Raw genomic sequence first — 174,833 nt, forward strand, 5'->3', positions numbered from 1 at the left:
GAGCAAAAGAAATTATGGAGCAATATGAAGATTTAAGGATGTAGATGCTAATAGATTACAAGACAGATTGATTTGTGATTATATTGCTGGTATGATGGATTCCTATGCAATATCTGTTTATGAAAAATTTTCAGGACAAAAATTTATGTGAGAGTGATTGAAAAATGAATAAATTGATGGGATTTTTGGAATTGAAGGAAATGAAGCTACCATCTGTTCCATGGAAACAATATACAGGAAAGGAGAATTTTGAAGATAGATATTTATGGACTGTAAGAAGTGCTGTATATCGTGGAAATGATTTGAACTTACCGCGTTCTATTGGTGAATCATCGAAAGTATCAAAAAAATTTGCTGATCAACTTTTAAAAGAGATGAATAATAATGGAATTGTTATCTATTATCCATATTTTATTGCAAATAAAAGTGGAACATTAGAAGTAAGAAGTGATAAAGTAATTATAGAAGCGGTAAAAGATGATTTATGGAATTTGGTTACGTATTCTGAGAGAGAAGTGACTATAATTACTGATATAGATGGTAATAAATCAATAATTGGAAATGCAAACTTTATAAGTAATGAAGAATTGGATAGTCTTAGTAAGCACATTCCTGAAATTCGAAAACTGTTTAGGAATGATTTGCTTCAAGGCAAAGCTGCTTTATTAGAATGGAGTTTTGCGCAGTCTTGTAATGCTAGTAAAGAGCCAATAGGTGAAAAATATTTAGTGTTTTATGAAGCACGTACAGTGTAAGTGTTAAGGTAAGTGACATTGGGATCTGACCGTGCGTCCAGCAAAGGGTATATAGTCCGGTGGGTGGAAGCCCCATCAAATAAGCTGCTAACCACAGCATTTGAAGCGAGTCTTGAGTCTGCCGCGGCAACGCTGTAGGCTAAGCGTAGACAGCAAGGTAACAGGGATAGCTAGTGAGCGCCGAAATCCCAAAAGAACCAGAGGGCCGACATCGTGGTCAGGATGGAAGGCAACATATGTACTTATCGTTATTTTACTTGACTTTGCAGATTATCTGATTTATTATACTCGTAAAGAAGTAACTTACGAGTTACTAACTCACGAGTATAATTATTGGAGGTGAGCAGATGAGTCAATTCTATTGCCGTGAGGATGAGCTGCGGAAACTGAATAAACGGTATGCAGGTGATAAGTTTGAGTGCATTGTCATCTACGGCAGACGGCGTGTTGGTAAAACGGCACTGATCAACGAGTTCTGCAAAGATAAGCCTACCATTTTCTTTTCTGCATTGAACACGACAGGAAAGGAAAATCTGGAAGCTCTCTCAAAGTCGATTATGAGTTTTGAGCGGCCGGATATGGAGTCTGCACCGGAGTTCAGGTCCTATGATGCAGCTTTGGATGAGTTGACAGCACTTTCAAAGGAAAAGAGGATTGTCTTTGTCATTGATGAGTATCCTTATCTTGCAAAAGCAAAACCAGCTATTTCAGCGATGCTGCAGCACATCATCGACCACAAATGGACAGAGTCCAAGATGTACCTGATTCTTTGCGGCTCCTCTATGAGCTTCATGGAGAGTCAGGTGCTTGGAAAGGAAAGTCCGTTGTATGGCAGACGTACTGGCCAGTTTAAGATTGAGCCGCTAGACTATAAAGAAACCGCTGTGTTCCACCCAAATCTGTCTGCAGAAGACAATTCCCTGATTTATGGGATCACGGGAGGAGTTCCCCACTATATCAATAAGTTGGATGTGCGAGATAGTGTGATGAAGCTCTGTTGGATAATTTCTTTGACCGCTCCAGCTATCTGTATGAGGAACCGGGGAACTTACTGAAGCAGGAACTCCGGGAGCCGGCCATTTATAATGCAATCATTAAAGCGATTGCAGAAGGTGCTTCCCGAATGAACGATATCAAGATGAAGGTCGGCGAGGAAAACTCGGTCGTATCGAAGTACCTGAAAACGCTGATCGACCTTGGCATTGCGAAGAAAGAAACACCGATTACAGAAAAACCGGGTAAGAAAACCATCTATCTGCTGGCTGATAACTTCTTCCGTTTCTGGTATCGGTTTGTGCCAATCAATATGAGTGCCATTGACTCTGGCAGAATTGCAAAGACCTATCCACACGCTGTAAAGCAGTATCTTCCTGATTACATGGGTCTAATTTATGAGAAGATGTGTCAGGATTACCTGCTCTATTATTCGGATAGCCTTCCTATTGAGCTGAGTGAAATCGGCCAGTGGTGGGGGACAGACCCGAAGAAGAAAAAGCAGATACAGATTGATATCGTCGGAACTCCTGTTGAGGGCAAAGACTATATCATCGGTTCATGCAAATACCGGAATGAGAAAATCGGTGTGGATGAACTCGATTTGATTCGGGATTATGCCTCAGTTTTTGGAAAGGGCAACAACTATCACTACTATATCTTCTCGAAAGGCGGATTCACAGATGGACTTCTTCAGGCACAAGAGCGAGGTGAAGTTCGGCTGATAACGCTGGAAGACCTTTACAAGTAAAAATTCTAATCAACCCTGCTGGTGAAAGCTGGCAGGACATTTTTATACCCATTTTTAGTCTGTCTGCTCCGTGCAGATGGGCTTTTTTCATGCCGGCAAGGAGTGGTTACGCAAATGGCCTCCAGAATCCAGGGCATCACCGTTGAGATCGGCGGCGATACCACAAAGCTCTCCAAAGCACTGGAATGGTGCTAGAATATAAATAGTACAAAGGTTATGCAGGTCTGGTGGTTTATGCTGATGATTTTGTAGTGACATTCCAATATAAATCAGATGCAGAATGGTTCTATGAACACTTGAAACATAGAATGGAATACTTTGGATTAAGCCTTGAGGAAGAAAAGAGTCGTCTGATAGAGTTTGGGCGTTATGCGAAGGCAAGATGCCAGAAACTCGGAAAGAAGCCAGAGACCTTTACCTTTCTGGGTTTTACACACTACTGTTCCCAGAGCAGGAATGGTAGATTCAGGGTAAAGAGGAAAACCAGTAAGAAGAAATTTGCAAAGAAATGCAGAGAGATCAATCTGCTGTTAGCGAGAATGAGGACACACAGTCTGAAGGAGATTATAACAAAACTCAATCAGATACTGACTGGTTATTACCATTACTATGGAATCACTGACAATTCAAAGAGTATAACAGCATTCCGATATAATATTATGAAAAGCCTGTTTTATTGTTTGAATCGGAGAAGCCAGAAGAAAAGCTATAACTGGATAAGATTTCTCAATATGATGAATAACAGCTATCCGCTGGTAAGACCTCGGATCTATGTCAGTGTATATGAATGATAACGTGAACAATTCGTTTCGCAAAGAGCCGGATGCGGAAAAGCCGCACGTCCGGATCTGTGAGGGGCGCACGATCGTAAGGGGTGCGTCTACTCGACCCCTTGCGATTTTCTTAAAGAAAAAGGATCAGAAATAAAAGAATCCTGAAGTGCCAGCTTCAGGATTCTCAAGTCCGTTAAGGTGGACTATTCCGTTTGGGCTAGTGCTGTCTGTCATTTCTGTCTAACCACTTGCAAATATAGTAGCCAACTATAGATGCCAATACAGAAATAAGAAAAGCAATTATGTATTCCAAATAAGTCACCTCCTTCCGCTGGAAAGAGTCGACAGCAAATCCATGATAGCATAAAAATATATTTTGAGCAATTCATATTTTCAAGTTGATTTTAAAAGAAAAACGTGTTAGTATATGAATAGCTAAGAAAAGCAATTATATTTTCAAGTAAGCCAGAAAAATCTAGAGTGCCAGCTCTAGATTTTTTGCTATCCGCTGAATATCATCGACTGGCTTTTGGGATGATGTCACTGTGTAAAGACTACCTCAAAGATCGTTCCGCCGGACGGGCTGGACTGAACGGTTATTCTGCCGTCATGTACGCGCACGATTTCACGAACCAGGGCCAGCCCAAGGCCTACTCCGCCAAGCTGGCGGCTTCTGGATTTATCTACACGAAAGAATGGTTCAAATATGCGTTCTTTTAATTCAGCCGGGATTCCGCTTCCGGTATCTTCTACGGACAGGCAGATATTTTTTCCGTTCCGGTATGCGGTTATGGTAACCTGTCCGCCGAAATGGTTGTATTTGATTGCATTCTCAACAAGATTGTATACCATCCGGTAAATCAAAATGTCACTTCCGACCATAGTGGTATCTTTACAGTTTCCGATCAGTTTTATCTCTTTTTCCTGGGCAAGCGGTTCCAGATCCACCAGTACTTCATCGACGAGGGCGTCAATGGCAATGGTTTCATCCCTGCTTACTGTTTGAAGCTCACTCATATCGAGCAGTGTCTTGACCATTTTGCTGAGTCGGCCGTTTTGCTCCGTCACCATTTTCAGTGTTTGTAAGGTGTCGGCGTCATTGCCCGGATGCGGGGTGGAATGGTATAAATCGAGCTGTACCTGAATGACAGACAGTGGAGTGCGAAGCTCGTGTGCTGCATTTGCCGTAAACTGTCTCTGGATTTCAAAAGCATCTGCGAGACGTTCCAGCATCTTGTTATACGAAATACGAAGCTGGTTCAGCTCTTTTACTTTGTTTTCTTCAATGCGCGAATCGGCCAGATTCTGTGCCTGCACCTCCTCGATTTTTTCGGAGAACTCACGAATGGGTCTGAGTGCATGACCACTGATAAAATAGGTAGCGACACCGCCAAGAAGGGCCAATAAGGCGGAAAGGATCAGGCTGTTTCTTTTGTAGTCTGCTTTATTGTTGTACACCTGAACAGAGAAATCTCTGGCAAATTCATCCCACTTGTCCTCCGGAATGCTGATATAGATTTGATCGGAACCGTCTGCGGTACCGTCTCCGCCCTGATCTCCGGCATCATCGCCCCGGGCATCTACGGTCTCCTGCAGGGAATCGATATAATAAATTCCGTTTTTATAGACAAGCAGGGTCAGACATCCACAGATGACCGCAATATACAGGGTAATGATACAGGTAAGTCTCCACTGCAGTGATATTTTTTTCATCGGTCGGACTCCTCTCGTATTTGATATCCTTCGCCTACTTTATTTAAAATCGGATCGTATCCAAGTACCGCCCTGAGCTTTCGGCGAAGCGAAGACATATGGACGCGGATGGATCCGCTGAAGCTGTCCACGGAGGCATCCCAGACATGCTCGATCAATTCTTCCTGGCTTACCGGTCTGCAAGGTGAAGAAGCAGATATTCCAAAATTCCGTTTTCTTTTCTTGTCAGGGGAACCAGGGTTCCGTTGGCATAGGCCTCCCGTTTGATGGTATCGAATTTGATCCTGCCACTTTCCAGACAGACATCCTTTTGCACAAATTTTCTTCTCGTCAGACTGCGGATCCGCGCTTCCAGCTCCTGCAGATGGAACGGCTTTTCCATATAATCATTTGCCCCGGCATCGAGTCCTTCTACTTTGTCTGCAATCTGTCCTCTTGCAGATAAGATCAGAACCTTCGTCTCTTCGTTTTCCTTCCGGAGCTCTTTTAGAAGATCCATTCCGTCCATGCCGGGCAGATTGAGATCCAGGACAATCAGATCATAATTTTCTGCCAGGATGCATTCCAGAGCCTCCGCGCCATCATAGCAGGTATCTACCTCGTACCCGGCGGCGTACAGACTTCTGGCAATTGTGTCACACATTTGTTTCTCATCTTCCACGATTAATAATCTCAAAATTTTTTTCACCTGCCCATTTCTTAACAATGATTTTACAACTGCTATTGTATAATATCAGAGTCAGCTGGTCAATCAATAGAATAAAAGGAGCAATCATATTTTGAAGTGCAGAAAAATATCTCAAATTGTTTTAGTTATCACAGGCATAGCAATGATGGGCTATGGTGCCGTCAGAGGGGAAGCGGCTGCTGTGCTTGGGAAAGCAATTAAATTATGTCTGGAGTGTGTCGGAATTGGATAAGAAAAAGAAGTTACGATCAAAGAAGATAGCCGGAATACGCGGGTGGATACAGGCAGCGGCCACACTGCTTACCAATCCTCATATCCCCAATTTTTTTCAGGGCAAAATATATCAGGGCAAGGCGAAAACGGTATGCGTACCGGGACTAAACTGTTATTCCTGTCCTGCAGCGACGGGAGCGTGCCCCATCGGAGCCTTTCAGGCGGTTGTCGGATCATCCAAATTTAAGTTTTCCTACTACATAACCGGGTTCCTGATTTTACTCGGCGTGACACTGGGAAGATTCATCTGTGGTTTTTTGTGTCCGTTTGGATGGTTTCAGGATTTGCTTCACAAAATCCCCGGAAAGAAATTCTCTACGGCCAGACTGAAGCCGCTGCGGTATCTGAAATATATCATCCTTGTTGTTTTTGTAATTCTTCTGCCGATGTTTGCAACGAATTCGATCGGGATGGGAGATCCGTTCTTCTGCAAATATATTTGTCCGCAGGGCGTTCTGGAGGGGGCGATCCCGCTTTCCATCGGAAATGCCGCAATCCGGTCTGCACTGGGCAAGCTGTTTTCGTTTAAATTCTGTATTCTGATTACGGTTGTCGTGCTCAGCATCTTGTTTTACAGACCTTTCTGCAAATGGATCTGTCCTCTTGGGGCAATCTATTCCTTATTTAATAAGGTAAGCTTTTTACATATCACGATTGAAAACAGCAAATGCGTCGGATGCAACCAGTGTTCCAGGGCATGTAAAATGGATATCGACGTGTGCCGGACCCCAAATCATCCGGAATGCATCCGATGCGGAGCCTGCATCAAGGCCTGCCCGAAGGATGCGATCCACTATCAGTTTCTGGGAAAAACGTGTCAGAAAAAGGACACCGGAGATCAACAGTCAGAGATCAGAAACCATTGATCAGCAGCAGATCACGAAGTATCGAAGGATGATATTGAATTCTTGTTTTTCACATTATACTATCTTAAAAGGAGCCATAACTTATGAAAACCAAAAGAACTTTTATCCCTGTTTTTACACTCAGCGTAGCATTATTACTTACCGCATGCAACGGAAAAGAGGCTGCAGACACAAAGAAAACGCAGACAACACAGACGGAATCCGGCACAGAAGCTGTTACGGGATCTGTTGCGGAATCCGGAACCGAAACGGCAGGGGCTTCCGGCACAAAGCTGGACGATTTATATCAGCAGGAAAACCAGATTTTTGCAGATCATGCGGATGTATGGAATAAGGTGTTTGGCATGATGAATAAAAGCACGGCTGATCCGAGCGGAAATTATGGGGATTATCTGGCAGACACGGTTGAAGCCAACAAGGACTCTTTTTCAGAGGACGAGCTGAATACACTGACGGATGATATTGCAACGATACGAAAAATTGAGGAACAGATAGCGGAAATGGAAAACGGCAGTACAGCATCGGAAGATACCGACGCGAAAAACGATTCCGAAGAGGCGTCTCCGTTCCGGGATTTCTCGGGTCAGGATTATGATGGCAATACAGTTGACGAAAGTCTGTTTTCCAAAAATGCGGTAACGGTCGTGAATTTCTGGTTTACCGGCTGCAAGCCTTGTGTTGCTGAGTTATCCAAGCTGAACGAATTAAACGATGCAATCAAATCCATGGGAGGCGAGGTTGTAGGCATCAACACAGAAACCTTCGACGGAAATCAGGATGCGATCAAAGAAGCAGCAGCGGTTCTCGAAAGCCAGGGTGCGAAATACCGCAATCTTTCCATTGATTCTGCTTCCGCGGCAGGAAAGTATGCTTCCGATATTATGGCATTTCCTACCACAATCTTAGTCGATCGAAATGGAAATATTGTGGGAGAGCCGATGCTCGGCGGAATCGACAATCAGGAGAATTATGATACGCTGATGAAACAGATCCAGTCCGTGATTGATGCAGACAGCGCGAAGTAAGACGAGAGCTGCGGCGTTTTTTGGGAGAGAAAATGGGAGTGCGAAAAAACAAAGTTACGTTTTTTCGCACTCCTTTTCATAACAAGATTTTAAAAAAATACATTTACGAAACGATGTACTGTGCTGTACCTGTCCCGAAAAGTTGCTCGGTGCTTAGAACAAGAGCTGAGGTCACACGGCGATTCCCCACATATATGCACACGTTTTCGGAACCACCAGTAATCCGACCTTTGGTTTTGATAGCAGCCATTTGACAAACAACAGCCGGGTTCCTGCTCTGCGAAAGGGCAGAAAATAAGGAAAACTTTGCGCAATTAAAAGGAGCATACCGCATCAGCGATATGCTCCTTTTGGACTACCTGGGTAAATATTATTCACAAAGTTTGGAGAAAGCGTCAGCTACGAACTGAACTTTTGTTCCAACGATAACCTGTACAGAGGTTTTGCCAGGTTTGATCACGCCTGCCACGCCGGCAGATTTGATTACCTTGTCGTTTACGGCAGTGATATCTTTCACTTCCAGTCGCAGTCTTGTAACGCAGTTATCAATGCTTGTGATGTTTTCTTTTCCGCCGCAGCCTTCCAGAATTTTAGCTGCGATTGCGGTATAGTTATCACTTGCCAGTTCTACTTTTTTCTCTGCTTCGAGATCATCGTCTTCGCGTCCAGGAGTCTTCAGATCCCATTTCTTGATAGCAAACAGGAATACGAAGTAGAATACGAGGAATGCTGCGATTCCAAGCGGAATGATCAGCCATATTTTCTGTGCTGCGGGCAGTGAGGATGAGAACAGGAGGTCCATAGCACCGGCGGAGAAGCTGAATCCTGCACGGAAGCCGAGAGCAACTGTGATCATAGTAAAGATACCATACAGTAATGCATAGATTACGTACAGAGCAGGAGCAAGGAACATAAATCCGAACTCAAAAGGTTCTGTAACGCCACAGATGAATGCACAAACTGCAGCAGAAGCTACCAGACCGATCGCAGCTTTTTTCTTTGCAGGTTTTGCACATCTTACCATAGCAAGTGCAGCACCAGGAATACCGAACATCATACATGGGAAGAATCCGGACATGTACATACCAAGGCTCCAGGTTACATCAGCAGATGTTTCACCAGCCCAGAAGTGCTTCAAGTCACCAAGACCGATCGTGTCAAACCAGAATACATTGTTCAGAGCGTGATGTAATCCGGTCGGGATCAGCAGACGGTTCAGGAATGCATAGATACCGGCACCGACAACATCAAGGCTGACAATAGATTTACCAATTGCTACCAGAGCACCGAACAGTAATGGCCATACCAGTAACAGAACAGCAGATACAACGATAGAAACAACACCGGAAACAATTGCTACACAGCGTTTGCCGCTGAAGAAGGATAACCAGTCCGGAAGCTTGGTGTCTTTGAAACGGTTATAGCAGGCAGATCCGATGATACCGGCCAGGATACCGATGAACGGGTTTTCGATCTTGTCAAAGGCCAGCGTCTTTGTAGCACTCTCAGCGATGGACGGGATGATAGTTGTAACAACTCCGGTAGAAAGAAGTGTTGTGATCATCAGCCAGGATGCCAGAGCTGCGATTCCGCCGGTACCGTCATTCTTTTCTGACATACCGACACCAACGCCGATTGCAAAGAGGATTGCCATGTTGTCGATCAGAGCTGCTCCTGCTTTTACGAGAAACAGACCGATCAGGTTTACTACGCCCGAGATCTCGCCGCCCTGCATCGTTGCCGGACACAGCCGGTATCCGATACCCATCAGGATACCGCAGATCGGCAGTACTGCTACAGGAAGCATGAGGGCTTTCCCTAGTTTCTGAAGAAATTTCATATATTTCTCCCTCCTTAAAAGATAATTTATATAACTGGATACCTCCAATTAGATACGTGAATTTACCGAATCCACCCAATATACTTACAAAAGCAAGTGCAGAAAAGACATTGAGAGGGCATTTCGCAAAAGCAAGTGAGAAAAGGCTATAAGCGTACATTTCACAAAAGCAAGTGAGAAAAGCCTTCAAGCGTACATTTCATTTCATAAAAGAAGAGGATGAAGATTCATCTGACGAAAGATCAAAAAAAGATCAGGAAATACTGAGAACGGCTTCGTCTAAGGAAACTTCGCCCTCTTTTTTCAAGCTGATTTTCTCGTAATCATCGGTATTGCAAATCAGTACCGGAGTGACTGTGTTCAATCCGGCTCCGGTGATCTTGTCCAGATCGACATCCATCAGAAGATCTCCTTTTTTGACCTGATCGCCGGCTGCAACGTGTGCGGTAAACGGTGCGCCCTTTAGTGTAACCGTATCCAGGCCGATGTGGATCAGGATTTCGGCTCCGGAGCTGCTTGTGAGCGTGATGGCATGAAGAGTATCAAATACCATGGCTATTTCACCGTCTGTCGGTGCATAAATTTTTCCCTCAGACGGAATCACTGCAAATCCGTCCCCCAGGATTTTTTCGGAAAAGGTAGGATCCGGGACTTCGGAAAGCGGAACTACTTTTCCTTTGCAAGGTGCGTAAAGAACATTTTCTTTGTTCTTTCCTTTTAGAAAATGAAACATAAAATTGCTATCTCCTTTCGAAAATAAGGTGCGATGTTTTTTTCGGGATAGGGATCCGATTTCATCTGTAATTACGTTGAGTGATTTTTTGCGAAAAAATTTGGTATTTTACCCTTTGATCCGTTCTGTTTGACGTAAAAAGTCAACAAAATGCCATTGGGAAAGGAAACAGAGTATTTATTAAAAACAAAATTGCATAATTCTACACGAACTTCTCAATAGATTATATACATAACAACTGATGCGTAAGGATTTGTAAATACTTTTTTTAATATTTATGACAAAAGAATCTACTTTCAAAAGGAGAAAAATCGACAGTTTAACCAACTAATGCGTTAATGCGGTAAAAGAAGAAGGATATACACACATTGGGGTCAGACCCCATTACTGTTGTGGGAAACTTTTGGGCGGTTCCTGTTTTTGGGCTTGAAATTCGAAAAATCTTTATACAATCTTAATGCCATGGAAAAGGTATTTATACGTTTTTAAAACGGAAGTCTCTAAAATAAGGAAGAATCAAAAAGAAGGAGTAAAAAGAGAAATGTGGAGTATAAAACTGCGATACAGGAAACAATGGTCGTCGTTTGAAATTATCATTCTTGGATTTGCGGGGGTAATTCTGGCAGGAGCACTGCTTTTGATGCTTCCTGTGGCTTCGCGGGAAGGAAATGTAACGCCATTTACAGAAACACTGTTTACTGCAACATCAGCCGCCTGTGTGACAGGACTGGCAGTCAGAGATACAGGAAGCTACTGGTCCGTCTTTGGACAGAGCGTGATTTTGCTGCTCATTCAGATCGGTGGTCTTGGTGTGGTTACGATCGCTGTTTCGATTGCGATGCTTTCCGGGAGAAAAATTTCCCTGATGCAGCGAAGCACGATGCAGGATGCGATTTCTGCCCCGAAGGTGGGCGGAATTGTGCGCCTGACGCGTTTTATCCTCAAAGGAACCTTTGGAATTGAACTGTTGGGGGCGTTGTTTCTTCTGCCTGTTTTTTTACGGGATTACGGCGGAAAAGGAGTCTGGATGGCGTTGTTTCATTCTGTATCCGCATTCTGCAATGCAGGATTTGATCTTCTTGGAAAAACGGATCATCTGTATCCGTCTCTGACTTCTTATGTGGGAAATCCACTGGTTAATCTTACGATTATGGGGCTAATTGTAACAGGTGGAATCGGATTTCTGACCTGGGATGATATCTATACAAAAAAATACCATTTTCGTCAGTACTGTATGCAAAGCAAGGTGATCCTGATTACAAGTCTGTTTCTGATTTTTGTTCCGGCGGCCTTCTTTTTCTTCCGGGATTTCGCTGGAATGCCGGTCAAGGAGCGGACGCTCTGCGCATTGTTTCAGTCCGTGACAACAAGAACGGCCGGATTTAATACGGCAGATCTTTCCGGGATGACAGGTGCTTCCCAGGCGATTATGATTGTTCTGATGATGATTGGCGGAGCACCGGGATCAACGGCTGGCGGAATGAAAATTACCACATTTGCCGTGCTGACAGCTAATGCGTCTGCTACGTTCCGTCAGAGAGAGGACACACAGATGTTTGGACGCAGGGTGGGCCAGGAGGTATTAAAAAATGCATCTACGATTCTGATGATGTATCTTTTTCTGGTGCTGATGGGAGGAATGGTGATCAGTGTGGCAGAAAATCTGCCGATTTCTGAGTGTCTGTTTGAGACAGCATCTGCTGTTGGAACGGTTGGCCTGACGCTTGGAATTACGCCGCGGCTCGGTGTTCTTTCGAAAGGAATTCTGATCGCACTGATGTTTCTTGGAAGGGTTGGCGGTCTGACGCTTGTTTATGCTGCGATGCCGGGGAGAAAGAGCGCACATGCAAAAATGCCGCTGGAAAAAATAAATGTAGGATAAGAAGAGAGGAAGAGATGAGATGAAAAATATTTTACTGATTGGAGTAGGAAGATTTGGGAGACATATTGCCATGCATCTGAATCAGCTTGGACATCAGGTGATGGCGGTAGACCGAAATGAGGAACGGATCGATGCCGTGATGCCGTATGTGACAAATGCACAGATCGGTGACAGTGTCAATGCAGACTTTCTGCGATCCCTTGGTGTGGGAAATTATGATGTCTGTATTGTGACGATCGGAAGCAGCTTTCAGGATTCGCTGGAAACCGCGTGTCTTTTGAAGGAGCTGGGCGCAAAATGGGTCGTGTCCCGGGCAGAACGGGATGTACAGGAAAAATTCCTGTTGCGGAACGGAGCGGATCAGGTTGTTTATCCGGAAAAACAGATGGCAAAATGGACAGCAATTCGTTACAGCTCGGATCATGTGTTTGACTATATTGAAATTGACAGTCAGTATGCGATTTTTGAGGTTGAAATCCCGGAGAACTGGATTGGAAAAAATGTCGGCCAGCTGGATATCCGGAAAAAATACGGTATTAATATTCTGGCAACAAGAAAATATGGAAAAACAGATGTTGCGGTGTCTCCTGAGACAGTTCTGAATGGCGATGCTACCATATTGGTTCTTGGTGAATATAAAGCGATCCAGAAATGTTTTCGAATCTGAAAGAGAGGTGATTTCTGTGTTAAGTGTAGGACTGCTCTTCGTTACCCTGGTCGGTTTTTTGTCTGGAGGCGTGCTCGTAGATCAGATAGAGACATTTTTCACGGAAAACAGAAGAGAGGAACCGGAAACGGGACAAAATTTCACGGAAAACAGAAAACAAGAACAGGAAACGGGAGAAAAAAAGATTTCCTGACTATAGCTTTCTCTTCGTTTATGATCTACAATAGGAGGCGGGGTGAGACAGTTGGAAAAAGAAAAACAAAAAAAAGAGCATATCCTGGTGTGTCTGTCCTCTTCGCCATCCAATGAAAAAATTATTCGGACTGCGGCGCAGATGGCACAGGCGTTTCAGGCCGGCTTTACGGCATTGTATGTGCAGACAGCAGAAAAAACAGAAAAAACACCGGAGGATCTGGCAAGGCTGCAGAAGCATGTTCGTCTGGCAGAGCAGAGCGGGGCAGAAATTGTAACGACACACAGTGAGGATATTGCCCTGCAGATTGCAGAATACGCAAGAATTTCCGAGGTGACGCGGATTGTCATTGGAAAGAGCATGATGAAGCAGGGCTATTTCCATCATCAGCGAAGGGTGTGGACCGAGCGTCTGACGGATCTTGTGCCTGATCTGGAAATTCACATCATTCCAGACTCAGACGTGTACCGGAGATATCAGAAACGAAAAAAATTTCTGGAGTGGATGGAGCTGCCTTCCTGGAAAGAACTGATGCTTACGGTTCTGATTCTGGCTGCTGCGACCGGAATTGGAGAAATCTTTTTTCGGCTCGGTTTTACCGATGCCAATATCATTACCGTATATTTGTTTGGCGTCATGCTGACATCTATTCTGACCAGCGGTTATACCTGTAGTGTAATCAGTTCTGTGGCAAGTGTTATCCTGTTTAATTATTTTATGACAGAGCCAAGGCTTTCGTTGTATGCGTATGGTTCCGGCTATCCGGTGACCTTTGCGATCATGCTTGGCACTTCAATCCTGACCAGTACGCTTGCTTTAAAATTGAAAGAAAATGCAAAGCTTTCTGCACGAGATGCCTTTCGAACCAAGATTCTTTTTAATACCAGCCAGCTTCTGCAAAAGGCAGAGGATGCGTCAGAAATTTTTGATATTACGGCAACGCAGCTGATAAAGCTTCTGGGAAGAAATCTGGTTGTGGCGCCGGTAGAAAAAAAGAAAAACGGCATTGTGCAGGGAACTCTTTATAACGCCGAAACAGGAATAAAATCAGAAAAAGTTTTTAATGTGAAAGAACAGGAAATCCTGCAGTGGGTTCTGAAAAACCGGAAACGGGCGGGAGCTATGACAGAACGTTTTTCTGAAGAACCGTATCTGTACCTTTCCATCTATGCGGCACAGAACAGATATGGTGTGATCGGCATTTTCATCGGACAAAAGCCACTGGATGCGTTTGAGAACAGTATCCTGCTTTCTATTCTGGGAGAGTGCGCCATGGCACTGGATCGGGAACAAAGTGCGAGAGAAAAAGAAGAGGCGGCAGTCATGGCAAAAAATGAGCAGCTTCGGGTGAATCTGCTGCGGACGATTTCCCATGATCTGCGCACACCACTGACATCAATTCTCGGCAATGCAGACTCTTTGATCAGTAACTTTGACGCACTGGACGAAGGGATGCGGAAACAGATTTTTTCGGATATTTATGAGGATGCCGGATGGCTGATTGAACTGGTGGAAAATCTGCTTGCGCTTACGAAAATAGAAGATGGAAGTGTAAAACTGCAGTTATCCGATCAGGTGGTTGAGGATGTAGTCCGTGAGGCGCTGCGCCATGCAGAGCGGCGGAAAAACGAACATAAAATTACGGTGGACTGCGGGGAAGATGTACTGCTCGCCCGCATGGATGCAAAGCTGATTGTACAGGTATTGGTAAACCTGATCAACAATGCAGTAAAATATACACAGACAGGATCCAAGATCCGGATTACAGCCGGAAAAGAAGAAAAAAACGTATGGATTGCGGTGGAGGATAATGGACCCGGCATTCCGGCGGAGTGCAGGGAGCATGTATTTGAAATGTTCTATTCCGGAAAAAATAAGGTGAGTGACAGCCGCAGAAGCCTTGGTCTTGGGCTGGCGCTGTGCCGCTCCATTGTAAATGCGCATGGCGGGGAACTGGTGCTTCGTGACTGCGCTCCGCACGGCTGTCATTTTCGTTTTACGCTGCCGCTCAGTGAGGTGAATTTAAATGAATAAGACATTGATACTGGTCGTGGAAGACGATACGCCGGTCCACAACCTGATTACGACAACACTGAAAACACACGATTATAAATAACCACATTGGGGTCAGACCCCATTACTGTTTAGAAATTTTGTTCTTGTTTTGGCAATTCTGACACTGCAGACTGTGCTGAATGACAATATCAAAACGGCAGAAGATGTTGAAACTTATCTGGGTCTTAACACCTTGGTCGTTGTTCCGGATTTTGGAAGCAAAAAGAAATCCAGAAGACGAAGAAAAGACTGAACATAAACACAGAAAATTAAAAAGGAGCATCTCCGGTTTCGAACTTGAAACCTGGAGATGCTCCTTTTTCGTATGCTGCAGAATGAAAAATTATTCTCCCGCCACCGTCACATCCCGCAGCAGTACCGCACACGGTACCACGCGGTTGTTTATCTGCTGTGTCTCTTTCGAGAAAGTCAGATTTTTCAGCACATCGTCATAACGGGCGGAAAGTGATCCGCTGGTTGTCGGATGGGAGGTGGTTCCGTCGCTTTCATACGCGAGCCGGATCTCACCGCCGCAGGTGCCGCTTACGGCATCCATATCAAACGCACTGAAATCGGTGATTTCTATATGCGGCATGCTGCGCAGCTCGTCGAGTGTTTTCGAACCGCCTTCAACTACCATGTTATTCATGGAAGTAGTATCCTTCATGCCGATATAATGGGCATGCTGAAGGCTGCCCCAGTAGGAGCGGCAGATGCCGTTTTCAAACAGAACGCGCTCGGCTACCGGCATACCGGTTTCGTCGTACGGCGCGTTTTTGGCAGAGCCGTCGAGCGTCGGCACGAGGCGGATATTCAGCGGATCCGCATCCGCACCGGTGATGGCTTCGCCGATTTTTGCTTTTGCAACGCCCATATACTGATAAGAAGCGTTGGTATGCATGGCAAAATACTGGAAGAAACTGCCGACGGCATTTCCGGTCAGGAGAACATCAGCATGCTCATTCTGGCGGGTCGGAACAGCATTCAGACGCTGGCGGCCGGTGTGGAACATTCCGCGCACTTCGGCGATGATCTTCTCGGCAGATTTGTCGGAGAAGCGGAGATCTTTGTAGATCTCAATCTCATGATCATCCTTGCGGGAGTTTGTGACAACCTCGATCTCGCAGTCAAAGCCGGAGAAGGTGACATCGACACCGCGGGAATTGCGGATGTGTGTCTGCTTCTGGTTGACGAAAATCTCATAGGAGTTTACACGGGAATCCTCTTCCGCCTTGATTTCCTGCATAGCCTGCACCAGTTTTACGAGTTCAGCGGTAAGATCGCGGGAAGCATCAGCCGTGTCGGCGCTTGCCTGGGCATCCGATGGCTCTGCAACAGGGTACCATGGGTTCTGCACAAACTGTGCGGCGAACAGCGCCTGGTCAATTTCCTGCTTCATTTCTTCGCGGGAAATGCCCTGGTGGATTTCTTTTTCTGCGCTTCCGCGGAATTTCCCATCCTCACTGTCGACAAAGACGGTCAGAAACGTATGCGTTACTTTTTTCGCGCGGCTCATGTCGAGCTTCTGACCGATGAAAAATGCCTCGCGGGATTCGGTCTGCTCTTCGCGGATCAGAAAGTCGCTGGCTTTGCTTGTTTTTAATACATCGTATAATTCGTTCATCAGCCTAACCTCACTTTACATTTCAGATACGGGCCGCCATCGCTGACTTTGACCCATTCTTTGTGACCTTTTCCGCACATGCCGGAGCCGAAGAGCTCTTCTTTGTCGGAAACCATGGAGATGCTCTTTAAGAGATCCGGAACGTAGCCGGTCAGGGTGACAGGAGATACGACTTTTCCGGTCAGCTTACCGTCTTTGATCTCGCGGCCGAGTCCGACCATGCACTGGATGCCCCAGTGTTTCGGGTCTTCCATACCGGACTGAACGCTTTCGAGAAGATAGCCGTGCTCAATCGAAGCGATCATATCATCGAGTTTATCTGTGCCTGCGGTGAAGTAGGTGTTGGTCATACGGGAGTAGACTTTGCGCTCGAAGCTCTCGCGTTTTCCGTTTCCGGTCGGCGTGGTGCCAAGGCGGAGTGCGCTTACGAGATCGCTGATGCCGGTAACGAGTGTACCGTGGTCGATGACCGTGGTGTCGGTGCCGGGCGTTCCCTCATCATCAAAAAGATAACTGCTGACCTGCTGTGCGCCGACTGCTCCGTCGTGCATGGAGGAGAGCTGGGAGGCAACAGGCTTGCCGATATACTCTTTGGCGAGTGCGCGGTCTTTGACAAACATATCCATCTCGACACCGTGGCCGAATGCCTCGTGTGCAATCACGCCGGTGACATCCGGTGCGGTGATGACATCGTACATGCCAGGGGTGACCGGATCGGAGTGGAGCTTGTCGTACAGAACGGCGATGATTTCCTCAACAATCGCATCCATCTCATTTAAGATTTCCACGCCTTTCAGGCCGGAGCAGGAACGGTACGACATATTCTGTTTTCCGTTTTCTGTGCCGATTGCGGAAAGGGAGCCCTCCGAGAAAGCGTAGGACTGCATCAGATCCTTTTTGGAGGAGAGGAACAGCTTGTTGACACGGGCAAAGCTGACGGTACTCTGGAATTCCAGAATTCCTTCATGGGCAGCGCCGGCGTCGCAGAGCTTCCGAAGGTGGGAGAGAATCTCCTCTGCGGAGACGGTCTCCGGGTCAATCTCGATTTCATTCTGCATTGTTTTTGCGATGGCTTCTTCCTGCACGAGAGGAGACTCCATCTGCGCAATGCCGAGTGCCTTTAATGCCTGAAATCGGATTTCAGCGCGGAAGTAATTTCCTCCGCAAGATCTGCGGCATCGGTGAGGTTGTTGAAGGAATATTCGGTGTAGGAACCGTCCTGCCATACACGGACAACGAAGCCGCGTTCACAGAAGTGATAATCGCCGACGGTGGTCTGATGCATGCTGACGCGGTAGGTCGTACCTTTGACATCGGTGCAGAGCACGCTGACATAATCGAATTCGCGCTCGAGCAGACGGATCAGTTCCTGAATCTGTGGTTTGATTTCCACAAGATAGGATGACATTGGAACCTGCATAAGTTTGGTGTCCTTTCTGGAGCCTGCCGGAGTGTTCGATAGAGAACCTGCGCCGGGGCTCAAAATAATAGAATCCGGAAAAATAGTTTCGAAAAAATCCCGAACATAGTTTCATTATAGAAGTGGGAAATGGAAAAAGCAATAAAAAAAGGTTGACAAAATGAATTTTGATGATATACTTTGAATATCAAAACATTTGAAAAGAAAAATGTTTGAGAATGAAATAAGCAAGAGGACAGTAAGGTGAAAAACGGCAGAATTGCGGGAACCGGTTCGTATGTACCGGAGACGATATGGAAAAATGAAGATCTGGAAAAGATGGTGGATACGAGCGATATCTGGATCCGGGAGCGGACGGGAATCGGTGCGCGCCACATAGCCGGGGAGGAGACGGTTGCCCAAATGGCAGTAAAGGCGGCGAGAAGAGCGCTGGAAAATGCCGGGATCTGTTCGACAGAACTGGATTTGATTCTCGTCGGAACCTCCTCGTCGGAGAGCATCTTTCCGAATACCGCCTGTCTTGTGCAGGATGAAATCGGTGCCTTCCGTGCCGCCTGTCTCGATGTCAGCGCCGCCTGCACCGGATTTCTTGCGGTGTATGAGCTGGGCCAGCTGTATATCCGGAGCGGCAAGGCAAAAAACGTGCTGCTGATCGGCGCGGATGCCCTGAGCCGCCTGGTGGACTGGAGTGACCGCGGAACCTGCATTCTGTTCGGGGACGGCGCGGGAGCCGTTGTGCTGACGGCAGAGGAGCAGAAGACAAAAGCGTGCGAAAAGATCCATTCTGATGGAGAAAAAGGCGTGTCGCTGACCTGCGAAAAGGGAACGTATCTGCAGATGGACGGCCGTGCCGTGTTCCAGTTTGCTTTATCCCGCGTGCCGGAAGTCATCCGCGAGGTGCTGAAAGAAGCCGAGGTGCCGGTCGAGGAGATTGATGCGTTTATCCTTCATCAGGCAAACAGCCGCATCATCGACGGCGTGGCAAAACGACTGAAGGCGCCGAAAGAAAAATTTCCGCGGAATATCGAAGCATACGGCAATACGTGTGCGGCGAGCATTCCGATTCTGCTGGATGAGTGGAACCGGTCCGGCAGAGCCAAAAAAGGACAGAGAATCGTTCTCTCCGGTTTCGGAGCAGGACTGATCTGGGGCGCGGCGTACCTGGAATGGTAAGAAACGCCCATATAAAATAAGAAGAATAAGAAAAAAAGTGAGGACAAAAACATGTTAGAAAAAGTAAAAGAAACCGTAGCAGAAGCACTGGGAGCAGATATCGATACCATCACAGCGGAGACTTCCTTCAAAGAGGATCTCGGAGCAGATTCCCTGGATCTGTTTGAAATGGTCATGTCCCTCGAGGACACCTGCGGCGTGGAAATCCCGACCGAGGATCTGGAAACGATGGTAACTGTCGGTGATGTTGCAGAGTATCTGGAGCAGCACAAAAACTAAGAAAGATCGGGAAGCAGGAGGAAGCGATTCATGATCACAGAAGTGACAAAATTACTCGGGATTCAGTATCCAGTCATTCAGGGCGGCATGGCCTGGGTGGCGGAGCATCATCTGGCAGCGGCAGTTTCCGAGGCCGGCGGCCTTGGCCTCATCGGAGCATCGGCGGCACCGGCAGAGTGGGTTCGGAATGAAATCCGCGAAGCAAAAAAACTGACGGACAAACCGTTCGGCGTCAACATCATGCTGATGAGCCCGTATGCGGATGAGGTGGCAAAAGTGGTTGCCGAGGAAGGCGTAAAAGTCGTTACGACGGGCGCAGGAAATCCGGAGAAATATATGGAACTGTGGAAAAACGCTGGCATCCGCGTCATCCCGGTGGTCGCTTCCGTGGCTCTTGCAAGACGAATGGAGCGCGCAGGCGCAGACGCTGTTGTGGCAGAAGGATGTGAGTCCGGCGGCCATATCGGCGAGACGACAACGATGGCACTCGTTCCGCAGGTGGCAGATGCCGTAAAAATTCCGGTCATTGCGGCCGGTGGAATTGCGGACGGACGCGGCATGGCAGCAGCCTTTATGCTGGGTGCCGAGGCGGTTCAGATGGGAACGCGTTTTGTCGCTTCGAAAGAGGCCGTTGTGCATGAAAATTACAAGCAGCTGGTGATCAAGGCGAAAGATATTGATACCCGCGTGACAGGCCGCACAACCGGTCATCCGGTGCGGGCGATCCGAAATGAGATGACACGCCATTATCTGGAACTGGAAAAAGAGGGAGCTCCGTTCGAAGAGCTGGAAAAACTGACGCTCGGCGGTCTTCGAAGAGCCGTTGTGGACGGCGATGTCAAAACCGGAAGCGTGATGTCCGGTCAGATTGCAGGTATGGTAAAAGACGAGAAAAGCTGCAAAGAAATCATAGAGCAGATGATGAATGAGATGGAAGAACTTCTGAAAGGAGCACCGGCGCGGTTATGAGTAAAACAGCATTTATGTTTCCTGGACAGGGTTCCCAGTGTGTCGGCATGGGCGCGGATTTTTATGAAGCATGTCCGAAAGCGAGAGCCGTCTACGATATGGCATCCGAGCTGATCGGGATTGATATGAAAAAACTCTGTTTTGAGGAAAATGAACATCTGGATCAGACAGAGTTTACCCAGATTGCACTGCTGACAACCGGAATGGCGATGGAGCAGTCCATCCGGGCGTGCGGCCTTACGCCGGATGTGACAGCGGGCCTCAGCCTTGGCGAGTACAACGCGATTGTGTCCGCCGGCGGTATGGAAATGGCGGATGCGATGAAGGTCGTCCGCAGAAGAGGCATCCTGATGGAGGAGGCTGTTCCGGCAGGCGAGGGCGCGATGGCGGCGGTGCTCGGCATGGAAGCTGCAAAAATCGAAGAGATTTTGAGCGGGATTTCCGGCGCCTACATTGCCAATTACAACTGCCCGGGTCAGATTGTCATCACCGGATATGAGGCGGCAGTGGCAGAGGCTTCGGAAAAGTTAAAAGAAGCAGGCGCAAAGCGGGTACTTCCGCTGAACGTAAGCGGCCCGTTCCATTCCCCGATGATGGAATCCGCATCCAAGGGACTGACGGAGGCGCTCGAGGGTGTCGGTTTTATGGAACTCGCGATTCCGTATGTAACGAATGTAACCGGTCAGTATGTGCGTGACATTGCACTGACACGCGGCCTTCTGATCCAGCAGGTGGCATCCGGTGTGCGGTGGCAGCAGAGCATCGAGGCAATGATTGCGGACGGCGTTGATACCTTCGTGGAGATCGGACCGGGAAGAACACTGACCGGCTTTTTAAGAAAAATCAACCGGGATGTAAAAGGTTACAATATCCGCACCTATGAGGAAATGCATCAGGTGTGCGAAACTTTATTATAGATAGTGGATTATGCAGCAGGAGAATGAGATGTTAAGTGGAAAAACAGCAGTAGTAACGGGCGCATCCCGCGGAATCGGGCGTGCGATTGCAGAAAAACTGGCGGCGGAGGGAGCCTTTGTTGTCATCAATTACAATGGTTCAAAAGAGGCGGCCGAAACCGTGCTTGCGGGAATCCGCGCGGCAGGAGGAGACGGCTGTGTGATGCAGTGCAATGTATCGGATTTTGCGGCGTGTGAAGCGTGGATGAAGGAAATTCTTGCTTTGTATGGGAAAATCGATATTCTGGTCAACAACGCGGGCATCACAAAGGACGGCCTTCTGATGGGCATGTCGGAGGAAGCCTTCGACCGTGTCATTGAGACAAACCTCAAGGGAACGTTCAACTGCATCCGCTTTGCGGCACGGCCGATGATCCGTCAGAAGAGCGGCTGCATCATCAACATGGCTTCTGTGGTCGGCGTGGCAGGAAACGCCGGACAGGCAAATTATGCGGCATCGAAAGCAGGTGTGATCGGCCTGACGAAAACAGCGGCACGGGAACTGGCATCCCGCGGCATCCGCGTCAATGCGATTGCGCCGGGCTTTATTGAGACCGATATGACGGAGGTTCTTTCGGATAAAGTGAAAGAAGCATCCGTATCCCAGATTCCTCTCGGCCATTTCGGAAAGCCGGAGGATGTGGCAAACCTGGCCGCATTTCTGGCATCCGAAGCGGCAGCTTACATCACCGGACAGGTGATTCACTGCGACGGCGGCATGGTGATCTAAGAAAAGGAGAGTTGGAATGAAGAGAAGAGTAGTCATCACAGGGCTGGGTGCGGTAACCCCGATTGGAAATACCGTGGAGGAATTCTGGAACGGCGTCCGCAAGGGAGCCTGCGGAATCGGAACGATTACGAAATTTGATACAGCAGAATATAAAGTACATCTGGCAGGCGAGGTCAAAGGCTTCGTGGCAAAAGAACGCATGGATTTCAAGGCGGCAAGACGAATGGGAACTTTCTCCCAGTATGCCGTTGCGGCAGCAAAAGAAGCGTTTGCAGATGCCGGCATTTCCATGGAGAATGAAGATCCGTTCCGCGTCGGCGTTCTGGTGGGCTCCGGCGTCGGTGATCTGAATGCATGCGAGCAGGCGAAAGCCAAAATTGATGCCGGAAATCCGTCCCGCGTCAACCCGTTTACCGTTCCGGTGATGATTGCGAACATGGCGGCGGGAAACGTTGCGATTGCACTCGGCGCGAAAGGAAAATGTACCAGCGTGGTGACGGCGTGTGCGACAGGAACGCACTGCATTGGCGATGCCTTCCGCGCAATTCAGTACAACGATGCGGACATCTGCGTGGCAGGCGGCGCGGAGAGCGCAATTACGCCGGTCGGCGTGGCAGGCTTTTCGGCACTGACCGCACTTTCCGAGTCGGAAGATCCGCTGCGGGCTTCGATTCCATTTGATAAAGACCGGAACGGTTTCGTCATGGGCGAGGGCGCCGGCATTCTCGTACTTGAGGAGCTGGAGCACGCGAAACAGCGCGGCGCGAAGATCTATGCAGAGGTAGTCGGATACGGCGCAACCTGCGATGCGTACCACATTACTTCTCCATTGGAAGATGGAAGTGGCGCGGCACGTGCGATGGAGCTTGCGATGGAAGAAGCGGGAGTAAAACCGGAAGAAGTTACTTATATTAATGCACACGGAACGTCCACACATCACAACGATCTGTTTGAAACGCGTGCGATCCGGAAAGCCTTCGGTGATGCGGCAGACCATGTGCTGGTCAACTCGACGAAATCGATGGTCGGTCATCTGCTCGGCGCGGCAGGCGGTGTGGAAGCTGTTGTCTGTGCGAAATCCATTCAGGACGGCTTCGTGCATCAGACGATTGGAACAAAGGAAGCAGATGCGGAATGCGATCTGAATTACTGCATCGGCGCTCCGGTGGAAACCGATGTGAAACTGGCAATGAGCAATTCCCTTGGTTTTGGCGGCCACAATGCGGTGCTGCTGTTTCAGAAATATGAATAAAGCGGCATCGTGTTCCGGTGCAGAAAGGAAAATAAGATGGAATTAGATCAGATTTTACAGTTGATTGATAAAGTTTCGGATTCTTCGCTGACCGCGTTTGATTACGAGGCTGATGGGATCAAGATTGCCATGGAGCATGGAAAAGCAGCTCCGGTGCAGGTGCAGATGAGCGGGGTTCCATCCGGTGCCGGTCTGCAGATGGCAGAGATGATGGGCGGAGCAAATGGCGTGACAGCGAAAGAAGCAGCCATGCCGGAGAGAAAAGAAACGGCAGGAAAAAGTACAGCGGCTGAGGATCACAGCGAAGCAGAAGAAGGCGTTTTTGTGACATCCCCGCTGGTCGGAACGTTTTATACAGCTCCGGCAGAGGATGCCGAGCCGTTTGTGAAGGTCGGCGACACCGTGAAAAAGGGACAGGTTGTAGCGATTGTGGAGGCCATGAAGCTGATGAATGAGATTGAGAGCGAAGTGGACGGCGTGATTGCGGAGGTTCTGGTGAAAAACGGCGAGATGGTTGATTACGGAAAACCGCTGTTCCGGGTAAAAGCGTAAAGCCGGGACGAGAAAGGAAGCAGCGAATGAACAGTTTGACAACGAAACAGATTCAGGAGATTATTCCACACAGACATCCGTTTCTGCTGGTGGATTACATAGAAGATTTTGAGCCGGGCGAATTCGGCATTGGGTATAAATGTGTGACGTACCGCGAGGATTTTTTTGCGGGTCATTTTCCGCAGGAGCCGGTGATGCCGGGCGTGCTGATTATCGAGGCGCTGGCGCAGGTCGGTGCGGTTGCGATTCTTTCTCTTGACGAGAATAAGGGAAAAATTGCATTTTTCGGCGGCATCAACAAGTGCCGCTTTAAGGGAAAAGTGAAACCGGGAGACAAGCTTCGTCTGGAGACGAAAATTATCCGCCACAAGGGACCGATGGGCGTCGGGGAAGCGGTTGCTTCGGTTGACGGCAAGGTGGTCGCGCAGGCGGAACTGACCTTTATGGTGGGGGCAGCACAATGATTCGAAAAGTTTTGATTGCAAACCGTGGGGAGATCGCGGTCCGGATTATCCGGGCATGCCGTGAGATGGGAATTCTCACGGTTGCTGTTTATTCGGAGGCGGACCGGGAGGCACTGCATGCGCAGCTCGCGGATGAGGCGGTGTGCATCGGGCCGGCACCGTCGAAGAACAGTTATTTAAATATGGAACGTATTTTGAGTGCGGCGCTTGTGACGGGGGCGGATGCGGTTCATCCGGGATTTGGATTCCTGTCGGAGAACAGCACGTTTGCGCGGAGATGCCAGGAGTGCCACATTACGTGGATTGGTCCATCTCCTGAGGTGATGGACCGGCTGGGTAATAAGTCTGAGGCGCGAAATACGATGCAGGCAGCCGGTGTGCCGGTGATTCCGGGGACGAAGGAACCTGTTTTTGACTGGGAGACGGGTCTTTCTGAGGCCGACCGGATTGGTTTTCCGGTGATGATTAAGGCGGCGCTTGGAGGCGGCGGCAAGGGTATGCGCATGGCGGAGACGCGTGGGGAGTTCCAGAGTGCGTTTCAGACGGCACAGAAGGAGGCTAAAAGTTCGTTTGCGGACGGGACGATGTATGTGGAGCGGCTGATTCGTCATCCACGTCATGTGGAGTTTCAGATTATGGCGGACTCGTTCGGGAATGTGATTCATCTGGGGGAGCGGGACTGCTCGATTCAGAGGAATCATCAGAAGATGATTGAGGAGTCGCCTTGTGTGGCGATTGATGACACGCTGCGGGAGCGGATGGGCTCGGCGGCGGTCCGGGCGGCGAAGGCGGCGCATTATGTGAATGCGGGGACGATTGAGTTTCTGCTGGAGCCGGACGGGAATTTTTATTTTATGGAGATGAATACGCGGATTCAGGTGGAGCATCCGGTGACGGAGTGGGTCACGGGGGTGGATCTGATTCAGGAGCAGCTTCGGGTGGCTTCGGGGATGCCGCTGTCGGTGACGCAGGGAGAGGTCCGGCTTTCGGGGCATGCGATTGAGTGCAGGATTAATGCGGAGAATCCGGCGAAGAATTTCAGGCCTTGTCCGGGGAAGATTACGGAGATGCATCTGCCTGGGGGATTTGGAGTACGGGTGGATACGGCGGCGTATGACGGGTATGTGATTCCGGCGTTTTATGATTCGATGCTGGCGAAACTGATTGTGCATGGGAGGACGCGTGAGGAGGCGATTGCGCGGATGAGGAGTGCGCTGGGGGAAGTCGTCATCGAGGGAGTCGACACTAACGTTGATTATTTGTATTCTATTTTAAATGAAGAGGAGTATCTGGCCGGGAGGGCGGATATTGAGTTTGTGGAGCGGTTGACGGAGAGATTGTGAGAGACGGACGCCGCCCGGCAGTACAGCAGAGGGGGACGGCGCGGTTTCAGAGGAAAGAAACACTAAGGACTCCAGCATTTGCTAAAACCATTTTCAAAAATCCAAAACTCGCTGTCGCTCAGACAGTTGGATTTTTGAAAATAACGCAAATTCTGGAAGCCTAAGTGTTTCTATAGCAATCCCCGAAAATAATGCAAAAAATTCAGCACCGCAGAGCGTGAATTACTGCGTCACAGATTTTCGTCGTACCCCGGTACGCCTTCAAATCTGTTCCTTGCAATTCGCGCTCTGCAGCACTGCCTTTTTTGCATTATTTTCGGGTCTTGCTATAGTTCCTCCTGCAAATGCGCCGTCCCCCTCTGCTGTACTGCCGGGCGGCTGAGATCAGACACACGACTGGGAGAGTGTGGTCAGCGACACGCGGGGCGGTGCGGCTGGGATGACAGGAGTGAGCGGTGAAGAGAGAATGAATGCCTCGATGGGTGAGGTGTGTGGTTGGAAGATTGTTATGGTGACAATAGAGTGAAAGTGTTATGACGTAAGGAGTGATGGTGGTATGATGCTGGGTAAGTATTTTAAGAAGACGGTGTTTCGGAAGGAGCACACGGTGGATGGGGTGGTGCCGGAGGCGCCGCAGGGGATTTTGAAGAAGTGTAATGCTTGTAAGGGGGCTATTTTTACGGAGGATGTGAAGAGGAATCTTTATATTTGTCCGAAGTGTGGGAATTATTTTCGGGTGCATGCGTATCGGAGGATTGAGTTTCTTCTGGATGATGGGAGTTTTGAGGAATGGGATCAGGGGATGACGGCGGGGAATCCGCTGGGGTTTCCGGGGTATGAAGAGAAGGTGAGGGCTCTGCAGGAGAGAACAGGACTTACGGAGGCTGTTGTGACTGGTAAGGGACGGATCAACGGGATGGAGACGGTGATCGGGGTCTGTGATGGCAGGTTTATGATGGCAAGTATGGGTGAGGCTGTTGGGGAGAAGATTACGCGGGCGGTGGAGAGGGCGACGAAGCTCTCGCTGCCGGTGATTTTGTTTGCGTGCTCGGGAGGGGCGCGGATGCAGGAGGGGATTGTTTCTCTGATGCAGATGGCGAAGACGTCGGCGGCGCTGAAAAGACACAGTGATGCGGGGCTTTTGTATGTGAGTGTGCTGACGGACCCGACGACGGGCGGCGTGACGGCGAGCTGGGCGATGCTGGGGGATATTATTCTGGCGGAGCCGCATGCGCTGATCGGGTTTGCGGGACCGAGGGTTATTGAGCAGACAATAGGACAGAAACTGCCGAAAGGATTCCAGCGGGCGGAGTTTCTGGTGGAGCATGGGTTTGTGGATCGGATTCTGCCAAGAGAAGAGGCGAAAGAGGTGCTGTCGGAGATTCTGCGGATGCATGGGAAAGATATCGAAGTTTCCTCGGAAGTGCTGACTTTGGGGGATGGAGACGTGAAGCGGTCTTTGGCAGCACCAGAAACGGGAGAGAAAACATCGGCTTGGGACTGTGTGCAGAAAGCGCGGAAAAAGGACCGACCGGTGGGAGAAGATTATATTCGGGAGCTGTTTCCTGATTTTATTGAGTTTCATGGTGATCGACTGTATGGCGATGATGCGGCGATCATCGGCGGTATTGCATCGTTTGACGGCACACCGGTCACGGTCATCGCCGAGGCGAAAGGCGCGGATACGAAAGAAAACATCCGCCGCAATTTCGGCATGCCGTCCCCGGATGGCTACCGCAAAGCCCTGCGTCTGATGAAACAGGCCGAAAAATTCCACAGGCCTGTTATCTGTCTCATAGACACCCCAGGCGCCTTCTGCGGAATGGAAGCCGAAGAACGCGGCCAGGGCGAGGCGATTGCGCGGAACCTGTATGAAATGTCAGCGTTAAAAACGCCGGTTCTTTCTATTGTCATTTCAGAAGGCGGCAGCGGCGGTGCACTGGCACTCGCCGTGGCGGATGAAGTGTGGATGATGCAGAATGCCATCTACTCCATCCTGTCGCCGGAGGGATTTGCAAGCATTCTATGGAAAGACGGCAAACGCGCGCCGGAGGCCGCCGAGGTGATGAAGCTGACGGCGAGGGATTTGAAGGAACTGGGAATTGTAGAAGAGATTGTGGAAGAGCCGGGGGAGTTTACGGTGGACACAATGCCAGTGGTGTGTGAAGAATTGAGAGGCAAAATTCTGAGATTCCTGGAAAAGTATGAGAAGATGGATGGGGAAGAACTGGTAGAGGAGAGGTATCGGAGATTTCGGGATATGTGAAAAGAAGATTTTGACATATTCTGAAATGCATGATATTATGATATTGAAAAGAGTGCTACCGATAGACGGTTAGTCCATATTTATTGGTTTATGTAAAAATAGTCGCCAAAGTTTGCAGGACTGGGCGGCTATTTTTGTGATTTCGCAGTATCTTTGCCGAAGTTGTATCCAAGGCTAAAGCAGGTTAAGCCGAAACTTACAACTGCTATGAAGTCGATAATACTCATGGCTTAGCCCTCATTTCCAAGGAATTCCCATATAAAGGGTTTCTATGTAATCGGAGAGTCACAGTCCCTCCGTAGAAGGACTAACCGCCTACCGTTATGGCAGCACCCGTATATTGAGTATAACAGTTTCTTGTAGTCCATTCAATAAAAATATGATTGAAATGCAGAATAAAAATATACGGATTTTAGATATACAAAATAAATAGAGGATTTGAAGGGAGGAATAACTAATTGACGTTGGCGGAATTTATGGTAAGATAAAAGGGCAGGATACAAATACCGAGGATATTCTGCGAGTTCAGACTTAGGTCTGTGAGTTGAAAAACATTTTTGAATAAGTGTTAGACAAAAAGCATTAGAAAATATTCTAGTGCTTTTTATTTTAGTATTTATGTTATACAACAATGTAAACTTTACATTATTGTATAAGTATAAAAATATAATTTGTATTGTGTCCACGATGAACGTCGCGAATGTGGTATATGAAATGGAAAATGGCCGGATTTCCTGATTTTACGGCACTTGACAGAGAAAAGATGATGTGCTACACTAACAGTCGTTAAAGAAAAGACAATTAAATATCGATGTGTAAGGTGTCGGACATACGTGTCCGGTGAAAAGGGAAGCAGGTGTGAATCCTGCACGAACTCGTCACCGTATTTTGCAAGCAGGGGAATGATCCACTGGGAAACCGGGAAGGAGATCGATGCGCTGGAGTCAAATCCTGAAGCAATGAGCCGGGAGACCTGCCTTTCGCAGTACAGGAACGTTACGTTCGTGTCACGAGGAACTGGCAGTACAAAACAGGAAAGCGGACATTTGCCCCACAGCGGGTGAAATGGTTTTCTTTGTGATGAAAATACTGGAAGCCCCTCGTTGAAAAACGAAAGGGCTTCTTTCTATTTACGCGGGCAACGAGCCAAAGTCCGTGCTTGCACGAGACCTTAGCGACTGCCGCGATAACTTGAGAAACTCGCGGAGCGTATTTCTCATAGTTTGAAATGTAAAACGTCCCCGATATTGGTTGTTGCAAAGATACCAGCAAATGGGAGGAAAACAAAAATGAAAAAGAAACTTGTAGTCGCTTTAATTTCAGCAGCTATGGTAACATCTATGCTCGGCGCATGCGGAAGCAGCAACACATCCAGCAACAGCGCAAGCAGCACAGCAACAAGCAGCGTAAGTGCATCTTCCGCATCTGAGGAAGACACCACAGTAGCAAGCAGCAGCGTAAGCGCATCTTCTGCATCTGAAGAGGTATCCGCAGATGCAGACCAGGAGGCAGCAGATAAAGTGGCAGCTTTGATTGACGCAATTTATGTACAGGAAAGAAATGATAACACCGACGAGCAGTGCAAAGAAGCAAAAGAGGCATGGGATGCCCTGACAGACGCGCAGAAGGAACTTGTAGAAGGCGAGAACGCAGATCCGGATTACTTCGGAAGAGACACAGGTGATGCATCCAAGGATGATCCGTTAAACGGAGACGAGATCGGCGAGAATGAGCTTCTGGTTGTAAGCTTTGGTACTTCCTTCAACGACAGCCGTGCTGAGGATATCGGAGGCGTTGAGAAAGCTCTGCAGGCTGCATATCCGGACTGGTCCGTAAGACGTGCCTTCACCGCACAGATCATCATCAACCATGTACAGGCCCGCGATGACGAGAAGATCGACAACGTGGATCAGGCACTGGAAAGAGCCGTAAGCAATGGCGTGAAGAACCTGATTATCCAGCCGACTCACCTGATGCACGGAGCAGAGTACGATGAGCTGAAAGAAGCAGTAGATGGCTACAAGGATAAATTTGAGTCCGTAACCATCGCAGAGCCGCTGCTTGGCGAGGTTGGAAGTGACGCTACCGTAATCAACGAGGACAAACAGGCCGTTGCAGAAGCAATCACGGCACAGGCAGTAAAATCTGCAAATTATGACAGTCTGGATGCAGCAGCAGAGGACGGCACTGCTTTCGTATTTATGGGACATGGCACTTCCCACACTGCAAAAGTAACCTACAGCCAGATGCAGACACAGATGGATACTCTTGGATACAAAAACGTATTCATCGGAACCGTTGAGGGCGAGCCGGAAGAGACCGCTTGCGAGAACGTGATCGAGGCAGTAAAAGCAGCCGGATACAAGAAAGTAATTCTTCGTCCGCTGATGGTTGTTGCAGGTGACCACGCAAACAACGATATGGCAGGCGAGGATGAGGATTCCTGGAAGAGCCAGTTTGAGGCATCCGGTGCATTCGATGAGATCGACACTCAGATCGAAGGTCTTGGAAGAATCGATGCTGTTGAGCAGCTGTATGTACAGCACACCAAGGCAGCTATGGACGGCAACGGCGTTCAGGACGATGCTGAATAATTAGGGGTTGTATTCCGAACGTAAAATAGAGTAAAATAAGATCCGGCAGTACGGCTGAAGAGACTCAGTGTGCTGTCGGATTTTAAGTTGAGCGGATGAAAAAGATCCGCTTCAAGGTGATACAAGGAGGAAATTTATTATGAGAAAAAAATTGGCAGTTCTTTTTCTTGGAGCAGCACTGACTGTATCCATGCTCGGCGCATGTGGCGGAAAGGATGCAGCGTCATCTTCTGCATCTGCAGTATCTGCGTCTTCTGCGGCAGACGCATCTTCCGCTTCTGTACAGGATGCATCTAAGGCAGAGAGCAGTACATCCACATCAGATGTTTCAGCAGAAAGCGCATCGGCAGCGGAGACTGCAGGAGAAAGCAGCGCATCAGAGCTGGAAGACGGTACGTATACGGCAGACTTCAATACAGACAGCAATATGTTCCATGTCAATGAAGCAAAAGAAGGAAAGGGTGTCCTGACGGTAAAAGACGGAAAAATGACCATCCACGTCAGCCTGGTATCCAAAAACATTGTCAATGTCTTTGTGGGAACAAAAGAAGAAGCACAGGCAGACGGCGCAGAGCTGATCGAGCCGACCACAGATGAGGTAACGTATTCTGACGGAACCACAGATGAAGTGTACGGCTTTGATATCCCGGTAGAAAAACTGGACGAGGATTTCAATGTTGCGATCATTGGTAAAAAAGGAACCTGGTATGATCATGTAGTCAGCGTATCCAATCCGGTACCACAGGAGTAATCCGGGAAAAAACAAAAAGATATCCACAGAAGGTGAACCATTTTGCACCGTCTGTCCACAGAAATTGTGGACAGAGAGGGGAAAAACGGTTCCCTTTGTGGATATCTTTTCTTATTTCTCCGGAAACAGTTTGCAGAACAGAAAACGGATGAAGGGTCCGCAGTACATGAGCTGCCAGAAGAAGGCAACCGGGAAATTTAAGAACGTGGTCTGGAGCCAGACAGCGACAAATTCTTTTCCGGCATTTTTAAACAGCAGTGTTGCAATAAAACTCATAATCGGACACATAATAGCAATAATCATAATGGAAATTGCCAGCGTGATTACGATCGGACGATCCTGCGGTGTTACCATGCAAAAAGCTAATTTGTGAGCCAGATGATCCACGAGGAAAAACTCGAGGATAAAAGCGGCCGGCCACATGATCATCATCTCGTGAAACGCCATCAGAAAGACCTGATTTGTCATTCCGCCGATGTTCATGGAAATGTTGTAGCAGATCATGGCATAGACCATCAGAAAGGACATCATGAGGGTAAATACAACGTTTTGAAATTTTGTTTTTGGCATCGATTGTTCTCCTTTTCTTTGCGTTTTTTGAAAAATGGGCGCAAAAAAGACACATGTGTTGTTCGTTAACCAAGCAATGCACTTGTGCCGTTTCCAATCTGATACCAATCTTTTCTGCAGTTTTTAATTTTGAACCGTCGATTATTATAACGTCTCCGGCGGCGTTTGGCAAGAGGAAATTGAGAAATTTTTTAAAAAGACAGATAAACAAGAAAATTCGATGCGTGCTGGAAGCACGGTTTGGCGAATGGTGCGGGGAACGGCACCGGCGGGAAAAAGAATGGATTGCGAAACGGGAGCGGGATTGCTACAATAGAACATAGTGAAAACAAAGAGAAAACGCAAAAGGAAATCAATATTATGTCAGAGATCAGAAAAATCGAAAACTTTGCGGCGCCAGAGCTCGACGTGTATGCGCGTCTTTCAGAACCGCAGTTATTGCACTATTATGAACCGCAGCCAGGCCTTTTTCTTGCGGAGAGTCCGCGTGTCATCGAGCGTGCGCTGGATGCCGGATATGAACCGGTTTCGTTCCTTGTCGGAAGCGCAGAACTTGCCGCAAACGAAGCACTCTTTGCGCACTGCCCGGACGCGCCGGTCTATACAGCAGAGACGAAGGTGCTGGAACAGCTCACAGGCTTTGCCCTCACGCGCGGCATGCTCTGCGCGATGCACCGCCGCACGCTTCCGGCTATGGAGGAAATCTGCCGGAATGCCCGCCGCGTGGCGATCCTGGAAAATGTCGTGAACCCGACGAATGTCGGTGCGATTTTCCGTTCTGCCGCCGCACTTGGCATCGATGCCGTGCTCCTCACATCAGGCTGCAGCAACCCGCTGTACCGCCGTGCCATCCGCGTGAGCATGGGAAATGTCTTCCAGGTCCCGTGGACCGTGCTGCCAGGCGGCAGTTACTGGCCGGAGCAGGGAATTGCTGCACTGCAGGAACTTGGATTTTATACCGTTGCGATGGCATTAAAAGAAGACTCCGTGCCGATGGATGATCCGTCGTTAAAAACGCATGAAAAGCTCGCCATTCTGCTCGGAACCGAGGGTGACGGACTGGCAAGTGATACGATCGCTGAAACAGATGCAACCGTGCTGATTCCGATGACACACGGTGTGGATTCACTGAACGTCGCTGCGGCGAGCGCTGTCGCATTCTGGGAGCTGGCGGGAAGAAGATAAAGATGTTCCGTCGGTACCGGAGATTACGGAATAAAAATAGGATCAGAGATAGATTTTCGGGATGCATATTTTGATGCATCCCTTTTTGAATTTACGGATTTTGAAATTCCTTCCGATACATCTGCGGCGTACATCCCACTTTGTTTCGGAACTGCCGGTTGAAGTTGGAAAGGTTGCGGAAACCATTGTCGTACGCGATTTCGGACACACTCCGCGTCGTACTGCGCAGCGCCTCGCAGGCGGCTTTGATCCGAAGCTGTGTCAGATATTCAACGGCCCCGAGTCCGAAGGTCTGCTTAAAACAGCTCATAAAATAGCTTTTGCTCAAATGCGACAGCCTGGCAAGTTCCTCTATGGTAATCGGGTCGGCGAAGTGCTCCTGGATATAGGCGAGCACAGGCCGCAGGTTTTCAGCAGCCGCAGGCATGGCGGGACGATCGGTGCAGAGTTCCGGCGATGCGGCGAGCAGATAGAAGAAGCGGAGCAGCTCACTTTTCAGCAGAAGATCGGAGACAGCAGAGTTTTCACGGATGCAGCGGAAAATCTGATGGACGGATGCAGAAAGTGCAGCATAACCGGAATGTTCGGGTGAAATCGGTGCCTGGATGCGGCGCCGGGCGGAGAAAAACGGCTGCAGAATTTCCATGTAGCTGCGGTCGTCATACCCGCCGATCAGCATATTCTGGTGGAAAACAATCGTATCATAAAACATCGACTCCTGCTCGGCGGGCAGAATGGCATGTACGAGGTTCGGCTGAATCAGAAAAATATCACCGGCATGCGCCGTAAGCAGACGGTCCTCATACTGAAAATACCCCGTTCCGCGTTTGATATAATTCAGCTCCATCTCCCCGTGCCAGTGTAGCGGTACGCCGGGAAAATAGTCGGGCATCCGGCAGTCATAATAACTGTAGGGAACCTGCATGGAGCCGTGCTGGCGTTTTTCTTTCGCAGCAGAAAGCATCATAAAATCCTCCTCCAAAAAGCATGTCCGTAAAATGCCGGAAATGGCAGAGCGTGGCATGGATAAAATCAGTTAATGTTCACTCAGCAGTGAAACACTTGCTGTTTCGCTGCGTAAGAAAGTGATTCAGGTGTGAGCAGCCCTCCTTTTGCGAAGCAAAACTTTAAATGAGGGGTGCGAAGGTTACAGTTCGCTGGGTACCAGTGAACTGTAACTAAAATCATAGAATAGTATTAGAATGAAATAGGAAATTACTGGTATTTCAGCGGATACAGTAGTAATATATCATATAGAAACACTTGCTGCAACGACGAAAATACAGCAGAAATAAGAGTGAAAGAGGAAAAGAAAAAATGTCAAAATGGTTAGATAACGCAGTATTTTATGAGATTTACCCGCAGTCCTTCAACGACACCAACGCCGACGGAATCGGAGATTTCCAGGGTATCATTGAAAAATTAGACTACATCAAGGAACTGGGCTGCAACGCCATCTGGATCAACCCGTGCTTCCTGTCCCCATTCGGTGATGCAGGATACGATGTCGCAGATTACTGCCGCGTTGCACCGCGCTACGGAACGAATGAGGATCTGAAGAGAGTTTTCGAAGAGGCACACAAACGTGACATGCACGTTCTGCTCGACCTGGTTCCGGGCCATACATCTGTTGAGCATCCATGGTTCAAAGAATCCATGAAAGCAGACCGCAATGAATTTACAGACCGCTACGTATGGACCAATAACGTATGGGAAGCACCGGAAGGAATGGGAAGCCTGCGCGGCATTTCCGAGCGTGACGGCGCCTGCGCCATCAACTTCTTCTCCAACCAGCCGGCCCTGAACTACGGCTTTTATCAGCCGGATCCGGAAAAACCGTGGCAGCAGTCCTTTGATGATGAGGGACCGCAGGCAACGCTGGCAGCGATGGAAGATGTCATGAGATTCTGGCTGAACATGGGCTGCGACGGCTTCCGTGTCGATATGGCGGGCTCCCTGGTAAAGAACGATCAGGAAGGCAAAGGAACCATCCGCCTGTGGCAGCAGGTACGGAAATTCCTCGACGCCGAGTTCCCGGATGCAGCCATGGTATCCGAGTGGGGCGAGCCGGACAAATCCTTACAGGGCGGCTTCCACATGGACTTCCTGCTTCACTTTGGACCGTCCCATTACAACGATCTGTTCCGCTGCGATGAGCCATTCTTCTCCAAACGCGGAAAAGGAGATATCTCTGAGTTTGTAGAGACCTACAAAACCAACTACAATAAGACCGCACAGAAAGGCCTGATCTGCATCCCGTCCGGAAACCATGATATGGACCGCCTGGCACGCCGTCTGCAGGGGGATGAGCTGAAAATTGCTTTCGCTTTCCTTCTTTCCATGCCAGGTGCGCCGTTCATCTACTACGGTGATGAAATCGGTATGCGCTACGTCGAAGGCCTGAAATCCGTTGAGGGCGGATACAACCGCACCGGTTCCCGTTCTCCGATGCAGTGGGATGACAGCACCAACGCAGGATTCTCCAGCGCACCGGCCAGTGACCTCTACATCACCATGGACCCGGGCAAAGACCGTCCGACCGCCAAAGCACAGATGGCCGATCCGGATTCCCTGTACCACGAAGTTAAAAAACTCATCGAGATCCGCCAGAGCAGCAAAGCACTCTTAAGCCGCGGAACCATCGAGTTCGTTTATGCAGAGAAAAACCAGTATCCGCTGGCATACGTCCGTGAGGCTGAGGGTGAAAAAGTCCTCGTTATCATCAACCCATCCGACAAAGAGCAGTCCTTCCCATACAGTGCAGAGCTGAAGGATGCCCTCTACACGATCGGAGGAAAAGCAGAATCCAAAGACGGAACCATCACCATCCCGGCACAGTCCGCAGGATTCTATCATATCTGATCGAAAATAAAAATGACAGGGAGATCCAATCGAATTTTTTCGGAGGATCTCCCTGTTTTTAAATATGATACACTCTCAGCTCATGCAATGCCCTGGTCGCTGCAATATACTGCGCCTGCATCATTATCTCCCGTTTCTCGTCCTTCGGGAAAATAGAGAACACCTGATCAAACTCCAGCCCTTTCGCCAGATAAAATGTGGTAACCGTCAGTCCTTTCTTAAAACTGGAGCTGTCACGGTTCAGCCAAGAAAGCCGCTTTTCACAGTCAAAATCTTTTTCTGCCAGAATCTCCCGCAAAATCAAATAAGCCCGTTCCGCCGTCTTCTCATCCGGTACAATCACCGCCGCCGTCTCATACGTTTTCTCATCTGGAAACAGCGTATCCACTGCCTCCCGCAGAGCCGCCTCAAGATCCGTGACATCCCGTTCCAACACCGGCATTCCGTGCCGTTCAAACAGCTCCAGATCCGTCACGCCAATGAGATTTGCCGCATACGACGCAATTTCCACCGTATTCCGATAACTCTTCCGCATCTCAATCCGCCGCAGATCCTTCCCGAAAATCCCCGGTAAAAACTGCAGTACATCCTGCTGCTGATCCGCCATCGTCTGCGCCCGGTCGCCGAGAATCGTCATCTTACAGGAAAACATCCGCCGGATAATCAGATACTGGAGCCGCGAATAATCCTGCATTTCATCAATCACCAGATGCTTAATATTCGACCGCTCCGCCTGCCGCGACAGGCGGTACTTCAGATACAGAACCGGATACACATCCTCATACCGCAGTTTCCGCTTCTCCAACGGCCGCCGCGGCAGCGTCTGATATCCCTCTTCCTTCAGAAAACGATTGTAGAGAACATAAAAATCCATCGTCTCATACATCTTCTGGAATTTTTCGATGAGCGGAATCCGCTCCTCCTCCGGCAGATCCCGGTTCAGCAGCGTCTCGATCTCGTCAATAAACGTCTCCGCCACCGCATCCATCCGCGAGAGCAGCGGAATATCCGCAAACTTGTCATAAAACAGCGTAATAATCTCCGATTCTGACTTCACAAACGACTTATACGAAACGTCTGAGAAATTCATCAGCTCGTCCTCAAGCTCCAGCGCAAATCCCTCCATCTGGTCCACAAACGCCTGCGACTGTTTTAAAGCAAACCGTTCTGCGGCTTTTGGATCCCGCATCTCCCGCTCAATCTGATCACAGCGGTCCTCACAGTCCGCCGCCGTGTCCTGTAATTTGCGGTAAGCAAAGAGATCAAAACTCATTTCCTGAATATTCTCCTCACCGAGCTCCGGCAGAATATGTGAAATATAATCCGAAAATACCCCGTTCGGCGATAAAATCAGAATATTCGAAGACTTCAGATTCTGTCTGTCATGATACAAAAGGTAGGCAATCCGATGCAGCGCCACCGATGTCTTGCCGCTTCCCGCCGCTCCCTGAATTACCAGAATCCGGTCCTTCGTATTGCGGATGATCGCATTCTGTTCCTTCTGAATTGTGCGGATAATATTCTTCAGCTGTACCTCGCCGTTGCTGCCAAGCTCCGCCTTTAAAATATCATCATCAATTTTCACATCACTCTCAAATCCGTAAATCATCTTTCCATCCCGGATCTTATACTGCCACTTGGAACAGATTTCCCCTGTCATCTCGCCGCCCGGCGCCAGATAGGAAGCCGGCCCGCGGTCAAAATCGTAGAAAAGACCGCTGACCGGGCTTCTCCAGTCGTAAATCAGCGGCAGCTCGCCCGGCCGCTCCGCAAAATTGCCGATGCCGATATAGAAAATTTCCGGCTCATCATCCCCGTCATAGCAGAAATCCACACGCCCGAAGAACGGAGAATCCAGCATTTTCCGGAAGCGGCTCCGCAGAAGAAGCTGCTCCTGATTCGCATTCACCTGATGCAGCAGCGCCTGCTGATTGTCGTAATCCTCATATCCGTACTGGTCCATCTCGGTATAGTTCTGCCAGTAATAATCGTGCATATTTTCAATCTCTTTCTGTCCGTCCAGCAGAGACTGGCTGATCTCGGCAAGACGCGCCTGCAGCTTTTCCAGCACAAAAGAAAGATATTCCTGTCCGTTTTTCTGGTCTGTCATAAAAGGAAACCTCCTCTTAAAAATATAATGTCGAGTGCCGGAAAACCCGGCTGATCTTATCAGTATAGCAGACAGGCACGTTTCCTGCAATTCAAACATAAAATAAAGAAAAATCCCCTTTGAGGTGCCGCTTTTCTTGGAACCCTTTTTAAAACCACTGTCTGCACAGGAAGAAAAAAGCTGTCTGGATGCGTATCAGAGGGGCGATACAAAAGCCAGAGACATTCTGGTCGAGCGGAATCTGCGCCTGGTCGCGCACGTTGTGAAAAAGTATCAGGGCCTGCCCGATGATCTCGACGATCTGATTTCCATTGGAACGATCGGCCTCATCAAGGCGGTGATGACATATGATTCGAAAAAAGGAAACCGGCTGGCCGCATACGCCGCCCGCTGTATTGATAATGAGCTGCTGATGTATCTTCGGAGCAAAAAGAAAACGGCACGGGAGATTTCCCTCTACGAGCCGATCGGAACCGACAAGGAGGGAAATGAGATCCATCTGCTCGACATCGTGGAGGGCGGCGGGGAGGATATCGCGGAACAGTACAACCGGAAAGAGGACGCGGTGCGGCTGTACTGTTATCTGGATTCGGAATTAAAAGAGCAGGAAAAACAGGTGCTTCTTCTCCGGTACGGCCTTGGCGGAAAAGCAGAATACACACAGAAACAGGTCGCTGCCCGGCTCGGCATCAGCCGTTCGTACGTGTCGCGGATCGAGAAGAATGCAATTGAAAAGTTGCGGTTACGGTTTGCCGCTTCGTAAATGCTTGACATTTCAAACGGACTGCTTCTATAATAAAGGGTAAGGAAATCAGGTGCAGAAAAGGTTTCCTTATCCTTACTTTTTCGAACAAAAATCAAAGATAATATCTTCCCGGTGTTCTTGCCGGACATTTTCCCAAAATGAAAAATAAATAGGAACTATACGACCTGCTACTGAAAGAAAAGGAGGTTTTCTTTGTATTGCAGTGTATTATCAGCCACCGTCTCGGGCATGGAGATGATTCCGGTGCAGGTGGAGGCGGATGTCAGTGACGGCATGCCGCAGTTTACGATGGTCGGCTACGTGAGTGCCAGGTAAAGGAGGCGCAGGACCGCGTGCGGACAGCCTCAAAAACATGGGAATTTCCCTGCCGCCGAAACGAATTACGATTAATTTATCCCCGGCGGACGTCCGAAAAGAAGGATCGCGTTTCGATCTTCCGATTGCAGCGGGCGTTCTGATGACGCTCGGCCGGATTCCGCCCGGGTCACTCCGGAAAACGATGGTGCTCGGCGAACTCGGCCTTGACGGCCATGTGCAGGAGATCAGCGGTGTATTTCCGGCAGCGGCGAAGGCGCGGGAGCTTGGATGCACAACGCTTCTTGTTCCGGCCGGAAATGCCGCGGAAGGGGGTCTGGTCGGCGGGCTTCACGTCGTTGGAATCCAGAATTTACAGGAGCTTTTGAACTACTGCTGTGAAGGGAAAATGCCGTCGCTTCCGTCTATAGAAAATCAAAAGAAGGAGGACGGAAAAGAGCCGGACTTTTCCGAAGTGCAGGGCCAGACGGCGGCGCGGCGGGCGGCGCTCATCGCTGCGGCCGGATTTCACAATCTGCTGATGCTGGGGCCGCCGGGCAGCGGAAAATCCATGATCGCAAGGCGGATTCCGACGATCATGCCTCCGATGTCTGAGGAGGAGCAGATGGAAGTAACGCGGATCTACAGCATCGCCGGAATGCTTGCCAAAGGAGAGGGTGTCCGCCGGGAGCGGCCCTTCCGTGCTCCGCATCACACGATATCGCCGCAGGCTCTTGCAGGCGGCGGAAAACAGCCGTCCCCGGGCGAAATTACGCTGGCACACCGCGGCGTTCTCTTCCTTGATGAACTCCCGGAGATGACGCGCACAACCATTGAGATCCTGCGCCAGCCGCTCGAGGAGCACCGGATTGTGATTTCCCGTGTCAGCGGAAACTATGTGTTCCCGGCGTCATTTCTGATGGTGGCGGCAATGAACCCCTGCCCCTGCGGCTTTTACCCCGACTTATCGCGCTGTACCTGCGCACCCGGCGACATCAGCCGGTATCTCTCGAGAGTCAGCCAGCCGTTCCTCGACCGCATGGATCTCTGCGTGCAGGTGGAAGCACTTTCCTACGAGGATCTGCACGGCGAGGGGCGGTGCGAATCCTCGGCCAAGATGCGGGAAAAAGCGACGGCAGCGGCGGAAATTCAGGCGGCGCGCTACCGGCAGGAGTCGATTCATTTCAATAGCGAACTGAAAGCAGGCCAGATCGAGAAATACTGTATTCTGGAAAAGGCAGCGGAAGAGCTTTTAGAGGATGCCTTCCGCCGCCTGCGCCTCAGCGCGCGTTCCTACCACGGGATTATCCGCACCGCGCGGACAATTGCGGATCTGGACGGGGCGGTCAAAATCGGCGTGCCGCATATCAGCGAGGCGATCTGCTTTCGGAGCGCCGACAAAAGTATATGGAGGATCTGACGTATGGCGATGGAAATCTTTACAGTCGGCCGCGGGCAGGAGGCTATCCGGAGCGGCTTATGCCGTTCGCGGACATGCCGTCCCGCCTTTTCGTGCGGGGCGCGCTGCCGGCGGATGAGCAGAAAACAGCGGCGATTGTGGGCGCGCGGATATGTACGGCGTACGGAAAGAGCCAGGCGGCCTTTTTCGCGCAGGTGCTGGCGGCAAACGGCGTGGCGGTGATCAGCGGACTGGCGTGCGGAATCGACGCGGCGGCGCACGAGGGGGCACTGCGTGGAAAGGGAAAGACGTTTGCCGTGCTTGGCTGCGGCGTGGATATCTGCTATCCGAAACAGAATTACCCGCTGATGCGGCGGATGCTGGAAAACGGAGGCGGTGTCTTAAGCGAATTTCCGCCGGGCGCAGAGCCGCTTCCGTGGCATTTCCCGATCCGCAACCGCGTGATCAGTGCGCTGGCAGATGTCGTTCTGGTAATTGAGGCAAAAGAGAAGAGCGGCTCGCTCATTACGGCGGACTACGCGCTGGAGCAGGGAAAAACGGTATTTGCCCTGCCCGGACGGACAACGGATGCGACAAGCCGCGGCTGCAACCGCCTGATCGCGCAGGGAGCGGAAATTGCGATTTCACCCGAAACGATTCTCGAGGAGCTGGGCGTGAAAAAGGCCGGGACAAAAAGAGCCGCACCGCGTCCGCGCTATGGAAAAGAGGCGGAAATGGTTCTGAAAACACTCGCGGCAGAACCGCAGAATCTTGCACAGCTTGCCGGCAGCACCGGAATCCCGCTGCAGGAGCTGACCGGCATTCTGCTGGCACTCGAAATTGACGGCGTTATTGCGGAAAATCCGCCGGGCGTGTACATGGCGTTATCGTAAAAGGGACGAGGAAAAGAAAGGTTTTGTGATATTCCGCCCGGTGCACAATTATAATAGAAGAAAAAGAAAAAAGGGGGCTCTTCTGCGCCGCGTGCATGTCTGAAAAAGGAAAAAGAAAAGAAAAAAATCAGGAAAAATCGTTAAAAAATAGAAAAAATCCTGTTATTTTGTCGGGAAACATCGAAAAATGGTACATTTTAAAAATGGAAAACACTTGCAAGAAAAAACTTTTTGGTGTATAGTCAGTGGAAGTTACGACTAATTTAGGAATTATTCTGGAATTTGTAATGATGCAGAACTATGCGATATGAAAAACGCAATATAGATCTGGACAGTTATAAAAATATGTATTCAGGAGGCATCAGAGGTGGCAAAATATCTTGTAATAGTGGAATCACCGGCAAAAGTCAAGACGGTGAAAAAGTATCTCGGGGCAAATTACGAAGTTGCAGCATCTATGGGCCATGTGCGCGATCTGCCGAAAAGCCGGCTTGGAATTGATGTAGAACATGACTTTGAACCAAAATATATCACCATCCGCGGAAAAGGAGAGCTTCTGGCATCTCTTCGAAAAGCCGCAAAAAAAGCAGATAAAGTTTATCTCGCAACTGACCCTGACCGCGAGGGAGAGGCAATTTCCTGGCATCTGTCGATTGCGCTGAATCTCGATGAGAACAAGATGCGCCGCATCACCTTCAACGAGATCACAAAATCAGCAGTCAAAGCGTCGATCAAACAGGCACGCGACATCGATATGAACCTGGTGGACGAGCAGCAGGCGCGCCGCTGCCTCGACCGTATGGTAGGTTATGAAATCAGTCCATTGTTATGGAAGAAAATCAAACGCGGACTTTCCGCCGGCCGTGTGCAGTCCGTTGCACTGCGCATCATCGGCGACCGCGAGGATGAGATCAATGCGTTCATTCCGAAAGAATACTGGACACTGGAAGCAGATCTGAAAATTCCGGGCGAGAAGAAACCGCTCGTCGCAAAATTCCACGGAAAAGGCAGTGAAAAGATGGCGGTCGAGACGAAAGAGCAGCTCGATGAAATCTTAAAGGGACTGGAAAATGAGACCTTTACCGTATCCGAAGTGAAAAAAGGAGAGCGTTCCAAGAAAGCGCCGCTTCCGTTCACCACGAGTACCCTGCAGCAGGAAGCATCGAAGGTGCTGAACTTCTCCACGCAGAAGACGATGCGTCTGGCGCAGCAGCTCTACGAGGGCGTGGAAGTAAAGGGAAAGGGAACGATCGCTCTGATTTCCTATCTGCGTACCGATTCTACACGAATCAGCGAGGAGGCCGATGCGGCAGCACGTTCCTTTATCCAGGAGCAGTACGGCACAAAATATACCGCAAGCGGGGACACGACGGAGAATAAAAACAGCAAGGCACAGGATGCGCACGAGGCCATCCGTCCGACCGATGTGACGAATACACCGGTAATGGTAAAAGAATCCCTGCCAAGAGATCTGTTCCGCCTGTATCAGCTGATCTGGAAACGCTTTGTGGCAAGCCGCATGCAGCCAGCCGTCTATGAGACAATTTCCGCACGGATCAATGCAGGAGAGTATCTCTTTACAGCAGCTTCCTCCCGTCTGGCATTTGATGGTTTCATGTCCGTTTACACCGATCCGGATGAGGAAAAGAAAGAGAAAAACGCCGCTGTCCGGAGCCTGGAGGCAGGAACGGAGCTGGCACTGGAAAAGATGGATCCGCAGCAGCACTTCACACAGCCGCCGGCACACTACACCGAGGCATCCCTTGTCAAAACACTTGAGGAACTCGGTATCGGCCGTCCAAGTACGTATGCGCCGACCATCACAACGATCATCAACCGCCGTTACGTGGCAAAGGAGAACAAGAACCTTTACATGACAGAGCTCGGCGAGGTGGTCAACAACATGATGAAAGAGGCATTCCCGAGCATCGTGGATGTCAACTTTACGGCAACGATGGAAGCTTTGCTCGACAGGGTTGGAGATGGAAGTGTTCCGTGGAAGACAGTAGTCGAGAACTTCTGGCCGGATCTCTATGAGGCGGTCACAGAGGCAGAAAAGAACCTCGAAGAAGTTAAGGTAGAGGATGAGGTGACAGATGTCATCTGCGAGAACTGCGGCCGCAACATGGTGGTCAAATACGGCCCGCACGGAAAATTCCTCGCCTGCCCGGGATTCCCGGACTGCAAGAACACGAAGCCGTATCTGGAAAAGATCGGTGTTCCGTGTCCGAAGTGCGGAAAAGAAGTGATCCTGCGCAAGACGAAAAAAGGACGGAAATATTATGGATGCGAAAACAATCCGGAATGCGATTTCATGTCCTGGCAGAAACCGTCTGCCAAGAAATGCCCGCAGTGCGGCGGCTATATGCTGGAAAAAGGCAATAAGCTGGTCTGCGCGGACGAGCAGTGCGGCTATGTAGAAGCACGCGAAAAGAAAGACGAAGACTGAGAATGACAAAGCGGTCTGTACTGGTGAAAAACTGGTGCAGGCCGTTTTTTTGCTTATCGCGGCGGAAAAACAGGAAGATCCGAAAAAATTTAGCATGAATTTTTATAAAATTTATAGTTTTCTGAAAAATATATTGATTTCCGGAAAACTACATGATAGAATGAGCTTAGTTTTAAGGGTTGTCTGAAAAAGGCATCAGTGTGCATTTTTTTCGGCGGATACGCCAAAAAATGCAGAAAATAAAGAAAGGAGAAGAACATGAGCGTACAACTGCTGGATAAAACCAGAAAAATCAACAAACTGCTTCATAACAATCACTCCACGAGGTCGTGTTCAACGATATCTGTGAAGTCCTGATGGAAACGTTAAGTTCCAATATCCTGGTGATCAGTAAAAAAGGAAAAGTGCTGGGCATCAGCCTTTGCCCGGGCGTGGAAGAAATTACGGAGCTGATCGAGGATAAGGTGGGCGGTTATGTCGATGCCGCATTAAACGAGCGTCTCCTCGGCGTACTCTCCACAAAAGAGAACGTCAATTTACAGACCCTCGGCTTTGAGCGGCCTGGTGTAGAGCGCTACACCGCAATTATCTGCCCGATCGAGATCGCCGGAGAACGCCTTGGTACCGTATTTATGTACCGCTGCACCCCGCAGTACGATATCGACGATATCATCGTCAGTGAGTACGGCACAACCGTTGTCGGACTGGAAATGATGCGTTCCGTCAACGAGGAAAATGTGGAGGAAAACCGCAAGGTTCAGGTGGTTAAATCCGCATTCAACACGCTGTCCTTCTCCGAACTGGAAGCCATCATCCATATCTTTGATGAACTGAACGGGGATGAGGGCATTCTGGTTGCAAGCAAAATTGCAGACCGCGTCGGCATCACAAGATCCGTCATCGTAAATGCCCTCCGCAAATTCGAGAGCGCAGGCGTCATCGAGTCCCGTTCCAGCGGTATGAAGGGAACGTATATCAAGGTATTAAATGATTATATCTTTGATGAACTCGACGAGATCAAAGCAAGAAAGAACCTGAAAGGAAAGGGCGATGCCCATCCGGACGAGGCGAAAAAATAAAAAAGTGGAATGTAGAAAAGAATCGGAGCCGTTTAAGAATGGCGCCGTTTCTTTTTGTGCAAAAAGCATTCGGGGAGCGGAAAAAAATGGTATCATTCCCGTTTTTAGGAATAAACTATAATTAGATTCTAAAGAGAGTATAAAATATGAAAAAATTGCCAAAATAAGAAAAAACGAGGAAATAAGAGAAATTAAGAGTTATTACGAGAGAAAAAAAGAGAATTACAAAATTCATGCATTTGCGAAATGAGGTGGAAAACACTATAGTAAGAACCATCAAGTAGCACTCGAATGAACTGAGTGCTAATAAATAAAACTGAATGAAATCTTGAAGGAGGAAACATAAATGAAGTTAGTACCTTTAGGTGACAGAGTTGTATTAAAAGAGTTAAAAGCAGAGGAAACCACAAAATCCGGTATCGTACTTCCGGGACAGGCACAGGAGAAACCGCAGCAGGCTGAGGTTATCGCAGTAGGACCTGGAAAAGTAGAAGACGGCAAAGAAGTAAAAATGGAAGTTGCAGTCGGAGATCAGGTAATCTATTCCAAATATGCAGGAACCAACGTCAAACTGGAAGATGAAGAGTACATCATCGTAAAACAGGATGACATTCTGGCAGTTGTAAAATAAAGAATAATCAAGTAAAAATCAGGAGGCATGACAATCATGGCAAAAGAGATTAAATATGGAGCAGAGGCAAGAAACGCTCTTCAGAATGGTGTAAACCAGCTTGCAGATACCGTACGTGTAACCCTTGGACCGAAAGGAAGAAACGTTGTTCTGGACAAACAGTACGGCGCTCCGCTCATCACAAACGATGGTGTTACGATTGCAAAAGAGATCGAGCTGGCAGACGGCTTTGAAAACATGGGCGCACAGCTCATCAAAGAAGTTGCTGCAAAGACCAACGACGTAGCAGGTGATGGTACCACAACCGCAACCGTTCTGGCACAGGCTATGGTAAACGAAGGAATGAAAAACCTGGCAGCAGGTGCGAACCCGATCGTTCTTCGTAAGGGAATGAAGAAAGCAACCGATAAAGCTGTTCAGATCCTTGCAGAGATGAGCCAGCCGGTAGCAGGCAAAGAGCAGATTGCAAAAGTTGCAGCTGTTTCTTCCGGAAGCGAAGAAGTAGGCCAGATGGTAGCTGACGCTATGGAAAAAGTTTCCAAAGACGGCGTTATCACCATCGAGGAGTCCAAGACCATGCAGAACGAGCTGGAGCTGGTAGAAGGTATGCAGTTCGACCGTGGATATATCTCCGCTTACATGTGCACCGATATGGAGAAAATGGAAGCCGTTCTCGACAATCCATATATCCTGATTACCGATAAGAAACTGTCCAACATTCAGGAAGTTCTTCCGCTGCTGGAGCAGATCGTACAGAGCGGCGCAAGACTGCTGATCATCGCTGAGGACGTAGAGGGCGAGGCTCTCCAGACACTCGTGATCAACAAACTGCGCGGAACCTTCAACGTAGTAGCTGTCAAAGCACCGGGATACGGCGACAGAAGAAAAGCAATGCTCGAGGATATCGCAATCCTGACCGGCGGCCAGGTGATCTCCGAGGAAGTTGGTCTGGAATTAAAAGACGCTACTCTGGAAATGCTCGGACGTGCAAAATCTGTTAAAGTTCAGAAAGAGAACACCGTTATCGTTGACGGTGCCGGCGCAAAAGATGCCATCGCAGCAAGAATCGGCCAGATCAGATCCCAGATCGAGGAGACCACTTCTGAGTTCGATAAAGAGAAACTGCAGGAGAGACTGGCAAAAATGGCAGGCGGCGTAGCTGTTATCCGTGTAGGTGCAGCAACCGAGACCGAGATGAAAGAAGAAAAACTCCGTATGGAGGATGCTTTAAATGCAACGAGAGCAGCCGTAGAAGAGGGTATCATCGCAGGCGGCGGTTCTGCATACATTCATGTAACAACACAGCTTGCAGAGCTGATTGACAGCCTGGACGGCGACGAGAAGATCGGTGCAAGAATCGTACAGAAAGCACTCGAGGCTCCTCTGTTCCACATCGTAACAAACGCAGGTCTGGAAGGCGCTGTTGTGATCAACAAAGTAAAAGAGTCCAAAGTAGGTGTTGGATTTGATGCATACAACGAAGAGTATGTAGACATGATCCAGGCTGGTATCCTTGATCCGGTTAAGGTTACCAGAAGCGCACTGCAGAACGCTACCAGCGTTTCCGCAACCCTGCTGACCACCGAGTCCGTAGTTTCCACCATCAAAGAGCCGGCTCCGGCTATGCCGGCAGGCGCAGACGGCGGAATGGGAATGATGTAATTTCCGGGATAAAAATGTCTGGTAAAACAAAATAAGAAAACCGGCTGGCAAAGACCGTAGCGGAACATGGGTTCCGAAGTCCTGTCTTTGCCGGCCGGTTTTTTAGTGGAAAGTTTTTCTTCCATTTCGCATGGCTCTGAATCGTTACAAAAAATTTCAGAAAGTTTTCATGCTTTCGCCGGGCGGCGTATATGGACGCTTCCGGCGTTTTATGCTATACTAATTTGTAGGATGTTGGGGGAAATACAACAAAGGAGAAGAAACACACATGGCAAGTCGTTATGAATCCGACATGACAAGGAAGGAGAAGATGCAGCTCGAAAAAGAGAAGCTGTCGAAAATGAATTTTAAAGAGAAACTGGCCTATATCTGGGAATACTACAAGGCTGTCATTTTCGGCATCATCGCTGTTATCTTCATCATCGGCACGATTGTGAATATCCATGAAAATGCGAAGTATTATGACCTCGTGAGCATTGCCGTAGTGGATTACGCAGGACTGCAGGATGTAAGTCCGATCGAGGAGGACCTAAAAGAAGCGCTCGGAACCGGAGATAAGTACGAAAAGGTAAGCATCGATACGAGCTACAGCTTCGGTGAAAACCTGGAAAACGCGGATTACAACACGCTGATGAAATTCACAGCCGTGATTGCCGCACAGAGCATGGATGTTCTGATCTGTTCACAGGCCGTGTACGACAACTACAGCAAAGACGATTATTTTCTGGATCTGTCCACACTGTTTGACGAAGCGACGTGTGAGAAGTACGGGATAAAGGCGGGAGATACCTGCCTCGATATTTCCAAGCTGAAGAAATACCAGGATATGGGCCTTACGTACTATGAGCCGTGTTACCTGACCGTTGTGGTCAACTCCAAGAACACGGACAATGCAGCAAAACTGATCGAATATCTTGAGGAGGATGGAGTAAATGAGTGATCTGTACACAGAAGTGCTGGTGAAAAAACAGCAGACAGGAAAAGACAAGGCGATCAAAGGAGTTCTGATCTTCTTTACCGTTCTTTTTGCAGCCGCAGGAATTATGATGAATCCGCTGATTCTGCTTCTTGCGCTGGTACTTGGAATCGTAGACTATATTTTTATCCCGAAGCTTTCGGTAGAGTTTGAGTATCTGTACGTCAACGGCGAGCTCGACATCGACCGTATCTATTCGCAGTCAAGAAGAAAAAGAGCCGCAAGCTATGAGCTTTCCAACATGGAAATCCTGGCTCCGTACCAGTCCCATCAGCTCGATTCCTACAAAAACAATCAGAGCATCAAACGTTACAACTATTCCTCCGGAATCGAAGGACAGGGCCACAAACCGTATGCATTTGTGATCTCCAAGGACAACACAATGCAGATGGTGATCTTCGAACCGGATGAAGTGATGTTAAAAGATATCCGCAACCGCGCACCAAGAAAAGTATTTATGGATTGACAGCTTTTTTGTTTTGTGTTAAATTAGGTGATAAATCAAAAAGACTTAAGAAGAAAGGAAGATAAGAAAATGGGTACAATTATTGGTGATGGTATTACCTTCGATGATGTGCTTCTGGTTCCGCAGTATTCTGAAGTAACCCCAAACATGGTAGATCTGACTACGCATCTGACCAAGAAGATCAAGCTGAACATCCCGATGATGAGCGCCGGCATGGATACGGTTACAGAACACCGTATGGCAATTGCATGGCACGTCAGGGAGGAATCGGTATTATCCACAAGAATATGTCGATTGAGCAGCAGGCAGAAGAAGTAGACAAAGTAAAACGTTCTGAGAACGGTGTTATCACCGATCCGTTCTATCTGTCTCCGGAGCACACCCTGGAAGATGCCAATAATCTGATGGCAAAATTCCGTATTTCCGGTGTCCCGATTACCGAGAACGGAAAACTGGTTGGTATTATTACAAACCGTGATCTGAAGTTTGAAACTGATTTCACCAAGAAAATCAAAGAGTCCATGACCAGCGAAAACCTGATCACTGCAAAAGTAGGCGTTACGCTGGACGAGGCAAAAGCAATCCTTGCAAAATCCAGAAAAGAAAAACTTCCGATTGTCGATGACGATTTCAACCTCAAAGGTCTGATCACCATCAAAGATATCGAGAAAACCATCAAGTACCCATTGTCCGCCAAGGATGAGCAGGGACGTCTGCTCTGCGGTGCCGCAGTCGGCATCACGGCAAACGTGCTCGATCGTGTCGATGCGCTGGTAAAAGCACATGTAGACGTGATCGTCATCGACTCCGCTCACGGACATTCCGCAAATATCTTCAAAACACTTCGTCTCATCAAAGAGCATTATCCGGATCTGCAGGTAATCGCCGGAAACGTGGCAACCGCAGAGGCAACAAGAGACCTGATCGCAGCCGGAGCAGACGCTGTTAAAGTCGGTATCGGACCTGGTTCTATCTGTACGACCCGTGTCGTTGCAGGTATCGGTGTACCGCAGATCACAGCCGTTATGGACTGCTATGAGGAAGCAAAGAAGACCGGAACTCCGATCATCGCCGACGGCGGTATCAAGTACTCCGGAGACATGACAAAGGCTATCGCAGCCGGTGCCAATGTCTGCATGATGGGAAGCATCTTCGCAGGATGCGATGAGAGCCCGGGAGATTTCGAACTGTTCCAGGGAAGAAAATACAAAGTATACCGTGGAATGGGATCCATCGCAGCCATGGAGAACGGAAGCAAAGACCGTTACTTCCAGACCGGCGCCAAGAAACTGGTTCCGGAAGGTGTGGAAGGCCGTGTAGCATACAAAGGCCTCGTAGAGGACACTGTATTCCAGCTGATCGGCGGACTTCGTTCCGGTATGGGCTACTGCGGAGCGAAAGATGTTGAGACCTTAAAGGAGACCGGAAAATTTGTGAAGATTTCCGCAGCATCCTTAAAAGAGTCCCATCCGCATGATATCCACATCACCAAAGAGGCTCCGAACTACAGCGTGGACGATAAATAAGAATAAAAAGTCGCAAAAGGCAGAAGGGGGAAAGGGCAGAAACTTTTCAGCTTCTGCCTTTTCAAATGAGGGGGCGCTTATTTGCAGCGGGGAGAGAACATATGGCACAGAAGAGACGGGGAAAAATGACAAGAAAACAGAGGCAGCGCCAGCTTCACCGCAGAATGTTTCTGACGGGAGTTCTGGTGGTGCTGATCTGCGTCGGCATTTACAGCGGCATCCGCCGTGTGGCAAAAACGGCAAGTGATATCACGGCCGTTGACTATTCCGGTTCTGATTATGAGGACAACGATATCACCGACTGGACCGGCGCTCCGCCGATTGATGTGGAGCTTCTGACGCCGAACAGCTGGTCCAGACCGCAGACGAGGCTGAAAAAGGTGGACGGTATCGTTATTCACTACACCGCAAACCCGGGAAGCACGGCGATGCAGAACCGTGATTACTTTGAAAACCTGCCTGAGACGCAGGAGGCGCAGGCCAGCAGCCATTTCGTCGTCGGCATCGAGGGAGAAGTCGTTCAGTGTATCCCGACGAGTGAATGGTCGTATGCATCGAACCAGCGTAATTTCGATACAATCTCGATTGAATGCTGCCACCCGGATGACAGCGGTGAATTTACCGATGAGACATACAATTCTGTGGTCCAGCTCGCCGGTTTCTTATGCAAGCGGTTCAATCTGACTTCGGACGATGTGATCCGTCACTATGATGTAACCGAAAAGCTCTGCCCTCTGTACTACGTGGAGCATGAGGATGCCTGGATTCAGATGAAGGCAGATATTCAGGCGTATGCGGATTCACTTTCCTAAGAGCTGTTTTTAAGAAAAATGAAAAAATCCCCATTGGGAAAATCAGTTTCAGGAGAAATGATTTTTCCAACGGGGATTTTTCTGTTATCCAATATTTTTAGTAATAGTAGCGCCGTCTGCGCCGCTTTCTTTTTTTCGTATTTCCGCCGAGTGCAATCCAGCAGAACAGCCGTACAAACGTGATGCCGAAGAGAACGCCGATGCTGTCGATGCCGACGTCCTTTACCGACGGGCCGCGGTTGGCGACCGTCGTCTGGTGGAACTCATCGCTCGCGGCAAAGGCGACACAGAGGATGCCGGCAAGAAACGTGAGCGCGAAGCCGCGCAGGCCGTAGACGTAGAGCGGAAGCGAAACACAGATTGCAAGCAGACAGTACTCTGTCATATGAGCCAGCTTCCGCACCGGGTACTGATACTCGTCAGCCAGTTCCTGGATCTTTTCATCATCCCATCCGCGGTCCATGACGTGGTCGATCGTGATGAAAATGCCGCGCGCCACTTTTTCACTGAGCTGTGAGGATTCCGTTCCGTTCTGGGAAGAGAAGGAGAAAATCATCGACATCATCAGAATCGCCGGGATGAAGGAAAACGGTTTTAACAGTGCAATTACAATTCGATTCATAAAATACCTCCGGTAAAACAAAGCAGGTCAGATCGGAAACTTTTTATGCGGTATGCTCGCGGATTCTGGCAATCGCAGAAAAGATCAGGAATGCCAGCAGGTTCACGATTACGACCGTCGCTCCGGCAGGGGAGGACAGGAAAAACGAGAGGGACATGCCAAGAAGGAAGCACACCACCGAGAGAACCGCGGAGCAGATCACCACGCTCTGGAAGGTATGGCAGAGACGCATCGAGGTCAGTGCCGGGAAAATCAGCAGGCTGGAGATCAGAAGCGCGCCCATCATGCGCATGCCGAGGACGGTGGTGATGGCGGTTAAGAATGCCAGCAGCATGTTGTAAACCTCTGCGCGGACACCGGTTGCTTTGGCAAATGTCTCGTCGAAAGTGACGGCAAAAATACGGTTGTAATACAGGACGAACAGGATCAGCACGACGATGGAGAGCACCACGGAGAGAACAACGTCCTCATCACTCATCGCAAGGATGCTTCCGAACATGTAGTTGTTGACATCGGTGTTCATGCCGCTCGACCACGAAACCGTGATGACACCGATCGCAAGCGCAGAGCTTGAAATCAGGCCGATGGCGGCGTCGCCTTTGATCTTGCTGGATTCGTTCATGCGGAGCAGCAGAAAGGCGGCAAGCACGACGACAGGGATTGTGAAGGCAAGCGGAGCAAAACCGAGTGCCGCTGCAATTGCAAGAGAGCCGAATCCGACATGGGAGAGGCCGTCGCCGATCATGGAGTAGCGCTTTAACACGAGGCTGACGCCAAGCAGTGCGGCACACAAAGAGACGAGAATGCCGACCACAAGGGCACGCTGCATAAACGGATAAGAAAGCATTTTCAGCAGATTTGAAATCATAAGTCAGCACCTCCTAAAAACTGTTTTCCCGCCTCGGTTTTCAGATACTCGTCCATCGGACCGAAGAAGACCTGCTTCTGGTCGAGCTGGAGAATGTGCGTTGCGTCCGGCAGAATATTGCGGATATCGTGGGAAACCATGATGATCGTAACGTTCTGCTCGCGGTTGATGCGGCGGATGAGCTGGTACATTTCGTTTGTCATGACCGGGTCAAGGCCAGTGACCGGCTCATCGAGGAGCAGCAGTTTCTTTGTGGCGCAAAGCGCACGAGCGAGAAGCACACGCTGCTGCTGGCCGCCGGAGAGATCACGGTAGCATCGTTTCTTTAATGGAAGGAGGTCGAGAAGCTCCATATTGCGGAGCGCGTCCTCTTTGTCTGCCTTTGTGTAAAACGGCGGGAAATGCGGGTGGTTCTGCCGGCCGGACAGCACGACTTCCCAGACGCTCGCCGGGAAATCCTTTTGTGCGGCGGTCTGCTGCGGCAGATAGCCGATCTCACTTGGATGAAGCCCGTCGCCGGTTGTGATCGAGCCGGTGGACGGATTTTTTAAGTGAAGCAGTCCCTTGACCAGAGTACTTTTTCCGGAACCGTTCTCGCCCACAATACAGAGGTAGGAGCCGGCTTCCAGGGCAAAGTTGACATCGGTCAGGACCGGGATGCCCTCGTAGGAGAAGGTGACATCACTGCAGGTAAGTAGAGCCATTAGTTCAGAGCCTCCTTTAGTGCGGCGACATTCTGTTCCATCAGGGAAAGATACGTGGCGCCGTTTTCGAAATCATCTTTGGATACGTTGTGACAGGAGTGAAGCAGCAGCTTTTTCGCGCCGGTCGCCTCACAGATGCAGTCCGTCATTTTTTCGTTGGACAGCTCGGTGTGGAAGACGACAGGAATCTGCTCTTCGTTGATCTTGTCAATTAAAAAAGAAAGTGTTTTGGCACTCGCCTCGGATTCCGAGGAGCAGCCGGGGAATGCCGCGTAATAGTCGAGGCCGTAGGCGTCCGCGAAATAGCGGAACGGAAAACGGTCGCCGAAAACGATGGTGTGGCGGCTGGCATTCGCTGTGACATCGGAAAATTCCTCATCGAGGGAGGTAAGCGAAGCGAGGTATGAAGCAGTGTTTGCCTGATAATCGTCCGCGTTTTCCGGGTCGAGGCGGCAGAGCGCATCGCAGAGCTTCTGGACAATCCGCATTGCATTTTTCGGTGAAGTCCAGACGTGCTCGTCCTGTTCGCCGTGGGATTCGTCTTCGTGATCGTGGGAATCCTCGTCGTGATCGTGGGAATCCTCGTCGTGGTCCGTATCCTCGTCCTCATGATCGTGTGCGTGGCCGTGGGTCTCCATTCCCTCGACCGTTTCCTCGGCAACGGTGTCGACGCAGTCCATCAGCGTGACGACTTCTTTGTTCGAGGTATCGACGGAATCGAGAATCGTTTCCACCCAGGCATCGGAATCGCCGCCGACGTAGACGAAGAGATCGCATTCGGAAACTGTGATCATATCGCCCGGTGTCGGCTCAAATGAGTGGCTTTCTGCGCCCGGGGAAAGCAGCATGTGGAGATCGAGGTGATCGCCGCCGATGGCACGCAGAAAATCGTACTGCGGAAAAATGGTCGCCACGGCGGAGAGCTTTTCGTTCTCTGTGGAATCCGCCGTCTCCTTTGCGGAACCTGCGCAGCCCGTCAGAAGAAGGAGCGCAGGAAGGAGGAGAAGGCGTAAATGTTTTCTGGAAAAAAACGTCATGATACTCCTTTCTGAAAGAAAATACGGAAGCATTGTGAAAAAGCTCCGTATCAGACCGTTCAGTAACAAATGCCGCAGGAGTGGGAAGCGGCAGACGGAGAGTGTACCCCTCCGAAAAAAGATCAGTTACCATCATATAGCAGGGGTGATTCATTTGTCAAGGAAAGACACAAAAAGCTGCGTCCGCCAGAAGCGGGGAAGCAGCTTTTTGCAGATATTTGATACGTTTTGTGAAACCGGATTACGATACCCTGCGGAACTGTGCCTGGTAGAGCTGGTAGTACGCGCCCTGTTTTGCCATCAGTTCGTCGTGGGTTCCCTGTTCGAAAATCTTTCCGTGGTCGATCACGAAAATCCGGTCCGCATTTTTAATAGTAGAAAGACGGTGCGCAATGATGAACGAGGTACGGCCCTTCAACAGGCTTTCGATTCCCTGCTGCACCTGAATTTCTGTCTGTGTGTCGATGCTGGACGTCGCCTCGTCGAGAATCAGAATCCGCGGATCGGACACCATCGTTCTGGCAAAGGCGAGAAGCTGGCGCTGGCCGTTGGAAAGACGGGCACCGCGCTCGCTGATCTCGGTGTCATAGCCGTCCGGCAGCTCTATGATAAAGTCATGGGCATGCACGGCCTTTGCGGCGGCAATGATTTCTTCCTCCGTGGCATCGAGCTTTCCATACGCAATGTTGTCGCGGATCGTGCCGGAGAAGAGAAAGTTGTCCTGTGTCATCACGCCCATCTGGGCACGCAGGCTGTTGATGGAGACATCCGTCAGGCTGTGGCCGTCGACGCGGACCGTTCCCGAAGTAATATTGTAGAAACGGCTGATCAGATTGACAATGGTCGTCTTTCCAGCGCCGGTCGGGCCGACGAGTGCGATCGTCTCACCGGGAGCCGCTGTAAAGCTGACATCTTTTAAAACCAGCGTGTCCGGATCATCGGAGTAGGCAAAGCTGACATGGTCGAACGTTACTTCTCCTTTGATCGGCGGCAGTTCTGTGACGCCAGGCTTGTCGGCAACCTCCGCTGGTGTGTCGAGGATCTCAAAGATTCGCTCCGCAGCGGAAAGGTTCGTGATCAGCTTGTTGTAAAAACCGGCCAGGTTCTGGATCGGATCCCAGAACATCGTCAGATACATCGCAAATGCCGTGAACGTACCGATCGGAACGGCATCCACGCCGAGCACGGAAATACCGATAAAATACAGAAGAAACGTTCCGATGCCCCAGGTCACCTCGATCACAGCGGAAAAACCATCCGCTAGGCGGACCGCATGGATGAAGGAGTTCTGATGCTCAAGAAGAAGCCGGTCAAACTCGCCCTGCGATTCCTGCTCTGCGGTAAAGCTCTTGATGATGCGGATACCGGAGAAGTCCTCGTGGATATACGCCGTAACATTGGAAGATTTTTTCCGGAACGTCTGCCATCTCTTGTGTGCGACGATCTGAATAAAATACATGCCGATAGCGATCAGCGGCAGCACGAGAATCGCACTTAAGGAGAGCCAGATGTTTTTGATCATCATGATCACCAGAATGGCGATGATCGTGAGAATGTTCGGAATCAGCTTTGTGACACCGTCGTTCAGCACATCCTTTAACGAGTTGACATCGCCGATGATGCGCGCCAGAATCTTTCCGGCCGGGCGGGTATCGAAAAAGCTGAAGCTTAAGGTCTGGATATGCGTGTAGAGCTCGTCACGGATTTCCAGAAGAATGTTGTTGGTAATACGCGCCATCAGAAGCATCCGCAGGCGGACACCGGCCGCGTAAACCAGGTTGATCACAACCATGAATACGCAGAGGGCAACAAGCCCACGCCAGTCTTTCTGCGCAATATTGACGTCGATGGCGTACTCCAGGAGCAGCGGGTTCACAGTGGAAATCGCGATGGTAACGGCGAGAACCACGAGAACGACGGCAACCTGGCGTTTATAATTTTTTAAGTAGGAGAAGAGGCGGCGGATGGTCGCGCTCTTTAAGACCTCTTTCTGCTCTTCATCTACTTTACTGGAATTGATAGCCATAATCGTATTGTTCCTCTCTTAACGGGTAAGTAAATACAGAAGTTGTCGGGTAACAAATTAAATTGAATTAAGCATTGGCAGGAAGTGCCTGCTCGAGGGCTGCCTTTGCTTTATGGTAATCACCGTACTGAGCCTCCCAGGTGGAGTAGTACAGGCCTTTCTGTGCCATCAGACTCTCATGCGTGCCGCGCTCGGCGATGCGTCCGTGATCGAGATACAGGATCTCATCGGCATTCTGCACCGAAGAAATGCGGTGGGCAATGATGATCTTGGAAACATCTTTTTTCTCGGCGAGATGGCTCTGGATTTCGTATTCGGTCTCCATATCGAGCGCCGAGGTGGAATCATCCAGTACGAGGATCGGAGCCTGTTTTGCCAGGGCGCGTGCGATGGAAAGACGCTGCTTCTGACCGCCGGAAAGTCCCATGCCGCGCTCGCCGATGACCGTTTCGTACTGATCGGAAAGGTGATCGACGAACTCGGAAGCACACGCAGCGGAGACGGCGTTATGTACCTCTTCGGATTTCATTGTGCTGCGGCTGCCGAGGCGGACATTCTCAGAAATCGTGTCTGAGAACAGGAAGACGTCCTGCATGACGACGGAAGAAGTATCGCGCACGGTGCGCAGCGGCAGGGTGCGGATGTCGTGGCCGTCGAGACAGATGGAACCGTCGGTGACATCGTAAAAACGCTCGAGCAGATTGACGATGGTTGTTTTTCCGGAACCCGTCATACCCATGATGCCGAGTGTGTGGCCCTGCTTTAAGGTAAAGTCGATATCCTGCAGAATCGGTGTGTCATGCAGGGAGAAATCGACGTGATGGAATTCCAGGTCACCCGGAAGTTTTGAAAGCTCCACCGGATTTTCCGGTTCTGCGATCTGCGGCTCCTCTGCGAGAATTTTGTTCAGCTTCTTGTTGGAAGCAATCGCAGAAGCGAAGCAGTTGCCGAGCCAGCCGACGTTTTCGATCGGCCAGGTGATCTTGGAGGTGTACTCCATAAAGGCCGTTAAAACACCGAGCGTAATGCGTCCGTGGATGACACCGTAGCCGCCCGCGAGAAGGACGAGCACGCGCATCAGCTTCGTAAGAAACGAGATGGCGGGATCGTATTTCATCAGGACGCGCGCCTGATCCATGTTGAGATCGCAGTATTTCTGATTGTGTTTCCGGAATTTTTTGATCTCATACGGTTCCCGTGCAAAGGATTTGACGGTGCGGACACCGGCGAGATTTTCCTGTGCAACGGTATTCATGACGGCGTTTTCCTCGCTGATCGCATCGTAGACACGGTCGAGTTCTTTTTCGAGGCGGATTGCGATGCCTGCGACGAAAGGAAGGATCGCCACGGAGACGAGTGTCAGCGGCAAATCCAGTTTGACCATACTGACCATTGCCATCATGATACAGATCAGGCCTTCTAAGATCAGCATGCCGGCAAAGCCGAGGATATCCCAGATCCGGTCGACGTCATCGCGCACGCGGGCGAGGAGTTCGCCGGTATTGTTTTTGTCAAAGTATTCCACCGAAAGCCGCTGGACGTGGCGGAACAGGTTGTCCCTCATCTGGCTGGCGACGCGGACGCTGCTGACATCGAATAAAAATTCTTTGATGTACTGAAACAGGGCTTTTGCGGCACCGATCAGAAGAAAGGCGGCAAGGTATTTCCAGAGCAGTTCCATTTTGTGACTGACCAGCACGTCATCCACGATGTGCAGCGTGACAAGCGGCGCGAGCATATCGAGAAAGACACTTAAGGCCATGGAACCAAAAGCGAAAACGTAGTAGTACCAGTTCTGGAGCAGGTACTTACCGATTGGATTTTTCTTCATGAATGTTAAAACCTCCTCATTGATGTCGTTTGGGTGTCTGGCAGAACATAGGCTTTCAAAAGCTCCGTAAGTGTGGGAACGGAACAACGGGAAACGAAAGCGAAGGCTGCGTTTGTATATAAAAGAAGGGAATCGATGCGGTAAGAAGACCGCGGAATCTGCCTGCCGGAAACGGAGCGAAGCCGGAAAGAACGGTTTCGTACTGTTTATAGCAATAAAAAAAGCCGCAGTATCGACGTACCGCGCCTTCTGTGCGAAATAGCAGGCATAAAGAATGCATAGAGATTTGTTATGCAGAGTTAATGCTTACAAAGAATTTCGAAAGAAGGGCAGCCACCTGGTTTGATCGCCATACGAAGTTTATTCTGTTTTACGCTGGATGCATAAATAAGATTGATCATAAGTGGTGTTCTCCTTTCATGATTTTTTCTGCCGCATCTGATCGAACACGACAGCTTATGGTTCTAAGCTACTCCTGTTTTCCAGATTTGTCAATTGTTATTTTCAAAAATTAAAAAATAAAAGCTGCAAAAGGTATGAAAATTGCGAATTTGGGTAGCTGTTTCGGGGAATATGCGATATAATAAACGAGAATATAAGCGGAAAAATCACAAGCTAACATGTGAAACGAGGGGACAAAAAGATGGAAAAAATAATTGCAGGCCTGGTGCAGATGGATTCTGGGCCGGATATGAATGAAAATATGCGCATGGCCGAGCAGTATGTGCGGGAGGCGGCGGAACAGGGAGCGAAGCTGATTCTTTTCCCGGAGACCGCAGAATACACGGGAGCAGACATGCCGGGGCACGCAAGTGCAGTGCCGGGCTACGTCAGCCGCCGGTTTTCCAGCCTTGCCAAACGGTACGGTGTCTATCTGCACTGCGGCAGCATGACGGTACGGCGCTATCCGGGGCGTCCGTCCAACACGTCGTTTCTGTTCGGACCAGATGGAGAAACGATTGCAGAATACAGCAAAATACATATGTTTGACGTAAATATTCCGGGCAGTGTCTCCTACGAAGAATCACGCGAGATCTGCCCGGGAAATGAAATTGTTCTTGCGGACACGGCGCTTGGCCTGTTCGGCATGAGCATCTGCTACGATATTCGCTTTCCGGAACAGTACCGGCTGATGGCATCCTCTGGAGCAGATGCATTTCTGATAGCGGCGGATTTTACGAAAGCAACGGGAGAGCGCCACTGGGAAGTACTGCTGCGCACGCGCGCCATTGAAAACGGATGCTACGTGCTCGCCGCCAACCAGTGCGGCCAGAAAGCGCGGTTTGAGGCGTACGGCCATTCCATGATCATTGCGCCGGACGGCGAAATTCTTGCGGAGGCAGATGATACCCCGCAGGTACTCATCGCAGAGCTGGATCCGGAAGTGCTGGAGCGGACAAGAAATGAAATCCCGTCTCTGGAAAACAGGAGAGACGATCTTTACCGTGTAAGCTCGGGAAACGTACGGATTTATGAAGAATAAAAATGCAGGGAGGAAATAAGAAGATGGATCAGTTTATACAGTATACCCCGACGGAAGTCGTGTTCGGAAAAGAGACCGAAAACCAGGCAGGCGCTGAGGTAAAGAAATGGGGCGGCACAAAGGTGCTCGTCGTTTACGGAGGCGGAAGTGCAAAACGGAGCGGTCTTCTGGACCGAGTGGAAGCATCTCTTGCAAAAGAGGGCCTTGCCTTTGAAGAGCTTGGCGGCGTAAAACCAAACCCGAGACTTGCCCTTGCCGAGGAGGGTGTGAAAAAAGCAGTGGAAATGCAGGCAGACTTTATTCTTGCCGTCGGCGGCGGAAGCTCGATTGACACCGCAAAAGCCGTTGCACACGGAGCTGCAAATCCGGAGGAGGCACTCTGGGATATCTGGACGAAAAAAGTACCGCTGACAAAATCTCTCCCGGTAGGAGCGGTTCTGACGATTCCGGCAGCCGGAAGCGAGATGAGCGATTCAGCAGTTCTGACAAACGAGGCAATCGGCAAAAAGGCCGGCATCAACACGCCGTTCAACCGCTGCAAATTTGCCATCATGAATCCGGAGCTGGCAGCAACCCTGCCGAAATACCAGATTGCCTGCGGCGTAACCGACATCATGATGCACACGATGGAGCGCTATTTCATTCCGGAGAGCCAGTGCGAGATGACGGACGAGATCGCAGAGGGACTCCTCCGTACCGTAATCAAAAACGGACCGAAGGTTCTGGAAAACCCATCCGATTACAATGCGATGGCGGAAATCATGTGGTGCGGAAGCCTGTCACACAATGGACTGACGGAGTGCGGACGCGGCAAAGATTTTTCGGTACATAAATTCGGCCATGCGTTAAGTGCAAAATACGATGTAGCACACGGCGCATCCCTGGCGGCAGTCTGGGGTGCCTGGGCGAAATACCAGTACGATGAGGAGACGGTTCTCTGGCGGTTTGCACGGTTTGCAGAAAAAGTCTGGGGCATCACAGAGGGAAGCGATCACAAACGGGCAACGGAAGGCATTGAGCGCACAGTAGCGTTCTTCCATTCGCTCGGCATGCCGACCTCCCTGCATGAGCTTGATATCCCGAACCCGTCGGATGAGGATCTGCGTGCCCTTTCCATGGATGCAACACAGCAGGACACTGTAAAACTGTCCCGCATCCGCAAGCTGGGCGCACAGGAAGTATACGAGATTTACCAGATGGCGCGATAAAAGGAGGAAAACCAGATGGCAAAAAAGAAAATCGCAGCACTGCTGATCGCAGCGGTCGTTGCGGCAGGAGGCTGGGCGCTTCCGGCAAGGGTAAGCGCAGCAGAAAATGACGGCACGGCCGTAACCTGGCAGCAGGATGAGACGGAAAGTTCCGAGCAGAATTCGGATGAGGAAGCGGCAGTGCAGGAGCAGAGCGGTACTTCGGAAAACGAGACGCCGGCTGTTACGATTCCAGGTGAGGACAACGAACAGGAGCCGGAAGAGAAACTTCCTGCCGGCTGGGTGAAACAGGAGGACGGAAGCTGGAAATACAGAAAAGAGGACGGCACGATGGCCGCCAGCGAGTGGATCACCCATCTGAACCGGAGATATTATCTGAATGCAGACGAAATCATGTGCACGGGTCTTTCGATGGTCAACGGAAAGCTCTATTATTTTGAGAGCTGGGGCGGAGCCGGATACAAAGGCTGGAAAAAAGTCGGCGGGGCATGGTACTATCTGAACGAGGACGGAAGCGTCAAAACGAATGAATGGTTCGTTCACGACAAGAGAACATACCATGTAGATGAAAACGGTGTGATGAGCACCGGACTGCAGAAGATTGACGGAACGCTCTACTACTTCGAGAGCTGGGGCGGAGCCGGATTCCAGGGCTGGAAAAAAGTCGGCGGAACATGGTACTATCTGAATGAGGACGGAAGCCTCAGAACGAATCAGTGGTTTGTGCATGATAAAAGAACGTACCATGTAGACGCAGACGGTGTGATGAGTACCGGCTGGCAGACGATTGACGGCGTTGATTATTACTTTGAAAGCTGGGGCGGCATGCGCGTGAACGCCTGGGCGGCCAAGGGCAGTGACTGGTATTACATGGACAGCAACGGAACCCCCAAAGGGGAAGGCTGGCTGCTGTATGACAAGAACTGGTATTATCTGAGGCAGGACGGCAAAATGATGCACAGTGAATGGCTGTGGTATGATAATAACTGGTATTACCTGCAGAGCTGGGGCGGCATGTATAAGAGCCAGTGGGTAACGATCAAAGGCGCAACGTATTACTTCCGGAGCTGGGGCGGTATTTACAAGAACGGCTGGCAGGAAGTGGACGGAAAAACGTATTACTTCCGAAGCTGGGGCGGCATCTATAAGGATACCTACATCGACGGCTATTACGTTGATAAAAACGGTGTCCGCCGGAACAGCAAAAATATCTGCGTGGCAATCGACGCAGGACACCAGAGAAGAGGAAACAGCGAGAAAGAGCCGATCGGACCGGGATCATCGACCTATAAGGCGAAGGTTGCTTCCGGAACATGCGGTGTGGCAACCGGCATCAATGAGTATGAGCTGAACCTTGCGGTATCTTTAAAGGTACGCGATATCCTTGAGGAGCGCGGCTACGATGTTTACATGATCCGCGAGACGCACGACGTCAATATCAGCAACTCCGAGCGTGCAAAACTTGCCGCGCAGAACGGAGCAGACATTCTCGTGCGTGTACACGCGAACGGAGATTCGAACCAGTCGGTTTACGGAGCACTCACGATGGCACCGAGCAGCAGAAATACGTATCTTTCCGGTGATGTGGTCAGCAAGAGCCAGAAGCTCTCCCAGAAGATGATCGCAGCATTCTGCAAAGACACCGGTGCGAAGAACCGCGATGTGATTTACACCGATTCCATGAGCGGCATCAACTGGAGTACCATTCCGGTCACGATCATTGAGCTTGGCTTCATGAGCAATCCTTCCGAGGACCGTTTGATGGCAACCGAGGATTACCGAAACAAGATGGCACAGGGAATTGCGGACGGAATCGACGCATATTACGAATAAACAAAGGGACCTGCCTGAAATGGGCGGGTCCTTTTTGCATGCAAAAAAGAAAGCGGAGCGAGTCCGCTTTCTTTTGGGAATCCATAGGATCAGATCTTATTTGTTGTTGTTTTTCTCCAGCTCCTGCATTTTCATCGCACGAACCTTCAGCGGCAGACCGAACAGTGTGATGAATCCGTCTGCATCGTGGTGATCGTAGAGATCGCCGGTGGTGAAGGAAGCAAGAGACTCATTGTACAGGCTGTACGGAGAAGACTCGCCGGCTTTGATGATGTTGCCTTTGAACAGTTTGAATTTTACTTCGCCTGTTACGTATTTCTGGGTTACATCAACGAATGCCTGGATTGCCTCGCGCAGAGGAGTGTACCATTTTCCTTCGTAAACAACCTCAGCAAGCAGGTTTCCGAGATCTTTCTTTGTTTTCAGGGTCTCACGGTCGAGAATCAGCTCCTCTAACTGCTCATGTGCAGCCATCAGGATGGTTCCGCCAGGAGTCTCATAAACACCGCGGGATTTCATGCCGACAACACGGTTCTCAACGATATCAACAATACCGATGCCGTGTTTTCCGCCCAGCTTGTTCAGCTCGGTGATGATTTCAGAAACTTTCATTTCTTTTCCGTTTAAGGTCTTCGGAACGCCGGCCTCAAAGGTCATGGTTACGTACTCGCCTTCGTCCGGAGCTTTTTCCGGAGGAGTGGTCAGTACGAGAAGATCGTCGTAGTTCGGCTCGTTGGACGGATCCTCAAGCTCAAGTCCCTCATGGCTGATGTGCCACAGGTTACGGTCACGGCTGTAGCTGTGGTTTGCATCAAACGGAAGGTCGATGCCGTGTGCTTTACAGTAAGCCAGCTCGTCTTCACGGGACTGCATGGTCCATACATCGGTCATTCTCCAAGGAGCGATTACTTTGATATCCGGAGCAAGGGCTTTGATGCCGAGCTCGAAACGGATCTGGTCATTTCCTTTACCGGTAGCGCCGTGGCAGATGGCAACAGCACCTTCTTTTCTTGCGATCTCAACGAGTTTCTTTGCGATAACCGGACGTGCCATGGAAGTACCGAGCAGGTATTTGTTCTCATAAACAGCGCCTGCTTTTACGCACGGCATGATGAAGTCTTCACTGAACTCGTCGATAACGTTTTCGATATATAATTTGGAAGCGCCGGAAAGTTTTGCTCTCTCATCGAGGCCAACCAGCTCGTTTCCCTGGCCGCAGTCGATGCAGCAGCAGATTACTTCGTAGTCAAAGGTCTCTTTCAGCCACGGAATAATGGCAGTAGTATCAAGTCCGCCGGAATAGGCAAGTACAACTTTTTCTTTCATAATGTAAGATCCTCCTTGGATTTCTCGTGCACCTATATGCGCGGTGCATCGTCAATGACTAAAATATACATCATACGACAGGATTATGCAAGCTTTTTTTCAGAAATTCAAAAAAAACTTGCATAATATACATTTGAGGTGTATACTTATGCAGTCGACGGTATATGACAGCAGAAAACAAAGATTTTTCATTGAAAAAAGAAAATAATTGAGCTATCATAAAGAGAAAAGAAAAAATGTCCGGCAAGACAAGAAAACGGGCGAAAGAAAAAAGGAGAAAAAGGTATGATCAGAGCAGGAATTATCGGTTCTACAGGATATGCAGGAGGCGAGCTGGTGCGTATTCTCCTGGGACACAAAGATGTGGAGATTAAATGGTATGGTTCCAGAAGCTATATCGATAAGAAATATGCGTCGGTTTACCAGAATATGTTTCAGTTAGTAGACGATGTCTGCAAGGACGACAACATGGAGCAGCTTGCAAAGGAAGTAGACGTCATTTTTACAGCAACTCCGCAGGGCCTCTGTGCTTCCCTGGTAAATGATGAAATTCTTTCGAAAGTAAAGGTCATCGACCTGAGCGCCGATTTCCGTATTAAAGATGTAAAAACGTATGAAGAGTGGTACAAGATCGAGCATAAATCCCCGCAGTATATCGACGAGGCGGTTTACGGACTGTGCGAGATCAACCGTGAGAAAGTAAAACAAGCGCGCATCGTGGCAAACCCGGGATGCTATCCGACCTGCTCAACTCTTTCGATTTATCCTTTATTAAAGGAAGATCTGATTGATGGAAACACCATCATTATTGATGCAAAATCAGGAACTTCCGGAGCAGGAAGAGGAGCGAAAGTGGACAACCTCTACTGCGAGGTCAATGAAAACATCAAGGCATACGGCGTTGCCGGCCACCGCCACACACCGGAGATCGAGGAGCAGCTTTCCTATGCAGCTGGCTACCCGATCACCCTGAACTTCACCCCGCATCTTGTTCCGATGAACCGCGGCATTCTCGTAACGGCATATGCATCCCTGAAAAAAGATGTGACTTACGAAGAGGTTAAAGCCGTTTATGATAAGTATTATGCCAACGAGCAGTTTGTACGTGTTCTCGATAAGGATGTCTGCCCGCAGACGAAATGGGTCGAGGGAAGCAACTATGTGGATGTCAACTTCAAGATTGATCCGAGAACGAAACGAATCATCATGATGGGTGCGATGGACAACCTGGTCAAAGGCGCAGCAGGACAGGCGGTACAGAATATGAACCTGATGTTCGGCCTGCCGGAAAACGAAGGCCTGTGCATGCCGCCGATGTTCCCGTAAAAAAGACAGAAGCAGACAACAGACGGAATTTACGAAAAGTGAGGATAAAAGAATGAAAAAGATTGAAGGAGGCATCACTGCTGCAAAAGGTTTTCAGGCAGCAGGCGGCGCAGCAGGAATTAAAAAACAGGGCGTAAAGGATATGGCACTTGTCTACAGCGAGGTACCGTGCGTAGCAGCAGGAACCTTTACTACAAACATCGTAAAAGCAGCTCCGGTCAAATGGGACCAGGAGATTGTATACAACCATCCAACCGCACAGGCAATCGTCTGCAACAGCGGAATCGCCAATGCATGCACCGGCGAGGAGGGCTATGGCTACTGCAGAAAAACCGCAGAGGCAGCATCGGCTGCACTTTCCATTCCAGAGGACTCCGTTCTCGTTGCATCGACCGGTGTTATCGGAAAACAGATTCCGATCGATAAGATCGCAGCCGGCGTGGAAATGCTGAAACCGCAGCTTGCAGCTACAAGAGAAGCCGCAGCTACAGCAGCACAGGCGATCATGACAACCGACACCGAGCCGAAGGAAGTTGCTGTTCAGATCGAAATCGGCGGAAAAACCGTAACGATCGGCAGCATGTGCAAGGGCTCCGGCATGATCCATCCGAATATGTGCACCATGCTGAGCTTTGTGGCAACCGATGCCAATATTTCGAAAGAGATGCTGCAGAAAGCACTGAGCGAAGTCGTACCGGACACCTACAACATGGTTTCCGTAGACGGTGATACTTCCACAAACGATACCGTTCTCCTTCTGGCAAACGGTCTTGCCGGAAACCCGGAAATTACGGAAGAAAACGAGGATTACAAGATTTTCAAAGAAGCACTCTTTGAAGTCAATAAAACACAGGCGATGCACATCGCAGGCGACGGCGAGGGCGCAACCGCACTGTTCGAAGTGACGATTCAGGGAGCCGAGAGCAAAGAGCAGGCCGTGACACTGGCAAAATCCGTCATCACATCGAGTCTGACGAAAGCGGCAATCTTCGGCCATGACGCCAACTGGGGAAGAATCCTCTGCGCGATGGGTTACTCCGGAGCAAAATTCGATCCGGAAAATGTAGATCTCTACTTTGAGAGCGCAGCCGGAAAACTGCAGATTATCACGAAAGGTGTTGCCGTTGACTACAGCGAGGAGGAGGCAACGGAGATCCTCTCCGAGCCGAAAGTAACTGCGATCGCCGACATCCACATGGGAGAGGCGGCAGCAACGGCATGGGGCTGCGACCTGACCTATGACTATGTAAAAATTAATGCGGATTACCGTTCTTAAAAAACATTCGGATGAAATTCTGAGGGAATACAACGAAAACGTGCCGGGAAATCGTGTTTCCGGTACAGCAGAACCAGGAATCAAAAGAGGAGAGCGAGGAAAAAATCATGGTAAATCAGATGTATCTGGACAAAGCAAATGTGCTGATCGAGGCACTTCCTTATATTCAGCGGTTCAACCGCAAAATCATTGTCATCAAATACGGCGGAAGCGCGATGGTGGATGAAGAGCTGAAGAGAAACGTCATTCAGGACGTTGTTCTTCTGAAGCTGGTTGGATTCAAACCAATCATCGTACACGGCGGCGGAAAGGAAATCAGCCGCTGGGTCGGAAAGGTCGGCATGGAACCGAAGTTTGTCAACGGCCTTCGTGTAACGGATGCGGATACGATGGAAGTGGCAGAGATGGTGCTGAATAAGGTCAACAAAGAGCTTGTCACCATGATTCAGTCGCTCGGTGTCAACGCAGTCGGCATCAGCGGAAAAGACGGCGGTCTCTTAAACGTAGAGAAAAAGCTGTCCAAGGGAGAGGACATCGGCTTCGTTGGAAATATCAAAAATGTAAATCCGAAGGTGCTGTACGATCTTCTGGACAACGACTTCCTGCCGGTTGTCTGCCCGGTTGGCATGGACGATGATTTCAACACCTACAACATTAACGCAGACGACGCAGCCTGCGCGATCGCAGAGGCGTTAAATGCAGAAAAACTGGCATTCCTGACCGATATCGAGGGTGTATACAAAGATCCGAAGGACCCGGAGAGCCTGATTTCCGAGCTCCACGTACAGGAAGCAAGAGATCTCATCACCAACGGAAATGTCGGTGGCGGTATGATTCCAAAGCTCCAGGGCTGTATCGACGCGATTGAGAACGGTGTTTCAAGAGTCCACATCATGGACGGAAGAATCCAGCACTGCCTGCTGCTTGAGATCTTTACGAACAAAGGAATTGGTACGGCGATTTTAGGGGAAAACAAGGAGAAATTCAATCATGAAGACGAATGAGTATATGGAACAGACCGAGCAGTACGTGCTCCACACCTATAACCGGTTCCCGCTCGTGATCGACCACGGCGAGGGCGTTCATCTGTATGACACCGACGGAAAAGCATATCTGGACTTTGCAGCAGGTATCGCGGTATATGCGCTCGGCTACAGCAATGACGATTATAAAAAAGCAGTGAAAGACCAGGTGGACAAAGTCATCCATGTTTCCAACCTGTTCTACAATGTGCCGATGGGCTCCGCGGCAGAAAAGCTGGCGAAGGCATCCGGCATGGATAAAGTATTCTTTACGAACAGCGGTACGGAGTCGATCGAGGGAGCCATCAAAGTAGCGAGAAAATACGCTTACTTAAAAGACGGCAGCAACGATCACGAGATCATCGCGATGAACCATTCTTTCCATGGAAGAAGCCTTGGAGCGCTTTCTGTAACAGGAAATACGCATTATCAGGATCCGTTCAAACCGCTGATCGGCGGCATTAAATTTGCGGATTTTAATGATCTGGAGAGCGTAAAGGCACAGATTACCGACAAGACATGTGCGATCATCATGGAGACTGTACAGGGCGAGGGCGGTATCTATCCGGCAACGAAAGAATTTTTACAGGGCGTGCGCGATCTGTGTGACGAGCACGACATTCTGCTGATCCTCGATGAGATCCAGTGCGGCATGGGAAGAACAGGAAAGCTGTTCGCATGGCAGGATTACGGCGTACAGCCGGATGTCATGACGTGTGCAAAAGCACTTGGCTGCGGCGTTCCGGTCGGCGCCTTCGTGCTGAATAAAAAGACGGCAGAGCATTCGCTCATTCCGGGAGACCACGGAACGACATACGGCGGAAACCCGCTGGCCTGCGCGGCTGTCAATGCTGTATTTGAATGCTATGAGAAACAGCATGTCGTAGAGCATGTAGCAGAGACGGCTCCGTATCTGGAGAAAAAGCTGGACGAGCTGGTGGAAAAATATGACTGCCTCGCAGCACGCCGTGGAAAAGGCTTTATGCAGGGCCTTGTCGTAACGGGACGTCCGGTCGGAGAAGTCATCAACCGCGCGATTGAGAACGGACTTCTTGTGATTTCCGCCGGAAGCGACGTTCTTCGTATGGTACCGCCGCTTGTGATTACGAAAGATGACATCGATGAGATGATTGAAAAACTGGAGAAAGCATTACAGTAATGTGAAATAGACAGCCGTCTGGTTTCCTAGGCAGGAGACCGGTCGGCTGTTTTCCTGCTGTCCCTGAGTTCTGTATAAAAACGGGGAAAAAAGGAATAGTATAAAATGTACTCTCGGAGCCTTTCTGCACTTGCTTTTACGGCCGATTTTCCGCCAGCTGCACCCAAATTTCATCAACGTACGCACCGCGTACGCCTCAGAAATTTGGGCACAACTGACAAAAAATCTTCTCGTAAAATCAAGCGCAGAAAGACTCCGAGAGTACATAAAAAAACAGCAGGAGGAAAAATCAATGGCGGGAATTTTAACAGCGCTGCTCTCCGGAGCGCTGATGAGTATTCAGGGTGTATTCAACACGGAGGTGACGAAACAGACGAGTACATGGCTGGCGGCCGGCTGGGTGCAGATCAGTGCGTTTGTCGTCTGTCTTGCGGCATGGTGCATTACCGGGAGGGAGCCGATCGGGGATCTGTTCCGCGTAAAGCCGTGGTATCTGCTGCTCGGCGGTGCAATTGGCGCGTTTATCACGATCACGGTTATCTGGAGTATGGCAGGGCTCGGCCCGGCGAAGGCGGCGATGCTGATCGTCATTTCCCAGCTCGCAGCGGCGTGGCTGATTGAACTGTTCGGCCTTTTCGGTATGGAAAAAACGGATTTCACCGTGCGCAAGCTGCTCGGCATGGCAGTGGCAGTTGTGGGAATTGTAGTGTTTCAGTGGGAATAACGATTAAGATTTCTACTTGTATTTTTATGGTTTCTTCGATACAATAGAAACGTAGTTATGCGTACACAAGGGACCCTTGCGCGTCAGATGCGAAGCGGAAGGGAGTACACAGCATGAAATTGAAAAAACAGCAGGACAGAGGCAGAAAACATGCAAAAATACTGGCGGCGATGCTGGTTTTTTTGCTCTGCGGATGCAACCACAGGGATACAGAATACAAACTGTCAGATAGCACAGGCGGGAGCACGGCGGAAAACGTTTTCGGGAATCAGAAGGAAGTGGATGAGGAGCAGACGGTTTCCGAAAAAAGCGCCGGAGAAACCACAGGCATTCCGGAAAAACGTGAGGCACAGGAGGCAGCACCGGAAGAAACGGTGCAGGTTTATATCTGCGGTGCGGTCGCTTCCCCCGGTGTCTACACGCTGCCGGGCGGAAGCCGCGTAGTGCAGGCTGTGGAAGCGGCAGGCGGATTTCTGCCGGATGCTGAAGAAAAAATCCTCAATCTTGCACGGAAAATCGAAGACGGAGAGCAGATCACCGTCTGGACGCGCGAGGAGGCAGAAAACATGGAAATCACGGAAACGCCGCAGCAGAATACGGGCGGCACGGAGCAGGCTTCCGGTTCCGGCAAAGTCAACCTGAACACGGCCGGAAAAGAAGAACTGATGACACTCTCCGGCATCGGAGAGAGCCGTGCGGATGCCATCATCGCCTACCGCGAAGCAAACGGCCCGTTTGGTTCGATTGAGGAGATTATGAACATTGAGGGCATCAAGGGAAAGATGTTTGAAAAGATAAGGGGTTCTATCGAGGTTTAGAACAAGAAGGAGAAGAAATGGCAAAGAAAGTTCTTGTAGTTGATGATGAAAAACTGATCGTAAAAGGAATCCGCTTCAGCCTGGAGCAGGACGGCATGGAGGTTGACTGCGCATACGACGGCGAGGAAGCACTCTCCATGGCAAAAGAAAAAGAATACGATATGATCCTTCTGGATCTGATGCTGCCAAAGCTGGACGGATTGTCCGTCTGCCAGCAGATCCGTGAATTTTCCAACGTTCCGATCGTCATGCTGACCGCAAAGGGCGAGGACATGGACAAAATCCTGGGACTGGAATACGGCGCAGATGATTACATCACAAAGCCGTTCAACATTCTGGAAGTAAAAGCACGCATCAAGCCATCATGCGCCGTGCGGCCCGCCAGGAGCCAAAAGAAGAGAAAGCAAAAGTCGTACAGGTGAAAGACCTGCGGATCGACTGCGAGAGCAGAAGAGTCTTCATCGGAGACCGCGAGATCAATCTGACTGCGAAGGAGTTCGATGTGCTCGAGCTTCTCGTCTTCAATCCGAACAAGGTGTACAGCAGAGAGAACCTGCTGAACATTGTCTGGGGCTATGAGTACCCGGGCGACGTGCGCACCGTAGATGTACATATCCGCCGTCTGCGCGAAAAGATTGAGAAAAATCCAAGTGAACCGAAGTACGTTCACACAAAGTGGGGAGTTGGTTACTATTTCCAGGCTTAAAAACAAAGAAAAATGGAAGTTTCTGCGGAGTCTGCGCTTCCGCATCACGGTGATTCTTGTGATCATCGGCATTGTACCGTGTGTGATCCTTGAGAAGAGCATCGTAAACAGCTATGAGGACCGTGCGGTATCGGTGCGCAGCATTACCGTAAAAAATCAGTGCGATATTATCTGCAACCAGCTCATCCAGCAGAATTACATGGAAGATCCTGGATCGGATGTCATCAACGGACAGCTCAGTATGCTGACGAATATCTACGGCGGCAGAATCCTGATTATCGACCAGGATTTCCGCGTCATCAAAGATACGTACGATATGGACCGCGGAAAGACGATTATCTCGCAGGAGGTCATCCAGAGCTTTCAGGGCAAGGAGACGAGCCAGTACGACCGGAAAAACAACTATCTGGAAATGACGGTGCGGATTCAGAATACCGAGACGAAGGAGACGCTCGGCGTTATGCTCGTCAGCATTTCGACGGATGAGATCCGTGCGAATATGAAAATTCTGGAGACGAAGGGAATGACGATTCTTTCGATCATTACGCTTCTCGTGCTGGTCTTTGGCTATCTGCTCGCGGGCATTCTGATGAAGCCGTTCCAGAAGGTCACCCGTTCCATCGAGGACATCACCGACGGCTATCTCGACGAAAGCATTTCTGTTCCGGATTACCTCGAGACAGAGCTGATCACGGACGCATTCAACAAGATGCTGACCCGCGTCCGTACGCTCGACGATTCCCGCCAGGAATTTGTTTCGAACGTCTCGCATGAGTTAAAGACGCCGCTTGCGTCCATGAAGGTTCTGGCGGATTCGCTGAACGGGCAGGAGGGCGTTCCGGTGGAACTTTATCAGGAGTTCATGCAGGATATTACCTCGGAGATCGACCGCGAAAACCAGATTATTACCGACCTTTTGTCGCTGGTCAAGATGGATAAAAAGGTGGCAGACCTCAATATCACCCAGGTCAATATCAACGAGCTGTTAGAGCAGCTGCTGAAGCGGCTTCATCCGATTGCCGCACAGAAAAATGTGGAGCTCATTCTCGACAGCTTCCGCCCGGTCAATGCGGAGGTGGATGCGACGAAGCTCTCGCTGGCGTTCTCGAACCTGATCGAAAACGGCATCAAATACAACAACGAGAATGGATGGGTGCGTGTATCCTTAAATGCGGATCACAAATATTTCTACGTGACGGTGGCAGACTCCGGCATCGGCATCCCGGAGGAGTCGATTGCGCATATCTTCGAGCGTTTCTACCGCGTGGACAAGTCCCACTCGCGGGAAATCGGCGGAACCGGCCTTGGCCTTGCGATTGCGCGGAGCGCGATTGTCATGCACCGGGGAGCGATCCGTGTATACAGCAAAGAAAACGAGGGAACGACATTTTCCGTGCGGATTCCTCTGAATTACGTGATGTAGGAGGTGGCGCACATGAAACGGATACTTGGCGTACTGCTGGCCGGCGTGCTGCTTCTTAGCGGCTGCGGGCAGTGGCAGAAGAGCCAGAAGGAGTCGGCGTATCACCTGTACTGCCTGGACAAAACCGGCACAACACTGGTGCAGGAGCCGTATGAACCAAAAGAAGGAACGGATCAGAAACTGATCAAGGAGCTGGTTGACGCGCTGCAGGAGAAACCTGCCAAGGACGGAAACCAGGCACTTCTTTCCAATGGGATTTCCATCAAGACGTATACGCTGGAGAACGGGCTCCTTACGCTGAACTTAAGTGGAGAGTACGGAGAGCTTGCGCGGCCGCAGGAGGTTTTGGTGCGTGCAGGACTGGTGCGTACCTTTGTGCAGGTTCCGGAGGTGGAGCGCGTGACGCTTCTGATTGACGGGGATCCGTTAAAGGATTCCAAAGGACGCGAGATCGGAACGATGACGGCGGACAGCTTTCTGGAAAATTCCGGAAGGGAAATTTATCAGTATCAGTATGCGACGCTGACACTGTATTTTGCAAATGAAGCAGGCGATCATCTTGTGAAAGAGACGCGGCGGGTGCCGTACAGCACGAACATTCCGCTGGAACGTGTCGTGGTGGAGCAGCTGATGAAGGGACCGAAAGAAGACGGCCACTATGCAGTGCTGCCGGATACGATGAATGTCTTAAGTGTCACGACATCCGATCGGATTGCCTATGTGAATTTTGACAAATCTTTTAAGGATTCTGCGCTTTCGAGTGTGGCGGAGCAGATTCCGATTTACGCGGTGGTGGATTCCATCACGGCGAACTGTAAGGTGGATAAGGTGCAGTTTTCCATCAACGGAGAGAGCGATGTAACCTTCCGTGAAACGATGAAACTCAATCAGTTCTACGAGGAAGACCTGTCTTATCTGGAGGAAAAAGATACATGAGAAAACGGCCCATGTGCCTGGCGTGTCTTGGATTCATGCTGGTGCTTGTGCTGCTGCGGATTGCGGGCGTGCCTCTTGGCACGCCTTTTTCTGACCCCAAATACGAAAACAAAGCGCAGCAGGGCAGGAAGGTGTGGATTGCAGGGACAATTGAAACGTATGAGAAAAAGAGCAGCAACAACGGGTATGTGCTGCGTGGGGAGGGAAGCAAAGGGAAAATTTATCTGCTCGCAAAGCGGGGAGATCTGCCGGTCGGAGCCGCTGTGCGGGTGTACGGAACTGTAAAAAAGCCGGAAAGCCCGCGCAATCCGGGGATGTTTGATGAGAAAACATATTATGAGGGAAAAGGCTGTGCGTTCTACGTGATTTCGGAACGGGAGGAAGTTGTGGATGTCGGGCGGTGGAATCTCGGCGAAGCGCTCCGGCTGGAGCGGGAGCGGTGCTGTGCCGTTTTAAAAGAAATGATGCCGGAGGAGGAGGCAGGTGTGCTTTCTGCGATGCTGCTCGGGGAACGGTCGGAACTCACGGAGGAGACGTATCTGGCGTATCAGCAGAGCGGTCTGCTGCACCTGATTTCCGTTTCCGGCATGCATCTGATGCTGCTCGGCATGGCACTCCGACGGCTGCTGATGGCACTGCATCTGCCGAAAACTCCCGCATCTCTGGCAGCGGCCGCCGGTATGGTGCTGTATGGCATGTTTACCGGCAGCGGAACGGCGACCGTGCGTGCAGTGGTGATGTTTGCGGTGCGGATGGGAGCTGTCGCAGTGGGAAGGACGTATGATTCCTTAAGTGCGCTCTCTCTTGCGGCAATTCTGATGCTGGCGGAAAACCCCTCGTATCTGGAGCAGAGCGGGTTCTGGCTTTCGTTTGGAGCAGTAACAGCCATTTCCGGGGTTTATCCGGTTCTGGCGGGGGAGAAGGCGGAACGGAAGAGACGCGGGGAAAAAACGGGGTTGGAAAAGCTTGCGGCGAAAGGAAAAGAGGCTGCGATGGTGTACCTTTCCCTGCAGCTTGTCATGATCCCGCTGCAGGCGTGGTATTTTTATGAGATTCCGCTCTTTGCGTTTCTGCCGAATCTGTTTGCAGGAGCTGTCATGACGGCGGTGCTGCTGACGGGTGCTGCGGGGCTTCTGGCGGGACTGGCAAGCGTGAAAGCGGGAAGTGTTGTTCTGCTTCCGACGCGGTTCCTGCTCACACTTCTGCGGCAGATGACAGCGGCGGTCGCACAGATTCCGGGAAATGTGTGGATCTGCGGTCAGCCGGAAAAATGGCAGATGGCAGGATATGGAATCATTCTGACCGGTCTGCTGGTGATACTGTATGTGCGAAAACGAAAACGGGAGATGAATCCGGATGGGGCAAAACGAAAAGGTGCGCAGGCACGAAAGCGGGAGCGGATGCTCTTTGGTATTACCATGTTTTTTGCCTGTGTTCTGCTTTTTTACCGTCCCCGGGAAACGTTTTCCATTACAGCGCTGGACGTCGGCCAGGGCGATTCGCTGGTGGTGGAGAGCGGCCGTTTTGTGATGCTGAATGACGGCGGGAGCAGCAGTGCGTCTGCGGTCGGGGAAAAAAGGATTCTCCCATATCTGAAACAGCGCGGCATTGCCGCTCTTGATGCCGTTGTTGTCACGCACCCGGACGCAGATCACACGAACGGAATCCTCGAACTGCTGGAGCTGATCGGGGAGCAGAAAACGGCGCTTCGCATCCGCCATCTGTTCCTGCCTGTGTGGATGAAAGGAAGCGAAAAAGAAAATCCTTTTATTTTAGCCGCACAAAAAGCGGGAATTATGGTAGAATATCTAAAAAAGGGAGACGAGATCCGTGCAGGAGAACTCACCGTATCGGTACTTCATCCGGGAGCGGGCGAAGACTATACGGGAGAGGAAAACGCCGGAAGTGTTGTATTACAGCTTTCCTGCGGTGCCTGCCGCGCACTTCTGACGGGAGATCTGGAGGGAAGCGGAGAAGAAGAGGTCCTGGGGGCGGCAGAGCGGTGCCAGATTTTAAAGGTGGCGCACCACGGCTCGAGAAATTCAACGAGCGAGGCATTTCTGAACCGCATACAGCCGCAGATCAGCCTGATTTCCTGCGCGTGGCCGGGACGGTACGGCCATCCGCACCGGGAGCTGCTGGAGCGGCTTCGTGCCTGCAAAAGCCATATCTACGGAACACCGGTGGATGGAGCCGTGACAGTACAGCTGAAGCGTGACCGCCTGGCGGTTCACGGATACCGGTCGGATGTGGAATTTCCCGTCTCCTGAATGGTCAAAAGCTCCGGCTGCTGCGGCACTGCGCAAACGTGCTTCTGCCGGAACAAAAGAAAGAGGATGGAATGAAAAGCATTTTAGAAGATATCAAAACGCAGAATTTTAAGCAGGCCTACCTGCTCTACGGAGAAGAAGCCTATCTGAAGCATCAGTATAAAAACAAGCTGAAAAACGCACTGCTGCCGGAGGACGACACGATGAATTTCTCCCGCTTTGAGGGAAGAGGAACCGAGATTCCCAAAGTGATTGACCTTGCGGAGACGATGCCGTTTTTTGCGGACCGCCGTGTGATTCTGCTGGAAAATACAGGATTTTTCAAAAACAAAGCCGACGCGCTGGCAGACTACATGGGATCCCTGCCGGATTATCTGGTGCTGATCTTCGTGGAGGAGGAAGTCGATAAGCGGAACCGTATGTACAAGGCGGTGCAGAAGCAGGGAAGAGCAGTGGAATTTGCTCGTCAGGACGAAAAGACGCTGATGACCTGGGTACTCGGCATGATGAAAAAAGAGGGAAAAAAGATCACGCGCCAGGATATGGAAGATTTTCTGGAAAAGACGGGCACGGATATGGGAAATATCTCGCAGGAGCTGGAAAAACTGCTCAGCTATACGATGGGAAGAGATGTGATCACGCGGGCGGATATCGAGGCAGTCTGCACAACGCAGATTACGAACCGGATTTTCGAGATGATCCGCGCGGTAACGGAGAAGAAGCAGCGGAAAGCGCTTGATCTGTATCAGGATCTGCTGGCTTTAAAGGAGCCGCCGATGCGGATTCTCTTTCTGCTGACACGCCAGTTCAATCTGCTGCTGCAGGTCAAAGAGCTGCTGGCAGAGCACTGCGATCAGGCGACGATCGCAAAACGGACGGGACTGCAGAGCTTCGTTGTGCGGAACTATATTCCCATGTCGCGCCAGTATGCGGCGGAGGAATTAAAAGCGGCGGTCAATGACTGCGTGCAGATGGAAGAGGACGTGAAGACGGGAAAAATTTCCGATCTGCTGAGCGTGGAGCTGCTGATTACGAAATACAGCAGGGCGGCGTAAGAGCAGAGTTTTCTATAGCAAGACCCGAAAATAATGCAAAAAAGGCAGTGCTGCTGAGCGCGAATTGCAAGGAACAGATTTGAAGGCGTACCGGGGTACGACGAAAATCTGTGACGCAGTAATTCACGCTCTGCGGTGCTGAATTTTTTGCATTATTTTCGGGGATTGCTATAAAAAGAACAAGGCGTACCGGTACAGGAAAACTGGCCGATACGCCTTGTTCTGTGTTTATCAAAAGATCTGTCGCGGCGCACTCTTTTGGTAAGCATAAAAAAAGAACCCAGCCACATGACGGTATGACTAAGTTCTCTTTGTTTTATATCTTTATTATGCGATTGAGTTTACAGCTTTGCTCAGATTGGATACTTTTCTGGCAGCGTTGTTTTTATGATAAACGCCTTTAGAAGCAGCCTTGTCGATGGTAGAGATCGCATTTACTAATGCAGCAGCAGCAGCCTCTTTATCGTTTGCAGCAACAGCAGCATCTACTTTTTTCATAGAAGTCTTAACTGCAGAACGGATTGCTTTGTTGCGGTCTGCCTTTGTCTGATTTACCAGGATTCTTTTCTTTGCGGATTTAATGTTAGCCAAACTGTACACCTCCAATATTTTTAAAATTAATGTGATTTAAGGGATGTTATTCAATGGAACAGACACGGGCGCTCCACTGAAACATGCTTTATTATCCTATAATATTTCGCATGGTTTGTCAATACATATTTTTGGAAAAATTGCAAAAACTACAACAAAAATACAGGAGAAGGAGAAAAGTATGATAGGAAAGTATAGGATGCGGACAGACCTGGCGATGGAGAATCAGGAAAAATTTGAGAGGGACCATGTGGAGATCTCCGGGGTCGAGATTGAGAAGAAGAAAAGAAAGGCGGAAATTCAGACAACCATTGTGAAAATCACATCGGAGCAGGGTGCAAAATGATGGGAAAGCCGAAAGGGACGTATGTGACGATCGAAGCGCCGCTGCTTTTGACGGCAGACGAGGAGGAGAGCCGGAAAGCGGCGGAGGAGTTTTCCCACTGTCTGATGGAAATGGTGCCGGAAGCGTGCGGATCCGTTCTTGTGGCCGGCCTCGGCAACCGCGGCATCACGCCGGATGCGCTCGGGCCGGAGACGGTGGAGCAGCTTAACGTTACGCGCCATCTGGTGCGCACCTACGGAAAGAAGGGCCGGGAAGTGAGTGCCCTTGCTCCCGGCGTTATGGCACAGACGGGCATGGAGGCAGTGGAAATCCTGCGCGGAACGGCAGAACAGACCCATCCAGATGTGATTCTCGCCGTGGATGCCCTTGCCGCATGCAGTATTCACCGGCTGAACTGTACGATCCAGCTTGCCGACACCGGAATCTGGCCGGGCTCGGGCGTCGGAAACCACCGCAATGCCTTAAATCAGGAGACGCTCGGCGTGCCGGTCATCGGAATCGGTGTGCCGACCGTTGTAGGGGCAGGAACGATCGTCCACGATGCCGTCGCAGGCGTTCTGGAATCGCTGGAGGAGTCCGAGATGGATGAATTTCTGGGAGAAGTCATTTCACCGGCGCTCGAAAGCCTTTACGTGACGACAAAAGAGATCGACGAGATGGTCCGCCGCCTGGCCGGGGTTCTTGCGGCAGGTATGAATCAGGCATTTTCCGGGGAACTGTAACATATCATGAATATGGTGATAATATGTGGAATGCCAGGCGAAATGGACGATGGTTCGGATGGGGATGTCTTTTCCTGTCCTGCAGTATACTGCTGTTCCGCAGTGCAGCGGTTCTCCGGAAAAATCATTTCTCAGAGGGGAAAGTTCTGCTGCAGCGGGCGGCAGCACAGGCGGAGCAGTTATCCGTGGATGTGATGATGCCGCTTCTTTTTTATGACGGAAAAGAGGACGGAAGGGGATGGATGGAAAATCTCCTCGCGGCAGTGCGGGATCAGATACCGGCGCTTCGGGAGGGAAGCACGGCAGAAAATAAGCTGTCTGCCGGGACAGAAGCAGCGGAAACGGATACGGCGAAGCAGGATTCGAATCCGGGACCGGGAGCAGAAAGAGGGCAGACAGAATCGAAGGAGCAGGGAACTGAGGAAGATCAAAAGGATGGAACTCAAAAAGATGAAACTCAAAAAGATGGAATGGAAATCACGGAGCCGGAGCAGACGGAAACAGGAATCACAGAACCGGCAGCCGGAGAGTCGGCATCTACGGCAGAACCCGAAGCGCCACAGTCTGTCCCGGAGGAGACCATCGAAACCGGCGGCGCACCGCGTGAGATTCTCTACCCGGAGGCCGACACGATTCAGGAGACAATTTCCCCTGACCTTCTTGCTGACCCGCAGGCGCTCCTGAACCGCTTCTTCGTTGTCGATCCCAACACTTCGGTCCTGCCGGGCGAGATCGACGGCAGCACCCTGCTCGGAAAAGACCTGACCCTGCCGGAAAATGCCGAGGCCCGCAGATTCTGATCTATCATACCCATTCGCAGGAAACCTTCGCCGATTCCCGTCCGGGAGAAAGAGCGGACACGGTAATCGGCCTCGGTGATGATCTGCAGGAGCTTCTGGAAAAGCAGTACGGATACGAAGTGCTTCATATTACAGAGGCATTTGACATGAAAGAAGGCTGTCTCGAGCGGAGCCGCGCCTACAACTACGCGGAGCCGGTCATCGCAGCGGCGCTGGAAGAACACCCGTCCATTCAGGTCGTGATCGACCTGCACCGGGACGGGGTCAATGGTTCAAAACGTCTTGTGACAGAAATCAACGGAAAGCCGACCGCGCAGATCATGTTTTTCAACGGCCTTTCCCGCACGAAAGAAAGCGGCGAACTGACAAGCCTGCCCAATCCGTATCAGGCGGAAAACCTTGCATTTTCCTTTCAGATGGAGTATGAGGCAAAACAGTATTATCCCGGCTTTTCGCGCTGTATCTATTTAAAAGGCTACCGCTACAACCTCCATCTCCGCCCGAGATCTGTTCTTCTCGAGGTTGGTGCGCAGACGAATACGGTCGAGGAGGTGAAAAATGCAATGGGGCCGTTTGCGGATATCCTGCATAAGGTTCTGTCGGGCAAAAGTCCGGCATCAGGCGGATAAATTTATCTTGCTTTTTTGAGTGGAATTTCGTATCATACAAAATAGACATGAGATAAAATTGATATTTAACCCGTGAAAAAGCAGGAGGAAAAAACTTGTCAGGAATAGATCAGAGTAAAATTCGTAATTTTTGTATTATTGCCCATATCGACCATGGAAAATCAACCCTTGCGGACCGTATTATTCAGAAAACAGGCCTTTTGACCGAGCGTGAGATGCAGGATCAGGTGCTGGACAATATGGATCTGGAGCGTGAGCGCGGCATCACGATCAAGGCACAGGCGGTCCGTACCGTATACAAAGCGGCCGACGGCGAGGAGTACATTTTAAACATGATTGACACCCCGGGCCATGTTGACTTCAACTATGAGGTTTCCAGAAGCCTTGCCGCATGCGACGGCGCGCTGCTCGTTGTCGATGCATCGCAGGGTATCGAGGCGCAGACCCTTGCCAACGTCTATCTCGCCCTTGACCATGACCTGGATGTGTTCCCGGTCATCAACAAAGTAGACCTTCCAAGCGCCGAGCCGGACCGTGTAATTGCAGAGATCGAGGATGTCATCGGACTGGAAGCGCAGGATGCTCCGCGGATTTCCGCAAAAACCGGCCTGAACGTGGACGAGGTGCTCGAACAGATCGTACAGAAAATTCCGGCACCGGAAGGTGATCCGACGGAACCGTTAAAAGCACTGATTTTCGACTCTGTTTACGATGCATACCGCGGCGTCATCATTTCCTGCCGTGTAATGGAAGGAAGCGTGAAAAAAGGAACGAGAATCAGCATGATGGCGACAGGCGCTGTCGAGGAAGTTGTCGAGGTCGGCTACTTCGGCGCAGGCCGTCTGATCCCGTGCGACGAGCTCTCCGCCGGAATGGTAGGCTATATCACCGCCAGCATCAAAAACGTGCGCGACACCCGCGTGGGTGATACCGTGACCGATGCCGACCGTCCGTGTGCAGAAGCACTGCCGGGCTACAAAAAAGTCAACCCGATGGTATACTGCGGCATGTACCCGGCCGACGGCGCACAGTACGGCGATCTGCGCGACGCGCTGGAAAAACTGCAGTTAAACGATGCATCCCTCTTCTACGAGCCGGAGACATCGGCAGCACTGGGCTTTGGCTTCCGCTGCGGTTTCCTTGGACTGCTTCACCTGGAAATTATTCAGGAGCGCCTGGAGCGTGAGTACAATCTGGATCTCGTGACGACCGCACCGAGCGTTATCTATAAGGTTCACAAAACCGACGGAACCGTCATTGACCTGACCAACCCGTCGAATCTGCCGGACCCGTCCGAGATTGATTATATGGAAGAGCCGCTGGTAAAAGCAGAGATTATGGTGACGACCGACTACATCGGACCGATCATGGAGCTCTGCCAGCAGAGACGAGGCCAGTATCAGGGAATGGAATACATGGAGACGACGCGTGCGATGCTTCATTACCATCTCCCGCTGAATGAGATTATCTACGATTTCTTTGATGCCTTAAAATCCCGCTCCAAAGGTTATGCGTCATTCGACTACGAGCTGCTCGGCTATGAGAGAAGCGAGCTTGTAAAACTCGATATCCTCGTCAATAAAGAAGAAGTGGATGCGCTGTCCTTCATCGTATTCGAGGGATCTGCCTACGAGCGCGGAAGAAAGATGTGCGAGAAGCTCAAAGAAGAGATTCCGCGGCAGCTCTTCGAAATCCCGATCCAGGCGGCTGTCGGATCGAAGATTATCGCCAGAGAAACCGTCCGCGCGATGCGCAAAGACGTCCTTGCCAAGTGCTACGGCGGCGATATTTCCCGAAAGAAGAAGCTGCTGGAGAAGCAGAAGGAAGGTAAGAAGCGGATGCGCCAGGTAGGAAACGTGGAGATTCCGCAGAAAGCCTTTATGAGCGTGCTGAAACTGGATGAAAATTAAGAAATAAAAATGAGACCGGCCTGTCGGCGCCGCCTGCTGTTGCGGGAGCGCAGGGGCCGGTCTTTCGATCGTACGGAGGAAAAGCAGAATGAATAAAAAAAGAAAACCACTGGAACTCTATGTGCATATCCCGTTCTGCATCCGGAAATGCGCCTACTGTGATTTTGTCTCGGGACCGGGCACGAAAGCAATGCAGAAGGAGTATGAAGAGGCTCTGCTGGCAGAAATCGATGCAGCGGAAGAGACGGCAGAAAGTGAAGTGATTTCCGCCTTTTTCGGCGGCGGAACACCATCCGCAGTGGATGCCGGAATGCTCGCCCGTGTGATGGAAAAACTGCGGAGCAAGTACGTTTTTTCAGAGGATGCTGAGATTACGCTGGAGGCCAATCCGGGAACGCTGGATGCGGAAAAACTGAAATGTTACAGGAAGAGCGGCTTCAACCGGATCAGTATCGGCTGTCAGTCGGTTCACGATGAGGAGCTGAAACGGCTGGGAAGAATCCACACGTTTGCGGAATTTCAGGAGAGTTTTGCACTGGCACGGGATGCCGGGTTTGCGAATATCAACGTGGATCTGATGTCAGGTCTGCCAGAGCAGAGTGAAAAGAAATGGGAAGAGAGTCTTCGGACGATCGCGGAGCTTTCTCCGGAGCACATTTCCGCCTACAGCCTGATCGTGGAGCCGGGAACCCCGTTTGCGGAGCAGAAACTGGATCTGCCGGATGAGGACACAGAACGCGAAATGTATGCCAGAACGGCGGAAATCCTCGCAGAATACGGCTTTTTCCAGTATGAGATTTCCAATTATGCAAAGCCGGGCTTCGCATGCCGCCACAATATCGGCTACTGGAAAAGGACGGATTATCTGGGGTTCGGGCCTTCCGCGGCATCGTTATTCGGAAACCGCCGGTGGACGAACACGGCAGATCGATCTTTGTATCTGAAAGCGTGCGGAGCACTGGAAAAGATCCGTGAGGATGAGGAAATTCTTTCCCGGCAGGATGCCATGGAAGAATTTATGTTTCTCGGCCTTCGAATGACACAAGGGATCTCGACGGCGGAGTTTGAGGAGCAGTTTGGAAAGGAGATCCATGCCGTATACGGCGGGGTTCTGAAGAAATACGAAGCGGTGCATCTTTTACGGGAACACAGCGGGCGCCTGGCTCTGACACGCGATGGGATTTCCGTCAGCAATGTGATTCTGGCAGATTTTCTGCTGTAAAAAGATGATAAAGAAATAGAACAAATGTTTGCATAACGCACGGCGGTGTGCTATAATGGGAGAAAACGAGACAAGATTCCTGTCCCTGTCCGGACAGGGATTCCAATTAATAAGAGGAACAGTTATGGCAGAGAAAAAAGAGTTTATCAGAATACGGGGAGCCAGGGAGAACAACCTGAAAGCACTGAATGTCGATATCCCCAGAAACCAGTTTGTTGTATTTACGGGCCTCAGCGGTTCAGGAAAGAGTTCGCTTGCGTTTGACACGATCTATGCGGAGGGCCAGCGGCGGTACATGGAGAGCCTTTCCTCCTACGCGCGCCAGTTCTTAGGACAGATGGAAAAACCGAATGTGGACAGCATCGAAGGCCTGCCGCCTGCTATTTCGATCGATCAGAAATCGACGAACCGGAACCCGCGTTCCACCGTCGGAACCGTGACGGAGATTTACGATTACTTCCGTCTTCTGTACGCGAGAATCGGTATTCCGCACTGCCCGAAGTGCGGAAAAGTCATCAGCCGCCAGTCGGTGGACCAGATGGTCGATCAGATCATGGCACTCCCGGAGCGGACGAAAATCCAGCTTCTCGCGCCGGTTGTGCGCGGCCGCAAGGGAAGACACGAAAAGGTGCTCGAACAGGCAAAACGCAGCGGCTATGTCCGCGTGATGATCGACGGCAGCCAGTATGAGCTGTCCGAGGAGATTACGCTGGATAAGAACCTGAAACACAACATTTCCATTATTGTGGACCGTCTTGTAGTCAAACCGGACATTGAAAAACGTCTGACGGATTCCGTCGAGAATGTACTGGATCTGGCGGACGGCCTTCTGGTGGTCGACACGATGGACGGAAATCAGCTCAACTTCAGCCAGAGCTTTTCCTGCCCGGACTGCGGCATCAGCATGGAGGAGATTGAGCCGAGAAGCTTTTCCTTCAACAACCCGTTCGGCGCCTGCCCGAGCTGTGCCGGCCTTGGCTACAAGATGGAGTTCGACGAGGATCTGATGATTCCGGACAAGACCGTATCCATCGCAGACGGAGCCATCACCGTGCTCGGCTGGCAGTCCTGCACGGACAAATCGAGCTATACGAGAGCCATTCTCGATGCGCTCGCAGAGGAGTACGATTTTTCCCTTTCCACTCCGTTCTGTGAATATCCGAAAAAAATCCACGATATCCTGATTTACGGAACGAACGGAAAATCCGTCAAGGTGCATTACCGCGGTCAGCGCGGCGTCGGTGTGTACGATGTGGCTTTTGAGGGGCTGATCAAAAATGTAGAGCGCCGCTACCGTGAGACCGGATCGGATTCTACAAAACAGGAATACGAAACCTTCATGCGTGTGACCCCGTGCCAGGCGTGCCATGGCCAGCGTCTGAAACCGACGTCGCTTGGTGTGACGGTCGGAGATAAAAATATTTTTGAAGTAACATCCCTTTCCATCGACAATCTGCAGAAGTTTATGCAGAACCTCGAACTCTCCGAACAGCAGCTGCTGATCGGAAAGCAGATTTTAAAAGAGATCCGTGCGCGTGTGAGCTTCCTTGCGGATGTCGGATTAAACTATCTGACCCTGGCGCGCGGAACGGCATCGCTGTCCGGCGGTGAGGCGCAGAGAATCCGTCTGGCAACGCAGATCGGCTCCGGCCTTGTCGGTGTCGCCTATATTCTCGACGAGCCGAGCATCGGTCTTCACCAGAGAGACAACGACAAACTTCTCGCGACGCTGAAACATCTGCGTGACCTCGGAAACAGCCTGATCGTCGTGGAGCACGACGAGGATACGATGCGCGCCGCTGACTGCGTTGTCGATATCGGCCCGGGAGCCGGTGAGCACGGCGGAGAGCTGGTGGCGATCGGAACAGCGGAAGATCTGATGAAAAATCCGAATTCCATCACCGGAAAATACTTAAGCGGAGAGCTGAAAATTCCGGTTCCGTCCGAGCGCAGAAAGCCGACGGGCTGGCTGAAGGTAGTCGGAGCAAAAGAGCACAATCTGAAAAATATCAACGTGAATTTCCCGCTTGGTGTCATGACCTGCGTGACCGGAGTCTCCGGATCGGGAAAGAGTTCCCTTGTCAATGAAATTCTGTACAAACGGCTGGCAAGAGATCTGAACCGTGCGCGGACGATTCCGGGTGCACACAAAGACATCATCGGTATGGAACAGCTCGATAAGGTCATCGACATCGACCAGTCCCCGATCGGAAGAACACCGCGTTCCAATCCGGCAACGTACACAGGTTTGTTTGATCAGATCCGCGACCTGTTTGCGGCAACGCAGGATGCCAAGGCGCGCGGCTACAAGAAGGGAAGATTCAGCTTTAATGTGAAGGGCGGCCGATGCGAGGCCTGCGGCGGCGACGGTATCCTGAAGATCGAAATGCACTTCCTGCCGGATGTCTATGTGCCGTGTGAGGTCTGCCATGGAAAACGGTACAACCGTGAGACACTGGAAGTCAAATACAAAGGAAAGAGCATCTACGATGTGCTGAATATGACGGTCGAGGAGGCACTGGAATTCTTCAGGCCGGTACCGTCGATTTTCCGGAAATTACAGACCCTGTACGATGTCGGCCTTTCCTACATCCGCCTCGGCCAGCCGTCCACCACGCTGTCCGGCGGAGAAGCGCAGCGTATCAAGCTCGCAGCAGAGCTGAGCCGCCGCGGCACGGGAAAAACGATCTACATTCTCGACGAGCCGACGACGGGACTTCATTTTGCGGATGTCCACAAACTGGTGGAGATTCTGCACCGCCTGTCCGAGGGCGGAAATACCGTCGTTGTTATCGAACACAATCTGGATGTCATCAAGACGGCGGACTATATTATTGATATCGGACCGGAGGGCGGAGACGGCGGCGGAACCGTGATTGCGTGCGGAACGCCGGAGGAAGTGGCCAAGAGCCCGGTATCCTACACCGGAAAATATGTCGAAAAATATCTCTAAAAAATCCTTTCCATTTTAAAAGGGATTGTATATAATAAGAAGCGGGTTGGGTTCAGAACACATTCGATCCTTTTGTGTTTCGGGTGTTTTGAACCCGAACTTATTCTATACAAATTTCAAACAGATTAAAATAAAGAAAAATAAAAGAGAACAGGAAAGGGGATTACTATGGCTGCAACGACCGATATCGGAATTGATCTGGGGACGTCCAGCATCCTGGTCTATGCCAAGGGAAAAGGCATTGTATTAAAGGAGCCGTCCGTAGTTGCGTATGATAAAGATGCAGATAAAGTACGGGCAATTGGAGAAGAAGCGCGTCAGATGATTGGACGGACACCGGGCAATATTATGGCGGTCCGGCCCATGCGGCAGGGCGTGATCACGGACTTTCTGATCACCGAGCGCATGCTGCGCTACTTTATCCAGAAGGCAATGGGAAGAAGAGCATTCCGGAAACCGAGAATCAGCATCTGTGTGCCGTCCGGTGTGACGGAAGTAGAGCGGAAGGCTGTGGAGGAGGCAACGTACCAGGCGGGAGCCCGGGAAGTGCTGATCGTGCCGGAGCCGGTGGCAGCGGCAATCGGATCCGGAATTGACATTACGAAACCATGCGGAAATATGATCGTGGACATCGGCGGAGGCACGACGGATATCGCTGTGATCTCGCTTGCGGGAACCGTTGTTTCCAATTCGGTCAAGATTTCCAGTGAGACATTTGACCAGGATATCATCCGCTATGTACGGAAAACATACAACGTATTTATCGGAGAACAGACCGCAGAGGCAGTGAAAATCCGGATTGGTTCCGCTTATCCGCGGGCCGAGGAGAAAACGATGGAGATCAAGGGAAGAAACGTCATCACCGGACTTCCGGCGACGATTACGGTTTCCTCCGACGAAATCCGAGGTGCCCTTGCCCAGACGACAAACCAGATTGCGGACGCGATCTGTGCCGTACTGGAAAAAACGCCGCCGGAACTGGCATCCGATGTTTCCGACCGCGGCATTATCCTGACCGGAGGCGGCAGTCTCCTTGCCGGAATGGACGAGCTGATCCAGGAGCGGACCGGCATCAATACCGTGACAGCAGAAAATCCGGCGAGCGTCGTTGCGCTTGGAACCGGCCAGTACCGCGAAGTGATGAATGAATTTGAAAGCCAGTTTTGATAAAAGATGAGTGAAAAAGAAAAAGTAGAAGGCTACGTAGAACACATTATTTTCCGAAATGAGGAGAACGGCTATACCGTCCTGAATCTGAGCATGAAGGGGCGCGAGCTGACATGCGTCGGCACGCTTCCGATGATCGGAGAGGGCGAGCTGATCGAGGCTTCCGGAGATTATATTGAACATGCTGCCTATGGAAAGCAGTTCCGCATTGAATCCTATGAGACGAAAGTTCCACAGGATTCTGTTGCATTGGAGCGGTATCTCGGTTCCGGTGCGATCAAAGGAGTCGGTGCGGCGCTGGCGGCAAGAATTGTGCGCCGCTTCGGTGACGATACGCTTCGGATCATCGAGGAAGAGCCGGAGCGCCTCGCGGAGGTAAAGGGAATCAGCGAGCGGAAAGCGCGTGAAATTGCACAGCAGGTGGCAGAAAAAGCCGAAATGCAGAATGCGATGATTTTCCTCTCGGGATATGGCATTGCACTGAATCTCGGTGCAAAGATTTATCAGCAGTACGGGGACAATGTGTACCGGATTTTAAAGGAAAACCCGTATAAAATGGCGGAAGATATCGCAGGCGTGGGATTTCGGACGGCGGATGAGATTGCCGGAAAAATCGGGATTGCCGTGGACAGCGAATTCCGCATCAAGAGCGGTCTTTCGTATGTGCTGAATCAGGCGACGGCAGAAGGCCATGTCTATCTGCCGGAACCGGTGCTGCTTCGGAGAGGGCAGGAACTTCTCGGCGTAGAACCGGAGCGGATGCAGAAATCTCTGCAGGATATGGCAATCGACAAAAAAACGGTCATCCGCGAGCTCCCGGCCGAACGGGAAGGGGATGAGCCGCTGCGGATTGTGTACGCCAGCCAGTATTATTATCTGGAACTGAGTACGGCGCGCATGCTGCATGAGCTGAATATTACATGCGAGGAAGACCGTGAGGCAATCGAAAAGCGGATCGGAAAGATCGAGAAAAAATATCAGATCGAGCTGGATGAGATGCAGAAGACGGCAGTCGTTGAGGCGGCATACAGCGGTCTTATGATCCTGACCGGAGGTCCCGGAACCGGAAAAACGACGACCATCAACGCGATGATCCATTATTTTGAGGCAGAAGGCCTCGACATTTTCCTGGCAGCGCCGACCGGAAGAGCGGCGAAACGAATGACAGAGGCAACTGGCTGTGAGGCATGCACGATCCACCGTCTTCTGGAACTGACGGGAAATGTGGATGACTCCTCGGCAAATGTGCATTTTGAGCGGAACGCAGATAATCCGCTCGACGCGGATGTCATCATCATTGATGAGATGTCGATGGTTGATATCCACCTGATGCATGCCCTTCTTTCCGCGATTGTGCCGGGAACAAGGCTGATCCTGGTGGGAGACCAGAACCAGCTTCCAAGTGTCGGCCCGGGCAGTGTTCTTCGGGATCTGATCCGTTCGGAATGCTTTCCGATTGTCTGCCTGACGCACATTTTCCGGCAGGCATCCCAGAGCGATATTGTTGTCAATGCACATAAGATCCATAATGGGGAAGAGGTTATACTGGACAATAAGAGCAAAGATTTCTTCTTTCTGAAACGGTACGATGTCAACGTGATCTGGAAAGTGCTGGTGACGCTGGTGTCCCAGAAACTGCCGCGTTATGTGGATGCCCGCCCGCAGGATATCCAGATTCTGACTCCGATGCGGAAAGGTGCACTCGGGGTGGAAAATCTGAATCAGATTCTGCAGAAATACCTGAACCCGCCCGCACCGGACAAAGCCGAGCGGGAAAATGGAGGTAATATCCTCCGCGAGGGCGACAAGGTCATGCAGATCCGCAACAATTACCAGATGGAGTGGGAAATCCGCGGCATCAACGGAATCGTGGCGGAGCGCGGTATGGGTGTATTCAACGGAGACCTCGGCATGATCCGGAGCATCAACCCGTATACCGAGGTGATCACCGTGGAGTTTGAGGAAGGAAAATTCGCAGACTATACGTTCAAACAGGCGGACGAGCTGGAGCTCGCCTACGCCACAACGATACATAAAGCGCAGGGAAGCGAGTACCCGGCGGTTGTGATTCCGCTGCTCGGCGGCCCGCGCATGCTGATGACGCGGAATCTTCTGTATACGGCCGTGACGAGAGCCAGAAAGTGCGTCACCATCGTCGGAAGTGATGTGACATTCCAGGCAATGATCGGAAATCATATCGAGGCGAACCGGTATACAACGCTCGCCAGAAGAATCCGGGAAATGCAGGAAGAAAACGCGTAAACACGTTTTTCCGGGGCATGGATGCGGCTGCATCCGGCAGAGTGGATAAGGGAAAGCGCAGGTTACATGAAAGAAAAAAATAAAACAGGAAACTGGCTTTTAAACGCAGTTTATCCGAGACGATGTCCCATCTGTGACGGACTGCTGTCACGTGAGGAGCTGTATCTATGCCGGAATTGTGTGGAAAAGATCCATCCGATTCTGGGCGCGCGGTGCAAAAAATGCGGGAAACCCGTGGGCAGTGAGGAAGAGTTCTGCCGGGACTGCAGCAGAACGAGGCACAGCTTCGACCGCGGTTTTGCGCCGTACGGTTACCACGGGGAACTTGAGGCTTCCCTGATGCGGTTCAAATATCATGAACGGCAGGAATACGCCGGATTTTATGCTCACGCGGCGTTTTCCTATGTGGGAAAGCAGATCCAGAGAAGAAATCCGGAGGTGCTCGTTCCGGTGCCGCTTCATCCGGCGAGACAGCGGCAGCGCGGCTACAATCAAGCGGAGGTATTTGCAGAAAAGCTGGCAGAAGAAATGGAACTTCCCATGAATGCCCGCCTGATCCGCCGTGTGAAAAAACAAAACGCCAGAAAGAGCTTGGTCCCGCCGAGCGGCGAAAAAACCTGGAGGGAGCTTTCGCATTGGCAAAGCCGGGACAGATGAAATACTGCCGGATTCTTCTGGTAGATGACATTTACACAACGGGAAGCACGGTTGATGCCATTGCGTCACTGTTGAAAGTGAATGGAGCAGAACAGGTGGATTTTGTTTGTGCGGCAATTGTAAAATAGTGTGTGAATATTTTGAGAATAGCTTTCCAATATCGGAAACATATGGTAAAATAAACATAATTTAGAACGGGAAGAGGAGACCAAGAGGCATGTTGGACGAAAAAAGGATTCGTCAGATGACAAAACTGGCTTTTTCGAAAAAAAAGAAGAAAAAAAATGCCTTACGAATCGGCCGCTATTTTCGGAGTGATTACATCGGAAAAGAGCTTCTGAAAAATTTTTTTCTGGCTTCCATCGGATACATTCTGGTACTTGCGGTTGCAGTCTTATATCATATTGAATGGTTGGTGGACGAGATAGACACAATCGACCTGCAGTTTGCAGCAGGGTGTCTGATCGCGTCCTATCTGTGTTTTCTGGCAGTCTATTCCATTGCCGTGTATGTGATCAGCACGATCCGTTACCAGGGAGCACAGAAAAAGCTGAAATGGTATGGAAAAGAGCTGGATGACCTGCAGAACATATATGAGGAACAGGAAAAAAGCGGGAAGAAATCCGGGCGCAGGAGGAAGGAAACATGACAGTATTGATCGAACTGAAAGAAAAATTAAAAGAGTTTTACGGCTCCTGCAGCGGAATCGTACTTCCGATTGTGAAATTTCTGCTCGCTCTTGCTGTATTTCGTGGTATTAATTCCAATCTCGGCTATCTGAAGATGCTGGACAGCATGTATGTGGTATTGATTCTGTCACTGATCTGCGCCATCCTGCCATTGAATGGAATGGTTTTCCTTGCAATGCTGGTGATCATCGGCCACTGCTTTGCACTTCACATGGTAGTCGCGGGTCTTGCGGCGCTGGTTCTGCTGGTGCTCTGGTTTCTATATCTTCGCTTTGTGCCGAAGGATGCGCCGGCACTCCTTTTGACACCGCTCGCATTCTGGCTTCACGTGCCATCTGCCGTTCCGGTTGCCTATGGTCTTGCCGGCACGCCGCTCTCTGCATTTTCAGCAGCCTGCGGTGTCGTTGTCTACTATATGTGCGACATGATTCACGGAAAAATGGAGCCGCTGCTTCATGCGGCGGAAGCACCGGAGATCACGGCAGTCGTACAGGAATTTTTCAACGGCCTCTTCCGCAATGAGGAAATGCTGCTGGTTCTGATCGCCTGCGCACTGACCGTACTTCTTGTCAATGCAATCCGCCACAGCAGTGCGGACTATGCATGGCAGATTTCCATTGTGGCAGGTTCGGTTGCCTATGCGGTTATTATGATTGCCGGAAGCCTGGCACTGGATGTACAGATTGCACTCCCGATGGTTCTGATCGGGGCGGCGGCCGGCTGTCTGGTTGGATTTGTTCTGGAGTTTTTCCTGTTCGGTGCAGACTACACCCGGACAGAATACCTGGAATATGATGACGACGATTATTATTACTACGTAAAAGCCGTTCCAAAATTCAATGTGACAAAGGCACAGCGCCGTGTGACTTATATTCGGAATGAAAAGAAAAAAGAACCGGATCTGACAGACGAGGAACTCGATGTTCTGGCAAATCTTGGACATACAGAAGAATCCGGGAACAGCAGGGATCTTGATGAGATCGAGGAAAAAGAAGAAATAGAAGAAATAAACGAAACAGAAGAAATTCAGGAAGAAGAAATTCCGCCGCTGGACGAGGGCGATTATCAGGATGTGGATTATAAGAGCATGCTGGAGGACACCTTAAAGGATCTTTAAAAGAATTTTGAAAATCAGAAGAAAACCGGCTGGGGGAAAAGAAAGGAAGTGACAGTGTGCGTGGCGTGTGGAACTGGATTGTCACAAGAACGGCAGACTACGGGCTGCCAAAACAAATTGAACTGATTGATATTGTGCAGATTCTGCTCATTGCATTTTTCGTCTATCACCTGATCCGCTGGCTGCAGAATACAAAGGCCTATACGCTGATGAAAGGTATTTTTCTGATTGGTGTCTTTGTCATCATTGCAAACGTGCTGAAAATGCAGACGATTCTGTGGCTGTTCGGAAACATCGGCGGGGCGGCGATCACAGCGGTTGTAATTATCTTTCAGCCGGAGCTTCGAAGAGTGGTCGAGCAGATTGGAGAAAAGAATCCGCTGTCTGCCATTTCTTTTGCGAGCGGCCAGGAGGAAAATGAACGGTTCAGTGACAAAACCATCAATGAACTGGTAAGGGCCAGTTTTGAAATGGGAGAAGTAAAGACCGGAGCGCTGATCGTCATCGAAAAGACCATCACCCTGGAGGAATATGAAAAGACCGGAATCCCGATTGACGGCGTTCTGACCAGCCAGCTGCTGATCAATATTTTCGAACACAATACGCCGCTGCACGACGGAGCCGTGATTGTACGGAACAACCGTGTCACGGCAGCAACATGTTACCTGCCGCTGTCCGACAACATGGATCTGAACAAGAATCTTGGAACACGCCACCGTGCAGGTGTCGGCATCAGTGAGGTGACGGATTCCTTTACGATTATTGTCTCCGAGGAAACCGGAAATGTGTCGTATGCTTCCGGCGGAGAACTCCACACGGCAGTAACACCGAGCGACCTTCGGGAGCAGCTTCACAAAATCCAGAAGCTCGCGAAAAAACCGGAAGAGAAGAAAGGATGGCATATCCGTGGAATGCGTCAGAAAGTGGAGGGAGAGAAGAAATGAAAAAGAAAATTCTGAAAAAGCTTCTGAACAATCTCCCTTTGAAAATTCTTTCTATCCTGATTGCCATTGTAATCTGGTACGTTGTGGTCAGTGTGAATGACCCGATTGTGAAAGAGCGCTTTGATGTCCCCGTGCAGGTGACCAATGAAGCCTACATCGCAGCCGGAAAGAAAACATACCAGATTGCGGAGGAATACCAGACGGTCACGGTTACTGTCACGGACAACAACTCGGTTGTCAGCCGGCTGAAGGCATCGGATATCACCGTCACGGCCGATCTGACCCAGATTGTGACGATGGATACAAACCCGGTTTATGTGCCGATCAAGGCAGCGTGCTCCATGGTAAAACAGGAAAAACTGAGCACAGTGACAGCAACGATCCCTGTGGAAATCGAGGATGTGGACAGCGAAAAATTCCCGATCACAATTGACGCAGGAAATACGAAACCGGCAAAAGATTACGAAGTGGGAACGATGACTTCCGATCCGGAGAGCATCACCATTTCCGGCCCGACGTCCCTGATCAATAAGATCAGCAGTGTGGTGGCAAAAGTAGATGTAACCAATATGCGGAATTCCGGAACCGTCACGGCGGATCTGATGATTATTGATAAAAACCAGGATGAGATGCCGGAATCCCAGATGGAATTTTTGAATTTCGACAGCGGCTCCCCGCAGGTGGATGTGGATATTGAACTGTGGCACCGTGTATCCGGTATTAAGCTGAGTGCACTGTACAGCGGAATTCCGGCAGACGGCTATCAGATTAAAAATATCTATACCACACCGGAGGAAATCACCGTTGCCGGATCCGAGGAGGCACTTGCAAAGCTGGCGGATGAAGGCAATACGATTGAAATTCCGGAAGACTATACCTCCGTTGCAGGACAGCGCTCCGATGTGGAGACGACGGTTGACTTAAGCGATGTTCTCGCCGATGTGACAGATCTGAAAGTATCTTCCAGTTCGTCTGCATCCGTTACCGTTCACGTAACGGTTATGCCGAATGAGAGCAGGGAATTTGAACTTGATGTCGATCAGATCGAGACGGGCAATCTTCAGTCCACTTATACCGTTCTGTATGATCAGACACAGCTTGCAATCCGCATTAAAGCATCGGACAAAAATCTGGCCAAATTAGATACTTCCCAGATCAACGCATCCATAGATCTGAATGGAATGGGTGTCGGGGATTACGAGGTACCGGTAAAAATCACACTGCCGGATGGCTATGAGCTCGTAGACAGTGTCAAGACAACGATTCATATCAAAGAAAAAGCAGTAGCAAATAAAACGACAGGAACAAATTAGGAGGGAAACCAATGGTAAGCGGAAAAGTGACCGTGAAAAATCCAACCGGCCTTCATCTTCGCCCGGCCGGAACCCTGTGCAAACAGGCAATGCAGTTTAAATCATCTATTACATTCCACTACGGAGATGGAAATACAGCAAATGCAAAGAGCGTCTTAAGCGTCCTTGGCGCATGCGTCAAATGCGGAGACGAAATTGAGCTGTTCTGCGAGGGAGAGGACGAGGAGGAAGCTCTGCAGTTCCTTGTCAATTCCATCCGGACGGGACTTGGGGAAGAACTGTAAGGAGAAAGAACAATGAAGAAATATGATTATGTTCTGGTTGGCGCCGGTCTGTATTCCGGAGTGATCGCTTATCTTGCCGGTCAGGCAGGGAAAAACTGTCTTGTACTGGAACGAAGAGATCATACAGGCGGAAATATTTACTGTGAAGAAATCGAGGGAATTCATGTACACAAGTATGGAGCGCATATTTTCCATACTTCGAATAAAGAGGTGTGGCAGTTTGTCAATTCGCTGGCAGAATTCAACCGTTATACAAACTCGCCGATTGCCAACTACAAAGGCGAAATTTATAATATGCCGTTCAATATGAATACCTTCAGTAAAATGTGGGGAATCCGCACACCGGAAGAGGCGAAAACAATCATCGAAGAGCAGAGAAAAGCTGTTCCGGGAGAGCCGAAAAATCTGGAAGAGCAGGCGATCAAACTGGTTGGAAAAGATATTTATGAAAAGCTGGTTAAGGGTTATACAGAAAAGCAGTGGGGAAGAGACTGCAGTGAGCTGCCGAGCTTTATCATCAAACGGCTTCCGGTGCGCTTTACGTATGACAACAACTATTTCAATGACCTTTATCAGGGAATTCCGATTGGCGGCTATAACGTTCTGACAGAGCGGCTTTTTGAAAAAGCGGATGTACAGACAGGTGTTGATTTTCTGGAAGATAAAGAAAAGTACCTGGCGATGGGTGAGACGGTGATTTACACCGGAGCGATTGATGCGTTTTACGATTATGCACTTGGCAAGCTGGAATACCGTACGGTGCGCTTTGAAACAGAAGTGCTGGATACCGACAATTATCAGGGCGTAGCTGTAGTAAACTACACCGATCGGGAGACACCGTATACGCGTGTGATCGAACACAAGCATTTCGAATTCGGAACCCAGAAAAAGACCGTCATTTCCAGAGAGTATTCCACCGACTGGAAAGAGGGGATGGAGCCGTACTACCCGGTGAATGATGCCAGAAACCAGGAACTTTATCAGAAATATGCCGCACTTGCGGAAAAAGAAGAGAAGGTTATCTTTGGCGGAAGACTTGGAGAATACAAGTATTACGATATGGACAAAGTCATTGAGGCTGCACTGAACCAGTGGGAGAAAATGCAGCGGTAGGAAAAAGAACTGCAAACGGAAATCAATCAAAACGGACTGCACACTTGACAGCAGTCCGTTTTTTGACTATATTATAAACGATATCCGGCTGGAAAATACCGGAAAATAAGAAAATGAAAGAGGTCGTTATGAGAAAAGAATATGATGACGAGGATGAAATCCCGGAAAGACGCCATTCCTCAGGAAAGAAAAAGAAGAAATTCGGCTGGGTTAATGTGCTCACCATCCTTCTCGTAGTTGTACTGGTTGTGCTCGTCGGTGTCTATGCTGTAATCAATCACTATTACAGCAAGAGTAACTATGTAAGCGACGATAAAATCACGATCAATAAATCCACAGAGGTTGAGACAGAAAGTACCGGGTTGACTGATGAGGAGACGGATGCCCTGCAGTCTGAGATTTTAAATGAGACACAGGACATTGAACTTCCAAACAACAATAACGTGTACAACATTCTGCTGATCGGTGTTGACCGTCGTGACAAAACGTGGTATGGAAACTCCGATTCCATGATTCTGATGTCCATCAATAAAGATACAAAACAGATCCACATGACATCCTTTATGCGTGACCTGTATGCAAATATCCCGGATGTCGGTGTGAAAAAACTGAATGCAGCCTGCGCATATGGCGGCGGTCCGCTGGTTGTACGAACCATCGAGGACAACTATAAACTGCCGATTGACAATTATGCAAGTGTTGACTTCGATTCCATGATTGACATTATCGATGATATCGGCGGAATCGAGCTTTCGCCGAGCGATGATGAAATCCGTGTAGCGAACCAATATGTTGATGAAATGTGCAGACTCCGTAATGTGGATGCTTCCGCCCATCAGTATACAGCAGGCGGAGAGCAGCATGTGGATGGCTATCAGGCAGTTGCATATGCAAGAATCCGTTACGTTGGAAATTCTGATTATCAGAGAACGGAGCGTCAGCGAGAGGTTTTAAGCAAGATGATGCAGAAAATGAAATCGTCAAGCGTAACAGAACTGAGTGCACTGGCGGATACCATTCTTCCAAGTGTTACCCATAACATTGATCAGTCTACATTGATGACATTGATCGGAGAGCTGCCGACGATCCTCTCCTATGAGATTGTACAGAGCCGTGTACCATACGATGATCTGTACTCCAGCAAGGGTGAGATGCTTGTTCCGGATTTCTCGGCAACCATTTCCAGACTTCAGACAGAAATCTACGGATCTACTACCGTAAACGAATAAAAAAGAAACAAATGAAAAACCTCCTGTATCCGGCAAGAAAACCGGAGCCGGGAGGTTTTTTCTGCCCGAAAAACCGGAAAAAACCATAAGAAATTTGTAAGGTATTTTACCGGCGGATAACTTGAAATAGATGGAAAAATGTAGTAAGCTATAAATTGTATAAGAGTAAAAAAATGGGAGGATGAATAAGAATGAAAAGAAAGTTTCTGGCCGCAGCCGTACTTGGCGTCATGGTAAGTGTTACACCAGCCGGTGCATATGCAGCTTCTACAGAAACCAGTCCATTACCGGTAAATTCGGAAAGTGATACTGTAGCTCAGGCCGAAGACGAAGAAACGACTCCGACTCCGGCGCCAACTGAGACCCCAGAGGTTACACCGAGTGAGACTCCGGCTCCAACCGAAGCACCGACCGCAACACCAACCGTAACACCAACTGAGACCCCTTCCGAGACACCGACGCCGAGCGCAACTCCGGCTCCGGAAGTAAGTAATCTGAAGGAAGGCTGGAACAGCGTTGAAAGAGATGGAAAGAAACAGTTTCAGTACGGAGTTCTGGATGAGAATAATAAGGTGGTAGCTGCTACCGGACCAATAGAAATCGACGGTGTCGGTTATGTGTTTGATGAAAACGGCTACATGCTGACCGGTGAAGTAGAGCTGACGGATGAAGATGGAAAAACCGGAATCTACTACTTTGAGACAGAAGGGGAAGATCCTGCAAAAGATGAACTTGGTTCGAGACAGCAGGGTATTTGTGAAGGAAAAGTATTTGCACCGGAACTGAAAAAAAATGAACTTGTTACCATCAAATTTGAGGATGGCAGTGTGGATGATTACTATGCCGATGAAGAAGGCTATGCAGTCTGGAGCACAACTCAGAAAGTAGGAGATGTAACATATCTGTTTGGCAATGATGGAACCCGCGTAAAAGAGGCAGGTTTCCAGACTGTTGTTGATGAAAACAATGTAACGCATACCTATTATCTGAATGCAGAAGACAGCACTGTATCTCTTGGAAATCACAATGCGTATCAGCAGGGAGATCGTACGGTAAGCTGGTTGACGGTTGGCTCTAACTGGTACTTAGTGGATGCGGAAACAGGGGAACTTCTTTCAGGATGGCAAAAGGTAGATACAGCAATCTACTATATGAAACCAGCTTCCTTTGATGCAAACGGAAATTTGAAAGATGGAAGTTTCGAGATGGAAACCGGTAATCAGAAAAATAAATCCGGCTGGGCACAGATTGATGGAAAATGGTACAGCTTCTGCAGCTGGGGCGGCGTACGGACAGGCTGGTTCAATTACGATGGAAATAAATATTATCTCCATGAAGACGGTCATATGGAAGACAACGCGCTGAATGTGAACGGAACCATGTATCTCTTCAAGAGCTGGGGCGGCATGTGTGTCAACGATGTTGGAAGCTATAATGGAAATTATTATTACGTTGGTGCTGACGGAGCCGTTTCGACGACAACAGGATGGAAAAAAATTAAAACCAGCACGCAGACAATCTGGTACTGGGCAACTGCAGACGGCGGAAAACTGCTGACGAATTCCTGGCTGGATTACAATGGAAACAGCTATTATCTGAAAGCCGATGGAAAAATGGCTTTTAATGAGTGGCTGGATAACACCTATTACTTCCGCAGCTGGGGTGCGGCCTACAAAAACGCATGGGCAAAAGTCAACAATGTATGGTATTATTTTGACGGAAACGGAAAGAAATATACCAGCGGCTGGCTGACCTACAAAGGAAATAAGTATTATCTGAAATCCGATGGAACCATGCTTGCCAATGAATGGCTCGATGGAAAATACTACTTCAAGAGCTGGGGTGGTATGTATAAAAACGAATGGGGCAAGTCCGGCGATATCTGGTACTGGTTTAATGCAGATGGAACCAAACGGACGCAAAAAGGCTGGTTCCTCTATGATAAAAATTATTATTATCTGGATAAAGATGGAAAAATGCTGACCGGCTGGGTTTACCATGACGGTAACTATTATTACATGAAGAGCTGGGGCGGCATGGCACATGACGAGTGGATTCTTCATGATAAGAACTGGTACTACTTCAAGAGCTGGGGCGGCATGTACCATGATCAGTGGCTGACACTGAACGGTTCTCAGTATTATTTCCGCAGCTGGGGCGGAAGATATCAGAACTGCACCGCTACGATCAATGGAAAACAGTACAAATTCGATGCTTCCGGACGCAGAATCACGGAAGGATGGGAGTACATCGGAAAATACCGCCGTTACCGCAAAGCAGACGGTTCTTTGATGGAGGATGTGACAAGCATCTTCAATCCGTCATCCAAATACATCACAGTAGACAGAACCCGCGGACGTGTCACCATTTACGGCTATAACAGTGCAACCGGTTCTTACGATACCCCGATCAAATCAATGATCTGCTCCGTAGGAAATCCAATCAGTACACTGCAGCAGGAACATATAAAATCGGCTGGCAGTTGAAAAAGAAGCAAATGAGAGGTGAAGATTATGTGTGCTGGGCACCATATGTATCACAGATTTATGACGCTGTTTACTTCCATGGCGTAGCAAGCAGCACACCGGATCTGAATATGATCTCTGCCGTAGACTTCAATTCCCTGGGATCACCGATGTCACATGGTTGTGTCAGACTGACTGCAATCGATGCAAAATGGATTTATGATAACGTCAGCAGCGGAACAACGGTCCGCATTGGCGACAATCTGGATTATCCGCTGACAAACCCGACCCGTTATACCTGGACAGGCGGTGCTTTCGGAAGCGATCCGACATATCGATAAAAAATAGAACAGGAATACCTGTATGAGAAAATCCATCGGGGCAGCAGTGCCGCCGATGGATTTTCTGATAAGAAGACATCGGCCATTTTACAGGAAAGGAAGACAGATACGATGGAATTACAGGAAAAGAAAAAGAACCGGACAGAACAGAAAACAGATATGCAGAATAAGGAAAAGGCATTGCTTACCCAACTTGACGAGATTGCAAAACAGGATCTCTGTCTGGCATTCTCCGGCGGTGTGGACAGCAGTCTGCTGCTGAAGCTTGTCATGGATGCATCTGCAAAATATGGAACAAAGGTTTATGCAGTAACCTTTCAGACACGGCTGCATCCGCCCTGCGACCTGGAGACAGCGACAAGAGTAGCAAAGGAGGTTGGCGCTGTTCATGAGGTCCTTTTTGTTGATGAGCTGGAGCAGGAGGCAATCCGTTACAATCCGGAAAACCGCTGCTATCTCTGTAAGCACTATCTATTTGGGAAACTTCTGGAATTTGCCCGCGATCACGGTGTCACCCAGGTACTCGACGGAACAAATGAGGATGACCTTCATGTCTACCGGCCGGGGCGAAAAGCGCTGAGAGAATATGGTGTTATCAGCCCGCTTGCAGCGTGTCATGTGACAAAAACAGAGGTAAAAGCACTTGCTGCAAAGTACGGCGTTTCCGTAGCACACCGTCCATCCACTCCATGTATGGCGACACGCCTTCCCTACGGGGCAGAAATTAACTATGACGTTCTGGATCGGATTGCGGACGGCGAAGCATGGCTTCATACGCTGTTCGGTGCGGAAGAGAATCTCCGCCTGCGTGTACATGGCGATGTGGTGCGTCTTGAAATTGCACCGGAGCGTATGGGGGAAGTGCTTGAGAAGAGAGAAGAAATGATTGCATATCTGAAAAAGATCGGCTTTTCTTACCTGACGATGGATCTGGAAGGGTTCCGTTCCGGCAGTATGGATGAGAAAATAACACAGAAAGAGGAAACAAAATGAAAGCAATTTTAAGTGCGGACCGCAAATGGGGTCTGGGATATCAGGGACGGCTGCTGGTAAGTATTCCGTCTGATCTGCGGTTCTTCCGTGAAACTACGATGGGACACGTTGTCGTGATGGGAAGAAAGACACTTGCTACACTCCCGGCAGGCCAGCCGTTAAAAGGCAGAACGAATATTATTTTAAGCCGTGATCCGGAATGGACTGTCCGCGGCGCAACCGTTGTCCACAGTATTAAAGAGCTGATGGAAGTGTTAAAGCCGTATGAGGACGACGATATTTATGTTGCGGGCGGCGGAGAAATTTACCGTCAGCTTCTCCCATACTGTGATACGGCATACGTCACACGAATTGACATGACGTATCAGGCGGATACCTTCTTTGAGGATCTTGACGAATCACCGGATTGGGAGATGGTAGAAGAGGGCGATGAGCAGACCTGCTTTGATATTGAATTTTATTTCACGGAATACCGAAGAAAGAATGAAAAGGCAGAACGCCAGAGATAAGGGTAAGACAGGACGTAAAAAACGGAGAAACCACAGAAAAAGCGGCTTCTCCGTTTTTTTTTCATATAGGATACAAAAAGTATCAGTGCTGTCCGCCTGCAGAAAGCTCCAGCATTTTTTTCTTAATATCATTTTCGAGCTGTACCAGCTCAACTTCAGCGGCGGCACGTTTCTGGCGGCCGTCCTCCTGAATCTTCATCACTTCATCGAGGGTAGAGATCAGGCTCTGGTTCGTCTGTTTTAAGGTTTCCATATCGACGATACCGCGCTCAGATTCTTTTGCAGTCTCGATCGTTGCCATCTTCAGATTCTCCGCATTCTTTTTCAGAAGCTCATTTGTCATATCCGAAACCTGGCGCTGTGCTTTGGCAGCCTCAGTCGAGTGATGAACGCCGAGTGCAATGATCATCTGGTTTTTCCAGAGCGGAATGGTGTTGACGAGTGTGGATTGGATCTTTTCGGCCATTACAGAATCGCTGTTCTGAATCATGCGGATCTGCGGCGCTGTCTGGATCGAAACCATACGGGTCAGTTCCAGATCATATAGTTTCTTCTCAAATCGGTTGCAGAGATCTTCGAGATCCTTGGCAGCCTGTGCATCTTCGGCCTTTCCGGTCATCTGCGCTTTATTCTGCAGATCACGGAGTTCTGTGGAACGTACCAGCTCCAGCTTTTTCTTTCCTGCGAGAATGTACATGGTCAGCTCTTTAAAATAATTCAGGTTCTGTGCATACATCTGATCCAGAATGGCAATGTCTTTCAGAAGCTGCCGCTGGTGGCCGTCGAGCACGTCACAGATTTTATTGACATTCACCTCTGCCTTGTCATACTTCGCTTTCATTGCATTGATTTTGTTCGTGCTTTTCTTAAAGAAAGAAAATGGTCCCTTTTCTTCTTCTGCGTCAAACGTTTTCAGCTCTGTTACAACAGAGGTGAGCAGATCGCCGATTTCCCCGAGATCTTTGCTTCTAACGTTCTCCAGCGTTTTCTCGGAAAAGTCTGCCATTTTCTTCTGTGCACCGGCACCGTACTGCAGAATGCCGTTTGTATTGGCAAGATCAATCTGGGAAACAAAGGCATCCACCATGGCTTTCTGTTCGTCGGACAGAACAGAATCATCCATGACCTCTTTCTTTTCTTCCGGCTGCTGTACCGGAAGTTCCGGTTCCGGCTCCGGAGCGCTGAAACTTAAGCTTGGAATTTCAGTGGTGTCCTTTATAAAATCATTCATGTTTTCTATTCTCCTTTTCTTCGGTACGGAAACGTAACCGGTGATTTGATTTCAATTGTATAGCTTTGAATAGTTACATGTGAAGCGGCTCAATATCCTGCTTTGACGGACCTGCCTGATTTGTCAGTCCCTCCTGCGCCAGCATCGTCTGCAGAACAGAGATATCAGAAGAAATATCCCATGCCGTTGTCTGGAACAGATCATCAAGCAGCTTTTCGAATGCGGCATTGATGGTATCCAGTGTGTCCTCGATTTCCTTCTTGGTTCGGAGAATATTGTCGCTTTGAATTGGTTCGTTCTCAAAGGAACGGTAAGCGTCGAGCAGCTTCCAGGTTGTCGGCATATAGTAATCCATAAATTTCCGTAGGGCGGCGGCTTCTTTTGGGCGCTTTTTTGCCTCCTCGAGAATCCGGGTAACAACCGTTTCGAGACGGCTCAGCTTGGCTGTGATGACTTCACCCGGCAGATCCAGGTTGCACTGATGGATCTTCTGAATATAAGATTCACATTCTTCCAGCATCTGCTGATATTCCGGCGTTACACCGGAGGCCTCCAGCTGTTCACGTGCTTTCTGTTCGGCAATCTGCTGTTCCTTCTGGCTGGCGAGCATTGCGCGGTACTGGTCGTAGCAGTCCTTTGTCACCATCAGACAGGTACCATTCTCGTCGAGGTGGCCCTGGCGCAGCATGGATTTATCAATCATGGTCGTAATATCGGTCAGAAGCTCACCTTTCTCACAGTGCATACTGTCGCAGAGTTCTTTCGTAGAATATATTCCTTTGTGCCGATCAGCGTACAGATCTGGCGGAAATGGCGGACCAGACGCCGGTTTTTACTTCCCTTTTTCAGAAGAATGCCGCCGCCGATGGTAAATGCGGCAAAAATAAGAGAAGGAATCAGCGCGCTGTTGTCTGGACCTGCAAATAAGGAATACAGACTAAGCGCTGTGCAGCAGCCGAACAGTCCGGTGACACCCCAGCCGGCAGCCGTCTGAAATCCGCCGACAAGTGCAAGATCGGTGGAGGGCATAAAGCGTTCGCGCAGTACACGGCGTTCCTGTATGCGGCTGTTCCATTCCGTATTCTGGGGGGTCTGCCAGGTATGGGAAGGTTTGGGAACCGGGTTCGCGCTCTTACCCGGCATCGTGCCTCCCGGCCCGTAGGAATAGTGATGCGGTCCGGTCTGCTGCGCTGTATTATTATGGGAAGAATGCTGGCTGCTGTAGGAAGTATCTGCGGAATAGCCGCGGGACGGCTCCTGTGTGCCATTTGCACGGAATGGTCCCTTCCGGTTGGGGTAGACAAACTGGTTGATGGTGTCTGAAATCTTCCGGTTTAATTCCTGAAAATTCTGAGAATTTACAGCATTATCCACAAGCTTTCCAATACTGTCGCCGACATCCTTTAAATCATCTTCAAAACTCATGTCAGTTCCTTTCTGATGAGGTACTTTTTCTGTGTACCGTCTTCCGTTTATTATACAATGCGATTGGAAATCTTACAAGCATACAGTGCTTAATTTTCTATGAAGCTGGAGCTGACGGGAATGGTTACAGTTCACAGGAAATGATTTTGTTTTTGGATGAGTTGAAAGAAAGCAGTAACTATTATATACTAAAGAATATCGAATGTCAGAAAAAATCAAATTAGAATAAAGGGGCCGCAATACCAAATGAATAAAAACGAAATTATCCAGATACAGGGAATGGAATATAAAGAAATGACAAAACAGCTTTTGAACAAATGTGCCTTAGCTACGCTCATTCCTTCGAAGGTCAGTCTCATCGGTATTAAGCCAAATCTGGTAGCACCTGTCCCGGCGGAGTTTGGAGGGACGACACATCCGGAGGTGGTTGCGGGGATCATCGAATATCTTCAGGAAAACGGATTTACTAACCTTCAAATCATGGAAGGCTCCTGGGTGGGAGATAAGACGGAGGAATCGTTTGAGGTCTGTGGATACCGTATGCTTTCGGAACAGTACGGCGTTCCGCTTATCGATGCGCAGAAGGAAAAAAGCATGCCGGTGCAGTGTGGTGATATGGAACTTCAAATTTGCGAATGTGCGAAAAAGGTGGATTTTATGATCAATGTCCCGGTCATGAAAGGCCATTGCCAGACTAAAATTACCTGCGCACTGAAAAACATGAAAGGTCTCTTGCCGAATAAAGAAAAACGTCATTTTCATGCCATGGGACTTCATCGGCCAATTGCGCATCTGGGGTTGGGGATTCATCAGGATTTTATTTTGGTGGATAATATCTGCGGAGACCTTGACTTTGAGGATGGCGGTAATCCGTTTATTATGAATCGCCTTTTCGCTGGGTTAGATCCGGTGTTGATCGATGCATATGTCTGCGCGGAACTGCATTATAAGCCAGAAGATGTCCCGTATGTCAAAATGGCAGAAGAGTTGGGCGTGGGCAGCGCTGATCTCACACGGCTTTCAATCCGCCAAATTGGCGAAATTGGTGAAAAAAGAGTGATTCCGGAAAAACGGAAGATCGTGGAATTGCAGGATGTCGTAGAGGAAGTTGAGTCCTGCAGTGCCTGCTACGGCTATCTGATCCCGGCGCTTGACCGGCTGAAGGAAGAAGGACTGCTGCAGGAACTCCACGAAAAAATCTGCATCGGGCAGGGATACCGGGGAAAGAGCGGGGCGCTTGGTGTGGGAAGTTGTACTTCCGGGTTCGCATGCAATCTGAAAGGCTGTCCGCCAACGGATGAGCAGATGTATGAATTTTTGAAGCAGTACATTGCAACTAGACGAAAAACAGAAGCAGAAAAATAGCAACAGAGGAGAGAGCGAATGAAAAAAGCAGTCAAAGCCATTTTAAATGTATTGTCCTACGGCGGAATTGAAGTAGAATCCGCCCGTCGGCTTGCCGATATCAAGAAGCTGGATCCGATCCGTATTTTTCTGCGAAAATTGGATATGGAAATATATAATGGGGACTACAAGGTTCCGATTCGGCTGTTCTTCCCGGATGAAAAAATGGAGGAGCATGGTGCAAAAGAAGCGATTCTGTTCTTCCATGGCGGCGGCTGGACAACCGAGAGTGTGGAGACATACGACCGTGTCTGCGCACGCATGGCGCAGTCGACGGGGCAGATTGTTGTATCGGTAGAATACCGTCTTGCACCGGAGCATCGTTTCCCGACAGGCTTAGAAGACTGCTACGCCGCCGCCCAGGCAATGCTGCGCGGGGAGATTCTGCCGGAGGTAGCGCCGGAAAATGTCACGATCATGGGCGACAGCGCAGGAGGAAATCTTGCGGCTGCAGTCTGCCTGATGGCGAGGGACAAAAAAGAACTGCTGCCGGGGAAACAGATTTTGATTTATCCGGCGGTGAATTCCTGTTACACAGAGAAATCACCGTACAAATCCGTGAAAACCAATGGAACCGGATACCTTCTGACCAGTGTCAAAATGGAAGATTATGTAATTCTGTATCAGCGGACCGAAGAAGACCGCAAAAATCCGTACTTTGCACCGGTACTGGCAGAAAATCTGCAGGGACTGCCGGACACGCTGGTACTGACGGCGCAGTACGATCCGCTGCGCGATGAGGGCGAGGATTATGCGAAAAAGCTGAAAAGGGCTGGCAATCTGGTTGAACATCATCGGATCAAGGGCGCATTGCACGGCTATTTTGCGCTTGGCATTGAACACCTATATGTGCAGGAAAGTTTTCAGTATATGAATGCATTTTTAAGAAAAGAAAAACAGCAGAAAAATGCAGACGAAGAACTGGAAAACATAGCAGCAGTGAAGAAACAATTGACACACGGGAAGGCGTAAGGAGGCATAGAAAATGAAGAAAGAACATTCTTCGCGCTGGAGAAAGCTGGACAACGCGGCACAGGCATTTCCGGCGGCCACCGGAAAAAAGGATACGAGAGTCTTCCGGTTTTACTGCCAACTGAAAGAGGACATCCAGGCGGATCTGCTGCAGAAAGCGCTGGAGGAGACAATGGAGCATTACCCGGTGTTTTCCATGGTACTGCGGAAAGGTCTTTTCTGGTTCTATCTGGAGCAGCGCGATCTGCCAGCAAAAGTAGAAGAGGAAAAGCGTCCGCCGTGCAGTGAGATTTACGTACCCGACCACAAAACGCTTCTTTTCCAGGTTTCTTACTATAAAACCCGAATCAATTTCGAAGTATTCCATGCCCTGACAGACGGCACCGGTGCGATGCTGTTTCTGAAAGAACTGGTGAGCAATTATCTGATCCTGTGTCATCCCGAGGAAATCTTTTCAAAGGTCAGCGAAGACATGCTGACAGAGACAGATTTCGAGGAGGACAGCTTTTCCCAGTATTACACCGGAAAGAAAAGTGAAAAAGAAAAGAGCCGCCCGGCATACCAGATCAAAGGCGAGTATCTGGAGCAGGAGGAGATGGAAATTACTGAGATTCTGCTTTCTGCGGAAGCAGTTCATAAGTGCGCAAAAGCACATGGCGTGTCGGTAACGGCGTACCTTGCGGCGGCGCTGGTATATGCGGTATATGAAGAAATCCCGAAAAGCAGGCTGAAAAAGCCGGTTTCTCTGATGGTTCCAGCCAATCTCCGCAACTTTTTCCCATCTGCATCGATGACGAATTTCTGGAGCTGGATCGAGATTGCCTGTGATCTTGGGCCGGAGGCATCGTTTGAGGATGCCCTGCAGATCACGGGAGCCGCGATGCAGAAAGAGGCGCTGAAGCAGGAGATTTCCACACGTATGAACGATCTGGTACGGATTGAGCGGAATCCGGTGCTGCGCGCCGTGCCGCTGGAAATCAAAAATCTGGCGCTGATGGCGGGCACGACGCTCGGCGGACGAAGTATTACGACCGTCTATTCCAATATCGGCCGGATTCAGATGCCGCCGGAGTATGAAACATATATTGAGCGGTTCGGATTTTTCACCAGCACAGACAAAGTACAGATGTGTTCCTGCTCCTACGGGGACAGCATGGTGCTTGGAATCACATCTAAAATCGCCGATTCCAATATTGAACGGAACCTGATGCATCTGCTGCAGAAAGAGGGCATCGCCTGTGAACAGGAGGAAAATGATTTTCCGGGACAGAAAGAACAGCCGCACGGGACGGCCAAACTGGGATTGAAAATTTTTTCTTTCACCTGCATCGCGGCTGTCGTACTCTGCTGGATGATGAATTTCCTTGCAACGCCGCAGATGTGGTGGGCAGGTTATGCGACAGCGGGTGTGTTCTGCGCCTGGCTTCTGATCCGGGTGGGATATCAGAAACGGAAAAATCCACTCAAAAACAGTATGTGGCAATTGATCTTTATTATGATCGGTGCGATTCTGTGGGATTATGCGACGGGCTGGATCGGCTGGTCTGTCGATTTCGCAATTCCGCTCGCCGTTCTTATGAATGGCGCGACGATGCAGATTCTGGCAAGAGCGTACAAAATGGAGGTCAGTGAATATCTTTTTTATCTGATGCAGTCCGGAGCAGCAGGAATCGTTCCGGCGATTTTGTGGTTGACGGGAACTGTCCGCATTACCTGGCCGTCCGTGATCTGCGTGGGCCTTAGTGTGCTGTATCTGATCGGGCTGTTTTTTTTCCGCGGAAAAGATTTTATGCGGGAAATGCAGAAAAAATTCCGGGTATGAAGGGAAAAGGTGATAGAAAAAATAAGAAGAGCAGGTAAGAAAAGTGGATGTTGGTCCCTTTTCTTACCTGCTCTTTTGAAACTTGTGTGTGTCTGCGGCGGAAAAGCCTGGAGAGAAATCTACTGCGCCTTCTCCTCACAGCCGCAGGAATCCCACGACGGCATTTCATCCCCATTTTTAATCGCATCGCGAACCGCGCTGTAATACCGCACTTTCTGCTGAATATGTTCGAGATCAGATTCCATGCGCTCGATTTTCTCGCGTGTATTCTGCTCATGTTCCTTGAGAATGGCAACCATCTGGTCAATATTTCCCGGGATATCGTTCTCAAGCCGGAAAAACTCCTGAATCCCCGCAATCGGAAGCCCGGTGCGTTTGAAGCAGAGAATTGCGGTCATGCAGTCAATGTGCTGCTGGGTGTAAATTCGTTTCTTACTTTCGGTATGAATGACATCCGTCAAAAGTCCGATCTCCTCATAATAACGAAGCGTAGAGGCCGGAAGTCCAAAACGCTCGGACATTTCACGAATGGTGTAGGTCTGCTGTTCCATGGAAAAACCTCCTTGAACGATAGAGTTTGAATAGTAGAATAACTTCTTAAAGTATACTTTAAGAAAGTGAAATTGTAAAGAGAGAATCTTCGTTACGTTTCACTTGGCAGTGCAGCACTTGCTGTTTTGATGCGTAGGAAAGGAATATTTATCAGAAAGTGAGAAGAAAAAGTACATTGCTTATTTGCACCAGAATGGAATATAATAGAAAGCAGAAAAAACGTGAAAAATGTGAGGAATAATCGTGAAACAGGAAATTATAGCAGACCTGTCCCGGATTACGGAGGAGGAACAGGCGATTCTGGACGGCAAGACGGAAGTGGAAAAGGAGCGGTATTCGAGCGGGCAGAAGTTTGTGATGGATGCGGGAAAGCTGCTGGAGCGGGGAAAATTGATTGATATTCGGCCGCACACGCGGTTTATTCGTTTTCCGGCGCACAGCCACAATTATGTCGAGATGATCTACATGTGCCAGGGAAGCACCGTGCACACCATCAACGGGGACCGGATCGAGCTGAAAACGGGTGAGCTGCTGATTCTGAATCAGAATGCAGTGCAGAAAATTGAACCGGCAGGGCGTGACGATATCGCGGTCAACTTTCTGATTCTGCCGGAGTTTTTTGACCAGACGCTGCGAATGATCGGGGCAGAGGAGAATCAGTTAAAGGATTTTATCGTCGGCTGTCTGAAAAGCGGGGAGGTACCGCTCTGTTATCTGCATTACAGAATCGCGGATGTCCTTCCGGTGCAGAATCTGATCGAAAATCTCGTCTGGACGCTCTTACATCACCAGAGCAATAAGCGGAGCATCAATCAGATTACGATGGGCCTTTTATTCCTGCAGCTCATGAACTACACCGAACGCGTGCAGGTGGGAGAGCAGTATTTTGAACAGGAGATGCTGCTCGGCGTATACCGCTATATCGAGGAACATTACCGGGAGGGCAGCCTTTCGGAACTGGCGGAAGAACTGCACTACGATTTTTACACCTTAAGCCGCCTGATCCGCCGCCTGACCGGGAAAAACTACACTGAACTTGTCCAGAACAAACGCCTGACCCAGGCCGCGTATCTGTTGGAAACGACGGGACTTTCCGTGGCAGACATCGGCGAGCGGGTCGGGTATGAGAACATGAGTTATTTCCATCGGATTTTCAAAGAGCGCTATGGAATATCGCCGAAGAAGTACCGGGTGGAGAAGAAAATACAATAGGACAAGAAAAACGGATCGAGTATCTGACTTTAAAATCAGATGTTCGATCCGTTTTTTGCGTGTAAATCGTATCAATTACTTACTGTTCATTTTCATCCTTCGGCAGCCGCACGATCCGTACCTTGTCGACTCTCCGGTCTGCCATTTTCAGTACGGTTACGTCGAGGCCATCCGAGACGAAATGATCGCCTTCCTTTGGCACGCGCTCGAGGATCCCCATGATCCATCCGCTGACCGTAAAGACGTCAAATTCTTTGTCAATATCGAGCTCTTCATACACCTTGTCGATGCTTGCCGTTCCGGTCACGAGGTATTCGTTTTCGGAAACTTTCTGGATTTCCTGTACAACCGCATCATGCTCATCCCAGATTTCGCCGACGAGCTCTTCGAGGATATCTTCCATGGTGATGATACCGTCGGTGCCGCCGAATTCATCAATGATAATGGCAATATGCGATTTCTTCGCCTGCATTTTTTTCAGCAGCGGGCCGACCTTCGTATTCTCGGTTACAAAGAGCGCCGGGCGGATGATGCTGCTTAGCGGTTTGTTGGTGTGGTAAATGTGGTTGTGGAAATCCTTCTGATACACAATTCCCACAATGTGGTCGATATCATCATCATACACCGGCAGCCGGGAAAATCCGGTGTCGGAGAAAGTCTTAGCGATCTCGGATTTCGTCGCATCGAGCGGAATGCCGATGACGTTGACACGCGGAGTAAAGATCTCTGCGGCCTCCATCTCCATGAAGCCGATTGCATTCTGAATCAGATCACCTTCCTGGTCGTCGATGTCGCCCTCCTGGGTCGCCTCCTCGACAATGGTCATCAGTTCCTCATCGGTGATGCCGTGGTTTTCCGAGGATTTGAAGATGCGGGAGAGCAGCTTCTTCCACTGGGAAAAGAAAAACGTCACCGGGGTCAGCACGATCATCAGAATGTGGAGAAACGGTGCGGAAAATTTGGCGATCGTCTCCGGAGATTCTTTTGCAATGCTTTTCGGGGAAACTTCGCCGAAGATCAGGACCACGATAGTGGTTACGATCGTGGAAACCGTCGCACCGGAGTCGCCGCCGAGAAGCTTGATAAAAAGCACCGTGGCAAGGGAGCTGAGACCGATGTTGACGATGTTGTTGCCGACGAGAATCGTGGAGAGCAGCTTGTCAAAGTTCTCCAGCAACTTTAACACCAGTTCCGCCCGCTTGTCGCCTTTTTCTGCCATATTTTTCATGCGGATGCGGTTCAGCGAGGTGAAGGAAGTCTCCGTCGCCGAAAAGTAGGCTGAGAGCATGACGCAGATAAGAATGATGATGAGTGACACAATGTCGCTGTTCATTTGTTTTTCCTTTCTTAGGAAACCGGGACACGATGCAAAAAATGTACAAAAAGACATAACCTATCTTGAATCTGGCGGAATCAAAGATAGATTATGTCTCCGTTTATCAAATGATGAAAATAAAGCATCGTCGAGGCATACTGCCTGAGTCGTCCATGTTTCTGTAATCCTTTCGTTGATCAGTAATCCCTTTTATTGTACGGTATGTGGGAATAATTGTCAATAAGGTATGCGAAAATCACAGGAAATACGAAACCGCATTGTTGTAGCTGATATTTTCCACCATCTCTTTCAGAAACTCCAGGTTCGCCGGGTACTCCCCGTTTTCCACCCAGTTTCCGATTTGATTGCAGAGAATCCGGCGGAAATATTCGTGGCGCGGGAAGGAGAGGAAGCTGCGGGAGTCGGTCAGCATGCCAATGAAGGTGGAGAGCATGCCGATGCTGGAAAGCGTCGCAAGCTGGGATTCCATGCCGTATTTGTGATCGTTGAACCACCATGCGGTACCGAACTGCACTTTCGAGCGGATGCCAGGCGCAGCAAAGTTTCCGGCCATGCTTGCAAGCATCGGGTTGTCGCCCGGGTTCAGAGAGTAGAGCACAGTTTTCGGCAGTGCGTCGTCCTCGTCCATATCGTTTAAGAAAGCGCCGAGCATCGGGGCAAAGGCGAAATCGTTCATGCTGTCAAAGCCGGTATCGGCACCGAGCGCACGGAACATCCGCTTCGAGTTGTTACGGAGTGCTTTGATATGAAGCTGCATGGCGATATTGTGCTTATGATACAGCCGTCCGAGGTTCGTCAGAAGGAAGCCCTTGTACATGCCGAGCTCTTTTTCGGTGAGAGCACCGCCGTTCATGCGATTTTCAAATACATCATTCGCCTCAGCAGCCGTGCATGGCACATAGAAGCAGCCCTCAAGGCTGTGGTCGCTGACAACGCAGCCGGCGGAGAGGAAGAAGTCGAGGCGGCAGGAGAGGGCATGCACCATATCCTCCGCGGATGCAATCGTCCTGCTGGCGGCAGCGGCAAGCTTTTCCACATATTCCGGGAAATCCGGCTTCTCGAGATGAACGGCGCGGTCCGGGCGGAAGGACGGCAGAACGCGGCAGGCAAAGTCTTCCTTCTGTAATGCCAGATGGCAGTGCAGATCATCTGCAGGATCGTCGGTGGTGCACAGATGCGACACATGCTGGTTCAGAATCAGATTGCGCACGGTAAACTCCTTCGTCTGCAGTTTTGCATTCGCCTCATCCCAGAGCTCCTTCGCTGTTGCTCGGGAGAGCGGTGTCGTGATGCCGAAGTACCGCTGCAGCTCCAGATGTGTCCAGTGGTATAAAGGATTGCCGATCGCGTTCTCAATCGTCTCGGCAAACGCCAGATATTTGTCGTAATCATCGGCGTTTCCGGTGATCAGATCCTCCGAAAAGCCCATCGCACGCATGGCACGCCATTTATAATGATCCCCGCCGAGCCAGACGCGTGTCAGATTCTCCATCTGGCGGTCTTCGAGAATCTCCTGTGGATTCAGATGGTTGTGATAGTCAAAAATGGGCATTTTTTCAGCCGCCTCGTGGTACAGTGTTTTCGCCGTATCGGTCTGCAGCAGAAAGTCAGCGTCCATAAAAGGTTTCATATGGAAATACCTCCCCTTTAGAATTGAGCGGTCAGAGCAGCAAGCGTATCTGCCACAGCGCCAGGTCCATGAAGCATCGAGACAAAAGCATCCAGCACACGGTCAGAAAGTCCGGCGGAAATCAGATCCACACCGAAAATCGAAGCATCGGAGAGCAGCGGAGCCAGCGTTTTGGAAAGCGCCTCACGGTCAGCCGGTGCGCCGAGTTTCAGATCCTGCACATACGGGCGGACCGTGGCAAGCAGCGGATCCGGCTCAGATCAAATGCATCGCCGTTGTCATCCACGCCCATCAGATACCGCAGCCATCCCGCAAATACAGCCGGAATTGCCTGAAGATCCGAGAGTGACAGCTCCGGGGAAGCAAGATACGATTTGATCGTCTCACCGAACCGGATCGACAGCTTCTGTGACGTATCGGTTGCAATTCGCTGCGGCGTATCCGGCATAAACGGATTCGGGATGCGGATGTTCAGCACTTCAGCGATAAACTGCTTCGGAGAGAGAATACCAGGATCGGTGACAACCGGAAGTCCTTCGATATATCCGATGCGCTCCACGAGCTTTTTCAGTACCGGATTTTTCATCTCCTCACTGATCAGTTCATAGTCCAGCAGGCAGCCGAACACAGCGAGTGCGGTGTGCAGCGGGTTCAGGCAGGTGCAGACCTTCATGCGCTCTGTTTTGTTGACAGTTTCCCGGTCGGTAAAGATCCATCCGCTCTTTTCCATCGGCGGCCGTCCGTTCGGGAAATGATCTTCGACTACGAGGTACTGGCATTCCTCTGCATTGACGAACGGAGCAACGTAGGTGTGGCGGGAGGTGACGATCGGCTGTGCATCGGCGAGGCCGTTCTCCTCGAGTATCTTTTCGATGGAACCATCCGGCCGCGGGGTGATCTTGTCGATCATGGTCCACGGGAAGCTGACTTTTTCCGGGTTCTGCAGATAGGAGAGGAAGCCTGGCTGTACCAGCTTGTTTTCTTCCCATGCAGAAGCGTAGGCTGTCAGGGCAAGGGAAAGTTTTTCGCCATTGTGGGAGCAGTTGTCGGTGCTGACCATCGCAACCGGTTTTTCGCCTGCAAGAAATCTTTCATATAAAAGAGAAGCAACTTTTCCCATATAGCTGGTAACGGAAGAAGGTCCGGCAGCAAAATCGGCAGCAACAGACGGCAGCAGTTCGCCCGCACCGTTTTTCAGGGAATATCCCTTTTCGGTGATCGTAAACGTCGCCATCTGCAGGGAATCCTTGGTAAAGATTTCTTTTAACCGGGCAAAATCCGGAGAATCCGCCGTATCGGCAGCCAGCGATTCTGCGATGCTTCCAACAACGGTTTTCTCGACAGAACCATCGGCTTTTAAGGTCACCAGAATGCTTAAATTATCGTGCGGCTGGTACATATCACGGATGATTTCTGTATCGAAGCCCTCCGCAACGATGACACCGCGGTCAAAGGTACCGTTGTTCAGCAGTTCCTGTGCTGTATTTGCCTGGAAGGCACGGAAAATATTTCCGGCTCCGAAATGCACCCAGCACGGAGATTCTTTCGTGCGGGTGATCATTGCTTCGCGGTCATAGGATGGAAGCGCATAGCCTGCGGCTTCCCACGCTTTTTGATCTGCCAGTCCGGCAGCTGTTAAGTTAAGAGACATCAGTAAAAACCTCCTTTAAATTCCACGTTTGTGACTCTTGTCAATAGCTTCCCAGAGTCCGTTTAAATAAGTCGCGCCGAGTGCGCGGTCATACAGTCCATAGCCCGGCATTGCCTTCTCGCCCCAGATCATACGTCCGTGGTCCGGGCGGATCGGGCCGTCGAAGCCGATGTCGTACAGCGCTTTCATGATCTCATACATATCGAAGCTGCCGTCAGAGGAAAGGTGTGCGGCCTCCTCGAAATCCTGCTGGCTGTGGAATTTCAGATTGCGGACGTGAGCGAAGTGGATGCGGCCCTTTAAGGAACGGATCATATCCGGCAGATCGTTCTCCAGGTTTGTTCCGTAGGAACCCGAGCAGAAGGTCACGCCGTTGTGCGGGTCATCGACCATCTTCATCATGCGCAGAATGTTTTCTTTATTAATGATGATTCTCGGAAGACCGAAGACACTCCATGCCGGGTCGTCCGGGTGAATGGCCATTTTGATATCGTACTCGTTGCAGACCGGCATGATGCGTTCGAGGAAGTATTTGAGGTTGGCAAACAGTTTCTCATCATCCACATCGCGGTAAGCGTCAAAGAGCTCTTTCACTTTTGCCATGCGCTCCGGCTCCCAGCCAGGAAGAATTGCGCCGTTTGCATCACCTGCGATAGATTCAAACATTTTTTCCGGAACAAGTGCGTCTACGGCGGACTGTTTGTAGGCAAGTACGGTCGAGCCGTCCGGACGGACGCGTGCGAGTTCTGTTCTGGTCCAGTCGAAGACCGGCATGAAGTTATAGCAGACAAGGTGAATGTCTTCCTTGCCGAGGTGCTTTAACGTTTCAATATAATTATCGATGTACTGCTCACGGTCCGGGCTGCCGATTTTGATGGCGTCGTGGATGTTGACGCTCTCGATGCCGGAGATGTGAAGTCCAGAGGCCTCAACCTCTTCTTTTAACGCGTGAATCGCTTCGCGTGTCCACACCTCGCCCGGGGTAGTGTCGTACAGGGTTGTGATGACTCCGGTTACGCCCGGAATCTGGCGGATCTGCTCTAAGGTAACGGTATCAAATTTGGAACCATACCAGCGAAATGTCATTTCCATAAGAAAAACTCTCCTTTATTTTGTAATGTACTCTCGGAATCTTTCTGCACTTGCCTTTGCGGCTGATTTTCCGCCAGCTGCACCCGAATTTCATCAACGTACGCACCGCGTACGCCTCAGAAATTTGGGCACAACTGACAAAAAATCATCTCACAAAAACAAGCACAGAAAGATTCCGAGAGTACATTGTATTTTGCAAGTGGTGTTCTTTGCTTTTTATTGTATCGTTTTTTAAGAAAAAAGCCATGGCAAGAATTGTTGAGCACATTGCAAAAGTTGCGGCGGTTGGTAGGAAAAAGCAAAATCAGCCTACAGGTGTGATAAGTAATATCTTTCTGGTATGACTAACCAATAGGAAAAACCTATAATCGATTCATCGAAATAACAATTACCAAAAGGCGTTTTAGGGGTTGCACATAGAAAAAATATGCATTATAATATGCCATGTAATCGAGAAACACATTAAACATATCGACTTAGTAGGAAAGGAGAACAGCAAATGAAAAAAACAGACAACAGACGAATGCAGGAGAACAGAATGATGGAGATGTGTTGTTGCTGTTGCTGCAGCTCCAATCAGAATAAAGAAAAATAAGAAACATTCGCAGGCAGAAAAAGCATAGCAGAAATTGCATGTGCGGGCAGGCCGGAACGAATGCCTGCTATTTTTTTAACCTTTTTTAAAAGAAATGAGAATAAACAACATAAGAATAGATAATAAACAGACATAGAAAACGGAGGACAAAAACATGAGCGGATGCGGATGCAGCTTCACCCCAGTTGAAAATAAAGAAACCGAAGAAATCAAATACACAGATGCACTGGCAGAACAGTTTGCAGCAGAAGTCGGAGTAGACCCAAGACCAAATGAAACCCTTGTAGAGATCGATGAGCGCGGCGCTTTCATCCGTCAGCCAAATGCATTTATCCAGCCATTCGGCGATAAAGAAGGCGGCCTGAAAGCAGAAGCAAACCGCTTCGGGATCTACTGGGCAACCGGATGCAACTGGTCCAACCGTCCGATCATCGTGCGGGAGCTTTTAGGACTGCAGGATGTGATCTCGGAGACGAGAGTTTCTCCATCCGGCGAGACAAACCGTTACGGACATGCATTCGGACAGTATCCGGATTTCAAGGATCCGGCGACAGGCGCTTACTTCTTAAGTGAGTTCTATAAAAGAGCAAACCCGGACTTCAAAGGAAGAGCAACGACACCGACCCTGGTGGATGTCAAAGAGAAAAAGGCTGTGAACAACGATTATCACCGCCTTACGAACTATCTCGAAGTGCAGTTCCGTCCATTCCAGCCAAAAGATGCGCCGGACCTGTACCCGAAAAAATTCCGGAAAGAGATCGATGAGTTTAACGACTGGCTCTTCCCGCATATCAACAACGGCCATTACCGCATGGCATTCTGCCAGTCACCGGAAGCATACGATGAGGCATACGAAGATTTCTATGAATCCCTCGATAAGCTGGACAAACGGCTGGAGACGAACCGTTTCCTGTTCGGCGACTACATCACCGACAGCGATGTCCGCGCTTACGTCACTCTGATCCGTTGGGATGTCAGCTACTTCCACAACGTAGGACCGGTGAAGAAACCGATTCGTGATTACAAAAATATCTGGGGCTACTTAAAAGAGCTGTATGCGATCCCGGCCTTCCGTCACGGAAGCGATCCGCAGGTGCTGGCACTTTCGAGACCTGGAAAGAAATTAGGCGAGGTTCTCTTCCGCGGATACAACGAACGAATCCTTGCAAAAGTAGATTTCGAGAAGCTGATGGCAGACGATGGATCGAGAAGAACACTCAGCAAAACACCGGATGAAGTATTCCTTCGCCATCCGGAGGGAGAGACCTACGAGGATTACGCAGGAGAAATCTCAAAAACCATCTGGAACAGCCCGAAATGGGAAGACAGAAACCCGAAGAACGGCGTACTTTCCGTGGATGCATCGATTAATCCGCTGAAAGGACTTTTATAAAGAGATAAGACAGAAGAATCCGGAGCGCTCTGGTGGAACACTCTCAGGCAGCCGGGGTGCGGCCGGAACTGAAAAGAACGAGAAAATGAGGAGGATTTTATTATGAAAAAGACAAAGAAATTCTGGGCAGTATTGGCAGCGGCGGGCCTTTTGGCAGCAAGCTTTGCAGGATGCGGAAGCAATGCATCAGCAAATGCAGGAAGCAGCAGCGGTTCCGCAGCATCATCTTCCGCAGCATCATCTTCCGCAGAAGGCAGCTCCGCATCGGATTCCGGTGAGAAAAAAGTGATCAAAGCTGTAACAAGCGGCACACTGGCACCGTACTTTTACGTAAATGATGACAACGAGCTGACCGGTGTCGATATCGATATCGTAAAAGAAGTGTTCAACCGCCTTCCGCAGTATGAACTGAAAATTGAGCAGGCAGATGCACTGCAGGGTGTGCTGAGCGGTCAGTACGACATCGCAGTCAACAACTATGGATATACCGATGAGAGAGCAGAATCCTACTACTTCTCTTTACCATATAAAACCAGCTTCAACGAATACATTCAGAGAACCGGCGATGAGCCGCTGACTTCTCTTACCGATCTGGCAGACCGCGGATACAAAATTGAGCTGAGTGCAGGAAGCCTTACCGCAAATGCACTGGAAAAATGGAATACAGACAACCCGGATCACCAGATCAATATCGTATATTCCAATGCAAACTTCCAGGTCCGCTACCAGCATATCGTAGATGGAACCGCTGATGTGGCAATCGACGACGGACCGATCATCGACAACCTGCTTCCGCAGTTCGGACTGGAAGGTCAGCTGGAAGCAAACGAGATCGACGAGGAGACCGAAGATTTCCTGTTCCCGCAGAACAATACCTACTTCCTGTTTGGAAAGAACGAAGAGGGCGCAGCACTCCGCGAGGATGTTGACAAAGCCTTAAAAGAGATGAAAGAAGACGGAACTCTTTCCAAGATCACAACCGAGTATCTCGGCGTGGACACCAGCCCGGACGAGAAATACTTTGATGAGACACCAAACTAGAATATCGTTTTCGAAATAAAAACAGAAGAGATTACAAAACAGACGGGAAGCGGATCGAGAACATCCGTTTCCCGATTCTAAAAGGAGCGAAAAACATGGCAGAAATTTACCGGGTAGAAAAGGGAAGCGAAGAGTGGAAATACAAAGCATATGATTACGTCAGAACCGATGCGTTCTGCTGCGGACAGAACATTCCGATTGAACTGGAATTCGGACAGGACGAGAGCAAAGATGATCTGCAGGCGATTCTGCTGACAGAAGATCACAAGCCGGTAGCCGGCTGCCGCATCGCATTTCCGGCGGAAAAGACAGGAAAAATCGAGCGTGTCTGTGTGGTCAGAGAAAAACAGAAAAGCGGATACGGCCGCGTACTGGTCGAAGCCGCTGAGAAATGGCTGAAAGAATACGGTGTTGATCACATCGTCATCACAAGCCAGGACCGCGCCGCAGGCTTTTATGAGAAATTAGGCTACAAACTGAATCCGGACGCTGACCTGTCGGTATACGACCACCATGCACTGAAGAAAGACGAAGAGCCGAAAAAGCCGAAGAAAAATCTTGGCTTTACCTGTGTACTGGTAGAAAAATACGTGTAAGAGAGGACGAAAATCATGGGAAAATTATTTGACGTTTCACTGGTATTTTCATCCATACCAGAATTGCTGACAAAGCTGCCGATCACGCTGGAACTGGCCGTGGTTTCTATGCTGATCGGACTGGGACTGGGACTTGTGATGGCGATCATCAAAATGAAAAAAATCAGAGTGCTGACGCAGATTACGAATCTTCTGATTTCACTGCTCCGCGGCACGCCGGTCATCGTACAGCTGTATGTTGCGTTCTTTGGTATTCCCATGATGTTCAAGGCAATCAACCAGCAGTTCGGAACGAATCTGGCGGTTGCCAATATTTCCGGTTTCGTCTATGCGATGATCGCTCTGGGACTGAACCAGTCGGGCTTTATGGCTGAGATTATCCGTTCGGCCCTGCAGTCCGTTGACCCGGGCCAGATCGAAGCAGCACATGCACTTGGCATGACGTATCCGCAGACACTGCGCCGCATCATTCTGCCGGAGGCCTTTGAGGTTGCGCTTCCGACCCTTGGAAACTCTTTTATCAGTATCATCAAAGGAACGTCTCTTGCCTTTACCTGCGCCGTTGTCGAGATTACCGCACAGGGCCAGATTATTGGAGGAAGAACGTATCGCTACTTTGAAGTTTACGTTTCACTGGCCATCATTTACTGGCTGGTAACACTGGTGATCGAGCAGATCATCCGCGTAATTGAAAATAAAATCCGGATTCCGGACCAGGTAGAGCTGGCGTCCGCAAACGGGGAGGGTAAGAAAAATGATAAAAATTGATCATTTATCAAAAAAATATAACGACAACGTGGTGCTCGACGACATCAGCCTCGAGATCAAACAGGGAGATGTTGTGGGAATCATCGGTCCTTCCGGAACCGGAAAATCAACGCTTCTGCGCTGCGTCAACCGCCTTGAGACACCGGAGAAGGGAACGGTGACGATCGGGGACAAGGTGATCGGCCTTTCCGAGCGGAAACCGAAAGAGCTTCTGTATTTAAGACAGAACACAGGAATGGTGTTCCAGCGGTTCAATCTGTTTGAGAAGAAAACCGCACTGGAAAATGTGATGGAAGGCCTGATTGTTGTCAAGAAGATGAAAAAAGACGAGGCCAGAGCCATTGCATTAGAAGAACTGAAACTGGTCGGCATGGAGAAATGGGCAAACCACTATCCGAAGCATATGTCCGGCGGACAGCAGCAGAGGGTGGCGCTCGCAAGAGCCCTCGCCATGAAACCGCAGATTCTGCTGCTCGACGAGCCGACTTCAGCCCTTGACCCGGAGCTGGTTGGAGAGGTTCTGGATGTTATTAAAAAAGTTGCGGCACAGGGATATACAATGCTTCTGGTTTCCCATGAGATGAACTTTATCCGCCATGTGTCGAACCGTGTGATCTTCCTTGATAAAGGACACGTAGTAGAAGACGGAACACCGAAAGAAGTATTCGAGCATCCGCAGAATCAGAGAACACGGGAGTTCTTCAGCAAGATGCATATTATGGCGCAGCCTGAGTATGTTATTTAAATTGCGGACACAGCCAAAGAGCAGGAGAAAAGATTATGATAGATGAGAAAAGAATTGCTGATTTTTTTGCGGAGCTGGTATCTATCGATTCGCCGTCCTTAGAGGAGCGCGAGATGGCGGACACCTTAAAAATAAAATTCGCCGAAATCGGGGTTACGTTTACAGAAGATCATACGCAGGAGCAGACCGGCTCCAATGCGGGCAATCTGTTCGCGCGCATTCCGGGCAGCCTTGCAGGAGCCCCGGTTCTCTTTGCGGCCCACATGGACACTGTTGAGCCTGCAAAAGGAAAAAAAGCCGTCTCCCATGAGGATGGAACCGTAACGAGCGACGGCACGACAGTTCTTGGCGCCGACGACCTCGCCGGTGTGACAGTCATCTATGAAGCTGTCCGCCACCTCATCGAGACCAAAACACCGCACCGCCCGATCGAAATTCTGATCTCGGTCGGTGAGGAGCTGTACTGCAAAGGCGCAAATGCCTTCGACTACAGCCAGGTGCAGGCAAAAGAAGCATACGTTCTGGATTTAAGCGGCGCGATCGGTGCAGCCGCCTACGCGGCACCGACACTCGTTTCCTTCGCGGCGAAAATCCAGGGAAAAGCCGCCCACGCCGGTTTCCACCCGGAGGACGGCATCAACAGCATCCAGCGGCCGCCCACGCAATCGCACAGCTTCCGCAGGGCCACGTGGATGAAAGCACCACTGCCAACATCGGAAAAATCGGCGGCGGCTCCGGTACCAACATCGTTTCGGAAAGCTGCGTGATCGAAGGCGAAATTCGAAGCCTGAACCACGAGACGGCGATGGAGCTTCTGGAAACATATCACAGAACCTTCCAGCAGGAAGCAGAGAAGATTGGTGCGAAGCTGGTCTGGGAAGAAAAGCTGAATATCCATGCGTATGAGACGCCGCTGACAAGCGATGCCGCAAGGCATTACGAGAGCGCCGTTGCAGAAGAAGGCCTGACCGCTGCATTCGAAAAAACTTTCGGCGGCAGCGACAACAACGTCTTTGCACAGCACGGCATCGAAGGGCTTGTCATCGCAACCTCGATGAATCAGGTACACAGCTGCGCCGAGTACACAAAAATCCCGGAGATAGCCAGGTGGCGCGGATTGTGGCCAATCTTGCCGCACCGCAGGAAGCCTGAACAGATCCTGGACGAAAAAACAGAATACGTAAAAAATCCCCAAAGCCCGCCGGCAGATGTGAAAACAAAAACCGGCGGGCTTTTCCTGTTTCCGGCACGGCTTGCCACGCAGAGAAAAATAGTCTATAATAGGGAAAAGCTTCCGGTGCATGCCGGAATTTAACACCAGTAGACAAGAAGTCCCCTGCTTCTAAAGCGGTGGGATGAATTGTTAAAAGAAACATAACGGCAGTGGCGGGCGGAGAAAAATCGGTATCCTCCACTGACATGAGGCAAGTCACAGTCGAACTATTTTCGGCATGTCAGACTCCGTGAAAATACCGACTGTGAGTTGAAACAAGAATAAAAGAGGAGAAACAATGATACAGACACCAATTCAGAAACTGGAATTTCCAAACGACAGAGGCGTCCGCCTGTACTGCAAGCGGGAGGATCTTCTTCCGTTTTCCTTAGGCGGAAACAAAGTCCGCATCGGACGTGCTTTTTTCCAGGATATGCAGGAGAAAAACAAAGACTGCATGATCATCTACGGAAACAGCAGATCCAACCTCTGCCGCGTGCTGGCCAATCTGTGCTGTGCCGAGAAAATTCCATGCTATATGATCTGTTCTTCTGAAGAAAACGAAGAACACCCGATCGAAACCAACAACAGCCGTCTGATGAAATGGCTCGGAGCCGAAGTCATTCCGTGCAGAAAAACAGAGATTGCGCAGACGGTCGAAAAGACCATGCAACGTCTGACGGAGCAGGGATATCAGCCGTATTATATTTTCGGCGACAAATTCGGAAACGGAAATGAAGGAACACCGGTGCAGGCTTATGTGGATGGCTACCGTGAGATTTTGGAGTGGGAGAGAGAACAGAACGTTTCCTTTTCTCATATCTTTGCAGCATCCGGGACCGGCTCCACGCAGAGTGGTCTGGTGAGCGGAAAACTGATCGAACAGGGAAGCGAGCAGATTATCGGTCTTTCTATTTCATCCCGTGAGTACGACCGCGCGATCCGCATTATGGAGAGCGGGATTTCGGACTATTTTCAGAAGAAGCATCTTTTGCTGCCGGAAGGATGGGAGCAGGAACTGTACCTGGAAATGGGATACCGCCAGGGCGGATACGGTCAGTACGATGAGCGTATTCTGCAGGTGATCCGGGAAGAGTTCTGCCGGAACGGACTTCCGCTGGATCCAACCTATACCGGAAAAGCATTCTGGGGAATGAAGCAGTATATCGAGGAACATGACCTGCAAAACTGTGATGTGCTTTTTATTCACACAGGAGGAACGCCGCTGTTCTATGACTGCATTCTGAACGATACCGATGGAGGAATGAAATGAAACGGATTTCAATTGTCATCCCATGCTACAATTCCGAAGCAACGATTCGGAAGGTTGTAGAGATGGTGATGGAAGAATTCAAAAAAATGGACGGATATGACTGTGAATTTGTCCTGGTAAACGATGGATCTCCAAAAGATGATACGTATGGAGAGATCAAAAAGCTGGGAGAACAGTATAAAAATGTCAAAGGAATCAATCTGCTGCGCAATTTTGGCCAGCATAATGCGCTGATGGCCGCACTCCACTACACGGAGGGAGATTTTATTCTTGGTATGGATGATGATATGCAGACACATCCATCGCAGATCAGCAAACTGATCCATAAAATGGAAGAAGGATATGATCTGGTTTACGGATATTATCCGAAACGAAAAAATTCCTTCCTGAAAAATATCACAAGTAAATTAAACGAAGTCTCATCACGGATTCTTCTCGGCGCCCTAAAAATATTGTTTCCAGCAACTTCTGGATGATCACCCGTCAGATCAAGGAAGAAGTGGTCAAATACGACAGCTTTAATCCATATATTGATGGGATTTTTTACCGTACAACGCACAAAATCGGGAATGTGGAGGTGGAGCACTTCAAACGTGCGGTGGGAACCTCCAACTATACGTTAAAGAAGCTGATCAAATTATGGCTCGCCTACTGGAACTATTCGGTGATCCCCCTTCGGGTGTCTTCCGTACTCGGTGGAATTTCCGCAGCGGGCGGTTTTCTGGCAGCCATTATCATTGCAATCCGAAAGCTCATCGATCCGAATGTGATGGTTGGATGGTCCTCCACAATCTGTACGATTGTTGTTTTTTCCGGACTGATTTTGATGGTGCTCGGCATTATCGGAGAGTATCTCGGAAAAATGATTCTGATTCTGAACCGCACGCCGCAGTATATTGTGCGGGAAACCATTAACGTATCTGATGAGGAAGAAAAAAAGTGAAAAAAATCATGATTTTAGGTGCCGGTATTTACCAGGTGCCGCTGATCCGGACTGCACGCAGAATGGGTCTTTACACAATCGTAGTGAGTATTCCCGGCGATTATCCGGGGTTTGCACTTGCAGATAAAATTTATGAACTGAATACGCGGGATAAAGAAGCGATTCTTGCGGCGGCGGAAAAAGAACAGATCGACGGAATCTGTACATCGGGAACCGATGTGGCCGTCAGCACAATCGGCTATGTCTGTGAAAAGATGCATCTGTCCGGCATTCCGTATGAGGCGGCGGAAATTCTGACCGATAAGGCAAAGATGAAAGACGCATTCCGGCAGGGCGGCGTTTCCGCGGCAGACGGGATGCGGGTAAGAAGCGCAGAGGAGGCACAAAAAGCCGCAGAACAGCTTGGATACCCGGTTGTCGTAAAACGGGTGGACAGTTCAGGAAGCCGCGGAATTACCGTGGTGGAGCATTCCAGACAGATCGAAGAAGCGTATGAAAATGCGAGAAACGGTTCGGCAAGAGATTATGTGCTGGTTGAAAAATTCCTCCGCGGAACGGAGATCGGCGTGGATGGATTTGTGCAGAACCACAAACTGGTCTTTCTGGCACCGCACATGAAATTTGTATACCGCGGTGCACACACGACCGTTCCGGTCGGCCATGCATTTCCGTATGGATGCAGCGGGGCACTGCGGGAAGAAATTGCCCGCCAGATGCAGCTGGCCGTCACCGCATCCGGTGCCGATCAGTGCTCCGTCAATGCGGATGTCTTTGTGGACGGAGAGAAGGTCTGGATCATTGAAATGGGCGGAAGAACCGGAGCAACCTGCATTCCGGAACTGATTTCAACGTATTACGGATTTGATTTTTATGAGCAGATGATCAAAAGCGCCTCGGGGAAGAAACGGATTTTCAGCAGACGGAAAGCTGCCCGTGCATGGCAAAACTGCTGCTGAGTCCGGTAAGCGGAACCATCACACAAATCGACCGGGATCAGGTCGAACGTCTGCGTCAGGAAGGGCTGGAGCTTGTCCTGGATTATCCGGAGGGGCATGAAGTTTCTGCCATGGCAGATGGAACTGACCGGATCGGCCATGTGATTGTAAAGACTGACCGGGAAGCGGAACTGGATGAGCAGATGAAGCGGGTGTACCGCTGTATCTGGATTGATGGAAAAAATCTGGAGACAATCTGGGAAGAGAAAACAGCAAAATAAAAAACCCGGAATCTTTTCAAGACCTCAGAAGAGGAGCGAAAGGATTCCGGGTTTTGCGTTGCCAGGCATATCAATATCCGGTGGACCAATTTTGATTACACTGTTTTTACAGGCTTCATCATCATCCGATAGTAGACTGGAATCAGCAGTGCAATTGCACCGAACCAGGCAAGCGGGCTTGCGATGCAGGCGGCAGTGTAGCCTAAGAAGCGTGACAGCCAGACGGTAGCAGCAAGACGCATCACAAGCTCGACCATGCATGCGGCAAACGGTGCGCGTCCGTTCTGCATACTCTGAATCGAGGTGCGGTAGACGGCGAGAAGGCCGAGCAGGAAGTAGAACGGCGCTTCGATCGTCAGGAATGCATCGGAGTAATGGTAAATTTCTGCGGTCGGATTCGAAAGAAACAGTTCGACGATCGGATGGCGCAGCAGAAGAATACCGATGCACATCAGAATGTTGAACGCTTCGGTCTGGATCAGCGAAGCGCGTACGCCGAGGCGGATACGGTCCTTCTTACCGGCACCGAAGTTCTGTGCAACGTAGTTGGAGATCGCCGTCATCATGGCATTATTCACAAGGACGGAGAGCTGGTCGGCTTTGGAAGCTGCCGTGTAGCCGGCAACCGCAGCCGTTCCAAGAGAGTTGACAACAGCCTGCATCGCGAGCTGGCCGATACACATGACGGACATCTGAAAGCCCATCGGAAAGCCGGTTTTCAGGTGAAGAACAGCAGCTCCTTTCAGGTCGTGGAAATCCTCACGGCGCAGGTGGAGAATCGGGAAATTCCGAAGTCCGACAACCGTGCTGAAAACGGCGGAGAGGAACTGCGAGAGAATCGTCGCCCAGGCAGCGCCCGCAACGCCCATGTGCATCGGAACGATGAACACGATGTCGAGGATGATGTTGAGCACCGACGAGAACACCAGAAAATACAGCGGTGTTTTGCTGTCGCCGAGTGCGCGGAGCATATTGGAAATCATGTTGTAGAACACGGTAGCGCCGGTGCCGAGCAGAACGACGAACATATAGGCATTCGCTTCCTCTGCGATGTCATCCGGAATCTGCATCCAGACGAGAATCTGGCGGGAGAGCAGACAACAGACGAGCGTCAGCACAACGGTGAACGCGATACTCAGCAGCGTGGAAACTGCGATGCTTTTGCGCATGCCCTGTTCATCCTTCGCGCCGCACCGCTGGCCCAGGCAGATGCCAAAACCGCCGGTGAAGCCGTTGATGAAACAGAACACAAAGTAAATGATAATGCTGGTGGAGCCGACCGCGGCGAGCGATTCAGCACCGAGCGTCTTTCCGACGATCACGGAATCTGCCAGCGTATAGAAGAGCTGGAACAGATTGCCGAGGATCACCGGAATGGCAAATTTTAACAGCGACCAGAACGGACTTCCGGTCGTCAGGTCCATTTCTCTGGAACGAGAGCGAGACATAATATCCTCCTTCTTGCATCCGGTGGGATGCACGATTATAATATAATACAGAAATTGAGATAAGGGGGAGAATTGCAGATGGCAAAGAGAAAGATTCTGGTGGACGATACCAGGCGCGAACTGGAAGAGCACGGAACAGAAACCTTTCCACTGACGGTCAACCACGATGATCTGTGGATGTTCGAGGGAAAAAATGTGCCGATCCACTGGCATCAGGAAATCGAGATCAGCCTTCCTCGTGAGGGAAAGGCAGTCTATCAGATTTACCAGAACAGCTATGAAATTTCACCGGGAGACGGGCTGCTTGTGAACCGCAATGTGCCGCACAGCTGCCATTCGCCGAACAACGAAAGGGCAAAGTACACGACGATCCTCGTGCGCCCCGATTTTCTGTACGGCGATTTCGGAAGCGATGTCGAGCGCAACTGTTTCCAGCCGTTTCTGCAGAATTCCGCGGTTCCCTGCCTGTGCATTCCGGGGACGGAAGCGTGGGGGAAAGAGGTGCTGGAAAAGCTGGAGAAGGTCGATACGCTGTTCTACGAAAAGCCGTACTGCTATGAGCTGAAAATCAAGGGCCTTCTGTGTGAAGCCTTCTTTCTGATTCTGGTACATCAGCAGAAATACCAGACGCCGTTTGTCCCGGCCAATCGGGTGGAGCTTGCGCGGCTTGCACAGATGCTGGACTATATCCATACACATTCAGAATCCGTGATTTCGCTCGAAAAGCTTGGTGAGCAGGTGCATTTATCCCGCGAGGTCTGCTGCCGCCTCTTCCGGAAAATGACGGGAAAGACGGTGACGCAGTATCTCGAGGAATACCGTGCGTCCAAAAGCCTGCCGCTCGTCGAAAGCGGCCAGTACTCCATGACACAGATCGCAGATCTGGTGGGTTTCAGCAACGCCAGCCGTTTTGCTGCCGCCTTCCGGCAACAGTTCGGCTGTAATCCCGGAGAATACAATTCTCGAAAGCGGCAGGAGGGGAGATAGTATTTCTTTTGGATAGCATTTCTTTTCCTGCCGCCTGCTCTATTATAAAAAGACAGAGCGGAAAATGCGATTCTGTGATTGCTCTTGTTGATACAGATATTGACAAAAAAGCCGCTTTCCTCTCCGCAGCGCCTGCTGTGCGCATGCCGGAAAGAAAGCGGCTTTTTGCCACGAAAAATATGTTACATCTGTTTGATTGCCTGCAGCATTTCAAGATCCGAAGCAGTCACCTTGATATTGGAAAACATTGTTCGCCCGTCCGGCTTTTTCACCGTGACTTCGAGAATCGTTCCCTCTTCGATCTGGGAGGATGCGAGATCGCCCATGAATTTTACGAACTTCGGGTGGTTTTGGGCGAAACGGTCTCTTAGATTTTTTAATTCTATTAACTTCATTGGGTTAAATGCCATTCTTTTTTCTGTCCTTTCTATTCAAAACTTCTTTCGAAACATGAAAGTATTGTAACATGGAAAAGAAAAAATGCAAGCGGATAAAAAGAGAAAAGACAGAGATACTGGGAATATAGAAAAGATTCTCAATTAGAATGGGAGAAAAACGAATGAAAGCGAAGAAGTATCTGCTGTTTTTTCTTTTGGGCTACTGCATTTATATTGCCATCGAAGTCACCTACCGCGGTTACAGCTTCCGCCTGATGGGCATTGCCGGAGGACTGTCCCTTGCAGGAATCGGAATGCTGGAAGACGCCGGGCTGCGCCGCTTTCCGCTGGCGTTTCAGATGATGGTATCTGCGGTTCTGATCACGGCCATCGAACTGTATTCGGGAATGTTTTCCCTGCGGGTGCTGCATTACCGTATGTGGGACTACAGTGCGCTGCCGTTTTCCTTCTGCGATGGGCTGATCTGCCCGTGGTTTTTCGGGATCTGGTATCTGCTCTCGGTGGTTGGGATTTTTCTTACGGACTATGTGAGCTATTATATCTTCCACGAGGGGACGCACCCGGTGTATCGAAAGAAGAAAAAGGGTTGTGCCGAAGGGGAGTTCGTTATAAAATAAGAAAAAACAACCCAGGCAGGAGGTCCTCATGGAAAACGAAAAAAATTATCTGGAATATCTCGCAGAATTGTACCCGACCATCGAAAAAGCAGCGACCGAAATCATCAATCTGCAGTCCGTTATCAACCTTCCCAAAGGCACGGAGCATTTCCTTTCGGATATTCATGGCGAATACGAAGCCTTTTCTCATGTACTCCGCAACGGTTCCGGTGCCGTGCGAAAGAAGATTGACGATGTCTTCGGCCACACGCTCGGCATTTCGGAAAAACGTGCGCTTGCAACCCTTATCTATTACCCGAGAGAGCGCCTGGAGATGGAGAAAAAGCAGCAGGAGGACATCGATGACTGGTACAAGGTCATGCTGTACCGCCTGATCGACGTCTGCAAAATCGTTTCTTCCAAATACACCCGTGCCAAAGTGCGGAAAGCCCTGCCGGCGGATTATGGCTATATCATCGAGGAGCTGATCACCGAAAAGCCGGAGGTGCTCGACAAAGAAGCATACTACGAGGCGATCATCCAGACTATCCTCGAAATCGGAAGCGCCGAGAACTTCATCATTGCCGTGGCAGAGCTGATTCAGCGGCTCGTTGTTGATCATCTCCACATCATCGGCGACATCTTTGACCGCGGTCCGGAGCCGTATAAAATCATGGACTGCCTGATGAATTACCATTCCCTCGATATCCAGTGGGGCAACCACGATGTGCTCTGGATGGGCGCTGCGACCGGCCAGCCGGCGTGCGTGGCCAGCACGATCCGCATCTGCCTCCACTACGGCAATCTCGATGTGCTGGAGGACGGCTACGGCATCAATATGCTTCCGCTTGCCACCTTTGCTCTCGAGACGTACGGCGATGATCCGTGCGAATGCTTTGCCGCAAAAGGCGGCGAGGACAGCGGAAATTCCCAGCAGATGCTGGAGCGCTGCATGCACAAGGCCATCACCGTAATGCAGTTAAAGCTCGAGAACCGTCTGATCCGTGAGAACCCGGAGTACGGCATGGAAAACCGCCGTCTGCTGGAAAAGATCGATTACCAGAACGGAACGGTGGCGATTGGGGAGAAAACGTATGCTCTGCGCGACAAGAGCTTTCCGACGATCGACCCGGCGCATCCGGACGAGCTGACAGAAAAAGAGGCAGAAGTGCTCGATAAGCTGATCTTCGCCTTCCGAAACAGCGAAAAACTGCAGGCGCACGTCGATTTCCTGCTCAAAAAAGGAAGCCTCTACCGCGTCTACAATGGAAATCTGCTGTACCACGGCTGCATGCCGATGAATGAGGACGGCACCTTAAAAGAGGTACAGGTCGACGGAAAGAAATACAAGGGAAAAGCACTGTACGATATTCTCGAGCACAACGTGCGCCGCGCATTTGTAAGCCGCGATCCGAAAAAACGGGAGCAGGGCCGCAATACGCTGTGGTATCTGTGGACCGCGCCGAATTCCCCGCTGTACGGCCGCGACAAGATGACAACATTTGAGCGGTATTTCCTCGCAGAAAAAGAGACCTGGACCGAGGTGAAAAACGCGTATTACCGCCTGATCGAGAAAGAGGAGACGGCGGACCGGATCTTACAGGAGTTCGGGCTTGCCGGTGAAAATGTACATATTATCAACGGCCACGTCCCGGTACACCAGAGTGCCGGTGAAAGCCCGGTCAAATGCGGCGGCAAGGTGCTGATCATCGACGGCGGCTTCTGCAGGGCGTACCACAAAGAAACCGGCATCGCGGGTTACACGCTGATTTACAACTCGTACGGCCTCAGCCTCACCGCGCACGAGCCGTTTGAATCGACGGAAAAAGCAATCCAGGAGGAGAAGGATATTGTCTCCCGCCAGGTGGCGGTGCGGTACAACATGAAGCGCCAGTTAGTCGGCGATACGGATCAGGGACGGCAGATCCGGCAGCGCATCCGTGAATTAAAGGAACTGATCGAGGCGTACCGCACGGCTCAGTTAAAAGAGCTTCTTTAAATCAAGGGTTTTCAACTGCGCCGGAAAATGGTATAATCAAAACAGTGTGCGCAGATGGAAACACTGTGCGCTGGAACAGATGGAAAGAAGGAAGAAACATATGAGGGCATGGATTGCCAGGATGACAGAAGATAACATAGATCAGAGCGCGATCGAAAAAGCAGGAGAGATTCTGAAAAACGGCGGTCTGGCGGCATTCCCGACCGAGACCGTATATGGTCTTGGCGGAAATGCGCTGGATGCCAAAGCTTCCGAGAAAATTTATGCGGCAAAGGGCCGTCCGTCGGACAACCCGCTGATCGTCCACATCGGAAGAATGGAGGACCTCGAAACCGTAGCGGCAAACGTGCCGGAGAGTGCACGCAAACTGGCAGCTGCATGCTGGCCGGGACCGCTGACGATGATTTTTGAGAAAACAAATGCCGTTCCGCTCGAGACGACGGGAGGCCTTACCTCCGTAGCCGTGCGCTACCCGAGCAACAAAGTGGCAAACGCACTGATCTTAGCCGGAGGCGGCTTCATCGCAGCGCCGAGCGCCAATACATCAGGCCGGCCGAGCCCGACGAAAGCCGAGCATGTGATCGAGGACCTTGGGGACAAAATTGACTGTATCATCGACGGAGGAGACGCCGAGATCGGCCTCGAATCCACCATCGTCGATTTTACAGAGGAGATTCCGACGATTCTCCGCCCGGGCTATTACAACAAAGAGATGCTGGAAAAAGTGCTTGGAACCGTGCGTGTCGATCCGGGAATCCTTGCGGAGGACAGCCATGTGCGTCCGAAGGCACCGGGCATGCGCTACAAACATTATGCGCCGAAGGCAGACCTTACGATTATCCAGGGCGAGATGGAACGGGTGATTCCGGAAATCAACCGCCTTGCCGCAGAACAGGAAAAGGCAGGAAAGAAAGTGGGCGTAATCTGCACCGATGAGACACGGGAGCAGTACACCACAGGAGATATCAAGAGCATCGGGCTGCGCGCCGAAGATGAGACGATCGCGCATCACCTGTTTGCGATTCTGCGCGACTTCGATGAGGACGGCGTGGAGGTGATTTATTCCGAGGCTTTCGACACCCCGCGTATGGGGCAGGCGATCATGAACCGCCTGTTAAAAGCCGCAGGCCACAAAGTAGCAGAGGTATAACAGTGAAACATTACAGCAGGATTTTATTTGTGGACGCGGACGATACCGCGCGCGCACCGATGGCGAAGGCGATTCTGCAGAGCAAAGAGCTTCCGTGGCCGATGGAAATTGGTTCCCGCGGGCTTGTCGTTCTGTTTCCGCAGCCGGTCAACCAGAAGGTAGAGGCAGTGCTTGCGCGCAACGGGCTTTCGGCCAAAGACCACACCACCACACCGCTTACCGCGGAGGACATCAACGACGACACGCTGCTTCTTGTGATGGAGGACAGTCAGAGGGAAAAGATCCGTGAGGACTTCCCGGATGCGCCCCATCTGCAGACGATCGCCGGATTTCTGCGGCTGGCAGGAGACATCCCCGCCCTTTACGGGGAACCGCTTACCGAATACGGAAAATGTTATGAAGCGCTGGAATTCCTGATTGAAGGTGTTCTTGCGCGGCTGAAAGAGGAGGAAGAACAATGATAGCTTTAGGATGCGACCACGGCGGATATGAGCTGATGCAGGAGGTAAAAGCATATCTGGACAAACAGGGACTGGAATATCAGGACTTCGGATGCTACAGCAACGAGGCAGTTGATTATCCGGTTTACGCCAGAAAAGTAGGCCATGCGATCCAGAACGGAACGTGTGATAAGGGAATCCTGATCTGCGGAACCGGAATCGGCATTTCTATCACGGCAAACAAAATGGAAGGAATCCGTGCAGCACTCTGCACCGACTGCTTCTGCGCAGAGGCAACCCGCCTGCACAACGATGCCAACGTACTGGCGATGGGAGGACGCGTTGTAGGCCCTGGCCTTGCAATCAAAATCGTAGAAACCTTCCTGAACACTCCATTTTCCGGAGAAGAGCGTCACGAACGCCGGATTCACTTGATTGAGCATGAAGGAGAAAATGAATAAATTTTAAACAAAGGAGAAGGGAAAATGGCAAGAACAGTCATCATGGATCACCCGCTGATCCAGCACAAAATCGGTATTATCAGAAAGAAAGACACAAGCTCCAAGGAGTTCCGCGAGATGATCAGCGAGATTGCAATGCTGATGTGCTACGAGGCAACCAGAGAGCTGCCGCTCACAGACGTTGAAATTGAAACCCCGATCTGCAAAACAACCGTAAAAGAGCTCGAAGGAAAGAAAATGGCAGTTGTGCCGATCCTCCGTGCCGGTCTTGGTATGGTAGAAGGTATGCTGGCTATGATTCCGGCAGCAAAAATCGGACACATCGGTCTGTACCGTGATCCGGAAACCCTGGCACCGGTTGAGTATTACTGCAAACTTCCGTCAGACATCGCAAGCCGTGAAGTATTTGTAACCGACCCGATGCTGGCAACCGGCGGTTCTGCAACGGCAGCCATCACCATGCTGAAAGAAAAAGGCGCAAAGAAGATCCACTTCATGTGCATCATCGCATCTCCGGAAGGAATCGAGAAAATGCATGAGGTTCACCCGGATGTTGATGTTTTCGTCGGAGCACTGGATGACCATCTGAACGAGCACGGCTACATTGTACCAGGCCTCGGCGATGCCGGAGACCGTATCTTCGGTACGAAATAAGAGCGGAAGCAAAGTACGTTAAGAAAACACAGGGGAAATGGGTATGAGCGATAAACGAGAGGATTATATTTCCTGGGATGAATATTTCATGGCAGTTGCCCAGCTTGCCGGTATGCGCTCGAAGGATCCGCACACACAGGTGGGAGCCTGCATTGTGAGCGAGGACAACAAGATTCTGTCCATGGGATACAACGGTTTCCCGAGAGGCTGCTCGGACGACGAGTTCCCGTGGGGAAAGACAAGTGAAAATCCGCTGGAAAACAAGTATCTTTACACAACGCACAGTGAACTGAACGCCATCCTGAATTACCGCGGCGGAAGCCTCGAGGGAGCCAAGCTGTATGTGACATTGTTCCCATGCAACGAGTGCTGCAAGGCGATTATCCAGGCGGGAATCAAAACGGTGATCTACGACTGCGACAAGTACGCGGACACCCCGTCCGTGATCGCATCGAAACGGATGATGAAGGCGTCCGGAGTCACTTTTCAGAAATACCACCGCACAGGGCGGGAAATTACCATGTCCCTGTAGCAGAAAAGATAATAGAAGGAGCGCGCCTGAACGAACAGAAAGTTCAGACGCGCTTCGTCTGTATACACGAAAAGACAAGAAACGGGAGGGCACCATGGAGAGCAATTTCGAATGGATTACGGCAAACGGGGATATCGGCATCCGCTTTTTTCACAGCATCGACGACGGCCCGCGTCACGTACCGATGGGATTCACCTCAGGTCTGATTGTGGATGATGATTTCCATTACCGCAAACCGATCATGTACCACTACATCGGCCATATTTCCAAATATATTGCTCCGGGTGCAAAACGCATCGGCTGGAGCAAATACGGAGCAAACCTGGATGTAACGGCCGCAGTCAATCCGGACGGAAGCTACGTTGTGATCCTGCTGAACCGCACAAAAGAGGATTCCGGCTGCTTCCTGCGTGTCAACGGACATATCATGCGTGTCGATCTTCCGGCAGAGACACTCAGCACGGTTGTAATCGAGAAATAAAAAGCAAAAATAAAAAAATGCCTTCTGTGCAGAATGGAAACAGTCTGCGCAGAAAGCATTTTTGTAAGATACGATTTATTTTTGATCGGAATCGGAAGAATCTGAGTTTTTCTCTTCGGTTGAAGGCTTTGCCGGTGTATACGGCGCATCAACCGGAGACTCTTCCGGGGCCAGCTTTGTCAGCGCTTTGCGCAGCCGGTAGCCCGGGAAGTGGAAGACTTCGGCCTCGTCGATCTTCTTTTTCTGATATGGGATCGCCTGTCTCGTTTCCGGATCAATGTGGTCCATGTGGAAGTAAAACGCATCGTCATCCGGCAGGTGATGTTTTTCAAGACGACGGTTGGCGAAGTTGCGGCAGACCGTGCAGATAATGGCACAGACCGGAACGGCGATGATCATGCCAAAGACACCCCAGAAGCCGCCGCCGATCAGAATCGAGATGATGATAAGGAAGCTAGACACGCCGGTCGTCTCGCCGAGGATTTTCGGTCCTAAGAAGTTTCCGTCAAACTGCTGCAGGAGAACGACGAAAATCAGGAAATACAGTGCCTGCAGAGGGTCGATCAGAAGGATCAGCAGAAGACACGGAACGGCGCCGAGGAACGGGCCGAAAAACGGAATGATATTCGTCACACCGATGATTACGCTGACCAGCAGTGCGTACGGGGTGCCGATCAGGCTCGTCACAAGATAGCAGATGGCACCGATGATGATCGAATCGATGACTTTTCCAACGAGGAATCCGCTGAATTCCTGGTTCACATACTGGCAGTCGCGGATCACGGCATTTCCGTGATCCAGACCGAGCAGCGCGTAGACTGCTTTTTTCAGCTTGGCAATGTAGCTTTCCTTGTTGTACAGCATGTAGATCGCAACGATCGCGCCAAGCAGAATGTTTTTGAAAAACGTAACCATGTTGACGAGCTGTCCGGAGAGGTTCAGAAGGAACGTACGGAGCATCGGCATCAGGTCATTGGTCAGCCAGTTGGAAAGCTTTGCGGAGAACATGGAGATGTACTGGTCTGCCGTCTGCTGCATCTCCGGGTAATTCGCCAGCACTTTTGTGGCAAAATCCTGAATGTTGTTTGCGTAGTTGGAGAAGTTGGAGACAATGTTTGTGATACTTGAGAACAGCTCCGGGATCAGGGTCGCAATGAGTCCGTACAGCGCGAAAAGCATGGCGACGTACGTCAGAAGAATCAAAAGCGCCCGCACAAGCTTTTTGCAGCGTACCGACTGTGTTTTTCCGTGCCGGGCAAAGAGTCTGGCGATGATCCGCTGTTCTATGAAGTTAATGATCGGGCTGATCACATAGGCGAGAATCAGGGCTGCAATCAGGGGGGAGAGAATGTCGAGGACATTGTGAAAGGCGGTCCGCACAGAAGTCTGGTGGAAGAGCAGGTAGTAAAAAATCATGGACGCTGCAAGTACCAGAAAGGCAGTAACGCCGGCCCGGACATATTTTCGGTAACGATCCAGTTTCATAAAAATGTAAATCCCCTTTCGAATTTTATTAACCTCTATTATACACATGCAATCCCCAAAATACAACCGCAACCACACTTGCGGGAAAAAAAGGAAACTGCTATACTGGAAAAGCAGATTTAGAAAAAGGAGATAACAAATTTGAAGATAAAAATGCCGCCAAGCGTAAATATGGTAATCGATTCCCTGCATGCGAAAGGCTTCGAGGCGTACGCGGTCGGAGGCTGTGTGCGCGATACGATTCTTGCGCGGGAGCCGGACGACTGGGATATTACAACCTCTGCTTCCCCACAGCAGGTAAAAGAAATTTTTGACCGCACCGTGGATACGGGACTGGAGCACGGAACGGTAACAGTTCTGGCCGGAAGCGGCGCGCACGAGGTCACGACGTACCGCATCGACGGAGAGTATGAGGACGGCCGCCATCCGAAAGAAGTGGTCTTTACCTCCAGCCTTGCCGAGGATCTGCGCCGCCGTGATTTTACGATCAATGCGATGGCATACAACAACGAAGAGGGGCTTGTGGATCTGTTCGATGGAATCAGGGATTTACAGCGCAAAGTCATCCGCTGTGTCGGAAATCCGACCGAGCGGTTCAGTGAGGATGCACTGCGGATCCTGCGTGCCCTCCGCTTTTCCGCACAGCTCGGCTTCAAACTCGATCCGGCAACACTGGATGCCATCATAGCACTCGCGCCGACGCTTGAAAAAATCAGCGCCGAGCGGATCCGTGTGGAACTGAATAAACTGCTGATCTCGAAACGGCCGGAGTACATGGAGGCCGTCTATGAGGCGGGTATTACAAAAATTGTGCTGCCGGAGTTTGATGAACTGATGAAAACGCCGCAGAACAATCCGCACCACTGCTATAATGTCGGTGAGCACACGATTGCCGCTCTGCAGCACGTTCCGGCAGATCCGATTCTGCGCTGGACGATGCTGCTCCACGACATTGCAAAACCGGCGTGCCGCACAACGGATGAGGCCGGCATCGATCATTTTAAAGGCCACGCACCGGCGGGGGAGAAAATGGCGAAAGCGATTCTGCGCCGTCTGAAATTCGACAACGAAACCATCCGCCAGGTCGCAGCATTGATCCGCTGGCATGACTGCCGCATGGCTCCGGAGAAACCGGTGATCCGCCGTATTCTGAACAAACTCGGCCCGGAGCTGTTCGAAAAACTGATGATCGTGCAGGAAGCCGATACGATGGCCAAAAGCCTGTACCAGCGGGAGAAAACCCTGGAACGGATCGGAAAGGTAAGGGAGTGCGTCAGAGAAATTCTCGATAACGGCGACTGCTTTACGTTGAAAATGCTGGCCGTTTCCGGCAAAGATCTGATGGAACTCGGTGTCCCAAAAGGCCCGAAAATCGGCGAATGCCTGAACGCGGCGCTGGAAGAAGTGATGAAAGATCCGGCGAAGAATACAAAAGAATACCTGACAGAGTACGTAAAAACACTGCTGTAAAGCCAAAACGGCAAACAAAAGAGAGCCGGGGACAGAACAATCCGTCCCCGGCTCTCTTTTGTTTTTTGCTGGTTTTATGCGTTCAGATCACGCAGCAGATCCGCATACCAGCAGAACACATGGGCAATGCGGTACAGTTCGCTCTCCTTGGAGACGGTGCGCCACAGCTCTTTATAGCTGTGCAGCCACCGTTCGAGATCTCCGGCGAGTGCAAAACAGTCTTCTTTCTCCGGCAGAGTACCCTCGGAAAGAAGGGAAGCGCGCAGGAACGGCAGCAGGCGGTTCAGCACTTTCAGGCCGTCTGCGGCGAGCAGGTACGCATAGATCATCGGACGGTTCTCCGGGCGGACGGTGCCGGCTTTCTCGTACAGAACGGCGCAGAGCGCGTCAATTGAAGCATTTGCTGCATCCGCATCGCCTTCCGCGCAGGAGCGGAGCAGTTCGGCAGCCTCTTCTTTGTCCTGATGCAGTTCGAGTGCTTCCTGTACCATAACGGCAGTGCGCCACGGATACGCATCCTGATGGCAGAGAAGATCGAGCACGGAAACGAGTTTTCCGGAAGCATCACCAAATTCCAGCACGGAAATCTGGCGGTTGATTTCCTCCTCCGGCAGAATGTCTGCATTCCAGGAGAACGCCGCGCCGTAGATCATGCCGATGCGGGAGAAGTCCGGGTGATTGATGTGGCCGTAATCGCCCCAGTCAGTGTTCAGAAGTCCCATCGCATGGCATTCGTGGCCGTAGCGCGCCATTCTGGAAATGTTTTCATACGCCTCATGATACTTGTTGATGAGCTGGTTCCATCCCTGTACGCCCGGGCACACATACAGATGCTCGGCACCGGAATTGGCAAGGCGGGTCAGACGCTCCGATGAAACATTTGACGCATAATCCCAGTGGAGGCAGATCAGGTTCTTCGGCAGGAGATGATAAGCTTCCGGCTCCTGGCTGATGACATCACTCCAGAACATCGGCGTGCGGCCGGATTCAGTGATATAGTTGGCAAGCTCTGTCACAAACTCGGTGTAGATGACGGTGGTTCCCTTTTCCTCGGCGAGTGCGCGGGAAGCCCCTTTTCCAAGGTCAAACGTTTCATCCGCGCAGAGATTGAAATACTTCGAGGAGAAGAGCTGCATATATTCGGAAAGAATGTGTTTGGCAAGGGAGAGGCTCTCCGGGTTTGTGATATCGAGCGTATGGTGCGCCTGGCGGTCATAGAAGGAGAACGGAGCCGAAGCAGAGCCTTCCAGTTCGCACAGATGTGCATACGATTTCGTGCAGAGCAGCTTGTACAGATGGCCGAAGCTTGCAAGCGACGGAACGAGATCAATGCCAAGTCCCTTGCAGTAGCGGTCCAGCTCGAGGATGTCCTCTGCAGTGAGCGGCGTATCGTCGCGCCACATCTCGGTCAGATCGTCGAAGAGATAGCTGTGCTCGATGTAGAGCTGAAGCTGATTGATTTTATAGAAGCTCAAGGTGGCGGCAAGCTGTTTCAGATAGGAAAGCGTCGGAACACGTCCGCGGGTCGCATCGTGGTAGAAGCCGCGGTTTTCCATGGCCGGTTTGTCGGAGATCAGGACGGTTGGAAGAACAGCACCTGCCTGGCGGATCATCTGACGGAGTGTCTGCACGCCGTAGAGAACGCCGCTTTCCAGAGATCCGCAGATCGTGATGTTTTCCGGTGTGACAGCGAGGGTATAAGCCTCACGGGATAATTCCGGAGAGGCAGTCAGATAGATCAGGTGTGATCCCACCGGCTGATGACGGCGGCAGATGGCAGGACGGAATCCCGTCTGTGTCTCAATCTCCTGCTGCAGAAGCTGTGCGGCAGAAAAAAGCTCAGCCGGGCTCTCGGAATCGAGAAAAATGCGGCTGTCATAGTGAATTGTAAAGGTGCCCTCTCCGTAGGAAGGGAAGATGGCTGTGGTAAGAAAATCATAAAAACCCTCCTTAAAATAAAATGATTTTAGAGAACCCCATAACAGGTGTTTTTCATCCTGTCAAGTTTGGAATATTTTACCATGCGGTGAAATTAAAAACAATAAAATAAGAGAAAAAGAAAACACTTTCAACATTGCTTTTGGGATGAAAGAAAAAACAGAAACCAGTATGCATGGCACAGGGCGGATACGCATACATTGAATCGTGACCCCAAAAACGATCACAACAGGGAAAGGAGTCAGGCTCTTGTATGATTATGGATTGAGTGTGCTGTCCCATTACGGTCTTACGGCTTCCGGCACAATGCGGGTGCGGGGCGCTTTATTGTGCCACACCGAACAGGGGGATAAGCTGATCAGCGAGTTCGGGACGGCGGCAGAAAAACTGGAGCAGCGGTATCTTCTACAGTGCCGCATCACGGAGTCGGGGCTCCTGCGGTGCGATCAGATTCTGCGGAACGAAGAGGGAGCGCTTGCAACGCGCGGGGACGACGGAGGAACGTACATTGTGCGGAACTGGTACCCGGGCCGGGAATGTGAGACGGGAAACAGTGAGGATCTTATCCGCGCCTCGGACGCGCTGGCGCGGCTACATACGGCAGCTCATCTGCCGGTGAAAATGGAATACCGGAGGGAATCCATCGTGGAGGAGTGCATCCGCCACAATGTGGAAATTCGAAAGATCCGAAAGTATTTGCAGACAAAAAAGAAGAAAAATGAGTTTGAAAAACTGCTGCTGGCAAGCGCCGGTCCGTATCTGGAACAGGGAGAGCGGGCGGCCGCGGAAATGAAAGCTTCTTCCTATGAAAAACTGCGGCAGCGGGCGGACGAAGAAGGCGCCGTCTGCCACGGGGAATTCAGCCAGCACAATATTCTGCTGGAAAACGGCAGAGGCGAAACGGCGGTCAATTTCGACAAGTGGAACTTCGATCTCCAGGTGGCAGATCTTGGCTATTTTATGCGGAAAATTCTGGAAAAACACGGCTGGAGCGAGCGCGCGGCAGAACGGATTTTAAACGCCTACAGCGCCAGACGGCCGCTCGATGAGGGGGAAATCGAGACACTCCGCCTCTATCTTTCCTATCCGTGGAAATACTGGAAACTGGCAAACCGCTACTACGGAAGCAGAAAATCGTGGATATCCGGGCGGAATACGGAGAAACTAAAAACACTCAATGCGCAGCAGGCAGACTGGCTGCGGTTTGTTAAGGGATCCTTCTTTTAACCGTGCGGTGGAAAAGAGTCTGTTTTGGGCAGAAATCGCCATAAAACCGCTGGTATGGGGGACTTTTTTCTTGACAAGAGAGACGCATTAGTATATAAATATATACAGCTACGCGAAAAAGCCGGTCAACGTAACAGACTGATCATCCGGAAGAAAAACAGCCGGCAGGGCAGGTCGTGTGTATCAGCGGGCCCGCGTACCATGTAAAAAACAAATGTAAGATACAGGAGGAGTAAAACTCATGAACAAAACAGAATTAGTTGCAGCTATGGCTGAGCAGACAAATTTATCCAAAAAAGATGCAGAGGCTGCTTTAAAAGCATTTATCGATGTAGTATCTGAAGAATTAAAGAAAGGTGAGAAAGTTCAGCTGGTAGGCTTTGGTACCTTCGAAGTATCCGAAAGAGCAGCAAGAGAAGGAAGAAATCCGCAGACTGGCGAGACCATGGAAATCAAAGCTTCCAAAACTCCGAAATTCAAAGCAGGAAAAGCTTTAAAGGACATGATGAACTAAGTAAAAATCTATGCGCTTAGATAAATTTTTAAAAGTATCAAGACTGATCAAGCGGCGTACCGTAGCCAATGAAGCCTGTGATGCAGGCCGTGTCCTCGTCAACGACAGACCGGCAAAAGCATCCGCACAGGTCAAGGCAGGAGATGTACTGGAAATTCAGTTCGGAAGTAAATCCGTCAGGGTAGAAGTGCTGAATGTGCAGGAAACCGTGAAAAAAGAAGAAGCACAGGAGCTTTACCGCTACTTATAAGAAGTGCGGCAGGATTCATGTGCAGCGAATAAAAAGAGAAAACCTTCATATAATGGGTGTATAGACCATTGTATGGAGGTTTTTTGCATGGGAGAGATGAACGAACAGGCGCACCGCCTTTTACTGGAACAGCGGAAAACACTTTCTCTTGGCGGCGTGCAGGATGTGAAAAGCTTTGATGAGAACGAAGTTCTGCTCGTGACCGTCTGCGGTGTTCTTACCATCCGCGGAAAAGAGCTGCATGTGGGCCGCCTGGAGCTGGAAAAGGGAGAGGCGGATATCGAAGGCAGCATCGACAGCCTGGTCTATACGGAACATGGGCCGCTGCAGAAGAAGGGGTCTGCGCTTGCGCGGCTGTTCCGGTAAAAATGAGTGCGTATGTCACCCGGGAGCTGATTCTGCTCGCCTGTTCCATCTGGCAGGGGGCAGTCCTGGGGTTCTGGTACGATCTGATCAAGACAGCGCGGAAACTGATCCGCCACAGCCATGCGGCGGTATCAGCAGAGGACCTCTGCTACTGGATTGCGGCAGCGCTGTATCTGTTTGTACGGATTTACGGAGAGAACAGCGGCATTCTCCGCGGGTATCTGTTTGGCGGCATCCTTGGGGGCGCTGCGTTGTACCACGCATCGTTTGGGCGTTTTCTTCCGGAACTTCTGGCAAAGGGAATCAAAAAAGCAGGGCGAATCCTCGCTTTTCCAGGAAAATGGCTGGTAAAAAGTATGAAAAAACGGAGAAAAAGGTTGAAATTTCATGGGAAGAACGGTAAGATGTAACTACACATGTAAGAACAAAAGAAACAAGTCTGCGGACGAAAAACAACAGATAGTTTGGCTGCAGACGGTTGGAAAATAGAAAGCAAGGGTAAAGAAAAGAATGAAAGAAAGGGAAGAAAAGAATTCTGGCCGAAAGAAAAAAGTCAGAAAGAAGAGCCGTACAACAGAGTTCTCAATTACCGTAGTCCTGTGCTGCCTGGTTGCAGTCCTTACCGTAAAGGGAATCAGCCTTCAGCAGAAGGTCAATGCAAATGCATCCCGTCTTTCCAGTCTGGACAGCCAGATTGAAGAGGAGAAGCAGCGCACCGATGATATTACCGCCTTGAAAGAATACATGCAGACCGATGAGTACATAGAAAAAACGGCAAGAGAAAAACTTGGCATGGTAAAGGATAATGAGATTTTATTTAAAGAATCCCAGTCGAAATAAACAAAACAGATAAAGAAAGGGCATGATTTCGCAGTCCCCTTTGAAGTCCAGAACAAAGAGAGGAGGAGCGGAACATGCCGGAGTGGATCATTGCCATGTTCCTGATCGGCGCATTGCTGTCAGCAGGGGACATGGCTAAAATTTTTTTGGAAGCCAGAAGAAGCCGCCGGGAAGCGGCCGTCTATGACAATCATCCGCAGAAACTGCAGATGGAGCACTACGCCGATTCGTTCCGCGTTCTGGCAGAGAGCTTTTACCAGATGCCGTCAAAAAGTGTGATGCCGGAGACGGGCCGGGTGGACAAGATTCTGGAAAAAGAACAGCAGGAAGTCTGTAGCCGCTGTGCGAAGGCGTCGTGGTGCTGGGAGCAGTACGGAAACCTGACGCGCGAGCGGTGCCAGGAACTTCTTCAGACAATCGCCGACGGGGATGAGGACGAGATCAGCCGTGCAAAAGGCGAATGGAACGCCTCCTGCCTGAACGGCTCCCGCTTTCTGGAACTGTTCTGGAACCGCTACCAGCAGGAACGCCAGACGGCGCTCTGGTCGGGGCGTGTGGCGGAGAGCCGCCGCGTGGTGGCAGAACAGTTAAGTGAAGTCGCCGGGATTATGGACCGCGCCGCGTGTGATCTGTACAGCCTCAACAGTCTGCCGGACGAGCTCTCGGAAAAAATCTGCCGCCAGATGAAGAAAAACGGGGCTTTCGTCCAGAAAATCTGGCTCCAGGAGCGGCCGAAAGAGCATTTACAGATCTATATGACGGTCAAAGCGGGCCGTCACTGCCGGATCACGCTTCGCCAGACGGCGGAACTGATCGGTTCCCTGTGCGGAATCCCGATGGTTGCGGTACGCGACGGGGCACAGGTCTTAAGCGGAGAATACCAGACGGTGCTGTTTCAGGAGGATGTGAAATTCCAGGTTCTCTACGGTGTGGGACGCATCACCAAGGAGCAGGAGAGTATCTCCGGGGACAATTACAGTGTGCTCTGCGAAAACGGCCAGTTTGTCCTCTGCCTGTCGGACGGCATGGGTTCCGGGATCGAGGCAAACAGGGAGAGCGAGACGGTGGTGGAGCTGTTTGAACAGTTCCTGCGCGCCGGATTCCCGCGGATCATGGCGGCACGGATGATCAATTCGATGCTTCTGCTGCAGCCAAAGGAAGGGATGTTTTCCACGTTTGATGTTGCTTCGATTAATCTCTACACAGGCGTCTGCAGCTTTTTGAAAGGAGGTGCATCGCCGACGTTCCTTAGGCGGGATACGTGGGTGGAGGTTGTGGAGTCGACCAGTCTTGCCGCAGGTCTCGTTTCCCAGACGGATTTTGATACCACAACGAAAAAGCTGTACGACGGTGATTACCTTGTGATGATGACGGACGGAGTGCTGGACGCGCTGCCCGGGGACAGGACGGAGCAGATGAAGCAGCTTCTTCTCGAAGTGAAAAATAGCGAGCCGCGGGAATTTGCCCGGGAGCTTTTGGAACGCGTGCTGCGCCTCGGCGGCTGCCGCGCACGGATGATATGACGGTTCTGGTCGCCAGAATCTGGAAAAATAGGAGTAAAAACGAAGGATGCGAGAGAAAGTAAGAGCCTTTATGGAACAGTATCATATGGTAATGGCAGGCGAACGCGTGCTGCTCGGCCTTTCCGGCGGCGCGGATTCCGTCTGCCTGTTTCATCTGCTGCGGGAACTGCAGGAGCCGCTTGGCTTTTCGCTGCTGGCTGTCCACGTCAACCATAATCTGCGCGGCGCGGAAGCCGGGCGGGATGCGGCATTTGCAGAAAATCTGTGCCGGGAATATGATGTTCCGTTCTATCTCTATTCCTGTCCCGTGGAGAAGATCGCAAAAGAAAAGCATCTCTCGACGGAGGAGGCGGGACGCGCGGCGCGGCAGGAAGTTTTTGCAGCGTGCGCAAAGGAGCAGAGGGCAGTGAAAATTGCGCTCGCCCATCACCAGGATGACGTTGCGGAGACGATGCTGCATCACCTGGCACGGGGAACGTCGCTGGCCGGACTTGCCTCCTTACGCCCCGTGCGGGGGAATGTGATCCGTCCGCTTCTCTGCGTCGGACGAAAAGAGATCCGGCAGGAACTGGAAAGCCGTAAGTGTTCCTGGTGTGAGGACAGCACGAATGCAGAGGATGCTTACACGAGGAACGGAATCCGCCACCATGTGCTGCCGTATCTGACCGAAGAGGTCAATCCGCGTGCCGCCGCGCATATGGCACAGACATCGCTGGACCTGCTGGAAACGGAGGAATATCTGGAGCAGCAGACGGATCAGCTGATGGAGCGGTATGCATCCGCAGAGAAAAATGCGGTTGTGCTGCGTGATGCGGTGAGCAGCGAAGCGCCTCTTCTGCAGCGCTACGTGATCCGGCGCGTTCTGGAACAGCTGGCGGGAAAACGGAAGGATCTTACCAGGGAGCATCTGGAATCTGTGCGGGAACTTTTTGAAAAGCAGGTCGGAAAAAGTGTCTGCCTGCCGTATGGAATCACCGCCGTGCGCAGATACGAGACGCTCCGCCTGGAAAAGCAGGGAGTGCATTTAAAAGAAGAACGGAAAAGGAAAAGCGGCGAAGAAGTTCCAATTCCGGTTCCGGCCGGGTGGGAAGAGGAAAAAAGTCTCGCATTTGCAGAAAATCCAGTCACGATTGTGAAAAAAACATCGGTTTTTCCCGAAAGAATTGAAGAAAAAAAGTATACGAAATGCTTTGACTGTGATAAAATAAAAGACGGTCTTGTCCTCCGCACGAGAAGAAGCGGAGATTATCTGAGAGTAACCGCAAAAGGCGGGAAAAAGAAACTAAAAGATTATATGATTGATGCCAAGATACCGAAAGAGGAGCGGGATTCCATTCTGCTGCTCGCCGACGGACCGGAGATCTGGTGGGTCGTGGGGTATCGCAGAGGAGAGAGCGGCCGTGTCGGGGAAGACACGAAAGCAGTTCTGCAGATACAGATTGGCGTTGGTAAGGAGGAAAACAGATGAAAGAGACAATCAGAGTATTATTAAGCGAAGAAGAAGTAGACAGACGAATTAAAGAAGTAGCAGACCAGATCAACCGCGATTACGCAGGAAAAGAAGTGCACCTGATCTGCGTTTTAAAAGGCGGCGTATTCTTTATGTGCGAGCTGGCAAAACGCATCACAGTGCCGGTAAGCCTTGACTTTATGTCCGTATCAAGTTACGGCGATGACACCAAGTCCAGCGGAGTTGTCCGTATTGTAAAAGACCTGGATCAGCCGCTGGAAGGAAAAGATGTTCTGATCGTGGAGGATATCATCGATTCCGGAAGAACGCTTTACTATCTGATCGACATCCTGAAAAAGAGAAATCCGAAATCCGTACACCTGTGTACTCTGCTCGACAAGCCGGAGCGCAGAGTGCGCGATGTCAAAGTAGATTATACCTGCTTTAATATCCCGGACGAGTTCGTCGTAGGCTACGGTCTGGATTACGCACAGAAATATCGGAATCTTCCATACATCGGAGTAGTGGAGTTTCACGAAGACGAGGAGTAAAAAGAAAATATGAACAGACAGCGCAGTGGATTTGGACTCTACGCGGCGTTTATGGTGATTATCGTGCTTGCCATGTTCTATATCACCGGAAAAATCAGCGCAGGCAGCAGTCCAAGTCAGCAGAAATTTGAAACCGCCGTAAAAGACGGCAAAGTGACATCCGCGCAGATTGTCCAGAACAAAGAAGTGCCGACCGGCTCCGTCGTGGTACAGGAGCAGGGCGGTGACAGTTATACGGTCAATGTGACCGACGTAAACGCAGCTATCAGCCTTCTGGAGGATGCTGATGTAACGTACACCGTACAGAATGTCCAGAGAGACAGCATTTTCATGACGTCCGTCCTGCCGGCCCTGCTGCTCGGTATGATCCTTCTTTTCGGCATGTCGATGATGAACCGCTCCATGGGCGGCGGTGGAGGCGGCGGAAACAAAATGATGAATTTTGGAAAAAGCAACGCCCATATGTCCACCGACAAAGACAAAAAAGTCCTGTTCCGCGATGTTGCGGGCTTAAAAGAGGAAAAAGAAGACCTCGTTGAGGTGGTCGATTTCCTGAAAGCACCGGAGAAATATACACAGGTCGGCGCGAGAATCCCGAAAGGAGTTCTTCTTGTGGGCCCTCCTGGAACCGGTAAAACCCTTCTGGCGAAAGCTGTTGCAGGAGAGGCAGGCGTGCCGTTCTTCAGCATTTCCGGATCCGATTTCGTGGAAATGTTCGTCGGCGTCGGCGCTTCCCGTGTCCGCGACCTGTTTGAGGAAGGAAAAAAACATGCGCCGTGCATCATCTTCATCGATGAGATCGACGCCGTGGCAAGACGAAGAGGCACCGGTATGGGCGGCGGCCACGATGAGAGAGAGCAGACATTAAACCAGCTTCTCGTTGAGATGGATGGTTTCGGCGTCAATGAGGGCATCATCGTGATGGCAGCGACGAACCGTGTCGATATCCTGGATCCGGCGATTCTCCGTCCGGGCCGTTTTGACCGCCGCGTGGTTGTAGGACCGCCGGATGTCATGGGCCGTGAGGAAATCCTGAAAGTCCATGCAAAGAACAAACCGCTGGCCGAGGATGTGGATCTGAAACAGATCGCGCAGACGACCGCAGGCTTCACCGGCGCAGAGCTGGAGAACCTGCTGAACGAGGCAGCAATCATGGCGGCAAAGGACCGCAGAAGATTTGTGCGCCAGGCCGATATCAAGTCTGCTTTCATCAAAGTGGGCATCGGTGCGGAGAAGCGCAGTAAAGTCATTTCGGATAAAGAAAAACGGATCACCGCATACCATGAGACAGGCCATGCGATCCTGTTCCATATGCTGCCGGATATGGAGGCGGTCTATACGATCTCCATTATCCCGACAGGTCCTGGCGCAGCGGGCTACACGATGCCGCAGCCGGAGAATGACGATATGTTCCAGACGAGAGGCAAAATGATGCAGTACATCACCGTATGCCTCGGCGGCCGTGTGGCAGAGGAGCTGATCTTCGACGATATCACAACGGGCGCATCCCAGGATATCAAACAGGCGACGGCTACCGCCCGTTCCATGATTACGAAGTACGGTATGTCTGAGAACCTTGGTCTTGTTGCATACGATTCCGACTCGGATGAGGTCTTCATCGGCCGCGACTGGGGCCATACGAAGAGCTACAGCGAGAATGTAGCCGCAGCCATCGACGAGGAAGTCCGCCAGATGATCGAGAAATGCCACGATCAGGCGAAACAGATTATTCTGGAGCATTCCTATGTGCTGCATGAGTGTGCAAAGCAGCTGATGGAAAAAGAGAAGCTGAGCCGTGCTGAATTCGAAGCCATTTTTGAGCAGGAAGCACAGATGACAGGAACAGCACCGGAAGTTTCTGGAGAAATCTGATATCTTTTTATTTGCAATAGAAAACCTGCAGAGAACAAAAAAGTTTTTTGCAGGTTTTTTTCTGCGATTTTACGGGCGTTTGTGCAAATTAAAACAGAAAATCCGAAACGCCGGAAAAATTCATCGTTATTTTGAATAAGAATCAAATGAAAAAAAATCGCGATTTGTGCAGACTTTTCGAGGGACGTATGGTACTATAATAACTGTAAAAACCCCCCAATACATTATATAGTTTTTGCTACACCCCATAAGAGAAATACCTTCTCCAAAAGAGCCAGCGTACCCCGCTGGCTCTTTTACTATATAAAAATCCAATAAACACAATCGTTACATGTGTTCAGAAAAAGGTTGTATTACATGGCAGTGTGGGGTAAAATATAAGGAATGAATGATTGAGAAAGACAGAGGCGTTAGTTCATGGATAAAACAAGAATGCAGCAGTATATGTCACAGATGCGGGCGATGTTCAACAAGCATGCGCTCTACAGCGATGAATCCCCGCAGTATCAGATTCCGTTTGAGCCGAACCCGGGCGACACGGTGAAGATCCGGTTCCGTACCCTGAAAAATAATGTAGATGCGGTTTATTTCATCAGCGGTTCCACCCGTGCACAGATGCAGGTCGGTTTGGTCCGGAACGGTTTTGATTATTACGAGATCGAGATTCCGGTCGGAAATGAGCCGATCCGCTATTTTTTTGAGATTCAGGCAGGCCGCGTGGTCTGTTATTACAACAAGCTCGGTGTCACAAGAGAGCTGCAGGAGATGTACTCTTTCGGCATTATCCCGGGCTTCCATACGCCGGACTGGGCGAAGGGCGCTGTCATGTATCAGATTTTTGTGGACCGCTTCTGCAACGGAGATCCGTCCAACGATGTGCTGACGGGAGAGTACAGCTACATCGGTGAGCAGGTCAACAAGGTGGATGACTGGAACCGCTTCCCGGAGCAGATGGATGTCCGCAATTTCTACGGCGGCGATCTGCAGGGCGTCATTGACAAGATGGATTATCTGCAGGATCTCGGTGTGCAGGTCATTTATCTGAATCCGGTGTTTGTTTCGCCGTCGAACCATAAGTATGATATTCAGGATTATGACTATATTGATCCGCATTTCGGAAAGATTGTCTCCGACGAAGGCGATCTGCTCTGGCCGGGCGACAAGGACAATACGCGGGCAACGCGGTATATTGACCGTGTGACGAACAAGGCGAACCTGGAGGCGAGCAATGAACTGTTTATCCACCTGGTGGAGGAGGCGCACAAGCGCGGCATGAAGGTGATTCTGGACGGCGTTTTCAACCACTGTGGTTCGTTTAACAAGTGGCTGGACCGCGAGCGGATTTATGAGGCCGGAAAGGGCTATGAGCCGGGCGCGTATGTGGCGCAGGACAGTCCGTATCACACGTTTTTTAAGTTTTATAATGAGCATAACTGGCCGTACAATGAGTTTTATGACGGCTGGTGGGGCCATGATACGCTGCCGAAGCTGAACTACGAGGGTTCGGAGAAGCTGATGGAGGATATTATGCGCATCGGCGCGAAGTGGGTTTCTCCGCCGTTTAATGCGGACGGCTGGCGGCTGGATGTGGCCGCAGACTTAGGACACAGCCCGGAGTTTAACCACAAGTTCTGGAAGGAGTTCCGGCGCGTTGTGAAGGAGGCGAATCCGGAGGCGATTATTCTGGCGGAGCACTACGGCGATGCGATGAGCTGGCTGCAGGGCGACGAGTGGGATACGGTGATGAACTATGATGCGTTTATGGAGCCGGTTTCCTGGTTCCTCACGGGTATGGAGAAGCACAGTGATGAGTTTAACCAGGGGCTTCTCGGAAACAGTGAGAGTTTTATCGGGGCGATGACGTATCATATGCCGGCGTTTTATGCGCCTTCGCTGTATACGGCGATGAATGAGCTGGATAATCATGATCATTCGCGGTTCCTCACGAGAACGAATCATCGTGTGGGGCGTGTGGCGAATGTTGGGCCGTATGCGGCTGCGGAGAATACGAATAAGGCGGTGCTGCGCGAGGCGGTTGTGATTCAGATGACGTGGCCGGGGGCGCCGACGCTGTATTATGGGGATGAGGCCGGCCAGGTTGGGTTTACGGATCCGGATAACCGGAGGACGTATCCCTGGGGACAGGAGGATCAGGAGCTGATCCGATTCTATAAAGAAATGATTGCGGTGCATCGGAGATTTCCGGTGCTGGCGATGGGATCGCTGAAATTTTTGTACCATGATTATAATGTGCTTTCTTATGGACGGTTTAATCAGGAGGAGCAGGTGATTGTGATAATTAATAACCGGAATGAGAGGGTGCATGTGGAGATTCCGGTGTGGCTTACCGGGATTAACCGGAGTTCGGTGGCGAAGCTGACGCAGGTGTTTGCGACGGATGCGGTGGGATTTTCTTCGGAGGAGAAAGAAATCGAGGCACCGGCGGGCATACTGGAGATGGATTTGCTGCCGTTATCGGGAGTGGTACTGCATAGATGCGAGGAGTGACGGACGCCTCGCCGCCGCATCACGCAAGACCGAACGGGCGGCGGCGAGGCTGGTAGTGGGGACGGGAGATTGAAAAATAGAAATGGAAAAAGAGCTCCGATTCGTATGAATCAGAGCTCTTAATCGTGCCGCAAACCGGGATCGAACCGGTACGGGTATCACTACCCACGGGATTTTAAGTCCCGGGCGTCTGCCAGTTCCGCCACTGCGGCATATGGACGGAGATGGATTCGAACCATCGAAGCAATTTGCAGCAGATTTACAGTCTGTCCCCTTTGGCCACTCGGGAATCCGTCCATGTATTTTGTTTTGTGTCAGAATGACTTCCGACATTGAATGATTATACTGGATGTGGAGGGAAAATGCAAGGGTTTTTTTGAAAAAAATAGAAAAAAGTTGAAAGGGGGGAGCAGGTCGGGTATAATATCAAATATATGGGCTTCTATATTGAGTAAAAATGGAGGATATAGGGTAAGTATGATTAAGATTAAGGATTATGTCCGGGTGGGGTCGCTGGAGGAGGCGTATGAGCTGAATCAGAAGAGAAGCGCCTGTATCCTGGGTGGGATGCTCTGGACGAAGATGGGGCAGAGGCAGGTGCAGACGGCGATTGATTTGTCCGGGCTGGGACTGGATCAGATTGAAGAGTCCGAGGAGGAGTTTTCGATTGGATGTATGGTGACGCTGCGGCAGATGGAGGAGCATGAGGGGCTGAATGCTTATACCGACGGTGCGGCACGGGAGAGTGTGCGGAGTATTGTCGGGGTGCAGTTCCGGAATCTGGCTACGGTGGGAGGCAGTATTTTCGGCAGATTTGGATTTTCGGATGTGCTGACGCTGTTTCTGGCGCTGGATACGGAGGTGGAGCTGGTTCATGCGGGACGGATGCCGCTGGCGGAGTTTGCCTGTTCAAAGAGAGACAGGGATGTGCTGGTAAGGCTGATTGTGAAGAAGCATGAGGGTGTTACGGTTTATCAGAGTCATCGAAATTCCAGAACGGATTTCCCGGTGCTGACGTGTGCGGTGCGGGTGGAAGACGGAAAAGGATGTGCGGTGCTTGGGGCAAGACCGGCGAAGGCGGCACGTGTAGAGCTTCCGGCGGAGCTGGCGGAAAAGCTGGCGGCTGGAAAGGCATCTGCGGAGGAGCTGAAGGCGGCGGCTTCGGAGATTTCTGATCAGTTTACATATGGCAGTAATATGCGCGGAAGTGCAGGGTATCGTCATCATCTGGGACGGGTGCTGCTGCGCAGATGTATGGAAGAAATTCAGAAGAAGGAGGAGCAGTGATGAAGATTTCGATGATCTTAAATGGAAAGAAGACGGAAGCGGAAATTGATGCAGACATGCTCCTGATCGATTTTGTGAGAAGCCAGGGATGCTACAGTGTGAAGCGCGGCTGTGAGACGTCGAACTGCGGGCTGTGTACGGTTTTTCTGGAGGGAAAACCGGTGCTGTCGTGTTCGGTGCTTGCGGCGCGGGCGAATGGATGTAAGGTGGATACGCTGGAAGGCCTGCAGGAGGAAGCAGAAGAATTTGGTTCCTTTATTGCCGGACAGGGCGCCGAGCAGTGCGGGTTCTGCAATCCGGGGATGATTATGAATGCGATTGCGCTGTTCCGGGAAAATCCGGATCCGAGTGAGGAAGAAATTAAAGAATATCTGGCGGGAAATCTCTGCCGCTGTTCCGGATATGAAGGACAGCTTCGGGGAATTTTGAATTTCCTTGCCTGGAAAAAGCAGCAGGGAGGTGCGTCATGAGCAGAGAAAATCATATCTATGAACCGGACTGGTCGGGAAGAACCGATCAGCTCTGCAGTGTGAATAAACCGGTGATCAAAAAGGATGCCCTCACGCTGGTAACCGGAAAGCCGGTTTATGTAGATGATCTGGCGCCGAAGGATTGTCTGATTGTCAAGGTACTGCGGAGTCCGCATGCCAATGCAATCGTAAAATCCGTGAAAAAGACGGCAGCAGAGCGTGTTCCGGGCATTGAGGCGATTTATACCTGGGAGGATGTGCCGAAACAGCGTTTTACAATGGCAGGACAGACCTACCCGGAACCAAGCCCGTATGACCGTCTGATCCTCGATCAGCATGTGCGCTACGTGGGAGATCCGGTGGCGATTATTGCCGGAAAAGATGAAAAATGCGTGGACCGTGCGCGGAAGCTCCTGAAAGTAGAGTACGAAGTGCTTCCGGCCATTCTGGATTTTCATCAGTCCAAGGATAATGAACTGCTGGTGCATCCGGAGGAAAGCTGGAAATCGCTCTGTCCGGTCGGTGCGGACAATCAGAGAAATCTCTGTGCAAGTGCGGAAGATCACAACGGAGATGTGGAAGCCGTGCTCGCAGAGTGCGATGAGGTCGTAGAGCATACGTATCATGTACGCGCAGCCCAGCAGGCGATGATGGAGACGTTCCGGACATACTGCTTTATGGATACCTACGGACGGCTGAATGTGCTGAGCTCGACCCAGATCGTTTACCATGCGCGCCGCATTCTGTCCAATGCACTCGGCATTCCGAAATCGAAGATCCGTGTTTCCAAGCCGAGAATCGGCGGCGGATTCGGAGCGAAGCAGACGGTGGTTGCCGAAATTTTCCCGGCGTTTGTAACCTGGAAAACCGGAAAACCGTCGAAAATGATCTTTACGAGAGAAGAGTCCCAGACAGCATCCACACCGCGCCATGAGATGGAAGTAACGATCCGCCTCGGTGCGATGAAGGACGGAAGAATCCGTGCGATCGATCTGTATACACTTTCCAACACGGGTGCATACGGCGAGCATGGACCGACAACGGTCGGCCTTTCCGGCCACAAATCGATTCCGATGTATGGATCTCTTGAGGCTTACCGGTTTGCGTATGATGTTGTGTATTCCAACGTAATGTCAGCCGGTGCTTACCGCGGATACGGTGCGACGCAGGGTATCTTTGCCGTAGAATCTGCTGTCAGTGAGATGGCAGCGCGTCTTGGCATCGATCCGATCCGGATCCGGGAGCAGAACATGGTCCGTGAGGGACAGTTCATGCCGGCTTACTATGGCGAAACGGCAAACAGCTGTGCGCTTGACCAGTGCGTGGAGCGTGCGAAAGAGATGATCGGCTGGGATGAGAAATATCCGTGCCGTGATATGGGAAATGGAAAGGTGCGCAGCGTCGGCATTGCGATGGCGATGCAGGGCTCCTGTATTTCCAATCTCGATGTCGGATCGGCAACAATCAAAGTCAACGACGACGGCGGCTATACGATGCTGATCGCAGCGGCCGATATGGGAACCGGCTGCGATACGATTCTGTCCCAGATGGCGGCAGAGTGTCTGGAGTGTGATGTGGATGACATTACTGTTGTCGGCGCAGATACCGATACGTCCCCGTATGACTCCGGTTCCTATGCATCGAGTACGACGTATATTACCGGAAAAGCGGTGGAAAAAGCCTGCATGACGCTTCGGAAACGAATCTGTGCCCTGGCGGCAGAGCGGATGAACGTGCCGGAAGATGAGACAGAATTTACCGGTACCGGCGTCGTGCATGAAAAGAGCGGAAGCAGCATGACGATGGAAGAAATCGCAACAGCGGCCATGTGCAATAACGGCATCGCGCTGGAAGCGACGGAAAGCAACTGCTCTCCGGTATCGCCGCCGCCTTATATGGCTGGTGCGGTCGAGATCGAGCTGGATAAAGAGACCGGCGAGGTCAGGATTCTCGATTATGCCGCTGTTGTCGACTGCGGAACCGTCATCAACCCGAACCTTGCGCGCGTACAGGTCGAGGGCGGTCTGGTGCAGGGCATCGGCATGACGCTGTTTGAAAATATCCAGTACACGGACAAGGGTCAGATGATCAATAATTCGTTTATGCAGTATAAAGTGCCGACCCGCCTCGATATGGGCAGGCTGCGCGTCGAGTTTCGGAGCAGCTACGAGCCGACCGGTCCGTTCGGTGCAAAATCGATCGGCGAGATCGTCATCAACACACCGGCTCCGGCGCTGGCACATGCAATCTACAATGCGACGGGTCTGTGGTTCCGCGAACTGCCGATCACGAGCGAGCAGATTGCAATGGGAATTGCGGAAAAAGAATGCGAGTAACGATACTTTATCTGGCAGCCGGGAACAGCAGACGGTTCGGGGAAAATAAGCTGCTCTATCCGCTGGATGGAAAGGCGGTGTACCGCCATCTGCTGGACCGGCTGGCCCAAATTGCCAGAAGGCATGAGAACTGGGAACTGCTGGTTGTGACGCAGTATGAAAGGATTCTGGAGGAGCTTGCGCCGCTGGTAAAAGCCGGGCGTCTGCAGACGGTGTTTTCGCCGGACAGCGAAAAAGGAATTTCCTATACAATCCGCGCGGGAATCGAGGCGGCGGAGAAGCAAAATGCCGATGCCTGTGCGTGTTTTGTGGCGGATCAGCCGTACCTGAAGGAAGAGACGGCGGAGCGCTTTCTGGAATCCATGGAGATGCAGAAGGCTCCACTTGGCTGCGTTTTCTGCGGCGGCGAGAGCGGCAATCCGGCGTGGTTTTCAAAACCTTATTTTTCAGAACTAAAAGAACTTTCCGGCGACCGCGGCGGGAAAAAGGTGCTGAAACGGCACTGGGAATCGGTAATTCCGTTCCTGGTCGAAGCCGCGTGGGAATTAAAGGATCTGGACCGGAAAGAGGATCTCTGCTGCAGAGACACCGGCGGCTGCCATGAATAAAATTTGAGACAGTGCGAAATTTGATGGATTTGGACTTGCATTTCCAGTGAGAAGTAAGTACAATGGGTATAATAAAAATTCGGGAGGCTTCAAAAAAATGCAGTTATTGGAAGACAGAATCCGCAAAGACGGAAAAGTACGCGAGGGAAATGTCCTGAAGGTGGACAGCTTTTTAAATCATCAGATGGACGTCAATCTGTTCCGGGAAATCGGAAAAGAGTTTCAGCGTCGTTTTGCGGGAGAGGAGATCACGAAAATCCTGACCATCGAGGCATCTGGAATCGGAATTGCCTGTGTTGTGGCTGAAATTTTTAATGTTCCGGTTGTGTTTGCAAAGAAAACGCAGACCAAAAATATCGCCGGCGATGTTTATACCACAAAAGTAGAATCTTTCACCCATGGAAGAGTTTATGATATCATTGTTTCCAAAGAATTTCTGGGAAAAGGAGACAAAGTTCTCCTGATCGATGATTTCCTGGCAAACGGAAAAGCGCTGGAAGGACTGGCAACCCTGGTACAGGATTCCGGTGCAGAGCTCGTAGGAGCAGGCGTTGTCATCGAAAAAGGGTTCCAGATCGGAGGAAAACTGCTGCGTGACCGCGGCATTCATCTGGAATCTCTTGCCATCGTCGATGGTATGGATGATAAAACCGGGGAAATTACCTTCCGGAAACAGTAAGGAGGCGTCAAAATGGCAAATCTGATTGCAAGAATTGCCGTTCTTCTGGTTCTGGCGGCCGCAGGAATGGTGCTGGCCGACAGAAAAGAAAAAATTGATCTCAGTGTGTCACTGCTGCTGTTTCTGGCGGCAGTCAATGTGACCTCTTTTTTCAGCCTGAAAGATAACAGGATTGTAGTTGTTATGATTCTGACGGTATATTTTCTGTTGTATGCAGGCGCAAAAGAGCTGCTGCGGAGACGGGCAGAGAAAAAAAGAAAATGAATGCAAATCGAACATCCGGCTGCGAGCACCCATGCAAAAGTGCCGGTCGGATGTTTTTTGAATTTTCCTGTAAATTCAAAAAACATCCGGGCAGGATCGCGCTGCAGAGCGATATTGCAGAAGAACTCCATATGGAAGGAGATGCCGCAAGAATCCACCAGCTCGTTTCTCTTCTTGTGGATAACGCCGTTAAATACACTCCGGAGGGTGGAAAAATCCACATTTTCTGGCGAAAAAACGGCAAAAAAGCAGAATTTTCGGTGCAGAATACCTGCGATACCCTGCCGGAAGGTGATCTCAACCGCCTCTTTGACCGCTTCTACCGTGCGGATGCGTCGCGGGCCAGGGAAAGCGGCGGCTATGGAATCGGCCTTTCTGTGGCAGCTGCAATTGTAAAGGCACATAAGGGAAAAATCACCGCAGAGCGGACACGAGATGGCATCTGTTTTAAAGCAGTCTTTCCGGCAAAAGGATGAAAGAAAGAAAATTCCGGAAAAATGGAAAAATGACGGCAGGGTAGGAAAGGCAGACACACAAAAAAGCAGAAATCAAAAGCTTCCAAGAGAGAAAAAACAAAACAAAAGAAAACAAAAGAAAACAAAACAAAAGGAGGAATATATGATGTTTGATTGTGGTTTACAGAATATTTTCCGGCTGAAAAACGGACAGTCCCGTTCCATCAACTGGGAAAACCGGAACGGAGAAAAAGGAAAAGGCGGCATGGCATCCAGCGATCTTGGTCCGTCCAGAAAAGGTTCCCCGTGTATCCCGAAAATAGAAGCAGGAGAGACCGTAACACTTGGTGAGATCCAGGGAGAAGGCATCATTCAGCACATCTGGATCACCGTCACAGACCGTACCAGTGAACGTAACCGTTATGTTCTGCGGGATCTTGTTCTGCGCATGTACTGGGATGACGAAGAAGATCCATCCGTGGAATGCCCGCTTGGCGATTTCTTCTGCTGCGGCTTCGGTGTTTCCTACCAGGTAAACTCAGTCCCGATTGCTGTCAATCCGACCCGTGGTTTCAACAGCTATTTCCCGATGCCGTTCCGTAAAAACGCCCGTATTACCATTGAAAATCAGTGTGATGAGCCGATTCCGGCCTTCTTTTATCAGATCGACTATTGCCTGACAACGGTTCCGGAAGATGCTGCCTATTTCCATGCCCAGTGGCGTCGTCAGCGCATAACGGAAAAGGCAAAAGACTACGTTGTCCTCGACAACATCAAAGGGAAAGGCCAGTACGTTGGAACGTATCTTGCACTTACCAGCCTCGAACGCTACTGGTACGGAGAAGGTGAGATGAAATTCTACATCGATGGAGACAAGGATTATCCAACCATCTGCGGAACCGGAACAGAAGATTACTTCGGTGGTGCCTGGAGCTTTGCAACACAGCAAAATGGCCAAACCGTTGAAAATCAGTACTGCACTCCGTATCTTGGATATCCTTACTACTCTACCCACGATACCTTCCTTCATAATGATTACCACAATGATGATCAGATGCCACAGCGCAGCTTCTACCGCTGGCACCTTCTTGATCCTATCCTTTTTGAGAAGGATCTTAAGGTAACCCTTCAGCAGATTGGCGTCAGTCATGGAGGTCTCTTTGAACGTCAGGATGATGTCGCTACCACAGCTTACTGGTACCAGACGCATCCTCATGTACCATTCGCGCCACTCATGTCCAGAAAAGAGCGCTGGCCAAGATGATTTTTGACGCTTTTCCTATTTTATATGTTTCATGACGTTGCATAGCGGCTGCAAGAGTCCGTTCCGAACAAATTCGCTTCCAACGAATTTGTCCGGAAAAGGGCTCTTTCTTTTTTTATATGGTATTCAAAAAGCGATCCGGATTACAGAGGTCCGTCTTTTCACAAATCTTTCACATTTTCCGTCCATTCTTTAAGGTTCCTTTAAAGTTTCCTCATTATACTTAAAAATGTAAAAAACATTTCCGGAAGTAAATCAAACGAAAGGATCAATCGATTATGATACAAAGCCAACAGATTCCCATGACCTTCCAACGGTATGAAACAAAATACATGCTTTCCCCGATCATGGCCCGCAAGCTTCGCAAGAGCCTTCCGGGTCATCTGCAGATGGATGAATACGGCCTTGATACCATCTGCAGCCTCTATTACGATACCCCGGATCACCAGCCCATCCGCCGTTCGCTGGAAAAACCCGCCTACAAAGAAAAACTGCGACTCCGCAGTTATGGTCCGGCCAAAGAGACCAGCCCCATATACGTAGAACTAAAGAAAAAATATGAAGGAATCGTCTACAAACGCCGCGAGCGCATGATATTATCAGAAGCGGTTCCCTATCTTGCGGGAAAATCAGAACCGGGCTTCGACAGCCAGATTCTCCACGAAATCACTTGGTTTCGCAACTACTACCGGGGGCTTGCTCCCGCTATGTACATCGCCTACGACCGCATCGCCTGCTTCGGCACGGAAGACAGGAACTTTCGTGTTACCTTCGACACCAATATCCGATGGCGTACCGACAATCTGTGTCTTGACGGTCCAACGGAAGGAACCAGGCTTTTAGAACCAGGCTGGTATCTCATGGAGGTGAAATCACCAGGTGCTGTGCCCCTATGGTTCAGCAAAATTCTGGATGATCTTGCAATCTATCCGGCATCATTTTCTAAATACGGCTTTGCCTATCAGATCGAAAATCAGAAAGTATCAGAAGAAAAAGCTTTCATACCATTCACAGATATCCGGCAAACCGTATCAAAAACAGCATTCCGTTAGCTGAATCAGGTAAGTCCTCTGCGGCCATTGCGAAAAGCAAGAAGCAGTGGGTGGACTCACAGCTTGCGAAAAGCCTTTTTCAAACATAATCTGCTTCACAAAAAAGAAAATGTAACTATTCAGAGCCATGCAAAATAGAAGCAACATCGCGATGTAGCGTAAGCGGAATCGAGATGGGGCTCTGAATAGACAAGAAAATAAAAAAATTCTGGGAGGAATTTGCTATGCTTAACGCAATATTCAGTTCCGTTTTTACAGAAACAACCGCCGCCTTCACCTTTGGTCAGTTCCTTGCCTGCACAGCAGTGTCTCTGATTCTGGGACTGTTGATCGCTGCTGTTTACAGGTACAAAAGCGAATGCACCAAAAGCTTTGCTGTCACGCTTGTTCTGATGCCTGTGATCGTACAGAGGGTGATCATGCTCGTCAATGGAAATCTTGGAACCGGAGTCCCTTGATTATACCAGTGTTTTTGACGATATCTTTGCCAGGTATCTGACCCGTTGCGAGCTTGTACAGGTAAAAACCACGAATATGGGAAGTCTTTTCAAGCTGGAGTATCGCATCGTATTCCGCGAGGAAGGCGAAGAGAAAAACATGATTGACCAGCTCCGCTGCAGAAACGGAAACCTTGAAATCCTGTGCAGTCGTGCGCAGACTGGAAGGGAGGAATTATAATGAATCGAAACAGAAAGAAAAAAAACAGAAAAAAAGAGACCGGCGCAGTCGTCAGCCTGCTTCTTGCATCATCGCTGGCCTTCGGCGGATGCGGCACAGCAGTGACATCTTCCAGCTCTGTGAATGCCGAATCTGCCCGTACAGAGTCAACCGGCGAAACATCTGCCGACAACGCGGATACCACATCAGAGAGCACAGATTCGGAAAATGCAATGGAAAGTGCTTCCGATATTAATTTTGACCTGGAACTGACCGAATCCACTATCGACACCGAATTCACAGACCGTGAGAAGAGCGGAAGCTATAAAGCATCAGAAGCCGTAAAAATTACACTTAATAAGACGACAGCTACCGTCTCCGGCAGCGGAGCCAAAGCAGACGGCAGCACAATTACCATCACGGAAGAAGGCGTTTACATCGTAAGAGGAACACTTGAGGATGGCCAGATTATCGTAAACGCATCCGATTCCGACAAGGTTCAGATCGTACTCGATGGAGTCCATATCAACTGTGAGACGAATGCTGCCATCTACGTTCGCGAAGCGGACAAAGTTTTCATCACGCTTGCTGAAAACAGCAGCAACACGCTTGGCGATGGAAACGAGTACACTCAGATTGACGACAACACGGTAGACAGTGTTATCTTCTCCAAATCAGATCTTGTCTGCAACGGGACAGGAAGTCTGACCATCGAGGCAGACTACAAGCACGGGATTGTATCCAAAGATGATCTTGTGATTACCGGCGGAACCTACAAAATCGCCGCTGCGGACAACGGGATCACAGCCAAAGATCAGATTAAAATTCTGAACGGAAGCTTTGACATTGATGCTGCAAACAGTGCGGTCAAAGCGAAGAATACGGATGACGCAGAGCTTGGAAATATCTATATTGCCGGTGGAATTTTTACGATCGAGGCGGAACAGGACGGCTTCCATGCAACCGGCAGCATTGTTGTCGATGACGGAACCATCACCGTAAACTCCGGTGATGACGGTTTCCATGCGGATCTCGACACCGTCATTCATGGCGGAACGATCCTTGTTGAAAAAAGCTACGAAGGACTGGAAGGAAAACGCGTTGTGGTCAATGGTGGTGACATTACCGTAAATGCCAGCGACGATGGCGCCAATGCTGCCGGTTCCGGTGACGATGACAGCAATGCCGCAAGCTCAAACGACGATAGCAGTGCTGTCGTAAACTCCGGTGATGATAGCAGCATATCCGGTACGGCAGACGGAAAGGAACCTCCGCAAATGCCGCCTGATACAGAAAACGGCAGCGATATGCAGCCATCGCAGGACTTCGATCCGGAGAACGCTCCGTCTGGCGGAAATGCGCCGCAGGACTTCGATCCGGGGAATGCTCCTTCTGACGGCGATGCTCGACAGATGATGCAGGGAGGCCCCGGCGGCGGGGGAAACTCTGAGCTTTACATTAAAATTACCGGCGGAACCCTGACCGTATCCGCCGATGGTGATGGTCTTGATTCCAACGGCGGTCTTCTCGTGACCGGCGGAACTACGATCGTGTACGGGCCGACCAGCGATGGTGACAGTGCCCTCGATTACGACGGAAGTGCAATTGTGACCGGCGGAACCTTAGCTGCTATCGGCAGTGCCGGCATGACGGAAAGCTTCGACGAAGCTTCCACCCAGCCCGTTATCACCTATTACTGTACGGAAACCCAGTCCGCTGACACTACCATCACACTGACAGACAGCGATGGAAGTGCCCTCTTCACGGTCACACCCGAAAAAGCCTACGCCAGCATCGTTTTGACCTGCCCAGAAATGAAACTGGACGCAACGTATACTCTGGCTGCCGGTACCGATAACGAAGAGATCACCCTCACGGACATCATCACCACCGCCGGAACCCGGTCTGTTAAAACGATGAGCGATCCCGAAGGTGGAAAAATGCCAAATAACAGCGACAACAAAGGAACTCCGCCTTCAAAACCAAGCGACACGGCTGAGTGAACCGTTATAGTTCATTCAGCACCGGAACATTTGCTGTTCCGGTGCGTAAGAAAGTGATTCTACTCATGATTCTACCGTGGCTGTCTTCCTACTTCCAATTTACCGTATTCTGTGCTAAAATAACCTCACAAGAAAAGAGGTAGAAAAATCATGTATGATAAACTGACCGAAAACGATATTAAAAAAATGCAGGAAGAAATCGACTACCGCAAACTGGTTGTCCGTCCAAAAGAGCTCGAGGCTGTAAAAGAAGCCCGTGCCCAGGGCGATCTCAGCGAAAACTTTGAGTACAAAGCTGCCAAACAGGACAAAAACCGCAACGAAAGCCGCATCCGCTATCTGGAAAAAATGATCAAAACCGCTCACGTCATCTCTGATGATTCAAAAGATGACGAAGTCGGCATCAACAACACCGTCCAGGTCTACATCGAAGAAGACGACGAAATCGAAACCTACAAACTCGTCACCACCGTCCGCGGCAACTCCTTAAAAGGCTACGTCAGCATCGACTCCCCCTTAGGAAAAGCCATCTTAGGCCATAAAGTCGGCGACCGCGTCACCGTAAAAGTAAGCGACACCTACAGCTACGACCTCCTCATCAAAAGCATTGAAAACACCGCCGATGACGATGACGAACTCCGAAGCTATTAAAAAAGAAAGGAAACCACTAACCATGGAAAAAATCGCAAGCTTCACCATCGACCATATCAAACTCAAACCAGGCGTCTACGTATCCCGTAAAGACCACGTAGGTGACAGCATCATCACCACCTTTGACCTGAGAATGACTTCACCAAACGATGAGCCCGTCATGAACACCGCCGAAGTCCACACCATCGAGCACCTCGGAGCTACCTTCCTCCGTAACCATGAGCAGTGGAAAGACAAAACCGTATACTTCGGTCCAATGGGCTGCCGCACCGGTTTCTACCTGCTGCTGGCAGGAGACTACACCTCCAGAGACATCGTCCCGCTCGTCACCGAAATGTATGAATTCATCCGCGATTTCAAAGGCGAAGTTCCGGGCGCATCTCCGAAAGACTGCGGAAACTACCTGGACATGAACCTCCCCATGGCCAACTACCTCGGCAAAAAATACCTGGATGAAGTCTTGTACGGAATTGATGATTCCCGTCTCGTCTATCCGGAATAAATTCTAAAAATGGTAACTATTCAGCGCCATGCAATTTCGCATGGCTCTGAATAGTTACAAAAAATGAAAGAAAACAGGGGGAAACAGAGTATGAGAACCATGGAAAACGAAAAACTGCGTGTGCAGATCAGCGATCACGGTGCAGAACTTTGCAGTATCTACGATAAGGAAGCTGACCGTGAGGCAGTCTGGATCGGAGATCCGGCCTTCTGGAACCGCCACGCACCGGTTTTGTTCCCGTTTGTCGGAAAAGTAAACGGTGGATTCTATACCCACAAAGGTATCAAATACCCGATGGGCCAGCATGGCTTTGCACGTGACAAAGAGTTTGCGTGCATGGAAAATACAGAAAATAAAACCGTACATCGTCTGGTATCGACCGATGAGACAAAAAAAGTCTATCCGTTCGACTTTGCTTTTACCGTAACCCAGAAACTTTCAGGCAGAACCGTGACTGTTATCTGGGAGGTAGAAAATACCGGAGAGGAAGACCTTTATTTTTCTGTCGGAGGGCATCCGGCATTTATGATTCCGGAGCAGTACGACATTGTCTTCAACAAAGATCTTCGGAACCATGGCGAGACAGAACTTGAATATGTTCTGATTGATCCGGAAACAGCAGGTGTTGATGCTGCACATCCACGGAAACTGGCATTAATCAACGGAAAAATCCCATATACCAGAACCCTTTTCGACGAGGATGCTCTGATCTTCGACAATACGCAGGTAGAGCGCGTTGGCGTGGAAGTAGATGGGAAACCGTACGTTACCCTCACCTGTAAAGGCTTCCCAAGCGTTGGTGTATGGTCCAAGCCAAAAGCAGCCGCTCCGTTTGTTTGTCTCGAGCCATGGATCGGCCGCTGTGACAACGTTGGCTTTGATGGTGAATTAAAAGACAAATATGGTGAACAGCACCTGAAGGCAGGAGAAAGTTTTCAGGCAAGCTACACCATCACCATCGGAGAATAAACCAGGTAAAAGAGAAAAAACTCTAAAGTATGGGGAAAAGAACACGTTTCCTATGCTTCGGGGGTTGAAATTTTACGGTTTCTTTACTATAATTAGCATCAAGCCCAAAAACGCATGTGGTTTGGCATGCACAGAAGAAAAAACAGGAGGGAACGTTTTTGAAAAGAGAAACGGTTATCGTACTTGATTTTGGCGGTCAGTACAATCAGTTAATTGCAAGACGTGTACGTGAGTGTAACGTTTACTGTGAGATTTATTCTTACAAAACAGATATTGAAAAGATTAAAGAAATTCAGCCGAAAGGTATTATCTTTACCGGCGGCCCGAACAGCGCATATCTGCCGGATTCCCCGACCTATACAAAAGAAATTTTCGAACTTGGAATTCCGATCCTCGGCATTTGCTACGGATCACAGCTGATGATGCATCTGCTGGGCGGAAAAGTAGAAGTAGCTCCGGTCAGAGAATATGGAAAAATTGAGGTAACCGTAGATACCAGTTCCGCACTGTTCGAAAATGTATCTGAAAAAACAATCTGCTGGATGAGCCACAACGACTATATTTCCAAAGCAGCCCCGGGCTTTGAAATCATTGCCCATACGGAGGACTGTCCGGTAGCAGCCGTTGCAAACGTAGAGAAAAAGCTCTATGCAACCCAGTTCCATCCGGAAGTTCTTCATACCAAAGAAGGAAAGAAGATGCTTTCCAACTTTGTATACAATGTATGTAAATGTGCCGGTGACTGGCACATGGATTCCTTCGTAGAAGAGTCTATCAAAGCTATCCGCGAAAAAGTTGGCAACGGAAAAGTACTCTGTGCCCTTTCCGGCGGCGTTGATTCCTCTGTTGCAGCCGTTATGCTCTCCAAAGCAGTTGGAAATCAGCTCACCTGCGTTTTTGTTGACCACGGTCTGCTGCGTAAAAACGAAGGCGATGAAGTAGAGGCTGTATTCGGACCGGAGGGTCCGTATGACCTGAATTTTATCCGTGTTAATGCACAGGAGCGTTTCTATGCCAAATTAAAAGGCGTAGAAGAGCCGGAGAAAAAACGTAAAATTATCGGTGAAGAATTTATCCGTGTCTTCGAAGAAGAGGCAAAGAAAATCGGTGCCGTAGACTTCCTTGTACAGGGAACCATCTACCCGGACGTTGTAGAGAGCGGTGTCGGCGGAGAATCCACCGTTATCAAATCTCACCATAATGTCGGAGGACTGCCGGATTACGTAGATTTCAAAGAAATCATCGAGCCATTGCGCAACCTCTTCAAAGATGAAGTAAGAAAAGCCGGTCTGGAGCTCGGAATTCCGGAATATCTTGTATTCCGTCAGCCATTCCCAGGTCCGGGTCTTGGTATTCGTATCATCGGTGAAGTAACCGTCGAGAAAGTGAAAATGGTTCAGGATGCCGACGCAATCTGGCGTGAAGAAATTGACAAAGCCGGAATCGCTCACGAAATCGGCCAGTACTTCGCAGCACTGACCAACATGCGTTCTGTTGGAGTCATGGGAGACGAAAGAACGTATGATTATGCCATTGCCCTCCGTGCCGTAACCACTACCGATTTCATGACAGCCGAAAGCGCAGAAATTCCGTGGGATGTCATCGGAAAAACAACGAGCAGAATTGTAAACGAAGTAAAACACATCAATCGCGTTATGTATGATTGCACAGGAAAACCACCGGCAACCATCGAGTTTGAGTGATGAAATGAACTTGAAAAAGCCTTTATTTATGCTGATTGCAAGCAAATTTGTTTAAGCCTTGGCAACGATTTGGCAACATTTTGGGTATCACTCACTGAATAACAGAATACTTCAATAAGAGAAAAACCTTGCTGATTTTCAGATATGGAAACTGAACATCGGCAAGGTCTTTTTATGCTTATTTCTGCTTTTTCTTTTTAGACGCTTTCTTTTCTTCTTTCTCGATTTCCTGAAATTCTTTGGCAAGCATATCACTGACCGCCTGCGAGGGAACACTCCCCCAATGTCCAGAGGTGTCAAGTTCTGGGTACTTGTATCGCCACTGGTCGTATTCTTCTCTGCTAATCTCGCCCCGTTCCAGCTTGGCAGATTGTTCCTGCCATGCGTGGAACATTTTGAACATGGAGGAATAGGTGGAACAGTCGGACTTGTCCAGCCGCAGACACACTTCCCCGTCAATCTCTCCGATTTTCAGTCCATACATATCTTCCAGCGCAAAAAGTGTGTGCATAAGCCCGATATAGCTGTCAATCTCCGGGACTGTGATTGCTCGTGGGCTGACATCAAAGATATTTGCCATTTCTTTTACAAGGTCTTGCTTCGGCGTTCTGGCTTCTGATTCATACTGTGCCATACGGACATCAGAGGTCTTTCCGAGAAAACCGAGGATTTCGCCTAACTGCTTTTGCGTCATGCCTTTCCGATTACGGAAAAAGCGGATTCGTTTGCCGATTGCCATAATAAAACCTCCGTTGTAGTTATAGTGATACAACCATTCTTGACTTAAACATTTCTGTTGAAGTTAGTATAACATTGTGCAATAGGAATAGCAAGAGAAACTTAAATAAAAAAAGTTAAGATTTTTCTGCAAACCACTTGACTTAACGGAATTTATTTAGTATCATAGATATAACTTAAACAAAAACAGTTAAATAAAGAAAGGAGAGGATAACTGAATGGCAGAAAAATCATTTATGACTGTGGAGGAAGTGGCAGCGGAACTGCGGGTGTCAAAGTCAAAAGCCTACCAGATTGTGCGGGAACTAAACGCAGAATTACAGAAACAGGGCTATCTGACGGTGGCTGGTCGTGTGAACGCTACATTTTTTCATAAAAAGGTCTGTTACAGCGATTAAGCGGAAAGGAGATGATTTGAATGGCTGTATACAAAGACAATGCTACAGGAACGTGGCGGGTAATCTATCGTTTCACGAATTGGAAAGGGGAGCGGAAGCAGACCCAGAAACGAGGATTTGCTACGAAGAGGGAAGCACAGGCGTGGGAACATGAAGCCATGCTGAAACAAGGTGCAAAGCTGGATATGACATTTGCCAGCTTCTTTGAGGTTTACGAAGCCGACAAGAAACAGCGTGTCAAGGAAAGCACATGGGAATCCAAAAGCCATGTAATCCGCACAAAGATTTTACCGTATTTCGGAAATCGGAAGATAGCGGAGATTGAAGCAAAAGACATTATCGCATGGCAGAATGAACTCATGGCGTACCGGGACGAGAAAGGGAAGCCTTATTCGGCGGATTATCTGAAAACCATACACGCCCAGCTTACAGCAATTTTCAACCATGCTGTGAACTTCTATAACCTGCCCTACAATCCGGCAAGGCGGGCTGGCACAATGGGAAATGAGGTTCCGAAAGAAATGGACTTCTGGACGAAAGAGGAATATCTGAAATTCTCCGAAGCCATGATGGATAAGCCCCGTTCCTATTATGCCTTTGAAATGCTTTACTGGTGCGGAATCCGCTCCGGCGAACTGCTGGCACTCACTCCGGCTGATTTTGATTTTCAGAAGCAGACAGTCACAATCAGCAAGACGTTTCACCGATCTAAAGGGCGGGATATTATCACAAGTCCGAAAACAAAAAAGAGTAACCGTACAATCAAAATGCCGCCATTTCTCTGTGAGGAAATGCAGGAATATATCAAAATGCTTTACGACATTCAGCCAGACGAGCGGTTGTTTACGGTCACGAAATCCTATCTCAACCATGAGATGGAGCGAGGGGCGAAGCAGGCAGGAGTGAAAAAGATTCGTGTGCATGATATTCGTCATAGTGCGGTTTCTCTGTTAATCGACATGGGATTTTCGGTGTTGGCGATTGGGGAGCGCATGGGGCATGAAGCGGAGAAAATCACTTACCGCTATGCTCATTTATTCCCTACGGTGCAGACGGAAATGGCAGAAAAATTGGAAATGGAGCGAATGACAAAGGAGGATACAAATGGAAAGAACACTTGATTACAAAGGGCGGTGGCGCAATCATACAGTAGCGTTCCGGGTATCGAACGAGGAAGCGAATCTGCTTAACGATTTGGTGGCACTGTCGGGATTGACGAAGCAGGACTACATCACAAGGCGGCTGCTGTGCCGGGACGTGGTGGTACAGGGTAATCCGAGGGTGTATAAGGCTCTGAAAAATCAAATGGCGGCTATCTACGAGGAATTGAAGCGTCTGGAAGCATTAAGCCCGGACAATGACGAACTGCTCTATACGTTACAGGTAATCGGAATCACATTAGACGGTCTGAAAGGAGAAGATGAATGACAGAAAAAATAAAAACGACTGCTCCCGTATTATCTGTTGGCGCAGATAGGGAACAGCCGAATACAAAAAATCACAAAGAAATTATAGCAAATGAAACAGCACAAATCAATCTGCAAGCCGCACAAAACCCGGAGAAATCCAGGAGCGGCGGGCTTCAAACCGTTTCCATGACGGAACTGTATGATACCGTATATCCACCGAGAACACCGGTTGTGGACGGGTTTCTCTACGGCGGTACTTACCTCTTTGTAGGTGCGCCGAAAGTTGGAAAATCGTTCTTTATGGGGCAGCTTGCCTACCATGTGGCAATGGGGCTTCCACTGTGGGATTATCCCGTCCGAAAGGGGACGGTGCTGTATCTGGCACTGGAAGATGATTACGCAAGGCTTCAGCGCCGACTCTCCGGTATGTTCGGTGTGGAATGTGCGGATAACCTGTACTTTGCGACACAGGCAAAGACCTTGAATGAGGGATTAGACAGGCAATTAGAGGAATTTCTGAAAGAGCATACAGACGCAAGGCTGATTATCATTGACACGCTCCAGAAAGTGCGTGAGGTTGGCGGGGACAGGTACAGCTATTCCAGTGATTACGAGATTGTGACAAAGTTAAAATCGTTCAGCGATAAATACGGTATCTGCCTGCTGGTGGTTCATCACACACGCAAGCTGGAATCCGAGGACAGCTTTGATATGATTTCCGGCACAAATGGGTTGCTTGGAGCGGCAGACGGGGCGTTTATCATGCACAAGAAAAAGCGTACTGACAATGAGGCGGTGCTGGATATTGTGGGGCGTGACCAGCCGGATCAGGAACTGACCATAGAGTTTGACCGGGAGTGCTGCGTCTGGAAATTTAAAAAGGCGGAGACGGAACTGTGGAAACAACCGCCGAATCCTCTGCTGGAAGCAATCAACAATTTTCTGACAGAGGATAAGCCGGAATGGGAGGGGACAGCAACAGAACTTGTGAGCCAGTTGCCGGATATGCAGATACAGGCAAACGTGCTTTCCAGAAAATTGAATGTAGTCAATAGTCAGTTGCTTAATAACTATGGAATTTTCTATGACAATAAGCGAGGGCATGAAAGGAAGATTGTTCTGAAACGGCTTGAGCCGAGAGAGTAAAAGCGACGATATGCGTCGGTTGCGACGGTATTTTTTACAGTGGGCTGGTATAGAAAATATTGACGCTATCGACGCAAACCGACGCAGAAAGGATTAAGTGATGAAAAACGTGCAAATTCCTTATGAATTGTTTGTATCTCTGCTCCGCTATCATCTAATGGAAGATGATGATTGTCTGAATGAAATCCGGCAGGGATTGGAGCAGAAATTGGATTCTCTGGTGCGCCATGAATTATATGCGAAATATAAGACTGCGCCCACACAGGAAGAACGGGAAAATGCCAGACAGGAATATCTGGAAAAACGTGGAGTGCCGGATAGCTTCCGCTGGTAGTTTTCCTTTGATGATAACAGACAGGAGCGTGTCACGCTCCTGTGGATAGCAGATAACGAGAAAGGTGTGATTTGATGATAATTCAGCCGGAATGGGGAACCCGGAACGTGAACAAATATTTTTACGAAAATGAAGCCCGTAGGATTGCCGCATTCAATGAAATCTTTGGAGATGTGGAACTGACTGCGGCAGAAATGCGGACGCTGGTATGGCTGTGTGGGTGGGAGGAATGTACAGTAGAAAACGTACTTTCGGCTATCCGAAAAGCTATGGCGGAAGCAAAGCGGCGGGAACAGCCGCCCGTCCGTAGGACGGAAAAGCCCTCGGCAGAGCGCAAAGGCAGCTTTTGATGGACGGAACGGCTGTCAAAAGTGCTTTTGCGTTACTTTCGGCGAAAGTAACAAAGCTTATGCGCCGTATCCGGCGCTGATTACCCGAACAGGGAGAAAGGATATTGATTGAAGCGAACAATCAGCTTTATGACAGGAAAAGGCTCTGTCAACCATAACAGCAGAAAATTTCATGCAAAGAATACTGACCCGGAAAGAAGCTGTCTGAACGTGGAATACTGCAACGAAAATATTAAGGACGTATATCACGAATTGTTTGATGAAGCACTCGCCCGGTACAATGAGAAGCAGACTAGAAGTGACCGCCGGATTGATGATTATTATGGGAAAATCTGTTCCGGCAAGCAGGAAAAACCATTCCATGAGATTATCCTGCAAATCGGGGATAAGGACAACATGGGAGCGAAAACGGAGAACGGACAGCTTGCGGTAAAAGTGTTGGATAAATATATGCAGGACTTTCAGCAACGAAATCCTACGTTGAGGGTGTTCAGTGCCTATCTTCATATGGACGAAGCAACGCCCCACTTGCATATAGATTTTGTACCGTATACGACAGGAAGCAAGCGGGGACTTGATACAAGAGTTTCTTTGAAACAGGCGTTATCTGCTCTCGGATTTAAAGGCGGCGCAAGACGGGAAACGGAATTAAATCAGTGGGTGGCTTATGAGAAAGAACAGCTTGCCGCTGTCATGCTGGAACATGGGATTGAGTGGGAGAAGAAAGGCACACATGAAAAGCATTTATCTGTCTTGGATTTTGAAAAAAAGGAGCGGGCAAAGGAAGTTGCAGAACTGGAAACGAAAAAAGCGGAATTGCAGGAAGAAAACGCTACTTTTCAAGAAATCAACGAAGATTTGCATGAACAGTTGTTACAGGTTGATGATGAGATTCGTTCCTTACAGGAAGATTTGCAGGAGTCCCGGCAGGAAGCAGAGAAAGCACAGAAACAGGCGGACAAATATCAGAAGCGCATGAATGAACTTGCTCCTATGGTAAAGAACATGGAAAAGCTGGCGGCAGACTTTTCCGCAGATCCGGAGCAGACGCTTCCAGAAGCGGCGGTTATGGAATCTGCAAAGTCGTATCGGGAAAAGAAAGCAAAACCGCTGGTAAAGAAAATTGTACAAGTTATGCGCTCCGTTTATTCGGCATATCTGGATATTTCAAATAAGTTTACAAAGCTGCAAGCGGCGTATAACAGGGAACGGAGCGGAAACGAGCGACTGACAAACAGGCTGGAAGAAGTTTTGGAGGAAAACCGGGAATTGAGGATAGTGGTGGAAGATTTTGGGCGTATAAAAGCTGTGGTCGGCTCTGAACAGGTTAATGCTGTGATTGACCGGGTAAAGCAGCAGGAACAGATAGAAGCCGAGCAGAAACGGGCTGCAAGGAGAAAACATAATCGGGAAGCCCACTGACAGGCGGAGGGCTGCTTAAAGACCTCTTAGCTGCATGAAGCGAATCCCCGCCAGTTAGTCAAGAGTGGCGTAGCCGTTAATTTACTCTTGACTGGCTGGTGGGGATTTGCTATTTCCATTTACTCTTTCAAACGAAGAAGTTATAATTAAAATATAAAGGCTGAAGAAAGGTTAAGGGAGAATGGATATTACAAAGGAATTAAAAAAGGATGGTATGTTACTAAAAAAGATTCCTAAAAAGGAACAAACGATAGATATTTGCAAAATGGCTATTAGACAGAATCCTTTAGCTTTACAATTTGTGTCCAGAAAATGTTTGGATTCAAAAATGTGCTTAGCAGCGGTAAAAAAGGATGGACAGGCATTTCGGTATGTTCCTAGTCAATTTATTACGAGGAAAATGTGCGAATTGGCAGTTGAGGCAGACCCGGAACTTTTGAATAATGTACCAGAGAATTTTAGGACATTGAGAATTTGTATAAATGCTATTAAAAAAGATGTAAGTACTTTATCATATGTATCACGAGAAAAAAGATATGAATTGTTTGACAATAACACAGAAATTGATTTAATTAAAAAGGTTGTAGAGCATAATTCTAAATGGTTAATGTATATGCCTAACCGCCCAGATGTGAGGGTGTTTTGTATAAGTTGTATGGAAGAAGATTTTTCTGTTGCACAGTATATGCCAGAGCAGATAAAAATTGCTGATGATATTCTGAACTATCAAAAAACGAAAGGAAAATTACATTTTATACACAAGTATTATAATTCCGAAGAAGGAAAATTTTGTGTAAAAATTAAGGTTGTATGTGGACAACATGCCTCAATATTTGATGAAAATGAGATGATAGAAGAATCATATTGTGTTGTGATGGAATTTGGAGACTTTGACAAGTTTTATAGCTTTTTAGATGGAGATCTTTTTGATGCAGAATTAAGAAATTTTGATTTTAAAGGAATAGATTTAAAGCAATATAATATTGATGGTGCTACTATCAATAGATGAAATATTGCAATTACAAGGATTATATGACGGGACATATTTTTCATCTATTAAAAAGATTTTGGAAACAGATTCAGATGAATTTATGGGAAGTAATGAGATTATGATACCTAATGAATTTTGTTATCCCAAACCTATAGATGATGATGAACATGAGCGATTTGATATTAGTCATATTCCGTTTTTTTATATTAGTGACATTCACTTAGCACATCGAGTTTGCAATAAATTTAAGGATAAGGCAACAAAAGAAGAAATACGCTCATATATAAAGTATTTAGCAAGAAGTATGGTTTCTTCCATTGGAACCAGGCCATATAATAGCTATTTGCTGATTGCAGGAGATACTTCATCTATTTTTGAGTTTGCCGCTATTTTTTATAACGAACTTATACAGTGGTGGAATCCAAATCAGATAGTGGTTGTGCCTGGTAATCACGAATTATGGGATCCTTGTATTGACATGGAAGATAATATAGAAATATATAGGAAATTTTTTGATGATTTAGGTATAATATTTTTACAAAATGATTTAATGTGTGTAGAAGATAGGAAAAAATGTGAGATATTCAGTGAAGCAGAAATATTGAAAATGAGTGAAGAAGAAATAAGGAGCAAGTCTCAATGTTGTTCGGTCATTATTTTGGGTGGAATAGGATTTAGTGGTTTAAATGAAAAATTCAATGCCTCAAATATTCGATATGGGAAAAGTTTTGATGAATTATCAAGAGAAGCAGCTTTGAGGAAAGATATACAAGAGGCAATTCGTTTTAATACGATATACACCAAAATATTAAAAAGCTTAGGCAAAAGCAGAGTTATTGTCCTTACACACGTCAAAAAAGGAGACTGGAATACTGAACCACATAATCCGTATTGGATATATTTGAATGGGCACAATCACCAAAACTTTTATGAAGTGAGCGATAGAAGAACTATATATGCTGATAACCAAATTGGATATAGAACAAAGAATATTGGGTTAAAATATTTCTATTGTGATAATAATTATGATATATTTGCTTATTATCAAGACGGAATACATGAAATAACACGGGAGCAGTATATTGATTTTAACAGAGGGAAATTGGTTTCCATGTCATTTAAAAGGGAAGATGGAACAATTTATATGCTAAAAAGAAATAGTATATATTTATTTTTGATATACTGTGAATACTCCAAACGTTCAAGAGGAAAATCACTATATCTTATGAATGGTGGAAAGTTGGGGAGATTAGGACGAAATAGGATAGAGGATTTAGCTTATTATTATGATAACCTCAAAAAATATGTGGAAAATGTAAATCAACTACTATACAGGTACGTGGGAGGTCAACAGAGAATTTCCGAATTTATCAAACATCTTGGCGGTTCTGGAAAGATACATGGTTGCATTGTTGATGTAGAAAGACCTAATGAATTAGAAGGATTTTCATATTGTCATTTGTTTGTTAATCCGATAGATGGGAAAGTGACACCATATTTTGCTTATGATGTAAAATCAAGAATTGTATACAAAGATTTTAAGGCTTTACTGCAAGCACATGATAGTTGCAAGTTAATGGCTAATAATTATTTGAGGCTTGAAAAAGAATCTGTGCATAATTTACCGACTATTCAGTATTCGGGGCAGATGGAAGAATGGGAAAATGAAGATTCCATGTATGATGAGGGAGGTTATCTATATAAAATTTCTCGAATTATAAAAAGTTTACAGTATTGTGCGGAGAAAAATATTGTGCGTTTATGGAATGAAGAACTGCTGAATTATGATTTTGTAAATCGGATTAAACAATCGAATCAGATTGATGAAATTGTAGATGATAGACTAATGATTGATGAAAAGAATGTTTAATGGCAATGTTGCGATTTAGATACTCTGGAAGCCTTACATTTCGGGAGATTCCAGACACATAGGAGGAGACTAATGATTAAGAGAGGGTTGAAAAACTGGAAGGATATTTCTGATTTGCAAGGAATGTTATTTTTTGTACAACGGATGGATGAATTGCTTTTTCATTATTCAATGGATACTTATAAAACACCAACGTTAAATATAAAATTGTTATTACGTGAATATTTGGAAACTGTCGATAGCATTAAAGAGGGATTGCTAAAGGATAAAAATGAGCTTCCAATATTTGAAGAAATTGTGTGGTCTTTGAAAGAGGATATTGCAGCGCAAAAAATCATTGGTATTAGTAAAACTAAAGAATTCCTAAAAAATCATGGTTCCTATGACAGCGATATGAAAAGAAAGGTCTGCCAACTATTTTTAGACAAATTATCTAGTCGCAGATATTTGGAAGAAATTGAGATGGAGTTAAAAAATGCAGTTTTAGAGGATAGAAAAAAAGAAATTGAGTTATGCTCAAAATATTTAGTAAGAGAACTTACAGTTTTAGGATATAACTCAAGGTTTATTTTTTCATGTTTAAATAAAGTGTTTTTTTTAAAAAGTGTGAATGATGTAGCGAGTTTAGAAACTTTTTTTAGTTGTTTTGATTCAGAAGTGAAAGGATATTCGGTGTATTTTACAGTTCATAAAGAACTTGCGAAATTTAGTGGACTATTATCGGAAAAAATGCCTGAAAATTCTATTGGTTTATTTTTTCATGTTTAAATAAAGTGTTTTTTTTAAAAAGTGTGAATGATGTAGCGAGTTTAGAAACTTTTTTTAGTTGTTTTGATTCAGAAGTGAAAGGATATTC

General features: G+C 49.6%; 160 protein-coding genes, 2 tRNA genes, 7 pseudogenes and 1 riboswitch. Of the genes and pseudogenes, 136 read left to right on the forward strand and 33 right to left on the reverse strand.

Going from position 1 to position 174,833, the window contains the following annotated elements:
• Positions 1-67 precede the first annotated feature (67 nt).
• The 5 genes from DXA55_RS19225 (at position 68) to DXA55_RS07530 (ending at position 3,290) form a co-directional block, all read left to right on the forward strand.
• Positions 68-151 (forward strand): hypothetical protein, encoded by an 84-nt coding sequence (locus tag DXA55_RS19225; RefSeq protein WP_242998419.1) that lies wholly within the window; start codon positions 68-70, stop codon positions 149-151.
• Between the two features lie 13 nt (positions 152-164).
• Positions 165-755: a hypothetical protein gene (locus tag DXA55_RS07520; RefSeq protein WP_242998398.1), complete on the forward strand. Its 591-nt coding sequence runs from the start codon at positions 165-167 to the stop codon at positions 753-755.
• Between the two features lie 347 nt (positions 756-1,102).
• On the forward strand, positions 1,103-1,810 hold the full coding sequence (locus DXA55_RS17655; protein ID WP_242998399.1) for an AAA family ATPase: 708 nt from the start codon (positions 1,103-1,105) through the stop codon (positions 1,808-1,810).
• Entirely contained in the window at positions 1,753-2,499 is a 747-nt protein-coding gene (locus DXA55_RS17660) for an ATP-binding protein (protein WP_242998400.1), read from the forward strand. Before DXA55_RS17655 ends, DXA55_RS17660 begins: the two co-directional genes overlap by 58 nt.
• Positions 2,500-2,726: 227 nt before the next feature.
• Complete coding sequence (locus DXA55_RS07530; protein WP_117813574.1) at positions 2,727-3,290, forward strand: group II intron maturase-specific domain-containing protein; 564 nt, start codon at positions 2,727-2,729, stop codon at positions 3,288-3,290.
• Between the two features lie 522 nt (positions 3,291-3,812).
• Here the strand turns inward: DXA55_RS07530 and DXA55_RS07535 are convergent.
• Together DXA55_RS07535 and DXA55_RS07540 are read right to left on the reverse strand one after the other, a co-directional pair.
• Entirely contained in the window at positions 3,813-4,985 is a 1,173-nt protein-coding gene (locus DXA55_RS07535) for a sensor histidine kinase (protein WP_117813575.1), read from the reverse strand.
• Positions 4,982-5,628 (reverse strand): annotated as a pseudogene (locus DXA55_RS07540) (response regulator transcription factor). The gene DXA55_RS07535 and the pseudogene DXA55_RS07540 overlap by 4 nt, the downstream one beginning before the upstream one ends.
• A 133-nt stretch (positions 5,629-5,761) precedes the next feature.
• Between DXA55_RS07540 and DXA55_RS07545 the strand changes: the two are divergent.
• The 3 genes from DXA55_RS07545 to DXA55_RS07555 all read left to right on the forward strand — a co-directional run bounded on the left by DXA55_RS07545 (position 5,762) and on the right by DXA55_RS07555 (position 7,837).
• Entirely contained in the window at positions 5,762-5,905 is a 144-nt protein-coding gene (locus DXA55_RS07545) for a CD1871A family CXXC motif-containing protein (protein WP_055218540.1), read from the forward strand.
• Positions 5,898-6,812, forward strand: a complete 915-nt coding sequence (locus tag DXA55_RS07550) for a 4Fe-4S binding protein (protein WP_117813577.1) — start codon at positions 5,898-5,900, stop codon at positions 6,810-6,812. The genes DXA55_RS07545 and DXA55_RS07550 overlap by 8 nt, the downstream gene beginning before the upstream one ends.
• 83 nt (positions 6,813-6,895) lie before the next feature.
• Positions 6,896-7,837, forward strand: a complete 942-nt coding sequence (locus tag DXA55_RS07555) for a TlpA disulfide reductase family protein (RefSeq protein WP_117813580.1) — start codon at positions 6,896-6,898, stop codon at positions 7,835-7,837.
• 370 nt (positions 7,838-8,207) lie between these two features.
• Here DXA55_RS07555 and DXA55_RS07560 read toward each other — a convergent pair whose 3' ends face one another.
• Together DXA55_RS07560 and DXA55_RS07565 are read right to left on the reverse strand one after the other, a co-directional pair.
• On the reverse strand, positions 8,208-9,677 hold the full coding sequence (locus DXA55_RS07560) for a PTS transporter subunit EIIC (RefSeq protein WP_022461034.1): 1,470 nt from the start codon (positions 9,675-9,677) through the stop codon (positions 8,208-8,210).
• 253 nt (positions 9,678-9,930) lie between these two features.
• Positions 9,931-10,410, reverse strand: a complete 480-nt coding sequence (locus tag DXA55_RS07565) for a PTS sugar transporter subunit IIA (RefSeq protein ID WP_117813582.1) — start codon at positions 10,408-10,410, stop codon at positions 9,931-9,933.
• 541 nt (positions 10,411-10,951) lie between these two features.
• Between DXA55_RS07565 and DXA55_RS07570 the strand changes: the two genes are divergently transcribed.
• The 4 genes and pseudogenes from DXA55_RS07570 to DXA55_RS19230 all read left to right on the forward strand — a co-directional run.
• Positions 10,952-12,292, forward strand: coding sequence for a TrkH family potassium uptake protein (locus DXA55_RS07570; RefSeq protein ID WP_117813584.1), 1,341 nt, complete (start codon positions 10,952-10,954; stop codon positions 12,290-12,292).
• Positions 12,293-12,311: 19 nt separating this feature from the next.
• Complete coding sequence (locus DXA55_RS07575) at positions 12,312-12,959, forward strand: potassium channel family protein (RefSeq protein ID WP_117813603.1); 648 nt, start codon at positions 12,312-12,314, stop codon at positions 12,957-12,959.
• Between the two features lie 235 nt (positions 12,960-13,194).
• A complete protein-coding gene (locus DXA55_RS07580; RefSeq protein ID WP_117813605.1) occupies positions 13,195-15,186 on the forward strand; it encodes an ATP-binding protein in 1,992 nt (663 codons plus the stop codon).
• Positions 15,179-15,265, forward strand: a pseudogene (locus tag DXA55_RS19230) (DNA-binding response regulator); the annotation flags it as partial. The gene DXA55_RS07580 and the pseudogene DXA55_RS19230, both read left to right, overlap by 8 nt.
• Before the next feature lie 285 nt (positions 15,266-15,550).
• On the opposite strand, the gene DXA55_RS07590 reads toward DXA55_RS19230, so the two are convergent.
• From DXA55_RS07590 to DXA55_RS18575, 3 genes are read right to left on the reverse strand one after another with little or no spacing between them, the layout of a single operon-like run.
• Entirely contained in the window at positions 15,551-16,831 is a 1,281-nt protein-coding gene (locus DXA55_RS07590) for a metallopeptidase TldD-related protein (RefSeq protein ID WP_117813607.1), read from the reverse strand.
• Positions 16,831-17,916, reverse strand: a complete 1,086-nt coding sequence (locus DXA55_RS07595) for a TldD/PmbA family protein (protein WP_330415161.1) — start codon at positions 17,914-17,916, stop codon at positions 16,831-16,833. Before DXA55_RS07595 ends, DXA55_RS07590 begins: the two co-directional genes overlap by 1 nt.
• 35 nt (positions 17,917-17,951) lie before the next feature.
• A complete protein-coding gene (locus DXA55_RS18575; RefSeq protein ID WP_330415162.1) occupies positions 17,952-18,251 on the reverse strand; it encodes a hypothetical protein in 300 nt (99 codons plus the stop codon).
• Positions 18,252-18,494: 243 nt separating this feature from the next.
• Between DXA55_RS18575 and DXA55_RS07600 the strand changes: the two genes are divergently transcribed.
• The 12 genes from DXA55_RS07600 (at position 18,495) to DXA55_RS07655 (ending at position 31,580) form a co-directional block, all read left to right on the forward strand.
• The gene (locus tag DXA55_RS07600; RefSeq protein ID WP_117813609.1) at positions 18,495-19,424 is read left to right on the forward strand and encodes a beta-ketoacyl-ACP synthase III; all 930 of its coding nucleotides are present in this window, start codon (positions 18,495-18,497) and stop codon (positions 19,422-19,424) included.
• Between the two features lie 51 nt (positions 19,425-19,475).
• Positions 19,476-19,703, forward strand: a complete 228-nt coding sequence (gene acpP, locus DXA55_RS07605; protein WP_022462597.1) for an acyl carrier protein — start codon at positions 19,476-19,478, stop codon at positions 19,701-19,703.
• Positions 19,704-19,733: 30 nt separating this feature from the next.
• Positions 19,734-20,672 (forward strand): enoyl-[acyl-carrier-protein] reductase FabK, encoded by a 939-nt coding sequence (gene fabK / locus DXA55_RS07610; protein ID WP_022462596.1) that lies wholly within the window; start codon positions 19,734-19,736, stop codon positions 20,670-20,672.
• Positions 20,669-21,589: an ACP S-malonyltransferase gene (gene fabD, locus DXA55_RS07615; protein ID WP_117813611.1), complete on the forward strand. Its 921-nt coding sequence runs from the start codon at positions 20,669-20,671 to the stop codon at positions 21,587-21,589. Before fabK ends, fabD begins: the two co-directional genes overlap by 4 nt.
• Before the next feature lie 28 nt (positions 21,590-21,617).
• Complete coding sequence (fabG, locus tag DXA55_RS07620; RefSeq protein WP_022462594.1) at positions 21,618-22,358, forward strand: 3-oxoacyl-[acyl-carrier-protein] reductase; 741 nt, start codon at positions 21,618-21,620, stop codon at positions 22,356-22,358.
• 16 nt (positions 22,359-22,374) lie between these two features.
• Positions 22,375-23,610: a beta-ketoacyl-ACP synthase II gene (gene fabF / locus DXA55_RS07625; protein WP_055227403.1), complete on the forward strand. Its 1,236-nt coding sequence runs from the start codon at positions 22,375-22,377 to the stop codon at positions 23,608-23,610.
• Positions 23,611-23,646: 36 nt separating this feature from the next.
• The gene (accB, locus tag DXA55_RS07630) at positions 23,647-24,162 is read left to right on the forward strand and encodes an acetyl-CoA carboxylase biotin carboxyl carrier protein (RefSeq protein WP_055218562.1); all 516 of its coding nucleotides are present in this window, start codon (positions 23,647-23,649) and stop codon (positions 24,160-24,162) included.
• A 26-nt stretch (positions 24,163-24,188) separates the two neighbouring features.
• A complete protein-coding gene (gene fabZ / locus DXA55_RS07635; RefSeq protein WP_022462591.1) occupies positions 24,189-24,626 on the forward strand; it encodes a 3-hydroxyacyl-ACP dehydratase FabZ in 438 nt (145 codons plus the stop codon).
• Positions 24,623-25,969 carry an acetyl-CoA carboxylase biotin carboxylase subunit gene (accC, locus tag DXA55_RS07640; RefSeq protein ID WP_117813613.1) on the forward strand — a complete coding sequence of 449 codons (1,347 nt, stop codon included), beginning with the start codon at positions 24,623-24,625 and terminating at the stop codon, positions 25,967-25,969. Before fabZ ends, accC begins: the two co-directional genes overlap by 4 nt.
• A 556-nt stretch (positions 25,970-26,525) precedes the next feature.
• Positions 26,526-28,235, forward strand: coding sequence for an acetyl-CoA carboxylase carboxyltransferase subunit alpha (locus tag DXA55_RS07645; RefSeq protein WP_117813615.1), 1,710 nt, complete (start codon positions 26,526-26,528; stop codon positions 28,233-28,235).
• An 801-nt stretch (positions 28,236-29,036) separates the two neighbouring features.
• A riboswitch (cobalamin riboswitch) is annotated at positions 29,037-29,230 on the forward strand.
• A 294-nt stretch (positions 29,231-29,524) separates the two neighbouring features.
• Positions 29,525-30,829, forward strand: coding sequence for a sirohydrochlorin cobaltochelatase (locus DXA55_RS07650; protein ID WP_117804106.1), 1,305 nt, complete (start codon positions 29,525-29,527; stop codon positions 30,827-30,829).
• A gap of 139 nt (positions 30,830-30,968) precedes the next feature.
• Positions 30,969-31,580: a hypothetical protein gene (locus DXA55_RS07655; protein WP_022462174.1), complete on the forward strand. Its 612-nt coding sequence runs from the start codon at positions 30,969-30,971 to the stop codon at positions 31,578-31,580.
• Positions 31,581-31,691: 111 nt separating this feature from the next.
• Here the strand turns inward: DXA55_RS07655 and DXA55_RS07660 are convergent, their stop codons facing one another.
• A complete protein-coding gene (locus DXA55_RS07660) occupies positions 31,692-32,150 on the reverse strand; it encodes a DUF2798 domain-containing protein (protein ID WP_055218568.1) in 459 nt (152 codons plus the stop codon).
• 360 nt (positions 32,151-32,510) lie between these two features.
• Here DXA55_RS07660 and DXA55_RS07665 point away from each other — a divergent pair, with 360 nt between their 5' ends.
• Positions 32,511-33,335 (forward strand): TrmH family RNA methyltransferase, encoded by an 825-nt coding sequence (locus DXA55_RS07665; RefSeq protein WP_117804171.1) that lies wholly within the window; start codon positions 32,511-32,513, stop codon positions 33,333-33,335.
• A gap of 91 nt (positions 33,336-33,426) precedes the next feature.
• Here DXA55_RS07665 and DXA55_RS07670 read toward each other — a convergent pair whose 3' ends face one another.
• Positions 33,427-34,302: an AraC family transcriptional regulator gene (locus tag DXA55_RS07670; RefSeq protein ID WP_158565057.1), complete on the reverse strand. Its 876-nt coding sequence runs from the start codon at positions 34,300-34,302 to the stop codon at positions 33,427-33,429.
• A gap of 350 nt (positions 34,303-34,652) precedes the next feature.
• Between DXA55_RS07670 and DXA55_RS07675 the strand changes: the two genes are divergently transcribed.
• On the forward strand, positions 34,653-36,197 hold the full coding sequence (locus DXA55_RS07675; RefSeq protein ID WP_117804109.1) for an alpha-amylase family glycosyl hydrolase: 1,545 nt from the start codon (positions 34,653-34,655) through the stop codon (positions 36,195-36,197).
• Between the two features lie 58 nt (positions 36,198-36,255).
• Here DXA55_RS07675 and DXA55_RS07680 read toward each other — a convergent pair whose 3' ends face one another.
• Positions 36,256-38,307 (reverse strand): HelD family protein, encoded by a 2,052-nt coding sequence (locus DXA55_RS07680; RefSeq protein WP_117804110.1) that lies wholly within the window; start codon positions 38,305-38,307, stop codon positions 36,256-36,258.
• A gap of 136 nt (positions 38,308-38,443) precedes the next feature.
• Here DXA55_RS07680 and sigK point away from each other — a divergent pair, with 136 nt between their 5' ends.
• The 12 genes and pseudogenes from sigK to DXA55_RS07735 all read left to right on the forward strand — a co-directional run bounded on the left by sigK (position 38,444) and on the right by DXA55_RS07735 (position 51,260).
• On the forward strand, positions 38,444-39,070 hold the full coding sequence (gene sigK, locus DXA55_RS07685) for an RNA polymerase sporulation sigma factor SigK (protein ID WP_022462180.1): 627 nt from the start codon (positions 38,444-38,446) through the stop codon (positions 39,068-39,070).
• A gap of 195 nt (positions 39,071-39,265) precedes the next feature.
• Positions 39,266-39,388: a hypothetical protein gene (locus tag DXA55_RS18580; RefSeq protein ID WP_330415163.1), complete on the forward strand. Its 123-nt coding sequence runs from the start codon at positions 39,266-39,268 to the stop codon at positions 39,386-39,388.
• A complete protein-coding gene (locus DXA55_RS07690) occupies positions 39,378-40,787 on the forward strand; it encodes a YifB family Mg chelatase-like AAA ATPase (RefSeq protein WP_330415164.1) in 1,410 nt (469 codons plus the stop codon). Before DXA55_RS18580 ends, DXA55_RS07690 begins: the two co-directional genes overlap by 11 nt.
• A complete protein-coding gene (gene dprA, locus DXA55_RS07695) occupies positions 40,775-41,659 on the forward strand; it encodes a DNA-processing protein DprA (RefSeq protein WP_242998402.1) in 885 nt (294 codons plus the stop codon). Before DXA55_RS07690 ends, dprA begins: the two co-directional genes overlap by 13 nt.
• Before the next feature lie 367 nt (positions 41,660-42,026).
• Positions 42,027-44,108 carry a type I DNA topoisomerase gene (gene topA / locus DXA55_RS07700; RefSeq protein WP_117804112.1) on the forward strand — a complete coding sequence of 694 codons (2,082 nt, stop codon included), beginning with the start codon at positions 42,027-42,029 and terminating at the stop codon, positions 44,106-44,108.
• 258 nt (positions 44,109-44,366) lie between these two features.
• Positions 44,367-45,187 (forward strand): annotated as a pseudogene (codY, locus tag DXA55_RS07705) (GTP-sensing pleiotropic transcriptional regulator CodY).
• A 346-nt stretch (positions 45,188-45,533) separates the two neighbouring features.
• Complete coding sequence (groES, locus tag DXA55_RS07710; protein ID WP_022462185.1) at positions 45,534-45,818, forward strand: co-chaperone GroES; 285 nt, start codon at positions 45,534-45,536, stop codon at positions 45,816-45,818.
• Positions 45,819-45,854: 36 nt separating this feature from the next.
• Positions 45,855-47,480, forward strand: a complete 1,626-nt coding sequence (gene groL, locus DXA55_RS07715) for a chaperonin GroEL (RefSeq protein ID WP_022462186.1) — start codon at positions 45,855-45,857, stop codon at positions 47,478-47,480.
• Between the two features lie 268 nt (positions 47,481-47,748).
• Positions 47,749-48,420 carry a hypothetical protein gene (locus DXA55_RS07720; protein WP_022462187.1) on the forward strand — a complete coding sequence of 224 codons (672 nt, stop codon included), beginning with the start codon at positions 47,749-47,751 and terminating at the stop codon, positions 48,418-48,420.
• Positions 48,413-48,922 carry a DUF6106 family protein gene (locus tag DXA55_RS07725; protein WP_022462188.1) on the forward strand — a complete coding sequence of 170 codons (510 nt, stop codon included), beginning with the start codon at positions 48,413-48,415 and terminating at the stop codon, positions 48,920-48,922. Before DXA55_RS07720 ends, DXA55_RS07725 begins: the two co-directional genes overlap by 8 nt.
• Before the next feature lie 69 nt (positions 48,923-48,991).
• Positions 48,992-50,448: pseudogene (guaB, locus tag DXA55_RS07730) on the forward strand (IMP dehydrogenase).
• Between the two features lie 101 nt (positions 50,449-50,549).
• Positions 50,550-51,260 (forward strand): peptidoglycan recognition protein family protein, encoded by a 711-nt coding sequence (locus tag DXA55_RS07735; RefSeq protein ID WP_022462190.1) that lies wholly within the window; start codon positions 50,550-50,552, stop codon positions 51,258-51,260.
• A gap of 97 nt (positions 51,261-51,357) precedes the next feature.
• Here DXA55_RS07735 and DXA55_RS07740 read toward each other — a convergent pair whose 3' ends face one another.
• The 6 genes from DXA55_RS07740 to DXA55_RS07765 form a co-directional block, all read right to left on the reverse strand.
• Positions 51,358-51,882, reverse strand: coding sequence for a VanZ family protein (locus DXA55_RS07740; RefSeq protein WP_055264916.1), 525 nt, complete (start codon positions 51,880-51,882; stop codon positions 51,358-51,360).
• A 43-nt stretch (positions 51,883-51,925) separates the two neighbouring features.
• Complete coding sequence (locus tag DXA55_RS07745; protein ID WP_022462192.1) at positions 51,926-52,750, reverse strand: metal ABC transporter permease; 825 nt, start codon at positions 52,748-52,750, stop codon at positions 51,926-51,928.
• Entirely contained in the window at positions 52,747-53,454 is a 708-nt protein-coding gene (locus DXA55_RS07750; RefSeq protein WP_022462193.1) for a metal ABC transporter ATP-binding protein, read from the reverse strand. Before DXA55_RS07750 ends, DXA55_RS07745 begins: the two co-directional genes overlap by 4 nt.
• Positions 53,454-54,491 carry a metal ABC transporter substrate-binding protein gene (locus tag DXA55_RS07755; protein WP_055265233.1) on the reverse strand — a complete coding sequence of 346 codons (1,038 nt, stop codon included), beginning with the start codon at positions 54,489-54,491 and terminating at the stop codon, positions 53,454-53,456. Before DXA55_RS07755 ends, DXA55_RS07750 begins: the two co-directional genes overlap by 1 nt.
• A gap of 241 nt (positions 54,492-54,732) precedes the next feature.
• On the reverse strand, positions 54,733-56,517 hold the full coding sequence (locus tag DXA55_RS07760) for an ABC transporter ATP-binding protein (protein WP_117761029.1): 1,785 nt from the start codon (positions 56,515-56,517) through the stop codon (positions 54,733-54,735).
• Between the two features lie 67 nt (positions 56,518-56,584).
• Positions 56,585-58,348, reverse strand: coding sequence for an ABC transporter ATP-binding protein (locus tag DXA55_RS07765; RefSeq protein WP_055218593.1), 1,764 nt, complete (start codon positions 58,346-58,348; stop codon positions 56,585-56,587).
• Positions 58,349-58,991: 643 nt separating this feature from the next.
• On the opposite strand from DXA55_RS07765, the gene DXA55_RS07770 reads away from it, so the two are divergent.
• From DXA55_RS07770 to DXA55_RS07780, 3 genes are read left to right on the forward strand one after another with little or no spacing between them, the layout of a single operon-like run.
• A complete protein-coding gene (locus DXA55_RS07770) occupies positions 58,992-59,831 on the forward strand; it encodes a carbon-nitrogen hydrolase family protein (protein ID WP_117813620.1) in 840 nt (279 codons plus the stop codon).
• 23 nt (positions 59,832-59,854) lie between these two features.
• Positions 59,855-61,039 (forward strand): iron-containing alcohol dehydrogenase, encoded by a 1,185-nt coding sequence (locus tag DXA55_RS07775; RefSeq protein WP_117804172.1) that lies wholly within the window; start codon positions 59,855-59,857, stop codon positions 61,037-61,039.
• A gap of 15 nt (positions 61,040-61,054) precedes the next feature.
• Positions 61,055-62,872, forward strand: coding sequence for an N-acetylmuramoyl-L-alanine amidase (locus DXA55_RS07780; RefSeq protein ID WP_117804118.1), 1,818 nt, complete (start codon positions 61,055-61,057; stop codon positions 62,870-62,872).
• A gap of 96 nt (positions 62,873-62,968) precedes the next feature.
• On the opposite strand, the gene DXA55_RS07785 is transcribed toward DXA55_RS07780, so the two are convergent.
• Positions 62,969-64,201: an argininosuccinate synthase gene (locus DXA55_RS07785; protein WP_055218598.1), complete on the reverse strand. Its 1,233-nt coding sequence runs from the start codon at positions 64,199-64,201 to the stop codon at positions 62,969-62,971.
• 282 nt (positions 64,202-64,483) lie between these two features.
• Here DXA55_RS07785 and argC point away from each other — a divergent pair, with 282 nt between their 5' ends.
• The 11 genes and pseudogenes from argC (at position 64,484) to holA (ending at position 76,913) form a co-directional block, all read left to right on the forward strand.
• Positions 64,484-65,524 (forward strand): N-acetyl-gamma-glutamyl-phosphate reductase, encoded by a 1,041-nt coding sequence (argC, locus tag DXA55_RS07790; RefSeq protein ID WP_022462202.1) that lies wholly within the window; start codon positions 64,484-64,486, stop codon positions 65,522-65,524.
• A gap of 52 nt (positions 65,525-65,576) precedes the next feature.
• Positions 65,577-66,800, forward strand: a complete 1,224-nt coding sequence (gene argJ / locus DXA55_RS07795; RefSeq protein WP_117813622.1) for a bifunctional glutamate N-acetyltransferase/amino-acid acetyltransferase ArgJ — start codon at positions 65,577-65,579, stop codon at positions 66,798-66,800.
• Positions 66,801-66,907: 107 nt separating this feature from the next.
• Positions 66,908-67,804, forward strand: a complete 897-nt coding sequence (gene argB, locus DXA55_RS07800) for an acetylglutamate kinase (protein WP_117813717.1) — start codon at positions 66,908-66,910, stop codon at positions 67,802-67,804.
• Positions 67,791-68,981 (forward strand): aspartate aminotransferase family protein, encoded by a 1,191-nt coding sequence (locus DXA55_RS07805; RefSeq protein WP_117801489.1) that lies wholly within the window; start codon positions 67,791-67,793, stop codon positions 68,979-68,981. Before argB ends, DXA55_RS07805 begins: the two co-directional genes overlap by 14 nt.
• Positions 68,982-69,273: 292 nt before the next feature.
• Positions 69,274-69,705, forward strand: a complete 432-nt coding sequence (locus tag DXA55_RS07810; protein WP_022462206.1) for a DMT family transporter — start codon at positions 69,274-69,276, stop codon at positions 69,703-69,705.
• 113 nt (positions 69,706-69,818) lie between these two features.
• Positions 69,819-70,523 (forward strand): helix-hairpin-helix domain-containing protein, encoded by a 705-nt coding sequence (locus DXA55_RS07815; RefSeq protein ID WP_117813624.1) that lies wholly within the window; start codon positions 69,819-69,821, stop codon positions 70,521-70,523.
• 17 nt (positions 70,524-70,540) lie between these two features.
• Positions 70,541-71,229, forward strand: a pseudogene (locus tag DXA55_RS19235) (response regulator transcription factor).
• Complete coding sequence (locus DXA55_RS07825; RefSeq protein WP_242998406.1) at positions 71,174-72,652, forward strand: sensor histidine kinase; 1,479 nt, start codon at positions 71,174-71,176, stop codon at positions 72,650-72,652. Before DXA55_RS19235 ends, DXA55_RS07825 begins: the two are co-directional and overlap by 56 nt.
• A gap of 12 nt (positions 72,653-72,664) precedes the next feature.
• Entirely contained in the window at positions 72,665-73,588 is a 924-nt protein-coding gene (locus tag DXA55_RS07830) for a GerMN domain-containing protein (protein ID WP_055227346.1), read from the forward strand.
• Positions 73,585-75,858, forward strand: coding sequence for a DNA internalization-related competence protein ComEC/Rec2 (locus DXA55_RS07835; protein ID WP_117804122.1), 2,274 nt, complete (start codon positions 73,585-73,587; stop codon positions 75,856-75,858). Before DXA55_RS07830 ends, DXA55_RS07835 begins: the two co-directional genes overlap by 4 nt.
• 71 nt (positions 75,859-75,929) lie before the next feature.
• Entirely contained in the window at positions 75,930-76,913 is a 984-nt protein-coding gene (gene holA / locus DXA55_RS07840; protein WP_117813625.1) for a DNA polymerase III subunit delta, read from the forward strand.
• 327 nt (positions 76,914-77,240) lie between these two features.
• On the opposite strand, the gene rpsT is transcribed toward holA, so the two are convergent.
• The gene (gene rpsT / locus DXA55_RS07845; RefSeq protein WP_022462214.1) at positions 77,241-77,504 is read right to left on the reverse strand and encodes a 30S ribosomal protein S20; all 264 of its coding nucleotides are present in this window, start codon (positions 77,502-77,504) and stop codon (positions 77,241-77,243) included.
• Positions 77,505-77,685: 181 nt separating this feature from the next.
• Between rpsT and gpr the strand changes: the two are divergent.
• From gpr to DXA55_RS07945, 21 genes and pseudogenes are all read left to right on the forward strand, one after another.
• Positions 77,686-78,572: pseudogene (gpr, locus tag DXA55_RS07850) on the forward strand (GPR endopeptidase).
• A gap of 23 nt (positions 78,573-78,595) precedes the next feature.
• Positions 78,596-79,372, forward strand: a complete 777-nt coding sequence (locus DXA55_RS17665; RefSeq protein WP_242998408.1) for a hypothetical protein — start codon at positions 78,596-78,598, stop codon at positions 79,370-79,372.
• Entirely contained in the window at positions 79,372-80,001 is a 630-nt protein-coding gene (locus DXA55_RS07855) for a stage II sporulation protein P (protein ID WP_242998421.1), read from the forward strand. Before DXA55_RS17665 ends, DXA55_RS07855 begins: the two co-directional genes overlap by 1 nt.
• 95 nt (positions 80,002-80,096) lie before the next feature.
• Complete coding sequence (lepA, locus tag DXA55_RS07860; RefSeq protein WP_117813627.1) at positions 80,097-81,911, forward strand: translation elongation factor 4; 1,815 nt, start codon at positions 80,097-80,099, stop codon at positions 81,909-81,911.
• A gap of 88 nt (positions 81,912-81,999) precedes the next feature.
• Complete coding sequence (hemW, locus tag DXA55_RS07865) at positions 82,000-83,133, forward strand: radical SAM family heme chaperone HemW (protein ID WP_117813629.1); 1,134 nt, start codon at positions 82,000-82,002, stop codon at positions 83,131-83,133.
• Between the two features lie 124 nt (positions 83,134-83,257).
• Positions 83,258-86,086, forward strand: coding sequence for an excinuclease ABC subunit UvrA (gene uvrA, locus DXA55_RS07870; protein WP_117509506.1), 2,829 nt, complete (start codon positions 83,258-83,260; stop codon positions 86,084-86,086).
• 168 nt (positions 86,087-86,254) lie between these two features.
• Entirely contained in the window at positions 86,255-87,253 is a 999-nt protein-coding gene (locus tag DXA55_RS07875; RefSeq protein WP_117761048.1) for a rod shape-determining protein, read from the forward strand.
• 6 nt (positions 87,254-87,259) lie between these two features.
• Complete coding sequence (gene recD2 / locus DXA55_RS07880; RefSeq protein WP_117813631.1) at positions 87,260-89,515, forward strand: SF1B family DNA helicase RecD2; 2,256 nt, start codon at positions 87,260-87,262, stop codon at positions 89,513-89,515.
• Between the two features lie 66 nt (positions 89,516-89,581).
• Positions 89,582-90,172: a ComF family protein gene (locus DXA55_RS07885; RefSeq protein ID WP_147342002.1), complete on the forward strand. Its 591-nt coding sequence runs from the start codon at positions 89,582-89,584 to the stop codon at positions 90,170-90,172.
• On the forward strand, positions 90,151-90,300 hold the full coding sequence (locus DXA55_RS07890; RefSeq protein ID WP_147342003.1) for a ComF family protein: 150 nt from the start codon (positions 90,151-90,153) through the stop codon (positions 90,298-90,300). The genes DXA55_RS07885 and DXA55_RS07890 overlap by 22 nt, the downstream gene beginning before the upstream one ends.
• Before the next feature lie 89 nt (positions 90,301-90,389).
• On the forward strand, positions 90,390-90,821 hold the full coding sequence (locus DXA55_RS07895; protein WP_117813636.1) for a hypothetical protein: 432 nt from the start codon (positions 90,390-90,392) through the stop codon (positions 90,819-90,821).
• Positions 90,818-91,978: a hypothetical protein gene (locus DXA55_RS07900; protein ID WP_117813638.1), complete on the forward strand. Its 1,161-nt coding sequence runs from the start codon at positions 90,818-90,820 to the stop codon at positions 91,976-91,978. Before DXA55_RS07895 ends, DXA55_RS07900 begins: the two co-directional genes overlap by 4 nt.
• 56 nt (positions 91,979-92,034) lie before the next feature.
• Positions 92,035-92,922, forward strand: coding sequence for a diadenylate cyclase CdaA (cdaA, locus tag DXA55_RS07905; protein ID WP_330410111.1), 888 nt, complete (start codon positions 92,035-92,037; stop codon positions 92,920-92,922).
• Positions 92,919-94,235: a CdaR family protein gene (locus DXA55_RS07910; RefSeq protein WP_158565058.1), complete on the forward strand. Its 1,317-nt coding sequence runs from the start codon at positions 92,919-92,921 to the stop codon at positions 94,233-94,235. The genes cdaA and DXA55_RS07910 overlap by 4 nt, the downstream gene beginning before the upstream one ends.
• 11 nt (positions 94,236-94,246) lie before the next feature.
• Positions 94,247-94,519 (forward strand): HPr family phosphocarrier protein, encoded by a 273-nt coding sequence (locus DXA55_RS07915; protein WP_022462230.1) that lies wholly within the window; start codon positions 94,247-94,249, stop codon positions 94,517-94,519.
• A gap of 12 nt (positions 94,520-94,531) precedes the next feature.
• Positions 94,532-95,632, forward strand: coding sequence for a UDP-galactopyranose mutase (gene glf, locus DXA55_RS07920; RefSeq protein WP_022462231.1), 1,101 nt, complete (start codon positions 94,532-94,534; stop codon positions 95,630-95,632).
• A gap of 128 nt (positions 95,633-95,760) precedes the next feature.
• Positions 95,761-96,861 carry an LCP family protein gene (locus tag DXA55_RS07925; RefSeq protein WP_158565059.1) on the forward strand — a complete coding sequence of 367 codons (1,101 nt, stop codon included), beginning with the start codon at positions 95,761-95,763 and terminating at the stop codon, positions 96,859-96,861.
• Between the two features lie 191 nt (positions 96,862-97,052).
• Positions 97,053-99,347: a hypothetical protein gene (locus DXA55_RS07930; protein WP_117813642.1), complete on the forward strand. Its 2,295-nt coding sequence runs from the start codon at positions 97,053-97,055 to the stop codon at positions 99,345-99,347.
• Positions 99,348-99,358: 11 nt separating this feature from the next.
• On the forward strand, positions 99,359-99,667 hold the full coding sequence (locus DXA55_RS07935) for a L,D-transpeptidase (RefSeq protein ID WP_242998410.1): 309 nt from the start codon (positions 99,359-99,361) through the stop codon (positions 99,665-99,667).
• A 111-nt stretch (positions 99,668-99,778) separates the two neighbouring features.
• Complete coding sequence (gene larE, locus DXA55_RS07940) at positions 99,779-100,660, forward strand: ATP-dependent sacrificial sulfur transferase LarE (protein WP_330415170.1); 882 nt, start codon at positions 99,779-99,781, stop codon at positions 100,658-100,660.
• Positions 100,657-101,169 (forward strand): dihydrofolate reductase, encoded by a 513-nt coding sequence (locus DXA55_RS07945; RefSeq protein ID WP_117813646.1) that lies wholly within the window; start codon positions 100,657-100,659, stop codon positions 101,167-101,169. Before larE ends, DXA55_RS07945 begins: the two co-directional genes overlap by 4 nt.
• 82 nt (positions 101,170-101,251) lie before the next feature.
• Here the strand turns inward: DXA55_RS07945 and DXA55_RS07950 are convergent, their stop codons facing one another.
• The 3 genes from DXA55_RS07950 to DXA55_RS07960 form a co-directional block, all read right to left on the reverse strand.
• Positions 101,252-102,400 (reverse strand): toxic anion resistance protein, encoded by a 1,149-nt coding sequence (locus tag DXA55_RS07950; RefSeq protein WP_117813648.1) that lies wholly within the window; start codon positions 102,398-102,400, stop codon positions 101,252-101,254.
• Between the two features lie 73 nt (positions 102,401-102,473).
• Positions 102,474-103,145 carry a 5-bromo-4-chloroindolyl phosphate hydrolysis family protein gene (locus DXA55_RS07955; RefSeq protein ID WP_117813650.1) on the reverse strand — a complete coding sequence of 224 codons (672 nt, stop codon included), beginning with the start codon at positions 103,143-103,145 and terminating at the stop codon, positions 102,474-102,476.
• Positions 103,118-103,825, reverse strand: a complete 708-nt coding sequence (locus DXA55_RS07960) for a hypothetical protein (protein WP_117813652.1) — start codon at positions 103,823-103,825, stop codon at positions 103,118-103,120. The genes DXA55_RS07955 and DXA55_RS07960 overlap by 28 nt, the downstream gene beginning before the upstream one ends.
• A gap of 246 nt (positions 103,826-104,071) precedes the next feature.
• Here DXA55_RS07960 and DXA55_RS07965 point away from each other — a divergent pair, with 246 nt between their 5' ends.
• From DXA55_RS07965 to DXA55_RS07975, 3 genes are read left to right on the forward strand one after another with little or no spacing between them, the layout of a single operon-like run.
• Complete coding sequence (locus tag DXA55_RS07965; RefSeq protein ID WP_117813654.1) at positions 104,072-105,190, forward strand: DUF362 domain-containing protein; 1,119 nt, start codon at positions 104,072-104,074, stop codon at positions 105,188-105,190.
• 18 nt (positions 105,191-105,208) lie between these two features.
• Positions 105,209-106,201 (forward strand): alpha/beta hydrolase, encoded by a 993-nt coding sequence (locus DXA55_RS07970; protein ID WP_055264878.1) that lies wholly within the window; start codon positions 105,209-105,211, stop codon positions 106,199-106,201.
• A 13-nt stretch (positions 106,202-106,214) separates the two neighbouring features.
• Positions 106,215-108,023, forward strand: coding sequence for a DUF6320 domain-containing protein (locus DXA55_RS07975; RefSeq protein ID WP_117813656.1), 1,809 nt, complete (start codon positions 106,215-106,217; stop codon positions 108,021-108,023).
• A gap of 119 nt (positions 108,024-108,142) precedes the next feature.
• On the opposite strand, the gene DXA55_RS07980 is transcribed toward DXA55_RS07975, so the two are convergent.
• Entirely contained in the window at positions 108,143-108,574 is a 432-nt protein-coding gene (locus DXA55_RS07980; RefSeq protein WP_055227315.1) for a MerR family transcriptional regulator, read from the reverse strand.
• A 244-nt stretch (positions 108,575-108,818) separates the two neighbouring features.
• Here DXA55_RS07980 and DXA55_RS07985 point away from each other — a divergent pair, with 244 nt between their 5' ends.
• Positions 108,819-109,787: an AraC family transcriptional regulator gene (locus DXA55_RS07985; RefSeq protein ID WP_117813658.1), complete on the forward strand. Its 969-nt coding sequence runs from the start codon at positions 108,819-108,821 to the stop codon at positions 109,785-109,787.
• Positions 109,788-109,866: 79 nt separating this feature from the next.
• On the opposite strand, the gene DXA55_RS07990 is transcribed toward DXA55_RS07985, so the two are convergent.
• The 4 genes and pseudogenes from DXA55_RS07990 to uxuA form a co-directional block, all read right to left on the reverse strand.
• Positions 109,867-111,120 (reverse strand): HlyC/CorC family transporter, encoded by a 1,254-nt coding sequence (locus DXA55_RS07990; protein ID WP_117509487.1) that lies wholly within the window; start codon positions 111,118-111,120, stop codon positions 109,867-109,869.
• Between the two features lie 238 nt (positions 111,121-111,358).
• Positions 111,359-112,753 carry a glucuronate isomerase gene (gene uxaC, locus DXA55_RS07995; RefSeq protein WP_117813660.1) on the reverse strand — a complete coding sequence of 465 codons (1,395 nt, stop codon included), beginning with the start codon at positions 112,751-112,753 and terminating at the stop codon, positions 111,359-111,361.
• A 17-nt stretch (positions 112,754-112,770) separates the two neighbouring features.
• A pseudogene (locus tag DXA55_RS08000) lies at positions 112,771-114,404 on the reverse strand (mannitol dehydrogenase family protein).
• Positions 114,405-114,419: 15 nt separating this feature from the next.
• The gene (uxuA, locus tag DXA55_RS08005; RefSeq protein ID WP_022462079.1) at positions 114,420-115,496 is read right to left on the reverse strand and encodes a mannonate dehydratase; all 1,077 of its coding nucleotides are present in this window, start codon (positions 115,494-115,496) and stop codon (positions 114,420-114,422) included.
• 749 nt (positions 115,497-116,245) lie between these two features.
• Here uxuA and DXA55_RS08015 point away from each other — a divergent pair.
• The 12 genes from DXA55_RS08015 (at position 116,246) to DXA55_RS08060 (ending at position 125,279) form a co-directional block, all read left to right on the forward strand.
• Positions 116,246-117,484, forward strand: coding sequence for a glutathione S-transferase C-terminal domain-containing protein (locus DXA55_RS08015; RefSeq protein WP_117761082.1), 1,239 nt, complete (start codon positions 116,246-116,248; stop codon positions 117,482-117,484).
• 102 nt (positions 117,485-117,586) lie between these two features.
• Entirely contained in the window at positions 117,587-118,525 is a 939-nt protein-coding gene (locus DXA55_RS08020; protein ID WP_117813662.1) for a transporter substrate-binding domain-containing protein, read from the forward strand.
• Between the two features lie 95 nt (positions 118,526-118,620).
• Positions 118,621-119,121, forward strand: coding sequence for a GNAT family N-acetyltransferase (locus DXA55_RS08025; RefSeq protein WP_117813664.1), 501 nt, complete (start codon positions 118,621-118,623; stop codon positions 119,119-119,121).
• A gap of 15 nt (positions 119,122-119,136) precedes the next feature.
• Complete coding sequence (locus DXA55_RS08030) at positions 119,137-119,889, forward strand: amino acid ABC transporter permease (RefSeq protein ID WP_022462083.1); 753 nt, start codon at positions 119,137-119,139, stop codon at positions 119,887-119,889.
• Positions 119,876-120,634 carry an amino acid ABC transporter ATP-binding protein gene (locus DXA55_RS08035; protein ID WP_022462084.1) on the forward strand — a complete coding sequence of 253 codons (759 nt, stop codon included), beginning with the start codon at positions 119,876-119,878 and terminating at the stop codon, positions 120,632-120,634. The genes DXA55_RS08030 and DXA55_RS08035 overlap by 14 nt, the downstream gene beginning before the upstream one ends.
• 35 nt (positions 120,635-120,669) lie before the next feature.
• Positions 120,670-121,401 (forward strand): M20/M25/M40 family metallo-hydrolase, encoded by a 732-nt coding sequence (locus DXA55_RS17670; RefSeq protein ID WP_242998412.1) that lies wholly within the window; start codon positions 120,670-120,672, stop codon positions 121,399-121,401.
• The gene (locus DXA55_RS17675) at positions 121,323-121,949 is read left to right on the forward strand and encodes a peptidase dimerization domain-containing protein (protein WP_242998413.1); all 627 of its coding nucleotides are present in this window, start codon (positions 121,323-121,325) and stop codon (positions 121,947-121,949) included. The genes DXA55_RS17670 and DXA55_RS17675 overlap by 79 nt, the downstream gene beginning before the upstream one ends.
• A 196-nt stretch (positions 121,950-122,145) precedes the next feature.
• Positions 122,146-123,120 carry a 1-aminocyclopropane-1-carboxylate deaminase/D-cysteine desulfhydrase gene (locus tag DXA55_RS08045; RefSeq protein WP_117813666.1) on the forward strand — a complete coding sequence of 325 codons (975 nt, stop codon included), beginning with the start codon at positions 122,146-122,148 and terminating at the stop codon, positions 123,118-123,120.
• The gene (locus DXA55_RS17680; protein WP_242998414.1) at positions 123,117-123,596 is read left to right on the forward strand and encodes a glycosyltransferase family 2 protein; all 480 of its coding nucleotides are present in this window, start codon (positions 123,117-123,119) and stop codon (positions 123,594-123,596) included. The genes DXA55_RS08045 and DXA55_RS17680 overlap by 4 nt, the downstream gene beginning before the upstream one ends.
• Positions 123,593-124,063 (forward strand): hypothetical protein, encoded by a 471-nt coding sequence (locus DXA55_RS17685; protein WP_242998416.1) that lies wholly within the window; start codon positions 123,593-123,595, stop codon positions 124,061-124,063. The genes DXA55_RS17680 and DXA55_RS17685 overlap by 4 nt, the downstream gene beginning before the upstream one ends.
• Positions 124,060-125,019 carry an ATP-grasp domain-containing protein gene (locus DXA55_RS08055; RefSeq protein ID WP_117813668.1) on the forward strand — a complete coding sequence of 320 codons (960 nt, stop codon included), beginning with the start codon at positions 124,060-124,062 and terminating at the stop codon, positions 125,017-125,019. Before DXA55_RS17685 ends, DXA55_RS08055 begins: the two co-directional genes overlap by 4 nt.
• On the forward strand, positions 125,001-125,279 hold the full coding sequence (locus DXA55_RS08060) for a hypothetical protein (protein ID WP_117813669.1): 279 nt from the start codon (positions 125,001-125,003) through the stop codon (positions 125,277-125,279). The genes DXA55_RS08055 and DXA55_RS08060 overlap by 19 nt, the downstream gene beginning before the upstream one ends.
• 95 nt (positions 125,280-125,374) lie before the next feature.
• Here the strand turns inward: DXA55_RS08060 and DXA55_RS08065 are convergent, their stop codons facing one another.
• Positions 125,375-126,727: an MATE family efflux transporter gene (locus DXA55_RS08065; RefSeq protein ID WP_117813671.1), complete on the reverse strand. Its 1,353-nt coding sequence runs from the start codon at positions 126,725-126,727 to the stop codon at positions 125,375-125,377.
• A 78-nt stretch (positions 126,728-126,805) separates the two neighbouring features.
• Between DXA55_RS08065 and DXA55_RS08070 the strand changes: the two genes are divergently transcribed.
• Positions 126,806-127,714, forward strand: a complete 909-nt coding sequence (locus DXA55_RS08070) for an AraC family transcriptional regulator (RefSeq protein WP_117813673.1) — start codon at positions 126,806-126,808, stop codon at positions 127,712-127,714.
• Positions 127,715-127,896: 182 nt separating this feature from the next.
• Here the strand turns inward: DXA55_RS08070 and DXA55_RS08075 are convergent, their stop codons facing one another.
• Entirely contained in the window at positions 127,897-128,124 is a 228-nt protein-coding gene (locus DXA55_RS08075; protein ID WP_117813675.1) for a hypothetical protein, read from the reverse strand.
• A 149-nt stretch (positions 128,125-128,273) separates the two neighbouring features.
• Here DXA55_RS08075 and DXA55_RS08080 point away from each other — a divergent pair, with 149 nt between their 5' ends.
• From DXA55_RS08080 to DXA55_RS08115, 8 genes are all read left to right on the forward strand, one after another.
• Entirely contained in the window at positions 128,274-128,729 is a 456-nt protein-coding gene (locus tag DXA55_RS08080; RefSeq protein ID WP_158565061.1) for a putative ABC transporter permease, read from the forward strand.
• Between the two features lie 28 nt (positions 128,730-128,757).
• Positions 128,758-130,707 (forward strand): fructose-1,6-bisphosphatase, encoded by a 1,950-nt coding sequence (locus DXA55_RS08085; protein WP_117813679.1) that lies wholly within the window; start codon positions 128,758-128,760, stop codon positions 130,705-130,707.
• Between the two features lie 100 nt (positions 130,708-130,807).
• Entirely contained in the window at positions 130,808-131,857 is a 1,050-nt protein-coding gene (locus tag DXA55_RS08090; protein WP_022462093.1) for an L-threonylcarbamoyladenylate synthase, read from the forward strand.
• Positions 131,858-131,859: 2 nt separating this feature from the next.
• Positions 131,860-132,318, forward strand: coding sequence for an arsenate reductase/protein-tyrosine-phosphatase family protein (locus tag DXA55_RS08095; protein WP_055218690.1), 459 nt, complete (start codon positions 131,860-131,862; stop codon positions 132,316-132,318).
• Positions 132,315-132,758 carry a ribose 5-phosphate isomerase B gene (rpiB, locus tag DXA55_RS08100; RefSeq protein WP_055218692.1) on the forward strand — a complete coding sequence of 148 codons (444 nt, stop codon included), beginning with the start codon at positions 132,315-132,317 and terminating at the stop codon, positions 132,756-132,758. The genes DXA55_RS08095 and rpiB overlap by 4 nt, the downstream gene beginning before the upstream one ends.
• A gap of 24 nt (positions 132,759-132,782) precedes the next feature.
• Positions 132,783-133,412, forward strand: a complete 630-nt coding sequence (gene upp / locus DXA55_RS08105; RefSeq protein ID WP_022462095.1) for a uracil phosphoribosyltransferase — start codon at positions 132,783-132,785, stop codon at positions 133,410-133,412.
• Between the two features lie 43 nt (positions 133,413-133,455).
• Positions 133,456-133,944, forward strand: coding sequence for a deoxycytidylate deaminase (locus DXA55_RS08110; protein ID WP_022462096.1), 489 nt, complete (start codon positions 133,456-133,458; stop codon positions 133,942-133,944).
• Positions 133,945-134,038: 94 nt separating this feature from the next.
• Entirely contained in the window at positions 134,039-134,425 is a 387-nt protein-coding gene (locus DXA55_RS08115; protein WP_117813681.1) for a glycoside hydrolase family 30 beta sandwich domain-containing protein, read from the forward strand.
• A 75-nt stretch (positions 134,426-134,500) separates the two neighbouring features.
• Here DXA55_RS08115 and DXA55_RS08120 read toward each other — a convergent pair whose 3' ends face one another.
• Complete coding sequence (locus DXA55_RS08120) at positions 134,501-135,910, reverse strand: AI-2E family transporter (protein WP_158565062.1); 1,410 nt, start codon at positions 135,908-135,910, stop codon at positions 134,501-134,503.
• A gap of 141 nt (positions 135,911-136,051) precedes the next feature.
• Between DXA55_RS08120 and DXA55_RS08125 the strand changes: the two genes are divergently transcribed.
• A complete protein-coding gene (locus tag DXA55_RS08125) occupies positions 136,052-137,380 on the forward strand; it encodes a CCA tRNA nucleotidyltransferase (protein WP_117801461.1) in 1,329 nt (442 codons plus the stop codon).
• A 74-nt stretch (positions 137,381-137,454) separates the two neighbouring features.
• Here the strand turns inward: DXA55_RS08125 and DXA55_RS08130 are convergent, their stop codons facing one another.
• A complete protein-coding gene (locus tag DXA55_RS08130; RefSeq protein ID WP_330415175.1) occupies positions 137,455-139,365 on the reverse strand; it encodes a glycoside hydrolase family 20 zincin-like fold domain-containing protein in 1,911 nt (636 codons plus the stop codon).
• Positions 139,366-139,567: 202 nt separating this feature from the next.
• Between DXA55_RS08130 and DXA55_RS08135 the strand changes: the two genes are divergently transcribed.
• The 11 genes from DXA55_RS08135 (at position 139,568) to DXA55_RS08185 (ending at position 150,419) form a co-directional block, all read left to right on the forward strand.
• On the forward strand, positions 139,568-140,545 hold the full coding sequence (locus tag DXA55_RS08135; protein WP_117509466.1) for a phosphotransferase: 978 nt from the start codon (positions 139,568-139,570) through the stop codon (positions 140,543-140,545).
• Positions 140,546-140,786: 241 nt separating this feature from the next.
• The gene (locus DXA55_RS08140) at positions 140,787-141,059 is read left to right on the forward strand and encodes an HU family DNA-binding protein (RefSeq protein WP_022462103.1); all 273 of its coding nucleotides are present in this window, start codon (positions 140,787-140,789) and stop codon (positions 141,057-141,059) included.
• 10 nt (positions 141,060-141,069) lie between these two features.
• Complete coding sequence (locus DXA55_RS08145) at positions 141,070-141,309, forward strand: RNA-binding S4 domain-containing protein (RefSeq protein WP_022462104.1); 240 nt, start codon at positions 141,070-141,072, stop codon at positions 141,307-141,309.
• An 87-nt stretch (positions 141,310-141,396) separates the two neighbouring features.
• Positions 141,397-141,675, forward strand: a complete 279-nt coding sequence (gene yabP, locus DXA55_RS08150; RefSeq protein WP_330410109.1) for a sporulation protein YabP — start codon at positions 141,397-141,399, stop codon at positions 141,673-141,675.
• A 2-nt stretch (positions 141,676-141,677) separates the two neighbouring features.
• Positions 141,678-142,085, forward strand: coding sequence for a spore cortex biosynthesis protein YabQ (gene yabQ, locus DXA55_RS08155; RefSeq protein ID WP_022462106.1), 408 nt, complete (start codon positions 141,678-141,680; stop codon positions 142,083-142,085).
• A 100-nt stretch (positions 142,086-142,185) separates the two neighbouring features.
• Entirely contained in the window at positions 142,186-142,515 is a 330-nt protein-coding gene (locus tag DXA55_RS08160) for an FtsB family cell division protein (RefSeq protein ID WP_022462107.1), read from the forward strand.
• A 74-nt stretch (positions 142,516-142,589) separates the two neighbouring features.
• Complete coding sequence (locus tag DXA55_RS08165) at positions 142,590-144,038, forward strand: SpoIIE family protein phosphatase (protein ID WP_117813687.1); 1,449 nt, start codon at positions 142,590-142,592, stop codon at positions 144,036-144,038.
• Positions 144,039-144,084: 46 nt separating this feature from the next.
• The gene (gene tilS / locus DXA55_RS08170; RefSeq protein ID WP_117813689.1) at positions 144,085-145,506 is read left to right on the forward strand and encodes a tRNA lysidine(34) synthetase TilS; all 1,422 of its coding nucleotides are present in this window, start codon (positions 144,085-144,087) and stop codon (positions 145,504-145,506) included.
• Positions 145,503-146,039: a hypoxanthine phosphoribosyltransferase gene (gene hpt / locus DXA55_RS08175; protein WP_022462110.1), complete on the forward strand. Its 537-nt coding sequence runs from the start codon at positions 145,503-145,505 to the stop codon at positions 146,037-146,039. Before tilS ends, hpt begins: the two co-directional genes overlap by 4 nt.
• Positions 146,040-146,048: 9 nt before the next feature.
• On the forward strand, positions 146,049-147,911 hold the full coding sequence (gene ftsH / locus DXA55_RS08180) for an ATP-dependent zinc metalloprotease FtsH (protein WP_117509464.1): 1,863 nt from the start codon (positions 146,049-146,051) through the stop codon (positions 147,909-147,911).
• Between the two features lie 417 nt (positions 147,912-148,328).
• On the forward strand, positions 148,329-150,419 hold the full coding sequence (locus DXA55_RS08185; protein WP_117813691.1) for a glycoside hydrolase family 13 protein: 2,091 nt from the start codon (positions 148,329-148,331) through the stop codon (positions 150,417-150,419).
• Between the two features lie 126 nt (positions 150,420-150,545).
• Here DXA55_RS08185 and DXA55_RS08190 read toward each other — a convergent pair.
• Both DXA55_RS08190 and DXA55_RS08195 read right to left on the reverse strand, forming a co-directional pair.
• A tRNA-Leu gene (locus tag DXA55_RS08190) sits at positions 150,546-150,631 on the reverse strand.
• 3 nt (positions 150,632-150,634) lie between these two features.
• Positions 150,635-150,716, reverse strand: a tRNA-Tyr gene (locus DXA55_RS08195).
• A gap of 180 nt (positions 150,717-150,896) precedes the next feature.
• Between DXA55_RS08195 and DXA55_RS08200 the strand changes: the two genes are divergently transcribed.
• From DXA55_RS08200 to guaA, 16 genes are all read left to right on the forward strand, one after another.
• The gene (locus DXA55_RS08200; RefSeq protein ID WP_117813693.1) at positions 150,897-151,706 is read left to right on the forward strand and encodes an FAD binding domain-containing protein; all 810 of its coding nucleotides are present in this window, start codon (positions 150,897-150,899) and stop codon (positions 151,704-151,706) included.
• Complete coding sequence (locus DXA55_RS08205; RefSeq protein ID WP_022462114.1) at positions 151,706-152,176, forward strand: (2Fe-2S)-binding protein; 471 nt, start codon at positions 151,706-151,708, stop codon at positions 152,174-152,176. Before DXA55_RS08200 ends, DXA55_RS08205 begins: the two co-directional genes overlap by 1 nt.
• The gene (locus DXA55_RS08210) at positions 152,173-154,512 is read left to right on the forward strand and encodes a xanthine dehydrogenase family protein molybdopterin-binding subunit (RefSeq protein WP_117813694.1); all 2,340 of its coding nucleotides are present in this window, start codon (positions 152,173-152,175) and stop codon (positions 154,510-154,512) included. The genes DXA55_RS08205 and DXA55_RS08210 overlap by 4 nt, the downstream gene beginning before the upstream one ends.
• Positions 154,503-155,120, forward strand: a complete 618-nt coding sequence (locus DXA55_RS08215) for a nucleotidyltransferase family protein (RefSeq protein ID WP_117813696.1) — start codon at positions 154,503-154,505, stop codon at positions 155,118-155,120. The genes DXA55_RS08210 and DXA55_RS08215 overlap by 10 nt, the downstream gene beginning before the upstream one ends.
• 97 nt (positions 155,121-155,217) lie before the next feature.
• Entirely contained in the window at positions 155,218-155,799 is a 582-nt protein-coding gene (locus DXA55_RS08220; protein WP_055218716.1) for a xanthine phosphoribosyltransferase, read from the forward strand.
• 12 nt (positions 155,800-155,811) lie between these two features.
• Positions 155,812-156,063, forward strand: a complete 252-nt coding sequence (locus DXA55_RS08225) for a hypothetical protein (protein WP_022462118.1) — start codon at positions 155,812-155,814, stop codon at positions 156,061-156,063.
• Positions 156,060-156,539: a sensor histidine kinase gene (locus DXA55_RS08230; protein ID WP_117813698.1), complete on the forward strand. Its 480-nt coding sequence runs from the start codon at positions 156,060-156,062 to the stop codon at positions 156,537-156,539. The genes DXA55_RS08225 and DXA55_RS08230 overlap by 4 nt, the downstream gene beginning before the upstream one ends.
• A gap of 145 nt (positions 156,540-156,684) precedes the next feature.
• On the forward strand, positions 156,685-157,782 hold the full coding sequence (locus tag DXA55_RS08235; RefSeq protein WP_117801450.1) for a glycoside hydrolase family 172 protein: 1,098 nt from the start codon (positions 156,685-156,687) through the stop codon (positions 157,780-157,782).
• 278 nt (positions 157,783-158,060) lie between these two features.
• Positions 158,061-158,834 (forward strand): polyphosphate polymerase domain-containing protein, encoded by a 774-nt coding sequence (locus DXA55_RS08240; RefSeq protein ID WP_117813703.1) that lies wholly within the window; start codon positions 158,061-158,063, stop codon positions 158,832-158,834.
• A gap of 224 nt (positions 158,835-159,058) precedes the next feature.
• Entirely contained in the window at positions 159,059-159,292 is a 234-nt protein-coding gene (locus tag DXA55_RS19550) for a hypothetical protein (protein WP_330410108.1), read from the forward strand.
• Positions 159,264-159,512 carry a hypothetical protein gene (locus DXA55_RS19555; RefSeq protein WP_330410107.1) on the forward strand — a complete coding sequence of 83 codons (249 nt, stop codon included), beginning with the start codon at positions 159,264-159,266 and terminating at the stop codon, positions 159,510-159,512. Before DXA55_RS19550 ends, DXA55_RS19555 begins: the two co-directional genes overlap by 29 nt.
• Positions 159,512-161,494: a carbohydrate-binding domain-containing protein gene (locus DXA55_RS08250; protein WP_117804145.1), complete on the forward strand. Its 1,983-nt coding sequence runs from the start codon at positions 159,512-159,514 to the stop codon at positions 161,492-161,494. Before DXA55_RS19555 ends, DXA55_RS08250 begins: the two co-directional genes overlap by 1 nt.
• A 150-nt stretch (positions 161,495-161,644) precedes the next feature.
• Positions 161,645-162,145 (forward strand): GreA/GreB family elongation factor, encoded by a 501-nt coding sequence (locus DXA55_RS08255; RefSeq protein ID WP_117804146.1) that lies wholly within the window; start codon positions 161,645-161,647, stop codon positions 162,143-162,145.
• A 22-nt stretch (positions 162,146-162,167) separates the two neighbouring features.
• Entirely contained in the window at positions 162,168-162,647 is a 480-nt protein-coding gene (locus tag DXA55_RS08260) for an S-ribosylhomocysteine lyase (RefSeq protein WP_117804147.1), read from the forward strand.
• Positions 162,648-162,737: 90 nt separating this feature from the next.
• Positions 162,738-163,616 carry an aldose 1-epimerase family protein gene (locus tag DXA55_RS08265; RefSeq protein ID WP_117804148.1) on the forward strand — a complete coding sequence of 293 codons (879 nt, stop codon included), beginning with the start codon at positions 162,738-162,740 and terminating at the stop codon, positions 163,614-163,616.
• Between the two features lie 158 nt (positions 163,617-163,774).
• The gene (gene guaA, locus DXA55_RS08270) at positions 163,775-165,319 is read left to right on the forward strand and encodes a glutamine-hydrolyzing GMP synthase (protein WP_117813705.1); all 1,545 of its coding nucleotides are present in this window, start codon (positions 163,775-163,777) and stop codon (positions 165,317-165,319) included.
• Positions 165,320-165,497: 178 nt separating this feature from the next.
• Here the strand turns inward: guaA and DXA55_RS08275 are convergent, their stop codons facing one another.
• On the reverse strand, positions 165,498-166,058 hold the full coding sequence (locus DXA55_RS08275; RefSeq protein ID WP_021869172.1) for a helix-turn-helix domain-containing protein: 561 nt from the start codon (positions 166,056-166,058) through the stop codon (positions 165,498-165,500).
• A 217-nt stretch (positions 166,059-166,275) separates the two neighbouring features.
• On the opposite strand from DXA55_RS08275, the gene DXA55_RS08280 reads away from it, so the two are divergent.
• From DXA55_RS08280 to DXA55_RS08325, 10 genes are all read left to right on the forward strand, one after another.
• Entirely contained in the window at positions 166,276-166,455 is a 180-nt protein-coding gene (locus DXA55_RS08280; protein WP_021869173.1) for a DNA-binding protein, read from the forward strand.
• 20 nt (positions 166,456-166,475) lie between these two features.
• Entirely contained in the window at positions 166,476-167,576 is a 1,101-nt protein-coding gene (locus tag DXA55_RS08285) for a site-specific integrase (RefSeq protein ID WP_117813706.1), read from the forward strand.
• Entirely contained in the window at positions 167,560-167,883 is a 324-nt protein-coding gene (locus DXA55_RS08290; protein WP_021869175.1) for a plasmid mobilization protein, read from the forward strand. Before DXA55_RS08285 ends, DXA55_RS08290 begins: the two co-directional genes overlap by 17 nt.
• Positions 167,880-169,010 carry an AAA family ATPase gene (locus DXA55_RS08295; RefSeq protein WP_117499867.1) on the forward strand — a complete coding sequence of 377 codons (1,131 nt, stop codon included), beginning with the start codon at positions 167,880-167,882 and terminating at the stop codon, positions 169,008-169,010. The genes DXA55_RS08290 and DXA55_RS08295 overlap by 4 nt, the downstream gene beginning before the upstream one ends.
• Positions 169,011-169,110: 100 nt before the next feature.
• Complete coding sequence (locus DXA55_RS08300) at positions 169,111-169,344, forward strand: hypothetical protein (protein WP_055168133.1); 234 nt, start codon at positions 169,111-169,113, stop codon at positions 169,342-169,344.
• A gap of 71 nt (positions 169,345-169,415) precedes the next feature.
• The gene (locus DXA55_RS08305) at positions 169,416-169,694 is read left to right on the forward strand and encodes a hypothetical protein (protein ID WP_242853974.1); all 279 of its coding nucleotides are present in this window, start codon (positions 169,416-169,418) and stop codon (positions 169,692-169,694) included.
• Between the two features lie 129 nt (positions 169,695-169,823).
• Positions 169,824-171,116 carry a plasmid recombination protein gene (locus DXA55_RS08310; protein WP_117813708.1) on the forward strand — a complete coding sequence of 431 codons (1,293 nt, stop codon included), beginning with the start codon at positions 169,824-169,826 and terminating at the stop codon, positions 171,114-171,116.
• A gap of 181 nt (positions 171,117-171,297) precedes the next feature.
• A complete protein-coding gene (locus tag DXA55_RS08315; protein WP_117813710.1) occupies positions 171,298-172,125 on the forward strand; it encodes a DUF4116 domain-containing protein in 828 nt (275 codons plus the stop codon).
• Positions 172,103-173,977, forward strand: a complete 1,875-nt coding sequence (locus DXA55_RS08320) for a metallophosphoesterase (protein WP_117813711.1) — start codon at positions 172,103-172,105, stop codon at positions 173,975-173,977. The genes DXA55_RS08315 and DXA55_RS08320 overlap by 23 nt, the downstream gene beginning before the upstream one ends.
• A gap of 72 nt (positions 173,978-174,049) precedes the next feature.
• Positions 174,050-174,745: a hypothetical protein gene (locus DXA55_RS08325; RefSeq protein ID WP_117813713.1), complete on the forward strand. Its 696-nt coding sequence runs from the start codon at positions 174,050-174,052 to the stop codon at positions 174,743-174,745.
• Positions 174,746-174,833 lie beyond the last annotated feature (88 nt).

It is taken from the genome of Blautia sp. OF03-13, from assembly GCF_003460685.1.
Classification (GTDB): Bacteria; Bacillota; Clostridia; order Lachnospirales; family Lachnospiraceae; genus Fusicatenibacter; species Fusicatenibacter saccharivorans.

Bases quoted from the DNA above. Each gene is read 5' to 3' on its own strand.
- uvrA (WP_117509506.1), top strand. From the start codon at position 83,258: ATGGCAGAGAAAAAAGAGTTTATCAGAATACGGGGAGCCAGGGAGAAC.
- DXA55_RS08275 (WP_021869172.1), bottom strand. From the start codon at position 166,058: ATGGCAATCGGCAAACGAATCCGCTTTTTCCGTAATCGGAAAGGCATG.
- DXA55_RS07960 (WP_117813652.1), bottom strand. From the start codon at position 103,825: ATGAGTTTTGAAGATGATTTAAAGGATGTCGGCGACAGTATTGGAAAG.
- DXA55_RS07955 (WP_117813650.1), bottom strand. From the start codon at position 103,145: ATGCACTGTGAGAAAGGTGAGCTTCTGACCGATATTACGACCATGATT.
- DXA55_RS08280 (WP_021869173.1), top strand. From the start codon at position 166,276: ATGGCAGAAAAATCATTTATGACTGTGGAGGAAGTGGCAGCGGAACTG.
- DXA55_RS07775 (WP_117804172.1), top strand. From the start codon at position 59,855: ATGGATCAGTTTATACAGTATACCCCGACGGAAGTCGTGTTCGGAAAA.
- argB (WP_117813717.1), top strand. From the start codon at position 66,908: ATGGTAAATCAGATGTATCTGGACAAAGCAAATGTGCTGATCGAGGCA.
- DXA55_RS08290 (WP_021869175.1), top strand. From the start codon at position 167,560: ATGGAAAGAACACTTGATTACAAAGGGCGGTGGCGCAATCATACAGTA.
- DXA55_RS07805 (WP_117801489.1), top strand. From the start codon at position 67,791: ATGAAGACGAATGAGTATATGGAACAGACCGAGCAGTACGTGCTCCAC.
- DXA55_RS07735 (WP_022462190.1), top strand. From the start codon at position 50,550: ATGGCACAGAAGAGACGGGGAAAAATGACAAGAAAACAGAGGCAGCGC.
- upp (WP_022462095.1), top strand. From the start codon at position 132,783: ATGGCAAGAACAGTCATCATGGATCACCCGCTGATCCAGCACAAAATC.
- hpt (WP_022462110.1), top strand. From the start codon at position 145,503: ATGAAAGAGACAATCAGAGTATTATTAAGCGAAGAAGAAGTAGACAGA.
- DXA55_RS07745 (WP_022462192.1), bottom strand. From the start codon at position 52,750: ATGATTTCAAATCTGCTGAAAATGCTTTCTTATCCGTTTATGCAGCGT.
- DXA55_RS08115 (WP_117813681.1), top strand. From the start codon at position 134,039: ATGGAGAGCAATTTCGAATGGATTACGGCAAACGGGGATATCGGCATC.
- DXA55_RS08185 (WP_117813691.1), top strand. From the start codon at position 148,329: ATGGATAAAACAAGAATGCAGCAGTATATGTCACAGATGCGGGCGATG.
- DXA55_RS07575 (WP_117813603.1), top strand. From the start codon at position 12,312: ATGAAAAATATTTTACTGATTGGAGTAGGAAGATTTGGGAGACATATT.
- DXA55_RS07835 (WP_117804122.1), top strand. From the start codon at position 73,585: ATGAGAAAACGGCCCATGTGCCTGGCGTGTCTTGGATTCATGCTGGTG.
- DXA55_RS08260 (WP_117804147.1), top strand. From the start codon at position 162,168: ATGGAAAAAATCGCAAGCTTCACCATCGACCATATCAAACTCAAACCA.
- DXA55_RS18575 (WP_330415162.1), bottom strand. From the start codon at position 18,251: ATGCAGGTTCCAATGTCATCCTATCTTGTGGAAATCAAACCACAGATT.
- DXA55_RS08230 (WP_117813698.1), top strand. From the start codon at position 156,060: ATGAATGCAAATCGAACATCCGGCTGCGAGCACCCATGCAAAAGTGCC.
- holA (WP_117813625.1), top strand. From the start codon at position 75,930: ATGAAAAGCATTTTAGAAGATATCAAAACGCAGAATTTTAAGCAGGCC.
- DXA55_RS07650 (WP_117804106.1), top strand. From the start codon at position 29,525: ATGAAAAAGAAACTTGTAGTCGCTTTAATTTCAGCAGCTATGGTAACA.
- DXA55_RS07935 (WP_242998410.1), top strand. From the start codon at position 99,359: ATGAGAGGTGAAGATTATGTGTGCTGGGCACCATATGTATCACAGATT.
- uxuA (WP_022462079.1), bottom strand. From the start codon at position 115,496: ATGGAAATGACATTTCGCTGGTATGGTTCCAAATTTGATACCGTTACC.
- recD2 (WP_117813631.1), top strand. From the start codon at position 87,260: ATGAGTGAAAAAGAAAAAGTAGAAGGCTACGTAGAACACATTATTTTC.
- DXA55_RS07815 (WP_117813624.1), top strand. From the start codon at position 69,819: ATGAAATTGAAAAAACAGCAGGACAGAGGCAGAAAACATGCAAAAATA.
- DXA55_RS08200 (WP_117813693.1), top strand. From the start codon at position 150,897: ATGATTAAGATTAAGGATTATGTCCGGGTGGGGTCGCTGGAGGAGGCG.
- glf (WP_022462231.1), top strand. From the start codon at position 94,532: ATGAAGAAATATGATTATGTTCTGGTTGGCGCCGGTCTGTATTCCGGA.
- DXA55_RS08250 (WP_117804145.1), top strand. From the start codon at position 159,512: ATGAATCGAAACAGAAAGAAAAAAAACAGAAAAAAAGAGACCGGCGCA.
- DXA55_RS07970 (WP_055264878.1), top strand. From the start codon at position 105,209: ATGAAAAAAGCAGTCAAAGCCATTTTAAATGTATTGTCCTACGGCGGA.
- fabK (WP_022462596.1), top strand. From the start codon at position 19,734: ATGATCACAGAAGTGACAAAATTACTCGGGATTCAGTATCCAGTCATT.
- DXA55_RS07570 (WP_117813584.1), top strand. From the start codon at position 10,952: ATGTGGAGTATAAAACTGCGATACAGGAAACAATGGTCGTCGTTTGAA.
- DXA55_RS08015 (WP_117761082.1), top strand. From the start codon at position 116,246: ATGAGCGGATGCGGATGCAGCTTCACCCCAGTTGAAAATAAAGAAACC.
- fabZ (WP_022462591.1), top strand. From the start codon at position 24,189: ATGAACAGTTTGACAACGAAACAGATTCAGGAGATTATTCCACACAGA.
- DXA55_RS07875 (WP_117761048.1), top strand. From the start codon at position 86,255: ATGGCTGCAACGACCGATATCGGAATTGATCTGGGGACGTCCAGCATC.
- DXA55_RS17685 (WP_242998416.1), top strand. From the start codon at position 123,593: ATGATCACCCGTCAGATCAAGGAAGAAGTGGTCAAATACGACAGCTTT.
- DXA55_RS19555 (WP_330410107.1), top strand. From the start codon at position 159,264: ATGGAAATCTTGGAACCGGAGTCCCTTGATTATACCAGTGTTTTTGAC.
- DXA55_RS08220 (WP_055218716.1), top strand. From the start codon at position 155,218: ATGCAGTTATTGGAAGACAGAATCCGCAAAGACGGAAAAGTACGCGAG.
- DXA55_RS08120 (WP_158565062.1), bottom strand. From the start codon at position 135,910: ATGAAACTGGATCGTTACCGAAAATATGTCCGGGCCGGCGTTACTGCC.
- yabQ (WP_022462106.1), top strand. From the start codon at position 141,678: ATGAGTGCGTATGTCACCCGGGAGCTGATTCTGCTCGCCTGTTCCATC.
- DXA55_RS08110 (WP_022462096.1), top strand. From the start codon at position 133,456: ATGAGCGATAAACGAGAGGATTATATTTCCTGGGATGAATATTTCATG.
- DXA55_RS07535 (WP_117813575.1), bottom strand. From the start codon at position 4,985: ATGAAAAAAATATCACTGCAGTGGAGACTTACCTGTATCATTACCCTG.
- DXA55_RS08165 (WP_117813687.1), top strand. From the start codon at position 142,590: ATGCCGGAGTGGATCATTGCCATGTTCCTGATCGGCGCATTGCTGTCA.
- DXA55_RS07565 (WP_117813582.1), bottom strand. From the start codon at position 10,410: ATGTTTCATTTTCTAAAAGGAAAGAACAAAGAAAATGTTCTTTACGCA.
- DXA55_RS08285 (WP_117813706.1), top strand. From the start codon at position 166,476: ATGGCTGTATACAAAGACAATGCTACAGGAACGTGGCGGGTAATCTAT.
- hemW (WP_117813629.1), top strand. From the start codon at position 82,000: ATGAATAAAAAAAGAAAACCACTGGAACTCTATGTGCATATCCCGTTC.
- rpiB (WP_055218692.1), top strand. From the start codon at position 132,315: ATGATAGCTTTAGGATGCGACCACGGCGGATATGAGCTGATGCAGGAG.
- DXA55_RS07975 (WP_117813656.1), top strand. From the start codon at position 106,215: ATGAAGAAAGAACATTCTTCGCGCTGGAGAAAGCTGGACAACGCGGCA.
- DXA55_RS07760 (WP_117761029.1), bottom strand. From the start codon at position 56,517: ATGGCTATCAATTCCAGTAAAGTAGATGAAGAGCAGAAAGAGGTCTTA.
- DXA55_RS07740 (WP_055264916.1), bottom strand. From the start codon at position 51,882: ATGAATCGAATTGTAATTGCACTGTTAAAACCGTTTTCCTTCATCCCG.
- DXA55_RS17665 (WP_242998408.1), top strand. From the start codon at position 78,596: ATGTGGAATGCCAGGCGAAATGGACGATGGTTCGGATGGGGATGTCTT.
- DXA55_RS08210 (WP_117813694.1), top strand. From the start codon at position 152,173: ATGAGCAGAGAAAATCATATCTATGAACCGGACTGGTCGGGAAGAACC.
- tilS (WP_117813689.1), top strand. From the start codon at position 144,085: ATGCGAGAGAAAGTAAGAGCCTTTATGGAACAGTATCATATGGTAATG.
- ftsH (WP_117509464.1), top strand. From the start codon at position 146,049: ATGAACAGACAGCGCAGTGGATTTGGACTCTACGCGGCGTTTATGGTG.
- DXA55_RS07755 (WP_055265233.1), bottom strand. From the start codon at position 54,491: ATGACGTTTTTTTCCAGAAAACATTTACGCCTTCTCCTCCTTCCTGCG.
- DXA55_RS08075 (WP_117813675.1), bottom strand. From the start codon at position 128,124: ATGGCATTTAACCCAATGAAGTTAATAGAATTAAAAAATCTAAGAGAC.
- DXA55_RS08225 (WP_022462118.1), top strand. From the start codon at position 155,812: ATGGCAAATCTGATTGCAAGAATTGCCGTTCTTCTGGTTCTGGCGGCC.
- DXA55_RS07660 (WP_055218568.1), bottom strand. From the start codon at position 32,150: ATGCCAAAAACAAAATTTCAAAACGTTGTATTTACCCTCATGATGTCC.
- uxaC (WP_117813660.1), bottom strand. From the start codon at position 112,753: ATGAAACCTTTTATGGACGCTGACTTTCTGCTGCAGACCGATACGGCG.
- DXA55_RS07810 (WP_022462206.1), top strand. From the start codon at position 69,274: ATGGCGGGAATTTTAACAGCGCTGCTCTCCGGAGCGCTGATGAGTATT.
- DXA55_RS07945 (WP_117813646.1), top strand. From the start codon at position 100,657: ATGAAAGCAATTTTAAGTGCGGACCGCAAATGGGGTCTGGGATATCAG.
- DXA55_RS07655 (WP_022462174.1), top strand. From the start codon at position 30,969: ATGAGAAAAAAATTGGCAGTTCTTTTTCTTGGAGCAGCACTGACTGTA.
- DXA55_RS08060 (WP_117813669.1), top strand. From the start codon at position 125,001: ATGGCAAAACTGCTGCTGAGTCCGGTAAGCGGAACCATCACACAAATC.
- DXA55_RS08215 (WP_117813696.1), top strand. From the start codon at position 154,503: ATGCGAGTAACGATACTTTATCTGGCAGCCGGGAACAGCAGACGGTTC.
- DXA55_RS07950 (WP_117813648.1), bottom strand. From the start codon at position 102,400: ATGAATGATTTTATAAAGGACACCACTGAAATTCCAAGCTTAAGTTTC.
- DXA55_RS07925 (WP_158565059.1), top strand. From the start codon at position 95,761: ATGAGAAAAGAATATGATGACGAGGATGAAATCCCGGAAAGACGCCAT.
- groL (WP_022462186.1), top strand. From the start codon at position 45,855: ATGGCAAAAGAGATTAAATATGGAGCAGAGGCAAGAAACGCTCTTCAG.
- DXA55_RS07725 (WP_022462188.1), top strand. From the start codon at position 48,413: ATGAGTGATCTGTACACAGAAGTGCTGGTGAAAAAACAGCAGACAGGA.
- DXA55_RS08065 (WP_117813671.1), bottom strand. From the start codon at position 126,727: ATGTCTCGCTCTCGTTCCAGAGAAATGGACCTGACGACCGGAAGTCCG.
- DXA55_RS07830 (WP_055227346.1), top strand. From the start codon at position 72,665: ATGAAACGGATACTTGGCGTACTGCTGGCCGGCGTGCTGCTTCTTAGC.
- DXA55_RS08325 (WP_117813713.1), top strand. From the start codon at position 174,050: ATGATTAAGAGAGGGTTGAAAAACTGGAAGGATATTTCTGATTTGCAA.
- DXA55_RS08160 (WP_022462107.1), top strand. From the start codon at position 142,186: ATGAAAGAAAGGGAAGAAAAGAATTCTGGCCGAAAGAAAAAAGTCAGA.
- DXA55_RS07990 (WP_117509487.1), bottom strand. From the start codon at position 111,120: ATGAACAGCGACATTGTGTCACTCATCATCATTCTTATCTGCGTCATG.
- DXA55_RS07765 (WP_055218593.1), bottom strand. From the start codon at position 58,348: ATGAAGAAAAATCCAATCGGTAAGTACCTGCTCCAGAACTGGTACTAC.
- DXA55_RS08030 (WP_022462083.1), top strand. From the start codon at position 119,137: ATGGGAAAATTATTTGACGTTTCACTGGTATTTTCATCCATACCAGAA.
- DXA55_RS07915 (WP_022462230.1), top strand. From the start codon at position 94,247: ATGGTAAGCGGAAAAGTGACCGTGAAAAATCCAACCGGCCTTCATCTT.
- DXA55_RS07670 (WP_158565057.1), bottom strand. From the start codon at position 34,302: ATGATGCTTTCTGCTGCGAAAGAAAAACGCCAGCACGGCTCCATGCAG.
- DXA55_RS07780 (WP_117804118.1), top strand. From the start codon at position 61,055: ATGGCAAAAAAGAAAATCGCAGCACTGCTGATCGCAGCGGTCGTTGCG.
- DXA55_RS08265 (WP_117804148.1), top strand. From the start codon at position 162,738: ATGAGAACCATGGAAAACGAAAAACTGCGTGTGCAGATCAGCGATCAC.
- DXA55_RS07560 (WP_022461034.1), bottom strand. From the start codon at position 9,677: ATGAAATTTCTTCAGAAACTAGGGAAAGCCCTCATGCTTCCTGTAGCA.
- larE (WP_330415170.1), top strand. From the start codon at position 99,779: ATGGAATTACAGGAAAAGAAAAAGAACCGGACAGAACAGAAAACAGAT.
- DXA55_RS07895 (WP_117813636.1), top strand. From the start codon at position 90,390: ATGTTGGACGAAAAAAGGATTCGTCAGATGACAAAACTGGCTTTTTCG.
- dprA (WP_242998402.1), top strand. From the start codon at position 40,775: ATGGAGGATCTGACGTATGGCGATGGAAATCTTTACAGTCGGCCGCGG.
- fabF (WP_055227403.1), top strand. From the start codon at position 22,375: ATGAAGAGAAGAGTAGTCATCACAGGGCTGGGTGCGGTAACCCCGATT.
- DXA55_RS08145 (WP_022462104.1), top strand. From the start codon at position 141,070: ATGCGCTTAGATAAATTTTTAAAAGTATCAAGACTGATCAAGCGGCGT.
- yabP (WP_330410109.1), top strand. From the start codon at position 141,397: ATGGGAGAGATGAACGAACAGGCGCACCGCCTTTTACTGGAACAGCGG.
- DXA55_RS08035 (WP_022462084.1), top strand. From the start codon at position 119,876: ATGATAAAAATTGATCATTTATCAAAAAAATATAACGACAACGTGGTG.
- DXA55_RS08025 (WP_117813664.1), top strand. From the start codon at position 118,621: ATGGCAGAAATTTACCGGGTAGAAAAGGGAAGCGAAGAGTGGAAATAC.
- DXA55_RS17680 (WP_242998414.1), top strand. From the start codon at position 123,117: ATGAAACGGATTTCAATTGTCATCCCATGCTACAATTCCGAAGCAACG.
- DXA55_RS08310 (WP_117813708.1), top strand. From the start codon at position 169,824: ATGACAGGAAAAGGCTCTGTCAACCATAACAGCAGAAAATTTCATGCA.
- DXA55_RS08140 (WP_022462103.1), top strand. From the start codon at position 140,787: ATGAACAAAACAGAATTAGTTGCAGCTATGGCTGAGCAGACAAATTTA.
- DXA55_RS08315 (WP_117813710.1), top strand. From the start codon at position 171,298: ATGGATATTACAAAGGAATTAAAAAAGGATGGTATGTTACTAAAAAAG.
- DXA55_RS07665 (WP_117804171.1), top strand. From the start codon at position 32,511: ATGTCAGAGATCAGAAAAATCGAAAACTTTGCGGCGCCAGAGCTCGAC.
- DXA55_RS17670 (WP_242998412.1), top strand. From the start codon at position 120,670: ATGATAGATGAGAAAAGAATTGCTGATTTTTTTGCGGAGCTGGTATCT.
- DXA55_RS07555 (WP_117813580.1), top strand. From the start codon at position 6,896: ATGAAAACCAAAAGAACTTTTATCCCTGTTTTTACACTCAGCGTAGCA.
- DXA55_RS07910 (WP_158565058.1), top strand. From the start codon at position 92,919: ATGAAAAAGAAAATTCTGAAAAAGCTTCTGAACAATCTCCCTTTGAAA.
- DXA55_RS07520 (WP_242998398.1), top strand. From the start codon at position 165: ATGAATAAATTGATGGGATTTTTGGAATTGAAGGAAATGAAGCTACCA.
- DXA55_RS08205 (WP_022462114.1), top strand. From the start codon at position 151,706: ATGAAGATTTCGATGATCTTAAATGGAAAGAAGACGGAAGCGGAAATT.
- fabD (WP_117813611.1), top strand. From the start codon at position 20,669: ATGAGTAAAACAGCATTTATGTTTCCTGGACAGGGTTCCCAGTGTGTC.
- DXA55_RS07930 (WP_117813642.1), top strand. From the start codon at position 97,053: ATGAAAAGAAAGTTTCTGGCCGCAGCCGTACTTGGCGTCATGGTAAGT.
- DXA55_RS08240 (WP_117813703.1), top strand. From the start codon at position 158,061: ATGATACAAAGCCAACAGATTCCCATGACCTTCCAACGGTATGAAACA.
- DXA55_RS07590 (WP_117813607.1), bottom strand. From the start codon at position 16,831: ATGAACGAATTATACGATGTATTAAAAACAAGCAAAGCCAGCGACTTT.
- DXA55_RS07750 (WP_022462193.1), bottom strand. From the start codon at position 53,454: ATGGCTCTACTTACCTGCAGTGATGTCACCTTCTCCTACGAGGGCATC.
- DXA55_RS08085 (WP_117813679.1), top strand. From the start codon at position 128,758: ATGGAAAACGAAAAAAATTATCTGGAATATCTCGCAGAATTGTACCCG.
- DXA55_RS19550 (WP_330410108.1), top strand. From the start codon at position 159,059: ATGCTTAACGCAATATTCAGTTCCGTTTTTACAGAAACAACCGCCGCC.
- accB (WP_055218562.1), top strand. From the start codon at position 23,647: ATGGAATTAGATCAGATTTTACAGTTGATTGATAAAGTTTCGGATTCT.
- acpP (WP_022462597.1), top strand. From the start codon at position 19,476: ATGTTAGAAAAAGTAAAAGAAACCGTAGCAGAAGCACTGGGAGCAGAT.
- DXA55_RS08080 (WP_158565061.1), top strand. From the start codon at position 128,274: ATGAAAGCGAAGAAGTATCTGCTGTTTTTTCTTTTGGGCTACTGCATT.
- DXA55_RS07900 (WP_117813638.1), top strand. From the start codon at position 90,818: ATGACAGTATTGATCGAACTGAAAGAAAAATTAAAAGAGTTTTACGGC.
- groES (WP_022462185.1), top strand. From the start codon at position 45,534: ATGAAGTTAGTACCTTTAGGTGACAGAGTTGTATTAAAAGAGTTAAAA.
- DXA55_RS07645 (WP_117813615.1), top strand. From the start codon at position 26,526: ATGATGCTGGGTAAGTATTTTAAGAAGACGGTGTTTCGGAAGGAGCAC.
- DXA55_RS08090 (WP_022462093.1), top strand. From the start codon at position 130,808: ATGAGGGCATGGATTGCCAGGATGACAGAAGATAACATAGATCAGAGC.
- DXA55_RS08255 (WP_117804146.1), top strand. From the start codon at position 161,645: ATGTATGATAAACTGACCGAAAACGATATTAAAAAAATGCAGGAAGAA.
- accC (WP_117813613.1), top strand. From the start codon at position 24,623: ATGATTCGAAAAGTTTTGATTGCAAACCGTGGGGAGATCGCGGTCCGG.
- DXA55_RS08320 (WP_117813711.1), top strand. From the start codon at position 172,103: ATGGTGCTACTATCAATAGATGAAATATTGCAATTACAAGGATTATAT.
- DXA55_RS07965 (WP_117813654.1), top strand. From the start codon at position 104,072: ATGAATAAAAACGAAATTATCCAGATACAGGGAATGGAATATAAAGAA.
- fabG (WP_022462594.1), top strand. From the start codon at position 21,618: ATGTTAAGTGGAAAAACAGCAGTAGTAACGGGCGCATCCCGCGGAATC.
- DXA55_RS17655 (WP_242998399.1), top strand. From the start codon at position 1,103: ATGAGTCAATTCTATTGCCGTGAGGATGAGCTGCGGAAACTGAATAAA.
- DXA55_RS07675 (WP_117804109.1), top strand. From the start codon at position 34,653: ATGTCAAAATGGTTAGATAACGCAGTATTTTATGAGATTTACCCGCAG.
- DXA55_RS08045 (WP_117813666.1), top strand. From the start codon at position 122,146: ATGATACAGACACCAATTCAGAAACTGGAATTTCCAAACGACAGAGGC.
- DXA55_RS07720 (WP_022462187.1), top strand. From the start codon at position 47,749: ATGGCAAGTCGTTATGAATCCGACATGACAAGGAAGGAGAAGATGCAG.
- DXA55_RS08070 (WP_117813673.1), top strand. From the start codon at position 126,806: ATGGCAAAGAGAAAGATTCTGGTGGACGATACCAGGCGCGAACTGGAA.
- DXA55_RS07885 (WP_147342002.1), top strand. From the start codon at position 89,582: ATGAAAGAAAAAAATAAAACAGGAAACTGGCTTTTAAACGCAGTTTAT.
- DXA55_RS07770 (WP_117813620.1), top strand. From the start codon at position 58,992: ATGGAAAAAATAATTGCAGGCCTGGTGCAGATGGATTCTGGGCCGGAT.
- DXA55_RS08020 (WP_117813662.1), top strand. From the start codon at position 117,587: ATGAAAAAGACAAAGAAATTCTGGGCAGTATTGGCAGCGGCGGGCCTT.
- DXA55_RS08235 (WP_117801450.1), top strand. From the start codon at position 156,685: ATGTTTGATTGTGGTTTACAGAATATTTTCCGGCTGAAAAACGGACAG.
- DXA55_RS08295 (WP_117499867.1), top strand. From the start codon at position 167,880: ATGACAGAAAAAATAAAAACGACTGCTCCCGTATTATCTGTTGGCGCA.
- DXA55_RS08300 (WP_055168133.1), top strand. From the start codon at position 169,111: ATGAAAAACGTGCAAATTCCTTATGAATTGTTTGTATCTCTGCTCCGC.
- argJ (WP_117813622.1), top strand. From the start codon at position 65,577: ATGAAAAAGATTGAAGGAGGCATCACTGCTGCAAAAGGTTTTCAGGCA.
- argC (WP_022462202.1), top strand. From the start codon at position 64,484: ATGATCAGAGCAGGAATTATCGGTTCTACAGGATATGCAGGAGGCGAG.
- DXA55_RS07980 (WP_055227315.1), bottom strand. From the start codon at position 108,574: ATGGAACAGCAGACCTACACCATTCGTGAAATGTCCGAGCGTTTTGGA.
- DXA55_RS07680 (WP_117804110.1), bottom strand. From the start codon at position 38,307: ATGACAGACCAGAAAAACGGACAGGAATATCTTTCTTTTGTGCTGGAA.